This window comes from Streptomyces sp. NPDC053367 (assembly GCF_044545925.1).
Taxonomy (GTDB): domain Bacteria; phylum Actinomycetota; class Actinomycetes; order Streptomycetales; family Streptomycetaceae; genus Streptomyces.
Window position 1 is genome coordinate 1 of the sequence record NZ_JBITYN010000007.1, and the last position, 227,719, is coordinate 227,719.

Genomic DNA, 227,719 nt, shown 5'->3' on the forward strand with positions numbered 1-227,719 from the left:
CTTTGTACTCACCCTCTCGGGCTTTCCTCCGGGCGCTTCCCTTCGGTCTTGCGTTTCCGACTCTATCAGATCTTTTCTCGATCCGATTTCCTCGGCGCTTTCCAGGTTCCCGCTTCCGCGTTTCCCTTCCCGGCGGTTCCGACTTTATCAGAAGTTTCGAGCCGGTTTGACCGGCCGTCGTTTTCCGATTTCATCGGGGGCGGCTTCATTGATATCGATGCGATCGATGTTTCAAGAAGCTCGTAGATTCTAACCCGCCGCCGACCGGTTCAGGACCAGTCCAGGCAACTGTTCGAATCTACCTCCCCGCCTGCTCCGTGTCAACGGCTCCTGCGGGGCGAAGAGGAGACTAGCAGCTCAGCGGAGCGATCCGCACATCAGGCGGCCGTCGGCACCCTGGCGCTGCGCTCGGCGGCCGTGACGTCGCCTGTGGCGCCCTCGCGGGCTGCCCGGCCGCCGAGGACGTAGACGTACAGCAGGAAGGCCACCTCGGCGGTGATGCCGATGGCGATGCGGGCCCAGGTGGGCAGGCCGGAGGGGGTGACGAAACCTTCGATGGCGCCGGAGATGAACAGGACCAGGGCCAGGCCTATCGCCATGCCCACGGCCGCCCGGCCCTCTTCGGCCAGGGCCGTACGGCGCGTGCGCGGACCGGGGTCGATGAGGGTCCAGCCGAGGCGCAGGCCTGTGCCGGCGGCGACGAAGACGGCGGTCAGTTCGAGGAGGCCGTGCGGGAGGACCAGGCCGAGGAAGGTGTCCAGGCGTCCTGCGGAGGACATCAGGCCGATACCCACCCCCAGGTTGAGCATGTTGAGGAAGAGGATCCAGATGACGGGGAGGCCCAGGAAGATGCCCAGGACGAGGCACATCGCGGCGGCCTGGGCGTTGTTCGTCCACACCTGGGCGGCGAAGGACGTCGCCGGATGGCTGGAGTAGTAGGTCTCGTACTGGCCGCCGGGGCGTGTCATCTCGCGCAGCTCGGTCGGGGCCCCGATGGATGCCTGCACTTCGGGGTGGGTGCCGATCCACCAGCCCAGCAGGGCGGCGACGAGGGTGGAGATGAGGGCGGTGGGAACCCACCAGTGGCGCGCGCGGTAGACCGCGGCGGGGAAGCCGTACAGCAGGAAGGCCGTGACGTCGCGCCATGAGGCGCGGCGGGTGCCCGTGACGGCGCTGCGCGCGCGTGCCACCAGTTGGCTGAGCCGGCCCGTGAGCTGTGGGTCGGGGGCGCTGGACTGGATCTGGGAGAGATGAGTGGCGGTGCGCTGGTAGAGCGCGACGAGTTCGTCGACCTCGTCGCCGGTGAGGCGGCGCCGGCGCCCGAGGAGGGCGTCGAGGCGGTCCCACTCCGCGCGGTGGGCGGAGACGAAGACGTCGAGGTCCATCGGTGTGCCTGCTCCTCGGCTTGTCGTCGCGGTCGTCGCGGATGTCAGCTTGTCGTACTGGGGCGCGATGCGCCCTCAGCTTGGCAGACTGACGGTTCTCCGGGCAGGTCAGGGAAGGACGGCGGGCGTGAGTGAGCTGGTGACGGGCGAGGCGGTGGCGTTGGAGCTGCGCCCGGCGAAGCTGCCGAGCAGGGCGCTTGCCGTGTTGCTCGACCTGGTGGTGGTCGGCGTCGCCTATACGGCGGTGACGATCGTGCTGGCGATAGCCACGGCGTCGCTGGACGAGGCCGCGCAGATGGCCGTGTCGATCGCGTCGTTCATCCTCGTCCTGGTGGGCGTGCCCATCGCGGTGGAGACGCTCAGTCACGGGCGTTCGCTCGGGAAGATGGCGTGCGGTCTGCGGGTGGTGCGGGACGACGGCGGGCCGATCCGCTTCCGGCACGCGCTGGTACGGGGTGCCGTGGGCGTGGTCGAGATCCTGATGACGTTCGGGGTCGTCGCCTGTATCGCCTCGCTCGTGTCGGCGCGAGGTCGTCGGCTCGGGGACGTCTTCGCGGGGACGCTCGTGGTGCGGGAGCGTGTGCCTGCGGCGCGCAGCGGGTTCGTGCCGCCGCCTCCGCCCTGGATGTCGGGTCGTTTCTCCGGCGTCGACCTGTCCGCGGTGCCCGATGGGCTGTGGCTGGCCGTGCGTCAGTACCTGACGCGGATGCAGCAGCTTGATCCGCAGGTCGGCGCGGCGATGGCGGGTCGGCTCGCCGCGGATGTCACGGCGCGTACGGGGGCGCCCGTCCCGCAGGGCGTTCCGCCGGCCGCGTATCTGGCCGCGGTGCTGCAGGAGCGGCAGGCTCGGGAGGCTCAGCGGGCCTTCGGGCAGGGCGCTGCCGTCGGCGGCGCGGTGCCGGGCGGTCCGGGAGCGGCCGTCGAGTCGTCGTACGGACCTGCGTCTGCGCCGGCAGCGGGTACGGGGGCTTCCGTGGGGGCGGCGGGTGGCGCCGGGACGTACGCCTCTCCGGCCGGGACGTACACCCCTCCGGCCGCGCCCTGCTCCCCCCCGGTTGTCCCCTACTCCCCTCCGGCCGTGGCGTCCGAGCCGGCGGTTCCGGGTGCTGGGCCCGGAGCCGGCGTCCGGGACGAGTCGTCGGCGGACAGGCCGGGCGGGGGGTTCGCGCCTCCGGCGTGAGGCCGCCGGTGGGCTGGACGCCGTCCAGAGCCGGGTCCGGTGGGCTCGCCTGGGACGGCTGCCCCGCCTGCCTGCGGGCGCGGCCGACTTTTCCTGCCACCGGCCCGCCATCGTGACCGCGTGGCCGTCGTGGCCATCGTGACCGCGTGGCCGTCGTGACCATCGTGACCGCGTGGCCGTCGTGACCATCGTGACCGCGTGACCGTCGTGACCGTCGTGGCCATCGTGGCATCGTGGCCGTCGTGACCGTCGTGGCCCCTGTGACCGCGTGGCCGTCGAAGCCGTCGAGGCCGCCGCGGCCGGCGACCAGGCCGGCCCCTCCGCCCGTAGCCCCTCAGTCGAACCGGGACGGTGGCGTTTCGAGGTCCTCCAGCTCGATGCCGGGGGCCGCCAGGACCACGTCCCCGGCGATGTGAACCGAGTGCTGTTCACCCGTGTCCAGGGCTGTGACCTGGTATTCGTCCACGGTCAGGGGGGCGTTGTCAGTGGCGTGTGCTTCTCTGTTCACCAGGGCCCAGGACTGGTCCACGGTGCGGGGGGCGAGGACCGGGTCCGTGAAGGCGACCAGGCGTACGCGGGTCGCTTCGCCGGAGGGGGTGAGGCGCAGGAGACGAGCCGTGGCGACGAGGAACGCGGGGGACGTGCCGGTGAAGGCGTGGGCGCGCACATTGCCTTCCGTGGCATGGGTGCCGGTGGGGTCCGTGCGGACCCAGGTGACGCCGTCGAGGGCGGCGCCGCGCACCTGCCAGCTTCCCGCGTGGAGTTCCAGGCGGATGGGGCGGCCGAGCTCGTCGAGGGCGAGGTCGACGGAGCCGTGGTGGTCTCCCGACGGAGTGGTCAGCTGGGAGACGTAGCGCCAGCCCGAGGGGCCGGGTGCGCAGTGGAAGTGTTCGAGTGCGAGGAGGGTGTGATCGTGCGGATCGTGGAGCGAATAACGGCCGCGGGGCATGGGGGTCCTGGGTTCTGACGGGCTCGGGGTCGGCCGGCTCGCCGAGGCTGCCGGTCCGTGGAAAGGGGCAGGCCCCCGGCACGGGGGTGCGGGGGCCTGCCTCTGGGGTCGGACCTGGCGCTGCGGTGCGCGTCAGTGCACGGACGCGCACCCGGCGGGCCGGGCCGCCGGACTCTGCGGTTGCGAGTCCGGCGACGGCGACGGCACGCCTCAGTAGCGGTAGTGGTCCGGCTTGAACGGGCCGTCGACCTCGACGCCGATGTACGCGGCCTGCTCCGGGCGCAGCTTGGTGAGCTTGACGCCGAGCGCGTCCAGGTGGAGGCGGGCGACCTTCTCGTCGAGGTGCTTGGGCAGGGTGTAGACGCCGATCGGGTACTCGGCCTGCTTGGTGAACAGCTCGATCTGGGCCAGGGTCTGGTCCGCGAAGGAGTTGGACATCACGAAGGACGGGTGGCCGGTGGCGTTGCCCAGGTTGAGCAGGCGGCCCTCGGACAGGACGATGATCTTCTTGCCGTCCGGGAAGGTCCAGGTGTGGACCTGCGGCTTGACCTCGTCCTTGACGATGCCGGGGACCTTGGCGAGGCCGGCCATGTCGATCTCGTTGTCGAAGTGGCCGATGTTGCCGACGATGGCCTGGTGCTTCATCTTGGCCATGTCCGAGGCCAGGATGATGTCCTTGTTGCCGGTCGTGGTGATGAAGATGTCGGCGGTCTCGACGACGTCGTCCAGGGTGGTGACCTGGTAACCGTCCATCGCCGCCTGCAGGGCGCAGATCGGGTCGATCTCGGTGATGATCACGCGGGCGCCCTGGCCGCGCAGGGACTCGGCGCAGCCCTTGCCGACGTCGCCGTAGCCGCAGACGACGGCGGTCTTGCCGCCGATCAGGGTGTCGGTGGCGCGGTTGATGCCGTCGATCAGGGAGTGGCGGCAGCCGTACTTGTTGTCGAACTTCGACTTCGTGACGGCGTCGTTGACGTTGATCGCCGGGAACAGGAGGGTGCCCTCGCGCTGCATCTCGTACAGGCGGTGGACGCCGGTCGTGGTCTCCTCGGTGACGCCGCGGATCTCGGACGCCAGCTGGGTCCACTTCTGCGGGGTCTCGGCCACGGTCCGGGTGAGGAGCTCGAGGATGACGCGGTGCTCATCGGACTCGGCGGTGTCGGGCGAGGGGACCTTGCCGTCCTTCTCGTACTCGACGCCCTTGTGAACCAGGAGGGTGGCGTCGCCGCCGTCGTCCAGGATCATGTTGGGGCCGCCGGTGGGGGTGTTCGGCCAGGTCAGGGCCTGCTCCGTGCACCACCAGTACTCCTCCAGGGTCTCGCCCTTCCAGGCGAAGACCGGGATGCCCTGGGGGTTGTCCGGGGTGCCGTTCGGGCCGACGGCGATGGCGGCGGCCGCGTGGTCCTGGGTGGAGAAGATGTTGCAGGAGGCCCAGCGGACCTGCGCGCCCAGGGCGGCCAGGGTCTCGATCAGGACGGCGGTCTGCACGGTCATGTGCAGGGAACCGGTGATGCGGGCGCCCTTGAGGGGCTGCGCCTGGGCGTACTCCTTGCGGATCGCCATCAGGCCGGGCATCTCGTGCTCGGCGAGGGTGATCTCCTTGCGGCCGAACTCGGCCAGGGAGAGGTCGGCGACCTTGAAGTCCTGTCGGTTGTCGACAGTCGTCATTACGGGCTGCTCCTCGGGATCGGGTCGAGGTCTGGGTACGGCTGTTCTGCGCGGCGGCGGACACAGGGGTGCCCGAAAGAGGACACAGGCATGCCCGCGTGCGCGCAGCGCAGTCCGTCGGAGGCCCTCTCTCCCTCGGTCGGTCCGCCATGGGACCGCCCGACCGCCATCAGCAGCGACGTCTGGCTCCACTCCAAGCTACACCGCTGGGCCCGGCCGTCCCCAGTCCGCCTGTGAACTCATCCGGCCGATCATGCTCGTTGTGGTGGGCGTTACTGTCGGCGGCCGTACGGAGATTCGGAGGGGCGGGTCCATGGGGTTGGTGCGTCGGCTGTCGGTGGCCGGGTGGGTGTCGGTGGGTGTGGGTCTGCTGGTGGTGGTCGGCTGCCTCGGGTGGTGGTGGGCCGGTCATGACGGGGTCCGGGTGGGCGGCGACTCGATGAGGCCGACGTACGCGGCCGGGGAGCGGTTGGTCGTGGACACGGCTGTCGGCGGCGCCGAGGTCGAGCGGGGCGATGTCGTGGTCTTCTCGGCGCCCGAGGTCCAGGGCTTCGAGGACTCGGTGGTCAAGCGGGTCGTGGGGGTGGGCGGCGATCGCGTCGAGTGCTGCGCCGGGGCCGGTGCGGGGCAGCGGCTGCTGGTGAACGGCCGGCCGCTGGACGAGCCGTATGTGGCGGACGGAATCGTGGACGGGCGGGTTCCGGGCGGGGCGAACGAGGAGTACGTCGTCGAGGTGCCCGAGGGGCGGTTGTTCGTGCTCGGCGACTACCGGAGCGTCTCCAACGACTCGCGGACCTACGGGGGCGGCCTGGGCGGGACGGTTCCCGTGGAGGCGGTGCAGGGGCGGGTGGTGGACGGGGGGAGTGCTGCGCTCCCGCTGGTCGTGGTCGCGCTGGGCGGGCTGGTCGTCGCCCTGGCGGGCCTGATCCTCGTCCTGGGCGGGCGGCACGTGCGCCGACGGGGCGGCCTGGCGGATCCGCCCTGGCCGGTGGGGCCGCTCGGGGTGTGAGGCCTTCCCCCGGGGTGGGGCCGCTCGGGGTGTGAGGCCTTCCCCCCGGGGTGGGGCCGGACACGCGTCGGGCCCGCCGAAGGTTCGGCGGGCCCGGGCGTACGAGCGGGGGAAGCCGGGGTCAGTGCCCCGTGGTGGGCACCGGCCCGCCGGGGGTCGCCTCCGGGTCCGGGCCCTTGGCGGCCTCGGCCTCGTTGTAGATGTCGGGCTCGAGGTAGATGACGCGGGCGATGGGGACGGCGGTGCGGATGCGGGACTCGGCGGCGTCGATGGCGGTGGCGATCTCGCCGGCCGTGCCGTCGTGGCGGACGGCGATCTTCGCGGCGACCAGGAGTTCCTCGGGGCCGAGGTGCAGGGTGCGCATGTGGATGACGCCGGTGACGGTGTCGCCGTCGACGACGGCGGCCTCGATCTTCTTGACCTCCTCGACGCCTGCGGCCTCGCCGAGCAGCAGCGACTTGGTCTCGGCGGCGAGGACGAGGGCGATGAGGATCAGCAGGACGCCGATGCACAGGGTGCCGATGCCGTCCCAGACGCCGTCGCCGGTGGCGAGGGCGAGGCCGACGCCGCCGAGCGCGAGGACCAGGCCGACGAGCGCGCCGAAGTCCTCCAGCAGGACGACCGGCAGCTCGGGCGCCTTGGCGCGGCGGACGAACTCCTTCCAGGACTGCGTGCCGCGGAGCTCGTTGGACTCCTTGATGGCGGTGCGGAAGGAGAAGGCCTCGGCGATGATCGCGAAGGCGAGGACGCCGACGGGCCAGTACCAGTGCTCGATCTCGTGCGGGTGCTTGATCTTCTCGTAGCCCTCGTAGAGGGCGAACATGCCGCCGACCGAGAACAGCACGATGGAGACGAGGAAGGCGTAGATGTAGCGCTCGCGCCCGTAGCCGAAGGGATGCTGCGGGGTCGCCTCGCGCTGGGCCTTCTTGCCGCCGACCAGGAGCAGCGCCTGGTTGCCGGAGTCGGCGAGCGAGTGGACGCCCTCGGCGAGCATGGAGGACGAGCCACTGAAGGCGAACGCCACGAACTTCGATGCCGCGATCGCGAGGTTGGCGGCGAGTGCCGCCACGATCGCCTTGGTACCGCCTGACGCGCTCATGAGTTCGCGTATTCCCTTCATGCCCAGTCGTACGCGGTCGTACGAGGTCGTACGCCGCCCGGGCCTCGCCCACGGCTTTGCCCGTCCTTTGCCGGTGGGTCATTGTTGCAGCCCGCTCGGGGACGGGCGCGTCCCCCCGGTCATGACGCCCGATCAGGCGATGACGGTGGCCCGGAAGAGCGTGCCCGTACCGGACACTTCGGCTGTTTCGCCGGCGGGCACGAAGACGGAGGCGCCGGAGGTGAGCCGGTGCTCGCCGGCGTGGATCGTGCCGGCGGTGCAGAGCAGGATCTGCGGGGTGGCGCGAGTGAGGTCGTGCGAGGCGCCGCCGGGCGGCAGGACGTAGCGGGAGAGCCGGAACTCGTCGATGGGGGCCTCGTAGACCTCCTCGCCGTCCGGGGACGCCTCCGGGCGCAGCACGCCCGGGTCGGCGGCCTCGAAGCGGACCACGCGCAGGAGTTCGGGGACGTCGACGTGCTTGGGGGTCAGGCCGCAGCGCAGGACGTTGTCCGAGTTGGCCATGATCTCGACGCCGAGGCCGCCGAGGTAGGCGTGCGGAATGCCGGCGCCGAGGTAGAGGGCCTCGCCGGGCTGCAGCCGGACGTGGTTGAGCAGCATCGCGGCGATGACGCCCGCGTCGCCCGGGAAGTGGTGGGCGAGTTCGGCGTAGGGCGCGTAGGGGCCGCCGAGGCGGACGCAGGCGGCGGTGGCCTCGGCGACGGTGTGGGCCATGTCCTCGGGGTCGGCGCTCAGCACGGCCGTGAGCATCTCGCGCAGGGCGGCGTCCTCGGGGTGGGCGTGCAGCAGGTCGGCGTACGGCTTGAGGGAGTCGACGCCGAGGCCGTCGAGGAGTTCGGCGGAGCGCAGCGGGTCGCGGAAGCCGCACAGGCCGTCGAACTCGGTGAGGGCGCAGATCAGTTCGGGCTTGTGGTTGGGGTCCTTGTAGTTGCGGTGCGGGGCGTCGATGGGGACGCCGCGGCGCTCCTCGTCGGCGTAGCCCTGCCGGGCCTGCTCCAGATCGGGGTGGACCTGGAGGGAGAGCGGGGCGCCGGCGGCGAGGACCTTGAACAGGAAAGGCAGCCGCGGCCCGAACCTGGCGACCGTCGCCTCGCCCAGCTCGCGCACCGGGTCCGCGTCGATGACCTCGACGAGCGTGCCGCGCCCGGTGCGCGAGGGCGCGCCGGGGTGGGCGCCCATCCACAGTTCCGCCTGCGGCTCACCGGTCGGCTCGACGCCGAGGAGCCGGGGAATCGCGGTGGTGGAGCCCCAGGCGTAGGGGCGGACGGTGTTGTCGAGGCGGTCCATGCGCGTGTCTGTCTGCTCTCTCTTCTCGCGACGCGTGCGAAGCGTAGGACGGCGGGGCGTCTTCGCGTACGACGGTCAGGGTGTCCTGGGCTACATCAGGCTCCCGAGGCGAGCGCCAGGTAAACGGCGGCGAAATCCGTGATGGCGATCAGTTCCGCGAGGGTGACGAGCTCGTCGCCGGGCTCCGGTTCGAGTTCGCTGATCGGCGTGTCGTGGCTGAGGGCCACCTCGCGGGCGGCGGGCGCGGCGGTGAGGCCGCCGATGGGGCGGTCGCGCAGCAGCACCACACGCGCGCGCAGGGCGGGGGGTTCCTCGACGCGGTCGCGGAAGAAGTCGTCGGGGTCGGCGCTGGCGGCGAGCGGGCCGGCCAGCAGGGCGCTGTGCGAGGAGAGGGCCTCGGGCAGTTCGGCGACCAGCGCGGCGCGGCCGGAGAGCTCGGCGAGCGCGGCGGCGAAGCGGCGGCCGGCCGGCCCCGCGGAGGTGCCCTCGGTCCAGATCACCGGTAGCGCTTCGGCGAGTTCGGCGGCGAGGGTCTTGGCCGGGTTGCTGTACGTCGCGATGGCGGGGCCGCAGCGTTCGGCGACCTGGTCGAGCCGGTCGGCGACCTTCTCCAGCGCGTCGGCGGGCGCGGAGACCAGGCCGATGCGGTCCAGCAGCGCGAGCAGCGGGGTGAGCAGGGCCCACAGGACTCCGGGTGCGGAGGCGGTGGGGGTCTGCTCCAGTTCGTACGGGGCGGTCGCCATCGGCACGAACAGGCCGTGGCTCTGCGCGACGGCCTCGCCGAGCGGCGTACCGGCGGGAGCGACGGCGGCGACCGTGCAGCCGCGGCGGTAGGCCTGCTCGGCGAGCAGGGACAGACCGGGTTCGGTGCCGTCGGGGGTGGTGATCAGCAGCAGGTCGACGGAGCCGGTCCAGCCGGGCAGCTCCCAGCGCAGGGCGCCGGCCGCGGGGGCGACGCCGGTGGGGGCCAGCCGGATGACGGGGCTGCCGGGGCCCGCGAGGGTGCCGAGCAGGTCGGCGACGCAGATCGCGGCCGCTCCGGGGCCGGCGATGAGGACCGCGCGCGGGCGGCCGTCGGGCTTGAGGTCGCCGACGCCGGACTCGGCAGCGGCCCGGGTGGCGGTGCGGACGCGGGCGCCGGCCTCGGCGGCACCGCGCAGCAGGGCGCGCTGGTCGGCCTCCGCGAGGGCGTCCGGGGTGTCGAGCAGCGATTCGTCGAGCATGGGCGGAAGCCTCCGGTCGCCGGGTTCGGTGCGTGAGCGCTGCGCTGGCCTGTGCGGGGGGCTGGGGTGCGGTGCCGTTACGCCGGGCGGCGGGCCTCGTCCACCAGGAGCACGGGGATGCCGTCGCGGACCGGGTACGCCAGGCCGCAGTCCTGACCCGTGCAGAGCAGCTCGGTGTCCTGGTCCTTGAGGGCCGAGTGGCAGGCCGGGCAGGCGAGGATCTCCAGAAGGCCGGCTTCGAGCGGCATGGGGGCGTCCCTTCGGGGCGGGGCTGGGTATGCGTATGTGCCTGGTCAGCGTACCGCCGCAGTGGGTGGTCTGTGGCGGTACGGGGGTATCGGCGGGAAGCCGGCACGTGCGGGCGGGGCCGGTGCCGCTCGCCCGCACCGGCGGCACCCAGGCTGCCGGCGCCGGCCACTACGCGCCCCCGAGGGGCGCGGGGAACCGCGCGACCGGCCACCCACGGCCCGCACCCGCAGCCCGAGCCGCACACGCACATGCACACGCACCCGCACCCGCACCCGCACCCGCGGAGGCGACCCCCGTAGGTGGATCCAGCCTCAGCCCCTGATGATCGCCAGCGCCTCGTCCCGGATCTTGGCCATCGTCGCCTCGTCCCGCGCCTCCGCGTTCAGGCGGAGCAGCGGCTCGGTGTTGGAGGGGCGGACGTTGAACCACCAGTCGGTGGAGGTGACGGTGAGCCCGTCGAGGTCGTCGAGGACGATGTCCTCGCGGCCCTCGTACGCGGAGCGGATCGCGGCGAGGCGGCCGGCCTGGTCGTCGACCGTGGAGTTGATCTCGCCGGAGCCGGCGTAGCGGTCGTAGGACGCGGTGAGGGCGGACAGGGGGCCCTCCTGGCCGCCGAGGGCGGCGAGGACGTGGAGGGCGGCCAGCATGCCCGTGTCGGCGTTCCAGAAGTCGCGGAAGTAGTAGTGCGCGGAGTGCTCGCCGCCGAAGATCGCGCCGGTGCGCGCCATCTCGGCCTTGATGAAGGAGTGGCCGACGCGGGTGCGGACGGGCGTGCCGCCGTTCTCCTCGACGACCTCGGGGACGGACCAGGAGGTGATGAGGTTGTGGATGACCGTGCCCGAGCCGCCGTGGCGCGCGAGTTCGCGGGAGGCGACCAGGGCGGTGACGGCGGACGGGGAGACCGGGTCGCCGTGCTCGTCCACGACGAAGCAGCGGTCGGCGTCGCCGTCGAAGGCGATGCCGAGGTCGGCGCGCTCCTCGCGCACACGCGCCTGGAGGTCGACGAGGTTGGCGGGGTCCAGCGGGTTGGCCTCGTGGTTGGGGAAGGTGCCGTCCAGCTCGAAGTACATCGGCACCAGCTCAAGGGGCAGGCCCTCGAAGACGGTGGGTACGGTGTGGCCGCCCATGCCGTTGCCCGCGTCGACGACGACCTTCAGGGGGCGGATGGAGGTCAGGTCGACGAGGGAGCGGAGGTGGGCCGCGTAGTCCTTCAACGTCTCGCGCCGGGTGACGGTTCCCGGCGCCTCGGCCGCGGCCGGGGCGCCCGACTCGCGCCACTTCGCGACGAGTTCGCGGATCTCGTCGAGGCCGGTGTCCTGGCCGATCGGGGCGGCGCCGGCCCGGCACATCTTGATGCCGTTGTACTGCGCCGGGTTGTGCGAGGCGGTGAACATCGCGCCGGGCAGCCCCAGGGCGCCCGAGGCGTAGTACAGCTGGTCCGTGGAGCACAGTCCGATCTCGGTGACGTCGACGCCCAGCGCGGCGGCGCCCCGGGCGAACGCGCCCGCGAGGCCCGGCGACGAGGGCCGCATGTCGTATCCGATGACGATCGCGTCGGCGCCGGTCACCTGGGCGAAGGCGGCACCGAACAGCTCCGCGAGCGACTCGTCCCACTGGTCGGGGACGACTCCGCGAACGTCGTACGCCTTCACGATCTGTGACAGATCAGCAACCACGGCCAACCCTCCTGAATGTCCTGTCGGTCGCCTCAAACTACCCGTACGGCCTGCGGACACGGTGAGCGCACCATCTGGTGGTCTTCGCGACGTGGACCTCAGGACCGGGTGGATTCGGGCCGGACCGGCCGGAAAGGTGCCCGACCGGGCGCCGGGACAGGTCAGTTGTCCGGGGAGCGCAGCACCCTCAGGTGGCCACGGCGGGCCACCTCCATCGGGTCGGCCGTGCGGGCGCCGCCGGCCTGGGCGGCGCGTTCCTGCGGACGGGCCGCCTCGCGCACGGCGTTGGCGAGCGCCTCGAGGTCGTCGCCACTGGGGCGGGCCGGGGCCGAGCCGTCGAGGAGCCGGACGACCTCCCAGCCGCGCGGCGCGGTGAGGCGCTCGGAGTGCTCGGCGCACAGGTCGTAGCAGTGGGGCTCGGCGTAGGTGGCGAGCGGGCCGAGGACCGCGGTCGAGTCGGCGTAGACGTACGTCAGCGTCGCGACGGCGGGTCGGCCGCAGGCGGTGCGCGAACAGCGACGTACAGGGCTCACGACGTTGGACGGTACCGCACTCTTGAGCGGGCCGCGACGACTCTCCACCAGGTCACCCCACCGTGTCGTGTAGCGAAACGTCCCACAAACCCCTTCTGTCATACCCCGCTGACCTGCACAGACATGCATTTTCGGCGGATCCCACAGCACCGGGCACGGTCACCACTCGGCACAAACCGCAGCATTCGGCCCGTCTTCAACAGTCTCGGAGAGATACGGAATCGAGCCCAACCTTGGCTGGAATGGTCATCCTCCGACACACTCCGAGGTGTGGCCGGATGCCGTCCGGTGCGCCGCGTGGGCACCGGGCGGCCCGTGCGGACAAGAACTAGGCTTCACCAGTGATGGACACCCCCGTACCGCCCCCTGCCACCGGCCCCGGGCCCCGCCGCCGCGACCGCCACGGCCGGGGCATGCGCGGCCCGATCGCGCCGCCGCAGGTGCCGCTCGCCGCGAGCCGCGCCGAGCTGTTCGCCGACCTGGTGCAGGACTCGGTGGAGCGTCTGGAGCGGCGCTGGCCGCAGCTCGCCGACATCGACTTCATGGTCCTGGAGGTGCCGCGGCCGGCCTCGGCGGGAGAGGCATGGCACGACGAGCCGGTCCCGCTGGGCGGCACGGTTCCCGCGCACGAGGGACACCGCGCGCGGGTGGTGGTCTACCGCAGGCCGGTGGAGATCCGCACCAAGGGACGCGACGAGCGCGCCGCCCTGGTGCACGAGGTCGTCGTCGAGCAGGTCGCCGAACTGCTGGGGCTCACCCCCGAGACGGTCGACCCGCGCTACGGCGAGGACTGACCGCCCGGGCTACTGCAGCACCGACAGATCCTGCTCCGCGCGCGGCACGGCGACCATGCCGCGGTCGTCGGACAGGGTCTGCACCGTGAACGCCGGTACGCCGTCCTTCGTCGCCCGAAGGGTCCGGGAGGCGTAGAGCGGCCCGCCGGAGACGGTCTCCACGGTGAGCGCGTAGGTGCCCTTCAGGCCGTTGAGCTCCGGGAGTTCCACGTCCTGGGTGGTGCCGGACCTGACCGTGTACGTCTCGGTCACGGCCGTGCCGCCCTCGGTGCCGGCGGAGGCGGTCACCTCGACCTTGGCGTCGCCGCTGGGCGCGGTGAGCGACAGGGTGGTGCCCTTGGCGGTGTTGCCGAGGGCGTTCGCGCGCGGGCCGACCGGGCGGGCGGCCGGGATGAAGGCCGTCTCCTGCTTGTCGCCCTTGCCCCGTACGACCCGTACGCCGGCGACGACCGGCACCGAGCGGTCGGTCGGGGTCAGCACCAGCGAACCGGCCTCGCCGCGCGTGACGTCGCCGAGGTCGACGGCGGTGGTCATGCCCGACTTCACGTGCAGGGTCTCCTGTCCGGCGGGGGTGATCAGGCCGGACGGGGCGGCGAGGCGCACCTTGAGGTCGGCGTCGGAGTCGCCCGGGGTGAAGGCGATCAGGCGCACGGACGTGGCGTCCTCGGGGATGCCGGGCACGACGAGGGTGCCGGCGGGGTCGGCGGCCGGGGCCAGCCAGTCGCCGCCGAGCTTGTCGTCCAGGGCCAGCAGGGCGGCCCCGACGCGGCCGCTGCGCACGTTGACGCGCACGGTGAGGTCGCTCTGCGGGCCGTCGGTGAGGGTGGACAGCAGGATCGGCTCGGTGGCGCCGGGCTTGACGGTGATGCCCTCGGCGACCGTGGACTCCAGGGCGCCGTCCTTGCCGTACAGCTCGAGGTCGACGACGGCCGCCGAGTCGTCGGGGTTGGTCAGATGGACGTAGTCGGTGCGGTCGGCGTCGGTCGAGGCGCCCACGAACCAGAACTCGGTGTCGGGGGCGGTGCAGTCGACGCCCGCCAGGCCCCGCCCCGTGCCCGCGGCGACCTCGGTGGTCTGCAGGACGCTCCAGCCGGGGGCGGCCTTGCCCTCGGCGGTGCCGATCAGGGCGGGCGCCTGGCCGCCGGAGATGTCCCCGCTGACGGGCGTGCCCGGGGCGCCGGGCTTCAGGACGGGCCTGGGTGCCTTCTTGACCGGTTTCCCGGAGCCGGGCCCGGCCGCGGTGGCGGGCAGCAGGGCGGCCCTGCCGTCCTCCCCGGTGCCCTTCGTGACGGGGGTGAACGACGTGTACGTGGTGTCGGCGAGGTCGGAGGTGCTGGGCGCCGGGCACACGAGTGTGCTGCGCTCCACGGGCAGGTACGCGGCAGCCTGTGCGGTGTCCGTGCCGGAGGCGCCGGGCGCGGTGAGCGCGCCGAGGCCGGTGACGGCGGCGAGCGCGGCGGTGGCGGCGATCAGGGACAGGGTCGTGCGGTTCACTGCTGGCTCCCGTCGGGGCGCTCGCTGCCGGTGGCGTGCGGGTGGGCCGAGGGGTCCGGGTTCGCCGGGTCGTACCCGGGGTCGTACCCCTGGCCGTACGACGGGTCGTAGCCCTGGCCGTAGCCCTGGTCGTAGCCCTGGTCGTAGTGGGTGTCGTACGACGTCGTCCGGGCGGTCCCGCCGTAGGCGTACGGGTCGTACTGGCCCGACTGGTACGGGTCGGGCTGGTGGCCGCCGCCGTAGGTGCCCGCCGGGTACTGCTCGGCGTGGCCGGGATAGGGGTCGGCGGTGGTGTCCCAGGTGTCGTACGACTGCTGCTGCGGGACGGCGACCGGGGTCTGCTCGGGCATCGGCGGGAACTCGTCGGCGTGGACGTCCTCTGCGGGCGCCGGCTCGGTCCCGGCCTCGGCCTGGGCGCGCAGGCGGCGGGCGCGGCGGCCCTCGCCTGCGGTGGCCTGGGCGGGGACCGGGGTCTCCTCGGGCAGGTCGTCGTCGATGTCGCGGCGGCGGCCGGGCAGGGCGAGGACGACGAGGACGAGGGCGAGGAAGCCCTGCGTCCACAGCCGGGCGGTGTGGCCGATCGGGTCGTCGTGGGTGAGGTCCAGGCGGCCGCCCGCGGCGGGCAGTTCGAAGCCCTGGGCCCAGCCGTCGAGGGTCTTGCGGGTGAGCGGGGTGCCGTCGAGGGTGGCGGTCCAGCCCTCGGAGGCGGTGTCGGCGAGGCGCAGGACGCGGCCCTCGGGGCCGGCCGGGACGGTGGTGTGGATCTCGACCGGGCCGGCGGCGACGGGCTGCGGTTCGGCGGCGCCGTCGCTGACGATCGTCGCGCGCGCGACCTGCCGGTCGACCTGCCACAGGGCGCTGCCGTCCTTCTGGCTGAGCCGGGACAGGCCGGGGGTGGCGTCCAGGATGCGGCTGACCTCGCGCGGGGCGCCCTTGTGGACGAGGACGTAGCGGACCGCGAAGTCGCCGAGCTGGGTGGCCTGGTCGGCGCCGGAGCCCGCGACGAGGTTGGCGACGACCTTGTCCAGGCGGGCGTTGTCCCCGTCGGCCGCGGCCAGTTCGGCGTCACCGAGGCGGGCGCCTGAGCCGCGGACCAGGGTGTAGCCGACGTGGGCGGTGGAGTCGCTGTCGAGGACGAGCGTGCGCGCCTGGTCGGGGTTGTTGCCCTCCTCGGCGACGAACGCGGGCACCTGCACCGGGTCGCGGCGCTCCAGGGGGCCGTCGGCGCCGCCGATCATCCAGCCGACGGCGACGAGCAGCGGGCCCGCGGCGGAGGCGAACGCGATCAGCGCGGCGACCGGCTGGCGCCAGCCGAAGCTCTGCTCGGCCACGCGTGCGCGTGCCCCGTCGGCGCCGAGGACGGCGGCCGCGAGCAGGGCGAGGCCGTAGACCAGGGTGGCCGGTCCGGCCCAGGCGGAGCGGTTGGACAGCACCGCGAGGGCGAGGCCGACCAGGGCGACGGCCCAGGCCGTCACGATGGCGGGGCGGCGCTCGGCGCGCAGCAGGGCGGCCAGCGCGGCGAGGACGATGCCGACGAGCATCAGCCCGTCCACGGTGCCGGGCCCGCCCGGGCTCGCGCCGAGCAGGTCGAGCGCCGTGGCGGTCGACGGGCCGTACTCCAGGCCGGCCTCGGTGAAGAAGCCGGCCGGCAGCAGTGTCAGCGACCAGGGCGCGAGCAGCAGCAGGGGCGTGCCGAGCTGGGCCAGGAAGCGCAGGCCGTAGGCGGTGATGTCGCCGCGGCGTACGACGAGCAGGCCGACGCCGAGGACCAGGGCGGCGGGCCACACGATGGGGGTGAAGGCGGTGGCGATCGTCAGCAGCAGTGCGTACGCCCAGGTGGCGCGCCAGCTGCCGCGGGCGCCGGAGGAGTGGGTCAGGCCGCTCGCCGCGACGCCCGCGCGGGCGATGAGCGGCAGCAGCACGGCGAGGACGGCGGTGCCGAGGCGGCCGCCGGCGAGTGCGCCGGTGACGGCGGGCAGGAAGGCGTAGGCGACGGCGGCCCAGGCGCGCAGCAGCCTCGACGTCACCAGCGGCCGCGAGGCGAAGTAGGCGCTGAGGCCGGCCAGCGGTACGGAGGCGACCAGCAGGGTGGTGAGGGCGAGCCCGGTGGAACCCAGCAGCAGCGAGGCCAGCAGGGCGACGACGGCGAGGTACGGCGGGGCGGTGGGGGTGCCTCCGGCGCCGACGGGGTGCCAGGAGTCCAGGTAGCGCGACCACAGTTCGCCCGCGCCCGCGGGGGCGGGCAGCAGCGCGCCGCCGGCGAGGGCGCCGCCGCCGAACAGGGCGCGGCAGGCGGCCAGTGAGACGAGCAGCAGGACCAGGAACAGCACCGGGGCCGGTTTGCGGGCGACGCGCTTGAGGCGGGCGAACTGCTCGATCTCCAGGAAGTCGGCGTCGTCGCCGCCGGGTCCGGACTCGACGGCGCCGCCGTGCCGTCCGGCGCCGGAGGCGGACTCGGCGTCGGAGCCGCCGAAGAGGTCGCCCGCGACCTGTTCGACGGTGGCGCGGACGGTCGCGCCCGGCGGCGGGAAGAGCTGTCGCAGTTCGCCCTTGTCGATCTGGGGGCGGCCGCGGGTGCGCCGGCCGGCGATGATCCGCTCGGGCCGCAGCAGCACGCCGAGGAGGCCGCGGATCTCGTCGACGGCCTGTCCGGGGACCTTGCCGACGAGGTAGGCGAGGGTGCGCAGCACGGTGCCGAGGACGAGCCGCAGCAGCACCCAGGGCAGCAGGGCGGTGCGGGTGTTGACCAGCAGGGTGTAGACGGCGCCGGCCTTGTCGACCTTGTGCGGGGAGGCGGTGGTGCGGCCCGCGCAGTCGACGGTGCGGCGCTCGCGGGAGGCGGCCTCGGCGTGCCGGACGACGGCGTCGGGGGCGATCAGGACGCGGTGGCCCGCCGCGTGGGCGCGCCAGCACAGGTCGACGTCGTCGCGCATCAGGGGCAGGCGCCGGTCGAAGCCGCCGAGCCGCTCGAAGACGTCGCGGCGGATCAGCATGCCCGCGGTGGACACCGACAGCACGGAGCGGACGTGGTCGTGCTGCCCCTGGTCCTGTTCGCGGCGGTCCAGGCCGGTCCAGCGGCGGCCGGAGTGGGCGATGGAGACGCCGACCTCGAGGAGCTGGCGCTTGTCGTACCAGCCGCGGAGTTTGGGGCCGACCACGGCCACGTCGTCGCGGCCGAGCTCGAGTTCGTTGTCGACGACGCGCAGCAGTTGGGCGAGGGCGTCGGGTTCGGGGGCGCAGTCGTCGTGCAGCAGCCACAGCCACTGGACCGGCTCGCCGTAGGGAAGTTCGGGCAGGTCGTAGGTGTCGTCGCGCCACTGGCGGGTGACGGGGTCCCAGCCGCTGGGCCGCTTCAGGTACGGCAGGTCCTCGGGGGTGAGGTGGGGGGCGGTGCGGTGGGCCTCCTCGACGGCCTGGCCGAAGCCGGTGCGGCGGGCGAGGTGGAGCACGCGGTCGGGGCCGAGGGCGTCGGTGACCAGCGCGGCGGAGTCGTCGGCGCTGCCGGTGTCGGCGGCGACGGCGTACTGGACGGGGCGCTCCTGGCCGAGCAGCCCGGCGAGTGCGTCGGGCAGCCAGCGGGCACCGTCGTGGGAGACGACGACCGCGGTCACGACATGGCGCGGGAACTCTGGTGTGGCGGCGCCGTTCTGCGCCGCCGTGTGGCTGTGCACGGACATCGAGGTACGGGCCCCGGTTCGCTGGACTGCGGTGGACGCCCGTGTCCCGTGGGGATGACGAGGCGTCTCGGACGAGCGACCACACTATCGGCTGGCCACCACAGCGGCCCGCCGCCTGTGGATAACCCACCGGCGACGGGCCGTTCGGTCGTGCGGTCGGGGCCGTGCGTCAGACGGCGGCCTTCTTCAGTCGGCGGCGTTCCCGCTCGGACAGGCCGCCCCAGATGCCGAAGCGTTCGTCGTTGGCGAGGGCGTACTCGAGGCACTCGGAGCGGACCTCACAGGCGAGGCAGACCTTCTTGGCCTCGCGGGTGGAGCCGCCCTTCTCGGGGAAGAAGGACTCGGGGTCGGTCTGGGCGCACAGCGCGCGCTCCTGCCAGCCGAGTTCCTCGTCCGCGTCGTCGACCAGCAGTTGCTGCACCAGCTCGGTCATGTGCGCCCCTCGTCTGTCTTTCGCGTCCCCGTGATGTAGCCGTTACCGATTCCGGCTGAACGACACGAGTGAAATTACAAGTGTGCTGCTCCGGGCGAGTCAAGCCGAGATCTGCTATTGGGCCCCTTATTCACTCTGCGGAACCAAGGCCATGCGGAAAGTGTTCAAATCGCCATAAACCTCGACAGGCAGAGAGAGCCCCGGGGGCCTCCGGCCCCGCACGGACCTGTACGGAGAAGGACGCCCGGACGTTCGATCTCGTTCCGACACGCGCGCCGAAGCGAACCGGATCACAACGGGATCACGGGTTCGCAACGGGGCTTGTGCGCCCGGTTGTGCGCCATGTGTCCGGGCGGACGGCTGAACAAACCTTTCGCCTCGCAGATGAACCGAATGAGGTGAACCGTGTCCCACATACCGGGCGTGAAGTTGACAGTGAAGGTGTGAACCGCTGTCCTTGTGGGCATGCTCGCGAACTTGGCGCTCACCTCGACCCGCACCGCCGGGTCCCTCGGTGCTGCCACCGTTCGTCGTGGCTGTTGCTGTTGTCCCAGCTGTTGAGCCCCACGCGCGCTCCGGCTGCCTCCTGAGTCCACCGCGACTCGGCTGCTTGTTCCCGTCGCCCGTACCCGGGCACCCCTGTCCCCCGTGATCCGGGCGGACGGACCGCGACACCCAGCCGCCCCCCACACCCCGCCGAGGAACCCCCGCATCCATGAACAGCGACAGCGACCTCCAGATCGCCGGCGACATCCTCGAGGTCCCGCACCTGCTCCAGGCCCCGCGCGAGCACCCGGCCACCGTCGCCGAGTTCGCCGGCCTGGCCCGCACGATCGCCGCCGACCGCTCCCAGTGGGAGCACCTCGTCCGGTACGACGCCACCACGCGCTGGTACCACCGGCTGCGCACCGGGCCCGGCTACGAGGTGTGGCTGCTGTCCTGGGTGCCCGGACAGGGCAGCGGACCGCACGACCACGGTCGCTCCTCCGGGGTGCTGACCGTGCTGGACGGCACCCTCACCGAGCGCACCGGGCGCGGCACGCGCGCGCTGGGCGCCGGGGCCCAGCGGGTGTTCGCGCCGGGCTACGTCCACGAGGTCGTCAACGACGCCCTGGAACCGGCGGTCAGCCTGCACGTGTACTTCCCGGGCCTGACCGAGATGCCCATGCACACCGCGGCGTTCTGCGCGGCGCGTTCCGTGACCGCCTGACGGATTGTCGGACCCGCCTGCCAGACTTGACCCATGCGCATTGTGGTTCTGGCAGGCGGCATCGGTGGTGCCCGGTTCCTGCGCGGTCTGAAGAAGGCCGCGCCGGACGCGGACATCACGGTCATCGGCAACACCGGGGACGACATCCACCTCTTCGGGCTGAAGGTCTGCCCGGACCTCGACACGGTGATGTACACGCTCGGCGGCGGCATCAACGAGGAGCAGGGCTGGGGCAGGGCGGACGAGACCTTCCATCTGAAGGAGGAACTCGCGGCGTACGGCGTCGGGCCGGAGTGGTTCGGGCTCGGCGACCGCGACTTCGCCACGCACATCGTGCGGACGCAGATGATGAGCGCCGGCTATCCGCTGAGCGCGGTCACCGAGGCGCTGTGCGACCGCTGGCAGCCGGGCGTGCGGCTGATCCCGATGACCGACGACCGCGTGGAGACGCATGTCGCCGTCGAGCTGGAGGGCGAGCGCAAGGCGGTGCACTTCCAGGAGTACTGGGTAAGGCTGCGCGCGTCCGTGCCGGCCGAGGCGGTCGTGCCGGTGGGCGCCGAGCAGGCCAAGCCCGCGCCCGGCGTGCTGGAGGCCATCGCCGAGGCGGACGTGGTGCTCTTCCCGCCGTCGAACCCCGTCGTGTCCGTCGGCACCATCCTCGCCGTGCCCGGCGTCCGCGAGGCGATCGCCGACGCGGACGTGCCGGTGGTGGGCCTGTCCCCCATCGTCGGGGACGCGCCCGTGCGCGGGATGGCCGACAAGGTGCTCGCGGCGGTGGGCGTGGAGTCCACGGCGGCGGCGGTCGCCGAGCACTACGGCTCCGGACTGCTGGACGGCTGGCTGGTGGACACCGTCGACGCGGGCGCGGTGGAGCGCGTGGAGGCGGCCGGCATCCGCTGCCGGGCCGTGCCGCTGATGATGACCGACCTCGACGCGGCCGCGCAGATGGCCCGCGAGGCGCTGGCCCTGGCCGAGGAGGTACGAGCCCGGTGAGCGAGGCAGCCGCGCCGGAGTACCGGGTCTGGGCGGTGCCCGGGCTTCCCGAGGTCGCGCCGGGTGACGACCTCGCCAAGCTGATCGCCACCGCCGAGCCGGGGCTCGCCGACGGGGACGTCGTCCTCGTCACCTCCAAGATCGTCTCCAAGGCGGAGGGCCGGATCGTCGAGGCCGCCGACCGGGAGGCCGCCATCGACGCCGAGACCGTGCGGGTGGTGGCCCGGCGCGGGGCGCTGCGGATCGTGGAGAACCGGCAGGGCCTGGTCATGGCCGCCGCCGGGGTCGACGCCTCCAACACCCCCACCGGGACGGTGCTGTTGCTGCCCGAGGACCCGGACGCCTCCGCGCGGGCGATCCGCGCGGGGCTGCGGGAGATCCTCGGCGTCGACGTCGGGGTCGTCGTCACCGACACGTTCGGTCGACCGTGGCGCGCGGGGCTCACGGACGTCGCGATCGGCGCCGCCGGCGTGCGCGTGCTGGACGATCTGCGCGGGGGCACCGACGCCCACGGCAATCCGCTCAGCGCCACGGTCGTGGCCACGGCCGACGAGCTGGCCGCCGCCGGCGATCTGGTCAAGGGCAAGGCCGCCGGGCTGCCCGTCGCCGTCGTACGCGGGCTGCCGCAGGTGACCGCCGAGGGCGACGGGGACGGTGCGCGGGCGCTGGTGCGGGCCGGGCAGGACGACATGTTCCGGCTCGGCACCTCCGAGGCGGTCCGGCTCGCGGTCACCCAGCGCCGTACCGTCCGCGCCTTCACCGACGCCCCCGTCGATCCCGGTGCCGTGCGCCGCGCGGTCGCCGCGGCCGTCACCGCGCCCGCACCGCACCACACCACCCCGTGGCGGTTCGTGCTGCTGGAGTCGCGGGAGTCGCGCACCCGGCTGCTGGACGCGATGCGGGAGGCGTGGATCGCGGACCTGCGCCGGGACGGCAAGTCCGAGGAGTCCGTCGCCAAGCGCGTGCGCCGCGGCGACGTGCTGCGCCACGCGCCCTGCCTGGTGGTGCCCTGCCTGGTCATGGACGGCTCGCACAGCTACGGCGACGCCCGCCGCGACGGGGCCGAGCGGGAGATGTTCGTCGTCGCCGCGGGCGCCGGCGTGCAGAACTTCCTGGTCGCCCTGGCCGGTGAGCGGCTGGGCTCGGCGTGGGTGTCCTCGACGATGTTCTGCCGGGACGTGGTGCGCGAGGTGCTCGGGCTGCCCGAGGACTGGGACCCGATGGGCGCGGTCGCCGTCGGTCATCCGGCCGAGGAGCCCCGCCCCCGGCCCGAGCGGGACGCGGGGGCGTTCATCGAGGTGCGCTGAGGGTGTGGCGTACGTCTATGCGCGAGAGGGGCGTGGCGGGGCGCCGGGGCTCGTAGGCTCGTAGGACCCGACCGGCTTCCCAGGGATCTCACTCGTGGCAGGACGTTTCCCGCAGCGCCCCCAGCCGCCCACGCGTACGACCGTGCGCGGCGGCCATGTCGCCGTGCCCGGCGGTGTGCCGCGGCCGGCTCCGGCGCCCGCGCGGGTGCGGACGTACGCGCCGCAGGGGCCGCTCGATCTGGGGCTGGTGCTGGGTCCGCTGCGGCGCGGGCCCGCCGATCCCACCTTCCGCGCGCTGTCCGACGGGTCGGTGTGGCGGGCCAGCCGCACACCCGCCGGGCCGGGCACCCTGCGGGTGTCCGCGTACGGCGGTGAGGTGCGCGGCGAGGCGTGGGGGCCGGGGGCCGAGTGGCTGCTGGAGCGGCTGCCGGACCTGCTCGGCGCCTCGGACGACCCGGACGCGTTCGTCCCGCGGCACCGGCTGGTGGCGATGACGCGGCATCGGCGGCCGGGGCTGCGGCTGACGCGGACCGGGCTGGTGATGGAGTCGCTGATCCCGTCGATCCTGGAGCAGAAGGTCACGACGGACGAGGCGTACCGGGCGTGGCGGCTGCTGGTGCGCAAGTTCGGGGAGCCGGCGCCGGGGCCCGCGGCGGGCGGGCGGCTGTTCGTGATGCCCGAGCCCCGGACCTGGGCGCTGATCCCGTCGTGGGAGTGGCACCGGGCCGGGGTCGACGACAAGCGGGCCTCGACGGTCCTGCGTGCCGTGCGGGTGGCCGCGCGGCTGGAGCAGACCGTGGGGATGGCTCCCGAGGCCGCCCGGGCCCGGCTGGAGGTCGTGCCGGGGATCGGGCCGTGGACGTCGGCGGAGACCGTGCAGCGCAGTCATGGGGCGCCGGACGCCGTGACCGTCGGGGATGTGCATCTGCCCGGGATCGTGGGGTGGGCCCTGGCCGGTGACCGGGACGCCGACGACTCCGTGATGCTGTCGCTGCTGGAGCCGTATGCCGGGCAGCGGCATCGGGCTGCCCGGCTCATTCTGCTGAGCGGGAAGGTGCCGGCGCGGCGGGTGCCCAAGATGCCCAGGGTCGATATCGGCCGACTCTGACCAGGGGGCTTCGCCCCCCGGCACCCCGGTCTGCGTCTACTGGTCCGAGGAGAAGCGCACCGATCCCGCCGGGATGCGGGCGTCGCACCACACTCTCGCCCCGTCCGTCAGCTCGTTGTCCGCGCCGATCACCGCCCCGTCCCCGATCACCGTCCCCGTGAGGATCGAGCGCGTGCCGACGCGGGCCCGGGTGCCGATGAGGGAGTCGGTGATGACCGCGCCGGGTTCGATGACGGCGCCGGGGAGGATGGTGGAGCCGAAGACGCGGGCGCCCTCGGCGACGAAGGCGCCCTCGCCGACGACCGTGCCGCCGGCGAGCTTGGCGTCGGGGGCGACGGTGGCCGTGGGCAGGACGAGGCGGTCGCCGCAGCGGCCGGGGAGGGCCGGGGACGGGGCGCGGCCGAGCACCAGGTCGGCCGAGCCGCGGACGAAGGCCGCCGGGGTGCCGAGGTCCAGCCAGTAGGTGGAGTCGACCATGCCCTGCAGGTGCGCTCCCGCCGACAGCAGTTCGGGGAAGGTCTCCCGCTCCACCGACACCGGCCGCCCCGCGGGGATCGCGTCGATGACCGAGCGGCGGAAGACGTAGGCGCCCGCGTTGATCTGGTCGGTGACGATCTCCTCGGGCGTCTGGGGCTTCTCCAGGAAGGCCAGCACACGGCCGGTGCCGTCCGTGGGGACCAGGCCGTAGGCGCGCGGGTCGGTCACCTGGGTGAGGTGCAGGGAGACGTCCGCGCCCGTGCGCTCGTGGGTGTCGACCAGGGCCTGGATGTCCAGGCCGGTCAGGATGTCCCCGTTGAAGATCAGCACCGGGTCGTCGGGGCCCGAGTGCAGGCGCGAGGCGACGTTGCGGATCGCGCCGCCCGTGCCGAGGGGCTCCTCCTCGGTGACGTACTCGATGTGCAGGCCGAGGGACGAGCCGTCGCCGAAGTACGGTTCGAAGACCTCCGCCAGGTAGGAGGTCGCGAGCACGATGTGCTCCACCCCTGCCGCCCGCGCCCGCGCCAGCTGGTGCGTGAGGAACGGCACCCCCGCCGCCCTGACCATCGGCTTGGGCGTGTGCACCGTGAGCGGGCGCAGCCGGGTGCCCTTGCCGCCGACCAGGAGGATCGCTTCTGTCACCTGTCGTCTCTGCTTCCTGCCGGGACCGGCCGAACTGTCTTTCGGCCGGCCAGTGTATGCAGACGCCCCGCACGCGCGCCCGGGGCACGTGCGCGGCTCGCGGCCCGTGTCAGCGGCCCTGGTACTCGGCGGCCTGGGTGCGGGCGGTGCCGAGCCTGCTGTACAGAAGACCGCCCGGGCACTGGGTGGCGAAGCCGTCCCGGTGACCGGAGATCACGTTCAGTCGCACATTCTTGCCCTTTTGGTAGAGATTTCCACCACCGGACGTGAGGTACGTCTTGCCGAGCGGATTGACTCCGTAGAGGCCGAGCTTCCACGCCGTCAGCTGGGCGACGGCCCGCACCGAGGAGTCGGACGGCCGGGTGGTGTCGTAGGTGCCGATGACCGCGATCCCCATGCTGCTGGTGTTGAAGCCGAGGGTGTGGGCGCCCTTGACCGGCTTGGCCACCCCGCCGGCGCGGCCCTCGTAGATGTTTCCGCACCTGTCGACGAGGAAGTTGTAGCCGATGTCCCGCCAGCCCATGCTCTTGACGTGGTAGCGGTAGATACCGCGGATGACGGACGGGGCCTGCGAGCAGGTGTACTTGTTGCCGGACGCGGTGTGGTGCACGAAGGCGGCCTTGACCTTGTCGGTGTAGATGAAGGTCTTCTCGCGCAGGCTCTCGTCCGCGCCCCAGCCGCCCCGGGTGACGATCCGCGGGCGCGGCCCGATCTTGGGCTCGGCGCCCGCCTGCGCGCCCTGCAGGGAGGCCAGTTCGCGTTCCGTCTCGGCGCGGGTGAGGGCGGGGATCTCCAGGGCGCCGACGCGCGGGCTGTCCGCCGGTGAGCCCTTCGGGGTGTCCTTGGCCCGGCCGGGGTCGATGAGTTCGAGACGCAGGCCCGAGGGCAGCGGCGCCTCGCTGGTGGCCGTGCGGTCGCCGCGTGCGGTCTCCTCGACGCGGCTCTGGGTGGTGGCCCGCACCCGGACCTCGACGCCGTTCGACTCCCCCACCCACAGGGGGGCGGTGGCGCCGCGGACCCGGCGGGCGGTGCGCTCGGCGGTGTCGGGGTCGGCGGCGTGCTCGGCGTTGTGCGTCTCGACGTCCTGCCAGCCCGACCACTGTCCGCTCGTGGCCTCGCGGGTGCGGACCTGGACGCGGCCGTGCAGTTCGGTGTCCGGGTTGTCCCATACGACACCGAGCAGCGAGAAGCGCCGTACGTCCTGACGGGACAGCCCCTGTACGGCGGTGGCGCCGAGGGTGCGCGAGACGGTGAGCGGGACGAGGGGCAGGGACTGGGTGGAGCCGGGCAGGTCCGGGGAGTTGGGGGGGTGTTTGGCAGGGGCCTGCTCCACGAGCGGCGTCGGGAGGGCCGTCGCCGTGGCCGCCGGCAGGGCCAGCGGGAGGGTGAGGGCGGCCGCACAGGTGACCCCGAGGGAAGAGGCAAGGTATCCACTGAATCCACGCATGCCCCTGATCCTGGACATAGGCATACAAACCTGTCCATCGGGGAGTTGACGGACCTTCGGCTGCCGTTGCTCCGAACCGGTGGCGGGCGCTGGGCCGAACCGGTGGCGGCGCCACCCGGCGGGCATGGGCGGGCCCGCGTACGCTTGCGCGGGTGACTGTGACCGATCGCACCCCTGCCGACCTGCTGCGTTCCGCGCTCGCCGCCGACCCGGCGCGACCGCTGGTGACCTTCTACGACGACGCGACCGGCGAACGCGTCGAACTGTCCGTGGCCACGTTCGCCAATTGGGTGGCCAAGACCGCGAATCTGCTCCAGGACGGGTTGTCCGCCGAGCCGGGTGACCGGGTGGCGCTGCTGCTGCCCGCGCACTGGCAGACGGCCGTGTGGCTGCTGGCCTGTTCCTCGGTGGGCGTGGTCGCGGACGTCGGGGGCGACGCGGGGCGCGCCGACTTCGTGGTGGCCGGGCCCGGGCGGTTCGAGGAGGGGCTGGCGTGCCGGGGCGAGCGGTACGCGCTGTCGCTGGCGCCGCTGGGCCGCAGGTTCGTGCCCGGGCCTCCGGACGGGTACGCCGACTACGCGGTGGACGTGCCGAGCTTCGGGGACCGCTTCGCGGCGTACGCGCCCGTCGATCCCGAGGAGCCCGCGCTGGTGGTCGCCGGGGCGGAGCTGACCGGTGCCGAGGTCGTGGAGCGCGCTGTCGGGGACGCCCGCGCGCTGGGGCTGACCGGGCCCGGGTCCCGGCTGCTGTCCGGGCTGCCGTACGACACGTGGGAGGGGCTGAGCGCGGGGCTGTACGCGCCGCTCGCCTCGGGCGGGTCGGTGGTGCTGTGCCGGCATCTGGAGCAGGCGTCGGAGGAGACCGTGGCCAAGCGCGTCGAGAGCGAACGGGTGACCGCCACGGCTCGCTGAGGTGTCAGCCGGCGCCGAGTGCGGCGGGGCGGGGGCGGGGGCGGGGCGTTTCCGCTCACCGCGCCGGCGTCTGCTGCTGGGGCGGCGGGGGTGGGCGCGGCGGGAACGGCTTCCGGCGCACGCCCCCACCGGCTCCGGCGCACGCCCCCAGCGGCGCGGGGAACCACGCAGCCGGCCAGCACCGGCGCACGCCCCCACCGGCGCGGGGAACTGCACGGCCGGCCAGCACCGGCGCACGCCCCCACCGGCGCAGGGACCCGCGCGGCCGGCCGGCCCCCGGTCCGCGCCCGGAACGCGGCAAGCAATCCCGCGGCGCGGCCGCCGCACCCGCACGGCACCCGCCCCCGCCACGTCACCCGTTCGGCTCAGCCCACCCCGCGGCCGCCCTCGATCCCCGGCATCGTCGTAGGGACGCAGGACGACACGCCCGTACGCCGTGAGAGGTGGACTCAGACGTGAGCGACACCGCAGGGACGCCTTCCGTGTGGCCGGGTGCGACCGGTGCGGGGGCGTCGGCGTCGGGGAGGGGGCTCATACGGCGGCGGCGCAGGCGGTGGGTGCGGGGCACCGCCTGCGCGGTGGGCGTCCTGGTCCTGGCCGCCGCAGGGGCGGGGTGGGCGGTGTATGCCAAGCTCGACGGGAACATCACGGCCGACGAGGCCGCGGCCGCGGAGCTCGCCCGGTACGAGAAGGAGCGGCCGACCTCGCTGGTGAAGGGCGCGCAGAACCTGCTGCTGATCGGGTCGGACTCGCGGGCCGGGGACGGCAACCGCGCCTACGGGCGCGACTCGGGCACCGAGCGGTCGGACACGACGATCCTGCTGCATCTGTCGGTGGGCCGGCACACCGCGACCGCGGTGTCCCTGCCGCGGGACCTGATGGTGGACGTGCCCGGCTGCCGGCGGCCGGACGGCACCCGCACCGAGCCGATGTTCGCGATGTTCAACTACGCGTTCGAGGCGGGCGGTTCGGCCTGCACGATCCGGACCGTGGAGAAGCTGACCGGGATTCGGATCGACCACCACATGGTGGTCGACTTCAGCGGCTTCAAGAAGATGGTCGACGCGGTCGACGGCGTCGAGATCTGCCTCACCGAGCCGATCCGCGACAAGGCCGCGAAACTGCGGCTGCCGGCGGGGCGGGTGAAACTGAACGGGGAACAGGCGCTCGGTTATGTGCGCGCCCGCAAGTCCCTCGGCAACGGCAGCGACACCGACCGCATGGACCGCCAGCAGCGTTTTCTCGGCGCGCTCGTCAACAAGGTGCGCGGCAATGACGTCCTGCTGAATCCGGTGAAGCTCTATCCGGTGCTGGACGCGGCCACGTCCTCGCTCACCACCGACCCCCCGCTGGCGAGTTTGCGCGGTTTGTACCAACTCGTACGGGGGCTGCGTGACCTCCCCACCGAACGGGTGCAGTTCCTCACGGTGCCGCGGGAGTCGTACGTCTACAACGCCAATCGCGACCAGCTCGTCGAACCGGCCGCGCAGAAGCTGTTCGCCCGGCTGCGTTCGGACAAGCCGATCGCCGTCACCAAGGCGGTTCCCCGGGATTCCGCCGTGAAGGGCGACACGGAATCGCAGTCGTCCGGTCACGCTGCGTACGACGATGCGAGTCCCTCCCCCGCGCCGACGTTCCGCGGAAACACCGCCGCCGAGCACGACTGCGGGTAAAGCCATCCCCAAGTCACCGGGTCCGGGCGAACGCGCGTTCAAAGAAATGGGCGGTATTGCCCGGTTGTAGGGACGTGGAATTTGTCACCGTCGTCGCCCCACGCTGAACTGGGCGGATAGTGTGAGCGCTTCCGGTGCCCCCGGCTCAGAGGTCCGACCGGTCCTCCGTCCGGGGTCGCGCACTGTGTACGAGACCCGAGCGCCTTTGAGGGGGAAGGCGCCGCGTGGCCCCGACGGAGGATTCGGACAACCGTGGACGCGCAAGGCCGTGGGCGGGCGGAGAACATCGACCCCGCAGACCAGTGGGTGCTCAATCCGAACACCGGCGAATACGAACTGCGACTGGGTGATTCCGCACCGCAACAGTCGGCCGTACCGGGCCCGCGCAGAGCCGCCCGCCGCGCCGAGGAGGCGGTCCGCTCCCGTACCGGCGCTCCGGGGCGCGGCGCGCCCGAGGCGCCCGGCCGTGATGTGCCGCCGCCGCGCAGGCGCCGCGCGGTCCCCGAGGAGCCGCTGCCGGGCAGGCGTGGGCGGCGGCCCGCGAAGAAGGCGGGCAAGGGCAAGAAGATCGCGATGTGGACCGGCGGCGGCATGGCGCTGGTCCTGGTCGCCGTCGCCGGAGCCGGCTATCTGTACGTCAAGCACCTCGAGGGCAACGTCGACACCACGGACGTGGGCACCGCGGGCGCGAGCAGCTTCCGCAAGGACGAGGCCTTCAACATCCTGCTGATCGGCACGGACAAGCGCACCGGCAAGGGCAACGAGTCCTACGGCGACAAGGAGAACACCTCCGGGCACGCCGACACCACGCTGTTGCTGCACGTCGCCAAGGACCGCACGAACGCGACGGTGCTGAGCATCCCGCGGGACATGATCGTGGACATCCCCGACTGCGACACCAAGCAGGAGGACGGCACCTTCAAGACGATCCCGGGCATCCACGACCGGTTCGGCTACAGCCTGGGCGTCGCCGGCCGGGACGCCGGCTGCACCATGCGCACCGTCCACGAGCTGACCGGCGTCAAGCCGGACCACTTCATGATGGCCGACTTCAACGCCATCAAGACCCTGACCACGGCCGTGGGCGGCGTCGACGTGTGCGTCGAGAAGGCGGTGGACGACGACAAGTCCGGTCTGAAGCTGCCCAAGGGCCCCTCCACGATCCAGGGCGAGCAGGCGCTGGCCTTCGTCCGCACCCGGCACGCCTGGGGCAACGAGGGCGACCTCGACCGCATCAAGGTGCAGCAGCAGTTCCTGGCCTCGCTGATGCGCCAGATGTCCTCCGGCGACACCCTCACCAGCCCGACCAAGCTGGTGAAGCTGGCGGAGGCGGCCACCAAGGCGCTGACCGTCGACAAGCCCATCGGCAATGTCGGCACGCTCAAGGACATCGCCCTGGAGCTGAAGAAGGTGCCGCCGAAGAACATCTCCTTCACCACGGTGCCGGTGCTGGACAACCCCGCCGAGGTGCGCAAGGTGACCGTCGTCGTCAACGAGGAGAAGGCGCCGCCGATCTTCGAGGCGATCAAGAACGACGTCTCCTTCACCGACGTCAAGCAGAAGCAGCAGAAGGAGAAGGCGGCCGTCGCGGCCCGGCTGAAGGGCCCCAAGGCCCCGGCCTCCGACGTGCGGGTGCAGGTGCTCAACGGCGGCGCCGCCGACGGCTCCGCGCAGCGGACCCTCAACTGGCTGCAGCTGGAGAAGGGCGTCACCAAGTCGGAGAACGGCGGCAACGCCCCGGCGGACCTGTCGAGGACCACGCTGGAGTACGCGCCCGAGCAGGCGGATCAGGCCCGCGCCCTCGCCGCGATCATGGGCCTGTCCGGCGCGGCGATGAAGCCGGGCGAGAGCGTGACCAACTCCCAGGGGCTGCCGACGATGACGCTGACCCTGGGCAAGGACTTCAAGGGGGCGGGGATCCCGCTGACGGGTCCCGCGAAGATCGACGTCAAGGACAAGACCACAGCAGACAAGGTGCAGTGCGCCAGCTGAGATTCGTAACGCCACCGAACGGGCCTGTCGTGCGTCTGACTTGACGAACGGCAGGCCCGTTCGACGGCGCAGGGTGGGGAGGACGTCAGACGTGACGCGGAACAGCGTGCGAGAAGAGGGTGCGGGAGCGGCCGCGGCGGTGCTGGACGCCGGTGAGGCGGAGGCGGAGGCCGAGGGGGGCCCGCCGACGGACGCCACGGCGCTGCGCCGGCAGGGCAGACGCCGGGCCCCGCGCAAGCACCGGGTGCTGAGGTGGTCCGCGACGACGCTCGCGGTGCTGATACTGGGCACGGCCGGGACCGGCTACCTGTACTACCGCCATCTGAACAGCAACATCCGGCACGGCCAGCGCGAGAGCGGCGATTCCAAGGCGACGAGGACCCCGCCGAACGCCGCCGGGCAGACGCCGCTGAACATCCTGCTCATCGGCTCCGACAGCCGCGCCTCCGACGAGAACGTGAGGCTGGGCGGCGGCCGGGACCACCGCGACAGTCCGCCGCTGGGCGACGTGCAGATGCTGATCCACCTGTCCGCGGACCGCAAGAGCGCCGCCGTGGTGAGCATCCCGCGCGACACCCGGGTCGACATCCCCAAGTGCACGGACCCGGAGTCCGGCGCGGAGTTCGCGGCGGACAACGACATCATCAACGAGTCGCTGGCGCACGGCGGGGCCGGCTGCACGCTGGCCACCTGGCAGAACCTCACCGGCGTCTACATCGACCACTGGATGACGATCGACTTCGCGGGCGTGGTGCGGATGGCCGACGCCATCGGCGGGGTCGAGGTCTGTGTGAACCAGAACGTCGACGACCGCCCGAAGCCCGGCAGGAAGGGCGGCTCGGGCCTGTTCCTGACGAAGGGCCCGCACAAGGTCGAGGGCAAGCAGGCCCTGCAGTGGCTGCGGACCCGGCACGCCTGGGGCAGCGACCTGCTGCGGGCCAGGGCCCAGCACATGTACATGAACTCGATGATGCGTGAGCTGCGCGACCAGAACGTCTTCACGGACACGGGCCGGCTCATGGATCTGGCCGAGGCCGCCACGTCGTCGCTGAAGGTCTCCGAGGAGATCGCCTCGGTCAAGAAGCTCTACGACCTGGGCATGCAGCTGAAGTCGGTGCCGACGAACCGCATCACGATGACGACGATGCCGAACGTGCCCGACCCGGAGGACCCCAACCACGTGGTCCCGGACGGCGACAACGCCGAGAAGATGTGGGCGATGCTCCGCGACGACGTGCCCTTCGACAAGAACGGCACGGGCAAGCCGGCCGGCGCCAAGCCCGTGGAGAGGGTGTCCGCGGACCCGGCCGCGCCCGTCGGCGAGATCGGGGTGCTGGTGCAGAACGCCACCCGGTCCGAGTCGCTCGGTGTGGTCAACGGCCGGGCGAACACCGTCACCCAGGCCCTCGTGCAGCAGGGCTTCGCCCGTGCGGCGGCCGACACCTCGGGCTCGTACGCCGAGGAGCGCAGCGTGGTGCGTTATCCCAGTGCCGAGCTGGAGGGCGACGCCCAGCGGGTCGCCAAGTCGCTCGGCATCCCGCTGAGTTCGGTCAAGAGGTCGGCCGATGTGTCCGGCGTGACCGTGGTGGTGGGCGGCGACTGGCGCGAGGGCACGACGTACCCGAAGCGGGAGAAGCCGAAGGCCGGCGATCTGCCGGAGAACTCCGACGCGCTCAACGGCGCCGAGGACAGCGACAAGTGCATGGACGTGTACGAGCCGTATCGCTGGTAGGGACGGCCCCGGGGTGGGCGGCGGCGCCGGACTCAGGGTCAACTACTGCCGGTCGCCGCGCTGTTGACGGTCAGTCAAGTGATCATTGTCACCGCTCCCGCACGAGTGGCCGAGTGTCATGTTTCTGACAGGATGCGATGATCATCATGATCATTTCCCCCCTGCAGGCCCTACAGACAGGAAAGCGAACGTGCTCGGCAAGTTCTCCCGTGTCCTGACCGTCTTCGGCATCGCCGCCGCGGCCACCGTCCTCGGCCCCGTCTCGAACGCGAGCGCCGGCGGCTACGGCTGCAACGGCGACCTGGTCTACTCGGCCGACGTCAAGGGTGTCGACTCCTACTCGGACACCGTCGTGGCGCACCTCTACGCGTACTGGGACGGCACCTACAACTGTGAGGTCGCCGTCAAGAAGGTCTTCGTGGGCACCAGCACCCGCATGGAGCTCACCCTGTGGTCCAACTACGGCTCGGACGTCGACAGCGGCTACTTCTCCCAGTACGCGGGCCCGGTGAAGGTCAAGGCCGCCGGCTCCTGCATCTGGGAGGAGCTCGACATGTGGAACACCTCGGGCCGCAACATCGCCCAGGCCTACAACTACGGCAAGCACAACTGCGGCTGATCCGCGGAACGGGGAACACGAGCATGCGCAAGCTCACCAAGGTCACCCAGTGGGCGGCCACGGCCGCCACGCTGGTCGGCGTCGCCGTCGTCGCGCCGGTCGTCACCGCCGCGCCCGCCTCGGCCGCCGGTTACGGCTGTGCCGGCAACCTGGTCTACACGAAGTCGGTGTACGCCAACCGCAACGGCTACACCAACAAGATCGGCACCGTGCAGTCGTACTACGACGGCACCTACAACTGCTCGGTGTTCGTGAAGTCCGCGTACGTGGGCACGCCCACGCAGATGAACTTCTCCATCTACAAGGAGGACGACGGCACGTTCGACGACGACACCGGCGCCTTCTCCCAGTACGCGGGCCCGGTGCGGATCAAGGCGCCCGGTTCGTGCGTGAGCGAGATGCTCATCATGGACAACCCCAGCGGCACCCAGATCTTCTTCGGCCAGGCCGCTCCGCCGCACAACTGCGGCTGACCCGCACCAGCACCGCACAAGGACCGCACAAGGGGGAACACCAGCATGCGCAAGCTCACCAAGGCCACCCGGTGGGTGGCCACCGCCGCGACACTGCTCGGCGTCGGCGTGGTCGCGCCGGTCGTCACCGCGGCGCCCGCCTCGGCCGCCGGTTACGGCTGTGCCGGCAACCTGTCGTACTCGAAGGCCGTGTACGGCAACCGGAACGGATACAGCAGCAAGCTCGGCACCGTCTACGACTACTTCGACGGGACGTACAACTGCTCCGTCTTCGTGAAGTCCGCCTGGGCGGGGACGCCCAGCTGGATCACGCTGGCGATCTACCGGGAGCCCAACGACGGCACGTACGACGAGGACTCGGGCAACTTCAGCAGCTACGCGGGCCCGGTGCGCATCAAGGCGCCCGGCACCTGCGTGGTGGAGATGCTCGACGTCTACACCCCGGGCGGCACCCAGGCGTTCGTCGGCCAGATCGGCCCGCACTCCTGCGGCTGACCCGGGACACCGGGACACCGGGACGCCGAGACGCCGAGACGCCGAGACGCCGAACGCCCGGCCGGGGAGGACCCGGCCGGGCGTTCTTCGTGTGGGTACCGCTCAGCGCCAGCGGAAGGACGCGTTGTTGTTGTACGTGTTGACGAGGTTGCCCTTGTCACGCGGCGGCGCCACGTCGTAGGCGCCCGCGTAGTTGGAGTTGAAGTAGGACAGGCCGGTCTTGCTGTCGTGGCTGTTGGCGTAGGACGCGGCGTTGTTCTTCACGACCTGGCCGACACCGGCCGTGCCCTGGCCGCCGTCGGTGAAGCGCCAGGGGTAGGTGCCGCCCCAGTTGGCGATGTTCTCGTAGGTGGCCGTCCAGCCGCCGAGCTGGTTGGAGTTGTACCAGAGGCAGTAGTCGACGTCGATGACGCCGCCGCACAGGCCGTCCGGAATCGTGTCGGCCTGGGCGGGAGCGGCGGTGGCCAGCATCCCGAGGGTGCCGGCGGCGGCCAGCGCGGCCGCGAGGGCCGAGGTGCGCATACGCATGGGAAGGTGTCCCTTCTTTCCTCTGTATGGGGGGTTGGGGCGGAAACTCGGGTGGCGCGCTCGCGCGTACGGGTCAGGAGGACTCGCCGAGCTCGGCGGCGGCCCGCTTGAGCTGGTCGGTCTTGTGCCGCTTGACCTCGGCGAGGTCCTCGGCGTCCTGCTCGATGCGCTCCTGCTGCCACCCGGACTCGACGTCGAACCAGGTCCGCACGAGTCCGGTCTTCTTCTTGCACTCGACGTCCGCTCGGGCCGTCGAGATCTCTTGGCCGCTCGCCTGCTCGGTGGCGAACGCGGGGTCGTCGATGGCGTCCATCGGCGAGGCGTAGCGATAGCCGCGCCCGGCCATGCACGCCGACCAGTCACGGAAGACGGCCAGCACGCGCGGGTCCTTCTGGCTGCGCGCGTAGCTCTCCATGTTCAGCTGCCGGGCCTTGTCGTCCGGCCCGAACTCGGCCTCCCGGCCCGCCAGCCGCCGCTTGGCCTCGCCGACGCAGCCGCCGTCCGGGTCGAGGGTGCCGTCGGCCGCGGGCCTGCCCACCAGCGCCACCCGCCCGGCCGCGCTGAGCGACTTCGCCGCGCTCTCCCGCTGCGCCTCGGGGACCGGGAAGTGGTAGCCGTAGACCTGCGCGGTGTAGGAGTTGGCGACGCCGTAGCGGCGGTCCATCACCCCGATGTCGGGCGCCCCGGTGTCCGCTTGCGGGCGGTAGTCGAAGCCCGCGCGTTCCATGCAGCGCTGGGTGAGCGTGCTCATCGCGCGGGTCAGCTGGGCCATCTCGGCCTCGGAGAACATATAGCCCTCCACCGGCAGGGCCAGCCCGGCGGTGAGGCTGGACGACTCGGGTGCGACGGAGTTGTCCGGCCGCGGGGGCGCGGCGCCGCCGTCCCCGTCGCCGTCCGAGGAGCAGCCCGCGAGGAGCAGGGTGCCGGCGAGCATCACCGCCGCTGTCGTCTTTCGCACGTCTCTCCTTGCCGGACGAGGCCGAGAACCGAAGGGATGGGGGGAAGGGCCGGGGGTCAGCGCCGCAGCGCTTCCGCGGGCTGGATCCGGCTGGCGCGCCAGGCCGGGTACAGGCCGGCGACCAGCCCGGTGGCCAGGCCGACCGCCGGGGCGGTGACGACGGTCGCCGGGTGGATCACCGGCGTCCAGTCGCGTACGACCGCCAGCGCGACCACGGTGACGGCGCCGAGGCTGGTGCCGACCAGCCCGCCGAGCGCGCCCAGCGCACCGGACTCGGCGAGGAACTGCGCGGTGATGTGCCGGCCGCGCGCGCCGAGCGCCCGGCGCAGTCCGATCTCCCCGGTGCGCTCCAGGACGGCCACCAGCGTGGTGTTGGCGATCCCGACCGCGCCGATCACCAGGCAGATCCCGGCCAGCAGCATGAACAGCTCGTCGAGGTCGGAGGTGACGGTGGAGCGCAGGCTCCTGGGATCCGGCGGCGGCACGGCCCGGAAGTGCTCGGGGTGGGCGGGGTCCAGGGCGAGGGCCGCCTCGGAGGCGATCTGCCGGGCGGCGCCCAGGTCGGTGGAGATGAGCATCCGGGCCCGCTCGCCGCCCTGCGGGCCGCCCCAGATCCGCTCGGCGGCGGTGCGCGGCACCACCACCGACAGCAGCAGATCGGCCTTGCGCCGGACGTCCTCGACGATGCCGATGACGGTGAAGGCGTGGTCGCCGACGAACACCGCGGGCGCGGTCTCCAGGGTGGTGATGCCGAGCCGGTCGGCCAGACCCGAGCCGATCACGGCCACGTTCTCGCCGCGCCGGTCGTGGTACGCGTCGAAGGTGCGGCCCTGTTCCAGGCGCGGTCCCGCCGCGGCGAGGACGCCGGGGGACGCCGCGACCACCTGGGTGCGTTCGCCGGGCGCCCCGGCACCGGGCGGCGCCGCGGACACCAGGTCCTCGGGGTTCAGCCGCACCGGCCAGTACACGCCCGCGTCGCGTACGCCGTTCAGCGCGCCGATCCGCGCGTCGGCGTCCGCCGGGAAGGCGTTGGCCAGCAGGTCGGGGCGGTCCCCGCCGGTGTCCTCGACGGTCACCTCGGTGGCCGTCAGCGCGTTGAACCGGGAGTCGATCTGCGAGGACGTGGTGGCGGTCAGCCCGAGGACGGCGACGAAGGTGCCGACGCCGAGGACGGTGCCGAGCGCGGTGAGCGCCGAGCGCGCGGGGCGCTGCAGGATGCCGGCGGCCGACTCCGAGACCAGGTCGCGGGCCCCGAGCCGGGAGCGGTCGGCCGGCGACGCCGTACGACCGCCACGGCGGGAGCCGCCCGGTAGGGCGGGTATCGCGGGTATGCGGACCTTCACGCGGCCGTCACCGCCTGCTCGGTGAGGACGCCGTCGCGGATGGCGACGGTCCGCCGGCCGCGCGCGGCGACGCCCGGGTCGTGGGTGATGACGACGAGGGTCATGCCGTCGGAGTGGAGTTCGTCCAGCAGGGCCAGGATCGACTCGGCGGTGGCCGTGTCGAGGTTGCCGGTCGGCTCGTCGCACAGCAGCAGGGAGGGGCGGGCGACCAGGGCGCGGGCGATGGCGACGCGCTGGCGTTCGCCGCCCGAGAGCCGGGTGGGCAGCGCCTCGGTGCGGTGGGCGAGACCGACCCGGCGCAGCGCCTCACGGGCCCGCTCGGCACGGTCCTTGCGGCTGCCCGGGTCGTAGAGCATGGCGAGGGTGACGTTCTCCAGGGCCGAGCGGTGCGGCAGCAGGTGGAAGCTCTGGAAGACGAACCCGATCCGCCTGCCCCGCATACCGGTGCGGTCGGCGTCGCCGAGCCGCCCGGTGTCGACGCCGTCCAGGAGGTAGCTGCCCTCGGTGGGCGCGTCGAGCAGGCCGGCGATGTTCAGGAAGGTGGACTTGCCGGAGCCGGAGGGGCCCACCACGGTGACGTAGTCGCCGCGTTCGATGGTCAGGTCGCACGGCTTGAGCGCCTCGACCGGCGGCGGCCCGGGATAGGTGAGGGCGACCCGGCGGAACTCCACGACGGGCGGCACGGCGGACCCGTCGGGGGCGGGCGCCGCGAGGTGTGCCGACCGGGTCCGGCGGATCCGCGCCAGGACGGATCGGCTCACCGGGCGATCCCGACGACGACCTTGTCGCCGGCGCCGAGCCGGGCGCCGCGCAGCGGGGTGACCTCGGTGTAGCCGTCGCCGGAGGTGCCGGCGCGGACCTCGACGCGGCGGCGTTCGCCGGACCGCTCCAGGACGGTGACCGTGGTGCGGGAGTCGGCGCCGGCGGAGAGCGCGGACACGGGGACGACGAGCACCTTCCGCCCGGTGGTGGCGGCCTCGATGGTCAGGCGCACGTCCTGCCCGGCGAGGCGGGCGGCGAGCGCGGAGGCGGGCCGGACGACGACGGTGTACCCCTGGCCCAGGGAGGCGGCGGCCGCGTCGGCCTCCTCGCCCTCGGGGGCGGCGGGGGTGTCGGAGACCGAGGCGACCGTGCCGGTGACCTGGTCGCCGTAGACCTCGGAGAGCACCTCGACCTTCTGGCCGGGACGCACCAGGTCCTTCTCGTGGGCGCCGAGCGTGCCCCTGACGACCAGCCGGCCCGCGGAGAGGGTGGCGAGCTTCTCGCCGGCCTCGCTGCCGACCCTGGCGTTCATGGTGTCGACGCGGGCCGGGAAGCCGCTGAGGAAGACGACCTCGGAGGCGGGGACCATCGCGCCGGAGACGGCTTCGGCCTGCGCCAGGTCGTCCTCGGCCTCGGCGAGGTCCTCCCTGGCGTACCGGACGTCGTCGGCGCGGGCGGTGGTGTCACCGGCCTTGCCGTCGGCCGGCTTGCCGTCGCCCGAGGGCTTCGCGTCGTCGCCGGATGTGCCGTCGCCGCCTTGCCCGAGCAGTCCGTCGAGCCGGCGCTGGGCCTCCTTGACCTGGTCGCGGGCCGCCTCGACGGGGTCCTCGCCGCCCTCGCCGCCCGCGACGAGGGGTTCGTAGCCGAGGGCCGCGTACAGCGCGGCGACCGCCTGCTTGGTGCCGGGGCCGTAGGTGCCGGCCGGGTCGGAGCCGGGGTCGTGGCCCAGTGTGCGCAGGGCGTCCTGCAGCTGTCGTACGTCGTCGCCCTGGGTGCCCGGCCTGAGGTCCCGGTAGACGGGGAGGGTGCCGGGCAGCGCGAAGACGGGCCGCCCGGAGATCTCGGCGAGCACACGGCCGGCCTCGAAGGTCTGCCCGGAGCGCACCATCACCCTGGTGACGACGGGCGCGGCGGAACCGCCGGCCGCGCCGGCGGACGGTGCCAGGTCGACGGTCTGCGAGGCGGCGACGATCCCGCGGGTGACCACGGTGTCGGCGAGGACGCGCCGTTCGACGGGCGCGGTGAGCACGTCCGGGGCGGGCGGGCCCGCGTCGGCGGCGGCCTGGGCCGGGGACTTCACGAGCGTGGACGTCCACAAGGCGGCACCGGCGAGCACCACGGCGCCCGTCGCCAGGGCCGCCACGGCACGCTTGCGCCGCGACAGCCCGGAGCCGGTCCCCGGCTGGGACATGGTTCCCCCAAAGTCTGTTTCCGGCCGCGGAGTTGGTCGTCGGGTTGGTCAGTCCCGGGCATCCGCAACCGTGTTCGACCACAGACGATCACTCGCAGGAGAAGCCTGTCAAGTCACTTCCGACGCTCCGTCAAGTACTGGTTTAGGCCTGTGGTTTACTGACGGTCAACTTCGAGCCGACAAGATCACTTCCGGCCGTCCGGGCCGAAATCCACTTGCGGCACGGACAGCGGCCCGTGTCAGGATCCTCGACGGCTCGCAAGCCTGACATGACCACAAAACAGGGGGAAACACCCATGCGCATCGGCGCCAAGCTCGCCGGGCTCGTGCTCGCCGCGGGCGCCGTGGCGGCGACGACCACGCCCGCCACCGCCTACTCGTTCGACAACTACCGGGACGGGAGGTGTGTGGCGGAGGAGCTGTGCATGTACTACCACTCCGCCGGCTACTCCTCGTCTTCCTTCATGGACTACTACGACGAGGAGCCCACGCACCACGACGACCGCTTCCTGGCCTCCGGACCGGGCCAGGGCCAGGTCGTGGGCAACAACGCCTCGTCCGCGAAGTGCTGGGGCACCCGGTACAACTACGCGATCTTCTTCAACTCCAACTTCACGGGCCAGCGGCACAACCACACCTGCGACGGTGTGCGCCGTGACACCCCGGGCTGGCTGCAGAACAACAACGCCTCCAGCTACGAGCCCTACTAGACCGCGGGGCCGTACACGTGCGTAACCCCAGGCTCGGCCTGGCGCTGGGCTGCGCCGCTCTGCTGCTGAGCGGCTGCTCCTCCTCGGACCCGGGAACCGACGCCCGGTCCCGGTCCGGGGACGCCCCGCCGGTCGACTTCGCCACGCCCCCGCCGGTCACGGCCACGCCCACCCTGCGCGCCTCCACCGCCCTGGAGCTGCCGCTGGAGGCGTACGCCTGGACCGACGCCGAGGAGCGCACCCGCCGCCAGGGCGAGGACCTGCTGGCCGCGCAGTGCATGCGCCGCTACGGCTTCGACCTGGCGCCCCGTCCCGCCTACCGGGGCGACAAGGCACTGCGGGACGCCCGCCGCTACGGCATCAGCGACCCCGACACCGCCTCGCGCTTCGGCTACCGCATCGACCCGGCGGCCCGCGGCCCCAAGCCGCCCGAGGAGAACTACTCCACCGCCGAGTCCCTCGTGCTGTTCGGCCCGCAGGACGGACAGGGCACGGGCCGGACCGCCGACGGCAAGTCGGTGCCCGAGGGCGGCTGCTGGGGCCAGGCCCTGCGCGACCTGGCCGCCGACGGGCCCGAAGTGCGCCCGGAGGACGAGGAGTTCGCCGACCAGCTGGCCACCTTCACCTACCAGGCGTCGCAGCAGGACCCGCGGGTGAAGAAGGCGTTCGCCGCCTGGTCCGGCTGTATGAAGGACAAGGGCTACGCCTACAAGGGTCCGATGGACGCCGTGGAGGACCCCGCCTTCAAGACGGCCAGGGCCTCCCGGCGGGAGATCCAGGTCGCCGAGGCCGACGTCGCCTGCAAGCAGCGGCACAACGTCATCGGCGTCTGGTACGCGGTCGAGGTCGCCTACCAGGAGCGTGCCGTCGAGCAGAACCAGCAGCAGCTGGACACGCTCGGACAGCGCAAGGAGGCCATCCTCCGGGCGGCCGCCCGCGCCGGTGCCACCCCATGAGGCGCGGCCCGCTGGGGCGCGGCCCCGTGCGGCGCGCGGCGCCCGCCGTGCTGCTCGCCGCGCTGCTGACGGCCTGCTCGTCCGGCACCGGCGCCACCGACCGCGCCGGCGGCGCCGACCGCACGGCCACGCCCCGGACCCCGGCCGCCACGGCACCCGCGCCGCGCATCACCCTGCCGCTCGACCCGTACCAGGTGTCCGACGAGGACTTCTCCACCGTCTCGCGCGCGCTGGCGGAGCTGACCGACCGCTGCATGCGCGAGCAGGGCTTGCGCTACGACGAGCAGGCGCCCGAGGGCGTCGCCACCTCGGCCACCGGGCACGAGCGGCGCTACGGCATCACCGTGCCGCAGACCGCGCGGAGGTACGGCTACCACCTGGGCGGCGCGCCCGTCCGGGAGGTGGCACCGGCACCGCGCTCCCAGCGCTACCAGCGCGCCCTGATGGGCACCGGCCGGCCCACCGGCGTCGAGGGGAAGTTCGACGACGGCTGCGCCGGCCGCGCCCACGAGGAGCTGGAGCGGGGCATCGACATGGACGCCGTGGACCTCCCGCAGTGGTTCAAGCGGGACTCCTTCCAGCGGTCCCTGCGCGAGCCGCGGGTGACCCGGGCGTTCGCGGACTGGTCCCGCTGCATGGCCGGGTCCGGCCACCGCTTCCGCACCCCGCTGGACCCGCTGTCCGACCGCAGGGTCCTCGGCGAGAAGGTGACGCCGTACGAGCGCGCGGTGGCCATGGCCGACATCGCCTGCAAGCAGCGGACCGGTCTGGTCGCCGCCTGGCGGAACACCGAGGCCGCGCTCCAGCGCACCCTCATCGAGTCCGAGGGCGCGCGGCTGGCGAAGGCCCGCAGGGAAACGGCCCGGCTCATCGCCCGGGCCGGCCGAATCGTCGGTGCCGACCAGAACTGACCACGGCACCGAGCCACGGACCGGCCGTGCACCACGGCCGGCCGACCACAGAAAATCGAGGGGAACCCACATGAACCGCTGGGCCACGCTGGCCACGGCCGGTGCCGCGGCACTGACCTCCGTGCTCGCCTACTCGAGCACCGCGCAGGCCGCCGACGGCGTCTGCGAAGTGCAGGACGCCTGCTACTACTTCAACTCCAACACCTCGGGGTCGATGATCGACTACGAGGGCGACCAGTGGACCCACCACGACGACTACTTCATCTCGGCCGGCAACGGCCAGAACCAGGTCGTCGGCAACAACGCGGCCTCGCTGTTCTGCAACATGGGCCCGCTGTTCACCTGTGAGACGTTCTACAACTCCGGCTACGGCGGCGACTCGTTCAAGACGCTGGGCACCAAGCGCGTCAACCTGCCGACCTGGCTGAAGAACAACAACGCCTCCAGCAAGAAGTACTACTCGGGCGGCTGCAGCGGCCCCGGCTGCTGAACCGTCGGTCAGTGTGAGCCGGCCTCCGCCCGCACGGCCGGGCGCCGGCTCGCGATCACCTTCCTGGCCAGCGACTTCGGGCTGGTCAGGAAGCCCCACCCCCAGGACATGTGCATGGTGGCGAGGGCCACCGGGATCTGCAGCCGGGCCTTGGCCGGCAGCCCTCTGCCCGCGGGGACCGAGCCCGCGACGATCGCCGCGAGATAGCCGCCGGGGACGACCAGGCCCCACGGCGTGACCAGGGCGCCCACCACGATCCCGGCCGCGATCGCGCACACCGCCACCGGCGGGGCGAGATAGCGCAGGTTGATCGACCCGGAGTGGTAGCGGGCCACCACATGCCGCCAGCGCCCGTAGTCCTTGTACTGCTTGGCCAGCGCCTTCACGCTGGGCCGCGGCCGGTACGACACCCTCAGCTCGGGCGAGAACCAGATCAGCCCGCCCGCCTCACGGATGCGGAAGTTCAGCTCCCAGTCCTGGGCGCGGATGAACTCCTCGTTGTAGCCGCCCTGCTGCTCCAGCGCCTCGCGCCGGAAGACCCCGAGGTAGACGGTCTCGGCCGGGCCGGCCTGTCCCCCGGTGTGGAAGGCGGCGTTGCCGACGCCGATCTTCGAGGTCATCGCGGCCGCGACCGCGTCCTCCCAGGCGTTCTCGCCCTCGGCGTGCATGATCCCGCCGACGTTCTGCGCGCCGGTCTCCTCAAGGAGCCGTACGGCGGTCGCGATGTAGTCCGGCGAGAGCATGCCGTGGCCGTCGACGCGGACCACGACCGGGTGCCGGGAGGCCTTGATCGCGGCGTTCAGGGCGGCGGGCGTACGGCCGGTGGGATTGGGCACGGTGTGCACCCGGGGGTCCTCGGCCACCAGCTCCGCGGCGATCTCGTCCGTGCGGTCCGTGGACGGACCGAGGGCGATCACGACCTCCATCTCACCGGCGTACTCCTGGGCGAGGATCGCCTGGACGGCGTGACGCAGATGCCGCTCCTCGTCGAGGACGGGCATGATCACAGAAACGGCGGGGAGCCGCACGTCGGACTTCGCGTTCATAGGGGCCTCACGTTACCGCGAACGGGGGACACGGGTGCGCCCCGGCCGTGGCGCCGCCCCGGGCCACAGATCGTATGGGCCTACGGTGCTCACGGTTCCCGCGTACGGCCTCGCCCGGAGGTGTCCCTTGCCCACGCCGCCCAGGTCCCCCGGCCGGCCGCAGCCCCAACCGCGGCCGGCCCGCCGCCCGCCCCGGCCCGCCCCCCGGCGCAAGCGGCCGCGCTGGGCCATGCGGGCGGCCACCGCCCTGTCGGTCGTCGTGCTGGCCGCCGCGGGCATCGGGCACGCCGTCGTCACCAGCCTCGACGCGGACATCGCGCGCGTCGACCCGTTCAAGGACATGAAGAACCGGCCGCGCGCCGGGCACGGCATGAACGTCCTGCTCGTCGGCACCGACGGCCGCGACCGGATCAGCGAGGCCGAGCGGCAGAAGTACCGGCTCGGCGGCGCGCCCTGCCACTGCACCGACACGATCATGATCGTGCACATCTCGGAGGACCGGGAGCGGGCCAGCGTCGTCAGCCTCCCCCGCGACTCCTACGCCGAGCTGCCCGCGCACACCGACGAGACCACGGGCGAGCACCACAAGGCCCACCCGATCAAACTGAACGCCGCCTACGCCGAGGGCGGGCCGCAGCTGACCGTGCGCACGGTCGAGAAGATGACCCGGGTGAAGATCGACCACTACCTGGAGGTCGACTTCACCAGCTTCATGAGGACCGTGGACGTGCTGGGCGGGGTGCGGATCTGCACCACCGAGCGCCTCAAGGACTCCTACACCGGCCTGGACCTCGCCCCCGGCCCGCACGACCTGGGCGGCGGCGAGGCCCTGCAGTACGTGCGCTCCCGCCATGTCGACGGCGCCTCCGACCTGGGCCGGATGCAGCGCCAGCAGCGCTTCCTGGCCGCGCTGGTGCAGCGGGCGACCTCCTCCGGGGTGCTGCTGAACCCGCTGAAGTTCCGGGACGTCACCCGGGCCGTACTGGGCTCGGTCCGCGCCGACGAGGGCTTCGGGACCGGCGAACTCCTCGACCTGGGGCGGGCGATGCGCACCTTCTCGCCGTCGTCCTCGGAGTTCGTCACCGTCCCCATCGGGCAGATGGGCTACGCCGTGAAGGGCATCGGCTCGACGCTGAAATGGGACCCGGTGAAGTCGGCCCGCCTGTTCAGGTCCCTGCGCGACGACAAGCCGCTGGCCGCGTACCGCCCGCACAGCAGGGCCGTACGGGTGCCCGTCGCCCCGCAGCAGATCAGCGTCCAGGTCGAGAACGGCACCACCACCGCGGGCCTCGGCCGCCGCGTCGACTCCGCGCTCGCCGCGACCGGCTTCCGCACCACGGGCCAGCCGGCGAACGCCGCCCCCGTCCGGCGCACGGTCGTCGCCTACGACCCCCGCTGGGACCGCTCCGCCAGATCGCTCGCCGCCGCCCTGCCGGGCAGCGAGCTGCGGCCGGTCAAGGGCCAGGGCTCCACCCTGAAGGTGGTCGTCGGCCCGGACTTCCGGAAGGTGCGCAAGGTGCGTGCCGAGGACGCCCGGCAGGGCGAGTTCGGCGTGGTCAGGGGCGACGAGGTGAGCTGCTCCTGAGCGACGGCGCGACCCGGTGCGTCAGGCGTGGCCGGTGTCACCCGGAGCCGGTGCGAGCGGCTCGCCGGTGACCCGGGTCGCACACCGGCCGGGCGGTCGGGCGGTCGGCCCGTCGCCGCGTCCGGCGGTCAGTCCTCGTAGCCCTCGGCCGCCCGCTTCTCGCGCAGCTCCATGATCGCGCGGCGGCGGGCGAGGCGGTGGGTGCGGCGGATCTGGGCCTCCTGGTAGCGGCGGCGGTCGCGGTCGGTCTCCGGCAGGACCGGCGGGACGCGGCGGGGCTTGCCGTCGGCGTCGACGGCGGCGAAGACCAGATAGGCCGAGCCGACCTGGGTGGCGGGGGCCGACTCGTTCCAGCGCTCGGCCAGGACCCGGACGCCGACCTCCATCGAGGTACGGCCGGTCCAGTTGACCTGGGCCTTCACATGGACGAGGTCGCCCACCCGGACCGGCTCCAGGAAGGCCATCTCGTCCATGGAGGCGGTGACGGCGGGCCCGCCGCTGTGCCGGCCGGCCACGGCTCCGGCCGCGTCGTCGACCAGCTTCATGATCACGCCGCCGTGGACCGTGCCCAGCAGATTGGTGTCGCTGTGGGTCATGATGTGGCTGAGCGTGGTCCGGGACGCCGAGGTCGGCTTGCCCGGGATGTCGTCGTTGTCCATGTCGGCGGCACTGGGCTGGTCTGTCATGGCCTCCACCTTATGCCGAACCGGCAGGTGGGAGATTTGTGTCAGCTTGGCAACAGCACTGCCCCGGTTCCAACCGCTCTCTTGTGAAGCACACCGCCGCGACCGGCACACTGTTCGGCATGAATGATTGGCCCGACGGATGGTCCGACCAGAACCGCGGCAGCCGCGGCCCCCGCTACGGCGGCGGCAGCGAGGGCGCCCAGCCCGAGGGCGCGCGCGTGATGCGCCAGGTCAGGCGCGGCCCGTCCGCGGGCGGCCGGCAGGCGCCGCCGCAGCACGGCGGAGTCCCGCAGCAGGCGTCGTACGTGAACGGCGGCGGTGACGACTTCGGCGGCTACGACAGCGGCTACAACACCGGCCAGGTCTACGGCGGCCCCGGCGGCGGCGGACCGCGTGATTCCGGTCACCCCGGCGCGGGCCGGCCCCGGCCGGACTGGCGGCGCCGGATCAAGTGGACCGCGATCACCGTCACGACCGTGCTGGTCGTCACGGCGGTCGGCACCTACTTCTGGGCCGACTCCAAGCTCAACCGCGAGGTCGACCTGTCCAAGGTCATCGAGCGGCCCGAGGCGGGCGAGGGCACGAACTACCTCATCGTCGGCTCCGACAGCCGCGCCGGCATGACCGCCGAGCAGAAGAAGAAGCTGCACACCGGGTCCGCCGAGGGCAAGCGCACGGACTCGATGATGATCCTGCACACCGGCGACGGCGCCCCGACGCTGATCTCCCTGCCGCGTGACTCGGACGTGGAGATCCCCAGCTTCAAGGGCTCCGAGTCCGGCAAGACGTACCCGGCCACCGGCCGCCATGTGAAGCTGAACGCGGCGTACGCCGAGGACGGCCCGGAACTGCTGGTGCGCACCGTCGAGTTCAACACCGGGCTGCACATCGACCACTACGTCGAGATCGGCTTCGCCGGCTTCGCCAACATCGTGGACGCGGTCGGCGGCGTCGAGATCGACATCCCGAAGGCCTTCAAGGACAAGAACTCCGGCGCGGACTTCGAGGCGGGCAAGCAGACCCTGAACGGCCAGGAGGCCCTCGCCTTCGTCCGCACCCGCTACGCGTTCGCCCGCTCCGACCTCGACCGCACCAAGAACCAGCAGAAGTTCCTCTCGGCGCTGGCCGGCCAGGTCGCGACCCCGAGCACCGTCCTCAACCCGTTCAAGCTCTACCCGACCATGGGCGCGGGCCTGGACTCCCTGATCGTCGACAAGGACATGGGCCTGTTCGACCTGGCCGACATGTTCTGGGGCATGAAGGGCGTCAGCGGCGGCGACGGCAAGTCCATGAACATGCCGCTGGCGGGCTCCACCGGCGGCGGCAACCTGCTGTGGGACAAGGACAAGGTCAAGACGCTGGTGAACCAGCTGAACAGCGACGAGACGGTCACCGTCTCCGGCGACTGACCGTATTACGCCTCCCCGTGCGCGAGCAGCGCACCGTGCTCCAGCGCCAGCTCGCCGCCGTCGGTGTACTCCGCGGCGGCGAGTTCGTCGTAGGCGCCGCGGATGCGTACGACCGTCCCGGCGTCCTGCGCCGCGACGATCAGGCCGATCATCGCGAGGCCCGAGGCGGCGGCGCTCCACCACTCCTCGACGTTGGGGCGGTGGGTGAAGCGGGTCTCCGCGCAGCCGGCGCCGGTGAAGCCGGCCTCGGCGAGCAGGTCCTGCACGCCCTCCGGGGTGCGGGTGAAGTCCTCGGCGGGGTCGAGCCGGGGCAGGTCCCGCGGTGGTACGACGCCTGCGGCCTGAAGGGCGCGGCCGAACAGCTCCATGCCCGCCTGGCGGCCGGGGCTCCACAGGGTGAGCGCGAGCCGCCCGCCGGGCCTCAGCACCCGGCGCAGTTCGGCGAGGGCGGTGCGCGGGCGGCCGACGTGGTTGAGCACGAAGTTGCCGACGACCGCGTCGAACTCGTCGTCCGGGAAGGGCAGTTCGGGGAGAGCCCCCTCCTGGGCGTCGACACCCCGGGCGCGCGCCAGACGGGCCATGCCGCCGTCGGCGTCGACCGCGCGCACCTTCGCGCCCCGGGCCTGGGCGGCGAGGGCCGCCGTGCCGGTGCCGGTGCCGACGTCGAGGACGTACGTGCCCGGGCCGACGGCCGCCGCGTCCAGCAGGGCGGGGACGGGGTGCGCGCAGAGCCGGGCGAAGGTGGAGTCGTAGGCGTCGGCGCGTCCGGCCCACATCCGCCGCTCGGCGGAGTCGAACGGGGTCGGGGCAGAGGCCGTGCTCACGCCTTGCGCCCCACGCCCGCGAAGTGGGTGACGTCGACGGGCTCGCCCGGCCCCTCGGGGCGCCAGCGGGAGCAGGTGACGATGCCGGGCTCCAGCAGTTCCACGCGGTCGAAGAAGCGGGCGAGGTCGGCGCGGGTGCGCAGGGTCATGGGGGCCGAGCCCTGGCTGTTCCAGTACTCGACGGCCTGGGTCATCGCCTCGCCGTCGACCTCGGTGGTGGGGTGCGAGAGGACGAGGTAGCTGCCGGAGGGCAGGGCGTCGAGGAGCCGGTGGACGATGGAGACGGCCTCGTCGGTGTCCATGACGAAGTTGAGGATGCCCAGCATGGTGACGGCCACCGGACGGTCGAAGTCCAGCGTCTCGGCCGCCCCGCGCAGGATCGCCTCGGGGTTGTGGACGTCCGCCTCGATGTAGTCGGTCGCGCCCTCGGGGGTGCTGGTGAGCAGCGCGTGGGCGTGCGTGAGGACGAGCGGGTCGTTGTCGACGTACACGATCCGGCAGGACGGGTCGACCCGCTGGGCCACCTCGTGCGTGTTCTCGGCGGTCGGCAGCCCGGTCCCGATGTCCAGGAACTGCCGCACCCCCGCCTCCCCTGCGAGGTGCCGCACGGCCCGCGCCAGGAACGCCCGGTCCGCCACCGCCGACCGCGGCAGCGCCGGCACGAACCCGAGGATCTGGTCCCCGACCTCCTGGTCCACCGCGTAGTTGTCCTTGCCGCCCAGCCAGTAGTTCCAGATGCGCGCCGAGTGCGACACATCGGTCCGCAGCCGGTTCACCCGGGCGACACCTTCGTCGTGCGGCAGGACGGGGTCGGACATGGGGGCGGTCTCCTTCGCGCGCGGACGGTCTTCTCGCGACCTCGGTCTGCTCACGGCCTCGGTCTTCTCGCGACCTCGGTCTTCTTGTGACCTTGGTCTTCTTGCGTCCTCAACCTAGACACAATCGACCACGCTTGTCGGCCACTTGACCGATTCGGGCCCCATGCCGGAGGCCGTGGGACGCCGACAGCCCCCGGCCGGGTGCCCGGCGGGGGCTGTCGCTGTGCGGTGGCAGGGGCCTTACGGCAGGTTCCTGGCCATGACGATCCGCTGGACCTGGTTCGTGCCTTCATAAATCTGCGTGATCTTCGCGTCGCGCATCATGCGCTCGACCGGGTAGTCGCGGGTGTAGCCGTAGCCGCCGAGGAGCTGGACGGCGTCGGTGGTGACCTCCATGGCGACGTCCGAGGCGAAGCACTTGGCCGCGGCGCCCAGGTAGGTCAGGTCCGCGTCGCCGCGCTCGGAGGCGGCCGCGGCCTGGTAGGTGAGGGCGCGGGCCGCCGAGATCTTCATGGACATGTCTGCGAGCATGAACTGGATGCCCTGGAAGTCGGCGATGGGCTTGCCGAACTGCTTGCGCTCCTGGACGTAGCCCTTGGCGTAGTCGAGGGCACCCTGGGCGATGCCGAGGGCCTGGGCGGCGATGGTGATGCGGGTGTGGTCGAGGGTCTTCATGGCCGTCATGAAGCCGGTGCCCTCCTCGCCGATCATGCGGTCGGCGGGGATGCGGACGTTGTCGAAGTAGACCTCGCGGGTCGGGGAGCCCTTGATGCCGAGCTTCTTCTCGGGGGCGCCGAAGGAGACGCCCTCGTCGCCCTTCTCGACCACGAAGGCCGAGATGCCCTTCGAGCGCTTGCTGGGGTCGGTGACCGCCATCACCGTGTAGTACTCGGAGACGCCCGCGTTGGTGATCCAGCGCTTGACGCCGTTGAGGACGTAGTGGTCGCCGTCGCGGACCGCCTTCGTCTTCATGCCGGCCGCGTCGGAACCGGCGTCCGGCTCGGAGAGGCAGTAGGAGAACATGCCGTCGCCCTTGGCGAGCGGGGTCATGTACCTCTTCTTCAGGTCCTCGGAGCCGGAGAGGATCACCGGCAGGGAGCCCAGCTTGTTCACCGCCGGGATCAGCGAGGACGAGGCGCAGACCCGCGCCACCTCCTCGATCACGATCACCGTGGCGAGCGCGTCCGCGCCCGCGCCGCCGTAGGACTCGGGTACGTGGACCGCGTGCAGGTCGTTGGCGACCAGCGCGTCGTGCGCCTCCTGCGGGAAGCGCGCCTCCTCGTCCACCGCGGCGGCGTAGGGCGAGATCTTCGCCTCGGCCAGGGAGCGGACGGCGTCGCGGAGCATGTCGTGCTCCTCGGACGGGCGGTACAGGTCGAAGTCAGCCGATCCGGCCAAGGTCTCTCACGCTCCAAAGACGCTGCGATGCTGGCGCTAATTACCGTTAAGTAACCCAAATTTTAGTGCCACCGCTCACTTCAGTGATACGTGAGGTAGGCGACAGAGGGAAGGAGCCCGCCGCAGGTCCGCCGCGGTGGGCCCGCATGGGCTCGACCTGCCCCCGGCTATGCTCGGCACCGGTTCCGTCCGTATACCCCCTATCGGTCTCCCTGGAGCGTCCATGGCCCTGAAGATCACCGTGATCGGTACCGGTTATCTCGGTGCCACCCACGCCGCCGCGATGGCGGAGCTGGGGTTCGAGGTGCTCGGGCTCGACGTCGTCGAGGAGAAGGTCGACCTGCTGCGGCGGGGCGAGGTGCCGATGTACGAGCCGGGTCTGGAGGACCTGCTGCGCCGGCACGTGGCGGGGATCGAGGGGTCCAGCGGGCGGCTGCGGTTCACCACCGACTACGCCGAGGCGGCCGCCTTCGGTGACGTCCACTTCGTCTGTGTGAACACCCCGCAGCGGCACGGCGACTACGCCTGCGACATGTCGTACGTCGACGCCGCCTTCGCCTCCCTCGCCCCGCATCTGACCGGCCCCGCGCTGATCGTCGGCAAGTCGACCGTCCCGGTCGGCTCCGCCGAGCGGCTGGCCGCCTATGTCGCCGAGCACGCGCCCGCGGGCGCGGACGCGGAGGTGGCGTGGAACCCGGAGTTCCTGCGGGAGGGCTTCGCCGTGCAGGACACGCTGCGCCCGGACCGGATCGTGGTCGGGGTGCGCAGCGAGCGCGCGGAGAAGCTGCTGCGCGAGGTGTACGCGACGCCGGTCTCCGAGGGCACGCCGTTCGTGGTCACCGACTTCCCGACCGCCGAGCTGGTGAAGACCGCCGCGAACTCCTTCCTGGCCACCAAGATCTCCTTCATCAACGCGATGGCCGAGGTCTGCGAGGCCGCGGGCGGCGACGTCGCCAAGCTGGCGGAGGCGATCGGCTACGACGACCGGATCGGGGCGAAGTTCCTGCGGGCCGGCATCGGCTTCGGCGGGGGCTGCCTGCCCAAGGACATCCGGGCGTTCATGGCGCGCGCCGGCGAGCTGGGCGCGGACCAGGCGCTGACGTTCCTGCGCGAGATCGACTCGATCAACATGCGGCGGCGCGGCCAGATGGTGGAGATGGCCCGGGAGGCGCTCGGCGGCGGGTCGTTCCTGGGCCGCCGGGTCGCGGTGCTGGGCGCGAGCTTCAAGCCGGACTCCGACGACGTACGCGACTCGCCCGCGCTGAACGTCGCCGGGCAGATCCACCTCCAGGGCGGGCAGGTCACGGTGTACGACCCGAAGGGCATGGCCAACGCCCGCCGGCTGTTCCCGACGCTGGGGTACGCCGACTCCGCGCTGGAGGCGGTGCGGGGCGCGGACGTCGTCCTGCATCTGACCGAGTGGCGCGAGTTCCGCGAGCTGGATCCGGAGGCGCTCGGTGAGGCCGTCAAGGCCCGGGTGCTGCTGGACGGGCGCAACGCCCTGGACCCGGAGGTGTGGCGGCGGGCCGGGTGGACGTACCGGGCGATGGGGCGTCCCGCGGCCTGATCGCCGTACACCACCCCCGCAGCGAGACGGCGACGCCGTTTCGGCCGAGGCTCAGTCGGCCGAAACGGCGTCTTCTGGCATTCTGCCGCAACCGCGGCGTCCTGCAGGGCGGGCTCGCTACTTCGCGCGGTAGCGGCGCATCTTCGCGCGGGCCCCGCACACCTGCATCGAGCACCAGCGGCCGCGGCCCGCGGGGCTGCGGTCGTAGTACGCCCAGTGGCAGGTGGTGGCCTCGCACGCCTTGAGGCGGGTCCAGGTGCCGGCCACGAGCGCCTCGGCGACGGCGGCGGCGACCCGGGACAGCAGCGGGCCCTCGGCGGCGGGGGCGAGCCGGGCGGAGCCGTCCCGGTCGTCGACGGCGACCAGCAGCGGGGCGGCGGCGAGCAGGGTGCCGAGCGGGGTCACCTCGCGGTGCGGCGGGTGGCCGGCGTGGGCGAGGAGGGCGACGCGCAGGGACTCGCGCAGCTCGCGCGCGTCCGGCAGGTCCCGTTCGGTGAGTCCGAGGCGCGCCCGGCCGTCCTCCGTGTCGAGCGCGTCGGCGCCCGACTCGATGTCCAGCGTGTTGACCAGGGACTCGATCAGGGCGAGGCCTCCGGGCGCGGGTGATCTCTCGCTCATGGCTGCACGCTACCCTCCGCCGTTTCCCTTGCGACGTTACCGCCAATGCGGGAGCATGGGGTAACGGTTACCGGTTACCAACGTCTAGCGGTAACCCCGTGTTCCCGAGGAGGAAGTCATGGCTGTCGCCAAGCTGGGTGTCGTCGTCCTGGACTGCCCCGACCCCGCCGCGCTCGCCGGGTTCTACGCCGGTGTCCTGGGCGGCAGCGTCGAGGGCGAGGGCGAGTGGGTGGACCTGAAGGTGCCGGGCGGGCAGGCGCTCGCCTTCCAGCAGGCGCCGGGATACGTCGCGCCCGAGTGGCCCGCCGCCGACCACTCGCAGCAGTTCCACCTCGACCTGACCGTCGAGGACCTGGACACGGCCGAGAAGGAGGTCCTCGCCCTGGGGGCCCGCCCGCTGGACACCGAGGACCGCTCGCGGACCTGGCGGGTGTACGCCGACCCGGCGGGCCACCCGTTCTGTCTGTGTGCCTGCTGACTACGCCCCGCGGGCGTAGCGGCCGGGGGTCGTGCCCGTGAGGCGCTTGAAGTGCCGGGTGAGGTGCGGCTGGTCGTAGAAGCCGGCCGCGGGGGCCACCTCGGCGGCCGGCAGCCCGGAGAGCAGCAGCCGCCGGGCGTGGTCGACCCGGCGCCCCATCACGTACTGGTGCGGGGCGATGCCGAAGGCCGCCGTGAAGGCTCGCACCAGGTGGGCGGGGTGGGCGTGCAGCAGCCGTGCCGCCTCCTGGAGGGTCACCCCGTCGGGCAGCCGGGCGTCCAGCAGGTCGCGCAGACGGTGGGCCACGCCCCGGTCCGCCGCGGGCCGGGGCGGTTCGGGCCGGTGGCGCAGATGGCGGCGCAGCCGTTCGCCGATCAGGGCGAGTCGGCTCTCCGCCTCCAGCGCGTCACCCCGGTCGGCGAGGGCGGTGTGCAGCCGGCCCACGCGCCGCCGCAGCAGCGGGTCGACCAGGTCGGGGCCGTCGACCGCCGGGCCGATCAGGGTCTCGTCGAGGCGGGTCAGGTCGAGGTAGAGGACGCGCTTGCGGAAGCCGCCGGCCGTCGCGGGCGAGCCGTTGTGCGGGACCTGCGGCGGCAGCAGTGTCACCGTGTCCCGGGCGGTGCCGTGCTCGCGGCGGCCGAGGTCGTAGCGGACCGCGCCCTCGTCGACGATCAGCAGCGTCCACACGTCGTGGACGTGCATCGGGTAGGCGTGCTCGGTGAAGTGGGCGTGGAAGACCTCGACGACACCGGGGACGCGCGGGCGCCACGCGGAGACCTCGTTCCGGGCTGCCACCATGCAAAGAACGTACAAGAACGCGGACGGCGGCGGTCGGCAGTCTCACGGTATGACGTCCCCAGGCATGACCACCGGCATGACCACCGACACCTCGCCCGTCCGCTTCGACACCAAGATCGCCGTCCTGCTGCGCGAGGACCTGGCGCTCTGGCAGCGGCTGAACGTGACCGCGTTCCTGGTCAGCGGGCTGGGCACACGGCTTCCCGAGGTGATCGGCGAGCCGTACGCCGACGCCGACGGCACCCCGTATCTGCCGATGTTCCGCCAGCCGGTGCTGGTGTTCGAGGGCACCGGGGAGGCCCTGACCGCGGCGCACGGGCGCGCCCTGGCGCGGGAGCTGCCCCGGGCGGTGTTCACCTCGGATCTGTTCGCCACCGGCAACGACCGCGACAACCGCGCGGCGGTGCGCGCCGTGCCGGCGGACCGGCTGGACCTGGTCGGGCTGGCGGTGTACGGGCCGCGCAACGCCGTCGACAAGGTGCTCAAGGGGGCGCGCATGCACCGGTGAACCGCGGCGGGACGGCCCGCTATCCGTCGAGATCGGCGATCCGGGCCGTGGAGGGCTCCCGGCGCTGCTGGGCGGCCCGCGCGGTGAAGTCGGCCGTGCGCAGCACGCGTTGGACGTTGCCCCAGGTCAGCAGGGCGAGGTCGGTCTCGGTCCAGCCGCGGCGCAGCAGCTCGGCGATCAGGCGCGGGTAGCCGGAGGCGTCGGGCAGGTCCTGCGGGTGGGCGGCGCCGGAGTCGTAGGTGCCGGACAGGCCGACGCACTCGGGGCCGGCGATGGCGCGGACGTGGTCGAGATGGTCGGCCACGTCCCGTACGGTCGGCCCGGTCTGCTCGGCGGTCAGCGGCACCATGCACAGGCCCCCGGCCGCGCCCAGCGCGGCGAGCAGGTCGTCGGGCAGGTTGGCCGGGTGGGGGCGCAGCGCGCGGGCGGCCGAGCGGGTGCACAGCACCGGCGTGCGGGACAGGGCGAGGGTGCGGGCGGCGGTGGCCTCGGAGGCGCCGGAGAGGTCGGCGAGCACGCCGAGCCGGTTCATCTCGCGCACGGCCTCCTCACCGAACCGGGTCAGTCCGGCCTCGCTGGCCCAGGAGGTGCCGGTGAGGGTGAGGACCCGCAGGCCCAGGGAGTGCAGGACGCGCAGGATGGCCAGGGAGTCGTCCAGGGCGGAGGCCGCGGCCGGGCCGACCAGGACGGCCACGCGGCCGCAGTTGCGGGCGTCGATGACCTGCCCGGCCGTGTAGGCGAGGCGCAGCCCCTCGGGGTGCGCGTCGATCACCGCACGCACCAGCTCCAGCTGCTCCAGCGTGGCGCCCACGGCCCGGTCCGCCGCCAGACCGTCGGGCAGGTGCAGCGCCCAGAACAGCGCCCCGACATGGCCCTGGCGCAGTCGTGGCACGTCCGTGTCGACCGCGCTCTCGCCGAGCTGGAGGTCGTACCAGGGCAGGTGCCGCAGTGCCCAGGGCAGCCCGCTGTAGCCGTCGGCGACGGGGTGGGCGGCGAGCAGGGTGTGGGCCTCGTCCAGGGGGCCGACCGCGTCCGGCGCGGGCGGGGGCAGCGACTCGGGCAGCGGGAGCTCGCCGATTGCCGTGCTGGGGTGGAGTTCGTCCTGGAGGTCGGCCATGGCAGGCTCCGTACATCGTGATCGTCGGCGTGAGCGGCAGTACAGTCACCGTCGCACGCAGGGGCGGGGGCTTCCTGGTGGGCGGGGCGTTCGGGGGTACGGCCCCGGTCCGAGCCGCCGGCCGGGCTTGAATCTGACACTGGTGTCAGGTTCTACCGTGCCGTCATGACGCAGACAACGGACTTCCTGGCCCCGGCCCGGCTCGGCCGGCTGGCGCTCCCCCACCACCTCGTGATGGCCCCGCTGACCCGCAACCGGGCGGCCGCCGACGGCACTCCGACCGATCTGATGGTCACGCACTACGCCCAGCGCGCCTCGGCCGGACTGATCATCGCCGAGGGGTCGACGCCGAACCCGGTCGGGCAGACGTACCCGAACATCACGGCCGTCCACACCGACCGGCACGTGGCCGGCTGGCGGCGGGTCACCGACGCGGTCCGGGCGGCCGGCGGGCACATGTTCCTCCAGCTCCAGCACGGCGGCCGGGTCAGCCACCCGGCGACGACCGGGCTGACCCCGGTGTCGGCGTCCGCGATCGCGCTGCCGGAGACCATCTTCACGCCGGGCGGGCACCGGCCCGCCGCCGTCCCGCGCGAGATGACCGCGGCCGACATCCGCGCCACGGTCGCCGACTTCGCCGCCGCGGCCCGCCGGGCCGTCGACGCGGGCTTCGAGGGCGTGGAGGTGCACTCCGCCAACGGCATGCTGCTGCACCAGTTCCTCGCCGCCAACACCAACCGCCGCACCGACGCGTACGGCGGTTCCGTCGAGCGGCGGGTGCGGTTCGCGGTGGAGGTGACCGAGGCGGTGGCCGACGCGATCGGGGCCGACCGGGTGGGCGTCCGGGTCTCCCCCGGCACCACCGTCAACGGCATCCGGGAGGAGGCGGCCGAGACCGGCGAGCTGTACCCGGAGCTCGTGGCCCGGCTGCGCGGGATCGCCTATCTGCACCTGGTGCACGCGGACCCGGACAGCGCGCTGTTCCGGCGGCTGCGGCGCCAGTGGCCGGGCACGCTGATCGGCAACCCCGTCCTGACGGACCTCACCACGGACGCCGTACGCGACGGCTCGGCGCGGATGCTGGCCGGCGGGGCCGATCTGGTGGCGCTGGGGCGGCCGTTCCTCGCCAACCCCGACCTGGTCGAGCGGCTGCGCCGGGGCGCGCCGCTCAACCCGGTGCGGGAGCGGTACTTCATGTACACGGGCGGGGCGGCCGGTTACAACGACTACCCCGCCCTGGACGCGGCCCCTCAGCCGTCGAGCGACTCGATCGTCGCGTTCGACGGCGCCCGGGTCGCCTGAAGCCCCCGGGCCACGTCCTCCGCCGCGCCCAGCACCCGTACGGCGTTCTGCCAGGTCAGCTTGGCGAGGTCGGCCCTCGACCAGCCGCGGTCCAGCAGTTCGGCGATCAGGTTCGGGTAGCCGGAGACGTCACCGAGGCCCTCGGGGGTGAACGCGGTGCCGTCGTAGTCGCCGCCGATGCCGAGGTGGTCGATGCCGGCGACCTCGCGCATGTGGTCCAGGTGGTCGGCGACCGTCGCGACCGTGGCGACCGGGCGCGGGTGGGCCTCCTCGAAGGCGCGGTGCACCTTCATCGCCTCGGGGGTGGTGTCGAGGTGGTGGAAGCCGTGGGCGCGCATGTTGTCGTCGGCGGCGGCCGTCCAGTCGACCGCCGCCTGGAGCACGAACTTCGGCACGAACGTCACCATCGCCACACCGCCGTTGGCGGGCAGCCGCTCCAGGACGTCGTCGGGGATGTTGCGCGGGTGGTCGCACACCGCCCGGGAGGAGGAGTGCGAGAAGATCACCGGCGCGCTGGAGGCGTCCAGCGCGTCCCGCATGGTCGTCGCCGCCACATGGGAGAGGTCGACGAGCATGCCGAGCCGGTTCATCTCCCGCACGACCTCGCGGCCGAACTCCGTGAGCCCGCCGGCCCTCGGCTCGTCCGTCGCGGAGTCCGCCCAGTCGACGTTGTCGTTGTGGGTGAGGGTCAGGTACCGCACGCCCAGCGCGTACAGCCCGCGCAGAGTGCCGAGGGAGTTGGCGATGGAGTGCCCGCCCTCGGCGCCCATGAGGGAGGCGATACGGCCCTCCGCGCGGGCCGCCTCCAGGTCCGCCGCCGTGAACGCGGCCCGCAGCTCGCGCGGATGACGCTCGATCAGCTGCCGTACGCAGTCGATCTGCTCCAGCGTGGCCTCGACCGGGCCGGGCAGGTCCGCGCGGACGTAGACCGACCAGTACTGCGCGCCGACCCCGCCCTCGCGCAGCCGCGGCAGATCGGTGTGCAGGTGCGTGTCCTGCCGTACGGCGATGTCGCGGGCGGCGAGGTCGTAGCGGACCTGTTCGCGCAGCGCCCAGGGCAGGTCGTTGTGGCCGTCGGCGACCGGGAACTCGGCGAGGAGTTCCCGGGCGGCCTCCAGGGAGGAGGACATCGGCGTCACTTCCCGAAGCCGAAGCCGTTCGCGGCGCCGTCGACCTTGGCGCGCAGGCGCTTGCCCTTCTCGGTGGCCTGGTCGTTCAGGTCCTGCTGGAAGTCGCGCATCCGGCCGAGCAGTTCCTCGTCGTGCGCGGCGAGGATGCGGGCGGCCATCAGGCCGGCGTTGCGGGCACCGCCCACGGCCATGGTGGCCACCGGCACACCGGCCGGCATCTGCGCGATCGACAGCAGGGAGTCCATGCCGTCGAGGTACTTCAGCGGGACGGGGACACCGACGACGGGCAGCGGGGTGACCGAGGCGAGCATGCCCGGCAGATGGGCGGCGCCGCCCGCACCGGCGATGATCACCTTGAGCCCGCGGTCGGCGGCCTGCTCACCGTAGGCGATCATCTCGCGCGGCATGCGGTGCGCGGACACGACGTCGACCTCGTAGGCGATCTCGAACTCCTCGAGCGCCTTCGCCGCGGCCTCCATGACCGGCCAGTCGGAGTCCGAACCCATGACGATGCCAACAAGGGGGCTCATTCGGTGATCGTGCCTCTCAGGTAGTCGGCCGCGTGGCGGGCGCGCTCCAGCACGTCGGCCAGGTCGTCGCCGTAGGTGTTGACGTGTCCGACCTTACGGCCCGGCTTCACGTCCTTGCCGTACATGTGGATCTTGAGCTGCGGGTCGCGGGCCATGCAGTGCAGGTACGCGTAGTACATGTCGGGGTAGTCGCCGCCGAGGACGTTCGCCATGACCGTCCACTTCGCGCGCGGGCGCGGGTCGCCGAGCGGCAGGTCGAGCACGGCGCGGACGTGGTTGGCGAACTGGCTGGTGATCGCGCCGTCCATGGTCCAGTGACCGGAGTTGTGCGGGCGCATCGCGAGCTCGTTGACGAGGATGCGGCCGTCGCGGGTCTGGAACAGCTCGACCGCGAGGTGCCCGACGACACCCAGCTCCTTGGCGATCCTGAGGGCCATCTCCTCGGCCTGCAGCGCGAGGGACTCCTCCAGGTCGGGTGCGGGGGCGATGACCGTGTCGCACACGCCGTTCACCTGGCGGGACTCCACCACCGGGTAGGCGACCGCCTGGCCGTGCGGGGAGCGGACGACGTTCGCGGCGAGCTCGCGCACGAAGTCGACCTTCTCCTCGGCGAGCACGGGCACGCCGGCGCGGAACGGGTCCGCCGCCTCCTCGACGGAGTCGACCACCCACACGCCCTTGCCGTCGTAGCCGCCGCGGACGGTCTTGAGGACGACCGGGAAGCCGTCCCCCTCGGCCGCGAAGGCGGCCACGTCCTGCGGATCGCTCACGATCCGGTGCCGTGGGCACGGCACACCGATCGCGTCGAGCCTGGCGCGCATCACCCCCTTGTCCTGGGCGTGCACCAGCGCGTCCGGGCCGGGGCGCACGGGGATGCCGTCCGCCTCCAGGGCCCGCAGATGCTCGGTGGGAACGTGTTCGTGATCGAAGGTGATCACATCGCACCCGCGCGCGAACTCGCGCAGCGTGTCCAGATCGCGATAGTCGCCGATGACGACATCGCTCACGACCTGCGCCGCGGAATCCTGAGGGGTGTCACTGAGAAGCTTGAACCTGATGCCGAGCGGGATGCCTGCCTCGTGTGTCATACGAGCGAGCTGGCCCCCGCCGACCATGCCGACTACCGGGAACGTCACGCCCCCAGGGTATCGGCCACACGGACATGGCCGGATTCCGCTCCTCCCGTACGGGGTCGGAGGGCGTCCTCCTCCATGCTTCCCGGCGATCTGTGACCGAGCTGTGCAGCCATCTGCAAGCGATCACGAAAGGGGGGTGGTTAGCATGACGGAGTTGACGATTTCCGACGGACGGGGCCTTCATCGCCATGGAACACGGTTCCTCGGGGCTGCATGCGGCGCCCCCCGGTGCGATGCGGCAGCGCGTCGACCGCCTCGTCAGGGAGGCCGCCAAGTTCGGGGCGGTGGGCGGGGCCGGCCTTCTGGTCAACCTCGGCGTGTTCAACCTGGTGCGCAGCGTCACCGACCTGCAGGTGGTCCGCGCGAGTGTGATCGCCACCGTCGCCGCGATCGTCTTCAACTACATCGGGTTCCGGTACTTCACCTACCGCGACCGCGACAAGAGCGGCCGCACCCGTGAGCTGACCCTGTTCGTCGTGTTCAGCGCGATCGGTCTGGTCATCGAGAACGGGGTGCTGTACGCCGCGACGTACGGGTTCGGCTGGGACAGCCCGCTGCAGAGCAACATCTTCAAGTTCCTCGGCATCGGCATCGCCACCCTGTTCCGCTTCTGGTCCTACCGCAGCTGGGTCTTCAAGGCCCTGCCGCCGGAGACACCGGCGGAGCCGGCCGCGCCGCCGAGGCCGGTGGGCGGACCCCGGCCGCACGCGGGGCACGCGCACGGCAGGACGTCCCGGCAGCGCGTCAAGCAGCGGGTCTGACCCTCAGCGGACCGTCGGCGGGGTCTCCTCCGGCTTGGCCGGGGTCGTACGGGACAGGAAGAGCCCGAAGACGGGCGGCTGCGCCTGGAGCATCTCCAGCCGGCCGCCGTCCGCCTCCGCGAGGTCGCGGGCCACGGCCAGGCCGATGCCGGTGGAGTTGCGGCCGCTGATCGCGCGCTCGAAGATCCTCGCGCCCAGGTCTGCGGGGACGCCGGGGCCCTCGTCGGTGACCTCGATCACGGCCTGGTTGCCGGTGACCCGGGTGCGCAGCGCGACCGTGCCGCCACCGTGCATGAGGGAGTTCTCGATCAGCGCCGCCAGCACCTGCGCGACCGCGCCCGGGGTGCCGACGGCCTCCAGGTGCCGTTTGCCGGAGCTGACGATGGCCCGGCCCGCGCTGCGGTAGGCGGGGCGCCACTCGGCGAGCTGCTGCTGGATGACCTCGTCGAGGTCGAAGGTGACCGCGGAGCCGGTGCGCGGGTCGCGCGCGTTGGTCAGCAGCCGTTCGACGACGTCCGTGAGACGCTCCACCTGCGTCAGCGCGATGGTCGCCTCCTCCTTCACCGTGTCCGGGTCGTCGGTGAGGGTGATCTCCTCCAGGCGCATCGACAGCGCGGTCAGCGGGGTGCGCAGCTGGTGGGAGGCGTCGGCGGCCAGCCGCCGCTCGGCCGTCAGCATCCGCGCGATGCGCTCGGCGGAGGCGTCCAGCACATCGGCGACCCGGTCAAGCTCGGGGACGCCGTAGCGCTTGTGGCGCGGGCGCGGGTCGCCGGAGCCGAGGCGCTCCGCGGTCTCGGCCAGGTCGGTCAGCGGGGAGGCCAGCCGGTTCGCCTGCCGCAGCGCGAGCGCCACCGCCGCGATCACCGCGAGCAACGCCACCGCCCCGATGATCAGCAGCGTCCGGCCCACCTCGCGGGTGATCGCCGAGCGCGGCTCCTGCACGGTGACCGTCTCGCGCTCCTCGCCGAGCGCGGTGTGCTCGATGACGTCGCCGCCGGGCTTGTCGCCGATCTCGATGGGCGGCCGGCCGGGGATCCGCACGACCGCGTACCGCTCGTCGCCGACCTGGTCGCGCAGTATCTCCGCGGTGATCTCCTCACGGCCCAGGATGCGGCCGTCGACGATTCCCGCCAGCCGGCCGGCCTCGGAGTTCACCCGCTCCTGCGCGCTCGCCGTGATCGTCCTCGTCTCGACGATCACCAGCGACAGCCCGAACACGGCGATGACGACGAGCACCACGGCGAGCGTGGACTGGATGAGACGGCGACGCACGGAGCCCTCCGGGGCAATGACTTACGACGACCAGTGTGGCAGCGCCCCCAGGGGCGCGGGGCCGTGTCGCTGTGCGGCTCCGCCGCGCGGGCGCGATCGACCACAACGGCGCCGCACCCGCGACCTGACGGCAAGCCCCTACGGCGATGGTGCGCCAGGCCGGCCGGGCCCAGCGGCGGGGCTCAACTCTTCTCGAAGCGGAAGCCCACGCCCCGCACGGTCGCGATGTAACGCGGGTTCGCCGCGTCGTCGCCCAGCTTCTTGCGCAGCCAGGAGATGTGCATGTCGAGGGTCTTGGTGGACGACCACCAGGTGGTGTCCCAGACCTCGCGCATGAGCTGGTCGCGGGTGACGACCCGGCCCGCGTCGCGCACCAGCACCCGCAGCAGGTCGAACTCCTTCGCGGTGAGCTGGAGCTCCTCGTCACCCATCCAGGCCCGGTGGGACTCGACGTCGATGCGCACGCCGTGCGTGGCCGGCGGCTGCTGGGGCTCGGCCGAGCCGCGCCGCAGCAGGGCCCGCACCCGCGCGAGCAGCTCGGCGAGCCGGAACGGCTTGGTGACGTAGTCGTCGGCGCCCGCGTCCAGGCCCACGACCGTGTCCACCTCGTCGGCGCGCGCGGTCAGGATCAGGATCGGCACGGTGTGACCCTCGGCACGCAGCCGGCGGGCGACCTCCAGGCCGTCCATGCCGGGCAGGCCCAGGTCCAGGACGACCAGGTCGACGCCGCCCTGGATACCGGCGTCGAGCGCGGTCGGGCCGTCCTCACGGACCTCGACCTCGTACCCCTCCCGGCGCAGGGCGCGGGCCAGGGGCTCGGAGATGGACGCGTCGTCCTCGGCGAGCAGTACACGGGTCATGAGCTGATGGTAGTCCGCCCGCCACCGCGCCCGAGGTGAGATCGACAGCCCCGATTCTTACCCGCCGACTTGTCGGGCATACCGGACAGCCGGTCGGGGTGGCTCCAGGAGCGAACCTAGGATTGCGGGGGCCATCCCTGTGATCACATTCGAATCGGGCCCTGCGGTTCCGATGTCACCTGTGATCCATGTCTCAAGTCCTTCCATATCCGGCACTGCACTGCCGTATGGTGCTTTCAACGCCTGTAGCACCACGGGGACCTTCGGCGGCCATTTGACGCTGAGGGTCTCTTTTGTGTGCGGGCCGGTCCACGCCGGCCTCGAAAGGAATGACCTGTGGCCGGGCCTCACGCGCGACGAAGCGCACCGAGGCGTGGATCCCGGTGGTCGCCGTCCACCGCTCCGTGATCCGGAGCGGACTCCCCCTGGGCGTGGGGGCGGGCGGTCCGATCCCGCCGGTGCCGGCCGCCCCACCGGGCGCGCACGCTCCTCCGCGCGTCCCGACCAGCAAGGAACGACCCATGGCGTCCAGCCTGACGAAGGACTCGGTCCGTCCGGGCACCCCCGGTTCCGAGAAGACCTTCTTCGGCCACCCCCGCGGCCTGGCCACCCTCTTCATGACCGAGATGTGGGAGCGTTTCTCCTACTACGGCATGAGGGCACTGCTTCCCCTCTACCTGGTCGCCCCCGCCGGGCTCGGCCTGGACGCCGGCACGGCGATCGCGATCTACTCCGTCTACGTCTCGACGGTGTATCTGCTCGCCATGCCCGGCGGCTGGTTCGGCGACCGCGTCTGGGGCCCCCGCAAGACCGTCACGGTCGCGGGCTCGGTCATCATGGCCGGCCACCTGGTCCTGGCGCTGCCCACCGCGGGCACCTTCTACTTCGGCCTGCTGCTGGTCGCCATCGGCTCCGGCCTGCTGAAGTCCAACATCTCGACCATGGTGGGCCACCTCTACGACGGCCCGAACGACCCGCGCCGCGACGGTGGCTTCACGGTCTTCTACATGGGCATCAACCTCGGCGCGTTCGCCGCGCCGCTGGTCATCGGCACCGTCGGCCAGAACGTCAACTGGCACCTCGGCTTCGCGCTGGCCGCCCTCGGCATGGCGCTCGGCCTGGTCCAGTTCCTGATCGGCAGCCGTCACCTGTCGGACCGCTCCAGCGTCGTCCCGAAGCCGCTGAGCACCGACGAGCGCAACTCCACGCTGCGCAAGGCCATGATCTGGATGCTGATCGCGGCCGTCTTCTACACGATCGTCGTCGCCACCGGCCACTACACCCTGAACTGGGTCATGGTCCCGCTGATGGTCATCGGCCTGGTCGTCCCGGTCACCGTCCTGGCGCGCATCAAGCGCGACAAGGAGCTGTCCGACGCCGAGCAGTCCCGCGTCTCCGGCTACATCTGGTTCTTCGTCGCCGCGGCCGTCTTCTGGATGATCTACGACCAGGGCGGCTCGACCCTGTCGATCTTCGCGGACGAGCACGTCGACAACCACGTCTTCGGCTGGGAGTTCCCGGTCTCCTGGTTCCAGTCGGTCAACCCCGTCCTGGTGATGGCGCTGGCCCCGGTGTTCGCCGCGATCTGGGTGTCCCTCGCCCGCAGCGGCAAGGAGCCCAGCACGATCGTCAAGTTCGGCGGCGGTCTGGCCCTGGTCGGCATCTCCTTCTTCGTCTTCCTGCTGCCGCTGGTGGCCGCGGACGGCGGCAAGGTCTCCCCGTGGTGGATCGTGCTGATCTACTTCTGCCAGACGACCGGTGAGCTGATGCTGTCCCCGGTGGGTCTGTCCGTCACCACGAAGATGGCGCCGGCCAAGTACGCCTCCCAGATGATGGGCGTCTGGTTCCTCGCGGTCACCGCGGGCGACGCGATCACGGGCCTGCTGTCCACCTACGGCGTCGACCTGAACAAGACCGGCGTCGTGGCGGCCGAGGCCGCGCTTGCGGTGCTCGCCGGTGTCGCGGTCCACATGTACCGCAAGCGGGTCAAGGAGCTCATGGGGTCCGTGCGCTAGCACGGGGCTGAGCCGGGTTCCGTAGAGGGCCGCTGTATCCGAGGGGGATGCAGCGGCCCTCTCGCCGTCGTCCTGGCACGGTCCGGCGCTGGAGAGCGTCGAGGGCACGCGGCGCGGGGAGGTACGCCGATTCCCCTGAACGGCCTGCTCTTGGTGAAGCGTCAGATCGGCCGTCGAGGTGCGCCCGCACGCAAGAAGAGGGAAGCGCGCAGGAAGAGGGAAGCGCGTAGGAAGAGGGAGGAGCGGCGCGGCGAACCGCGCGAGGGGACCGCAGCGGGCAGGCGGCCCGGAGCGCGCAGACGGCCCCGCGGTCTAGGCCGGAGCCCCCAGCTCGGCCCACACGGTCTTTCCGGCGGCCCCGGGCGTCCGGACGACGCCCCAGTCCAGGCACAGCCGCTGCACGATGAACATGCCGTGCCCGCCGGGCCGCGCGGCGCGGTGCGGCGTACGCGGCGCCGGCTGTCCCGAGCCCCGGTCGGAGACCTCGACCCGGATCACCTTGTTGTCGCAGGCGATCTCCATCTCCGAGGGCCCCTCGGCATGGAGGCACGCGTTGGTGACCAGCTCGGAGACGACGAGCAGCACGTCCTCCGCCGCGGCCCGCCGGTCCGCGGTCTCGGCCGGCAGCCAGCCCCACGCGTACAGCGCCTGACGGGCGAAGTCGCGGGCCAGCGGCACGACGCCGGCCTGTCCCGCGAAGTCCAGCCGGCGGACCTGCCGGCCTCCCTCACAGGCCCCGGGCGCCCCTGGCCCCCCGGAAGCGCCGCTGGGCTCGTCGGAGCCCGGCGAGTAGGGCCGGGTGGTGCTCATCAGCGCTTCACCTCACCGATTCACCAGATCACGATTCAAGAGTCACTTCAGTAGGACGACCGCACCCGCGGTGGTCCCTGCCGACATGCTCAGGAGGTCTCCTGCCCATGCGGCCCGGCGGAACACCCGCTCTTTTCCGGATCAGCCGGATTCGTCGGCCAAGGCCGCCTCAAGCGTGTCATGGACAGTGAAGACGGCGTCCGCGCCGGTGATCTCGAACACCCGCGACACCACGGGCAGCATCCCGGCGAGGTGCACCCCGCCACCGGCGGCCTCCGCCTTCAGGCGGGCGCCGAGCAGGACGTTCAGCCCGGTGGAGTCACAGAACTCCAGCCGGGAGCAGTCGACGACCAGGCGGCTGTACCCCTTCTCGAGGCAGTCCTCCAGTGGTTCGCGCAACAGGGCGGCGGTGTGGTGATCGAGCTCACCCGCCGGTGTCACGACGGCGCTGGAGCCCTCCTGCCGCACTTCCACCAGAAGCCGGCCAGACTGCGCACTGCCGACCGTCCCGTGGTCCATGCCGTCTCTCTCCCGAGGTCGTGGCTACTGACTGACGTCCTCGAACCCTACGCCTTCATCACACACTCCGACACCCGAACAAGTACCAGGAAACGGGCATACCGCCATGTAACGCACTTGCGGCGGCTGTTGAAAAGCGGGTAGGGCTAGTAAGGACACGTAACCGACACGGCCGGCTTTGGAGGCGCCGCACACCGCAGTGCACGTACTGGCCCCGGCAGCCATATGCCGAGAACGATGGAGGACATCATGTCACCCCGGCTCGACGCATCGCGTACCCCCACAGCGACGTCGGCAATCGCTCCGGAACATCTGGATCCCATCGACCCGACGACCGACGCGGGCGACGCGCTCGCCGGTCTTCCGGAGATCCCCCCATACGAAGAAGTGGGGCCGGTGGATGCACGGGCCCTGTCCAAGACCCTCTTCGAGCGGCTGGAGTCCCTCGAGGAAGGCACGCACGACCACGCGTACGTCCGTAACACCCTGGTCGAACTCAACCTCGCGCTCGTCAAGTTCGCCGCCTCCCGGTTCCGCTCGCGCAGTGAGCCGATGGAGGACATCGTGCAGGTCGGCACCATCGGCCTGATCAAGGCGATCGACCGCTTCGAACTCGCCCGCGGCGTCGAGTTCCCCACTTTCGCGATGCCGACCATCATCGGCGAGATCAAGCGTTTCTTCCGCGACACCTCGTGGTCCGTGCGCGTGCCGCGCAGGCTGCAGGAACTGCGGCTGGACCTGGCCAAGGCCGGGGACGAGCTGGCGCAGCGGCTGGACCGCGCCCCGACGGTGCCGGAGCTCGCCGAGCATCTGGGGCTCAGCCAGGACGAGGTCGTCGAGGGCATGGCCGCCTCCAACGCCTACACCGCCAGCTCGCTGGACGCCCAGCCCGAGGAGGACGACTCCGAGGGCGCCCTCGCGGACCGCATCGGCTACGAGGACCACGGGCTCGAAGGCATCGAGTACGTCGAGTCGTTGAAGCCGCTGATCGCCGAACTCGCCCCGCGCGACCGGAAGATCCTGTCCCTGCGCTTCGTCGCGGGCATGACCCAGTCGGAGATCGGCGAGGAGCTGGGCATCTCCCAGATGCACGTCTCCCGGCTGCTGTCCCGCACGCTGGGGCGCCTGCGCAAGGGGCTGACCGTCGAGGAGTGACGGCCCGCCGCACTCTCCTCGTACGTCGCGTACTCCCCCTGCTCCCCTTGTTCCTGTACGACTTCCCGGGGGCGGTTCGACCAGTCGGACCGCCCCGGCGGTCGTTACCGGACCGCGCCCTTCTGTCTCTCTGTTACCGCAGGAAACGTCTTTCCCCGTCGACGCGCGTCCACCACTATGGCCCCCCAAACCGACTGGTACGTCAGTGACTTGGCGAGGCCGACAGGGACGCGAGGAGGCGGACGAATGGCGCGGGCCGAGGGAACCGACAACGATGCCGGGGCCGTGAACAGCGCGTACGCGAACGCGCCGGACACCCGGCTGACGGAGCTGCTGCGCACCCGCAGCGTCACCGCCTACCCCGCCCTGCAGGAGCTGCGCGCCCGGCACCGCGCGTCCGTCCTCACCTACGCCCGCCTGTGCACCGCCGGCGACACCGCGGCCCGCCAGCTGGCCGCCCACGCATTCAACGCCGCGGCCCGCGAGGCCGCCCGCGGCACCGACCCGGGCACACCCGTACGCCACCGGCTGCTGCTCCTGGTGGGCGAGGTCGCAGCCCAGTGGGCCTCCGACGAACGCGCCGCCGGCCTCGACGCGGCCCTGCTGCCCGCCCTGACGGCCGGGGCCCCCGTGCCGCCCCTGCTCCGGGCGTTCCGCGCACTGCCGCCGCGCACCCAGGGCCTGATCTGGTACGGCCTGATCGACCAGGAACTTGAGGAGCGGACCGCGCTCCTGCTCGGCATCGGCCCCGCCGACGTCACCTACGACACGCCCGCCGCCCTCCAGGCCCTGGCCAAGTCCGCCCTGCACACCCGCCTCGCCGACTCCGACGACCCCGACTGCCAGGACTTCCGCCGCCTGATCGAGGAGTCCGTACGCCCCGGCTCCCCCCGCCACAGCCCCGACCTCACCACCCATATGGCCCACTGCCCGCACTGCACCACGGCCTACGAGGAGCAGTGCGCGCTGCGCGACTCCCCGCGCCTGGCCGCGGCGGAGGGGCTGCTCGGGTGGGGCGGGGCTGCCTATGCGCGGGAGGTGGCCGCCGGCGCGTCGGCGCCGGGCGGGCCCGGGCTGACGGCCGGTGACGACACCGGCCCGGGCGGCGGCCGACACGGCGGCGGTGACGTCACCTGGTCCGGCCGGGGCGGCCGCTCGCGGGGCCGCGGACGGGCGGCTGGTGCCGCCGAGGGCGCTACGGCGACCGGCGTCGGAGTCGGCGTCGGCGTCGGCGTCGGGCACGGAGCGCAGGGCCCCGCGGCCGGTGCCGACGGCGGTGACTGGGCGGCGTGGGGGCGGGCTTCCGCCGCTGCGGGACGGGGGCTGAGGGGCGGGGCGGGGGCCGCGGGGCAGGTGTGGCCGCCGGCTCGGCGGCTCGCACTGGCCTCGGCCGCGCTCGGGGTGGCCCTGGTGCCCCTGCTGGTCTTCCTGCTCTCCCCGGGTGAGCCGCCCACGGAGAACGCCGCGTCCCAGACGATGCGCACCCCGCCGGCGCCGCCGCCGGTGACGGTGACCGCGACGGTTTCGGTGACCCCGTCGCCCTCCCCGTCGCCGTCGAGGACCCGCACGTCACCGCCGCCGTCGCCGTCACCGTCGCCCACACCGACCCCGACGCCCTCGCGCACCTCCGCACGCCCGACACCCTCGGCCACGCCGAAACCGCCGCCACCCCCGGCGCATCCGCCGAACGGCAGCTTCGCGCCGGTGGTCAACACCGCCACCGGACGGTGCCTGGACGTCCGCGACGACTGGTTCGACAACGGCATGGACGTGATCACCGCCGTCTGCTCCGGCTCCCCGGCCCAGCAGTGGCGCTACGACGCCGAGCGCCGGGTCCTGCAGTCGTACGCCGACCAGGAATTCTGCCTGGACAGCCGCGGCTCGGCCGACCGGGGCGTCGGCATCTGGAACTGCGACTCGGTCTGGGGCCGCAACGGCGTCAACCTGATGTTCTCCGTCGACGGCGACGGCCGGATCCGCCCCTTCGTCGCCCCGGACACCGCGCTGACCGCCACCGGCGGCGACGGCGTGTGGCTGGGCTGGATCGACGGGGACGCGCGGCAGCGCTGGCGGGCCGGCCGGGCCGCGTGACCGTGGCCGGCCGCGGCGAACGGGCCGGCCGTTCGGGGCGTCGCACCGCCGCGGTCACACCACCTGTAGGCCCTTCCGCCACACCGCGCTGACCAGCGGGACCCCCGGCCGGTAGGCGAGGTGGACGTGGCTGGGCGCGTCCAGGAGGGCCAGGTCGGCGCGGGCGCCGGGGGCGAGACGGCCGATGTCGTCGCGGCGCAGGGCGGCGGCGCCGCCCGCGGTGGCCGACCAGACGGCCTCGTCGGGGGTCATGCGCATGTCCCGCACCGCGAGCGCGACGCAGAACGGCACGGACGAGGTGAAGGACGACCCGGGGTTGCAGTCCGTGGACAGCGCGACGGTGACCCCGGCGTCGATGAGACGCCGCGCGTCCGGCCATGCGGCGCGGGTGGAGAACTCCGCGCCGGGCAGCAGCGTGGCGACCGTACGGCTGTTGGCCAGCGCGTCCACGTCGGCGTCCGTCAGGTGGGTGCAGTGGTCGGCGCTGGCCGCGTCGAGCTCGACGGCGAGCTGCACGCCGGGGCCGTAGGAGAGCTGGTTGGCGTGGACGCGCGGGTGCAGGCCCCTCGCCTTGCCGGCGGTGAGGATCGCGCGGGCCTGGTCGCCGTCGAAGGCGCCCTTCTCGCAGAAGACGTCGATCCAGCGGGCATGCGGGGCGCACGCGTCGAGCATCTCGCCGGTGACGAGGGCGACGTAGCCGGCGGGGTCGTCGGCGTAGTCCGGAGAGACGATGTGGGCGCCGAGGTAGGTGACCTCGTCGGTGTGCCGGGCGGCGATACGCAGGGCGCGGGCCTCGTCCTCGACGGTGAGGCCGTAGCCGGACTTGGTCTCGAACGTGGTCGTGCCCTGGCGCAGGGCCTCGGCGAGGTGGCGGGTGAGGTTGGCCTCCAGGTCCGCGTCCGTGGCGGCACGGGTCGCCGCGACCGTCGTGCGGATGCCGCCCGCGCTGTAGGGGCGCCCGGACATACGGGCGTTGAACTCCGCGGTGCGGTCGCCGGCGAAGACGAGGTGCGAGTGGGAGTCGACGAAGCCGGGGATCACGGCCCGGCCGCCGGCGTCGACCCGGTTGTCGGTGGCGGGTGCTTTGCTTGACTCACCGGCCCACGCGACCCGGTCGCCGTCGATGACGAGGGCCGCGTCGCGGACGAGTCCGAGCGGGGAGCCGTCACCGAGGGAGGGGTCGTTGGTGACCAGCGTGGCGATGTTGGTGATGACGGTGCTCATCGTCGTGTCCTCAGGGGCGGGGGCGTGGGCTTGGGATGCGCGGGTCAGTCGTGCAGCGCCGCGAGGGCGGCGGCCAGCGCCTGCGGCACATCGGGTACGAGCGTGTGCGCCCCGTCCCGTACGACGTGCCGCCCGGCGACGACCGTGTGCCGTACGTCCGCTGCCGTCGCCGCGAATACGGCCGTCTCGGCGCCGAGCCGGGGCGGCGGTCCCGCCGTCCTGACGGAGTCGAGGGCGATGGTCGTGAAGTCGGCCCGCGCCCCGGCCTCCAACGCGCCCGCGTCGTCCCAGCCCAGGGCCGCGTGGCCGTCCGCCGAGGCCGCGCGCAGCAGTTGGGCCGCCGTCCAGTGGCCCCGGGTGCGGGTGCGCAGCCGCTCGTCCAGCTCCATCGCGCGTGCCTCTTCGAGCAGGTCGACGACGGCATGGCTGTCGGAGCCGAGGGACAGCGGGGAGCCCGCCCGCTGAAGGGCCGCGGCGGGGCCGATGCCGTCGGCGAGGTCGCGCTCGGTGGTCGGGCACATGCAGGTGCCGGTGGAGCTGCCGCCGAGAAGGGCGATGTCCTCGTCGGTGAGGTGGGTGTTGTGCACGCCGGTGGTGCGCGGCCCCAGCACGCCGTGCTCGGCCAGGAGCTGTGTCGGGGTGCAGCCGTGGGCGGCGAGGCAGGCCTCGTTCTCGGCGGTCTGCTCGGACAGGTGCACATGCAGCGGGGCATGGCGTGCCCCGGCCCATTCGGCGACCGTGGCGAGCTGCCCGGCGGGGACCGCCCGCACCGAGTGGATCGCCGCCCCGATCCGCGCGTGATCCCGTTCCTTGAGAACTGAACAGCGTTCGGCCCAGTTCTGCGCGCTGCCGTCGGAGAAGCGCAGCTGGTGCCGGTCCGGGGCCGCGCCGAAGCCGGAGGAGAGGTAGCAGGTTTCGAGGAGGGTGATCCGGATCCCGGCCTCGGCGGCGGCCTCGATCAGCGCCTCGCCCATGGCGTTGGGGTCGGCGTAGGGGGTGCCGCCGGGGGCGTGGTGGAGGTAGTGGAACTCGCCCACGGAGGTGATGCCGGCCAGCGCCATCTCGGCGTACACCGCGCGGGCGAGGGCGTGGTAGCTGTCCGGGGTGAGCCGGTCGGCGACCGCGTACATGACCTCGCGCCAGGTCCAGAACGTGCCGGAGCCGACCTGGACGGTGCCGCGCAGCGCGCGGTGGAAGGCGTGGCTGTGGGCATTGGCCAGGCCCGGCAGGGTCAGCCCGCGCAGCACCTCCGCGCCCGCGGGCGGTGCTGTGGCATCGGTGCGCACGGCGGTGATCCGGCCGTCCGCCACGTCCAGGGCGACGCCCGGCTCGACCCGGTCGCCGAGCCAGGCGTGCTCCAACCAGTAGGTCCCCTTGGTCACCTGCAGGCCAGTCCTTCCAGTACGTCGGCGAGGGCGGTCACCCCGGCCAGGCAGTCGTCCTCGGCGGCGTGTTCGGCCGGCGAGTGCGAGACGCCCGTGGGGTTGCGTACGAACAGCATGGCGGTCGGGATGCGCCCGGACAGGATCCCGGCGTCGTGTCCGGCGCCCGTGCCCAGGACGGGGACGGTCAGGCCGGTGTCCTTGCCGAGGATGCGGCCCAGCTCGTCACGCAGGGCGTGGTCGAACTCCACGACCGGGGTGAAGGACTCCCGGACGACGTCGAGGTCGACGCCGTGCCGCTCGGCGTACTCCCGCGCGGCCTTCTCGATCCCGTCGACGACTGTGTCGAGGGTGTCCTGGTCCGGGGCACGGCTGTCCAGCCACCCGCGCACGAGCGAGGGGATGGCGTTGACACCGTTGGGCTCGACGGCGATCTTGCCGAAGGTGGCGACTGCTCCGGCGAGTTCGGCCTCGCGGCGGGCGGCGAGGACCGTGTCGGCGTAGGACAGCATGGGGTCGCGCCGGTCGACGAGCCGGGTGGTTCCCGCGTGGTTGGCCTCCCCGCGGAAGTCGAACCGCCAGCGGCCGTGCGGCCAGATCGCGCTGGCGACGCCGACGGCGTCCCCGGTGAGGTCGAGGGCGCGGCCCTGCTCGACGTGGAGCTCGACGAACGCGCCGATGCGGCCGAGGCGTTCGGGGTCGGGTCCGATGGCGTCGGGGTCGTACCCGGCGGCCTCCATGGCCCGCGGCAGCGTGATCCCGTCGGCGTCGGTGAGCCGGTGCGCCTGCTCGACGGTCAGCGCCCCCGAGGTCAGCCGCGACCCGACACAGGCGAGCCCGAACCGGGCGCCCTCCTCGTCGCCGAAGTTGACGAGGGCGAGCGGCCTGGTGAACGCGACGCCCCTGGCGCGCAGTTCGTCGAGCGCTGCGAAGGAGGACACCACCCCGAGGGGCCCGTCGAAGGCCCCTCCGTCGGGCACGGAGTCCAGGTGGGACCCGGTGACGACGGCGTCCCCCGCGGCGGGGTCGCCGAGCCAGGCCCACTGGTTGCCGTTGCGGTCGACCTCGTAGGCCAGGCCCCGGGCGCGGGCCTGGTCCTCGAACCAGGCCCGGCAGTCGGCGTCGGCGCCGGTCCAGGCGAAGCGTCGGTAACCGTGGGAGTCGGGGTGGCGGCCGATGGGGAGCAGGTCCTTCCACATGCTGTGGAAGGAGCCGCCGCCGGTGGCGGGCCGCACCTCGGCCCCCGCCGAGGGGATGCCGTCCTGGGTCACGCCGAGTCACCCTCGCGCATGGGCACCCGGACGCCCTTGGCGTCTGCGACGGACTCCGCGATGTCGTAGCCCGCGTCGACGTGCCGGATGACGCCCATGCCGGGGTCGTTGGTGAGGACGCGGCGGATCTTCTCGCCGCCGAGCTCGGTGCCGTCGGCGACCGTCACCTGCCCGGCGTGGATGGAGCGGCCCATGCCCACGCCGCCGCCGTGGTGGATGGACACCCAGGACGCGCCGGAGGCCACGTTGACCATGGCGTTGAGCAGCGGCCAGTCGGCGATGGCGTCGGAGCCGTCGAGCATGGCCTCGGTCTCGCGGTAGGGGGAGGCGACGGAGCCGCAGTCGAGGTGGTCGCGGCCGATGGCGAGGGGCGCGGCCAGCTCACCGGAGGCGACCATGTCGTTGAAGCGCTCGCCGGCCTTGTCGCGCTCGCCGTAGCCGAGCCAGCAGATACGGGCGGGCAGGCCCTGGAAGTGGACGCGCTCGCCGGCCATCTTGATCCAGCGGGCCAGGGACTCGTTCTCCGGGAAGAGGTCCAGGATCGCCTTGTCGGTCTTGGCGATGTCGGCGGGGTCGCCGGACAGCGCGGCCCAGCGGAAGGGGCCCTTGCCCTCGCAGAAGAGGGGGCGGATGTAGGCGGGGACGAAGCCGGGGAAGGCGAAGGCGCGGTCGTAGCCGGCGAGCTGGGCCTCGCCGCGGATGGAGTTGCCGTAGTCGAAGACCTCGGCGCCGGCGTCCATGAAGCCGACCATGGCCTCGACGTGCCGGGCCATGGCCTCGCGGGCGCGCTGGGTGAACCCGGCGGGGTCCTTGGCGGCGGCGTCGGCCATGTCCTCGAAGGCCACGCCGAGCGGCAGGTAGGCCAGCGGGTCGTGGGCGGAGGTCTGGTCGGTGACGATGTCGATGGGCGCGCCCATGGCGAGCAGCTGCGGCACCAGCTCGGCGGCGTTGCCGAGGACGCCGATGGACAGCGGCCTGCGCTGGTCGCGGGCCTCGGTGGCGAGCTGGAGGGCGTGGTCGAGGCTGTCCGCCTTCACATCCAGGTAGCGGTGCTCGATGCGGCGCTCGATGGCGCGCGGGTCGCAGTCGATGCAGATCGCGACGCCGTCGTTCATGGTGACGGCGAGGGGCTGGGCGCCGCCCATGCCGCCGAGGCCGGCGGTGAGGGTGATGGTCCCGGCGAGGGTGCCGCCGAACTTCTTGGCGGCGACGGCGGCGAAGGTCTCGTAGGTGCCCTGGAGGATGCCCTGGGTGCCGATGTAGATCCAGGAGCCGGCGGTCATCTGGCCGTACATGGTCAGGCCGAGCTGCTCCAGGCGGCGGAACTCCTCCCAGTTGGCCCAGTCGCCGACCAGGTTGGAGTTGGCGATGAGGACACGCGGGGCCCACTCGTGGGTCTGCATGACGCCGACCGGGCGGCCGGACTGGACGAGCAGGGTCTCGTCCTGCTTGAGGGTGCGCAGGGTGCGGACCATGGCGTCGAAGGAGCGCCAGTCGCGGGCGGCCTTGCCGGTGCCGCCGTAGACGACGAGCTTGTCGGGGTGCTCGGCGACCTCGGGGTCCAGGTTGTTCTGGAGCATCCGCAGGGCGGCCTCCTGCTGCCATCCCAGGGCGCTCAGTTCCGTACCGCGCGGCGCTCGGACGGGGCGGGGTCCTGACATGGTCTGCCTCCTAGTGGCTGGGCTCCCTGCGAATGTTGCTCTTGTTATTCACATCCTTACCTTCTGAATAGAGCTAGTCAATACGTCGGTCCCCCGGCGTGGCCGCGCGCGAGATGTTTGGCTGGATGCAGAAACCCCCGGCATCGACGGCGCGCGGGATGCCGGGAACATCTGCGACCACACGGGGGCGATGCGGGATGGACGGTCAAGACGACGAGACGTCCGGGACGCCGGGCACCTACGCGGGCCGGGCGGCCCGCCGGGACGAGGTGCCGGGCAGCGGCGGTCGGGGGGCGGCCCGCCGGGACGAGGTGCCGGGCAGCGGCGGTCGGGGGGCGGTGCGGCCGGACGAGGTGCCGGGTGGCGGCGGTCGGGGGGCGGTGCGGCCGGACGAGGTGCCGGGTGGCGGCGGTCGGGGGGCGGTGCGGCCGGACGAGGTGCCGGGTGGCGGCGGTGCAGGGACGGCCGCTCGGGAGGGTATGACGGACCTCGACCGTGAGCGGGTGGTACGGCGGGACGACGCGGTGCGGGCGGCGGTGGAGCAGGGGCTGCTCGGGCCGGAGGAGCCGGTCGTGGGGCTGCTGGACGTCGCCGGCATCAGGGACGCGGCGGCCGAGCTGCGGGCGGCGTTCGACGCGGTCGTCGCGCCGGGCACGCCCGTGCTGCACGCCTTCGCGGTGAAGGCGTCCCCACTGGTGCCGGTGCTGCGGCTGCTGCACGCCGAGGGCATCGGCGCGGAGGTGGCCAGCCCGGGCGAACTGGCCCTGGCCCGGGCGGCCGGGGTGCCGCCGAGGGACACCGTGCTGGACTCCCCCGCCAAGACCCCGGCCGAGCTGCGCGAGGCGCTCGCGCTGGGGATCGCCGTCAACGCCGACAACCCGCAGGAGCTGGACCGTATCGACGCCATGATGCGGTCCGCCCCGAGCCGCTCCCCCCTCGGCATCCGGGTCAACCCGCAGGTCGGCGGGGGTGCGATCGAGGCGCTGTCGACCGCCACGCCGACCTCGAAGTTCGGCGTGGCGCTACGGGACGAGGGGGCGCGCGAATGGGTCGTGCAGGCCTACCGCGCCCGGCCCTGGCTGACCCGGCTGCACACGCACACCGGCTCGCAGGGCATCCCTCTGTCCCTGATGGCGAAGGGCGTGGCGGAGGCGTACGCGCTCGCGGAGGAGATCAACCGGCGCATCGGCCGGCCGCAGATCGACACGATCGACATCGGCGGCGGCCTGCCGGTGAACTTCGCCTCGGACGCGACGACCCCGACCTACGCCCAGTACGCCCGGCTGCTGCGCGAGGTGGTCCCGGGCCTGTTCGACGGACGCTACGGCCTCGTCACCGAGTTCGGCCGCTCCCTGCTCGCGAAGCACGGCACGATCGTGGCCCGCGTGGAGTACGCCAAGTCCGCGGGCGGCCGCCCGGTCGCCGTGACCCACGCCGGGGTCCAGGTCGCCACCCGCACCGTCTACGCCCCCGCCTCCTGGCCCCTGCGCATCACCGCCTACGACCCCAAGGGCCGCCCCAAGGAAGGCCCGCCGGTCGTCCAGGACGTGGCCGGCCCCGCCTGCTTCGCGGGCGACCTCCTCGCCACGGCCTGTCCCCTGCCCCGACTGGACCAGGGCGACTACGCGGCCGCCCTGGACACCGGCGCCTACTACTTCGTCCACCACTACGCGTACAACTCCCTGCCGCGTACCGGGATCTACGGTTTCGTGAGGGACGGACGCGGGGGTGTGGAGTTCGCGACGGTACGGGCACCGCAGACGTCGGCGGAGATCGTGGCCGAGTCCGGCGGCGCGTACGCCAACGCGCTGACCTCCTGGTCCTCCCGCAAGGGCGGTTGACGCGCGCCGGCGCCCAGCACTGATCAACGGCGCTGCGACAGGCCTCAGTTGACCCACCCTAGTCGCCGGACGCATGTTCCACCGGAAAATGCCAGAAGCTCCACCCGTCGCACACACGGTGCGTAGCGTCTCCCTCACGCAGCCGAACCGCGGGTGGGAGGAGATCCGGCGTGCCCGGAATCGACGAGTGTCTGCTGGAGGCCATGCGGCTGCCCGGAGCCAGGGGGGCCGCGCTGGTCGACTGGACGAGCGGGCTCGCCCTGGGCTCGGTCGGGGAGTTCCCCGGCGGTGACCTGGAGGCGGCCGCCGCCGAGGCCGCCGAGCTGGCCCGACTGGCCGCCGAACAAAGGGCGTTCGCGCCCGCGGACGGCGAGGCGGCCGACCCGCCGGTCGAGGACCTCATCATCACCAACCGCGACAGCTTCCACCTGCTGCGGTTCGTGGGGACGTCGTTCGACAGCAGCGTGTTCCTGCACGTGTGGCTCGGCCGCGCCGACGGCAACCTCGCCCTCGCCCGCATCCGGCTCGACGAGATGGCCGGACGGCTGGTGCTGGGATGACCGTGGTGGACACGACACCGCCCAGGCTGCCGCTGCGCGAGACGGCGGCCCGGCGGACGGGCGGCCTGTCGCCGATGCTGAGCCGCCTCGCCGCCGAGCGGGCCACCGGGGCGCTGGAGCGTGAGCACGGCGTCCTGTACCTGGCAGAAGGGCAGGTGGTGCACGCCGAGAGCCCGCCGGCCCCCGGCCTGGACGTCCTGCTCTCGGCGCACGGCACCCTGTCCGCCGAGACCTGGCCAGAGGTGCTCGCCCGGGCCGACGACCGGTGCGGCGCCGCCCGTCTGCTGCTCGACGCCGGCCGGATCGGCCGGGGCCCGCTGGAGCTGTGCCACACCGGTGTGCTGTACGACGCCGGGTACTTCGCACTCGCCCCGAGCCGTACACCGGGCCGCTTCCGCTACGGCGACCGGCACCCGCTCGGGACGCTGCGGCCGGTGAGCGTGGCGGCGCTGGAGCGCGAGACCCTGCGCCGCCGCGCCCTGCTGCACCGGCTGTGGCCCGAGGGCCGCCTCGACAGCGCCCCGCTGCTGCGTACCGTCGCGGGCACCGGCGTCGTGCCGCCCGCCCGGCGGTGGGCGGTGCTGGAGCTGGTGGACGGAGTGCGCACCGCGCCCGAGATCGCCCGTGCGCTGGGGCGGCACACCTTCCACACCCTGGTCGACGTACGCCGGCTGGCGGCGGCCGGGCTGGTCGCGGCGGGCGCCCCGCCCCCGGAGGCCGGCCCCCCGGCGGACCCGTCCCCGCCGCCCGCGACCGACCCCGACATCACCCTGCTGAAGAGGCTCAGGGATGCGCTGGAGGCCCTTTGAACGGCAACGACCGCGCGCCGAGAGGAGCGACCTGATGGCGGCCCAGGCCGGCATACTCGACGAACTGCTGCGGCTGCGGGCCCGGTTGCCCCAGCTGACCGGCGCTCTCGCGGCGAGCGTGGACGGCCTCGTCCTCGCCCACGACACGCCCGGTGTGGAGCCGGAGGGCCTGGCCGCGCTGACCGCCGCCGCGCTGGGCGTCGCCCTGCGCACCAGCGACGCGACCGGCCGGGGTGAGCTGCGCGAGCTGCTGCTGCGCGGCCGCAACGGCTACGTCGCCACCTACGCGGCCGGCCCCTCCGCCGTACTGACGCTGCTCGCCGAGGACCGGATCAACGTCGGCCGGCTGCATCTGGAGGGCCGCCGGTCCGGCGCGCACATCGCGGGCCTCGTGGCCGCCGCCGGGCCCGCCGCCGTCCCGCCCGTCCCGCAGAGCGCGCCGAGGACGCCCGCGCCAACCCCGGTGAAGGGCACCGCGCGGCTTCCGACCCGGCCGACCGCCGCAGGCACCGCGGCCCCCACCGGCACGCCCTCTGCCGGCACGCCCTCTGCCGGCACACCCACTGCCACATCGCCCACCGAACCGACCCGTATGACGGAAATCTGAAAGGAACCCAGCCATGGCCAACACCGAGACCGCGCTGAAGGAAGCCCTCACCTCCATCGAGGGCGCCACCGGAGCCGCACTCGTCGACTACACCACCGGGATGGCGCTCGGCACGATCGGCGGCAGCAAGAGCTTCGACCTGAACGTCGCCGCCGCGGGCAACACCGACGTGATCCGCGCCAAGATGCGCACGATGGAGCACCTGGGGCTCAAGGGCGAGATCGAGGACATCCTGATCACCCTGTCCGACCAGTACCACCTGATCCGGCTGCTCAGCGGCCGCAGCGGCAACGGCCTCTTCCTCTACCTGGTGCTGGACGCCAAGCGGGCCAACCTGGCGATGGCCCGCCACCAGCTGCGGAAGATCGAGGAGACGCTGGAGATCTGAGCGGGGCTCAGACGGCCGCGACGGCACGGCGGCGAGCCGCGCCCGGGGCCGCGACGGCACGGCGGCGGGCCCCGCCAGGGGCCGCGTCGCCGGCCGCGACACCGGTGCCGCGGTAGGCCTTGACCGCCTTGCCGGCGGGGCAGCCGCCGCGCCGGTCCAGCCAGTCGACGCGCACCCACAGCAGCGTCTCCAGCTGCCGCTCACGGCGCCCGAGCCAGGCGGCCTTCAGCCACAGCCCGGCGCCGCACCCGGCGAGCAGCATGCCGCCGGCCGCGGGCAGCGCGACGGAGGAGCCGAGGGCCGCGAGAAAGGCCAGCAGCAGCCACCAGCGGTGCCCGCGGCGCCAGGTGCGCACGCTGACCGCCCGGTCCTGCAGCACATCGTGCCGCGCCGCCCGCACGGCGCCCTTCGCCAGTGCCGTGTAACGGCGCCTGCGGGCACAGGCGGCCACGGCCGTCGCCACGAGGAACAGCGCGGCCCCGGCCAGGACCCCGATCCGCCGCCCGGTCAGCCCCGGCACCAGCAGGCCGGTGCCCGCCGCGCCCACCCCGAGCCACCACAGGGGCGCCGCCCCCGCCCGTACCACCACGGCCACCCGAGCCAGACCCTGAGCTCTGCGATCTGCGTGCGCCACGTTCCGCCTCCTTGTCGCCTCGGCGCAGTTGTGTCGGGCCGGGAGGTTAGCGGAGGAACCTGAGACCAGTCTGAGAACGACGCGGCGGGACCGTGCGGGGGTCAGTCGACGAACAGCCCCCGGGCCGCGGCCTTGGCGTCGAACTCCTCCAGCCGGGCTTGGGCGTCGGGCAGTTCGTCGGCCATGGCCTCCAGCAGCACCCGCCCCAGCAGCATCGGCGCGCAGGCCGTGTCGAAGGCGAGCCCGGTACCGACGGCGGCCGGCAGCAGCAGGTCGGAGACCTTGGCGACGGGCGCGAACGCGGAGTCGGCGACGGTGACGACGGTGAGCCCGGCCTCGCGGGCGTAGGCGAGGGTGTCGACGACCTCGCGGGGGTGGCGCGGCAGCGCGAAGCACAGCAGGGCGGTGGCGCCGGCGTGCACGGCGGCGTCGATGCGGTCGTGGATCATCGTGCCGCCCTCGTCGAGGAGCCGTACGTCGGGGTGGACCTTGGCGGCGAAGTAGGCGAACCCGTACGCCTGGGCGGCGGCGGCGCGCAGACCGAGGACGGGCAGCGGACGGGAGGCGGCGAGCACCCGGCCGGCCCGGGCGACGGGCGCGGGGTCGGCGAGGGCGTCGGCGAGGTGACGGAGGTTCTCGATCTCGGCCTCGACGGCCTGCTGGTACTCGTTGGCGACGGCCGCGTCCGCGGACGGCTCGGCGGGGGCCACCTCCCGCAGATGGCGGCGCAGCGCGGGATACCCGTCGAAGCCGAGGGCGACGGCGAACCGGGTGACGGAGGGCTGGCTGACACCGGCCAGCTCGGCGAGCTCGACACTGGACAGAAACGGCACATCGGCCGCGCGCCGCACCATGCTGTGCGCGATACGCCGCTGCGTGGGCGTGAGCCGATGCCCCTCGAAGAGCGCCTGCAGCCGTGCTGCGGGGCTGTCGGTCACGCTCATGGGATGCTCCCCCTCCGGAGATCCGGGCCGCTATTCATCTGGCAAGAACTCTGCATGCTCTTATGCAGCCGGGCAAGTGGCGTCTCACGGCCGACACCACCGTTCAAGCAGAGGCGGCTCTCCCCCGGCTCTCCCGAGCAAGGAACCGGGGGTTAGCCCCAATGCGCCGCCGGCGTCCGGTTCCTACCGTGGAGGGCATGACCGGAATGGACGGGCGGGACACCGACCTGAAGAAGGAACTCGACGCCACGCTGCACGCTCGCAGGGAGCTGGGTGAGGAGTACGAGTCGGCGCTGGTGGAGTCGTTCCTGGAGAAGGTCGACCAGCGGATCGACGGCGCGGTGGAGCGCCGGGTGCGACGGCAGCTGGCGGAGCAGCAGATGGCGGCGGCCCGGGACACACGGGCGCCGGGCGGCACGGACTCCTGGGGCGAGCGCTACGGCTTCGGCATCGTCTCGCTGGTGCTGGCGATCCCGCTGTCCGGCATCGGCGGCGGTGTCGCCAACCTGCCGGGCCTGCTGATCGCCTGGGCGGGCATCGTCGGCGTGAACGTCGTACAGGCGGTCCGGGTGAACCCGGGCCTGTTCCGGCGGCGCGGGCGGGACGGGCAGGACACCTGGGAGGGCTGACCGCGCCGGGAGAGGGAGGTTGCGCGGGGACCGCCGCACCCCCGTTGCCGGGGGGCGGGACGACGGCGGTCCCCGCGAGGGACGCGGGCCGCAGGAGGCCTTCGCGTCCGTGGCGTCCATGGAGGTCCGGGAGCCGCTCCGGAGGTCCTTGACGCCGTTCGGGTGCCGGCCCGGGAAGGAAGCCTCCCCCAGTGCTCGACGCCTGGGTGGTGGCCTCGTCTCCCTGCCGACACCCACTACTGTGCCGGACCCGTGTTAAGCGGGTGCTGCGCGGACGTGACGCGCTCGTACCACTTGCGCGAAGTCCGTCACCCCGCCGGATGACCGGCAAGAGGCGCCGGTCGACCGGCAGTTCACCGGGTGTTCGCCGCTACTTGCCCGACTTCGCCAGGAAGGCCAGCAGGTCCTGGCGGCTGATCACACCGGTCGGCTTGCCCTCGACGAGGACGATCGCCGCGTCGGCCCGGCCGAGGACGTTCATCAGGTCGCCGACGGGCTCGCCGGAGCCGACCTGCGGCAGCGGGGCCGACATGTGCTTCTCCAGCGGGTCGTCCAGCGAGGCGCGCTTGCTGAACAGGGCGTCCAGCAGCTCGCGTTCGACGACGGAGCCGACGACCTCGGCGGCCATCACGTCGGGGTGGCCGGCGCCCGGCTTGACGACGGGCATCTGCGAGACGCCGTACTCGCGCAGCACCTCGATGGCCTGGCCGACCGTCTCCTCGGGGTGCATGTGGACGAGGGACGGCATGGCGCCGTGCTCCTTGTCGCTGAGGACGTCGCCGACACGGGCGCTGGAGCCGGCGTCCTCCAGGAAGCCGTAGTCGGCCATCCACTCGTCGTTGAAGATCTTGCTGAGGTAGCCGCGGCCGCTGTCCGGGAGGAGTACGACGACCACGTCGTCCTCGGTGAGGCGCTCGGCGACCTCCAGCGCGGCCACGACCGCCATGCCGCAGGAGCCGCCCACCAGCAGGCCCTCCTCCTTGGCGAGGCGGCGGGTCATCTGGAAGGAGTCCTTGTCGGACACGGCGACGATCTCGTCCGCGACGTCACGGTCGTAGGCGGTCGGCCAGAAGTCCTCGCCGACGCCCTCGACGAGGTAGGGGCGGCCGGAGCCGCCGGAGTACACCGAGCCCTCCGGGTCGGCGCCGATGACCTTGACCTTGCCGCCGGACGCCTCCTTCAGATAGCGGCCGGTGCCGGAGATGGTGCCGCCGGTGCCGACGCCCGCCACGAAGTGCGTGATCCGCCCCTCGGTCTGCTCCCACAGCTCCGGGCCGGTGGAGTGGTAGTGGGACAGCGGGTTGTTGGGGTTGGAGTACTGGTCCGGCTTCCACGCGCCCGGCGTCTCGCGCACCAGGCGGTCGGAGACGTTGTAGTAGGAGTCGGGGTGCTCGGGGGCGACGGCGGTCGGGCAGACGACCACCTCGGCGCCGTAGGCACGCAGGACGTTGATCTTGTCCGTCGACACCTTGTCCGGGCACACGAAGATGCACTTGTAGCCCTTCTGCTGGGCCACGATGGCGAGGCCGACACCGGTGTTGCCACTGGTGGGCTCGACGATCGTGCCGCCGGGCTTGAGCGCACCGCTCTCCTCCGCGGCCTCGATCATCCGCAGGGCGATACGGTCCTTCACCGAGCCGCCGGGATTGAAGTACTCCACCTTGGCCAGGACGGTCGCCCTGATGCCCTTGGTCACGCTGTTGAGCTTCACCAGCGGGGTGTTGCCGACGAGGCTGATCATCGAGTCGTGGAATTGCACCGTTGTCTCCGGATGCCGCAAAAAGGATGGTCGTGATGTGCCGCCAGCCTACGGCCCCCGAGGGTCGTTCACTCCCCGTTGCGATTGGCCGACGGCCCGTACGGGGCAAGGAGTGGGTGTACGGGTACGAGGAGGTGGCGGCGACGCATGACGAGCATGTCGAGGGCGAGGGTGGCCCGGCGCATCGCGGCCGGCGCGGCGTACGGGGGCGGCGGTGTCGGTCTGGCCGGCGTGGCCGTCGTCGGGCTGCTGCTGGCCGAGGTCCGGATGGCCAGGCGGCACGTGGGCAACGGCGCGACGCCGCATGTACCGAGGGCACAGGGGTTGTACGGCGTCGGGTACACGGTGCCGGGGCAGCCGCCGCTCAGGCTGACGCTGCTGGGTGACTCCACGGCCGCCGGCCAGGGCGTCCACCGATCCGGCCAGACCCCGGGCGCGCTGCTGGCCTCGGGCCTGGCGGCGGTCGCCGAGCGGCCGGTGGACCTGCGCAACGTGGCGCTGCCGGGCGCCCGCTCCGACGACCTGGACCGGCAGGTCTCGCTCGCCCTGTCCGACCCCGGCCGGATCCCCGACATCTGCGTGATCATGATCGGCGCGAACGACGTCACCAACCGCATGCCCCCGACCCGCTCGGTGCGCTGCCTGGCCACGGCCGTACGACGGCTGCGCACGGCCGGCGCCGAGGTCGTGGTCGGCACCTGCCCCGACCTGGGCACGATCGAGCCGGTGCAGCAGCCCCTGCGCTGGCTGGCCCGCCGGGCCTCCCGGCAGCTCGCCGCCGCGCAGACGATCGGCGTGGTCGAACAGGGCGGCCGTACCGTCTCCCTGGGCGACCTGCTGGGCCCGGAGTTCGCCGCCAACCCGCGCGAACTGTTCGGCCCCGACAACTACCACCCCTCCGCCGAGGGCTACGCCACCGCCGCCATGGCCGTCCTGCCGACGGTGTGCGCGGCCCTGGGCCTGTGGCCGGCCGACGAGGACCGGCCCGACCTCAGCCGCCGCGAGGGCTTCCTGCCGGTCGCCAAGGCGGCGGCGGAGGCCGCGTCCGAGGCGGGCACCGAGGTGGCGGCCGTCCCGGCGGGGCCCAGGGGCCCGTGGGCCCTGCTTAAGCGCCGCAGGAGGAGGCGGCTGCAGGAGCCGGAGCAGGCTCCCACCGTGGCCACCTGACCGTACGGCTGCGCCGCGAGCACGAGCACCCCGCCGATGCCGCCTAAGCAAGCGCTTGGAAAAGAGGCCCTCATCACACAGCGTTCCCGATGACCACGCCCCCTACGTACCGGTAATTTCGCCGGAGTACCCCCATCCGACGTCGTCTGGAGCCGTGATGCCCGAAGCCGTGATCGTCTCAGCCGCCCGCTCCCCCATCGGCCGCGCCTTCAAGGGCTCCCTCAAGGACCTGCGCCCCGACGACCTGACCGCCACGATCATCCAGGCCGCCCTCGCCAAGGTCCCCGAGCTTGACCCGAGGGACATCGACGACCTGATGCTCGGCTGCGGTCTGCCCGGCGGCGAGCAGGGCAACAACCTGGGCCGGATCGTCGCCGTGCAGATGGGCATGGACCACCTGCCGGGCTGCACCGTCACCCGCTACTGCTCCTCGTCGCTGCAGACCAGCCGGATGGCCCTGCACGCCATCAAGGCCGGCGAGGGCGACGTGTTCATCTCGGCCGGCGTCGAGACGGTCTCCCGGTTCGTGAAGGGCAACTCCGACAGCCTGCCCGACACGCACAACCCGTTCTTCGCCGAGGCCGAGGCCCGCACCGCCGAGGTCGCCCAGCAGGAGGGCACCACCTGGCACGACCCGCGCGAGGACGGCCTCGTGCCGGACGCCTACATCGCGATGGGCCAGACCGCGGAGAACCTCGCCCGTGTCAAGGGCGTCACCCGCCAGGACATGGACGAGTTCGGCGTCCGCTCGCAGAACCTCGCCGAGCAGGCCATCAAGAACGGCTTCTGGGAGCGCGAGATCACCCCGGTGACGCTCCCGGACGGCACGGTCGTCTCCCAGGACGACGGTCCGCGCGCCGGCGTCACCCTGGAGGGCGTCTCGGGCCTCAAGCCCGTCTTCCGCCCCGACGGCCTGGTCACCGCCGCCAACTGCTGCCCGCTGAACGACGGCGCCGCCGCCCTGGTGATCATGTCCGACACCAAGGCCCGCGAGCTGGGCCTGACCCCGCTCGCCCGCATCGTGTCGACCGGCGTGTCCGGCCTGTCGCCGGAGATCATGGGCCTCGGCCCGGTGGAGGCCTCGAAGCAGGCCCTCGCCCGCGCCGGCCTGACCATCGACGACATCGACCTGGTGGAGATCAACGAGGCGTTCGCCGCCCAGGTGATCCCGTCGTACCGCGACCTGGGCATCGACATCGACAAGCTGAACGTCAACGGCGGTGCCATCGCCGTCGGCCACCCCTTCGGCATGACCGGCGCCCGCATCACCGGCACGCTGATCAACTCCCTGCAGTTCCACGACAAGCAGTTCGGTCTGGAGACCATGTGCGTCGGCGGCGGCCAGGGCATGGCGATGGTCATCGAGCGCCTCAGCTGACCGACTCGGCGCCCAGCCGAGAGACTTGGGGTGACCGCTGAGGCACCCACCGTCACGATCAGGCCCGGAGTCCGAGAACCACTCGGACACCGGGCCGATTTGTGATCCAATCTCCCTCAGGATGTGACCTACCTCCCATCCCCGAGGGAACTCGCAGCTCAGTGGCGTTCCGAAGGTCCCAGCAGGAACCAAAGTCCTGCCCGTTTCGTGACGTTACGCACTGACAGCTGGATAGTCCGCCCTTCAAGCTGATGTAGGAAGTCGGGGGTCGACTTTGAACCGGGAGTACGTCAGTGAGCGCCATGCCGATCGCCTTGCTGGTCACCACGGCCGCCACCGGCGCCGTGGGCGTCGCCGTCCTGCGCACCCTCATCGGGCTGCGCCGTCAGGTCGCCGCCCTGCGCACCGAGCTCGCTGAGGGCCGCGCCTCCGTGCGCGCCCTCGTGCCCGCCGCCCGTTCCACGGCCGACGCCGAGGAGATACGCGCCGCCGTCGCCGAGGCCCTCGCCGAGGAGCGCGAGCGCGAGCTGGCCGAGGCCCGCGCCTTCTGGGCCGCCCAGGAGGCCCGTGACGCCTCCGACGCGCCGTCGCTGCTGGGGCTGACCGAGAACGACCTGTTCCTGCCCCGCCAGGCCGATTTCGTGGGCCTGGAGCCGGTGACCGAGCCGGGCGACGAGTTCGCCGGCGAGTCCCCGGAGCTGGCCGCGGCCCGCCGCCGCCACCCCTCGCACCCGGACTTCGTCCCGGTCGCCTCGCCCATGGTCAACGACCACGAGCGCACGATCACCACTCTGGAGGACCTCGCCGCCTCCCGGACGGAGCTCACGGACGTCCGCCCGGGCCCGCTCGGCACGCTCGACGTCTACGTCTTCGCCGACGGCACCACCCTCTGTATGACCCCGGGCCACAAGGAGACCGCCGAACGCCTGGCCAAGGCCCTGGCCGCGGGCGAGAAGCCCCACCTGCTGGGCGGCTCGGGCATCTCCGGCGCGTACACCCTGACGTTCCAGTGCGGGCAGGAGAACGTCTACGTCCTGGCGGACAGGGTCATAGCGAGCATCTGAGGCGCCGAGAAGTGGACCTCCCCAGGGGCACGGGGAGCCGCGCGAGCGGCCCACCACGGCACAGGGCCGCCGACGAACCTCAGATCCCCGCCCGCTTCTGGGCTTCCTCGACGAGCCGCACGGCCGCGGCGACATCGGCGTCACTCGTCAGCACCACGGCCAGATCCCGCCCCGCCACGGTCACTTGGTCCGCCGCGGCGAACATCCCCGCGTCCGGCATCTCCCGAGGCCGCGCGCCCGGCGCCTCGACCTCCTGCGCCCACCGGGCCAGCGCGCGGGCCAGCTGCAACGCCTCAGCGGCCGCACCCCGCTGGAGGCGGGACTGCGGCGCCGCCCGCAACCGGTCGGCGAAGTGATCCACAGCCCGGACGAGTTCCGTCGTATCAACCACCCCGCGAGACTACGCGCCGCGCAGGCACTGTTGCCAACGCGCGAACACTCAGGCACGGTGACCTGAAGGACCGGCTTACACCCCATGCATCCGGAGGCGCCGATGTCCCACGTCCTCTCCGAGGAGACCCACCGCAACATGCTCGCCCGCATCCCCCACTGCACCGGTCGTGAAGTCTCCGACTGGCTGCGCACCGTCGAGGAAGGCCCCTCCCTCTTCCGCTTCGAGGAGAAGGTCAGCTGGCTGCGCCACGAGTACGACCTCGCTTACGGCCACGCCAAGGCGATCGTCCACGAGTACGACCTGAGGAGGGCCGCGCGCAAGCTGCGGTGAGCGCGCCCACACACGCCGAAGGGCCCCGGGGAGACCCGGGGCCCTTCTCATGCGTGCGTCAGGGGCGTCGGTCAGTCGTCGCCGCTGAAGATGGCGACCAGGCGCAGCATCTCGACGTAGATCCACACCAGGGTCATGGTCAGGCCGAACGCGGCCAGCCAGGACTCCTCGCGCGGCGCGCCGTAGGCGATGCCGTCCTCGATCTGCTTGAAGTCGAGCGTCAGGAAGAACGCGCCGAGCACGATGGCGATGATGCCGACGATCGCGCCGAGCGGCCCGAAGCTGCGCAGTCCGCCGTCCTCGGCGACGCCGAAGGCGACCAGCAGCAGGTTGACCGCCATGACCAGGATGAAGGCCAGGGCGATGGCCATGCCGATGCGGGCGTAGCGCGCGGTGACGCGGACCCAGCCGGCCTTGTACACGACCAGTGTGGCGGCCGAGACGGCCATGGTGCCGAGCACCGCCTGGAAGGGCGCGCCGGACCACTGGCTGTTGTACATCTCGCTGATCACGCCGAGGAAGACGCCCTCGAAGGCGGCGTACGACAGGATCAGCGCGGGCGAGGCCGTGCGCTTGAACGACTGCACCATCGCCAGGACGAAGGCGACGAGCGCGGCGCCGATGGCGAGGCCGTAGCTGGTGGACGACACCGGCAGCAGGGCCCACGCGAGCACGGCGCCGAGGGCGACGGTGCCGAGCGTGATGGCCGTGCGGGTGACGACGTCGTCCATCGTCATCCGGCCGGTGGTGACCGGGGCCTGCGGCGGCGTGCCGTACTGCAGGTCCTGCTGGGCGTACGGGTTCTGCGCGTACGGGTTGGTGCCCGTCGGCTGGGCGTACGGGTTGCCCTGCGTACCGACGGCCCCGGCCTGCGGCGCGGTGTTGAAGCCCGCGTAGCCGTTGTCGCGGCTGAACCCCCGTCGCGAGAAGACCGGGTTGCTGCTCCTCATTTCACTCCTCCATGGCCACACTGCGCAGCCTTGGCTCAAGAGTAATGGAAAGGCAAAAGAATGACCCTAGTGCCTGGGGAGGATCTTTCCCCCGCCATGTGCTGCGCAACACGCTACGCGGCCTGGTGATTCCCTGAGCTGCTGAGACGTACTCATGACACAGCCGGTACCCAGCCGGTACGCATCCGGAACCAGCCGGAGACCGCCGCCCGGCCCCGGGGGGCGGAGAAGATAGGCGAACGAAGATTCGTTCGCCAGGGCGGAGCGACGTCGGAGGTGCCCGGAACCGGACTCGAACCGGTACGCCCGCGAGGGGCAGCGAGGTTTAAGCTCGCCGTGTCTGCATTCCACCATCCGGGCAGGCCATGGGCTCCGCTTCGCGGTTCGAGCCTATCGGGAGACACCACCCGAACAGCCGAGTCACAGAGGCCATGTTGTCTTATTTTATTGGCGTCTGAGGGAGCATCAGACACCGGTGCAGGCCATCCGCACTTGCCAATAGCGTTGCGTGCCGTAGCGCGCGGTGTATGCGGAATGACGGAATTTCACCGTCCCTGCCCGCATACCTCAAGACGTCTGGACAGGCCCTCCACCAGGCCTCGAGTCAGGGTCGAGCGTCATCCCCAGGTATGACGGCGCGGTCACCGGTCCGACCGCAGGCTGCCCCCGGAACCGGAACAGCGGCTGACTACACGGCGCCGGGCCGCCGGGACGATGGGTTCATCCTTCGAAATCCCGTCCCGACAGGAGCGCCTCCCCGTGACCACGACTCCCCTCGCCGGCCGCGCCACAGCGGTGGCCGCACGCGCCACGGAGCTGTCGAAGATCTACGGACAGGGCGAGACCCGGGTGGTCGCCCTCGACCGGGTCTCCGTCGAGTTCCACCAGGCAGAGTTCACCGCGATCATGGGCCCGTCGGGATCCGGCAAGTCCACGCTGATGCACTGCGTGGCCGGGCTGGACACCTTCTCCTCCGGCTCGGTGCGCATCGGCGACACCGAGCTGGGCTCCCTGAAGGACAAGCAGCTCACGAAGTTGCGCCGGGACAAGATCGGGTTCATCTTCCAGGCGTTCAACCTGCTGCCCACGCTGACCGCGCTGGAGAACATCACCCTGCCGATGGACATCGCGGGCCGCCGCCCGGACAAGCAGTGGCTGGACACCGTCATCGCCATGGTCGGCCTGTCCGGGCGCCTGGGGCACCGGCCCTCGCAGCTGTCCGGCGGCCAGCAGCAGCGCGTCGCGGTGGCCCGCGCGCTGGCCTCCCGGCCCGACATCGTCTTCGGCGACGAGCCCACCGGAAACCTCGACTCCCGCTCCGGCGCCGAGGTCCTGGGCTTCCTGCGCAACTCGGTGCGCGAGCTGGGGCAGACCGTCGTGATGGTCACCCACGACCCGGTCGCCGCCGCCTACGCGGACCGGGTCGTCTTCCTCGCCGACGGCCGGATCGTCGACGAGATGTACGAGCCGAGCGCCGACGGCGTCCTCGACCGTATGAAGCGGTTCGACGCGAAGGGCCGGACTTCCTGATGTTCCGCACCGCCCTGCGCACCGTACTCGCGCACAAGGCCCGGCTGTTGATGACCGTGCTCGCCGTGATGCTCGGCGTGGCGTTCGTCTCCGGCACGCTGGTGTTCACCAGCACCCTCTCCGACGCGTACCAGACGAGCTTCGCCAAGGGCTTCGACGGGGTCGACGTCGCCGTCGAGCCCGAGCACCGGGAGGCCGCCGGCGACCGGGTCGGGGAGACGCCCGAGCTGACCCGGTCGCTGCTCGACCGGAGCGCGAAGGTCCCCGGCGCCGCCTCCGCGGTCGGCGTCGTGACCGGCTACACCGCCCTCGCCGACAAGGACGGCAAGCTGATCGGCGACGGCTTCCAGTCCCAGGGCGGCAACTACTGGGGCACGAAGGACCCGCGCTACCCCCTCACCGAGGGCCGGGCCCCGCACGGCACGGGCGAGGTGCTGCTCGACGCGAGGACGGCCGAGCGCGCCGGTTACCGGGTCGGCGACACCGTACGGCTCTCCGTCGACGGGCCCGTGCTGACGCCGAAGGTCACCGGCGTGTTCACCACCGACGACGGCAACGTCGCGGCCGGCGGCAGCCTCGCCCTGTTCGACACGGCGACCGCGCAGAAGCTGTTCGGCAAGCCCGGCACCTTCGACCAGATCGACGTCGAGGCCGCCCCGGGCACCTCGCAGGAGCAGCTGAAGGCCGCCCTGGACAAGGCGCTGCCGAAGGACCTCGTGGAGACCACGACGGGGCAGCAGCTCGCGGACGAGCAGGCCGAGATGATCTCCTCGCAGATGAGCGGCCTGAAGCAGGGCCTGCTGGTGTTCGCCGGGATCGCCCTGTTCGTCGGCACGTTCATCATCGCCAACACCTTCACCATGCTGGTCGCGCAGCGCACCAAGGAGCTGGCGCTGCTGCGCGCGGTCGGCGCCTCGCGCCGGCAGGTGACGCGGTCGGTGCTGATCGAGGCGTTCGTGGTCGGCACGGTCGCCGGTGTCACCGGCCTGCTCGCCGGGGTGGGCGTCGGGGCGGGGCTCAGGGGCCTGATGGGCACGCTCGGCGCGACCGTCCCGGACGGCCCGCTGGTGATCGCGCCCGGCACGGTGGCCACCGCGCTCGTGGTGGGCGTCGTGGTGACCATGCTGGCCGCGTGGCTGCCCGGCCGCCGGGCCGCGAAGATCCCGCCGGTGGCGGCGATGAGCAGCGTCCACGCCAAGGCCACCGCCAAGTCGCTGATGCTGCGCAACACGATCGGCGCGCTGTTCTCCGCGGCCGGTGTGGCGGTCGTCCTCGCGGCGACCACGATGAGCGGCTCCGACGGCCAGGCCCCGATGGGCCTCGGCGCGGTCCTGCTGATCATCGGCGTGTTCGTGCTGACCCCGCTGCTGTCGCGCCCGCTGATCGCGGCCGCCGCCCCGGTGCTTCGCGTGTTCGGCGTCTCCGGCAAGCTGGCCCGGCAGAACGCGGTGCGCAATCCGCGCCGTACGGCCGCCACGGCGTCGGCGCTGATGATCGGCCTGACGCTGATCACCGGCATGACGGTGATGGCGGGAAGCCTGCAGAAGTCCATCGACAAGATGGCCTCGGCCTCGCTGAAGGCGGACTACGTCGTCTCGATGTCCAACGGCAACACCCTGTCGCCCGACGTCGAGCGGAAGGTGAAGCGGGTCGAGGGCGTCACCGCCACCAGCCCGATGCGCAACGCGCCCTCCCGCATCGACGGCGAGACCGAGTACCTCACCGGCGTCGACGGCCCGGCCATCGGCCGGCTCACCGATCTCCCCCTCGACGAGGGCGCCTTCACGGTGTCCGGCTCCAAGGCCGTCGTCGACGACGCGACGGCCAAGGCGCACGGCTGGAAGGCCGGTTCCGCCTTCACCGTGTCCTACGAGGACGGCGCCAGGCAGCGGATGACCGTCGCGGGCGTCTACCAGGGCAACGACATGCTCAACGGCATCCTGATCGACAACACCGCGCTCGCCCCGCACCAGGACGAGCCGGGTGACATGAACGTCCTGGTCAAGACGGACGGCGGCGCCTCGGCCGCGGTCAAGGACCGGCTGGAGAAGGCCCTCGGCGACAACCCGGCGATCAGCGTCCAGGACAAGAAGGACATCTCCAACGAGATCGCGCAGATGTTCACGCTGATGCTGAACATGCTCTACGGCCTGCTCGCCATGGCCGTGATCGTGGCCGTCCTCGGCGTCATCAACACCCTGGCCATGTCGGTGTTCGAGCGCTCCCAGGAGATCGGCATGCTCCGCGCGATCGGCCTCGACCGCCGCGACGTCAAGCGCATGGTCCGCCTGGAGTCCCTGGTGATCTCCCTGTTCGGCGGTGTCCTCGGGGTCGGGCTCGGCGTGTTCTTCGGCTGGGCCGCCGGTGAACTGCTGGGCACGCGCATGGCGACGTACGAACTGGTCCTGCCCTGGGGCCGGATGGGCGTGTTCCTGCTGCTGGCCGCCGGGGTCGGCATGCTGGCCGCGCTGTGGCCGGCCCGGCGCGCGGCCCGGCTCAACATGCTCACGGCGATCAAGTCGGAGTAGCCGCACGCGAGACGGGGCCCCGCTCTCCGGGCAGGAGAGCGGGGCCCTTCGTGTGCTCAGTTCCAGGTGCGCGCCCTCAGCGGCATCCCGGAGCCGCCCGAGGCGGGGGTGCGTACGGCGAGCACCTGGTTGACGCCGATGCGGTTGTGCTCGAAGGCGAGCGCGGAGGCGGCCATGTACAGCCGCCAGACGCGGGCCCGCCCGGCCCCGGCGAGCCGGACGGCCCGCTCCCAGTCGGCCTCCAGGTTGGCGACCCAGCGGCGCAGGGTGAGGGCGTAGTGCTCGCGGATCGCCTCCACGTCCCGGACCTCGAAGCCGGCCCGCTCCAGCTGGGCGACGGTCGTGCCGACGGGCTGCAGCTCGCCGTCGGGGAAGACGTAGGCGTCGATGAACGCGTCGACGCTGTAGGAGTCCTCGTCGCTCTGCGGGCGGCGGGCGATCTGGTGGTTCAGCAGCCGCCCGCCGGGCTTCAGCAGCGCGTACAGGGTCCGGGTGTACTCCAGGTACCGCTCGGCGCCGACGTGCTCGGCCATGCCGACGGAGGCGACCGCGTCGAAGGGGCCGTCGGTGACGTCCCGGTAGTCCTGCACCCGGATCTCGGCCTTGTCGGTGAGGCCCTCCTCCGCGACGCGCTTGCGGGCGTAGGCGGCCTGCTCCTGGGACAGGGTGACGCCGACGACGCTCACCCCGTGCTCACGGGCCGCGTGGACGGCCATCGAGCCCCAGCCGCAGCCGACGTCCAGCAGGCGCTGACCGGGCCGCAGGGCGAGCTTGCGGCAGATGAGTTCGAGCTTGTCGCGCTGGGCGTCCTCCAGGCTTCCGCCGTCCTCCCAGTAGGCGCAGGAGTACACCATGGACGGGCCGAGGACGAGTTCGTAGAAGTCGTTTCCGACGTCGTAGTGGTGGCTGACGGCGCGCCGGTCGGTGCGGCGGGTGTGCAGATGGCCGGGGCGGCGCACCTCCTCGGGCGGCGGCGCGGGCGGCAGCGGCGGCCCGGCGAGTCTCAGCAGGCCCGCCGCGGCGGCGCGTACGCCGGGCTCGCGCAGCGCCTGCCGCAGGGTCCGCGCGTCCTCGCCGCGCTCCCACACCAGGCCGGACACCAGATCGAGGGCGGCGTAGAAGTCTCCCTCGACGTCGAGGTCGCCGGCCACCCAGGCGCGGGCCAGGCCCAGTTCGCCGGGCTTGAACAGCAGCCGCCGCAGCGCCCTGCGGTTGCGCACGACCAGCACCGGCGCGTCCGGAGGGCCGGCCTGCGATCCGTCCCAGACCCGGATGCGGACCGGGAGCGGAACTCCCAGCACCTGTTCGAGAAGGCTTTTCAGCCGCGGCGCGACCTCGGCCATGACACACACCTCCGTGAGATGCGATCCCGGATGTCTGACACCACGTAAACACCTGTGCGCCCGGAGGGCAGTCCCCCACGCGCGTCACGTCCGGGCAAATCCTTCGCCGGGTCACGGCAAGCGCCCGGGAACGCCGAAGGACCTCCCGCACCACGGATGGCGGGAGGTCCTTCGGGCGTGCTACGACCGTGAGGTCAGGGCCTTGAGGTCAGGGCCCTGGGGTCAGGGCCCTGGGGTCAGCGGCCCCGGGCTCAGGAGGCCTTGGCCTTCTCCTCGGTCTTCTTGGCGGCGGCAGCGGCCGGAGCCGGGGCCGGCTTGGCGGCCTCGTAGAACTCCTCGCGCGGCGTCTCCAGGGCGCCCAGGGCGACGACCTCGCGCTTGAGGAACATGCCGAGCGTCCAGTCCGCGAAGACGCGGATCTTGCGGTTCCAGGTCGGCATGGCCAGACCGTGGTAGCCGCGGTGCATGTACCAGGCGAGCCGGCCCTTGAGCTTGATCTTGAACTTGCCCAGGACGATCATCGCGACGCCCTTGTGCAGGCCGAGACCGGCGACCGCGCCCTTGTTGGCGTGGCTGTACTCCTTCTGCGGGAAGCCCCGCATTCCGGAGATCACGTTGTCGCCGAGGACCTTGGCCTGGCGCAGCGCGTGCTGGGCGTTCGGCGGGCACCAGGCGTTCTCGTTGCCCGCCTTGCGGCCGATCACGTCCGGGACCTGGGCGTTGTCGCCGGCGGTCCAGATGTAGTCGGTGCCCTTGACCTGGAGGGTCGGCTCGGCGTCCACGTGACCGCGCGGGCCGAGCGGCAGGCCGAAGCGGGCGAGCGCCGGGTTCGGCTTGACGCCGGCGGTCCACACGATCGTGTTGGAGTCGACCTCGAGGCCGTTCTTCAGCACCACGTGGCCGTCGACGCAGGAGTCCATCGAGGTGGAGAGGTAGATCTCCACGCCGCGGCTCTCCAGGTGCTCCTTGCCGTACTGGCCGAGCTTGGGGCCGACCTCGGGCAGGATCTTGTCGGCGGCGTCGACGAGGATGAAGCGCATGTCCTCGCGGGACACGTTCTTGTAGTACTTGGCCGCGTCGCGGGCCATGTCCTCGACCTCACCGATGGTCTCCGCACCGGCGAAGCCGCCGCCGATGAAGACGAAGGTGAGCGCCTTGCGGCGGATCTCCTCGTCGGTGGTGGAGTCGGCCTTGTCGAGCTGCTCGAGGACGTGGTTGCGCAGGCCGATGGCCTCCTCGATGCCCTTCATGCCGATGCCCTGCTCGGCGAGGCCGGGGATCGGGAAGGTGCGGGAGACCGCGCCGAGGGCGATCACCAGGTAGTCGAAGGGCAGCTCGTACGCCTCGCCGACCAGCGGGGCGATCGTGGCGACCTTGCGGTCCTGGTCGATGGTGGTGACCCGGCCGGTGAGCACCTCCGCCTTGGGCAGCACGCGTCGCAGCGGGACGACGACGTGGCGCGGGGAGATGCTGCCGGCGGCGGTTTCGGGGAGGAAGGGCTGGTAGGTCATGTACGACCGGGGGTCGACGACCGTGACGGTCGCCTCGCCGTAGCGCATCTTCTTGAGAATGCGCCGAGCTGCGTACAGGCCTACGTACCCACCGCCTACTACGAGGATCCTGGGACGCTCCGTGGTGCTCATGCCATCGAGTATCCACCCGCCCCAGGGGGGTTGCTCGTGCGCCCCTTCACAAGCTTCTCCGAGGGTCGTGTTACACTCCGCGGCTCGCGTGATCTTGGACACGCTGCGGATCGGGAACCGGGCGGTGGCCTGGAACGTTGTCCATACCGCGTGAGCTGCCTCTCCGGGCCTCGGAAACCGTCGTGAGGCCCCCGTCGGCCCCGTGGGCACCCCTCTCGGGTAAGACGGCCCGTCTCGCATTCGAAGGCCCCGAGGGTGCCCTGAACGGCCTATCGGAGGCCCTCCAGCCCCCTTCGGGACCGAATTCCTTGTGAAGAACTTCACGAACTTTTCCGACGCGGCGTCATCGGACAGGCCCCGGAGGGGCCCGAAGCGGCCTCCGAGGCGCTCATACGACGCCCTGACCTGCTCAACAGAGGTACCGGGCGGCAAAAGGCGGGCCCGGTGGAGCGCCGCCGGAGGCACCGGCGGCGCTCAGGGTTTCGGTTCCGGGTTCGGTCCGAGTTCCGGCCGACTACCGGCTTGCTTCCGGCCGGCTTCCGGCCGCGGTCGGCCGCGGGGCGCCGAGCGCTACCTGCCGGGGCCCGGCCTGTCGGTGCCGTAGCCCTCCTCGGTGTCGCCGTCGGTCATGCCCGTGTCGTTCTCGATGCGCTCCTTGCGCACCTGCCCGCGCACGGTCTCCTCCTCGGTGTGCTCGTCCGTGGTCAGGCGGACGCGCTCCTTCGGCACGACCTCGGTCTCGACGACCGGCCGCTCCTCGTGCAGGACGACCTCGTGTTCGGCCTCGGTGATCTCCGGGCCGGACAGGGCGGCGTCACGGTTGGCGTCGGTGATGGGCTCCCGCTCGACGCGGACCTCCTCGTGCCGCAGCGGGACGGTGTACTGCTCCTCCTCGGTCACGACGTACTTGCGCAGCCGGGCACGGCCCGTCTCGCGCCGCTCGACGCCGACGTGCATCTCTTCCTCGGACCGCGTCATGGCGTCGTCCTGGTGGCCGGCGCTCTCGCGCCCCGCACGCGCGCCGGCCGCCGCACCGGCTCCCGCACCCATGGCCGTTCCGCCGGCGCCCATGCCGGTGGTGTCCCCGCCGGTACCCATACCGGTGCCGGTGCCCATGCCGGTGGCGTCCCCGCCGGTACCCATACCGGTGCCGGTGCCCATGCCGGTGGCGTCCCCGCCGGTACCCATACCGGTGCCGGTGCCCGTGGCCGCCGCCGTGCCCGCCGCGCCTCCGGTGCCCCCGTGCGCCCAGCCGCTCTCGCCGGGTTCGTTGGCGCGGGCCCAGGACTCGTCCCAGCTCATGCCGTAGTACTCGTAGAGCCGGTGCTCCTCGGTCGCGGACAGATGGCCGCCGGCGTCGACGTCCACGTGAGGGGCGTCCTTGACCTTGCTCTTGGAGTACGGGACCTCGATGTGGTCGTCCACCAGCGAGGCGTCGCGGATGGGCACGAAGGACTCGCTGGTGCCGAACATGCCGGTCTTCACCGACGCCCACTCGGGGCGCCCGGTGGCGTCGTCGAGGAAGACGTGCTTGGCCTCACCGATCTTCCTGCCGTCCTCGTCGTGGACCGCGTGGTCCAGGACTGCGGGAATCTGCTCTTTGGTGATCATGCTCGTTTCACCCTTCTCCGGGAGCGGTTCCCTTGGCGGGTTGACACCACAAAAGGGGCGAAACTACACACGAGCCACAAAGGGCACATTCTTTCCGTAAGTGCTGCCGCTGCACTTCAGAGGAGTACTGTCACGCGACCGACCAGGCGATGCCGTCCAGGATGTCGTGCTCGCTGACCACGACCTCCTCCGCGCCGGTCCGCTCCATGATCGACAGCAGCACCAGCGCGCCCGCGGCGATCACGTCGACCCGGCCCGGATGCATGGCCCCGATCGCCGCCCGCTCGGCGTGCGTGGAGCGCAGCAGCCACTCGGTGATCTCGCGGACCCGGTCCCGGGAGATCCGCGAGTGGTGGATGGCCGCCGAGTCGTACTCGGGCAGTTCCTGCGCGATCGCCGACACGGTCGTCACCGACCCGGCCAGGCCCACCAGCGTGCGCGCCTCGCGCAGCGGCACGGTCTGCTCGGCGAGGTCGAGCGCGGCCTCGATGTCGGCGCGCATGGCCGCGACCTGCGCCCCGGTGGGCGGGTCGGTCACCTCGCCGTCGTGCACCAGGTGCCGCTCGGTCATCCGCACACAGCCGACGTCCACGGAACGGGCGGCCCGGACGTGCTCGTCACCGACGACGAACTCGGTGGAGCCGCCCCCGATGTCCACGACGAGGTAGGGCCGGGGCAGGTGGTCGTGCTCGGCCAGCTCCCTGGTCGCCCCGGTGAAGGAGAACTCGGCCTCCTGCTCGCCGGTGATGACCTCGGGCTCGACGCCCAGGATGTCCATGACCCCGCGCACGAACTCGTCGCGGTTCTCGGCGTCCCGGGAGGCGGAGGTGGCCACGAACCGCAGCCGCTCGACGCCGTGTTCCTTGATGACGGCCGCGTACTCGCGGCAGGCGGCGAAGGTCCGCTCCAGTGCCTCGGGCGCCAGCCGTCCGGTGCGGTCGACGCCCTGTCCGAGCCGCACGATCGTCATACGGCGGTCCAGCTCTACGAGTTCGGCGGTGGCACCCGCGCCGTCGGCGCCGTCGGACACGGTGCAGTCGGCGACCAGCAGGCGGATGGAGTTCGTACCGCAGTCGATGGCGGCGACCCGGGTCACTGCTCCCCCTCCTCGGTCTTCTCGGGCAGGGTCACGCAGGCGCCCTTGCTCCACCACTGGGGCAGCATGGCGAGGGCCTCGTCGCCGAGCGGGTTCACGCCGGGGCCCGCGGCCAGCGAGTGGGCGACCAGGACGTGCAGGCACTTGACCCGGTCCGGCATGCCGCCGGCGCTCGGGAAGTTCTTCAGCTCCTCGATCTCGTCGCGGCGCCGGATGTAGTCCTCGTGCGCGGCACGGTAGGCCGCGGCGAGCTCCGGGTCGGACTGGAGGCGCTCGGTCATCTCCTTCATGACGCCGTTGGCCTCCAGCGTGCCGATGGCCGAGTTGGCCTTCGGGCACGTCAGGTAGTACAGCGTCGGGAAGGGGGTGCCGTCGGGCAGCCGGGGGGCCGTCTCGACGACGTCGGGCTGGCCGCACGGGCACCGGTGCGCGATGGCGCGCAGCCCGCGCGGCGACCGCCCGAGCTGCTGCTTGAAGGCCTCGACGTCCGCGTCGGTGGGCTCGGTACGCGGAGTGGTCGGCGGGGGCGTTTCCATGCCTGTCTTTCTCTGGTGTCTTTCGCTGGAGGTCGTGCGCAGGCGGTCTCTCACCGGCCGGAGGCGTCGGCCTTGTCGACGCCGTCCCAGACGTTGGAGTACCAGGGGCGGTCGGCCGCCCCGTGGTCGGCGCGGGACTGCTCGGCCGCGTCCGGGTCGACGACGATGTAGCCGGTCTCCCCGGGCATCACATAGTGCAGCCGTTCGCGGATCCGCTGCTCGGCGTACGCGTCGTCCTGCCACCGCGCCTTGAGGTCACGCAGTTCCTCGACGCGTTCCCGGGCCTGCCGCTGCTGCCGCTCCATGTCGGCGATCTCGGCGCGCTGGGCGACGTACTGCCGCATCGGATAGGCGAGGGCGACGATCAGGGAGCAGACCACCAGGGCGAGCAGCGCGGCCCGGCCGGTGAGCCGGGAGCGGCGCGCCTGGCGCCGGGTCTGGGAGCGGTAGACGCGGGCCGCGGTCTGCTCGCCGAGCAGCCGCAGTCTGGTCGCGGTGGAGAACCGGTCCCGGTCCTTCACGGCCATGTTGCCCGCCTCCCGTTCACGCGCGTACGTCCCCGCACACGGTACGGGACCGAGTACGGGGACGTACGTACGACGCTGCCTGTCAGGCCGCCTTCAGGGCGCGGTCGGCCCTGCCGGCCGCCGGTCGGGCCGCCGGTCGGGCTGTGGTCAGCCCTTGAAGCGCGGGAAGGCGCTGCGGCCGGCGTACACCGCGGCGTCGTCGAGGATCTCCTCGATGCGCAGCAGCTGGTTGTACTTGGCGACGCGCTCGGAGCGGGCCGGGGCGCCGGTCTTGATCTGGCCGCAGTTGGTGGCGACGGCCAGGTCGGCGATGGTGACGTCCTCGGTCTCGCCGGAGCGGTGGGACATCATGCACTTGAAGCCGTTGCGCTGGGCCAGCTCGACGGCGTCCAGGGTCTCGGTGAGCGAGCCGATCTGGTTCACCTTCACCAGCAGGGCGTTGGCGGCGCCCTCCTCGATGCCGCGGGCCAGGCGCTCGGGGTTGGTGACGAACAGGTCGTCGCCGACGAGCTGGACCTTGTCACCGAGCTTGTCGGTGATGGTCTTCCAGCCGTCCCAGTCGTCCTCGAACAGCGGGTCCTCGATGGAGACCAGCGGGTAGGCGTCGACCAGCTCGGCGTAGTACTCCGTCATCTCGGCGGCGGAGCGGTTCTTGCCCTCGAAGACGTACGAGCCGTCCTTGTAGAACTCGGACGCGGCCACGTCCAGGGCGAGCGCGATCTGCTCGCCGGGGGTGTAGCCGGCCTCCTTGATGGCCTCGAGGATGAGGTCGAGGGCCTCGCGGTTGGAGCCGAGGTTCGGGGCGAAGCCGCCCTCGTCGCCGAGACCGGTGGCCAGGCCCTTGCTCTTCAGGACCTTCTTGAGGGTGTGGTAGACCTCGGCACCCCAGCGCAGGGCCTCGGAGAAGGACTCCGCGCCGATCGGGGCGATCATGAACTCCTGGATGTCCACGTTGGAGTCGGCGTGCGAGCCGCCGTTCAGGATGTTCATCATCGGCACCGGCAGCAGGTGCGCGTTGGGGCCGCCCAGGTAGCGGAACAGCGGCAGGTCGCTGGCCTCGGAGGCGGCGTGGGCCACGGCGAGCGAGACACCGAGGATGGCGTTGGCGCCGAGCGAGCCCTTGTTGTCGGTGGCGTCCAGGTCGAACATGGCCTGGTCGATCAGGCGCTGCTCGGTGGCGTCGTAGCCGACGAGCTCCGGGCCGATCTGCTCGATGACCGCGAGGACGGCCTTCTCGACACCCTTGCCGAGGTAGCGGTTCGAGTCGCCGTCGCGGAGCTCGATGGCCTCGAAGGCGCCCGTGGAGGCGCCGGACGGGACGGCGGCACGACCCGTGCTGCCGTCGTCGAGGCCGACCTCGACCTCGACCGTGGGGTTGCCTCGGGAGTCCAGGATTTCCCGGGCTACGACGACGTCGATGGACGGCACGAGCATCTCCTTCGTGGATGTGACGCTTTTGAGCAGAACCGCGGGTGGCTCTGCGAGACGAGCCTAACCGGCTCCGGGGGATCGGCCAGCCGATCGCCCACCCCGTGGACGGAAACCGAGCGTAAATTGTTTCCGAACGGAACAAACGGGCGGAGGTGAGCTCGTCCGTGCACCGTCGCGCCCCCTCACCGCCGGGCGCGGCCCACCCCGGCGATGACCCCGGCGATGATCCCGGCGACGGCCCCCGGGCATGGCCCCGCCCCGGTGCGTACGGGGGAACACGCACCGGGGCGGGGAGCCAGGGGGGGAGAGCGCCGACTACTTGAGGTGCAGCTGCTGACCCGGGTAGATGAAGTCGGCGTCGTCGATGATGTCCTTGTTCAGCTCGAACAGCTTCTGCCAGCCACCCTTGACGTGGTGCTTCTCGGCGATCGAGCTGAGGGTGTCGCCCTTGACGACCTTGTACTCGCCGTCGCCCTTCTCGACCTTCTTGCCGGTCGGCGTGGTGACGGTCTTCTTCGCGGCCGGGCGCTCCTGCGAGCGGGAGGCGCTCTGCTGCTCGGTCTCGCGGGTGGGGGCCGGGGCGGGGGTGCTCTCCTGCGTGGCGGTGCTGCCGGAGTCCGCGGAGCCGCCGTTGTACGGAGTGCTGGACAGGCCCACGCCGCAGACCGGCCAGGCGCCCTTGCCCTGGCCCGCGAGGACCTTCTCGGCGATCTCGATCTGCTGGGACTTGCTGGCCTGGTCGGCCGTGGCGGCGTACTGCGTGCCGCCGTACGCGGCCCAGGTGGAGGCGGAGAACTGCAGACCGCCGTAGTAGCCGTTGCCGGTGTTGATGGACCAGTTGCCGCCGGACTCGCACTGGGCGACGGCGTCCCACTCGGAAGCGGTGGCGGCGGAGGCGTTGCCGGCCGCCATGAGCGGGGCGGCGACGGCGGCGCCGGTCACACCGGCGATGGCGATGGCGCGAGTGGCCTTGTTCGGACGACGGTGCTTGCCCTTGCCGGAAAACAGCATGGAAGATCCCCTCACCGACGCCTGCGAGGTGAGCTGTCGGGTTCGGGCCGGTTGAGTTGCCCGGCCGCGGCTCTCACGAGCTGCGGCTTCACCCCAAGCCGGTTCCGGTGTCGAGTTTCCTCAACCCCCGGACCCGGCGCTTACCTTGGGTCCCCCGCTCCTGCCTACGGCGCTTGACGCGACGACTGTTCCCGGGCGGCCACTGGCAGGATTCGGCGTGTGTGGCTGCCGGGGCTCGTGTTGGCGAGCGGTCACGACCGTAGACAGGCGATCGGCGGATTTTCAAAGACGATCAGGGCTTCTGAGACTCATCCCACAGTTTCGCCAAACCGGACATATGGCGGCGAACCATGCGTGAACTCCCGCTACTTTTCGCCCGGTTCGACCCCTACAGCAAGCGTCTGACCGGGCAGGATGAGGTTCGGATCGGTACCGACCGTCTGCTGGTTCTCGGCATACAGCTCCGACCATCCGCCCTGGAGTCCAAGGGAGTCGGCGATGCCCCACAGGCTGTCGCCGGCCCGCACGGTGTACTCGCCGTCGGCCGCATCCCGTACGACCGCGCCGCCGCGCGAGGCGTGACGCGCCGTGGAATCGCCCGTACGGCCGTCCGCCACGTCCTCCCCGACACCCTCGTCGGCGCTGTCGCCGCGGTGCCGGCCGGTGCCCGTGTCGGCGTCAGCGTCGGCCGAAGAGGTACCACTCTGGCCGGACTTGTCCGAGTCGTCCTGGAGGTTGCCTGTGGCGGAGCTGTCGGACTCCGGCGAAGCGGCACCCGCGTCCCGGCTCGAGCCGGAGTCCGCATCAGGCGAAGGGTCCGCTTTGGTCGTATTTCTCTGATTGCCCTGCTCGTCCTGACCGTCGCTCCCTGTCGAGCCGTTAGACGACGAGGGCGACGAGGAAGACGACGGGGAGGGGAGCAGAGGGGAGGAGTCGGAGGAACCGGAGGAACCGGACGACTCGGACGATCCGGGGGTGTCGATCAGGCCGCCCAGACCCGAGGAGGCGTCCTCGGAGACTCCGGTGTCGACGTCGGCCGGCGCCGAGTCCTCGCCGAGGCCCGAGAGCGGGCCGCAGGTGGGCCACGCCGTGACGCCCTGGTCCGCGAGGACGCGCTCGGCGACGGCTATCTGCTGCTGACGGCTGGCCTGCTCGGGGCTCGGGGCGTAGTCCAGGCCGCCGTAGGTCTCCCAGTCCGTCTGGGTCAGCCGCAGGCCGCCGAAGTGGCCGTAGCCGTCGTACGCGCTCCAGGCACCGCCCGTCTCGCACTCCGCGACCCGGTCCCAGGTCGTACCGTCCGCCGCGTTCGCGCCCGAGGCGCCGAGCAGCGGGATCGCGATGGCGGAGCCGGTCACTCCGGCTGCGACGAGGAGAGCCGGAGCCTGGCGGGGGCGACGGTGACGACCGTTCCCGGAGAGCATGCGGAAGCCTTTCGTGCGACAGCAGGGACCACGCGGCGTGTGAAGCGGGGCGCCGCGCTGATGGGTGAACGTATCGGCAGACGATCACTTGTCACAAGTTAATGCCGCACAGATCACGTGAAGATCACAGACTTGAGGGTGTGTCACGTTCGCCGTCGTCAACGGCCTGTGCTGTACGCCGCCTTGGTGCGACGGGTGCTCACCGGGTCGGTGTGAAGGCGACCGGCAGGGTGCGCAGGCCGCGCATGATGAGGCCGCCGCGCCAGCGCAACTCGGCCGGATCCACGGCCAGTCGCAGGTCCGGCAGCCGGGTGAGCAGGGTGGCCAGCGCCGTCTGCCCCTCCAGCCGGGCCAGCGGGGCGCCCAGGCAGTAGTGGATGCCGTGCCCGTAGCCCAGATGCTGGTTGTCACGGCGGGCGAGGTCGAGGGTGTCAGGGTCCTGGAACCGGGCCGGGTCCCGGTCCGCCGCGGCCAGCACCACCAGCACGGGGTCGCCGGCCGCGATGTCCTGTCCGCCGATGGTCAGCGGCCTGGTGGCGAACCGCCAGGTCGCCAGCTCCACCGGCCCGTCGAACCGCAGCAGTTCCTCCACCCCCGTCGCGAGGAGGCCGGTCTCCCCCGCGGCGAGCGAGCGCTGGAGGCGCTCACGCTGCTCAGGGTGGTTGAGCAGGGCGAACGTGCCGTTGCCGATGAGGTTGACGGTCGTCTCGAATCCGGCGAACAGCAGGATGAACGCCATCGCCGCCGCCTCGTTCTCGGTGAGGTGCTCACCGTGATCCGAGGCGCGGATGAGGCCCGAGATCAGGTCCTCGCCCGGCGCGGGCTCCGCGGGCAGCGCCTCCCGCTTGCGGTGGATGAGCTCGGCGAGATAGCCGCGCATCTTCTTCACCGACCGCGCGACCCCGCCCCGCGGGCCGCCGCCGTGCCGGATCATCATGCCCGCCCAGTCCCGGAAGTCGTCCTGGTCCTCCCGCGGGACGCCCAGCATGTCGCAGATGGCGTAGATGGGCAGCGGGAAGGCGAACTCATGGATGAGGTCCGCCGACCCCTTCGCCGCGAACTGGTCGATGAGGTGGTCGGTCAGCTCCTGCACCCGCGGCGCGAACTCGGCCACCCTTCGCGGTGTGAACGCCTTGCTCACCAGCCGCCGCAGCCTGGTGTGGTCCGGCGGGTCGATGTTCAGCAGATGCGTCATCAGCTCCGCCTTGCGCTCACCGGGGATGCCGGTCTTCCCCTTCGCGTGCGCGGGCTCGTCGTGATGCTCCGGGTTCTTCGACAACCGCGCGTCCGCCAGCGCCTGTTTGGCGTCGGCGTATCGCGTGACCAACCACGCCTCCACCCCGCTCGGCAGACGCGTCCTGTGCACCGGCGCGTGCTCCCGCAGCCAGGCGTAGGCGGGGTACGGGTCGGTGGCGAACTCCCAGGTGAAGAGTTCTGGTGGCGCTGGGTGGGGCGCCGACGCGGGGTCGGGCGCGGGGTGGGGGTCGGGGCTGGGCGCGGGGCTGGGCGCGGGGCTGGGCTTCGGGTCGTGGCCGGGCTTGGGGTCGGGGCTGGGGTGGGGGTGGTTGGTCACCGGTTGACGGTAGCTGGCCGGGCGCGGTTGCGCGGGACTCGGCCTCGGCGGGGCCGCTCGGGTCAGTGTTGGACGCCGCCCGTGTTCCCCATGCCGTCCGTGCCGTCCGTGCCGTCCGTGTCGTCCTTGTCGTCCTTGTCGTCCTTGTCGTCCGTGACTCGCCGGTGTCCCGTCTTCGCCGCGGCCGTCTCCGTCTCGCGTATCGCGTCCCGGTAGGCGCGGGCCGCCGCTCTGAGGGCCGCTTCCGGGTCCACGCCCTCGGACTCGGCGCGGACGGCCAGGGCGAGGAGTTCGTAGCCGATGGCGTCGGTGTGGGGCAGGGAGACGTCGAGGCCTGCCGTGCGGGCGCGGGAGGCGAGCTTGGCGGCGAGGGCGAGGCCCGGCTGGTGCAGGGGGATGCCCTCGGTCACGGAGGAGCGGCGTTTCTCCTCCGCCTTGGTGCGCAGCCAGTGCTCCTTGACCTCTTCGGGAGTGGTGGCGGTCGCGTCCCCGAAGACATGCGGGTGGCGGTGGATGAGCTTGGCGACGATGCCGCCGGCGACGTCGTCGATCGAGAACGGGGCGTCGGGGTGCTCCTCGGCGATCCGCGCGTGGAAGACCACTTGGAGCAGGACGTCACCCAGTTCCTCGCGCAGTTCGTCGCGGTCGCCCTCCTCGATGGCCTCGACGAGTTCGTACGCCTCCTCGATGCCGTACTTCGCCAGCCCCTCATGGGTCTGCCGCGACGACCACGGGCACTCGGCGCGGATGCGGTCCATGACCTGTACGAGGTCGAGGAGCCGGGCGCCCGGCAGGTCGTAGGAGGCGGGGAGCAGCTCCAGCTCCGGCATGCGCACCCGGCCGGAGCCGGCGAGGCGGGCCAGGCCGTCCGTCAGGGCCGGCTCGCCCTCGCCCGTCGCGACGACGACCACCGTGTGTCCGCGCGCGCAGGCGTCCACCAGCTCCTCGGCGGTCGGGGCCGCCTCGGCCACGGTTATCCCCGCCTCCCGCAGATACGGCAGCTGCGGGTGGGCGCCGTCCGCGCACAGGACACGGTCGGCGGTGCGCAGCGCCTGCCAGGCGGGCCAGGACAGCAGGCCGGGGGCGACCCGGTGGCTGGTGGTGAGCAGGACGATACGGCCGGGGGCGTCGTGGGGCTCCGGGTGTGCCTGGGGATCCGGGGCGGCGGGTTCGAAGCTGGTTGCGTTCACGATCCGAACGTAACGCAAGCCGCGGACGGACCGACGAGCGTCGTCCACAGGCTGGAGCGGATCATCTGATGATCCGACCGGACGTGACTCCGGACTCCGGCCCGGCCGGCCCCAGGCAGGTGATCACCGCCGTACCCTCACGCCCGGCGCACCGCAGGCCCGCCGGACCTCGGGCCCGCCCGCCGCACGCTTCTTCGTTCCGCGGGGCGCGCTTCCTGTCCACCGGGCTGCTCCCCTGTCCACCGGGCTGCTCCCCTGTCCACCGGCCAGGTCTCCCCTACGCCGGCCGCTCCTCGGCCGCCGTCGTGACGTCCCGCACCCACGGTGCCTTGGCGTCCACCCGGCCGACCTTCTCCGCGTCCCAGGTGCCGTAGCGCGGGTTGAGGTCGACGTCGAGCTCCTTGGACGCCTCGGACAGGGCCTTCCAGAAGGCGGGCTGGCTGGTGTCGGTGCCCAGTGCCTCGGCGAGCTTCTGGGCCTCCAGCTGGAGCCGCAGGTTCTCGTCGAGGCGCTCCGGTGCGACGGAGTACTGCTGCAGCCAGGCCGTCTGGAGCGCCTTGGCGCCGCCCGCCTGCTGTTCGAGACCGGCGCGCATCTTCTGGACCTCGCGGCGGCTGACGGTGACGCCCGCGTCCTCGGCGGCACGGTGCAGGACCCGGTCGAGGACCATGCCGTGCAGGGTGTCGCGGGTGAGGGTGCCGGTCTTGGCGATGACCTGGCTGTACTGGGCCTCGTCCGCCACCGCCGCGCGCTGGGCGTCGCGGACCTCCTCGACGCGGTTCTCCAGTTGGGAGACGGTGATCCGCTGGCCGCCGACGACGGCCGCAGCACCGGGGTGCGCATCGTTTCCGCAGGCGGTGAGCAAGGGGGCCGCGGCGGCGATCGCGGCGGTGAGGACGAGCGCGGTGCGACGGCGGCGGTGCAAGGAAGCCTCCCGAGGAGATTGTGCGACGGTGCACAAAGTCTTGCGGTGATCGATGTTAGGCAGCGGCGCAGCTCTGGCCAACCCATTCGACCAACGATTCACCGGGACTTCGGGCACCGGCACGCGGTCCGCCCGCTCCTGGCCCGGGCCGGGCCGCGCCTGCCCGGGCCGCACCGGGCCGGGGCCTCAGCCCTGGAGGCCGTCCCTCGGCCCCGGCGGGAACTCGTCGCCGTTCTCGTAGGAGACCGTGGCGAAGAACGAGGTGGCCCACACCGTCAGAACAGCCCGGCTCGTGCAGCGTCTCGAACGGGTGGTCGTTCCAGTCGCCGTACGAGGTGACGTGCACGGCCTCATCGGGCGCCGGCCGGCAGTCCTGGCCGAAGGGCTCCAGCCAGAGCCGCAGCGGCTCGGTGCCGTCGTTGCGCACCAGCATCGGCACCGGGTCGCCGAGCCGCTGGATCGACTCGGAGCTGAAGTCCCCGGCCGGGACATGTTGGCCTTCAGCGGGGCCATGAGCCGTTCGACGGCCCTGCGCAAGGGCGACTCCCGGTCAGCCACGCACCTGCCCCAGCCACTGCAGGGTCCGCCGGATGTCCGCCGACAGCGGGTGGGCCGGCCCCTGCAGGCGTTCCACGTCGTGGAGCAGGCGTATCAGGGTGTCGTGGGCGGCCGCCCGGTCGCCCAGGGCGAGCAGCAGGTGTCCGATGCGGCGGCGCACGTCGTGGGCGAGCTCGGGGTCGCCGGAGACGTACTGGTTCTCGTAGTACGGCAGCAGCTCCCGGTACGCGGCGAGCGCGGCCGCCGGTTCGCCGAGCTGCTCCAGGCACTGGGCGGCGTCGTAGCGGTAGCGCAGCGACTGCGGGTCGGCCTGGCCGGCCTCGGCGGCGCGCTCGTCGGCGAGGCGGCGCAGTTCGGGCAGCGCGCGCCGGTACTGGCCGTCGTCCATGAGCGTGGCCGCGTACTGCTTGCGCAGCGTGCGTACGACCGGAGAGTGCTCGCCGTGCTGCTGCGCGGCGGCGGGCAGGATCGCGCCGAGGATGTCGACGGCCTGGGTGATGCGGCCCTCGCCGAGCAGCCGCTTGACCTCGTCGACGGCGCCGGCCACATCCGGCTTGTCCACCGTCTCGGCCGGGGCGACCGGGGCGGGCTGGTGCGCGGGCGTACGCGCGCGGTCGGGCCAAGGGGCGTGCGGGCGAAGAAAGGGCCGTGTGGGGTCCAGGGGCGCCCCGGTGGGCGTCCCGCGCGCGGGCAGCAGCAGCGCCAGCTCCTCGTACACCTCCTGCGCGGAGCCGGGCCGGTGCTGCGGGTCCTTGGCGAGCAGCCGCAGCACGAGGTCCTCCAGCGCCTGGGGCACCTCCGGGCGCAGCCGGCGTACCGGCAGTGGGGGCTCGTAAAGGTGCCGGTGCAGCACACCGAGCGCGGTGGAACCCGCGAACGGCACGTTCCCGCTCAGCAGTTCGTGCAGGAGCACACCGAGCGCGTAGAGGTCCGTGTACGGGCCGACCGCGCCGCCCATGGCCTGCTCCGGCGCCATGTACGCGGGTGAGCCGATGGGCGAGCCGGTGTGGGTCAGCCGCGTGGTGTCGGTGTCCATGACGGACGCGACACCGAGGTCGAGGACGGTGACCGTGCCGTCCTGCTTCACCATCACGTTGCGCGGCTTGAGGTCCCGGTGCACGATCGGCACGGCGTGCACGGCGCTCAGCACCGCGCAGAGCTGCGCCGCGACCGCCACCGCCCACTGCCACGGGTACGGATCGTGCTCCGCGAGGTGGTCGGAGAGGTCGGCCCCGTCGACGTACTGCATCACGAGGAACAGTTCCTCGCCCTCGCTGCCCGCGTCGTGCACGGTGACCAGCCCCGGATGGTCGACCTGTGCGGTCACCCGGCACTCGCGCACGAAACGGCGGCGCAGTTCGTCGGCCTCCTGTCCGGCCACCTTGTCGGGGCGCAGCAGCTTCACCGCCACCCGCCGGTCGAGCCTCTGGTCGTACGCCGTCCAGACCTGGCCCATGCCGCCCTGGCCGATGAGCGTGGCCAGTTGGTAGCGGCCGGCGACCACACGGCCTGCCGTCACGGTCATCGTCCGCCCTCGGACCGGCCGTCGTGACCGTCCTGGTTGCGCAGGTAGTTGCTCAGTTCGTCGAGTTCCGCGCGGACCTGGTCGATACGGGCCGGCTCGGGGCGCTGCGGCGCCGAGGCGGGGCCCTGCGCGGGGGCCTGGGGTATCCGGTCGGGCTGCGGCTGGGGGACCGGCGTGGGGGCGCCGGGCCCGAACACCGGGGCGCCCTGGCTGCCGAACGTGCTCGTGTACGGCGACGCCGGCGGGGTGGGGTGCGGGTAGCCGTAGGGCGCCTGGAAGGCGGGCGCCACCGGCGGCGGGACCGGACCGGCGAACGGGCGCCGCCGGCCGCCGAGGGTGATGTCCACGGTCAGGAAGTAGGCGGCACTCGCCGCGCCCAGGAGCATGACCCCGGCCATGGCCACATCGCCACGCGCGTCCGACTCCGGCACCGAACCCACCACCGCGAGCGCGGTGATGGACAGCGGCAGGCTCACCCAGGCCGCCGTCCAGTCGTACCACCGGCCACGCAGGTACGCGACGCGGAAGAGCGGCACACAGGCGAGCAGTCCGCACGAGAGCAGACCGGCGACGGCGAACAGCACGCGCAGGGTGATGACCGTGGCCGAACCTCGGGAGGGCGGCACCGCGCCGTGGCCGTACATGACTGCTCCTGGACCGGGATGGACTGACTTCGACGTAGAGGTCGAGCGTATAGGCCGACACCGACAACCGGTCCGGAGTTGTACCGAACCGTTGTCGTCCTGATCAGGTCGGCACCGCCTCGTCATCCCGTCATACGGTCCCGAGGGGCGGCCGGCCCCGGCCGGCGCGGCTCAGTCCGGTGTCACCGTGCCGTCCGTCAGCCCGTCGTACATCCCGCGCACCAGCTGCTCCCCGAGCCGGCTCGCGCGCCTGAGCGCCCGCTCGAACTCGTCGAGTGCACGGAACCGCGCGCCGTAGCGCCGCTGTTCGTCGAGGGCGAGCCGGGGCAGTTGCAGGCGCCGTACGTCGAGCCGGGTGGCGGTGGAGGCATAGCTGCTGGCCTGGCGGTTGTTGGCGGTGCCGCGCAGGAAGCCGGCCAGGAACCACGGGTCGAGCGCCGTGGGGTCGGGCCGCAGCAGGACGAGGTTGCGCCCCAGGGCGGCGCCCCCGGTCGCCTCGTCGATGACACGCGCCACCGCGCCGCCGCCGAGCACCGGCACGACGACGTCCCCGGGCCGCGTCAGCACGGCTTCCTCGTCGCTCTCGGGCAGCGAGCCGGAAGGCGTGGTTCCGGCCAGCACGTCGTGGTCGGTGAGCACCGGCACACGCGCGTGGCCGCCGTTTCCGCCGGTGCGCATCACCAGGGCACCCCCGCGCGCGAGTTCGCCGACGGTGGTCAGCGGCCAGCGCGTCTGCTGGGCGGCACCGGCCGGTGCGGGCGCGAGGTCGGCCGTCAGCCGCAGGGTCTCGCCGAGGCGGTCGCGTACGGCGGTGAGCTGCTCGGCGCCGTCGGCCGCGGCCGGAGGCGGCAGGTGACGGGCGGGGGCGAGGTCGACGTCGTCGTCGAGGAGTTCGATGACGGGCACCGCGCGGGCCACGCCCGGCTGCTCCTCGACCGTGCCCGCGCGGTCGAAGGCGCGCCAGGCGTCGAGCACCGACTCCTGCACCGCGCGCCAGTCGGGCCCGCCGCGCCCCTCCCCCGCGAACTGCCCGGCGTCCGCGAGCAGCACCTCGGCGGCGACAGGCTGCGCGGACGTCTGCGCGGGCCGGCGCAGCACCCACAGGTGCAGCGGGATGTTGTACGGCGGCGCGGCGCCGACGGGCAGCGCGACGACCGCGCGCAGCGCGCCCCGGCGGAGCAGATCGGCCCTGATACGGCGGCCGGAACGACGGGACGCCGCGGCGGGCGGCATCAGCAGCACGGCCGTGCCGCCGTCCCGCAGCCGGGCGAGCGCGTGCTGCACCCAGGCCAGCTCCGACTCGTTGCGGGCGGGGAAGCCGTACTCCCAGCGCGGGTCGTAGGCGAGTTCGTCGTGGCCCCAGTTGCGCTCGTTGAACGGCGGGTGGCACAGGACGGCGTCGGCGCGCAGCCCGGGGTGGCCGTCGGCGCGCAGCGCGTCACCGGCCGCTCCGTGCACGACGGCCCTCGTGTGCAGGGCGAGCCGGAGCGTGGTGAGCGCGGCCAGGTCGGGGGCGCTGTCCTGGGCGTACAGCTCCTGCTCGGGGCGGGCCTCGACGGCACGCAGCAGGGCGCCGGTGCCGCAGGCCGGGTCCAGGACGGTGCGGGAGGGTCCGGCGAGGTCGGCCATGAGCCGGGCGAGTTCGGCGGGCGTGAGGGTGTACTGGCGCGGGTTGGCGTCCAGGTGCCGGCCGAGCAGGAACTCGAAGGTCTGCCGCGCGCCGAGCTCCGCCGCCAGCTCGGCCGCGCCGCGCAGGAGGGGGACGGAGGGGAGGATCTCCGGGCCGGTGGGGATGTGGACGGCGCCGACGGTGTTGGCGTGGCGACGGGTGTTCTGGTTCACAGGGCTCTGCGTCGGTGCGGGGTTCACAGCAGCGTGCCCTGCGGGGTTCACAGCAGCGTGCCCTGCGGGGTTCACAGCAGCGTGCCCCGGTGCGGGGTTCACAGCGGGCTCCGCCGAGCCGGAGTTCACAGCGGACCCAGCCGAGCCGGAGTTCACAGCTCCCTGCGCCGATGCGGGGTTCACAGCGTCGGCCCCCGAGTCGGCGTTCACAGCAGCCCCGGCCGAGCCGGAGTTCACGCCGCCCCGCCCCGGTCCCGAGTTCACAGCCCCCTGCCCTGTCTGCCCGCTCACAGTCGCCTGCGCGGAAAGACCGTTCACAGAGTCCCGCCCGGACGGCGCGTTCACAGAGTCCCGCCCAGACGGTGCGTTCACAGGCCCCCGCCCGGAGGCCGAGTTCACAGCACCCGCTCCCGAGGCACCGCCCGCTCCGGAGTCACTACCGCCGCCGAAGCGCGTCACGATCACCTGCCGCAGCGCCTCCGGCAGCATCGCGGCGAGCCGTTCGTCGGAGCCGGCGCTCACTTCGAGCCACACCGTCGGCCGGTCATGGATGAGCAGCAAGACGCACCCGGCGTGGGCGAGTGCCGCTACCGGTCCCTCGGGGTGCCCGGCGAGCTGCTGCCAGACCCGTTCCCGCAGGGGTACTTCGGCGAGTTTGCCCTGGCGGCGCAGCCATGCCTCGACCTCGGCGAGTGCGAAGGAGGGGCTGGTCTCGGTGCCTCCGACGGGCTTGGGGAAGTCGGCGTGCCGGCGGCGCCAGTTGCTCACGGCGGCTCGGCCGACACCGGCGAGCCGTGCGATTCCGGCGGCCGTCACCTCTGTCGCGTTGTCCTGCACTGGCAGCCGCTCCCCTCGTCCCGAATCCCCGTGACCCCTGTGTGGCGTCGAGCATACCGACGTACGCAAGAGCTACCGATTCACGGACCGTACGCAAGATTCGGGAGTTCACGGTCGTGTACCACTCCGACTCTGTGAACCGTGTTGACTCGGTTCACAGCGCATGCTCTTATTGACCCAGCGAACGAGCGGCTGCCGGTCGGAGGCAGTCGTCGCTTAGGGGAGGGAACAGCCATGGGTATGAAGGGCAAGGTCGCGCTGGGTGCCGTCGTGGGGGTCGTCGTCATCGCCGCCGTGTCGGCGAACGCGGGGGACAACGGCGACGGCGGCACCTCCGGAAGCGGCAAGGGCTCTTCCGCGGCCGCCGACCGCAAGCCGGGGGGCGCCGCCGAGGACACCGGCGACACCGCCGAGCGCACGGACAAGGCCGCCGCCATCGACGGCGACGGCGACTACCAGGTCGGCGGCGACATCAAGCCCGGCACCTACCGCAGCACCGGCAACAGCGACGGCATGTGTTACTGGGAGCGCGCCAAGGACGCCTCCGGCGAGCTGGACTCCCTGCTGGCGAACGACAACGTCACCGGTACGAGCTACGTCACCGTCAAGGCCACGGACAAGCTGTTCACGTCCAGCGACTGTGCCGACTGGGAGGCCGTCGACCCGAAGGCCAAGAGAAGCTCCCCGAAGGCCGCGATGGCCGGCGACGGCGGCATGTTCAAGGTCGGGGTCGACATCGCCCCGGGTACGTACAAGTCGACCGGCAACACCGACGACATGTGCTACTGGGAGCGCACCAAGGACGCCGAGCACTCCATCGACTCGATCATCGCGAACAACAACGTCTCCGGCACCGCGGTCGTGACCATCGACGCCTCGGACGCCTACTTCAAGACGTCGGGCTGCCAGGACTGGAAGAAGGCCTGAGCGAGCCCCTCGTGCGGGGCGTGGCGCGAACGCGCGACGCCCCGCCGGCCCCCGCACCCCCACCCGCATCACCGCACCGCACCGCACCCCCCACCCGCATCAACAACCGCATCACCACTCCGAGGAACTGCCATGCGCATCAACACCGTTGTCGCCCTCTGCATCGCCGCCACGACGGCCGTGGTCTTCACCGGCTGCGCCGACAGCAACGACGCCAAGAGCACCGGCGGCGCGACCCCGACCCCGTCCAAGGCCGCGGAGCCGTTCCCGGGCATGAGCGGCGGCGAGATCGCCGACAAGGCCTTCAGGACGACCATGGACGCCCGGTCGGTGCGGGTGAAGGGCGACATCCAGGACGAGGCGAGCGGCGGCCCGCTGCGGATCGACATCGCGCTCGACAGCGAGGGCGACTGTGTCGGCACGCTGAGCGCCGACGGCGGCAGGACCGATGTGATCAGGGTCGGCGACGCCGTGTACACGCGCTTCGACGAGGCCTTCCTGCGCGCCCAGATGAAGGGCGAGCCCAAGGAGGACACCGACGCGGCCGTGGACATGCTCGCCGGGAAGTGGACCACCTCGGGCAAGGACGCCGAGGCCGCCGAGATCGCCGACCTGTGCGACCTCGAGACGCTGCTCGGCGACGAGACCCAGGGCGCCTCCGACGCCACCCGCGGCAGGACCACCACCGTCGGGGGCACCCCCGCGCTGGCCCTCGAGGAGAAGGACGGCAAGGACACCTACACGGCGTACGTCGCCACCACGGGCAAGCCCTACGTCCTGCGCCTGGACAGCGACGCCGCCGACGACACCGGCAGCCTCGTCTTCAGCGACTACGACAAGCCCGTCGCGGCGAAGAAGCCGGCCGGCGAGATCCTCGACCTCGACGACCTCGGCTGAGGCGAAGGCGCCCGGACACAAGGAACCGGGCCCCGGGCCCCGGGCCCCGAGCACAAGGCCCACGGCCCACGGCCCAACCCGCGAGGCCCGACGCGCAAAGGCCCAATGCGCAAGGCCCGACGCGCAAGGCCCGACGCGCAAAGGCCCGACGCGCAAGGCCCGACGCGCAAAGGCCCGACGCGCAAAGGCCCGGCGCGCAAGGCACGCCGGTCCAAGGCGCCTCAGAACACCCGCCGCATCCACACGTTCGGCTCGACGTACACCGCGTACCCGTGCGCCGCCGACACCCGTACCGGAACCAGCGCGCCGGGCACCTCCACCTCGCCGTCGGTGTCGAACGGCAGACCGGTCCAGCGGCGCCACTCCTCCAGCGACGCCGCCACGGTCATCGACGCGGGCGCCACCGACTCCACGGCGGCGCCCGCGCGGGCATGCTGCCGCAGCCACGGGTCGTGCGGCAGTCCGTCGGGGCGCACTCGGTGGGCGTACTCCCGCATGGGTGTACGGGGTTCGAGGTGCTTGGCGTTGGGGCGTACCGGGGCGACGACCTGGCGGTGGCCCAGTGCACGCGCGTTGTCGTGCATCGCGGTGAGCATACGGCCGGACAGTCCGGTCCCCTGGGCGTGCGGCGCGACGACGACGGAGACAGCGCTGACGGTGTCGGGGGCGACTCCGCGGCGCAGGTCGGAGAAGGCCCAGATCAACACTTGGTCCCAGCCGCGCGCGGGCAGTTCGCCACGGCCCTCGGCGGCCAGGGCGAACGGCACGCTGAAGGCGTGCGCGACCACCTCGCCCCGCTCGTCCTCGGCGGCCAGGGCGTACTGCGGGAACTCCGTGGCGATACGGCCGTAATGGGCGTTGCCCACCAGGTCCTGCGTCACGAACTCCGGCCAGGTGTCCGCCATGGCGAAGACGGGCTCCACCAGGTCGGGGCGGTCGGCGAGAGTCGACACCTTCACGTCCATGCGCTCACGGTAGGCACAGGGGCGAGCGGCCGAAAACCGGTTTTCCCGCGCCCGACGCCCTCAACGCGTCCCGCTCACCCCCCGCCCCTCAACGCGTCCCGCTCACCCCCGCCCGTCAACGCGTCCCGCTCACCCCCGCCCCTCAGCGCGCGACCCTCGTCCCCCGCCCCTCGACGCGTGACGCTCAGTCGGCGTGGAACCTCGCCGGTGCGTCCGTCGGGTTCCCTCCGGCCGGCAGCCGCTGTCCGGGGCAGTGCGACAGCACCCGCTTCATGGCCTCCTTCTCGGCGGCCGTCACCCACACCCCGTACTTGCGCTTCACGGCCACCTGGTTGGCGACGTACGCGCACCGGTACTCCTTGTTGGGCGGCAGCCAGGTCGCCGCGTCGCCGTCGCCCTTGGCGCGGTTGGTGCCAGCGTCGACGGCGCGCAGGTTGAGCGGGTCGTTGGCGAAGGCTATGCGCTTGCCGGGGTCCCACTTCTGGGCACCCTTCTGCCAGGCGTCGGACAGCGCGACGACATGGTCGATGTCGACCTGGCTGCGCCCGCGTACGTAGGCGATGTCCTGGCCGGTGTAGGGGTCGGGGTCGAGGGTGCCGGAGGTGACCTTGCAGTGGCCGTCGCCGAACTCGACGTCCTCCAGATCGCGTCGGAGTATGTCGTCGCGGGTGCCGCAGCCGTTGGAGTCGGTGTCCGCCCAGGGGGTGCCGAAGCGGTCCCGGTCGTAACCGCTCCTGGGCGCACGGCCCTTGACGGTCAGCGAGTCGACGGCGGTGAGTGCGGCACCCCCGCCCGCTCCGGCTCCGTTCTCACCTGAGGCGCCCGTGCCCCCCGTCTCCTCCGTGCACCCGGAGACGGCGAACAGCACCGCCACCGCGGTCACGGCCCAGCCCCTGCGACGCGCCACCGAGAGCCCCTCCCCTTGTCTGTGCCTGCCTCCACGGTAGCGGCGGAGAGGTCCAGACCAGAACCGTCCCAACTTGCACATGCCTCGCAACTCGGGCGTATCGTCGATTCTGAGTCACCTCGGAAGGAGCTCTGGATGGGCATCTTCGACAGGTTCAAGAGCCATGCGTCGCGCGACAAGGCCAAGGGCATGTCCGACGCCGCCGAGAAGCAGGTCAACGAGAGGACGGGCAACAAGTACGAGAGCCAGGTCGACGCCGCGCAGCGGCAGGCCGAGCGCCGGCTCGGCATGGACCGGGACGAGTCGCCGCCCGACCGGCCGTAGAACCGGCGCACCCGCCGGACACGGAGACGTAGCGGAAGGGTGCGCGGGCCGCCGGAGTGCCGGCGTGGCCCGCTTCGGCCTTCGGCCTCCGCGACCATCCGGAAAAGGAAGCCGTCCGCCGTTCCCCACCGACCGCGGACGGCTTCTCGGTGCGCCCGGCCCCGCTCGGCGGCCCTCACACCTTCCCGATCCCCAGGGTCGTCTCCGACGGCAGCAGCCCCGAGGACAGCACCGCCACCCAGAAGTCGCCCAGGAGCTCGACGAGCCGGTCGGCGCGCTGGGCGCCGAGCGCCTGCCAGGGCCCGGCGGCCAGCCGGTCGGTGTCCGCCTCGACCGAGCGGCGCAGCTCCCGGCCCGCCTCGGTCGCCGTGCCGTCCTCCTCGACCAGACCGCGCGCGACAAGACGACGACGGGCGGCGGCCCACTCCTGGTCGCTCCAGCCGCGGCTGGCGAAGCGCTCCTCGGAGGCGGCGCCGATCGCGGCGAAGGAGACCAGGGACTCGGCCGGGTCGAGGCCGGCTATGAGCAGGGCGGCCACATGGCCGTCGCCGCGGTGCTCGCGCAGGACGGTCGCCGCGTGCCAGAGCTGCAGATGCGGGGCCTCGGGCCACTCCAGCGCGGCGTTGGCCGCGGCCAGCGGGCGTCCGGCGGTCACGGCCGCCTCCGCGGCCAGCCGGGCGAGCGCGGCCGCCTCGGCGAGCTCCGGGCCGTCGACGCGGTCCGCGCCGAACAGCGCGCGGTAGGCCCGGTCCATGCCCCGCGACCGCGCGCGCAGCACGTCCTCGGGGCTCGCCGTCGCCCAGGCCCGGTCGATGTGCTCGGCGACCATGCCGGGGGCGAAGCTGTAGAACGCCGAGGTGACCGAGCGGCTGCCCACCGCGCCCAGCGGGGCGGCGCGGAAGGGGAAGTAGCTCGGCCAGCGCTCCTCGGTGCCGTACCCGAGCGCGGCGGCCTCCTCGAAGACCTCCGGCGCGTAGTAGAGCACCGCGTGCAGCGGCTCCAGCAGATGCCACAACTGCCGCACCCGCGCGGGCTCCACACCCATGGCGCCGTCCGCGTCCCGCACCTCGACCTGCTCGCCCATGGCGTACCCCCGTCCGTCCGTTCTCCGACCGACCCCAGTGCACCACATGTCACCGACAGCGGTGCGGCCCTGTGGACAACCGGAGAACGGGACGGGACCCGGGGCGGGGGCGGGGGCTACGACCCCAGCACCGACGCCAGGAACTCCCCGACCCAGCCCAGCAGTTCCCGGCCGACCAGCGGCTTCCCGCCGACCTTCGCGGTCTTCGGGCGCGGCACCAGCACCTGGTGCACGGCCGGCTTGATGACGGATCCCGGGTACAGCCGCTTCAGCCGCAGCTCCTGCGACTCGCGCAGCTCCACCGGCGCGAAGCGGATGTTGTTGCCCTGCAGCACGACCTCGCCGACCCCGCAGGCTCGCGCCAGCATCCGCAGCCCGGCCACCAGCAGCAGGTTCTCCACCGGCTCGGGCAACTTGCCGTAGCGGTCGAGGAGTTCCTCGCGGACGGCCTTGATGTCCTCCTCGGAGTTGGCGGAGGCGATGGCCCGGTAGGCCTGCAGGCGCAGCCGCTCGCCGGGCGCGTACTCGTGCGGGACGTGTGCGTCGACCGGCAGTTCGATCTTGACCTCGAGCGGCGGCTCCTCCTCGATCTCGCCCGACTCCAGCTGCCGCCGGTAGTCGGCGACCGCCTCGCCGACCATGCGGACGTACAGGTCGAAGCCGACGCCGGCGATGTGGCCGGACTGCTCGCCGCCGAGCAGGTTGCCCGCGCCGCGGATCTCCAGGTCCTTCATCGCCACGTACATGCCCGCACCCATCTCGGTGTGCTGGGCGATCGTCGCCAGCCGTTCGTGCGCGGTCTCGGTCAGCGGCTTCTCCGGCGGGTACAGGAAGTAGGCGTACCCGCGCTCACGGCCGCGACCGACACGGCCGCGCAGCTGGTGCAGCTGGGACAGGCCGAAGGTGTCGCCGCGTTCCACGATCAGGGTGTTGGCGTTGGAGATGTCGATGCCGGACTCGACGATCGTCGTCGAGACGAGCACGTCGAACTTCTTCTCCCAGAAGTCGACGACGACCTGCTCCAGCGCGGCCTCCGACATCTGGCCGTGCGCGGTGGCGATGCGCGCCTCGGGGACGATGTCCCGCAGCCGCGCGGCCGCGCGGTCGATGGACTCGACACGGTTGTGGATGTAGAAGACCTGGCCCTCGCGCAGCAGCTCGCGGCGGATCGCGGCGCCGATCTGCTTCTCCTCGTACGGCCCGACGAAGGTCAGCACCGGGTGCCGTTCCTCGGGCGGGGTGGTGATCGTCGACATCTCGCGGATGCCGGTGACGGCCATCTCCAGGGTGCGCGGGATCGGCGTGGCCGACATGGTCAGCACGTCCACGTTGGCGCGCAGCTTCTTCAGCTGCTCCTTGTGCTCGACGCCGAAGCGCTGCTCCTCGTCGACGATGACCAGGCCGAGGTCCTTGAACTTGGTCTCCGAGGAGAACAGCCGGTGCGTGCCGATGACGACGTCCACCGAGCCCTCGCGCAGGCCCTCCAGGACGGCCTTGGCCTCGGTGTCGGTCTGGAACCGGGACAGCGCCTTCACGGTCACCGGGAACTGCGCGTATCGCTCGCTGAAGGTGCCGAAGTGCTGCTGCACCAGCAGGGTGGTCGGCACCAGCACGGCGACCTGCTTGCCGTCCTGGACGGCCTTGAAGGCGGCCCGTACCGCGATCTCGGTCTTGCCGTAGCCGACGTCGCCGCAGATCAGGCGGTCCATCGGGACCGTCTTCTCCATGTCCTCCTTGACCTCGGCGATCGTGGTGAGCTGGTCGGGCGTCTCGGCGTAGGGGAAGGCGTCCTCCAGCTCGCGCTGCCAGGGCGTGTCGGGCCCGAAGGGGTGGCCGGGGGCGGCCATGCGGGCGCTGTACAGCTTGATCAGGTCGGCGGCGATCTCCTTGACGGCCTTCTTGGCGCGCGCCTTGGTCTTGGTCCAGTCGGCGCCGCCCAGGCGGTGCAGGGTGGGCGCCTCGCCGCCGACGTACTTGGTGATCTGCTCCAGCTGGTCGGTGGGGATGTACAGCCGGTCGCCGGGCTGGCCGCGCTTGGCGGGCGCGTACTCGACGACCAGGTACTCGCGGGTGGCGCCCTGGACGGTGCGCTGGACCATCTCGATGTAGCGGCCGACGCCGTGCTGCTCGTGGACGATGTAGTCGCCCGCCTCCAGGGTGAGCGGGTCGATGGTCTTGCGGCGGCGGGCGGGCATCCGGGTGCCGTCGCGGCCGGCGGCCCGCTGTCCGGACAGGTCGGTCTCGGTGAGGACGGCGATCTTCAGCGCCGGGTGGACGAAGCCGTGCTCGATCGACCCGCACGCCACGTGCACGACCGACGGCTCGATGTCGCCGAGGACGGTCTCCAGGCGGGCGGCGACGCCCTCGCCGCCGAGGACCTCGACGGTGCGGGCGGCCGGGCCGTGGCCCTCGGTGACGAAGACGGTGCGCCAGCCGTCGGCGAGCCAGCCCTTGGTGTCGGCGAGCGCCTTGGCGGTGTCGCCGCGGTAGGCCTCGGGGGCGTGCAGGCCGACCTTCAGGGTGTCCGCGTCGAGCTCCTCGTCGGCGGCGAACGGCGACACCGACCACCACATCATGTCCAGCTCGCGCGCGCGGTCGCGCACGTCGGCGATGGACCACAGGGAGGCCGCGCCGACGTCGATCGGCGCCTCGCCGCCGCCCGCGGTGGCGGCCCAGGACGCCTGCAGGAACTCCTGGGAGGTCGCCACGAGATCGGCGGCACGCGTGCGTACCCGCTCCGGGTCGCAGACGACGGCCATGGCGCCCTTGGGCAGGACGTCCAGCAGCAGTTCCATGTCGTCGACGAGGACCGGCGCGAGGGACTCCATGCCCTCCACGGCGATGCCCTCGGCGATCTTGCCGAGCAGCTCGCCCAGCTCGGGGTGCTGTTCGGCGAGGGCACGCGCACGCGTGCGGACGTCCTCCGTCAGCAGGAGTTCACGGCAGGGCGGCGCCCACAGGCCGTGTTCGGCGACCTCCAGGGAGCGCTGGTCGGCGACCTTGAAGTAGCGGATCTCCTCGACGTCGTCGCCCCAGAACTCGATGCGCAGGGGGTGTTCCTCGGTGGGCGGGAACACATCGAGGATGCCGCCGCGGACGGCGAACTCGCCGCGCTTCTCGACGAGCTCCACGCGCGCGTACGCGGCCGCGGCGAGGGCCTCGACGATCTCGTTCAGGTCGGCGCTCTGCCCGGTCCGCAAGGAGACCGGCTCCAGGTCGCCGAGGCCCTTGACCTGCGGTTGCAGCACGGACCGTACGGGCGCGACGACGACGGAGACCGGGCCGGTCTCGGGGTCGTCGGGGCGTGGGTGGGCGAGGCGGCGCAGAACGGCGAGGCGGCGGCCGACGGTGTCGCTGCGGGGGCTGAGCCGCTCGTGCGGCAGCGTCTCCCAGGAGGGGTACTCCACGACGGTGTCCGGCGGCAGCAGGGAGCGCAGGGCGGCCGCGAGGTCCTCGGCCTCCCTGCCGGTGGCGGTGACGGCGAGGACCGTGCGTCCGGCCTCGCGGGCGAGGGCCGCGACCGCGAAGGGACGGGTCGCGGGCGGGCCGACGAGGTCGACGTGCATGCGGTTGCCGTCCGCGGCCGCCGTGATCGCTTCCGCGAGGGCGGTGTCCTTGACGACGGCGTCGAGCAGACCGTGCAGACTCATGGAGGGGGCTTTCCGTCCAGGTGGGCAACGCGAAGGGCCCGACACGCGGGGCGGGCCGGGGCTTCCCAGAGTACGTCCACCCGGGGACGGTCACCCGGCGGAATCGAACGGCCGGCCGGTGGAGCGCGTACGGGTCCGGCGCCGGAAGTCGCTGTGACTTCCGGCGCCGGACCCTTTCCCCCGCAACCCCCGTGTGCGGTGGACGTACCCGCCCTAGTCGGTGCCGATCGCGTTCAGGACGTTCATCCGTCCCGCCCGGAACGCCGGGATCAGTGCCGCGAGCAGGCCCACGAACGCCGAGCCGATGAACACGCCGGTGATCGTCGGCCAGGGGATCTCCAGGACCTTCAGGCCCTCGAGTTCGAGCAGCTGCTGCGCGGTCGCGCCCCAGCCCATGCCGAGGCCCAGGCCGAGCAGGGCGCCGAAGAGGGCGATGACGACCGACTCCAGGCGGATCATGCGGCGCAGCTGGCGGCGCGAGAGGCCGATGGCGCGCATCAGGCCGATCTCCCTGGTCCGCTCGACGACCGACAGGGCGAGAGTGTTCACCACACCGAGGATCGCCACGATGATCGCCAGGGCGAGCAGCCCGTAGATCATGTTCAGCAGCTGGCCGATCTGGTCCTTCAGCGCTTCCTTGTAGTCGGTCTGGTCGCGGACCTGGTACTGCGGGTAGTCGTCCATCGACGCCTTCAGCGCCTTGTACGCGGCCGCCTCCTGGCCGTCCTTCGCCGAGGCGAAGACCATCATGTCCAGCGGCATGTCCTTGGCCGGCACATGGCGGGCCAGCGTGCTGATGGAGGTGTACATGGCGCCCTGGTCGAGGACGGCCTCGCTGCTGGTGATCGCGCGGACCGTCAGCTTCGCGCTGGCACCACCGGGCAGGGAGACGTCGATCGTGGAGCCGAGGCGGATGCCGTGCTCCTCGGCGAACTCCTCGTGGACGGACATCGCGTCGGGCCGGTAGGCGTCGGCGAGGTCACCCTGGACGGTCTCCACGCGCAGGTCCTGGGCGTACGTCGGGTCGGCGGCCGTGAGCGCGGTGTCCTCGACGGTCTTGCCGTCGGGGGTGCGGAAGTCGGCCTCCAGGTGCTTGTACTCGGTGACCCGCTCCAGCCCCGGTGAGTTCTTGATCGCCTGGACGGCCTGGGCGGTGATCAGCTGGTCGCCGTTGTCGTCCATGACGATGAAGTCCGTGCCGACGCTCTTGTCGAGCTCGTCCGTCGCGGAGGCCACCATCGAGGAGCCGACCACCGACAGACACGCCACCAGCGCGAGCCCGATCATCAGCGCGGCGCCCGTGGCGCCGGTGCGGCGCGGGTTGCGCAGCGCGTTGCGCTCGGCCATGCGACCGACGGGCCCGAACATCCGCAGCAGGACGGCGCTGAGGACCCGGACGACACCGCCCGCGAGAACCGGACCGATCACGACGAAGCCGATGAGGCTGAGGACGATGCCGAGGCCGAGGAACTGCGCGCCCTCGCTCGCCTTGTCCACGGTCGTGGTGACGTACAGCGCGAATCCGCCGGCGCCGGTGAGGACGAGACCGATCAGCGCGCGCACCAGACCGGCCCTGCCGTCGGCGGGGGTGCCGGCGTCGCGCAGGGCGGCCATCGGCGAGATCTTGCCCGCGCGGCGGGCGGGGAGGTAGGCGGCCAGGACGGTGACGACGACGCCGAGGAGCAGGCCGAGCGCCGGGGTCGTCCAGGCGACCGTCAGGTCGCTGGTGGACAGGTTCATGCCCATCAGGCCCATGAGCTTCATCAGCCCGATCGCGAGGCCGACGCCCGCGCCGGCGCCCAGTACCGAGCCGACGACACCGAGCAGCAGCGCCTCGACCAGCACGGACCGGTTGACCTGCTTGCGGCTGGAGCCGATGGCGCGCATCAGGCCGATCTCCCGGGTGCGCTGGGCGACCAGCATGGAGAACGTGTTGATGATCAGGAACACGCCGACCAGGAACGCGATCCCGGCGAAGCCGAGCATGGCGTACTTGATGACGTTCATGAACTCGCCGACGTCCTTGGCGTTCTCGTCGGCGATCTCCTTGGCGGTCTGCACCTGGTAGCCGCCGCCGAGGGCCCGGGCGACGTTCCGCTTCACCTGCGCGTCGGTCATGCCGGCCGCCGCGGTGACGTTGACGTCGGTGTACACGCCGCTCTCGCCGACCAGCGCCCGCTGCGCGGTCTTCGTGTCCAGGTAGAACAGCGCGGCACCGGGGTTGGTGACCTTGAACTCGACGACGCCGGAGACCTTCGCCCGGTGCGTGCCGACGGCCGTGATGACGCCGAGCTCGTCGCCGAGCTTCAGGTGGTGCTTGTCGGCGGTGTCGGCGTCGACCATCACCTGGTCCGGTCCCTCGGGCGCCGAACCGGAGGCGATCTTCATGGTGCGCGCCTCGTTGGCGTTCCAGTTGCCGACGATCGTCGGGGCGCCGCTGGAGGGCGAGAGGCTGTCCTTGTCGGCGTCGACGACGGTCACCGACGTCGAGAAGACGGCGCCCTCCGCGGACTGCACGCCGTCGATCCGGCGCACCTTCTCCAGCACGGACGCCGGCATGGCGGGCGGACGGCCGTTGTCGGAGGTGGTCTCACCGGTGCCGGAGGCCTCCTTCGGGCTGACGGTGACATCGGAGGCGGTGGCCTGGAACAGCTTGTCGAACGTCGTGGTCATGGTGTCGGTGAACACCAGCGTGCCGCACACGAACGCCACCGACAGCAGCACCGCCACCGCCGACAGCGCCATACGGCCCTTGTGCGCGAAGAAGTTGCGCATCGAGGTCTTCAGCACGGTCATGACGTACGCCCCCGGGCGTCGAAGTCCTTCATGCGGTCCAGCACCTGGTCGGCGGTCGGCTGGTGCATCTCGTCGACGATCCGGCCGTCGGCGAGGTAGAGCACCCGGTCGGCGTAGGACGCGGCGACGGGGTCGTGAGTGACCATGACGATCGTCTGGCCCAGCTCGTCCACCGAGCGGCGCAGGAAGCCGAGGACCTCGGCGCCCGCGCGCGAGTCGAGGTTTCCGGTCGGCTCGTCACCGAAGATGATCTCCGGCCGGGCGGCGAGCGCACGCGCCACGGCCACCCGCTGCTGCTGGCCGCCCGACAGCTGCGTCGGCCGGTGCTTGAGCCGCCCGGCGAGCCCGACGGTCTCCACGACCCGGTCCAGCCACGCCCGGTCCGGCCTGCGGCCCGCGATGTCCATGGGCAGGGTGATGTTCTCCAGCGCGTTCAGCGTGGGCAGCAGGTTGAACGCCTGGAAGATGAAGCCGATCCGGTCCCGGCGCAGCTGCGTGAGCTTCTTGTCCTTCAGCCCGGTGATCTCGGTGTCGTCCAGGTAGATCTGACCGCTCGTCACGGTGTCGAGGCCGGCCAGGCAGTGCATCAGCGTGGACTTGCCGGACCCCGACGGTCCCATGATCGCGGTGAACTGCCCGCGGGCGATGTCGACGTCCACATGGTCCAGGGCGACGACACGGGTCTCCCCGGACCCGTACGCCTTGACGACCTGTCGCGCCCGCGCGGCGACGGCCGTACGCCCTCCAGTGCTCTTGTGCCCGGGAATGGTCACAGCCGAAGTCACGGTATGTCTCCTCAGTCGGTCGTCGAGCGGTACGGGTGAAGCGGTACGTCCATGAGTCTGCTGGCCGGGGCGGGTCCGGCGCGCTGGTGCCCGGCCCCCTCTTGTGCGGGGGAAAACCCCACCCCCGTCGTTCGGGTACGCCGCCCCCAGCGGCGTACTGCCAGATTAGGAACGGCCCGCCGCCGTCTCGTCCTCCGGCGGGACGAACGCTCCCCGAGCCGAAGTACGGAGGTACCCCTAGGGGAGTCCACCCGCGGTCGGACGTCCTCTCGGGGATCCGTAGACCCTCGGACCCACCCAGGCTCCACCCTCCCGCCGCGTCAGGCTCAAGTGGGAAGCTGTCCCGCAGCAGATGAGTGCAAGGGACAACGACCCGTGCGGCGACGACCGACGGCGAACCGGGAGGACGCACACGTGGGCACCACCAGACCCGCGGCCACGGACGGCGCGCGCCAGGACACGGCACCACGGCGGCGCGGGGCCGTGGTCGCCGCGCTGATGCTGTCGATGGCGCTGGCCGCCCTCGACTCCACGATCGTCTCCACCGCCGTCCCGCAGATCGTCGGCGACCTCGGCGGCTTCTCCGTCTTCTCCTGGCTCTTCTCCGGCTATCTGCTCGCCGTGACCGTCACCCTGCCCGTCTACGGCAAGCTGTCCGACACCTTCGGCCGCAAACCCGTCCTCGTCGCCGGGGCCTGCCTCTTCCTGCTGGGCTCCCTGCTGTGCGCGCTCGCCTGGAACATGGCCGCGCTCATCGCCTTCCGTGTCGTGCAGGGCCTGGGCGGCGGGGCACTGCAGGGGACCGTGCAGACGCTGGCCGCCGACCTCTACCCGCTGAAGGAACGCCCCAAGATCCAGGCCAAGCTGTCCACCGTGTGGGCCCTGGCCGCCGTCGCCGGGCCGGCCGTCGGCGGCGTCCTCGCCGGCTACGCCGACTGGCGCTGGATCTTCCTGGTCAACCTGCCCATCGGCGCGCTCGCGCTGTGGCTGATCGTCCGTCATCTGCACGAGCCCGAGCGGAAGAACGCGGCACGCGCGCGTGTGGACTGGGCGGGCGCCCTGGCCGTCTTCGCCTGCGGCGGCGTCCTGCTGACCGCGCTGGTGCAGGGCGGGGTGGCCTGGCCGTGGCTGTCGGCCCCGTCGCTGGGCCTGTTCGCGGCCGGCCTGGTGCTGGCCGGTGTGGTCGTGGCCGTCGAACGCCGGGCCGCCGAGCCGATCATCCCCGGCTGGGTGTGGCGGCGGCGCACCATAGCCGCCGTCAACCTCGCCCTCGGCGCCCTGGGCCTGCTGATGGTGGCGCCGACCGTGTTCCTGCCGACGTACGCCCAGTCGGTGCTCGGTCTGGGTCCCGTCGCGGCCGGCTTCGTGCTGTGCGTGTGGACGCTGAGCTGGCCCATCGCCGCCGCCCACAGCCAGCACCTCTACCGGCGCATCGGCTTCCGCGACACCGCCCTGCTGGGCATCGGCACCGCCGCGCTGATCCTGTCCGCCTTCCCCTTCCTGCCCTACCCCGGCGAGGCATGGCAGCCCGCGCTGCTGATGCTGCTGCTCGGCGCCGCCCTCGGCTTCTTCCAACTGCCGCTCATCGTCGGGGTGCAGTCCACGGTCGGCTGGTCCGAGCGCGGCACCACCACCGCCTCCGTGCTGTTCTGCCGCCAGACCGGGCAGACCGTCGGCGCCGCCGTCTTCGGCGCCGTCGCCAACGGCGTCCTCGCCGCCCGTCTCGGCGGCGCCGGTGACCTCGACTCCCTCACCGCAGCGCTGGACACCGGCCCGGCCCCGGAGTCCGTCCGGCACGCCATCGCCGACGCCGTCCACGCCGTCTACCTCGGTGCGGCGAGCGCGGCGGCCCTGGCGTTCCTGGTCCTGCTGTGCGTGGCGCCCCGGCGGTTTCCGGTGCTGCCCGCTGACTAGCGGCTTGTGAAAAGTCCGAGTTAACGGCGGTAACACCGCAGGTCATCGAGGTAAACGGTTACCGACCCGTCAGTTTGTCGAAAACCGTGCCGATCATGTTCCCGGCGAGTAACGTGCGTGCCCCGCACCCCCCACTCCCTGCGGTCCGCCGCCCGGACCCCAGCCGCGCAAGGAGCCCCGGGATGTCCCACGACCCGTCCCCGTCGTACCCGCACACACCCCCACCGCACCCCTCAGCGCCGTACCCCTCACCGCCGTACGCGGCACAGCCGTACGCACCACAGCCGTATACATCGCAGCCGTATACATCGCAGCCGTACGCGTCCCCCTCGTACGCCGCCTACCCCTGGCAGCCCGCACCCGACGGCGCACAGCACCCCACTGCGCCCGCCCCCGCGCACGCCCCGCTCGGGCACCACAGCGACCTGCGCGTCCTGCGCAGCGCCTACCGCTGGCAGCGCCGCACCGCCACACTCACCGCGCTCGGCTACTTCGTGCTGTTCCTGGTGATGTCGGCACTCGCCCCCGGCTTCATGACGGACACCGCGGCGAACGGCCTGCCCGTCGGCCTGCTCCTCGCACTGGTGCAACTCCCCGTCACCTGGCTCGCGATCGCCCTCTACGAGTACACGGCCCGCCGCTACGTCGACCCGATCGCCGACCGCATCCGCGAACACGCCCGGCTGAACGCCAAGCGGGAGGCCGGCCGATGAACGGCTTCAGCGACGACTCCCAGACCCTGTCCCTGCTGGCGTTCACCGCCGTCGCCACCGTCACGCTGCTGCTGTGCGTGATGACCGGCCCCGACCGCGACGACCTCGACGAGTTCTACACCGGCTACAACTCCCTGTCCCCGCTGCGCAACGGCATGGCCATCGCCGGCGACTACATCTCCGCCGCGACCGTCCTCGGCACCGGCGGCGTCATCGCCATCTACGGCTACGACGGCATCGTCCTCGCCCTGAGCACCACCCTGTCGCTGATGCTGCTGATGTTCCTGCTGGCCGAACCCCTGCGCAACGCGGGCCGGTTCACCATGGGCGACGCCTTCGCCCGCCGCATGCCCGGCCGCTCCGTACGCATCACCTCATGCCTCGTCACACTCGCCGCGCTGGTGCCGATGATGCTCGTCCAGCTCGCCGGCGCCGGACAACTGCTCTCCTTCATCCTCGGCTTCTCCGGCGCCTCCGTGCGCACCGGCTGCATCATCGGCCTCGGCGCCCTGATGATCAGCTACGCCGCGATCGGCGGCATGAAGGGCACCGCCCTCATCCAGATGCTGAAGATGGTCATGCTGCTCGGCTCCGGCGCCGTCGTCGCCGCGCTGCTGCTGAACCGCTTCGACTGGAACCCCGGAGCACTGTTCGGCGCGGCCGCCCGGCAGAGCGGGGTGGGCGACGAGTTCCTTCGCTCCGGCCTGTGGTTCGCGGGCAGCCCCGTCCCCGAACTGGACATGATCAGCACCCAGTTGGCGGTCGTCCTCGGCGGCGCCTGCCTCCCCCACGTCACCATGCGCATGTACACCGCCTCCAGCGCCCGCCAGGTACGACGCTCGATGTCCTGGGCCGTGTCGACCGTGGCCCTGTTCGTGCTGGTCGTCACCGTCGTCGGCGTCGGCGCGACGGCCCTGGTCGGCCGGGCCGCGGTCGTCCGGGCCGACCCGCAGGGCAACTCCGCCTATCTCCTCGGCTCACGCGCCGCGTTCGGCACCGGGCTGTCCACGGCGGAGGCCTTCCTCTTCACCGCCGTCACCACCGCCGTCTTCCTCACCCTGCTCGCCTCCGTCGCCGGGATGATCCTGGCCTGCGCCAACTCCCTCGCCCACGACGTCTTCGCCACCCGCGTGCGCGAGATGTCCGGCCGCCACGAGATGGCACTCGCCCGGATCTCCGCCCTCGCCGTCGGCGTCCCCGCCATCCTTCTCGCCACCCTGGCCCAGCACCGCAGCCTGCAGCCCCTGGTGACGTTCTCCTTCTGCGTCGGTGCCTCCGCCCTCGCCCCCGCGCTCGTCTACAGCCTCTTCTGGCGCCGCTACACCCGCACCGGCCTGCTCAGCACCCTCATCGGAGGCACGCTGTCCGTCCTGGTGCTGATGCCCGGCACCAACCTCGTCTCCGGCTCCGCCCACTCCGCCTTCCCCGAAGCCGACTTCAACTTCTACCCCTTCACCACCACCGGCCTCGTCACCATCCCGCTCGGCTTCGCGCTGGGCTGGCTCGGCACGGTGGCCTCCGGCGGCCGGGCGGCGGGGGAGCACCGGCGTCGGTACGAGGCGGTCGAGGCGTGGATTCTGGCGGGGGCCGTTCGGAAGGGGTGAGTGTCGCCGCCGACCGTGGGGGCGCGCGATGCCGTCGCCGCCGACCGCGGGGGGCGCGTGATGCCGTCGCCGCCGACCGTGGGGACGCGTGATGTCGTCGTCGGGCCGCGGGTGGCCGGGGGTTGCTCGCGCAGTTCCCCGCGCCCCTCAACGGCATCGCCCGAAGGCGTGACGCCGTCACCGGGCTGCCGGTCGTCGGGGCTTGCTCGCGCAGTTCCCCGCGCCCCTGGGGCGATGTCCTCCAGGCCCGTTTCCGAGGTGCTACTCCGTCGGCAGGCGGCCCGCTGTCAACGTGGTGAGGCTGCTGCGTACGTGGTCCATCTGGGCGCGTACGTCGTCCCAGCGCTCCCCGTGCTCCCGCAGGACGCGCTCGGTCTCGAGGGCTACGCGGTCCTCGTGCAGACGGGCCTCCGCGAGGAGTTCGGCAGCACGCGCGCAGGCCTCCTCCTGGTGGCGGCGGGCGGACGCCTCGGCCTCGGCGAAGGCCTGTCCGGCGTCCGACAGGGCGGCCTCGGCGCGGGCGGCGAGCTGGGCGTGGCGGGCGTCGAGGGCGGCCGCGCGGGCCTCGGTCTCGCGCTCGACGGCAGCCCACCGCTCGGCGTACTCCTTGTGCTGGTCGGCGAGCACACCGGAGGTACGCCGGCGCACCTCCCGCAGGGCGGCGAGCGCCTCGGCACGCAGCTCCTTCACCTCGCGCCGGGTGGTGACACGGATGCCGTCCGCCTCGGCGCGCGCCGCGAGCACCCTCACCCGGGCGCGTTCCTCGGCGTCCGCGCGCAACGCGTCGGCCTCCTCCTGCGCCTCCCGGCGCACGCGCACGGCGTGCTCCTCGGCCCGGGCGACCTGCTCGTGCGCTTCGCGCTCCGCCTGCTCACGCACGGCCGACGCCTCCTCCAGACCGAGCTGGAAAATACGCCGCGCACGCTCCCCCAGAGAGTCGTACGTCTGCGGCGCGAGCCCCGCCACCGTCTCGCGCAACCGCCCGAGCTCGGCCTCCATCTCCTTGGCGAGCACGGTGAGCCGGGCGGCCCGCTCCCAGGCCGCGTCCCGGTCCCGGCACAGCTCGGCCGTAAACCTCTCCACCTGCTCGGGGCGGTAGCCGCGCCCGCGGGCGGCGACAAAGCCATGCGGCGACACCGGTGCGCTGCTCATCGTGGAACCCCTCTCCGCCGACCCGCACGAAACGACGTACGACCGATTCGCTCGACCGCTGTCGCTTTTCGATTTCGCGCACATCTTGATGGATCAGACGGAAGTGTTCATAACGCGACACTCCGCACACAGGTTACGGAAGCAGGCAGAAGGGGCCGGTCCCGGTCGTCCAGCGACCAGGCCCGGCCCCTCCACGGGCGGCCCGCCTCCTCAGCGGCGAGACATCACAGCAAGCCGTCCCACATCTGCTCCAGCAGCACCGACCACCAGCTCTCCGGCGACCCCAGCGCCGCCGGGTCCAGCGCGGCGAGCTGCGCCTGGAAGTCGACCGTCCAGCGGCCCGCCTGCTCCTGGTTCAGCCCGAACCGCAGCCGCCACATCCGGCCCAGCAGCGCCAGGCACCGTACGAACTCCGGCAGCCCGGTGTTCACGAACTGCGGCGGCACCGGCGCCCCGCCCGGCCCGGCCTCCACCGGCACCGCGACGATGTTCGCCGTGCCGTACTGCACACACAGGGCCTTGCCGAAGTCGGTGCCCATCACGAGGTACGACCCCGCGTCCGCGGCCGGCTGCACACCCCGCTCCGCCGCCAGCTCCGCCAGCGTCGGCACAGGCCGCCCCGGCTGGGCCTGCGCCCAGAAGAACGGCCCCATGTCCACCGGCAGACCCGCCACCACCAGCGTGTGCGCCACCACCGGCGGCACACCCTGCCGCGACACCGCCGCCTGCTCGAACCGGAACACCCCCGGCCCGAACGCGGCGGCCAGCTCCTGGCCCACCGCCTCCGGCGGAACCGGCGGAACCGGCTGCACCGGCGGCAACGGCGCCCGCACCGGTGCCGGCCGCGCGGGCCCGTCCGCCACCTGGTGCAGCTCACCCTGGTGCGCCAGCAACTGCTGCATGCCCTGCTGCCGGCTCGCGTGATCCGTGCCGTACGGCGCGATGCTCGTGATCCGCGCCTGCGGCCACTGCTCCCGGATCATCCGCGCGCAGTACGCGCCCGGCAGCTCGCACGACTCCAGCTCGGTGTGCAGCTCCAGCACCTGGTCCGGCGGCACGTTCATCGCCCGCAGCTCATGGAAGATCTGCCACTCCGGGTGCGGCGTACCCGGCGCCGAACGCCGGATCAGCTGCTGCTCCGAACCGTCCTGCGCGCGATAGCGCAGCACCGCCTGGTAGCCCGGGCCGACCGTCGGCAGACCGGTGGGCGGCTGCTGCGGATAGCCGTACGCGGGCGGAGGCGTACCCGGCACCCCGGGCCCGCCCGCAACCCCTGGCACACCGGGTCCGCCAGGAACCCCAGGCGCGCCCGGCCCACCCGGAGCACCGGGGGCCGGCGGAGGCGGAGGCGGCATCCCCGGCCCACCGGGTCCGCCGGGGCCGCCGGGGCCACCAGGACCGCCAGGACCGCCGGGGCCGGTCACCGGCGGCCCGGCCAGCATGGTCTCCGCGTGGTGCACCGCACCCCGCGCACCCCCCATGGAACCCGGGGCACCCGGAGGCTGCGGCGCACCAGGCACACCCGGAGCGCCCGGAACCCCAGGGGCACCCGGAACCCCAGGGACGCCCTGCGGCACGCCCGGCGTACCCGGCACGCCCGGGGCGCGCGGAGGCTGCGGAGCGCCCACACCCGCACCGCCCAGGCTCGGGTCGGCCAGCATCGTCGCCGCGTGATGCACCCCGCCCGGGGGCGTACCACCCGGCGCGTTCGGCGGCTGAGGCGCACCCGGAGCACCGGGGGCACCCGGCGCACCCGGCGGCTGCGGCCCGTCAGGACCCAGCGCCGACACCAGCTGCGTCGGCACATACCCACTCGCACCCGGCCCCGGCGGAGGCGTACTGCCCTGCGGCGCACCCGGAACACCAGGCGCGCCCGGCGCGGGCGGCGGCGTGCTCCCCGGACGCGCACCCGGCGCACCGGGGACACCCGGCACACCCGGCGGCGGAGGCGGCGTCGCACCACCACGCGCCCGGCGCGGAGGCGGCGCGGCCTTGCTGGTCGCGGCGTCGGCGATGTCGCCGGCGTTCGGCGCGAGCGGCCTCGACGGAGCACCGGCCGCGTCACCCGCGGCCCCGGCACCCACCCCGCCGGGAGGCGTACCCGGAGCAGCAGGGGCCCCCGGCACAGGCGGCGGCGTACTCCCCTGCGGCGCACCCGGACCGCCGAGCGCAGGCGAGATCGCCGTCGGCGGAAGCTGGCTGCCGCCCGACATCAGCGCCGTCTTGGCCTCCGGCGCCACCGGCGGCGGCGTGTCGTCGTCGACACCGCTCAGCGGCGGCGCGAAGACGGTCTCCGGCAACGGAACAGAACGATCCTCACCGGCGTCGGCGGCGTTGGTGTCCGTGCCCGCCCAAGGAGTCGCCCCCGGCGGAGGCCCGCCCAGCGAACCCCCCGGCACGGACGGGCCGGAGGAGCCGGAGAAACCGGACGAGCCGGCAGGCCCGGAGGAACCGGCAGGCCCGGACGAGCCGGCGGGACCCGAGGAACCACCCACCGGCACCCCCGCCTGAGTCCGCGCAAGCGGAACCCCCGCCTGGGTCTCCGGCAGCGAGGCCCGCTCACCACCGGCCGGCGAACCCGGACCAGGAACGGAAGGGGCAGAAGGCGCGGAAGGCACGGCAGACGCGGCAGCGGGCGCGGCCGAACCCGCCGACGGCGCCGAAGCGGAGGAAACCCCCGCCTCGCCCCGCCGGTCCGGAACCCCCATCCGGTCCGCCGCCTCCTGCAACCACTCCGGCGGAGTCAGCAGGAACGACGTCTGGTTGAGGTCCACCCGCGCCGCGGCAGGCGCCGGCGCATCCACGGGAGCGTCCGCGCTCGAGCCGTACTCCTCCTCGTACCGGCGGATCACCTCACCCACCGGCAGCGAAGGCCACAACGAGGCCTCACCGCTGTCCCGGGCGATCACCAGCCGCTGCGCGCCACCGTCCGAACGCGGCCCGTCCGGGCGGTCCTCCGCCCACACCACGAACCCGAGACCGAACTCCCGCACCCGCACCTCACGATGCTGGTACGACGGCACATCACCGTTGATCCACTCCTCGCCGCGCTCCTGCGCCTGCGCAAAGGTCACCATCGCGAACTCACTCCCCCACCGCGACGGCCCGTGCGAACCCGCCGTCCACCATCAGATTCGCCACCGTCTCCAACTCCGGCGGCGAACCCGCCAGTCGGGACAGGAACACATCGAAGTCCTCACCGCACGGCAGCAACAACCGCTCCACCCGCTCGGCCGGCGACCACGAAGGATCGACGTCCCGCGCGTCGTCGTACGCGCAGAACCACACCGAACCGATCCGCTCGCCCTTCACCTTCACCGCCAGCAGACCGCCCTGCACGAACGAGACGCCCAGATAGTCCTTGGTCAGATGGTCACGCAGACACTTGTTCACGTACACCAGGTCGTTGACCGCCGCCTCGTCCCGCACCGTGAAGAACGGCTGGTCCAGCAACAGCCCCAACTCCGCGTCCAGCGCCGTCCCGACAGGCGCACAACCACCCGCCGCCTTGAGGAACGACCGGTACGCACCCGGCAGCCGGTACCCCAGGTCCTCCTCGACCTGCTGCACCTGCTGCTCCGTCACCGCCACCCCCGACTTCGGCAGCCCGAAATGCGCCGGACGCGTCTCCTGCAACGGCCGCGTCCCCCGCTTCGACTGGTCCACCGCCGCCGTCGCCACACCACCGTGATGCCGCAGCAACGCCTTCACCTCGACCGGCACCAGCTCGAGACGCCGCGTCCCCGCCACGTGATGCCACGTCCAGCCGTGCGGCGTCGCCACCGCCGGAACCGTGTCCCACAACGCATGCCCCGAAGCGGACAAAGCGGCATTCGCCGACACATAGTCCGTCAACCGCAGCTCGTCGACACCGAAACCCTCCGGCGGATCAGCGATCTCCACCGCCGCACGCGCATAAGGAGAGAAGTCGGGGTAGCCGCGCTCATCCACCCGCACCCCGGCCGGATGACGAGACGCCCGGACCGGATCCGGGAAATGCACGACCTGCCCGGCGTACGCCGCGTTCGGCGGCGCGGCTTGCTGCCCGAGCCGACCTGTCGTCATGGCGATTGCCCCCTGCGGCACTCTGTACGGCCCGTAGCCGCCGGCCCACCGCCGACTCTGCCCACCACGGCCCGTATCCGACTGTCTCCAACGCGCTGACCGCTTCACCAACGCATCGACCGCGCCTCCCGCGGTGCCGACAGCCTATGCGGTACGCCCCCACCGGTCACCGGCGCTCCACTTCCGTGACCAGCCGTCACCCCGCCGTGACAGCCCGCCCAAACCCGGGCGTGTCGCACCGCCCCAGCTTCCGCACCAGCCACGCCATTTGGCAGTCTGGACCCTTCGGGGGGATGCTCGGGAGGGGATGACGATCATGAACGCGACGCAGACGGGACCACACACCGCCACCGCGGGCGACCCCCGCATCGGGTGGAGCAGCACCGACACACCCCCCGCCCCCACCCTGCGCCACCGCCGCGACGGCATACTCCCCACCGTCGCCGCCGCCCTCTCCGTACGCGGCGCCACCCTCACCGGCACCGCCGCCCGCGGCGACACCCCACCCCCACTGCACCCACTCGTCCAGGACTTCCTCGACACCCTCACCAGCGACCACCGCGACCGCTTCACCGGCCGCTGCGCCGAGACCATCCTCATCTCCCGGCACCTCACCACCGCCGACGCCGCCCGCAGCAAACGCGCCGCCCGCAAACCCATGACCAACGGCGAAGCCCGCAAAGCACTCAGACAAGCCAAACTCACCGCCCGCCGCATCCGCGAGGACGGCGACCCCCTCCACGGCACCTTCGCCACCCCCTGCCGCGCCTGCACCGCCCTCAGCGCCCACTTCGGCGTACGCATCGTCGACCCGGCCGTCACAGCCGACTGACACCACGACTCAGAGACACCGCACACCGGACAAAGGGCAGATGCACCCCGACCGCACCTCCACCACCCGCTTCCCCGTCCCCGTCGACGCCGCCCTGCGCACCGCCGGCTGGCAACCCGGACGCTGGGACATCAAACAGGCCGAAACCTGGGCCGACACCCTGCGCGGACACACCTCACCCGCCGGCCACCGCCACGCCGTCTTCCCCGCCGCCGTCGAAGCCTGGGCAGAATTCGGCAGCCTCCACATCACCCCCAGCGGCCCCGGACGCCAGCTCGCCCCCGCCGCCCTCCACCTCGACCCCCTCCACGGACTCCACCTCGCCCGCACCCTCGGCGACCTCGGCCGCGCCCTCGACACCGAAGTCAGCCCCCTCGGCGCCGAGACCGACACCCAAGCCCTTCTCGCCATCGACGCCGAAGGCCGCGTCTACGCCCTCGACCACACCGGCGACTGGTACCTCGGCCCCGACATCGACCACGCGCTGACCACCCTCGTCACCGGGATACAGCCCGTACGCCTCACAGCAGGCTGAGCCCGAGGAATCAGGACGCCGGAATCACCGCCGACACCCGGAAACCCCCCGCCTCCGTCGGCCCCGACACGAACACCCCGCCCAACGCCAGGACCCGCTCCCTCATCCCCACCAGCCCGTTCCCCCCGGACGGCAGACCCGGCGACGACACCTCGGGCGGCGGCTCGTTCTCCACCTGCATCGCGATCTCCGACACCCGGTGCGCCACCCGCACATACGTCTTCGCACCCGCCGCATGCTTGTGCGCGTTCGTCAACGCCTCCTGCACCACCCGATACGCCGTCTGCTCGATCTCCCTCGCATACGTGCACTCGCGCCCCTCCACCGACAGCGCCACCACCATCCCCGCGGCAGCCGACTGCCCGATCAACTCCTCCAAGTCCTCAAGACAAGGCCCCTCGGCCACCTGCTGCTCCTCCACCTCGGCAGCCGCCACCACCGGCGCAGGACGCACCCGCGCAGCACCATCCCCGCTGCGCAGCACCCCGAGCATCTCCCGCAACTCCGTCAGCGCCTGCCGCCCCATGTCCCCCACCAGCGCGGCATTCTTCACGGCCTTCTCCGGATCCTTACGAGCAACGGCCTGCAACGCGGCAGCATGCACCACCATCAAGCTCACCCGATGCGCGACGACGTCATGCATCTCCCGCGCGATCCGCGTCCGCTCCTCGTTACGCGCCCACTCGGCCCGCTCCTCCGCCCGCTCCGCGAGCAACTGCAACTCCCGCTCCAGGCTGTCCGCCCGCTCCCGCAAGCTCTCCATCAGCCTGCGCCGCGCACCGACGTACATCCCCAGCAGCAACGGCGGCGCGGTCATCCCCACCGACATGGTCACCGCGACGAACGGCGCGAACCACTCCCCCGCGTCCACATCCGCGTCCGACATCTCCCGCGCCTGCACGAACGTCACCACCAGCATCCCCAGCAGCGACATCCCCGCCAGCGACGCGATGATCCTGCGCGGCAACTCCGACGCGGCGAGCGTGTACAGACCCACGACGCCCATCAGATAGCCCATCTGCGCGGGCGCGACCGCGATGGACACCAGCACGACGGCGATGGGCCAGCGCCGCCTCACCAGCAGCACGGAGCCGGCGAGGACCCCGAACACCACCCCCGCCGCCTCGGGCACCCCGGCGTCCCGCGCGAACGGAATCCCGCGCGCCCCGCACTCCACCGCGGAGGCCAGCGCGAGGCCCCCGTCCAAGAGCGCGCTACGCCATCTGACCCACCACCACGGCCCCTTCCGGACCGTGGCGTGCTCTTCCCCCGTCGTGGTCATGGCTCCAGCCTACGGGCGCCCACCCCGGCTTTTCCGGCGAGTTTCCACGACTGGCCTACACCACACTCCGTAATCGAATAACTGCGAAACCGACAGGTATCCCTCGAACTGGTGAATCACCTCTGTTCGAGGCCGGAAGCTCCCATTCCGGCCGGACGGTATGCGTATGACACATTCCACTGGCAAGTACGCGGACTTCGAGGGGTTGCGCGAGAAGGCGATCGCCTTACGGCGGGCGGGGCTCAGCCTCCGGCAGATCCGCGAGGAGCTTCAGGTCCACAACAAGGAGACGCTGCAGCGACTCGTGGAGGGCGAGCCCCCTCCGGACTGGACGAAACGGCCGAACGCGAAGGACCACCTCCGCGAGAGGGCGCGGGAGCTGCGGCAGCAGGGCTGGACGTACAACCAGATCCAGGCCGAACTGGGCTGCTCGAAGAGTTCGGTGTCGCTGTGGGTACGGGACCTGCCCCACCCCGAGCCCAAATGCACACCCGAAGAGCGGCAGGCGCGAATGAACGCGGGCCTCGCGCGACTACGCGCGTCACAGGATCGTGAGCGCGCGGAGACCAAGAGGGTGGCGGCTGCAGCCATCGGCGAGCTGAGCGACCGCGAGCTGTTCCTGGTCGGCGTCGCCCTGTACTGGGCCGAGGGCCAGAAGAGCAAGCCCTACCAGCGCCGTGAAGCGGTCATCTTCGTCAACAGTGATCCAGACGTGATCCAGGTCTTTCTGGCATGGCTCGACCTGCTCGGCGTGGAGAGAGAGCGACTGGCCTTCCGCGTCATGATCCATGAGACGGCTGATGTGGCCGCCGCCGAGCACTACTGGGCCAACCTTGTCGGCGTGGACAGGACGAGTCTGGGCAAGACGACGCTGAAAAAGCACAACCCCAAGACGGTTCGGAAGAACATCGGCGAGTCCTACACCGGCTGCCTCGTCGTCCGCGTGCTGCAGGGAGCGGAGTTGTACCGTCGCATCGAAGGCTGGTGGTGCGGCATAGTAGGTGCCGCGACCTCATCGGACTAGCAAGATGTCCGTTTCGGGTGGCTTTACACTCCCCTGTGGTGTAATTGGCAACACGGGTCACTTTGGATGATTTGTTCCAGGTTCGAGTCCTGGCAGGGGAGCTCACAGCACACAAGACCCAAGTTCGGGCCCTGACCCCCAAGTCAGGGCCCGCACTCATTACCCCCCACCCCCACCCCGGTATCCTGCGGATGTCCACCCCTCCCCCAAACAGCCGAAGGGCATCCCGTGAGCGCCATTCGCCCGGCAGCCGTCGTCGTTCTCGCAGCGGGTGAGGGCACCCGTATGAAGTCGGCCACACCGAAGGTCCTGCATGAGATCTGCGGCCGCAGCCTCGTGGGCCATGTGCTGGCCGCAGCCGGTGAGCTGGAGCCGCAGAACCTCGTCGTGGTCGTGGGGCACGCCCGGAAGCAGGTCACCGAGCATCTGAGCAGCGTGGCCCCGCATGTCCGCACCGCCGTGCAGGCCGAGCAGAACGGCACGGGGCACGCGGTACGGATGGGGCTCGAAGAGCTGGGCGGTGTCGTCGACGGGACGGTCATCGTCGTCTGCGGTGACACCCCGCTGCTGACCGGCGCGACCCTGAAGGCCCTCTCCGAGACGCATTCCGCCGACGGCAACGCCGTCACCGTGCTGACCGCCGAGATGCCGGACGCGACCGGCTACGGCCGGATCGTGCGGGACGAGAGCGGTGCCGTGACGGCGATCGTCGAGCACAAGGACGCCGACGACGCTATCCGTGCGATCCGGGAGATCAACTCCGGGGTGTTCGCGTTCGACGGCCGGCTGCTGGCGGAAGCCCTCAAGCAGGTGCGTACGGACAACAGCCAGGGTGAGGAGTACCTCACCGACGTCCTCGGCATCCTGCGTGAGGCGGGGCACCGCGTGGGTGCCTCGGTGGCCGCCGATCACCGTGAGATCGCCGGTATCAACAACCGTGTGCAGCTGGCCGAGGCCCGCCGGATCCTGAACGACCGGCTGCTGACCGAGGCCATGCTCGCGGGTGTGACGGTCGTCGATCCGGCGACCACGTGGGTCGATGTGACGGTCACCTTCGAGCAGGACGCGGTCGTGCACCCGGGGACGCAGCTCCAGGGCGCCACGCACATCGCCGAGGGTGCCGAGGTCGGCCCCAACAGCCGGCTGAACGACACCCAGGTGGGTCCGGGGGCGCGGGTGGACAACACCGTGTCCAACGGGGCTCGGATCGGTGCGCAGGCGTCCGTCGGTCCGTACGCCTATCTGCGTCCGGGTACGCGGCTCGCGGCGAAGGGCAAGATCGGTACGTACGTCGAGACGAAGAACGCGTCGATCGGTGAGGGGACGAAGATCCCGCATCTCTCCTATGTCGGTGACGCGACGATCGGCGAGTACACGAACATCGGTGCGGCGAGCGTGTTCGTGAACTACGACGGGCAGGAGAAGCACCACACCACCGTCGGGTCGCATTGCCGGACCGGTTCGGACAACATGTTTGTGGCGCCTGTCACGGTCGGGGACGGTGCCTATACGGCTGCCGGGTCGGTGATCACGAAGGATGTGCCGCCCGGTTCGCTGGCCGTGGCCCGCGGTCAGCAGCGGAATATCGAGGGTTGGGTGGCCCGTAAGCGTCCGGGCAGTGCGGCCGCGAAGGCGGCCGAGGCGGCCTCTCGTGAGGAGAGCGGCGAGGGCTGACCGGAAACAGGTCCGTCAAACACGGCGTACCGTGATAAGTGCACACCCGCACCCCACCAGCTGAGACGGCCCGCCGCGCCCCAGCGGCGAGGTCTCTCGACACCCAGCTGCGACACCTCTGAGGAGACAGTGCTGTGACCGGGATCAAGACGACCGGCGAGAAGAAGATGATGTTCTTCTCCGGCCGCGCCCACCCCGAGCTTGCCGAGGAGGTCGCCCAACAGCTGGGTGTCGGGGTCGTCCCGACGAAGGCCTTCGACTTCGCGAACGGCGAGATCTATGTGCGGTATCAGGAGTCGGCGCGTGGTGCGGACTGTTTCCTGATCCAGAGCCACACGGCTCCGATCAACAAGTGGATCATGGAGCAGTTGATCATGATCGACGCGTTGAAGCGTGCGTCGGCTCGTTCGATCACGGTGATCGTGCCGTTCTACGGTTATGCGCGGCAGGACAAGAAGCACCGTGGTCGTGAGCCGATCTCGGCGCGTCTGATCGCGGACATGATGAAGACGGCGGGTGCGGACCGGCTCCTCACCGTCGATCTGCACACGGATCAGATCCAGGGCTTCTTCGACGGTCCGGTGGACCATCTGTTCGCGCTGCCGCTGCTGGCGGACTACGTGGGTGCGAAGGTGGACCGGGAGAAGCTGACGGTCGTGTCGCCGGACGCGGGCCGGGTGCGGGTCGCGGACCGTTGGTGTGACCGGCTGGGTGCGCCGCTGGCGATCGTGCACAAGCGGCGTGACAAGGATGTGGCGAACCAGGTGACCGTCCACGAGGTCGTGGGTGAGGTCAAGGGCCGTGTCTGTGTGCTGGTCGACGACATGATCGACACGGGTGGCACGATCTGTGCGGCCGCGGACGCGCTGTTCGCGCATGGTGCCGAGGATGTCATCGTCACCGCGACGCACGGTGTGCTGTCGGGTCCGGCGGCGGACCGGCTGAAGAATTCTCGGGTGAGTGAGTTCGTGTTCACGAACACGCTGCCGACGCCGGGTGAGCTGTCGCGTGACCTGGACAAGCTGACGGTGCTGTCGATCGCTCCGACGATCGCGAGTGCGGTGCGTGAGGTGTTCGAGGACGGTTCGGTGACGAGCCTGTTCGACGAGCAGTAAGGGTTCTGCACAGCCCCTGCTGTGATCGTTTTGGGTGCGGCCTCCCTCTCCGAGTAGACTGCTGAAGTTGCTCGGCGAGGGAGGCCGTACTCGTGTGTACGGCGGTCCGTTATCGACGCGCTCTTCGTAGCAGGCCGTTCGTGGCCGGGTGACCACGTCCGTTTCCTAGCTAACGAGGAGTGAACATGTCCGAGGTGAAGATCGCCGCCGAGACGCGCAGCGAGTTCGGCAAGGGTGCCGCGCGACGTATCCGTCGTGAGAACAAGGTTCCCGGTGTTCTGTACGGTCACGGTTCCGACCCGCTGCACCTGACGCTGCCGGGTCACGACCTGCTGCTGGCGCTGCGTACGCCGAACGTCCTGATCGCGCTGGACATCGACGGCAAGACCCAGGAGCTGGCGATCCCGAAGGCCGTGCAGCGTGACCCGCTGAAGGGCTTCCTGGAGCACGTCGACCTTCAGCTGGTCCAGCGTGGCGAGCAGGTCACGGTCGAGATCCCGGTCGTCGCCGAGGGCGAGCTGGCCGCCGGTGGCAACCTGCTGGAGCACGTGCTGAACGCGCTGCCGGTCGAGGCCGAGGCCACGCACATCCCGGAGCAGGTGACGGTGTCCGTCGAGGGTCTGTCCGCCGGTGACTCGATCCTCGCCAAGGACATCACCCTGCCGAAGGGTGTCTCGCTGAACGTCGAGGGCGACACGGTCGTTCTGCAGGTGCTGGCCGCGCAGGCCGAGGAGGCCCCGGCGGGCGAGGGCGCCGAGGGTGAAGAGGCCGCGGAGGCCTGAGCCTGAGCTCTGCCGTTGTGTCGTCAGCCGCCGCTTCCCGCGGGGAGCGGCGGCTGCGGCGTATTCGAGCTGTGGCGGACCTGAGCTGCGGCACCCCCGAACTGTGGCGTATCCAAGGAGACGGACGTGACGACCGACCCGAGTGCCCCCTGGCTGATCGCCGGGCTCGGCAATCCCGGACCGGAGTACGCGATGAACCGGCACAACGTCGGGTTCATGGTGGTGGATCTGCTGGCCGAGCGGTTGGGGGGGAAGTTCAAGCGGGCCGGCAAGGCGCAGGCGCAGGTGGTGGAGGGGCGGATCGGTCCGCCGGGGCCGTCGAACCGGCGGGTGATCCTGGCGAAGCCGATGTCGTACATGAACCTCTCGGGCGGGCCGGTGAACGCGCTGCGGGATTTCTACAAGGTGCCGGTGGGTCATGTGGTGGCGGTGCATGACGAGCTGGACATCGACTACGGGACGCTGCGGCTGAAGCTGGGTGGCGGGGACAACGGGCACAACGGGTTGAAGTCGATGACGAAGGCGTTCGGTTCGGACTATCACCGGGTGCGGTTCGGGATCGGGCGGCCTCCGGGGCGGATGCCGGTGGCGGATTTCGTGTTGAAGGACTTCTCGTCTGCGGAGCGCAAGGAGCTGGACTACTTCGTGGACCGGGCGGCGGACGCGGTGGAGTGTCTGGTGATCGAGGGGCTGGAGCGTGCTCAGGGGACGTACAACTCCTGACATTGGCGTCGGAAGGCCCCGGCGCGGTTGACTGGCCGTGCAGGCATGGCCAAGGATCGCGGCCATGTTTTCTGCGGTTGCCCGGGTCGCTGCCATGGGTGTCGTCACGGTGCTGATCCTGATCGCGGGTGTGTGGGCATCGTGGGGCACGGCTCAGTACGTGATGCTGACCAAGGGCCGTGAGGTCGGCACGGTCGAGGTGACGGACTGCGGTGAGCGGTCCTGTTCGGGTCCGTTCACGCCGTTGTCGCCGGGGTCCCTGGCCCGGGGCAGTGTGCGGGTGGAGGACACCGTGGCGGTGGAGCGGGGCCGCACGTACACGGTCGTGGTGAAGCCGGGTGAGGACAGTGCGGTGCGGTCGGGGCCGGCCGGGGTGCTGTACGCGTGGGTTCCGCTGGGGGGTGCGCTGCTGCTGGCGTCGGTGGTGGTCGCGGGCGGGCTGCGGCGGACGCGGGCGGCGTGGGTGATGGCGGGGGCGGGGCTGACGCTGCTGACGGCGGCGTTCGTGACCGTCTGAGGGTTTTCGCCGTTCTCCATGTCTGTGGAGACCTCAAGCGTTGCCTCTTTGTGATTGACCTGGTCAGGCGTTCGGCTGGAGGCTGAGCCGCCCCCTCCACATCTTCCCGTTCCCTTCTCGAAGATGGACCCCCCCATGCGTACCTTCCCTCGTGTCGGCGCCGTGTGCGCTGTCGCCGTGGCCGCCCTGTTCGCGAGTCCTTCCGCTCATGCCACTCCGTCCGGTGACAACGGGACGGTGAAGATCCATGACGCCTCGACCGGTGAGGAGCTGAAGAGGAACGAGCCGCATGTGTGTTCGTTCTATCTGGACGCCTTCGGGTTCGACGGTGTCCAGCAGGTGGACTGGCACATCGACGCGATCCCGCCGAGCACCAACAAGGGCGAGACGGTCGAGTCCGGCTCGCTGGCCCTGGACGGCGAGGGTCACGGCCGTACGGACGACATGACCCTGCCGGACGGCCACTACAAGCTGTTCTGGAACTTCGAGGGTGAGAACGGCTCCGCCAAGCACAAGGTCTTCTGGGCCGACTGCGAGGACGAGGAGGGCGGTCCGGGCGGTTCGTCGCCGTCGGCCGAGCCGTCGCAGTCGGCGGGCTCGTCCGAGTCCCCGGCCCCGTCCCCGTCCTCGTCGGCGTCGGCGAGCCCGTCGCCGGGGTCGTCGGAGGCGGTTCCCGGGGCGTCGGGGTCCCCGCAGGGCGGCACGTCCGGCGAGGGCGACCTGGCCGAGACGGGCAACGGTGCGCCGGTGGGGCTGCTGTCGGGTGTCGCGGCGGCGCTGGTGGCCGTCGGCGGCGGTCTGCTGTTCCTGCGCCGTCGCAGGGCCGGCCGGAGCTGACGTAGGGACATGACGAAGGGCGGCACCCTCGTGGGGTGCCGCCCTTCGTGCTGGGCGGGATCAGCCGGTGTTGCGCAGGCCGGCCGCCACGCCGTTGACGGTCAGCAGCAGAGCGCGGGAGAGCAGCGGGTCGGGCTGCTCGCCGGCCGCGGCGGCGTCGCGCTGGCGCTTGAGGAGGGCGACCTGGAGGTAGGAGATGGGGTCGAGGTAGGCGTCGCGGATGGCGAAGGTCTGCTTCAGGACGGGCTGGGCGTCGAGCAGTTCGTCCTCGCCGGTGACCTTGAGGACCTCGTTGACGGTGAGCTCGTGTTCGGCGCGGATGGTGTCGAAGACGTGCTTGAGCTCATCGGGGACGAGGGTGTCGACGTAGTGTCCGGCGATGCGCAGGTCGGTCTTGGCGAGGGTCATCTCGACGTTGGAGATGAAGTTGCGGAAGAAGTGCCACTGCTCGTACATCTCCTCCAGCACGGTGTCGAGGCCGGCCTCGCGCAGGGCCTTGAGGCCGGAGCCGACGCCGAACCAGCCGGGGACGATCTGCCGGGACTGGGTCCAGCCGAACACCCAGGGGATGGCGCGCAGTCCGTCGAGCGAGACGCCGGAGCCGGGGCGGCGGGAGGGCCGCGAGCCCAGGTGCAGGTCGGCGAGCTGGTCGACGGGTGTCGACGCGAGGAAGTACGTCGGCAGGTCGGGGTCCTCGACGAGGCGGCGGTAGGCGGCGTGGGCGGCGTCGGAGGCGACGTCCATGGCGGCGTCCCAGCGGGCGAGGGCCTCGTCGGACTGGCGGGGGGCGGTGTGCAGGGCGGACGCCTGGAGGGTGGCGGCGACCGTGAGTTCCAGGTTCTCCCTGGCGAGGGAGGGGATGAGGTACTTGTCGGAGATGACCTCGCCCTGTTCGGTGACCTTGATCTCGCCTTCGAGGGTGCCCCAGGGCTGGGCGAGGATGGCGTCGTGGGAGGGGCCGCCGCCGCGGCCGACGGTGCCGCCGCGGCCGTGGAAGAGGCGCAGGCGTACGCCGTAGCGGTGGGCGACGTCGCGCAGGCGGCGCTGGGCGCGGTGGATCTCCCACTGGCTGGTGGTGATGCCGCCGAACTTGGAGGAGTCGGAGTAGCCGAGCATGACCTCCTGGACGTCGCCGCGCAGGGCGACGAGCCTGCGGTACGACGGGTCGGAGAGCATCTCCTCCAGGATGGTGTCGGCGGCCTTGAGCTCGTCGGTGGTCTCCAGGAGCGGGACGATGCCGATCTTGGCCCAGCCGGCGTGGAGGTCGAGGAGGCCGGCCTCGCGGGCGAGGACGGTGGCGGCGAAGACGTCGTCGGCGCCCTGGCACATGGAGATGATGTACGACTCGATGACCTCGGGTCCGAAGACCTCCAGGGCCCGCTTGATGGTCTGGAAGACGCCGAGGGTCTTCTCTCCGGCGGCGTCGACGGGGGCGGGGGTGGGCGCGAGGGGCCTTCTGGACCGCAGTTCCTTGGCGAGGAGCTTGGTGCGGTAGTCGCGGGGCATGTCGGCGTAGCGCCAGGATTCCTCGCCGAGGCGGTCGAAGAGCTGGCCGAGGGCGTGGTGGTGGGCGTCGGCGTGTTCGCGGACGTCCATGGTGGCGAGCTGGAGGCCGAAGGCGGCGAGGGTGCGGATGGTGCGGTTCATCCGGCCGTCGGCGAACAGGGCGCCGCGGTGGGCGCGCAGCGAGGTCTGGATGAGGGTGAGGTCCTTCAGCAGTTCGCTGGTGCCGAGGTAGTCGCGGCCCGGTTCGTGCGGGGTGCCCTTGGCGAGGCGCTGCTTGGTGTTCTCCAGCTTCTGCCGGATGCAGGTGGCCTTGAGGCGGTAGGGCTCTTCGGCGTTGAGGCGCTTGTAGCGGGGGCTGATCTCGGGGAGGAGGTCGAGGTCGGCCTGGAGGGATTCGCGGAGTTCGTCGGTGGCGCCGGTGTAGCGGATGGAGTTCGACAGGAAGCCGCGCAGTTCGTCGATCGTCTCCAGGGCGTCGTTGATGCCGTGTTCGTGCTGGAGGATGAGGATGTCCCAGGTGACCTGGGGGGTGACGTTGGGGTTGCCGTCGCGGTCGCCGCCGATCCAGGTGCCGAAGGTGACGGGGCGGGTGTCGTCGGGGAGGGTGACGCCGACGCGTTCGAGTTCGGCGGTGAGGTCCTCGAGGACGTCGCCGACGGCGCCGGCGTGGAGTTCGTCGAGGTAGTAGATGGCGTTGCGGGCCTCGTCGGCGGGTTCGGGGCGGACGACGCGCAGTTCGTCGGTCTGCCAGACGAGGTCGATGTTCTCGGCGAGGCGGGTGTCGTGGCGGCGCCGGTCGGAGTCGATGACCGGGGTCTCCAGGAGCGCGGCGATGCGCCGGAGCTTGTTGAGGACCGAGCGGCGTGCGGCTTCGGTGGGGTGGGCGGTGAAGACCGGGCGGACGTTGAGGTGGCGGACGGTCTCGCGCAGGTGTTCGGGATCGGCGTCCTTGAGCCGGTCGGCGGTGCGGGAGAGCAGTCCGCCCTCGGCGGCGCGCTTGGCGCGCAGTTCGCGGCCTCGGTGGACCTGTTCGGTGACGTTGGCCAGGTGGAAGTAGGTGGAGAAGGCGCGTACGAGCTTGGCGGCGGTCTCCAGTTCCGTGCCGCGCAGCAGCTCGGCGGCGGCGTCGCCGTCCTCTCGGGTGAGGCGGCGTACCTTCTCGACCAGTTCGAGGAGCTCGGGGCCTTCCTGGCGGACGAGTGTCTCACCGAGGAGGTCGCCCAGTCGGCGGATGTCGGCGCGCAGCTCGCTGCTGGTCGTGGTCTGGTCGTCGGCACTGCTCACAGGTGCGGCTCCTTGCAGTGTTGAAGCTCGTCTGGGAGGGGAACCCGGACGGGCGTCGCCGCGGTGGCACCGCTTGCGGGCCGGACGTCCGGGAAAAAACTACAGAGCGGACCGCGCTGTCCGACCGCCTCCAGGATAGGTGGCGTCGGAACGCGCAGGCCCACGGGCTCTTGCCGCAAGGCGGCACGCTGCCATACTTACGATGCCGTAGGTTACGGAACCGTAGGAAAGAGTGCGGGTTCCCGCAGCTCGGCATCGCCCAGAACCTCGACCCCCTAGGGGACGCGTATGACCACTAGTTCCGATGTGATCGCTGACGCTGAGAAGGCGCCCGACGACACTGTCGCTTCCTCCGCCACTCTCGGCGGGGAGCAGAAGCGTTCGATCGAGCAGATCACGCTGCTGCTGTTCATCGTTGTGCCGTTCCTGGCGCTGGTGGCGGCGGTGCCGCTGGCCTGGGGATGGGGCGTGAGCTGGCTGGATCTCGGCCTGCTGGTGTTCTTCTACTACCTGGGCTGCCATGGGATCACGATCGGTTTCCACCGTCACTTCACGCACGGGTCGTTCAAGGCCAAGCGCCCGCTGAAGATCGCGCTGGCGATCGCGGGGTCGATGGCCGTGGAGGGTCCGCTGGTGCGCTGGGTGGCGGACCATCGCCGGCACCACAGGTTCTCCGACGCGGAGGGTGACCCGCATTCGCCGTGGCGTTACGGCGAGACGGTGCCCGCGCTGATGAAGGGCCTGTGGTGGGCGCACATCGGCTGGATGTTCGACGAGGAGCAGACTCCGCAGGAGAAGTACGCCCCGGATCTGATCAAGGACCCGGCGCTGCGGGCGGTCTCCCGGACGTTCGTGCTGTGGACGGTGGTGTCGCTGGCGCTGCCGCCGCTGATCGGCGGGCTGGTGACGATGTCGTGGTGGGGCGCGTTCACGGCGTTCTTCTGGGGCTCGCTGGTGCGGGTGGCGTTGCTGCATCACGTGACGTGGTCGATCAACTCGATCTGTCACGCGGTGGGCAAGCGGCCGTTCAAGTCGCGGGACCGTTCGGGCAACGTGTGGTGGCTGGCGGTGCTGTCGTGCGGTGAGTCGTGGCACAACCTGCATCACGCGGACCCGACGGCGGCGCGGCACGGTGTGATGCGGGGCCAGCTGGACTCCTCGGCCCGGATCATCCGCTGGTTCGAGCAGCTGGGCTGGGCGTACGACGTGCGCTGGCCGTCACGCTCGCGTATCGATTCGCGTCGTAACGGCGGTGAGGACGGCTCCCGGCGGCGGAAGGTGACGGCCGGGGCGGCATGATTGACGCCGTGGCGACCGACTCCAGCACCTCCAGCAATGACAAGCCGCGGCGGACGCGCCGTACCCGGATGACCGGTGCGGAGCGCCGCCAGCAGCTGCTGGAGATCGGGCGCACCCTGTTCGCGGCGAAGGGCTTCGAGGGCACGTCGGTGGAGGAGATCGCGGCGAGGGCCGGGGTGTCCAAGCCGGTGGTGTACGAGCACTTCGGCGGCAAGGAGGGGCTGTACGCGGTGGTGGTGGACCGCGAGATGCGGCGCCTGCTGGACGGGGTGACGGGCTCGCTGACGGCCGGCCATCCCCGGGAGCTGCTGGAACAGGCGGCCTTCGCCCTCCTGGACTACATCGAGGAGTACACGGACGGCTTCCGCATCCTGGTGCGTGATTCGCCGATCCCCCAGTCGACGGGTTCCTTCGCCTCGCTGATCTCCGACATCGCCACCCAGGTGGAGGACATCCTCGGCAAGGAGTTCAAGTCCCGCGGTTTCGATCCGAAGCTGGCCCCGCTGTACGCCCAGGCGCTGGTGGGCATGGTCGCCCTGACGGGCCAGTGGTGGCTGGAGGTCCGCCGCCCGAAGAAGGCCGAGGTGGCGGCGCACCTGGTGAACCTGGCGTGGCACGGCCTGGACGGGCTGGAGCCGAAGCCGCGGTTGATCGGGCACCGCAAGAGCTGACCTCCGGCCGGTGGTGGCCCGTGCGGCACCGTGGTGGCTGGTCGCGCAGTTCCCCGCGCCCCTTTCGGCGCGTTGCCGGCTGCTCGGCCGGCACGCGAGGTGTCTCACGTTCCCGTCGGCTCCAGAAACTCGGTCAGCATCAGCCTCCCTCCTTCCGCGCCACCACGAACACGCGGCGGAACGGGAACGGGGTGCCGTGGGGTGTCGCCGGGTACGCCTCGCGCAGGGCCTGGCGGTAGTCGTTCAGGAAGGCGTCGCGGGTCTCGGGGTCGTCGGCGAGCGCTGTCAGGATCGGGCGCAGGCCCGTGCCCTTGACCCAGTCCAGGACCGGGTCCTGCCCCTGGAGGACGTGGAGGTACGTCGTCTCCCAGGCGTCCACCGCGCAGCCCAGGTCGGCCAGGCGGGACAGATAGGCGGCCGGGGTGAGCACCGCGTCCTGGTGGCGGAGGGTGCCGGCGAGGCCGTGGCGGTCGGCCAGGTCGCGCATCAGGCGGTGGCTGGGGGCGTCGAAGTTGCCGGGGACCTGGAAGGCGAGGGTGCCGCCGTCGCGCAGGCCCGCGATCCAGTCCGGGAACCTGTCCGCGTGGCCCGGCACCCACTGGAGGGTGGCGTTGCTGATGATCAGGTCGTGCGGCTCGGCGGGCAGCCAGGTGCGGACGTCCGCGTGCGCGAAGTCGAGGTTTTCGCCCGCGTGCTCGACGTGCGCGCGGTCGAGCATCTCGGTGGAGTTGTCGTAGCCGGTGATGCGGGCGGTGGGCCAGCGGCCGGCGAGGAGGGCGGTGACGTTGCCGGGGCCGCAGCCGAGGTCGGCGATGCGGGGGCGGGCCGAGGGGAGGTCCGGGACGCGGGCGAGCAGGTCGGCGAAGGGGCGGGCCCGGTGGCCGGCGTGGCGCAGGTACTGCGCGGGGTCCCAGGTCGGTGGCGTCGGTGTCGTCATGGTCTCCACCTTCCCGCCCCGACTCTCTCGACGTCAAGAGACTTCACATCAAGAGACTTCACATCGACACAACCACTACACTGATCGTCATGGAGGACGAGGTCGATCGGCTGGTCGCAGCGTGGCGCCGGGAGCGCCCGGACCTCGACGTGGAACCGCTCGAGGTGCTCAGCCGGGTGAGCAGACTGGCCCGGCATCTGGACCGGGCGCGCCGGCTGGCCTTCTCGGAGCACAGCCTGGAGCCCTGGGAGTTCGACGTGCTGACCGCGCTCCGGCGCGCCGGGACGCCGTACCAGCTCTCACCGGGGCAGTTGCTGACCCAGACGCTGGTCACCTCCGGCACGATGACGAACCGCATCGACAGGCTCGCCAAGAAGGGCCTGGTCGAGCGGCTGCCCGACCCCAGCGACCGGCGCGGTGTGCTGGTGCGCCTCACCGAGGAGGGCCGCGACCGCGCCGACCAGGCGCTGGCCGGACTGCTGGACCAGGAGCGGGCGATCCTCGCCGAGCTGTCCCGGGCCCAGCGCGGTGAACTGGCCGCCCTGCTACGCCAGCTGACCGCCCCGTTCGACAACATCCCCGGTTAGGTCCACGGGTCCCACCCCGGCCCGCCGCGCCAGCGCGACCGCCGCCAGTGTCGAGTGCACGCCCAGCTTGCCGAGGACGTTCTGCATATGGGTGCGGACGGTGTGCGGGGAGAGGAACAGGCGCTCGGCGACGGCCTTCCTGCCCAGCCCGGCGACCATGCAGCGCAGCACCTCGCGCTCGCGCGGGGTGAGGGACTCCACCAGGCGTTCGCTCTCGGTGCGGTGCTTGCGCGCGGCCGTCAGCTCGCGCATCACCCCCGTCAGCAGGGCCGGCGGCAGATGCGTCTCGTCGCGCAGCACGCCCCGGATGACGGTCAGCAGCCGGGACAGCGAACAGTCCTTGGCGACCCAGCCCGACGCCCCCGACTGCAGGGCGAGCGCGGCCCGCCGCGGGTCGTCGCGCTCGGCGAGGACGACGGTCCGCACGCCGGGGTGGGCGGTGCGCACCCCGGCGACCAGCGAGATCCCGTCGCCCGTGCCGTCCTCGCCGCTCTCGCGGAGCGACGCCACGGGCTGCACCGGCGCCCCCGCCCTGACCCCCGGCGTGCCGCCCAGGTCGGCGTCGACGAGCAGCACGTCGTAGCGGCGCCCCTCGCCGGCCGCGCGCTCCAGGCAGCGCAGCGCGGCCGGGCCGCTGCCGGCGGCGGAGACGTCGACGTCCGGCTCGGCCGCGAGCGCGGCGGCGAGCGACTCGGCGAAGATGCGGTGGTCGTCGACGACCAGGACTCGGATGCGTACCACGAAACCCCCTTCCCCGCGCTCCCTCGTCGGGAGCAGGGGATACCCCAAGGCCGGGAGAACTACGACAGGCACGGGTGCGGCGCCCGAAGCGTGAACCGCCGCGCGACCGACGCCGTGCGGAACTGCTACCCCCACTTCGGGCGTCGTACCCGGTTTTCCCTCGCCCCCTGAACGGCACCGGCCCCCACCGGTGCTTGTTTCAACAGGGTACGGACGGCGGCGGGGAGCGGAAGGCTATTTGCAGAACTGGCCGTCGGACGCGTTTATGGTGAGCCGCATGTTTCGTATCGAGGCGGAAGTCGACAAGGCCCGGCGTGATCTGCTCGGTTCACGGCTGCGGGACACCAACACCGCGGCCTCGCCGGTCCTGCGGGCGCTGCGCGGCACCCCGCAGGAGCGCGAGGAGCCGCTGCACCTGTGGGCGACGGACGCGGCGGACGAACTGGCCGGCGGGCTCGTCGGGCACACCTGGACGAGCTGGCTGCATGTGGCGCTGCTGTGGGTGGACGAACGCCACCGTGGTACGGGCCTGGGGGCCCGGCTGCTGGCGGAGGCCGAGCGGATCGCGCGCGAGGAGCGCGGCTGCCGGGCGGCCCGGCTGGAGACCTGGGACTTCCAGGCGCCGGAGTTCTACAAGAAGCAGGGCTACGAGGTGGTGTGCGTGATCCCCGACTATCCGCCGGGGATCACCGAGTACACCCTGACCAAGCGGCTCAGCTGATCCGCCGGGCCCCCGGCGACGGCACCGCCTCGAACACCCGCGGCGCGGTGAACCCGGCCGCGGCGAAGGCCTCTTCGACGGCCTTGGTGAGGGTGTCGACGTCCGGGGCCCCGGCCAGCACGATCGCCGAGCCGCCGAAGCCGCCGCCGGTCATCCGGGCGCCGAGCGCGCCGGCGGCCAGCGCCGTGTCGACGACCAGGTCCAGCTCAGGGCAGGAGACGCGGAAGTCGTCGCGCAGCGAGACGTGGCTCGCGGTGAGCAGCGGCCCGATGGCGCGGGTGTCGCCGGACTCCAGCAGGGCGACCACGCGTTCGACGCGCTGGTCCTCGGTGACGACGTGGCGCACCAGGCGGCGCACCTCCTCCTCGTCCCCGAGCCGCGCGAGGGCCGCGTCCAGGTCGTCGTAGGCGATGTCGCGCAGGGCGTCCACGCCGAGCAGGGCGGCGCCCTTCTCGCAGCCGGCGCGGCGCTTGCCGTACTCGCCCTCGTTGTGGGCGTGCTTGACGCGCGTGTCGACGACCAGCAGGCGCATGCCTTCGGCGGCCAGGTCGAAGGGGATCTGCCGCTGCGCCAGGTCGCGGGTGTCGAGGAACAGGGCGTGGCCGTCCTCGCAGCAGGCGGAGGCGGTCTGGTCCATGATGCCGGTGGGCGCGCCGACGTAGACGTTCTCGGCGCGCTGGCACAGCCGGGCCAGCCGCCAGGGCGGCAGGCCCAGTTCGTACAGGTCGTTCAGGGCGAGCGCCACGACGACCTCCAGGGCGGCCGACGAGGACAGGCCCGCGCCCGCCGGGACGGCGGAGGCGAGGTGGATGTCGGCGCCGGTGACCGGGTGCCCGGCCTCCCGCAGCGCCCACACCACGCCCGCCGGGTACGCGGTCCACTCCTTGTCGGACTGCGGCCGCAGCGCGTCCAGGCGCAGTTCGACGACGCCCGCGTCGATGTCGGCCGAGTGCAGCCGGAGGATGCCGTCCGTGCGGCGGGAGACCGCGGCGACGGCGGTGTGCGGCAGCGCGAAGGGCATCACGAAGCCGTCGTTGTAGTCGGTGTGCTCGCCGATCAGGTTGACCCGGCCGGGCGCCGACCAGACCCCTTCGGGCTCGGCCCCGTACAGTGCGGTGAAGCCGTCCCGGACCTCAACTGCCCCCACTTAGGACTCCCTTGCGATGTGCTGTGCGAACTGCCAGGCGTCGGCGACGATACCGGCGAGATCCGGGCGGGACGGGGTCCAGCCGAGGCGCTCGCGGGCGGTCTCGGCGGACGCCACCAGCACGGCCGGGTCGCCGGCCCTGCGGGGGGCCACGACCTCGGGGATCGGGTGGCCCGTCACCTTGCGGACGGTGTCGACGACCTCGCGCACGGAGAAGCCGTTGCCGTTGCCGAGGTTGCAGATCAGGTGCTCGCCCGGGGTGGCCGCCCCGAGCGCCAGCAGGTGGGCCTCGGCGAGGTCGGCGACATGGATGTAGTCGCGGACGCAGGTGCCGTCCGGGGTCGGGTAGTCGTCGCCGTAGACGGAGACGGCCTCGCGGCGGCCCTGGGCGACCTGGAGGACCAGCGGGATCAGGTGCGACTCGGGGTCGTGGCGCTCTCCGCGGTCGCCGTAGGCGCCGGCGACGTTGAAGTAGCGCAGGGAGACCGCGCCCAGGCCGTGGGCGGCGGCCTCACCGCTGATCATGTGGTCGACGGCGAGCTTGGAGGCGCCGTAGGGGTTGGTCGGCCTCGTCGGCGCGGTCTCGGTGATCGGGACCTGCTCGGGCTCGCCGTAGGTGGCCGCGGTGGAGGAGAACACGAGCTTGCGCACGCCCGCCTCGCGCATCGCGCCGAGCAGCGCCATGGTGCCGGCGACGTTGTTGTCCCAGTACTTCTCGGGCTTCGCCACCGACTCGCCGACCTGGGAGAACGCGGCGAAGTGCAGCACCGCGTCGAAGGAGGGGTCGAGCCACTTGGCGGCGTCGCGGATGTCGCCCTCGACGAAGGCGGCACCCGCGGGGACCCCTTCGCGCGAGCCGGTGGAGAGGTTGTCGAGGACGGTGACCTCGTGGCCCGCCTCCAGCAGGTGCTGGGCGACCACACTGCCGACGTATCCCGCCCCGCCTGTCACCAGGTACTTCATGAACTCGCTACCTCTCGCAGTCGCTCGGCCGCGGCCTCCGGCCGGATGTCGTTGATGAACACGTTCATGCCGGACTCCGAACCCGCGAGGAACTTCAGCTTTCCGGAAGTCCTGCGGATGGTGAAAAGCTCCAGGTGGAGTGCGAAGTCGTCGCGCTGGACGCCGTCGAACTCCTCCAGGGCGCCGAACGGCGCCTGGTGCCAGGCGGCGATGTACGGCGTCGGAGGCTCGTCGGGGCCGAAGATCCGGTCGAAGCGCCTCAACAGTTCCAGATAGACCTTGGGGAAGTCTGTGCGCGCGGCCTCGTCCAGCGCGAGCAGGTCCGGTACCCGGCGCTTGGGGTACAGGTGGACCTCGTACGGCCAGTGCGCGGCGTACGGCACGAACGCGACCCAGTGCTCGCCCTCCAGGACGACCCGCTCACCGGCGAGTTCCTGCTCCAGGACGGTGTCGAAGAGGTTCTCGCCGCCGGTGGCGTCCTTGTGCGCGGCGACCTGGCGCAGCATCAGCGCGGTGCGGGGCGTGGTGAAGGGGTAGGCGTAGATCTGCCCGTGGGGATGCTGCAGCGTCACGCCGATCTCGGCGCCACGGTTCTCGAAGCAGAAGACCTGCTCGACGGAGGGCAGATGGGACAGCTCCGACGTGCGGTCGGTCCACGCGTCCAGGACCAGCCGCGCCTGCTCCTCGCTCAAGGAGGCGAAGGACGCGGTGTGCTCGGAGGTGAAGCAGACGACCTCGCAGCGGCCGGAGTCGCCGGCGAGGGAGGGGAAGCGGTTCTCGAAGACGACGACGTCGTACGACGAGTCGGGGATCTCGCTGAGCCGGTCGCCCTCGGTCGGGCAGAGCGGGCACTCGTCGGCGGGCGGGTGGTAGGTGCGTCCCTGCCGGTGGGAGGCGATCGCGACGGCATCGCCGAGCAGCGGGTCGCGGCGTACCTCCGAAGTGGTGACCGTCGGCTCCAGCGGGCGGCGGTCCACCGCGTCGCGCACCGAGTCGTCCCGCAGGTCGTAGTAGATGAGCTCACGACCGTCGGCCAAGCGGGTCGAGGTCTTCTTCACCGCGACTCTCCATCCGTACGCGCACCATGTGTCCACAGGGCAAGGCTTCAAACAGAACCGAACACATCCAAGCACAAATCCCCACGCCGGTCACCATCACAACCGAACAAAGAACACCAAGCAAGGTGAGGTCCGGATGCAGATCCCCCCACAGCACGCCTCTGACCAGCCACTCCCGCTCGCGGCCGAGCTACGGCTCCCCACCAACTGGCTCGACTACACGATCCTGGCGATCTACTTCGTCGTCGTCCTCGGCATCGGCTTCGCCGCCCGCCGCTCGGTGAGGACCAGCCTCGACTTCTTCCTCTCCGGGCGCTCGCTGCCCGCGTGGGTGACCGGGCTCGCGTTCATCGCCGCCAACCTGGGCGCCACCGAGATCCTCGGCATGGCCGCCAACAGCGCCCAATACGGCGTCTACACCACGCACTGGTACTGGGTCGGCGCCATCCCGGCCATGGTGTTCCTGGGCCTGGTGATGATGCCGTTCTACTACGGCTCCAAGGTCCGCTCGGTCCCCGAGTTCCTGCTGCTGCGCTTCGACAAAGGGGCACACCTGCTCAGCTCGATCCTGTTCGCCTGCGCCGCGATCCTGATCGCCGGGGTGAACCTCTACGCCCTCGCGATCGTGGTCGAGGCCCTGCTGGGCTGGCCGCAGTGGGTGGCGATCGTCGTCGCCGGGTTCTTCGTCCTCGCCTACATCACCCTCGGCGGCCTGTCCTCCGCCATCTACAACGAGGTACTGCAGTTCTTCGTCATCCTCGCCGCGCTCATCCCGATCACCGTCCTCGGGCTGAAGTCGGTCGGCGGCTGGGACGGGCTGTCCGACAAGCTCACCGCCCGCCACGGCGACGACTTCATGACCGCCTGGGGCGGCACCGGCATCGGCCACGACAACCCGCTCGGCGCCAACTGGCTGACCATCGTCCTCGGCCTCGGCTTCGTACTGTCCTTCGGCTACTGGACGACGAACTTCGCCGAGGTGCAGCGCGCCCTGTCCGCGAAGAACCTCTCCGCCGCCCAGCGCACGCCCCTGATCGCGGCCTATCCGAAGATCTTCATCGTCTTCCTGGTGATGATCCCCGGCCTGGTCGCGGCCGCGCTCGTGCCGAGGATCGGCACCTCCGGCTCCGACCTGCAGTACAACGACGCCATCCCCTACCTGATGGAGTCACTGCTGCCCAACGGCGTCCTCGGCATCGCGGTGACCGGCCTGCTGGCGGCGTTCATGGCGGGCATGGCGGCCAACGTGTCGTCCTTCAACACCGTCTTCACCACCGACATCTGGGCCAAGTACGTGGTGCAGGGCCGCGAGGACGGCTACTACGTGCGCTTCGGCCGGCTCATCACCGCGATCGGCGTCCTCGCCTCCATCGGCACGGCGTTCCTCGCGTCCTCCTTCTCCAACATCATGAGCTACCTCCAGACGCTGTTCTCCTTCTTCAACGTGCCGATGTTCGTCGTCTTCATCATCGGCATGTTCTGGCGGCGCGCGTCGATGAAGTCCGGCTTCTGGGGGCTGCTCGCGGGCACCACCGCCGCGATGGTCAACTACTTCTGGTTCTACAAGCAGGGCGTCATCGACATCCCCTCCGACCAGGGCGCCAACTTCGTCTCCGCGATCGCCGGGTTCGTGGCCGGCGCGGTCGTCATGGTCGCCGTGTCCCTGTTCACGAAGCCCAAGCCCGCCGACGAACTCCAGGGCCTCGTCTACGGCACCCGCTCCCCCGGCATGTCCGAGCCGCCCGCGCCCGGCGACGAGGCCTGGTACCGCAGGCCCGCGCTGCTCGGCTGGGGCGCGGTGATCCTGGCGGCCGCCTGCTACATCCCGTTCTCGTTCTGATCCCAGGGAGGGTCCCACACCTATGTCCGAGCACCACGGATTCAGCGAACGGGACGTCCAGCGCGAGGTCTCCGAACTGCAGGGCAGGTCGGCCACCGCCGCCCGCCTGTTCGACATCCGCCGCATCATCGGCGGCCTGTTCGTCCTCTACGGCGTCATCGTCACCGTCACCGGCCTCACCGACGACGACGCCGCCATCGACAAGGCCCAGGGCGTCAACATCAACCTCTGGACCGGCCTGGGCATGCTGCTGCTCGGCCTGTTCTTCCTGATCTGGCTGAAGCTGCGCCCGACGGCCCCGCCGCCGCCGGACGAACTGCCGCAGGAGAAGGGGCCGCTGGACGGGGGACCGCTGGAGTAGGGCGCGCCCGCGGGCGCGGACCGACCGGCGTGGGCCTCACGGCTGGTGGTGCTGGTCCCGGGGTCTTCCCGGGACCGGGCCCGCCCGGTCCAGCAGGCCCGTGCGCGCGGCGAGGGCCGCCGCCTCCAGACGGGAGCCGACGCCCAGCTTCATCAGCACACGCTGGACGTGGGTGCGGGCGGTGGAGGGCGCGATACCCATCCCCGCGGCGATCAGCCGGGTGTCCTCGCCGTCCGCGACCCGCACCAGGACCTCCACCTCACGCGGCGTCAGCATCTCCAGCAACCGCCGGCCCTCGTCGTCCGGCTGGGCCGCCGGATTGAGCAGCTCGCCGAACGCCCCCTGCAACAGCTGCGGCGCCACCGCCGCCTCCCCCTGGCGGGCCTTCATCATCGCCCGCTCCACGCCCTCGATCCGCTCGTCGTGGCGTACGTACCCCGAGGCACCCGCGGCGAAGGCCGCCGCGATCCCGCGCGGGCTGGGCACCGGGCCCAGCACCAGCACCGCCACCTGCGGACGCTCCCGCTTGATCCGCACCACCGGGTCGAACGCCCCCGGCTCCGCCGGTGTCGCCGTGCCCAGCAGGCACACCTCCGGCGCCCGCGCGATCACCAGCTCCGCCGCGCCCGCCGCGGGCGCCGCCGCGGCGAGCACCCGGTGCCCACGCAGCTTCAGCGCCGAGGCCAGCGCCTCGGCCAGCAGACGGTGGTCGTCGACCACCATGAGCCGCATTCCCATCGAGACCCCCCAGTCCCCCCAGTGGATGTCCCGGAAGCTACAGGCTCGCTCGGCATCGCGCTGCCCCTCCCGGCGAGAAGTGCCTCCCGATCGGGGAAAAACCGGGGAAATGCCAGGCCCGCACGGACGAGACCCCGTCCCGGGACGGGGGACGGGGTCTCGTGCGGCCTCGCGGGGGTCTCGCCGGGGGCCTCAGCTCGCGCCGAAGGCGATGAACAGGTAGTCGGTCTCGCCGCCGATCGAGCCCAGCGTGCTGGCGTACACGTCCGCCATGAACAGCCGCCCCTGCGCGTAACGGATCTCGGCGTGGTTGGGCAGGAAGCTCGCCTCCACGTCACGGATCTGCTCGGCGTCCGGGTTCTGCAGCAGCTTCGTCTCCTTGAAGGAGCCGCCGTCGAGGCTGACGATCTGGCCGCCCCTGTCGTAGGGCGGGGTCTTGTACGCGATCAGGTTCGGGCCGTCCATCCGCAGCGGCCACAGCTCGTACTCCTCGCCGGCGTCCGCACGCTGGCCGGTCTCCTTGCCCGTCGCCAGGTCGAAGGAGACGATCGCGTTGGTGGAGTCGCGCTCCACGGTCGGCAGGTACAGCCGGTCGTTGCCGACGACGACGCCCGCGCAGTCCTCGACCCGGGAGATCGTCTCGCACTCGCCGTCGTAGTCCTCGTCGGAGGCGGAGATACGGGTGCGCAGCTTGCCGGTCTTGTTGTCGATGGAGAAGAAGTCCAGGATCTGCGGACCGTCACCGGCCATGTCACCGACCTCGGCGGCCACCACCAGCGGATCGGTGGAGACGATGCCGGCGTACTCGATGCCGCTGTCCATCTTGTACTCGGAGATCACCTTCCCGGACTTCGGGTCGATGGTCTGCACATGCAGCGTGCGGTTGCCGTACTGGCCGCACTTGCGCAGCGCGACCAGCTTCGGGCCGCCGCCGTAACCGGCGTCGTAGCAGGTGTCGGTGGCCTTGGGGGCCCACAGCTGCTTGCCGGTGGCGATGTCGAAGGCGCCGCCGCCGCTGGTGCCGCCGACGGCGACGGTGGACCCGCTGACGGTGACGTTGTCGAGGAAGATGTCCTCGTCACCGAGCTTGACGCTCTTCTGCCACAGCTTGGTGCCGGCCTCCAGGTCGATCGCGGCGACCTGGCTGCAGCCCTCGGAGGAGCTCACGGCGGGCATCTTCGGCTGGAAGACGACGGCGGCCTTGTTGTCGTCGCTGGTGAACCGGCTGGCGTGGCACACCGGTCCGGGCAGCTCGACCGTCCACTTCTCGGTGCCCTTGTCGAGGTCGTAGCCGACGATCTCGGCGACCCCGCTCTTGGCGTACACGCTGTCGGTGAGCCAGGAGCCCTCGACGGCGACCGTCTCGTCCTTGCGGACCTTCGGCATCGGCACCTGGTAGAGCACCTTCGCCTTGGGGTCCGCTGGCACCTTCTCGGTGGCCTTGGCGGAGCCGCCGCCCTCCCCCCCGCCGGAGCCGCCCTTCTCGTCGCCGCCACCGCCGCCGGTGCCTCCGCCGGAACCCGCCGAGTCCTTCTTGCCGCCGTCGTCGGAGGAGTTGGCGTACCAGACACCGCCGCCGATGATCAGCGCGATCGCCACCACCGCGGAGACGATGATCGCCAGCTGGGCGTTGATCCTCCGCCCGCCGCCCTGTCCCGCGGCCGCGGGGGCCATGGGCACCGTCGCCTGCGGGAAGCCGTAGCCGGGCTGCTGGCCGTACGCGCCCGGCTGGGGCTGGCCGTACGGGTTCGGCCGGCCCGGGTAGCCGTAGCCGGGCGCGGGCGTCTGCGGCGGCTGCGGGACCGCGTGCGGATAGCCGTAGCCGGGCGGCTGCGGCTGCGGCTGCGGCTGCGGCTGCGGGGTGCCGTAACCCGGCTGCGGGGCCGGGGTCTGGGCGCCGAAGCCCGGCTGCTGCGCAGGCGGCGGCGGGGTCTGCGGCGGGGTCTGCGGCGGCTGGGGCGCGCCGAAGCCGGGCTGCTGCGGCGGCTGGTCCTGCGGGGCTCCCCCCTGCGGGGGCTGGCCGGGCGGCGGGGGCGGCGTCGTCATGGTGTGAGTACCTCGGTGGGACGGAACGGGTGCGCGGGCGGACGAGGTGTGATCGCTCGGGTGCCGGGCGCCGGACGGGCGGGCCGGATCACTTGCCGAAGACGATCATCAGCTTCTCCTTGTCCTCGTCGTTGCCGGTGAGCCGGGTCGTGGCCAGGTACAGCCGCCCGCCGGTCCAGTTCAGTTCACGCGAGAAGAAGCTGTTCTCGATGCCGGAGACGCCCTCGGGGTTCTGCAGCACCTTCACCGGCGTGTGCGTCGTGCCGGCGGTCGCGACCGACACGACCTGGCCGCCGGCGTCGTACGACGGCTCGACGTAGGCGACCAGCTTGCCGCCCTCCAGCCGCAGCGGCAGGATCGTCTGGTCCGTCGGGGACTTCACCCGCCACTTCTCCCTGCCGGTGGCCAGGCTGATGGCGAGGATCTCGTTCGCCCCGCTGGTCGCCTCGGTCGGCAGGTAGAGCATGTCGCCGCCGACGGCGACGCCCTGACAGCCGGTCAGATCACGCTGCAGGATCGCCCAGCCGCACTCGGGCGCGATGGACTCCTTGGTGGAGACCTGGGAGCGGATCCTGCCCTGCGGGGTGAAGGCGGCGATGTTCCAGGTGTCCTTGTCCTCGTTCTCGCTGTAGACCACCAGCGGGTCCACCGACAGGGTCCGGTTGATGCGGTAGCCCTTGTCGTACTTGAACGTCCACTTGACCTTGCCGGTCCTCGGGTCGAGCTCCTGCAGCTCCTCGTGCTCGCCGGCACCGCCGAGGTCGCAGGAGGCGACGGAGATCAGCCGGGTGCCGCCCGCGAACGCGCTCGGGTAGCAGGAGTCGCCGTACTTCTTCTTCTCGTACAGCTTCTTGCCGCTGTGCACGTCGTAGGCCACACCCGACTGGGAGCGGCCCACCATCAGGGTGTTGCCCGCCAGCGACAGCTCGACCGTGATCGCACTGTCGAACAGCGCGCCGTCGGCGACCTCCGCCTTCCAGCCCTGCCTGCCGGTGTTGAGGTCGACCTGCTGGAGCTGGTTGCACTTGGCGCGGTCGCTGGCACCGCTCATGTACGCCACGACGATCTTGTCGTCGGCCGACTTCTGCCGGGTCGTGGCACAGATCTTCTGCGGGAAGGTGATCGGTTCCCAGGTCGGCTTGCCGTCGGCGACGTCGTAGGCGAAGAGCTGCTTGTACGCCGCCTTCACCGCGGTCTTGTCGTTGATCCACATGCCGTTGGCGTCGGCGCCCGAACCGGGGGCGTCGGGCGCCTCCTTGTACCAGAGCACCTTCGCCTCGCCGGGCTTGCGGCCCTCGTTGAGGTCGGTGGTCTCCTCGCCGCCGTCGCCCGAGCCGTCACCGGGGTTGACCGGCGCGTCGGTGGCGGTCGGCTTGGCGTCGTCGCTCTTCTGGGCGACCGGCTTCTTCTTGCCGCCCTTGTCGTCGTCGCCGCTCGTCACCGCGAACACCGTGCCGCCGACGACGAGGAGCGCCGCCACCGCCGCGCCGATGATCATCGCGGGCTTGCCCTTGAACGGGTTGCGCGAGCCACCGCCGGAGGGCACCGGGGCACCCGGGTACTGGGGCTGCTGCGGGTAGCCGTAGCCCGGCTGCTGGCCGTACGGGCCCGGCTGGGGCTGGCCGTAGGGGGCAGGCTGCTGCGGCTGGCCGTAGGGACCCGGCTGCTGCGGCTGGCCGTAGGGGCCCGGCTGGGCGTACGGGCCCGGCTGCTGCGGCTGGCCGTAGGGACCCGGCTGCGCGTAGGGGCCGGGCTGCTGCGGGTAGCCGTAGCCGGGCTGCGGGGCCGGCGGGGTGGGCGGGGTCTGAGGCGGCTGCGGCGCGCCGTAGCCGGGCTGCTGCGGCGGCTGGTCCTGCGGTGCTCCGAAACCGCCGGGCTGCGGCGGCTGGTCGGGCGGCTGAGTCATCAGCGTCTTCCCCCTCGTTCACTGATTTTTAGCCACGCCCTGAGGTACGTGATGGACCCAGAGCCGTTCGGTCTCAGACGGTTCTCAGACGGCTCTTTCTATCACTGACCCCTGACAGTCAAGGGGCCCGGCTCCACCCCTGTTCCCAAGGGAGGACCGGGCCGTGATGCTGCCGTTACGCGCCTTCACGCCCCCTTCACGCGCGGCGCGCGCCGGGTGCGGCTACGCGTCCTCGGCCAGTTCCAGCCAGCGCAGCTCCAGTTCCTCGCGCTCGCCGGCCAAGGCCCGCAGGTCGGCGTCGAGTTCGGCGACCTTCGCGAAGTCGGTGGCGTTCTCGGCGATCTGCGCGTGCAGCTTGCTCTCCTTCTCGGAGATCTTGTCGAGCTGCCGCTCGATCTTCTGGAGCTCCTTCTTGGCGGCGCGCTGGTCGGCGGCGCTCTTCTCGGTGGTGGCCGGCTTCGGCGCCGCCGCCGGGGCGTTGGCGGCCGCCGCCTCCTCCATGCGCTTGCGGCGCTCCAGGTACTCGTCGATGCCGCGCGGCAGCATCCGCAGCGTGGAGTCGCCGAGGAGGGCGTACACCTTGTCGGTGGTGCGCTCGACGAAGAACCGGTCGTGGGAGATGACGATCATCGAGCCGGGCCAGCCGTCGAGGACGTCCTCCAGCTGGGTGAGGGTCTCGATGTCGAGGTCGTTGGTGGGCTCGTCGAGGAAGAGGACGTTGGGCTCGTCCATGAGCAGGCGCAGCAGTTGCAGCCGGCGCCGCTCACCGCCGGAGAGGTCGCCTACGGGCGTCCACTGCTTCTCCTTGTTGAAGCCGAACGTCTCGCACAGCTGACCGGCCGTCATCTCGCGGCCCTTGCCCAGGTCGACGCGCTCGCGCACCTGCTGCACGGCCTCCAGGACCCGGGTGGCGGGGTCCAGTTCGGCGACCTCCTGGGAGAGGTAGGCCAGCTTCACCGTCCTGCCGACGTTGACGCGGCCGCCCGCGGGCTGCGCCTCGCCGTCGGTGCGCGCCGCGTCGGCCATCGCCCGCAGCAGGGACGTCTTGCCCGCGCCGTTGACTCCGACGAGGCCGATGCGGTCGCCGGGGCCGAGCTGCCAGGTGACGTGCTTCAGCAGCACCTTGGGGCCGGCCTGGACGGTGACGTCCTCCAGGTCGAACACGGTCTTGCCGAGCCGCGAGGACGCGAACTTCATCAGCTCGCTGGTGTCCCGGGGCGGCGGCACGTCCTTGATCAGCTCGTTGGCGGCCTCGACCCGGAAGCGCGGCTTGGAGGTTCGGGCCGGGGCGCCGCGGCGCAGCCACGCCAGCTCCTTGCGGACCAGGTTCTGCCGCTTGGTCTCCTCCGTCGCCGCGATCCGCTCGCGTTCGGCGCGCGCGAAGACGTAGTCGGAGTAGCCGCCCTCGTACTCGTAGACGGCGCCGCGCTGCACGTCCCACATGCGGGTGCAGACCTGGTCCAGGAACCAGCGGTCGTGGGTGACGCACACCAGCGCCGAGCGGCGCTCGCGCAGGTGCTGGGCGAGCCAGGCGATGCCCTCGACGTCGAGGTGGTTGGTGGGCTCGTCGAGCACGATCAGGTCGTGGTCCTCGATGAGCAGCTTGGCCAGCGCGATACGGCGCCGCTCACCACCGGACAGCGGCCCGATGACGGTGTCCAGGCCCTTGGGGAAGCCGGGCAGGTCCAGCCCGCCGAACAGTCCGGTGAGGACGTCGCGGACCTTGGAGTTGCCCGCCCACTCGTGGTCCGCCATGTCCCGGATGACCTCGTGCCGGACGGTCGCCTCCGGGTCGAGGGAGTCGTGCTGGGTGAGCACGCCGAGGCGCAGTCCGCCCGAGTGCGTGACCCGTCCGGAGTCGGCGTCCTCGAGCCGGGCGAGCATCCGGATCAGCGTCGTCTTGCCGTCGCCGTTGCGGCCGACCACCCCGATACGGTCGCCCTCGGAGACGCCCAGGGAGATCCCGTCCAGCAGGGCACGGGTGCCGTACACCTTGCTGACGTTCTCGACATTGACCAGGTTGACGGCCATTTCACTCCTGCCCGGGGGATGGATCGCCCGTCCAGAGTAGTCGGAGGTCAGCCCCCGCCTCGCTGCTCCTCGCGGCGCCGCCGGTAGTGCCAGACCGCCTGCAGCGGCAGGTGCTCGTCGGCGAGGCCCTCCTCCAGCGGCCCGATGCGGGCCTCGGCCTCGACGCAGCGCGGGTCGTCACGGTTGGCGAGACCGGCGACGGCGTGGATCCGGATGCGCTGCCGCTCGTCCCGCGAGAGGTCCCACAGCATGTCCCCGATCCCGGGGACCGCGCTCTCGCCGCTGCCCTGATGGCAGAGCCAGTGGCACACGCTCGCGCGTACCCCGGCGTCCGGGTCACGGGCGAGGACGCGCACGGCGGCGAGGCCGCCCGCGCCGAGAGCCTCCCCCGCGGACAGCAGGTTCGGCACCCAGGCCCGTATCCGGGGGTCCGGGTGCGCGCGGCAGGCCAGGCCGACAGCCTGGATCTCCGGGCCGTCGGCCCAGGTCAGCGCGTTGAGCAGGACGTCCAGGACGGCCGGGTCCGGCTCCCGCAGCGCCCAGGGGGCGAGCTGCCCCGCCCGCCCGGCGTACGAGTCGCGCCCGCGGCCCACGTCCCCGATGACCAGGGACAGCAGGACGTCGGCGGCGAAGAGCCGGAGCAGCGGGTCGGGGCTCTCGCTCAGCCGGGTCGCCGCCGCCCAGGTCCGCTCGTTCGGCCTCCGGCCGAGTTGGTGCATCACCTGGGACCAGACCAGGTGGCCGCGGTCCGGGTACGCCAGGGCGCGGGCCATCAGCTCGTCGAAGGGGACGCGCAGGCCGAAGCGCGTCTCCAGGACGGTGAGGGTCGCCAGGTGGCCGTCGTGCAGGGCGAGCCCGCCCAGTTCGAGGCGCTCGTACCAGCAGCCGGTCGTGTCGTGCAGCCTGGTCCGTACGGCCGGTTCGGTCAGGCCGGTCCGTCGCCTCAGCTCGGCCTCGGCGCCGGTACGGGCCCAGTGGCGGGCGCGCTCCAGCAGTTGCTCGCGCAGGGGGCCGGGGTAGGCGGCCCGGTCGGGCAGCACGGCGAGCGTCAGCCACGGCGAGCCCGAGTCCAGGGCGCGCAGCAGGGGGGTGCTGCCGTCGGGCAGCGGGCGCAGGGCGTCGGCCCCGGCGGCCCTCAGGGCCTCGGCGACGGGTTCTTCGTACGCCGCGACGGCCGTGCACAGCAGGGGCAGTCCGCTCTCGGGGTCGGGGGTGTCCGGGTCGGCGCCGTCGTCCAGCAGGGTGCGCACCTGTTCGGCGTCGCCGCGGCGCACGGCGGCCGCAAGAGCGTGGTCCATCCGGCCGCCTCCGTGGGGTCGGGCTCAGCTGATCGTGGCGCCTTCCGCCGGCCCCTGGGCCATGCGGACCGTGCGGCAGGTGCCCGAGGCGCGCAGGGCGCCGGCGACCCGCTGGGCCGCGTCGGGGTCGCGGGTGAGGAACGCGGTCGTCGGGCCGGAGCCGGAGACCAGGGCGGCCAGGGCTCCCGCGGCGCGCCCGGCGGCCAGGGTGTCGGCCAGCTCGGGGAAGAGGGAGAGCGCGGCGGGCTGCAGGTCGTTGGTGACGGTGGCGGCCAGCGCCTCGGGGTCGCCCTTGGCCAGGGCCGCGAGCAGCTCCGGCGAGGCGGCCGGCTCGGGGATGTCGCGGCCCTCGGCGAGCCGGTCGAACTCGCGGAACACGGCCGGGGTGGACAGGCCACGCTCGGCGACCGCGAACACCCAGTGGAAGACGCCGCCGACCTCCAGCGGGGTCAGCAGCTCGCCCCGCCCGACGCCGAGCGCCGCCCCGCCGACGAAGCTGAACGGCACGTCGCTGCCCAGCTCGGCGCACATCTCCAGCAGTTCCTCGCGGGTGGCGCCCGTCCCCCACAGGGCGTCGCAGCCGAGCAGGGCGCCCGCGCCGTCGGCGCTGCCGCCCGCCATGCCGCCGGCGACGGGGATGTCCTTGGCGATGTGGATGTGCACGTCGGGCGTGCGGTCGTAGCGCCGGGCCAGCTCGATCGCCGCGCGCGCGGCGAGGTTCGAGGTGTCCAGGGGGACCTGGGCGGCGTCCGGGCCCTCACAGGTCACCCGCAGGCCCTGCGGCGACGGGGTCACGGTGATGTCGTCGTACAGGCCGACCGCGAGGAAGACGTTGGCCAGGTCGTGGAAGCCGTCCGCGCGGGCGGCGCCCACGGAGAGCTGGACGTTGACCTTGGCCGGGACACGTACGGTCACACTCACCGGTCGGTCTCCCCCTGCTCGTGCCTGTGCTCGGCGATGCGCGCGAACTCCTCCACCGTGAGCGACTCCCCGCGCGCCTGCGGCGAGATTCCCGCGGCGACCAGGGCGGCCTCGGCCGCGACCGCGGAACCGGCCCAGCCGGCGAGTGCCGCGCGCAGCGTCTTGCGCCGCTGGGCGAAGGCCGCGTCGACGACGGCGAAGACCTCACGCTTGGAGGCGGTGGTCTTCAGCGGCTCGGTGCGGCGGGTGAGGGCGACCAGTCCGCTGTCCACGTTCGGTGCGGGCCAGAAGACGTTCCGGCCGATGGCTCCGGCGCGCTTGACCTCGGCGTACCAGTTCGCCTTCACGGACGGCACGCCGTACACCTTGGAGCCGGGCGCCGCGGCGAGCCGGTCGGCGACCTCCGCCTGCACCATCACCAGGGTGCGCTCGATGCTCGGGAAGGTGTCGAGCATGTGCAGCAGCACCGGCACGGCCACGTTGTACGGCAGGTTCGCCACGAGTGCCGTCGGCGGCGGTCCGGGCAGCTCGGTGACGTGCATCGCGTCGGAGTGCACCAGCGCGAACCGGTCCGCCCTTCCCGGCATACGCGCCTCGATGGTGGCGGGCAGCGCGGCCGCGAGGACGTCGTCGATCTCCACCGCCGTGACCCGGTCGGCCACCTCCAGCAGCGCCAGGGTGAGGGACCCGAGCCCCGGGCCGACCTCGACGACCACGTCGTCGGGCCGGACCTCGGCGGTCCGCACGATACGGCGGACCGTGTTGGCGTCGATCACGAAGTTCTGGCCGCGCTGCTTGGTCGGGCGCACACCGAGCGCGTTCGCGAGTTCGCGGACGTCGGCGGGCCCGAGGAGGGCGTCGGGGGTGGGGCTGCTCACGGCACAAGAGTACGGGGAGGCACCGACAGCCCTTCACGGCTCACCGGGCCCGGCCCCCGCCCTGCCGGGCCATGGGCGGCTCAGCCGTGCAGCCCTGCCGGGTCGTGGGCGGCTCAGCCGTGCAGCCCCGCCGGGTCGTGGGCGGCTCAGCCCTGCAGCCGTGCGCCGCAGTGCGGCCAGGGGCCGGCGCCGCGCCGCGTGTACAGCTTCTTCGCGCGGAAGGTCTGCTCCGCCGCGGGCGCGTCCTGCGGGCGGCCGCTGCCGCCGAGGCTCTGCCAGGTGCGGGTGTCGAACTGGTACAGCCCGCCATACGTGCCGGACGGGTCGACCGCGTCCGGCCGTCCGCCCGACTCGCAGGCGGCGAGGCCCTGCCAGTCGAGGTGGTCGGCGCCCTGCACGGAGGCCGGCATCGGCCTGGTGCCCACCTTCACGATCCGGCTGACCGGCTCGCGCACCAGCTCGGTCCCGACCAGGCGCGGCTTCTGCCGCACGCCGTTGACCGTGCGCACGTGGAAGGTGACCCGGCGCAGGCCGGGCTGCCCGGCCCGCTCGATCACCTCCATCCCCTTGAACAGGGCCGGGTCCTCGGTCCGCTCCACCTCGAAGGGGATCAGCTCCTCGCGCACCTCCCTCGTCCTGGTGATCCGCAGCACCGTCACGGTCTGCCCGTCCCTCGGGAAGCTGCCCTGGGGCACGGAGGTGGTGTCCTCACCGCGCAAGGTGATCCCGGCCTGCTCGACGGCCTCGCGCACGGTGGCGGCGTTGGTGCGGATGGTGCGGGCGCGGCCGTCCGCCATGATCGTCACGGAGCGCTCGGTGCGCACGTCGAGGGCGAGTCCCTCCCGCCCGATCCGTCTGGAGCGCGCGGCGGACAGGTACGCGCCCTCCACGCGGACCCCCAGCTGTCCGAGCGCCTCCTCCACGGTGCCCGCCGTCGTCCACACCTCGTGGCGGTGTCCGTCGAGCGTGAGCCGGAGCGGGCGGCCGTACCGCACCACCACCTCGTCGCCGCTGTCCAGCTCCGTGCCGGGAGCGGGCGCCACCACGTCGTGCGGTCCGACCTCGACGCCCTGCTGCTCCAGCAGCTCGGTCACGTCGTCGGCGTAGGTGTGCAGGGTGCGGGACCGGCCGTCGACGCTCAGTTCGACGGCCTTGTCCTCGGCGACGAACGCGGTGGTGCCGCCCGCCAGGAAGGCGACGACCAGTGCCTGCGGCAGCAGCCGGCGCACCGATCCGTCCGCGCGGACCGTGCCGACCGCGCGCGCGAAGCCCTCCGCGCGTCCCGCGCCGCGCGCCCTGCGCCGGTGCCCGGGCCGCCGTCCCGCCTCGGGGGGCACTCGGTACGCGCGCGTGGCGGGGTCGTCGTCGTACGCGCGCGTGACGGCGTGCTCGTCGTAGGGGGCCGTGCTCTCGTAGGCGGGGGCGTACGTGTCGGCGTAGTGCGGCTGCGGCTGGGGGCCGAAGGAGCGCGCCGGCCGGGGCGGCTGGTACGAGGCGGGCGCGGTGTACGCGGTGTACGCGGCCGGGTACGGCTCGCCGTAGCCCAGGGTCTCGGCGGTGTGAGGGTCGAACGGCTCGTACGCCTCGTGCGGGTCGTACGCCTCGTGCGGGTCGTAGGACTCGGTCGGGTCGTAGGACTCGGTCGGGTCGTAGGACTCGGTCGGCTCGTACTCGGGGATGCGCGCGTACCGCTCGTCGCGCACGTACTGCGAATCGCTCACGCCGACACGCTCCAGGGGTCCGCGGGGGCCGGATCGGGCCCCCAGAACCTAGCGGAGCGATCGTCACTCTCCAAAGCGACGCGACTACGCCGTGTGGTCAGTAGCCGAAGGCGCGGGCCGTGTTCGCCGCGAGGGCCGTCGCCAGCGCGTCCTCGTCGATGCCGCGCACGGCGGCCATCGCTCGCACCGTGACCGGAATGAGATACGGGGCATTGGGCCGTCCGCGGTACGGCGCGGGCGTGAGGAAGGGCGCGTCGGTCTCCACCAGCAGCAGCTCCAGGGGCGCCACCGCGACGGCGTCGCGCAGGTTCTGGGCGTTCTTGAAGGTGACGTTGCCGGCGAAGGACATGAAGTAGCCCTCGCGGGCGCAGATCTCCGCCATGTCGGCGTCGCCGGAGTAGCAGTGGAACACGGTCCGCTCGGGGGCGCCCTCCTCCTTCAGGACGCGCAGGACGTCCGCGTGGGCGTCACGGTCGTGGATGACCAGGGCCTTGCCGTGCCGCTTGGCGATCTCGATGTGGGCGCGGAAGGAGCGCTCCTGTGCGGCCTTGCCCTCCTCGCCGGTGCGGAAGTAGTCGAGGCCGGTCTCGCCGACGCCCTTGACGTGCGACAGCGCGGCCAGCCGGTCGATCTCGGCGAGGGCCTCGTCGAGCGCGGCGTCGCCGCCGGGTGCGCGGGCGCCCTGCCGGGACCAGCCGTCGGGGTCGCCGTGGACGATCCGGGGCGCCTCGTTGGGGTGCAGGGCGACGGCCGCGTGGACGGCGTCGTGGGCCGCCGCGGTCTCGGCGGCCCAGCGCGATCCGGCCACGTCGCAGCCCACCTGCACGACGGTCGTCACCCCGACCGACGCCGCCTTCGCCAGGGCCTCCTCGACCGTGCCGGACTGCATGTCGAGGTGGGTGTGGGAGTCGGCCACCGGCACCGCCAGGGGCACGGGCAGGGGCGGCGCGGCGTTCTTGTCGGCGGCGTTCGAAGGCATGCCCCGATCCTACGGAAGGGGCGTGCCGGGCCGGCCGACGAGCCTCAGCCCGCCCTGCGGTGGAAGGCGGCGTGCAGCAGATCCGACAGATGGCGGCGCTGCCTCGGCACGGCCGCCCGGGCGGGCCGCGGACGGTCGGCGTTCAGCGCCAGGGCGACCTGGCCGGCGCGCATGATGCGCAGCACCCGGCTGTCGCAGTTCAGGCACTGGGGGCGGCTCAGCGGCGAGGGCACCCGCCGGCCGTCGGTGAGGTAGGTGACGAACTCATGTCCCTGGGCGTCGAGATGGTGCTCTATGACATAGGACTGCTCCCAGCCGTGTCCGCAGTGCATACAGGCGAAGGAGTAGGACTCATGGACGGCGGGAACGGCGCGTGCGATCTCGGTCATGCAGGCTCCTGAGGTCCGCAGGCGGGCGGGGACCGGTACGTCCCCGACCACCCCACGACCAGTGGACTCTTCCGCGCATCCGTGCGGAACGGGCCTGCCGAGTATTGGAGCCGTCTTGGCCGTTCCTTGCCGCAACGCCCCGGCGCAGAGGTCCGCGCTTTGCCTGGCGCGCTCCGCCCTTTGCCCAGAATTCAGCCACGCGCGCGCATACCCGATCAGGTTCCCGCGTTCTTCGCCGCCACGACCGCGTCGAACACCTCCCGCTTGGGCAGGCCCGCCTCGGCCGCGACCGCCGCGATGGCCTCCTTGCGCCGTTCGCCGGCCTCCTCGCGCACCCGGACCCGGCGTACCAGCTCGGCCGCGTCGAGCGTCTCGGGGGCGCGCTCGGGCGCTCCCTCGACGACGACGGTGATCTCCCCGCGCACGCCCTCGGCCGCCCAGGCGGCGAGCTCGGCCAGCGGGCCGCGCTTGATCTCCTCGTAGGTCTTGGTCAGTTCACGGCACACGGCGGCGCGCCGCTCGGCGCCGAACACCTCGGCCATCGCGGCGAGGGTGTCGTCGAGCCGGTGCGGTGCCTCGAAGTAGACCAGGGTGCGCCGCTCCCCGGCGACCTCCCGCAGCCGGGACAGCCGCTCCCCGGCCTTGCGGGGCAGGAACCCCTCGAAGCAGAAGCGGTCCACGGGCAGCCCGGACAGCGCGAGCGCGGTGAGCACGGCGGACGGGCCGGGCACGGCGGTGACGCGGATGTCCTGCTCGACGGCGGCGGCGACCAGCCGGTAGCCGGGGTCGGACACGGACGGCATGCCGGCGTCGGTCACCAGCAGCACGCGCGCGCCGCCGAGGAGTTCCTCGACCAGTTCGGGCGTACGGGCGGACTCGTTGCCCTCGAAGTACGACACCACGCGGCCCTTGGGGGTGACCCCCAGCGCCTGCGTCAGCCGGCGCAGCCGCCGGGTGTCCTCGGCCGCGACGACGTCGGCGCCGGCCAGCTCCTCGGCCAGCCGCGGCGGCGCGTCCGCGATGTCGCCGATGGGGGTGCCCGCCAAAACAAGGGTTCCAGTCACATCCCCCATCCTCCCAAAGGGAAGGCCCTCACCCGCCCGGAGGGAAGGCGCCGGTCCTCCCGGAGCCGTCACGGGGCCGACGCAAGCTCCGCATGCGCGGGACTCACACAGAACGTTTCCCTACGATGGCGCGGTGACCAGTACCGCGTCCTCCGCGTCCTCGACGGACCTCCGCCAAGAGCGGGCCCCGCACGACCAGGAGCCGTCGTGGCAGCAGCGGCTGCGCCGGTTCGGCTACGCGGCGCGGCCCGAGAGCGACGTCCGGGACCGGCTGGTGCCGCCGTACGCGGAGCCCTCGCCGCGGATCTGGTCGGTGCTCGGTGTGCCGCCCACCCTGGCCCGGCGCGTCGGGCGTCTGTCCGGCTGGGGCGGTCCGCTGCTGGTGACGCTGCTGGCGGGCGTGCTGCGGTTCTGGAACCTGGGCAGCCCCAAGGCGGTGATATTCGACGAGACGTACTACGCCAAGGACGCCTGGGCGCTCGTCCACCGAGGCTTCGAGGTCAACTGGGACAAGAACGCCAACGATCTGGTGCTGTCCTCGGGCGGGCACGTGCCGATCCCGACGGACGCGGCGTACGTGGTGCACCCCCCGGTCGGCAAGTACGTCATCGGGCTCGGGGAGCTGCTCTTCGGGTTCGACCCGTTCGGCTGGCGGTTCATGACGGCGCTGCTCGGCACGCTGTCGGTGCTGATGGTGTGCCGGATCGGGCGGCGGCTGTTCCGCTCGACGTTCCTCGGCTGCCTCGCGGGCGGGCTGCTGGCGGTCGACGGCCTGCACTTCGTGATGAGCCGCACCTCGCTGCTCGACGGGGTGCTGATGTTCTTCGTGCTGGCCGCGTTCTGCTGTCTGGTCGTCGACCGCGACAAGGCCCGGGAGCGGCTCGCGGCGGCGCTGCCCGCCGACGCCGAGGGGCGGGTACGGCCGAACGCCGAGGTCGCCGACACCGTGTGGCTGGGGCTGCGGCCCTGGCGGTGGGCGGCGGGCGTGATGCTGGGCCTGGCCGTGGGCACCAAGTGGAACGGCCTTTACTTCCTGGCCGCGTTCGGGATCATGACCGTGCTGTGGGACATCGGCTCCCGCAAGGTCGCGGGCGCCCGGCACCCGTATCTGGCGGTGCTCAAGTACGACCTGGGCTTCGCGTTCCTCGCGACCGTGCCGGTGGCCGTGGCCACGTACGTGCTGTCCTGGACGGGCTGGATCCTGTCCCCGTCCGACGGCAGCGGCGGCTACTACCGCGACTGGGCCGTCAAGGACGGCAGGGACAGCGACTGGGCGTGGCTGTTCCCGGACTGGGTGCGCAGCCTGTGGCACTACGAGAACCAGGTGTACGACTTCCACGTCGGCCTGTCCTCGCCGCACACGTACGAGTCCAACCCGTGGAGCTGGATCGTCCTCGGCCGTCCGGTGTCGTACTTCTACGAGTCCCCGGCGCCCGGCGCGGACGGCTGCCCGGCCGACGCGGGCGACAAGTGCGCGCGCGAGGTCCTGGCGCTGGGCACGCCGGTGCTGTGGTGGGTGGGCTGCTTCGCGCTGCTGTACGTGCTGTGGCGCTGGTTCTTCCGCCGTGACTGGCGCGCGGGCGCCATCGCCTGCGCGATCGTGGCCGGTTATCTGCCCTGGTTCTTCTTCCAGGAACGCACCATCTTCTACTTCTACGCCGTCGTCTTCGTGCCGTTCCTGTGCCTGGCGGTGGCGATGCTGGTCGGCGCGCTGGTCGGCCCGCCCGGCTCGACCGACACCCGCCGGGTCGCCGGGGCGACGGGCGCGGGCGTGGTGGTGCTGCTGATCGCCTGGAACTTCATCTACTTCTGGCCGATCTACACCGGTACCGCCATCCCGATCGACGACTGGCGGTCGCGGATGTGGCTCGACACCTGGGTCTAGCCGGCCCCCTGCCGCCGGTCTCCGTTCAGCCAACAAAGCAGGGCTCCGGTCCGCGTTGTCGGTGCCGCCCCTTACAGTGCACGGGAAGGTGAAACGGGGGCACGGGAGGGACCGGGCGATGCGCAAGGGGGTCAAGGGGGCCGTCATCGGCACGGTGTTCGCCGTGATGCTGGGCGGCGCCGGGTACGGCGCCTACAACTTGGTGTCCGCTCTGGACGGCGACGGCGGCGCGGGTGGGAACGGCACGGCGTCCGACAGGAGCGGGCCGCCGAGCGAGGACGAGGTCGCCGAGACCACGAAGGCGTTCTTCGCGGCCTGGGAGCAGGGCCGGGGCGCGAAGGCCGCGTCGTACACGAACAACGCCGCGGCGGCCGAGCCCGTACTGACGTCCTTCGGCGGCAGCGGGCACCTCACCGACGTGCAGATCACCCCGGGCGCGGTGCGGGGCACCACCGTGCCGTTCTCGGTCGAGGCGACCGTGTCGTACAAGGGGCGGAGCAAGCCGCTGTCGTACGACAGCAGGCTGACCGTGGTGCGCGGGATCACCACCGGGCGCGCGCTGGTCGACTGGCGGCCGACGGTGGTGCATCCCGAGCTCGGCGAGGGCGACACCCTGGTCACCGAGGAATCGGCCAGCCCGCCGATCGAGGCGGTCGGCCGGGACGGCAGCGTGCTGACGAAGGAGAAGTACCCCTCCCTCGGCCCGGTCCTGGACGACCTGCGCAAGCGGTACGGCAGGCAGGCGGGCGGCACGCGCGGGGTCGAGCTGTCGATCCGGCACACCGCGAGCGGCGCCGCCGACACCTCGCTGCTGACCCTCACCGAGGGCAGGGCGGGCCGGCTGCCCACGACCATCAGCCCGCGCGCGCAGGCGGCCGCCGAGAAGGCGGTCACCGCGTACAAGGAGTCGTCGGTGGTGGCGGTCAAGCCGAGCACCGGTGAGATCCTCGCGGTCGCCAACAACCGCGCGGACGGCTGGAACGCCGCCTTCCTGGGCGAGCTGGCACCCGGCTCCACGATGAAGATCGTCAGCGCGGCCCTGCTCATCGACCAGGGCCTGACCACGGCGGACGGCCCGGCGCCCTGTCCCCCGCAGGCGGTCTCCGACAGCGCGACCTTCCACAACCTGCCGGGTCTCGCGCCCAACGAGAGCGCGACGCTCGCCGACAGCTTCGCCCGGTCCTGCAACACCGCGTTCGTGAAGTTCGCCGACGAGATCCAGGACGACTCCCTCACCAAGGAGGCGCAGGACAAGTTCGGGCTCGGCCGTGACGACTGGAAGGCGGGCATCACCACCTTCGACGGCAGCGTCCCCGTCTCCGAGGGCCCCGACACCGCCGCCGCGCTGCTCGGTCAGGGCAAGGTGCAGATGAGCCCGCTGAACATGGCGTCGGTGACGGCGACCGCGGTCACCGGCACGTTCCGGCAGCCGGTGATCGTGCCGCAGAGCCTGGACGGCCGCGAGCTGGCCCGGGCCGAGGGCCTTGAGCCGGGCACCGTGGCGCAGCTGCGCGCCATGATGAACCGCACCGCGACCAGCGGTACCGCCGCGAACGCGATGCGAGGGCTGCCCGGCAGCATCGGCGCGAAGACCGGCTCGGCCGAGGTCGACCACCAGGCCACGTCCAACAGCTGGTTCACCGGCTTCCGCGACGACATGGCGGCCGCCGCGATGGCCCAGCAGGGCGGCCACGGCAGCGACGCTGCCGGACCGATCGTGGCGCGCGTCCTGGGCGCCGGCGGCTGAGCGAGGGGGAACCGGCCCACGGGTGGCGGACGTCACCCGCACAGGTCGGGACCGGAGAACGGCACCGTCGTCGGGACGGTGAGGCACGACCACAAGGGACACGAGGGCGTCGGGGACCCCGGGGATTTCGCGGAGGAACGGAAAAGCAGTGGGCAAGAGAAGGCGCGTCGCCCAGCGACGGAGCATCCGACCGGCCGTCATCGGCTCGGTGATCGCCGCGGTCGTCCTGGGCGGCGGGGTCGGCGCCTACGCGCTGTACGGCGGCGGCGCCGTGGCCGGCCAGGCCTCGGCCGGCGCCGAGGGGCGGGAGAAGGCGGTGAAGACCGGCCCGCTGTCGGAGGCGGAGGTCACCGGGGCCGCGCGGCGCTTCCTCACGGCCTGGCAGCGGGGCCGCCCGGCCGAGGCCGCGGCCGCCACCACCGACGCCGCGGCCGCCCGCACCCTGCTCGCCGGCTACGCCAAGGACGCCCACCTGGAGCACGTCACCCTCACCCCCGGCGTCCGCCAGGGCGACAAGGTGCCGTTCACCGTGCGGGCCACGGTCCACCACGGCACCGTACGCAAGCCGCTGACGTACGGCAGTGCCCTGACCGTCGTACGCGGCGAGGGCGACGGCGAGCCGCTGGTGCGGTGGGCCTCCGCGGTCGTCCACCCCGATCTGAAGGACGGCGACCGGCTGGTCACCGGCGAGGCCGGCACCCCGCCGGTGAAGGCGCTGGACCGCGAGGGCGGGGAGCTGACGACGAAGAAGTACCCGTCGCTGGCGCCGGTCCTGGACGGGCTGCGCGAGAAGTACGGCGAGACGGCGGGCGGCACGGCGGGCGTCGAGCTCCGGGTCGTCCGCGGTGCGGCCTCCCAGAAGGCCGAGCTGTCCGACAAGACGCTGCTGGAGCTGAGCGAGGGAACCCCCGGCACGGTGCGGACGACCCTCAGCCCGGCACTGCAGGCCGAGGCGGAGCGGCAGGTCGCCGCGCGCAAGCGGGCCTCGGTGGTGCTGCTGCGCCCGTCGACGGGCGAGATCCTCGCCGTCGCGAACTCCTCGCCCGGCTTCAACACCGCCTTCCAGGGCTCCCTCGCGCCCGGCTCCACGATGAAGGTCATCACCTCCTCGATGCTGTTCGAGAAGAAGCTGGCGGCGGCGGACAAGGCGCACCCCTGCCCGAAGTTCTTCACGTACGGCGGCTGGAAGTTCCAGAACGACGACAAGTTCGAGATCAAGGGCGGCACCTTCAAGGCGTCCTTCGCCCGCTCCTGCAACACCGCCTTCATCAGCCAGGCGCCGAAGCTGAAGGACGCCGACCTGACGCAGCAGGCGCAGGAGGTGTTCGGGCTCGGCATGGACAACTGGGCGGTCGGGGTGCCCACCTTCGACGGCTCGGTGCCGGTGCAGTCGCAGGCGCAGATGGCGGCCTCGCTGATCGGGCAGGGCGGGGTGCGGATGAACCCGCTGAACATGGCGTCCGTGTCGGCGACCATCCAGTCGGGGACCTTCCGCCAGCCCTATCTGGTCTCGCCCGAGGTCGACGGCCGCACCCTGGCCACCGCCTCGCGCACCCTGTCCGCGGGCACGCTGGCGCAGGTGCGGGAGGTGATGGCGTACACGGCGGCATACGGCACGGCGGCCGAGGCGATGGCCGGGGTCACCGGGAACGTCGGCGCGAAGACCGGCTCGGCGGAGGTCGACGGGCAGAAGAAGCCGAACGGCTGGTTCACGGCCTACCGCGGCGATCTCGCGGCGGCGGGCGTCGTGCAGGCGGGCGGCCACGGCGGCAGCACGGCGGGCCCGATCGTGGCGGCCCTGCTGAAGGCGGCGGGCTGACGGCCCTGCCGAGGGCGGCTGGGCTGACGCGCGGGGGCTCCTCGGGCCCCGCGCGTCAGTGGGCCACGGGCTGCTTGGTCGCCGTGTAGGTGCGGCGCAGGAACCGCATCAGCGTCTTCGACTCGAACTGCACGACCGAGACGCCCTGCGCGGAGTGGAACTCGACGACGGCCTGCACGCGTCCGCAGGGCCACACCCGGACCGCCCCGCTGCCGGCGGGGGCGCGCAGCCCCTGTTCGAGGAGGGAGCGGGCGAAGGTCCACTCGCGGGTGCCGGGAAGCCGGACCCGCACGGCGCGGGGGTCGGTGTCCGGGTCGTACCGCAGGATGACGGGAACCGCGCCGGTGTCCTGTGTCGTGACGTCGGTGTCCGTGACGATGTGGGCTCGTGCGTACTGCTCGATCACAGACATCGGCAGTCCCCTTACGCTCGGTGACCAAGACGAAAGCCCAGCTTCCGCTTCTTCTCCAATGTCCCACATTTCCCGGATCATGCCCCCCGGTGGCGCATCTCATATACGCGATCGGCACCCAGTGCGCTCTTGCAACCTATTCGCATTAAGCCACTATCATCGAACGGTGCATGTGCCTGACGGATTCATCAACGCCCCCACCTCGGTCGCCACCGGAGTCGTCGCCGCCGGCGCCGTCGCCGTGAGCCTGCGCGGCGCGCGCCGTGAACTCGACGAGCGGACCGCGCCGCTGGCCGGGCTCGTGGCGGCGTTCATCTTCGCCGTGCAGATGCTCAACTTCCCGGTCGCCGCCGGAACCAGCGGGCACCTCCTCGGCGGGGCGCTGGCCGCGATCCTCGTCGGCCCCTGCACGGGTGTGCTGTGCGTGTCGGTGGTGCTGCTGATGCAGGGCATCCTCTTCGCCGACGGCGGCCTGACCGCGCTCGGCGTGAACATCACCGACATGGCGATCGTGACGACCGTCGTCGCCTACGCCGTCTTCCGCGCCCTGGTGAAGGTCCTGCCGCGCACCCGCCGTTCGGTGACCGGCGCGGCCTTCGTCGCCGCGCTGCTGTCCGTGCCGGTCTCGGCGCTCGCCTTCACCGCGCTGTACGCCGTCGGCGGCACCACCGACGTCTCGATCGGCAAGGTCGCCACCGCCATGGTCGGCGTCCATGTCCTCATCGGCATCGGCGAGGCCGTGATCACCTCGCTCACCGTCGGCGCGGTCCTCGCCGTACGCCCGGACCTCGTCCACGGCGCCCGTGACCTGCACCGTCCGCTGAAGCTCCGGGTCAACGGCGAGCTGGTGGACGCCCCGGGCACCGTCCCGGTCCCGGTCGCCGCCCGCTCCACCCGCAAGGTGTGGGCGACCGGCCTGGCCGCCTCGCTGCTGCTCGCCGGGTTCGTCAGCTTCTACGCCTCCGCCAGCCCCGACGGCCTGGAGAAGGTCGCCGCCGACCACGGCATCGACGACAAGGCCGAGGAGCACGCGGCCGCCGGCTCGCCGCTCGCCGACTACGGCGTCAAGGACGTCGACGACTCCCGGCTGTCCGGGGGCCTCGCCGGTGTCATCGGCGTCGGCGTCACCGTCGTGGCGGGAAGCGGCGTGTTCTGGGCGGTGCGCAGGCGGCGCTCCGGCTCCGTCCCGGCCTCCCCCGCGGATGTGAGCGTCTGACATGGGCGCGGGCCACGCGCACCGGCTCTACCGGCACGGGCACTCGCCCGTGCACGGGCTGCCGCCGCACACCAAGCTCGTCGCCGCGTTCGCCTTCGTGGTGGTCGTGGTGTCGACGCCGCGCGAGGCGGTGTGGGCCTTCGGGCTGTACGCCGTGCTGCTGGCGTGCGTCGCGGCGTACGCGCGTGTGCCCGCGGGCTTCCTGCTCAAGCGGCTGCTGATCGAGGTGCCGTTCGTGGCGTTCGCGGTGCTGATGCCGTTCGTTGCGGAGGGCGAGCGCACCGAGGTGCTCGGCGTGTCGCTGAGCGTCAGCGGACTGTGGGGCGCCTGGAACGTCCTCGCCAAGGGCACCCTCGGCGTCGCCGCGTCGGTGCTGCTGGCCTCCACCACCGAGCTGCGCGAGCTGCTGCTCGGCCTGCAACGCCTGAAGCTGCCGCCCCTGCTGGTGCAGATCGCGTCCTTCATGATCCGCTACGGCGACGTCATCGCGGACGAGATGCGCCGGATGCGGATCGCCCGCGAGTCGCGCGGCTTCGAGGCGCGCGGCGTGAAGCACTGGGGCGTGCTCGCCAAGTCGGCGGGCGCGCTGTTCATCCGCTCCTACGAACGCGGCGAGCGCGTCCACCTGGCCATGGTCAGCCGTGGCTACGCCGGTTCCATGCCGGTCATCGACGAGGTGACCGCCTCCCGCGCGCAGTGGACGCACGCCCTGACCCTGCCCTTCGCCGCCCTCGTCGTATGTCTGCTGGGATGGACCCTGTGACTGCTCACCCGGAGCCCGTGACCGCCTCGCTGGAGGTCTCCGGCCTCGCCTTCGCCTACCCCGACGGGCATCAGGCCCTGTTCGGGGTGGACTTCGCCATCGGCCGCGGCGAGCGGGTCGCGCTGCTCGGCCCGAACGGCGCCGGCAAGACCACGCTGGTCCTGCATCTCAACGGCATCCTCACCGGCGGGGCGGGCACCGTCACCGTCGCCGGACTGCCGGTCGGCAAGCGGCACATGGCGGAGATCCGGCGCAAGGTCGGCATCGTCTTCCAGGACCCCGACGACCAGCTGTTCATGCCGACGGTCCGCGAGGACGTGGCCTTCGGGCCCGCGGCGGCCGGACTGAAGGGCGCCGAGCTGGAGGCGCGCGTGGACCGGGCGCTGGAGCAGGTCGGCATGGCCGCGTTCAAGGACCGCCCGCCGCACCACCTGTCCTTCGGCCAGCGCCGCCGGGTCGCCGTCGCCACGGTGCTCGCGATGGAGCCGGAGATCCTCGTCCTGGACGAGCCGTCCTCCAACCTCGACCCCGCCTCGCGCCGTGAGCTCGCCGACATCCTGCGCTCCCTCGACGTCACCGTCCTGATGGTCACGCACGACCTGCCGTACGCCCTGGAGCTGTGCCCGCGCTCGCTGATCCTCTCCGAGGGCGTGATCGCCGCCGACGGCCCGACCGGTGCGCTGCTGTCCGACGAGGACCTGATGCGCGCCCACCGGCTGGAGCTGCCCTTCGGGTTCGACCCGCGGTCCGTGACAATGGGCGCGTGAAGCGTCAGGACGAGAAGCACCCCGAGGCCCCCGCCGGGTCGCTGCTGCTGGACGAGCAGCTGTGTTTCGCGCTGTACGCCGCCCAGCGCGCGGTGACGGCCGCGTACCGGCCGCTCCTGGACGAGCTCGGCCTCACCTACCCGCAGTACCTCGTCCTGCTGGTCCTCTGGGAGCGCGGCGAGACGGCCGTGAAGGACCTCGCGGCGGCCCTGCGCCTCGACTACGGCACGATGTCGCCGCTGCTCAAGCGCCTGGAGAGCGCCGGGCTCGTGCGCCGGGAGCGCGCGGCGCACGACGAACGCTCGGTGTACGTGACCTGCACCGGGCGCGCGGAGGAACTCCGGGAGCGGGCGGCGCGCGTACCGGGCGCCCTGCTCGCGGCCACCGGGCTCGACGGTCCCGAGGTCGCGCGGCTGCGCGAGGAGCTGCGCGGGCTCGCGCGGCGGGCGGAGGAGGCGGCGTCCCGCGCCCGCTGAGCCCCACCCCGGTTTCCCACCCTCCTTCACGGGCCCTCCCTACCGGTCGGTACCTTGTGCACGATGTAGTTGCACACCACTGTGTTCACCGCACACCCAGGGGAAGGTCCGAGCCGTGAGCGAAGCCGCCGTCGATTCCGCCGTCGACACCCGTCCGAAGAAGATCATGTACGTCGCGGAGGCGACCGCGCACGGCGGCCGGGACGGGTATGTCACGAGCCAGGACGGCCGGCTCGGCCTGAAGGTCGCGATGCCGCCGGAGCTGGGCGGCAGCGGCGACGGCACCAACCCGGAGCAGTTGTTCGCGGCCGGCTACAGCTCCTGCTTCCACAACGCCCTGGTGCTGGTCGGCCGACGCGCGGGCCTCGACCTGACCGGCTCCACGGTCGCCGCGAAGGTCGGCATCGGCCCCAACGCCCAGCACGGCTACGGCCTCGCGGTCGCGCTCAGCGTCTCGCTGCCGGTCCTCGACCAGCAGGTCGCGGCCTCCCTGGTGGACGCGGCGCACCAGGTCTGCCCGTACTCGAACGCGACCCGCGGCAACATCGACGTCAGCATCGTCCTCGGCTGACGGGGCTGCGCCGAGGAATCCCAGGCCGCCGCCTACTGTTGCACCCACTGTCGTAGGCAAAGGGCGGCAGGCGAGACAGCGGGCAAGAGACAGCGGGCAAGCGGAAGGGGCGTACGACGTGGACGTGCACGGCACAGTGGCCGAGGGCTTCGAGCCGGTCAGGGAGGCGTTCGTACGCAACTTCGAGGTGCTCGGCGACCGCGGCGCGGCCGTCTCCGTCTACCGGGACGGCCACCGGGTGGTCGACCTGTGGGGCGGCACCCGGGACATCGACGGCACGGCCCCCTGGGAGCGCGGCACCGCCCAGATCGTGCGCTCGGCGACCAAGGGCGTCGCCGCCGCGGCGCTGCTGCTGCTGCACCAGCGCGGTGAGCTGGACCTGGACGCGCCGGTCGGCGAGTGGTGGCCGGAGTTCAAGGCGGCGGGCAAGGAGCGCACCCTGGTGCGCCATCTGCTCGCGCACCGCGCGGGCGTGCCCGTCCTGGACCGGCCGCTCACCCCCGCCGAGGCCGCCGACCCCGAGCTCGGCGCGCAGGCCGTCGCCGCGCAGGCACCCGCCTGGGAGCCGGGCACCGACCACGGCTACCACGCGCAGACCTACAGCTGGCTGACCGGCGAGCTGCTGCGCCGTGTGACGGGCCGGCCGATCGGCGAGTGGATCGCCGAGGAGATCGCCGGGCCCGTCGGCGCGGACTTCTGGCTGGGCCTGCCGGCCGCCGGGGCCGCCCGCGCGGGCCGGGTCGGCCCGGCCGAGATACCCGAGGCGGCGGGCGCCCTGAAGACCCGCCCCAAGCGCGCGGTCGCCGACGCCTACGCCGACCCCGGCTCCCTCACCCGCCGCGCCTTCGCCGCGATCACCCCGCTCCCCGACGAGAACGACCCCGCCTACCGCGCCGCCGCACTGCCCGCCTCCAACGGCATCGCCACCGCCGACGGCCTGGCGCGGATCTACGCCTCCCTCATCGGCGAGGTCGACGGCGGACGCCGCCTGTTCGCGCCCGGGACGGCCGCGCTGGCCCGGGCCGAGCAGTCCGCGGGCACCGACCGGGTGCTGGTGGTCGGCACCCGCTTCGGCCTCGGCCACATGCTGCACGGCGCCGCGTCCCCGCTGCTGTCCCCCGCCTCCTTCGGCCACCCGGGCCGCGGCGGGGCCCTCGGGTTCGCCGACCCCGACTCGGGCATCGCCTTCGGCTATGTCACCAACGGCTTCCGCCAGAGCGTGACGGCGGACCCGAGGGCCCAGGCCCTGGTGCGGGCGGTCCGCACGGCTCTCGCGGGGGACGCGAACCGCTAGGCCGAAGGACGCCAAGCCCGGGGCAGGCCGGGTGGGGCATCAGATGTGGATGGGGTGGGACGTCCGCCCGGACGCCTGGTCGATCTCGCCGTGCGCCTTCGTCAGGAGCTGCATCGCCAGCTCGTTGAGCGCCCGCGCCCCGGCGATCTCCTCCCCGACCCGCGGCTGATTCGAGTCGGTGTGGTGCCGGCTGGCGTGCCCGTGGGCGCGCACCTCGCTCCCGTCGGGCAGGCGCACCAGCGCGGCCGCCTTGGTGTGCTGGTCGTCCTCCATGAACTCCAGCTCGACATGCCATCCCACTGTGGTGTGCATCATGACGATCACCTCCGGAAGACCTCCTTCCAGAGTGCCCCCGGCGCCGCGCACCCGCACCACACCCGGACCGGGCCGTCAGAGCCCCCGTTCGACCATGTCGATGACCTGCTCCCCGGCCTCCTCCGCCTGCTCCGGCAGGAGTCCCCGCAGCGGCCCGTCGATCATCAGCACCGCGATGCCGTGCACCGCGGACCAGGCGAGGAACTCGGCCCCCGGCCGCCGCTCCTCGGGCAGCAGCCCCTGCTCGACCAGCCCGTCGAGCGCCTCGCCGAGCAGCTCGAAGGGCGTACGGCCACTGACGCCGGCCGCGCTGTCGTCGGCCGCGTGGGCCATGTCGCCCGGCACATGGAACGCCGTACGGAACAGGCCCGGCTCCTCGCGGGCGAAGCGCAGATAACCGGTGCCGACGGCACGGAAGCGGGCCCGTGCCGCGGCGGCCGGGTCGGGATGGTCCGGCAGGGCGGCCTGCTCGGCCTCCATCGTGCGGGCGACCCGGGCCATCGCCGCCTGGGACACCGCGTGCAGCAGGGCGGCGCGGTCGGCGAAGTGGCGGTAGGCGGCGTTCGGCACCACACCCGCCTGCCGGGTCGCGGCCCGCAGCACGACGGCCTCGGGGCCTCCCTCGCGGGCGAGTTCGAGTCCGGCCTCGACCAGGGCGTTGCGCAGGTCGCCGTGCCGGTAGGTGTCACGCTTGGAAGACATGTGGACAGCATCCACTTTCATGGCCTAGGCTTCTGCAAGATCGTTCGGGGGGCGCGGATCACCACACCCTCCGAATGTGGACATCGTACACAACGGCTTCCGGGGGGTATCCGCCATGCATCACGTCACGAGCAGCGCCAAGGGCCGGATCACGCACTTCGTCCACCAGTCGCTGGACGGCTTCATCGAGGGCCCGAACGGCGAGTTCGACTGGCCCCACATGGCCGGCGAGACCTCGGCCTACGCGCAGGCCCTGACCGCCGAGGCCGACGTCTTCCTCTACGGACGCAAGGTCTGGGACCTGATGTCCGGCTACTGGCCGCGCGCCGAGGAGTTCACCACCGACGAGCACGACCTGGCCTTCGCCCCGCTCTGGCGCGAGAAGCCGAAGGCGGTCGTCTCCTCCACCCTGGACCAGGCCGACTGGAACACCCGCGTCATCGGCGAGAACGTGGTGGAGGAACTGACCGCGCTGAAGGAGAGCGGCACGAACCTGGTGCTGTTCGGCGGCTCGGAGCTGGCGTCCTTCCTCACCGAGCACCGCCTGATCGACGAGTACCAGATCTTCGTCCACCCGGTCGTCCTCGGCGGCGGCAGGCCCGTGCTGCGCACCCCGCTGCCGCGTCTCGCCCTCGACCTGGTCGAGGCGCGGACCTTCGACGACAAGGTGGTCCTGCTGCGCCACCGGCTCGCCGAGGCCGACGAGAAGGGCACGAACTGACATGAGCACTCCTGCGAAGGGCCCGGCGAGCTACTTCCCGGCCATCGAGAAGAAGTACGGCCGTCCGGTCGCCGACTGGATCGAGCTGATCCGCTCCTCCCCGCTGACCAGGCACATGGAGCTGGTCGCCTGGCTCAAGACGGAGCACGGCCTGGGCCACGGGCACGCGAACGCCCTCGTCGCCCACGCGCTCCGAGCCCGATGAGAGAGGCCGACATGGGAACGTACGTACAGCTCGGCGACGTGAGGACCTGGTACGACGAGCACGGCACGGGCGAGCCGCTGGTGCTGCTGCACGGCGGACTGGTCGACGCCCGCTTCTTCGAGCCGAACCTCGGCGCCCTCGCCGAGCACTTCCACGTCTACACGCCCGAACGCCGCGGCCACGGCCACACCCCGGACGTGCCCGGGCCGATCACCTACCAGCTGATGGCCGACGACACGGTCGCCTTCCTGGAGGAGGCCGTCCGCGAGCCCGCCGACCTCGTCGGGCACAGCGACGGGGCGTTCGTGGCGATGCTGGTCGCCATGCGGCGGCCCGACCTGGTCAAACGGCTGGTGATGATCAGCGGCGGCTTCAGCAAGGCGGGCGAAGCCGCGCCGGACATGGAGTGGGACGTCGACGCGATCACCCGCTTCCTCGGCCCGTCCTACGCCGAGGTCTCCCCCGACGGCGCCGACCACTTCCGGGTCGTCGCCACGAAGATCGGCGAGATGGCCGCCAAGGAGCCGAACCTCCGGGCAGCGGACCTGGCCGCGGTGACCGCGCGCTCGCTGGTGATGTCCGCCGACGACGACCTGATGACCATGAGCCATGTCGTGGAGATGTACGACGCCCTGCCGAACGCCGAGCTCGCCGTCGTCCCCGGCACCTCCCACTTCCTCACCCAGGAGAAGCCCCACCTGGTCAACGCGCTGCTGCTGGACTTCCTCACCCGGGAGCCGGTGCCGACGGTGGCGGCGATCAGGCGCGCCGGGGGCTGAGGCTCACCCGGAGTGCAGCATCAGCCCGATCCCGGCGACCAGCAGGCCCGCCGCCCAGATCCGGGCCGCGCCGAACCGTTCCTTGAAGACGACGGCACCGATCGCCGCGCCGACCAGGATCGAGGACTCCCTGAGCGCCGCCACGGGCGCCAGCTCCGCCCGCGTCTGCGCCCACAGCACCAGCCCGTACGCCGCCACGGACAGGGCCGCACCGAGCAACCCGACCCCGGCGAAGGGCCGCAGCGTGGCAAGGGTGTCCCGCCGCCACCGGTAGAGGGCGTACGCGGGCAGCGCGAGCCCTTCGGCGATCATCAGCCAGGCGACGTACCCGAGGGCCGACCCGGAGGCCCGCACGCCGAGTCCGTCCACCACGGTGTACGCCGCTATGGACACCCCCGTCGCCAGCGCCGCCCCGACCGCCGGCCAGTCGGGGCGCCTCCCGCGCAGTCCCCACAGGGCGACGCCGGCCAGTCCGGCGCAGGACAGCGCGATGCCGGCCGCCGCCCAGCCGTCGGGCACCTCGTCGGCGAACAGGGCGGCCAGTACGGTCACCACCAGTGGGGCGCTGCCGCGCGCGATGGGGTAGGCCTGGCCGAAGTCGCCGAGCCGGAAGGAGCGCATGAGCAGCGCGTAGTACGCGATGTGCAGGAGCGCCGAGGCGACGAGGTAGGGCCAGGCGCCGGCGGCGGGGAAGGCCGCGAACGGTGCGAGACCGCACCCGATGAGCGCCCCGCCGCCCGATATCAGGGTGAACCCGACGAGCTTGTCCGTGATCCGGTGCGCGATCGCGTTCCAGCCGGCGTGCGTGACGGCGGCGAGCAGCACCGCCGCGGTGACCAGAGGCGTCACGCCGTACGCTCGCGCACGTCCACCAGCGTCGCCCCGGCGTGCTCGACGAGCGCGTCGGGGGCGATGGGGAACACGGCGTGCGGGTCGCCGGCGGCGGCCCACACCTCGCGGTGCTCCAGCAGCGCCCGGTCGGCGAGGACGGTCGTCCGCGTCCGGTGCCCGAAGGGCGGCACCCCGCCGATGGCGTACCCGGTGGTCTCCCGCACGACCCCGGCGTCGGCCCGTGTCACCTTCCGCGCCCCGAGCGCCTCGCGCACCCGCTCCACGTCCACCCGCGAGGCACCGTCCATCAGCACCAGCACCGGCACGCCGTCGGCCGCGAAGATCAGCGACTTGCAGATCTGGTCCAGCTCGCATCCGATGGCCGCAGCGGCTTCGGCGGCGGTCCGCGTGGCGTCCGGGAACCGGCGGACCCGCTTCAGGAGGTCCTCCAGGCCCTCCTGCGAGAGGGCTTCGGCGAAGCGGGGGTGGGCTCCGGAGCCCTCGGCGTCAGGGGCGGCTGTGGTCGTCATGCAGGGCACGGTAGCGGTGCGTGTATGAGACGCGCGAGTGGGTTACGGCCGGGCCGGCGGGAGGCCGGTGGGGGCCCCGGGCGTCCCGGGGCCCCCGCCGGCCGCTCACCCGCGTGTCAGGCGCGCACCAGCTCCTTCTCCTCGTCGGGGTCGACGTCCCCGCGGTCGCCCCGCGACCGCAGGCCCTCGCCCTCGACGTCCACGTCGGGCAGGATCCGGTCGAGCCACTTCGGCAGCCACCAGGCGCGCTTGCCGAGCAGGGCGAGCACCGCCGGGACGATGGCCATGCGGACGATGAAGGCGTCGAAGAAGACGGCGATCGCCAGCCCGAAGCCGATCATCTTGATCATGGACTCGGCGGAGCCGATGAAGCCGGCGAAGACGGCCATCATGATGACGGCGGCGGCGGTGACGACCCGCGCCCCGTGCTTGAAGCCGGTCACCACGGCCTGGCTCGGCTTCTCCCCGTGCACGTACGCCTCGCGCATGCGGGTCACGAGGAAGACCTCGTAGTCCATCGCGAGACCGAAGACCACGCCGACCATGAAGATCGGCATCATCGACATGACGGGACCGGTCTCCTCCACGCCCATGAGGCCGGACAGCCAGCCCCACTGGAAGACGGCGACCACCGCGCCCAGGGCCGCCATCACGCTCAGCAGGAAGCCGAGGGCCGCCTTCAGCGGGACCAGGATCGAGCGGAAGACCACGATCAGCAGCAGGAACGCCAGGCCCACCACCAGGATCAGATACGGGACCAGGGCGTCGTTCAGCTTCTGGGAGACGTCGATGTTCATCGCCGTCGCACCCGTGACCAGGACCTCCGAGCCGGTGTCCGACGCGATGCCCGCACCCGCCTCGCGGATCGAGTGCACCAGGTCCTCGGTGGTCACCGACGACGGCTTGGCGTCCGGGATCACCGTGATCGTCGCCGTGTCGCCCGCCTTGTTGGGCGCGGCCGGGGTGACCGTCACGACGTTGTCCAGGGCCTTGATGCGGTCGCCGGTCTCGGTGAACGCGGCCTGCGCGTCGGCGCTGTCCTTCGCGTCGACGACCACCATCAGCGGGCCGTTGAAGCCGGGCCCGAAGCCCTCGGAGAGCAGGTCGTAGGCGCGGCGCTGGGTGGTGGAGGTGGGCTGGGAGCCGTCGTCGGGCAGGCCCAGTTCCAGGGAGGTGGCGGGGACGGCCGCCGCGCCGAGGCCCACGACACCGAGCAGCAGCACGGCCAGCGGGCGGCGGACCACGAAGCTCGCCCAGCGCGTGCCCATGTTCGGGCGGCCGGCGTTCCTGGCGGCGCGGCCGCCGCCGAGGAGCTTGGACTTCTGGCCGGCCGGGCGCACCTTGCGGCCGGCGTAGCCGAGGAGGGCCGGGATCAGGGTCAGGGCGATGAGCACCGCGATGGCGACGGTGCCGGCCGCGGCCACGCCCATCTTCGTCAGCATCGGGATGTTGACGACGGCCAGGCCGACCAGGGCGATGACGACGGTCAGGCCGGCGAAGACCACGGCCGAGCCGGCCGTGCCGACCGCGCGTCCCGCGGCCTCTTCCCGGTCGCGGCCCTCGGCGAGCTCCGCGCGGTAGCGGGAGACGATGAACAGCGCGTAGTCGATACCGACGGCCAGGCCGATCATCGTGGCCAGCGTGGAGGTCGTGGAGCCCAGGTCCAGCGTGCTGGCGAGGGCCGCGATCGACGAGACGCCGATGCCGACGCCGATGATCGCGGTGAGCAGCGGCAGACCGGCGGCGAGCAGCGAGCCGAAGGTGATGACGAGGACGACCGCGGCGACGGCGATGCCGATGATCTCGGTGGAGCCGGTCTCCGGGGTGGCCTGGAGGGCGTCACCGCCGATCTCGACGGTCAGCCCCGCGTCCCGGGCGTGCTCGGCGGCGTCCTGCAGGGCCTCGCGGCTGGAGTCCTCCAGTTCCATGCCGGAGACGTCGTACCTGACCTGCGCGTAGGCGATGGCGCCGGACTTGCTGACGGCGCCCGCCTGGTACGGGTCGGTGACGGAGGTGACCTCGGAGCCGGTCGACAGCTCCTTGACGGTCTTGGCGACGGTCGCCTTGTTCCCGGCGTCCGTCATCTTCTCGCCGGCGGGCGCCTTGAAGACGACGCGGGCGGTGGCCCCGTCGGCGCTCATTCCGGGGAAGCGCTCCTCCAGCAGGTCGAACGCCTTCTGGGCCTCGGTGCCGGGGATGGAGAACGAGGTGGTGCCCGGGGCGGGCGCGCTGGCCGCGCCGACTCCGGCGAGGGTCAGCAGCGCCACCCATATGAGGGCGACGAGGTGCCGTCGCCGGAAGGCGAGGCGGCCCAGTTTGTACAGGAACGTGGCCACGGGGCGTACTCCCGGTCAGGTCGTGGGTTCATTCAGGGCAGGGGTGACCGGCCCGCGGGGAGGCAGGGTCGGCCGGCCCGACGACGTGAGCGGTGACGTCAGGTGCTTACGGAAAGGGGATCAGGATGCTCGGACGCCGAGGGCGGGGAGGACCACGGCGTCCACGTACGAGATCAGGAAGGCCTGGGTCGGCGGCCGGTCGTCCAGCAGGGCGCGGGTGACGAACCCGCCGACCATCATGTGGAGCATGAAGTCCAGCGCCGGGCAGTCGGGGCGGACCTCGCCCCGGTCGACGGCGCGTTGCAGCACCCGCTGGAACTCGGCCATCTCCGGTTCGATGAGCTGCTCCTGGAACGCCTGGCGCAGGTCCGCGTTCTGGTGGATGGCCATGGCGATGCCCCGCATCAGCGCGGAGTTCTGCTCCATGGTGCAGTCGTCGTCCATGGTGACCAGCGCGTGCAGGTCGCCGCGGAGGGAGCCGGTGTCGATCTCGCCGACGTTGCCGGGCTTGCTGTGCCGCAGGGCCTTGACGACCAGTTCGGCCTTGCCGCCCCACTGGCGGTAGAGCGTGGCCTTGCTGGACCGGGTGCGGGCGGCGACGGCGTCCATGGTGAGGGCGTCGTAGCCGACTTCGCGGAGCAGGTCGAGCACGGCCTCGTACAGCTCGGCCGCGCGCTCGGGCGTGATCCGGCTGCGACGCGGTGTCGCGACCTCAGCCATCTGCGGCCCCCTTCTGCTCCGTGTCCGTGGAACTCGTACACCGACGAATGTAGCGCAGAAGCCTTGCGAAACGAAACGGTTTCGTACGTGGTCTGGCTCACGTCGGCCGGGTACCCGCGAACCCACAAGTTGCTCCGCCCCGCCCCGGGGAAAAGCATGGGGATGTGAGCTATCTGCGCCTGCCCCACATCAGCGGTGACCTGCTCTGCTTCGTGGCCGAGGACGACCTCTGGCTCGCCCCGCTGGACGAACCCGGCCGGGCCTGGCGGCTCACGGTCGACCGGACCAAGCTGGGCCACCCCCGCTTCTCGCCCGACGGCCGCCACATCGCTTACACCAGCTGGCGCAGCCTCGTCCCCGAGCTGCACCTCGCGCCGGTGGACGGCGGGACCGGCCGGCAGCTGACCTACTGGGGCAGCTCGGACACCCGGGTGTGCGGCTGGACCCCGGACGGCACGATCCTCGCGGTCGCCTCGCACGGCGAGCCGTTCTCCTACTTCACCTGGGCCTACAAGGTCTCCCCCGACGGCGACCCCGGACGCAAGCTCCCCTGGGGCCCGGTCACCGACATCCAGGTCGCGGACCTGCCCGACGGGCACAAGTCCCTTCTGCTCACCGGCACCCCGCCGCACGAGCCCGCCGCCTGGAAGCGCTACCGGGGCGGCGCCACGGGCCGGCTGTGGCTGCACGGCGAGCGGCTGCTCGCCGATCTGGAGGGGCATCTGGCCTGCCCGATGTTCGTGGACGGCAGGATCGCGTTCCTCTCCGACCACGAGGGCGTCGGCAACCTCTACTCCTGTGCGCACGACGGCTCCGACCTGCGCCGGCACACCGATCACGACGCCTTCTACGCCCGCGCCGCCTCCACCGACGGCACCCGGGTGGTCTATCAGTGCGCGGGCGAGCTGTGGATGGTGGACTCGCTCGCGCCCGACTCGGTGCCGCGCCGGCTCGACGTCCGGCTGAGCGGGCCGCGGGCGGGGCGCCGCCCCTACCAGGTGCCGGCCGCGCAGCACATCGACGGCATCTCGGTCGACGAGACCGGCCGGGCGAGCGCGGTCGTGGTCCGCGGCAGCCTGTACTGGCTGACCCATCGCGACGGCCCGGCCCGCACGATCACCGACACCCCCGGCGTACGGGTGCGGCTGCCGGAGATGCTGGGCTCCGGCGGGCAGGTGGCGTACGTGACGGACGCCGAGGGCGAGGACGCCGTCGAGATCGCCTGTCTGCCGCGGGCCACCGGCGACCGCGAGCCGCGCCGGCTCGCCCCGGGCGGGCTCGGCCGGGTGCTGGAGCTGGTGTCGGACCCGGACGGCGAGCGCCTCGCCGTCGCCTCGCACGACGGGCGGCTGCTGCTGATCGATGCGACGGAGGACTCGGCCGGCGAGGTCACCGAGCTGATCCGGTCGGTCAACGGGCCGGTCCGCGACCTCGCGTTCTCCCCGGACGGGGCGTGGCTGACCTGGTCGCACCCGGGGATCGGACGGACGCTCAGGCAGATCAAGATGGCCCGCATCAAGGACCGGCTGGTCGTCGACGTCACCAACGGCCGCTTCGAGGACGAGAACCCGGTCTTCACCCGCGACGGCCGCTATCTGGCCTTCCTGTCCTGGCGCGGCTTCGACCCGGTCTACGACGTGCACACCGGCGACCTGTCCTTCCCGCTGGGCTGCCGCCCGTATCTGGTGCCGCTGTCCTCGGCGACCCCCTCCCCCTTCGCCCTGACCCCCGAGGGCCGGCCGGCGGCGGGCGGCCTCGACCCGCTGGAGGACGAGGGCAACGGCGGCGACGGCACGGTCACCGTCGAGGTCGAGGGCCTCGCCAGCCGGGTCACACCCTTCCCGGTCACCGCGTCCAAGTATTCGGCCCTGTTCCCGGTCGCGGGCGGCGGGCTCGTGTGGCTGCGCTGGCCGATCTCGGGCGCGCTGGGCGAGACGTTCGCCAACCCGGACGACACCAGCGGCCGGCCGACGCTGGAGCACTTCAGCATCACCAAGGCCAAGCGCACCGAACTGGTCGGCGACCTCGACTGGTTCGCGGTCAGCGGCGACGGCAGCCGGCTGGTCGTCGTCGACGAGGGCGATCTTCGGGCGGTGCCCGCCGCCGAGTCCGGGGACAGCGACTCCACCGTCTGGATCGACCTGCGCCGCATCCTGCACACCGTCGACCCGGGCGCCGAGTGGCGGCAGGCCTACGCGGAGGCGGGGCGGCTGATCCGCGCCTACTTCTGGGACCCGGGCATGTGCGGCATCGACTGGGACGCCGTCCTCGGCCAGTACCGGCCGCTCGTCGAACGGGTCGCCTCCCCCGACGAGTTCGCTGACCTGCTGCGCGAGGTGCTCGGCGAACTCGGCACCTCCCACGCCTACGTCAGCGCCGCCCGGCGCAACGAGGGTCCGCCGCACTACCGCCGGCTGCAGGGTCTGCTCGGCGCCAACCTGGTGTGCCGGGAAGGCCGTTGGACGGTCAAGCGGATCCTGCCCGGCGACTCCTCCGACTCCAAGGCCCGCTCCCCGCTGGCCGGCACCGGCATCCGCGAGGGCGCCGTCCTCACGCACGTCGACGGCCGCCCGGTCGACCCGGCCGAAGGGCCGTATCCGCTGCTGGCGGGCGCGGGCGGTACGACGGTGGAGCTGACCTTCACCCCCGCCGACGGCGAGGCCGGCCGGCCGCGCCGCGTCGCCGTCGTCCCGCTCACCGACGAACGGCCTCTGCGCTACCAGGACTGGGTCACCAAACGCCGTGCCGTCGTGCGGGAGTTGAGCGGCGGCAGGTGCGGCTATCTGCACATCCCCGACATGGGCGGCTCCGGCTGGGCGCAGTTCAACCGCGACCTGCGCATGGAGGTCTCCCGGCCCGCGCTCATCGTCGACGTACGCGGCAACGCCGGCGGCCACATCAGCGAACTCGTCGTGGAGAAGCTGACCCGGACCATCCTCGGCTGGGACCTCACCCGCGACGCCCAGCCGGTGTCGTACGCCTCGAACGCGCCGCGCGGCCCGGTCGTGGCCCTCGCCGACGAGGCGACCTCCTCCGACGGTGACATGATCACCGCCGCGTTCAAGCTGCTGAAGCTGGGCCCGGTGGTGGGGCAGCGCACCTGGGGCGGGGTCGTCGGCATGACCGGCCGGCATCAGCTCGGCGACGGCACCGTCATCACCGTGCCGATGAACGCCGCCTGGTTCGACGCCTACGGCTGGAGCGTGGAGAACCGCGGCGTCAGCCCCGACCTGGAGATCCTGCGCACCCCCCTCGACTGGGCCGAGGGCCGCCACGCCCAGCTCGACGACGCCGTACGACTGGCCCTGGAACTGCTGGAGACCCATCCCCCGGCGGCCCCGCCGGACTACCGCGACGTCCCCGACAGGTCCCGGCCGAAGCTGCCGCCGCGCTCGCGGGGAACCGTCTGACCGTTCGACGGACTTCATGAGGAAGGGCGCCCCCGGGAAAGGGGGCGCCCTCGTCGCTCAAGGAGTACGCGTCAGACCTGGTAGTCCTGGTCGTAGTCCGGCTCGTCCTGCGGGCGCGTGCGCTCCGGCTCCTCGTCGCGACGCTGGCCACGCTGCTGGCCGCGCTCCTTGGCCTGCTCCTCGGCCTGGCCCATCTTGCCCTTGGCCTTCTGCTGCCACTGCTCGGCCTGGTCCTGGAACTTGTCCTTCATACCCATGTGGGTTCACTCCTGTGTGGGTGAGGGAATCGGGGCCCGGAGCACCGGGCCCCGACCAGATTCACACGCACCGTGACCCTGCGCATGTCGATCAGTGACCGCTCGTAGTCACGCCTGGCGGGAGGCCCTCTCGGACTCGTCCGCCGCCCCGCCGGCGCCCACCAGACCGATGCGCATGCCGTCCAGCCGGTCCGCGAACCGTGCCATCTCCCGCTGCCCGACCGCGCCGATGACCCCCGGCAGGTAACCCCGCACGCCCTGCATGCCGCGCAGCCACCACTGCCCGTAGACATGGGCGGAGCGCCGCTCGATGCCCGCGACGATCCGGTCCACGGCAGGCCCCAGCGGATACGTCTTGTTCGACGGCCACGGCAGCCGCTGCCGCAGCTCGCGCATGACGTCGTCCTGGTCGGCGCCGCGCACCATGTCGGTGTCGGTCCACGACAGGTAACCGACGCCCACCTTCACGCCCTTGTGGCCGACCTCGGCGCGCAGGCTGTGCGCGTACGCCTCCACGCCCGACTTGGACGCGCAGTACGCCGTCATCATCGGCGCCGGGGTGATGGCCGCGAGGGACGCGATCTGCAGCAGGTAGCCCCGGCTCTCCGTCAGCACCGGCAGGAAGGCGCGGGCCGTGACCGCCGAGCCGATGAGGTTGACCTCGATCACCCGCCGCCACGCGTCGGGGTCGGAGTCGACGAACGGACCGCCGCTCGCCACACCGGCGTTGGCGACGACGATGTCGACCTTCCCGAACCGCTCCTTCACCTCGCGCGCCACCCGGGCCATCGCCTCGTGGTCGGTGACGTCGGCGTACCAGTGGCCGCTCTCGCCGTGCAGCCGCGAGGAGACGTCCTTGAGGGCGTCCGGCTCCAGTCCGACGAGCGCCACCTTCGCGCCGCGCGCGGACAGCTTGCGGGCGAGCAGCTCGCCGACACCGCGCGCCGCTCCCGTGACGACCGCGACCTGCCCCTGCAGACTCACCCTGCTCATGCGCCCTCCTTGACCTGCGTGTACGTGGTGACGAGTGCCCTGATCCGGCCGGTGACGGCCTCCGGCGCCTCGACCGGTGTCATGTGCCCGAGCCCGGGCAGTTCGACGACGCCGACACAGTTCGGCAGCGCGGCGGCCAGGGCGCGGGCGTGCACCGGTGGGGTGAGCCGGTCGGCGGTGCCGACGAGCACCTCGGCCGGCACCCGCAACTCCCGTACGCCGTGGTCGAGATCCAGCAGGGCCAGCACTCCGCCCCAGGCGTGACGGACCCTGCGCGGGCAGGAGTGCACGATCCGCGCGCACGCCTCGACCATGTGCGGGGCCGAACCGGCGCCCATGGTGGCGTACTTGAGGATGCGCCGGGCGAGCGGGGTGACCGGACCGAGCGGGGCGCTGGAGCCGAGGACGCGCCTGGTGAGGAAGCTTCTGAGGCGTCCGGGCCGCAGGGGCAGGACCGTCGACTCGGCGATCAGCCGTGAACTGCCCGTGCTGCACAGCAGCACCGCCGCCGCGTGCGCCCGGAACGCGGGCCGGGCCGCCGCCGCCATGACGGTCATGCCGCCCATCGAGTGCCCGGCGACCACCGCCCGTTCGCCGGGCGCGAGCGTGGCGAGGAGCACGGCCTCCAGGTCGTCGGCGAGCGCCTCGGGACTGCAGGCGGGGCTCGCGGGGCTGCGGCCGTGGCCGCGCTGGTCGTAGACGATCACCCGGTGGTCGGCGGCCAGGTCGCGGATCTGCGCGGCCCAGAAGGCGGTCGAGCAGGTCCAGCCGTGCGCGAGCACCACGGCCGGCGCGCCCTCGGCGCCGTGCACCTCGACATGGAGGCGGGCGCCGTCCGCGGAGACGGCCGTCAGCACACGGGCCGGGACGGGCGGGGCGTAGGGGCCGGAGGAGACGTGCGTCAGACGGCTCATGCGGTCACGTCCTCGGCGGCCGACCGCTCGGCCGGCCGTCCGTCGGGATGCTCCTGTACGACGGTCAGGGCCGGCTTCCCGGCGGCGGCCGGCCGCAGCACCGCGTACTCGGCGAGGTCGACCCGGCGCGTGGCGCGGCGGAACTCGGTCGTCGTACCCGGCCAGATGGTGGTGTTGCGGCCGCTCTCGTCGAGGTACCAGCTGGTGCAGCCGCCGGTGTTCCACACGGTGCGCTTCATCCGCTCCTGCACCCGGCGGTTCCAGGCGTGCACCGCGCTGGGGCGGGCGTCGAGGGCGGCGCGGCCGCCGAGGACGTCCAGCTGGCGCAGGTAGTCGGCCATGTAGTTCAGCTGGGACTCGATCATGAGGATCATGGAGGAGTTCCCGAGGCCGGTGTTGGGGCCGATGATGGTCATCCAGTTCGGGAAGCCCGCGGCGGACGCCCCGCGCAGGGCCTCCATGCCGCCCTTCCAGGTCTCGGCGAGGGTCCTGCCCTCGGCGCCGACGACCCGTTCGGCGATGGGCATGTCCGTGACGTGGAAGCCGGTGCCGAAGATGATCGCGTCGACCTCGGCCTCGTTGCCGTCGGCGGCGACGACCGTGGAGCCGCGGATCTCGCCGAGGCCGCTGGCGACGACGTCCACATTGGGCTGGGCGAGCGCCGGGTAGTACTCGCTGGACAGCAGGATCCGCTTGCAGCCGATGCGGTAGTCGGGGGTGAGCTTGGCGCGCAGGGCCGGGTCCTTGATGGCCCGGGCCATGTTCTGCCTGGCGAGCTTCTCCACCAGGCCGAGCTGGTTCGGGTGCTTGGTGAAGGCCTGCACCTGCAGTTCGCGGATGCCCCACAGCAGTCCGCGGCGCAGCTGGGTGGTGAAGGGCAGCGCTCGGTGCAGGGAGTGCTCGGCGCCGCTGATCGCCCGGTCCATGCGGGGCATGACCCACGGCGGGGTGCGCTGGAAGAGGGTGAGGTTCGCGACCTTCTTCTGGATGGCCGGGACGATCTGGATGGCGCTGGCGCCGGTGCCCACCATGGCGACGCGCTTGCCGGTGAGGTCGTAGTCGTGGTCCCAGCGGGCGGAGTGGAACACCTTGCCGGGGAAGGTGTCCAGGCCCGGGATGTCGGGGACCTTCGGGTCGGACAGCGGGCCGGTGGCGGAGACCACGACGTCGGCGGTGAGGGTGCCGCGGCTGGTCTCGATGCGCCACAGCAGCTTCTCGGTGTCCCAGGTCATCACCTTGACCTCGGAGTCGAAGCGGATGTGCGGGCGCAGTCCGAAGGTGTCGGCGACGCGCTCCAGGTAGGCGCGGATGTGCTGCTGCCCGGAGAAGGTGCGCGGCCAGTCGGGATTGGGCGCGAAGGAGAAGGAGTACAGGTGGGAGGGGACGTCGCAGGCGCAGCCGGGGTAGCTGTTGTCGCGCCAGGTGCCGCCGACGCTGCTCGCCCGTTCCAGGACGACGAAGTCGGTGATCCCCTCGCGTCGCAGCCGTACGGCGGCTCCGAGCCCGCCGAATCCGGTTCCGACGACCGCCACCCGGACATGCTCGCGTGCCTGTTCGTGTTCGTGGGCCATCCCGAAGCCTCCGCGCATCGCCTATGAACTCTGCCAGTGAACACTGGCGCAATGGGGAGCGTAGAGGAGGTTCGTACTCATGGGTAGGGGTCGGGGCGAGGAAAGTTACCCTCGGTACGACATAGGCTTCCGGTGTGGCAGAGAAGCGTGAATACCGCATGGAGGAGCTGGCCGAGCTGGCCGGCATCACGGTGCGCACCCTGCGCTTCTACCGCGAGCGCAAGCTGATCCCGCCGCCCCGCCGCGAGGGCCGTATCGCCTGGTACGACGACCATCACCTGGCCCGTCTGCGCACCATCGCCGCGCTGCTGGAGCGCGGCCACACCCTCAGCGGCATCGCCGAGCTGGCCGAGGCCTTCGACCACGGCCGCGACGTCGGCGACCTCCTCGGCCTCGGCACGCCCACCGAGGAGGAGCCGGTCCGCCTCACCCCCGAGGAACTCGCCGACCACTTCGCGGGCGAGGTCACACCGGAGAACTTCGCCGCCGCGATGGAGCTGGGTTACCTCGGCACCGACGGCGAGGACATCGTCCACATCAGCCGCCGCCTCCTGGAGGTCTCCGCCGAGCTGGTCCGCGAGGGCATCCCGCTCGCCGAGGTCCTCTCCGCCGCCTCCCGGGTCCGCGAGCACGCCGACGCCCTCGCCGAACTGTTCGCCGACCTCGTCCTGCGCCACGCCCCCGAGGAGGACCTGCAGCGCATGCGGCCGCTGGCGCGCAGCGTGGTGGAGGCGGAACTGTCGCTGGCACTGGACCGCAGGCTGAGCAAGAGGGACTAGGTCTGTCTTCCGCGGCACCGGCGCGGCTAGCGCGGCTTCTTCAGCGTGACCTTCCCGGCCTTCTTGGTGAACAGCGCACCGCCCGTGCTCATCGACACGAGCAGGTTGTACTTCCCCGCCGGAAGGCCGGAGACGTCGATTCCCGCGGGGCCCGAGGTGAAGTACCCGAAGTCGTAGGTGCCGAGGTCGCCCTTGTGCTTGTGCGGCCGGACGGACCGCGGGTTCTTCTGCGGGCTCAGGGCGTAGGAGTGGACCGCGGACTTTCCTTCCAGCACGAGGTAGTACGAGGCGTGCGTCTCACGGTCGGCGTTCCGGCCGGGCAGGTAGAGGACACCCTCGGTGTGGATCCTCCGCCCGCTCTCCTCCGCCTTCTCGACGGAGAAGACGACACCCGCGGAATCCACGCCGACGATGCCGCGCTTCACCAGCTTCACGCCGCCCTTGCCGCCCCGGAAGAGGACCTCGGAGTCACCGCACGCCTGGCGCCGGTCCACCGCGGCCGCGGAGACCAGCCGGGTGCGGCGGGAGATGCCCTCGGACTCGCTGGTGACGGACACGGAGACGTCGTAGGTGCCCTGCGGGAGTTCGGCGAAGGTCAGCTCGCCCTGGGTGGCGAACCCGCCCCGGGCGTACTCGCAGAAGTACTCGTCGAAGTAGTCGCGGTAGAGCCGTGGCTCGCCGGTCGTCCGCAGCGGGTACGCCCAGGTCCGCCCGTCCTTCTCCAGGACCAGCCGCTTGCTCTCCTCGGCCGGCCCCCCGGCCGCCTGGCCCGGCAGGAAGGCGCGCCCCTTCAGATCCAGGCCGCCGTCCACGAACACGGCCCGGGTGAGCACGGCCAGGGCGGTGTCCTGCTCGCGCAGCTCGGCGAGGTACTCGGCCGCCGCCTCCGGATCCTCCGGCTCGGAGCCGACCGTCACCTCTCCCCAGCGGGGCGCCACGCCCTCGGTCACCGCGTACACGATGCTCAGGATCGACGGCAGCGCCTGCCGTACGACCTCCTCGTGCCGCCGTACCGTCGGGGACTCCACGGAGAGGAAGTTGAAGTTCTCGTAGGCCCGCAGCGCGGGGAGGTAGTGCACGACCTCCTGCTCGTACTGGTAGTCGCCGGGAGAGGACACCAGATATACGTTCCGCTTGAGGTCGGTGTCCGCGGCCAGGACGTCCTTCATCACCTCGTCCATGACCGCCACGTTCTCGTCGGGCTGCCCCGCACCGAGAACGGCGTCGCCGAGCTGGCCGTGGCCCTTGGAGTAACTGCCGAGGAAATACTGCGGGGTCGACGCGACGATGTTCTTGTAGTCGTACTTCAGGCCGTAGTAGAGCGCCGCGCTCCCGCCCTTCGAGGCGCCGAGCAGGGTCACCTCGTCCCGGGTCACCCGCAGCCGGCGCATGAAGTCCTGGATGAGCGCGTGGACGGAGTCCGAGACGCTGAAGTCCATGTTCCGGGCGACGTAATAGGACGCCGCACCGTCGAAGTGGTCACGGATGCGCAGGACATTGCATTTGACGGTGTCCAGCGCGCCGCCGAATCCGTACTTGCTGCCCACCGACGAGAACACCACCAGCAGATGCCGGTGATCCCCCTGCGCCGCCCGGAACTCGAACTCCACCGGCCACTTCCCGTGCACCTCCACGCTCTCCTTGTAGGAGCGGGCCATGTGCGTCGCGTAGTTGGGCGAGAGAGGAGGCACGGGACTGTTCATGGTGACGTCGGACACTCTCTGACCGGGGATGCGGACGGGCGTGCTCCGCCGGAGTATACGGAGTGGCCATCGGGGGTTCAGCCCGATGTGGATTCCCGCTCACACGGCCGGGGCCGCCCTCGTGAGGCGCTCTCGGGCGGCCCTCAGCGGTCGTACACCGCCGTCACGGGCGCGTGGTCGCTCCACCGCTCGGCATGGCTCGCGGCCCGCTCGACGTACGCCTTGACGCAGCGCTCCGCCAGCCCCGGCGTCGCGACCTGGAGGTCGATCCGCCAGCCGCTGTCGTTGTCGAAGGCCCGCCCGCGGTACGACCACCAGGTGTACGGCCCCGCCACCTCCGGGTGCAGCGCCCGTACGACGTCGACGTAGCCGCCGTCCTGCGCGTCGAGGACGCGGCCGAGCCAGTCGCGCTCCTCGGGCAGGAAGCCGGAGTTCTTGGTGTTGCCGCGCCAGTTCTTCAGGTCGGCCGGCTGGTGGGCGATGTTCCAGTCGCCGCAGACCAGCACCTCGCGCCCCTGCGCAGCGGCCCGCTCGCGCAGCTCCTTGAGGTGGGCGAGGAACTCACCCATGAACCGCACCTTCTCGTCCTGCCGCTCGGTGCCGACCTCGCCGGAGGGCAGGTACAGGGAGGCGACCGTCACACCCGGCAGGTCCGCCTCGACGTAGCGGCCGCTGCCGTCGAACTCGGCCGACCCGAAGCCGACGCGCACCGCGTCCGGCTCACGGCGGGTGTAGAGGGAGACCCCGGCGCGCCCCTTGGCGGCGGCGGGCGCGTGCACCACGTGCCAGCCCTCGGGCGCGCGCACGTGCTCGGGCAGCTGCTGCGGCTCGGCCCGTACCTCCTGGAGGCACAGCACATCGGCTTGCGTCCCGGCGAGCCACTCCACGAAGCCCTTCTTCGCGGCGGCACGCAGCCCGTTCACATTCACAGAGGTCACAGTGAGCACCCGGGCACGATACCGGCACACTGGACCCGGTCCAGAATTCGATCGAGGAGAGACCGGTCATACGTACGATGACCAGCATGCAGATCCGTCCCGTCCCCTTCGACCACCCCGACGCCGTCAAGCTCAACGACGAGGTGCAGGCCGAGTACCACGAGCGCTACGGCGACGGCGGCGACGCCACCTTCCTCGCCCCCGAGGACTTCGAGCCGCCGCGCGGGATCTACCTCATCGCCTACGACGAGTCCGACCGCCCCGTCGCCACCGGCGGCTGGCGCAGCCAGGACAGGAACGACGAGGGCAACGAGGACGGCGACGCCGAGCTCAAGCGCATGTACGTGGTCCCCGACATGCGCGGCCGCGGCCTCGCCCGGCGGATCCTGACCGCGCTGGAGGAGGACGCCCGCGCCGCCGGCCGCGTCCGCATGGTCCTGGAGACGGGCACCAAGCAGCCGGAGGCCATCGCCCTGTACACGGCCACCGGCTACGAGCCGTGCGCCAAGTTCGGCTACTACCGCTTCTACGAGGAGAGCCGCTGCTTCGCGAAGACGCTGTGAGCCGCGCCACCTGAGGGGCCGTCACGGCCTCTCGGGTCCGCTCGCCGCGGGCCCGGAAAACGATAGAGCCCCGTCGGTTTCCCGACGGGGCTCTATGCTGCGTGGACCTGAGGGGATTTGAACCCCTGGCCCCCTCGATGCGAACGAGGTGCGCTACCGGACTGCGCCACAGGCCCTTGCAACGAGTGAAACTTTAGCACCCCGATCGCCGTGCTTGAAAATCCGTTGCCGGGACGGGGCAGGCCGGGCCGTCACTCGTTGGCCGCGCGCGGCCGTCCGCCGTCCTCGTACTGGTCGAACAGCGGCGTCCGCCCCCGCTCCCGCGACCGCCGCGCCGACGCCGCCCGGCGCGCGTCGGTGCGCCCGTCGCCCTCGGCCCCGGCCGGCTCCTGCGCCCCCTGGGGCTCCTCGGCGGCGGGCTCCTGCTCGCGCGGCGCGGCGCTCGACCGTGCCGAGCTCCAGGCGTCCGGCGCTCCGAGATCCACATCGGCCGTGGCCCTCGGGGCGACCGGCGCGGTCACATACGTCGGCAGCGGCACCGGCACCGGCTCCCAGCTCTCGCCCCGGCCCGGCCCGCGCTGCCGCTCCCGCTGCTGGTCGACCCACTCCGCGTGATCGGTCTGCTCCACCAGCGCCCGCCGGTCGGCCGCCAGTGCCGACAGCCCGGGGTCCAGCTCGGGCTCGCCCGCCCCTTCGGGCTCCTCGGCGTCCTCGGCGGCCGGTTCCGGGGCGGCCGGGCGCCGCTGCGCGCGCGCCCGCTCGTGCAGGCGCTGCGCCGCGGCCTCGGCCCGCCGGCGGTCCATCTGGTAGGCGAACCTGCGCCGCTCCTGGGAGCGCAGATAGGCGATGTACCCGCTGAGCAGCACCGCGGGCACGCCCGGCGCCCACAGGAACGCCAGCCCGCCCACAGCGGCGACGATCGCGCCGGCGGTGAACGCCAGGAAGAGCATCACGGTCGTACGCCTGCGGCGCGCCAGCACCTTCGAGCGCTGGGCGCGCGCCGCGGCGGCACCGGGCTCGGCCGTACGCCGGGCGGCCGGCACCGGCTTGCGCGCCGGAGCGCCACCGGTGGCGCGGGCGGGGTCGGGAGTGCGCGCGGGCGCGGGATCAGGGGTCCGGGCGGGCGCCGGGTCGGGGCCGCGCTCCGGTGCCTGGACCGCCGCCTGGGTCTGCGGGCGGGTCGGGGGCATGGCGAAGGCCCGGACGTCCACCGTGTCGGTGACCGCGTCCGGGTCCTTCGGACCGGGCTCCCCCGCATCGGTGGAGCGCGTCTGGAGGTCCTTGGCGTACCGGCGCTCCATGGCCGCCCGTCCGGACAGCAGCCGGATGGCGGTGCTGAAGCGTTCCGTCGGACGGGCCTCGTTCAGCTCGTCCTGCCTACGGAGCCACATCGGCACCAAGTAGGCGGCCCAGGCCCCGACGATGACTGCGTAGATGAGGCCGCTGCTGCTCACGTCTCACACCGTAGAGGGGTTTGCGGGAGGCCATCCGCCAATTGGGCCGGTGTGTCGCACGATCTGGCTGATATTTCGAACTTTTTTTGTGACCGATGCGATCAGCAGGCCGCCGAAGACACGAATTGATCGCCCCGAACCGCTCGTCGGCCGATCAAATTCGAACAGATATTCAATTTTGTGGACTGCGCGGGATTCCCCTAGAGCGTGCCCGCCGCCAGCGGTTCATCAACCCGTCCGGGACTTCCTCCGCCGTCAGCGCGAAGACGAGGTGGTCGCGCCAGGCGCCGTCGATGTGGAGATAACGGGGCCGCAGCCCCTCCTCGCGGAATCCGAGTTTCTCCACCACCCGGCGGCTGGGTGTGTTCTCGGGGCGAATGCAGACCTCGATGCGGTGCAGGCCGACCGTGCCGAAACAGTGGTCCACGACGAGCGCGACCGCCGTCGGCATCACCCCGCGCCCGGCCACCGCCTCGTCCACCCAGTAGCCGATGTGCCCCGAGCACATCGAGCCCCAGGTGATCCCGGCGACCGTCAGCTGCCCGACCAGCCGCCCCTGGTACTCGATCACGAACGGCAGCATCCGGCCGGAGTTCGCCTCCGACCGCAGATGGCGGACCATCTGGCGGTAGGTGGGCCGGTGCGTGACCGGCCCGCTGGGTGTGGGCGGCGGGATGGTCGCCTCCCAGGGGCGCAGCCAGTCGCGGTTGCGCCGGTTCACGTCGCGCCAGGCCCGCTGGTCGCGCAGCTTTATCGGCCGGAGGACGATGTCGCCGTCCACCAGCTCGACCGGCCAGGATGCGCTGCTCAGCTGGCACCCCCTGGGTCGGCGCCGGGTCTCGGGTGGTCCCCGCCGCGGATCTGGTCGACGGCGTGCACGAGCAGCGGCTCCAGGACGGCCAGGCCGTCCTTCACGCCGCCCGTGGAGCCCGGCAGGTTCACGATCAGCGTGCCCTTGGCGATCCCGGCCAGGCCGCGGGAGAGCGCCGACGTCGGCACCTTCTCCCTGCCGTACGCGCGGATGGCCTCGGCGATGCCCGGCACCTCACGGTCGATGACCGCGCGGGTCGCCTCGGGCGTGCGGTCGGTGGGCGAGATGCCGGTGCCGCCGGTGGTGACGATCACGTCGTACCCGGCGTCGGCCCCGGCCCGCAGCGCCGCCTCCACGGGCTCCCCGTCCGGCACGACCTGGGGGCCGTCCACCGCGAACCCGAAGCGCTCCAGGCCGTCCTTGACCAGCGGGCCGCCCTTGTCCTCGTAGACCCCGGCCGCGGCCCGGTTGGAGGCGGTGACCACCAGCGCGGCGTACGGCGCGACCAGCGCGCCACCGGTCTCGGCCCCGGCGCTCACGCCCGGCTCCAGTCGCCCGACTTGCCGCCCGTCTTCTCATCGACCCGTACGTCCGTGATGACCGCTCCCTTGTCGACCGCCTTGACCATGTCGATGACGGTGAGCGCGGCGACGGAGACCGCGGTGAGTGCCTCCATCTCCACGCCCGTGCGGTCGGTGGTCTTCACCGTGGCGGTGATCTCCACGGCGTCGTCCGCGACCGACAGGTCCAGTTTCACACCGGACACCGACAACGGGTGGCACAGCGGGATGAGGTCCGGGGTCCGCTTGGCGCCCATGATCCCCGCGATCCGCGCGGTGGCCAGGGCGTCGCCCTTCGGAACCCCCTCGCCACGCAGCAGTTCCACCACCTTCGGCGAGACGAGGACACGGCCGCTGGCACGCGCGGTCCGCGCGGTGACGTCCTTGCCGGACACGTCGACCATACGGGCGGCGCCCGCCTCGTCGATGTGCGTCAGTCGGTGCTGCTCATGGGGTCCGGGGGTCTTCCCCCGGGAAGGGACAGTCATGCTGTACGGCGCTCCCGGTCCGGGCCCGTCGCGGTGCGGCGCACGGGCCTGCTGTGCGCGACACGGTACCTCCAACCGCGGGCGCTCAGCCGAGCAGGACGACCTCGACCTCGCCGCCGGGCTCGACCGACTCGACGTCCTCGGGGACGACGATCAGCGCGTCGGCGTGCGCGAGGGCGGCGACGAGGTGGGAGCCGGCCCCGCCGACCGGGGTGACGCGGCCGTCGGCGTACGCCCCGCGCAGGAACTGTCTGCGCCCCTTGGGCGAGCTCAGCGTCCTGTCCCCGGCGAGGGTGGCCCGGGTGCGCGGGCGGTGCACGTCGGGAAGGCCCATGAGGGTGCGGATCGCCGGGCGGACGAACAGCTCGAAGGAGACGTACGACGACACCGGGTTGCCGGGCAGGGCCAGCAGCGGGGTGTGGTCGGGGCCGATGGAGCCGAAGCCCTGGGGCTTGCCTGGCTGCATGGCGAGCTTGCGGAACTCGATGCCGCTGCCGGCCTCGTCCTCGTCGCCGACGTGCGACAGGGCCTCCTTGACGACGTCGTACGCGCCGACGCTCACGCCGCCCGTGGTGACCATCAGGTCGGCGCGGACCAGCTGGTCCTCGACGGTCGTCCGGAGGGTCTCGGCGTCGTCGGCGACGGCGCCCACCCGGTAGGCGATGGCTCCGGCGTCGCGGGCGGCGGCGGTGAGGGCGAAGCTGTTGGAGTCGTGGATCTGGCCGCTGCCCAGCTCCTCGCCGGGCTGGACGAGTTCGCTGCCGGTGGACATGACGACCACGCGCGGGCGCGGGCGGACGCGTACCGTGCCGCGTCCGATCGCGGCGAGCAGCGCGATCTGCGGCGGGCCGAGGACGGTGCCGGCCTCCAGGGCGCAATCCCCGGCCTTCACGTCGCTGCCCTCGGCGCGCACATGCGCGCGTGCCTCCGCCGGCCGGTACACCTGGATCCGGCCGCCGGCGCCCTCGGGGGCGAGGCTGCGGGCGCGCATTCCGGTCACCGGGCCCTCGCCGAGACCGCCGTCGGTCCACTCGACGGGCACGACCGTCTCGGCGCCGGGCGGCAGCGGGGCGCCGGTCATGACGCGGGCGGCCTGGCCGGGGCCGACGTGCAGCAGCTCGGCCTGGCCCGCCGCGACGTCCCCGACGACCTCCAGGACGGCCGGGAACTCCTCGCTCGCGCCCGCGACATCGGCGACCCGCACCGCGTACCCGTCCATCGAGCTGTTGTCGAACGGCGGCAGGGACACCGGGACCGTCACGTCCTCGACCAGGACGCAGCCCTGGGCGTCCAGCAGCTGCAGCTCGATGGGCTCCAGGGGGCGGACGGTCGTGAGGATGTCCTCCAGGTGCTCGTCGACCGACCACAGGTGGTCCTGGCCGGCGGGACGGGGCGCGGCGGTGCTCAAGGTGCTACATCTCCTCGGTGACGTAACTGCGAAGCCAGGAACGGAAGTCCGGGCCCAGATCTTCACGTTCGCACGCGAGTCTGACAATGGCACGCAGATAGTCGCCCCGGTCGCCGGTGTCATAGCGGCGGCCCTGGAAGACGACGCCGTGCACCGGGCCGCCGGCGCTCCCCGCGGCGGTATCCGCTGACGAATGCGTCTCGGCGAGCTTCTGCAGGGCGTCGGTGAGCTGGATCTCGCCGCCGCGGCCGGGCTCGGTCTTGCGCAGTATCTCGAAGACGGCCGGGTCCAGGACGTAGCGGCCGATGATCGCGTAGTTGGAGGGGGCGTCCGCCGGGTCGGGCTTCTCGACCAGCCCGGTGACCTTGACGACGTCGTCCTCGGCGGTCGCCTCCACGGCCGCGCAGCCGTAGAGGTGGATCTGCTCGGGTGCCACCTCCATGAGCGCGACGACGCTGCCGCCGTACAGCGCCTGGATGTCGATCATGCGCTGCAGCAGCGGGTCGCGCGGGTCGATCAGGTCGTCGCCGAGCAGCACCGCGAACGGCTCGTCGCCGACGTGCGGGGCGGCGCACAGTACGGCGTGACCCAGTCCCCTGGGGTCGCCCTGGCGGACGTAGTGCATGGTCGCCAGGTCGCTCGACTCCTGCACCTTGGCCAGGCGCTCGGCGTCGCCCTTCTTCTCCAGAGCCGACTCGAGCTCGTAGTTGCGGTCGAAGTGGTCCTCCAGGGGGCGCTTGTTGCGCCCTGTGACCATGAGGACGTCGTCGAGGCCGGCGGACACGGCCTCCTCGACCACGTACTGGATCGCGGGCTTGTCCACGACCGGCAGCATCTCCTTGGGAGTGGCTTTGGTGGCCGGCAGGAACCGGGTGCCGAGGCCTGCTGCGGGGATGACAGCCTTGCTGATCCTGGGGTGCGACTGAGTCATGGCCGTCACCCTATCCGGTGCCTTTGAGAGGAATCTGTGGCTCCGGTTAATTGGCTCACATATGAGCGCATTGGAACCGTAACGGGAGCAATCAGTGGGGCACTTCGGACATCCCGACGAGACTGACAAACGCGTGTTGCGGCGAGAGTTCCTCGCGGTGAGGAACAGATTGACAGCAGATGACGTGCGGACCGCCGCCGGGGCCCTCGCCGAGCGCGCCCTCGACCTGCCCGAGCTGGCGCGGGCGGGCACGGTCGCGGCGTACGTCTCCGTGGGCGCCGAACCCGGCACCCTCGCGCTGCTGGACGCGCTGCGCGCGCGGGGCGTGCGCGTCCTGCTGCCCGCCCTGCTGCCCGACAACGACCTGGACTGGGGCGCGTACGACGGCGAGGGCTCCCTCGCGCGCGTGCGGCACGGCGGAAGGATGGCGCTGTGGGAGCCGGCCGGCGAGCGCCTCGGGCCCGACGCGGTCGTCTCCGCGGATGTCGTCCTGCTGCCCGGACTCGCGGTCGACGCGCGCGGGATGCGGCTGGGCCGCGGCGGCGGCTCGTACGACCGTGTGCTGGCCCGGCTGGAACGCGCGGGCGCCCACCCGGCACTGGTGGTGCTGCTCTACGACAGCGAGGTCGTCGACCGCGTCCCGCAGGAGGAGCACGACCGGCCGGTCCACGCGGTGGTGACCCCGACGGGCGTACGCCGCTTCCACCGCCCTCGCTAGCTCCCCCGGCCTCGTCGGCCCCTTACCGCCGACGGCCCGCCACACGCGTGTGGCGGGCCGTCGGCCGGTAGTCGGCTACCAGGCCGTCAGGGCTTGAGGACGAGTGTGTCGCTCGTGCGCTTGTCGACCGCCTTGTCGGTGAAGGCCCAGGTCAGCAGCTCACCCTTGGCCCACTTGTCGGTCTGGTCGGTGTAGTGGGCGTTGTAGGCGTGGCCGGAGGCGCCGGTGAGGTTGATCCACCGCGACTTGTCGAGGTCGCCGAGGTTGACCACCATCCGCATCGACGGTACCCAGACGACGCCGTAGCCGCCGGCGGCGTTCCAGCCGGTGGCGTTGACCGTGGCCTCGCCGCCGCCGAGCTTCCAGGGGCCGCGGTTGAGCATGTACTGCAGCACGCCGGGGCCCTCGGTGCCCATGGTCTGGTTCTTCAGGAACAGGCGGTGCAGCCGGCCCCAGCTCCAGGTGTCGATGTCCTTGCCGAGCTTGGCGGTCAGTTCCCAGCGGGCGTCGACCAGGGCGCGCGCGAACAGCTCGTCACGGGTGGCGGCGCCGTCGCGGGTGCCGACCTCGGGCGTGCTCCACCAGTCGCTGTCCTCGTCCTTGACGAGGTTGCGCACCACCTCGAACCAGCGGTCCCCGCCGTCGGGCTGGGCCTGGTCGGCGTCGCGCTGGCCGCACTCGCGGACCTTGCGGTTCTCGTCGGCGGGGCCGGTGGTGTCGGTCGGCTCGACCCACAGGCACTGGCCCTTGACGCGCAGCTCCTTGGGCAGCTTGTTGCCGAAGGCGAGCTTCAGGAGGTTGCGCCAGGTCGAGTTGAAGTAGGCGGCGGCCGCGGAGTCGGCGTCCTGGGTGTAGTCCCAGCCCTCCAGGAGCTTCTGCGCCTCACGGACGTCCGGGTCGTCGATGTCGACCTTCAGCAGCATCGGCACGAGCAGCTTGGCGATCTCGCTGCTGTTGTCGAGCTGCATCTGCCGCATGTCGTCGGTGGAGATCTTGCCGCCGCCCTTGATCTTCGACTCGATGAGGTCGTTGATGCGCTGGCTGCGGGTGCCGTAGCCCCAGTCGGCGGTGAGGGTGTACGGGTAGTCGTCCTCGTTCACCACGGCCTGGTTGGCGGTGACGATGTAGCCGCGCGCGGGGTCGTACTCGTAGGGCAGCTCGTCCTGGTCGATGAAGCCCTTCCAGCGGTACTTCGAGTTCCAGCCGGGCGCGGGGATCGAGCCGTCGTGGCCCTCCGCGCGGGTGGGGATCTTCCCGGGCAGCGTGTAGCCGATGTGGTTGTCGGTGTCCGCGTACACCAGGTTCTGCGAGGGGACGTCGAACAGCGCGGCCGCGGCGCGGAAGTCCTCCCAGTCGGCCGCGCGGTCCATCGCGAAGACGGCGTCCATGGAGGTGCCCGCGTCCAGGGCGGTCCAGCGCAGGGCGATGCCGTAGCCGTCGCCGCGGTCGGGGGCGGCGGTGTCGACGGTGGCCTTGCGGCCCACCTTGACGAGGTCGTCGTCGCGGTCGGACAGCAGGGGGCCGTTGTCGGTCTCGCGCACGACGATCGTCTTGGCCGAGCCGCCGGCGACCTCGATGGTCTCCTCGCGCGTCCGGAACGGCTTGACCTTGCCGTCGAGCAGGTAACCGTCGCCGGTGAGCTTCTCCAGGTAGAGGTCGGTGACGTCCACGCCGGAGTTGGTCATGCCCCAGGCGATGTCCTTGTTGTGGCCGATGATCACGCCGGGCAGGCCCGCGAAGGTGTAGCCGCTGACGTCGTACTGGCACTTCTCCGACACCGCGCGGCAGTGCAGGCCCATCTGGTACCAGACGGACGGCAGGGACGCCGACAGGTGCGGGTCGTTGGCGAGCAGCGGCTTGCCGGTGATGGTGTGGCTGCCGGCGACGACCCAGGAGTTGGAGCCGATGCCGTTGCCGTTCACGCCGACGGCCTCGGGGACGTCCTCGAGGACGCGGTAGAGGCCCGCGAGCTGGGTCTGGAGCGCCGCGTCGTCCGCGGTGCCCGTGGAGGCGCCCACCGCGTCCGTGGAGCCGTCCGGGGAGCCCTCGCCGCCCGTGCCGGGGTCGGTGCCCGTGCCGCCGTCGCCGTCGCCCTCCTCGCCGTCCTCGCCGCCTGCGCCGAAGGCACCGGTAAGCTCGTCGTACCGGCCCTCCTGGACGATCGCCTTGTTGCGGGCGTACGGGTACGACGGGTACAGGTCGGCGATCTGCTTGGGGCCGAGGCGGCTGGTCATCAGGGCGCGGTCGATCTCGTCCTGCATGTTGCCGCGCAGGTCCCAGGCCATCGCCTTCAACCAGGCGACCGAGTCGACCGGCGTCCACTTCGCGGGCCGGTAGTCGTTGGAGAAGCCCAGAGCGGCGTACTCCAGGGAGATGTCCTCGCCGTTCTTGCCGTCGAGGTAGGCGTTGACCCCCTTGGCGTACGCCTGGAGGTACTTCTTCGTGGAGTCCGACAGCTTGGTGTCGTACTCCTTCTGCGCCACCCGGTCCCAGCCCAGCGTGCGCAGGAACTCGTCGTTCTCGACCTGGCTCTTGCCGAACATCTCGGACAGGCGGCCGGAGGTGAGGTGCCGGCGCACGTCCATCTCGTAGAACCGGTCCTGGGCCTGGACGAAGCCCTGCGCCATGAACAGGTCCTCGTCGGAGGACGCGTAGATCTGCGGGATGCCGTTGCCGTCCCGCTTGACGTCGACGGGCCCGGACAGGCCGTCCAGGGTGATGGATCCCTTGGTCTGCGGGAAGGAGGCGCGCACGGTGCTGATGGACCAGTACGCCCCGAATCCGACGCCGCCGACGACGGCCAGAACCAGCAGGAGCACGATCAGTCGGGCTTTGCGCCCCTTTTTCCTGCCGGACTTGCCGGGCTTCTGACCCGAAGAGGCGGTGGTGTTGGGGGGCATCGCTGTCCTTGCTGTCCTAACGCGAGCGGCAGGTCGGGCTGTGACTATGAAAGAGCGCTGGAGCAACCATAGGCGCAGGGCCCGACGCCCCTTGACGCGGAGTCGGGAACCAGCGCGGACGGATGTTCGATCTTGCCTGGTCGAGCGTCAAGAAAACGTCAAGACTTAGGTAAGGTAACGAAGTAGTTGGGTCCAGGGAAGATCCAGGGAAGGGAACGGCCACTGACAGTCCACGACCTCAACCAGCTCCTCCTCGCCTGCTCGCTCGTCCTGCTCGTCGCGGTCGCCGCGGTCCGGATCTCCTCGCGCAGCGGGCTCCCCAGCCTGCTCGTGTACCTCGGCATCGGCATGGTCATGGGCCAGGACGGCATCGGCGGCATCCACTTCGACAACGCGGAGCTCACCCAGGTCATCGGCTACGCCGCCCTGGTCGTGATCCTGGCCGAGGGCGGTCTCGGCACGAAGTGGAAGGAGATCAGACCGGCCCTGCCGGCCGCCTCCGCGCTGGCGCTGGGCGGGGTCGCGGTGAGCGTCGGCGTGACAGCCGCCGCCGCTCACTATCTGGTCGGTCTGGAATGGCGTCAGGCCCTGATCATCGGCGCGGTCGTCTCCTCCACCGACGCCGCGGCCGTCTTCTCGGTGCTGCGCAGGATCCCGCTCCCCGCGCGCGTGACGGGCACCCTGGAAGCGGAGTCCGGCTTCAACGACGCCCCCGTGGTCATCCTGGTCGTCGCCTTCTCCACCGCCGGACCCGTCGAGCACTGGTACGTCCTGCTCGGCGAGATAGCCCTGGAGCTGGCCATCGGAGCGGCCGTGGGCCTCGCGGTGGGCTGGCTGGGCGCCTGGGGGCTGCGCCATGTGGCGCTGCCCGCCTCCGGCCTCTATCCGATCGCCGCCGTCGCCATCGCGGTGACCGCGTACGCCGCGGGCGCCCTGGCGCACGGCAGCGGCTTCCTCGCGGTCTACCTCGCCGCCATGGTCATGGGCAACGCGCGTCTGCCCCACTGGCCCGCCACACGCGGTTTCGCCGAGGGCCTCGGCTGGATCGCCCAGATCGGCATGTTCGTGCTGCTCGGCCTGCTCGTCACCCCGCACGAGCTGGGCGACGATGTCCTGCCCGCCCTCGTCATCGGGCTCGGCCTGACCATGGTCGCGCGCCCGCTCAGCATCGTGCTCTGCCTGGTGCCGTTCCGGGTGCCCTGGACGGAGCAGGCGCTGATGTCCTGGGCCGGGCTGCGCGGGGCCGTGCCCATCATCCTGGCGACCATCCCGATGGTGAACGGCGTCGACGGCAGCCGCCGTATCTTCAACATCGTCTTCGTCCTGGTCGTCGCCTACACCCTGGTCCAGGGCCCGACGCTGCCCTGGCTGGCCCGCACCCTGCGCCTCGGCGACGGCTCGGAGGCCTCCGACCTGGGCATCGAGTCCGCGCCCCTGGAGCGGCTGCGCGGGCACCTGCTGTCGGTGGCGATCCCCGAGGGCTCCAAGATGCACGGCGTCGAGGTCAGCGAGCTGCGGCTGCCCGCCGGGGCGGCCGTCACGCTCGTCGTACGGGACGAGGAATCGTTCGTGCCGCTGCCCTCGACGGTGCTGCGCCGCGGGGACGAGCTGCTCGTCGTGGCCACCGATCCGGTGCGGGACGCCGCCGAGCGGCGCCTGCGCGCCGTGGGGCAGGGCGGAAAGCTCGCCGGGTGGCTGGGCACCGGGGGCGCGGACTCGTCCCGTTAAGCGCGTGTTTCGCGCTGTTCACCCTTTCCGCAATCCCAGGCCGGCACGTCAATGGTGCTCGCTTTCACAGACGCAACGCGCGTAGATCCTTGTACAATCAAGGCAGACCTTGATCGAACCAACTCTGCCTGACGCAGAGCTGGCGCGACCGTATGGCGGCCGTCGCGCCCCCCAGTGGGTGCCGGTATCTACCGCAGTTCCGCGCAAGAGGACAGCTCTCGGCGCCGCCCCCCACCCGAAGGGGCCGCGCTACCAGGCGGCAGAAAGGCACGGGCCGTGGCGTCCACGGTCACCACCGAGCCGTCGAAGACCTCGCCGGCACCCTCCCGCCCGGGATACGGGCAACTGCTGCGCACCCGCGGCGCCTGGACGTTCCTGCTCCCCGGTTTCGCGGCGCGCCAGCCGTTCGCGATGCTGACCATCTCGATCGTGCTGCTGGTGCAGCACACGACGGGCTCGTACGGTGCGGCGGGCGCCGCCGCCGCTGTCACCGGTGTCTCCATGGCGCTGTTCGCGCCGTACAGCGGGCGGCTCGCCGACCGCGTCGGGCAGCGCGCCGTGCTGGTTCCGGGCGTGCTGGTGCACACGCTCGCCGGTCTCACCTTCACGGTGCTCGCACTGTCCCACGCTCCTCTGTGGGCCCTGTTCGCCGCCGCCGTGCCCACCGGCGCCTCGGTGCCCCAGGTCGGACCGATGGTGCGCGCCCGCTGGGGCGTGAAACTGCAGGGTTCGCCCCTGATGACCACCGCCGCGGCTTTCGAGTCGGTCACCGACGAGTTCACCTTCGTCGTCGGGCCGCTGCTGGCGACGGCGCTGTGCACCGCGGTGGACCCCGCCGCGGGCCTGGTCACCGAGGCGGCGCTGACCCTGGTGGGCGGTCTGCTGTTCGCCGCCCAGAAGGGCACGCAGCCGCGGGTCGCTCCCGCCGGGCACACGCGTGTGCGGCACGCCTCCGCGCTGGGCGTGCCCGGCGTGCGCGTCCTGATCGTCGCCTTCCTCGGCATCGGCTCGGTCTTCGGCGGCATGCAGGTGGCGCTGGCGGCGTTCACCGAGTCCATCGGCGAGCCCGGCCTGAACGGCGTGCTCTACGGCACCTTCGCGGCGGGCAACATGCTGTCCGGCATCGCCTGCGGCGCCATCGCCTGGAAGATCGCCCCGCACCGGCGCCTGCTCCTCGGCTACGCGGCGCTCGCCATGGTCGCGTCCGGCCTGTGGGCGGCACACTCGGTGCTGCTGCTCGCGGGGCTCGGCCTGCTGGTCGGCATGTGCATCGCGCCCTCCCTGATCACCGGCTACACCCTGGTGGAGAGCCTGGTGCCGGCCGGGGCGCGCACCGAGGCGTTCACCTGGCTCACGGGCGCGGTCGCGCTCGGACAGGCCGCCGCCGTCACGGTCGCAGGTCAGCTGGAGGACCGGCTCTGGGGCGGTGCCGGTTTCCTCGTGCCGATGGGCGGCACCCTGCTCGCCCTCGCGACCCTGGTCGCCCTGCGCTCGCGCCTCGTGGCGCGGCCCGCCGGCCGCACGGTCGCGCGTGGCGTCGGTCACCGCGTGCCGGTGACGGTGGACTGATCCCTCGGAATACGTCACTATGGATCGTCGTTAGCACTCATTGAGTGAGAGTGCCAGGAGGAAGACAGTGCCGACCTACCAGTACCAGTGCACCGAGTGCGGCGAGGGCCTCGAGGCGGTGCAGAAGTTCACCGACGACGCCCTGACCGAGTGCCCCAACTGCGGTGGCCGCCTCAAGAAGGTGTTCTCCGCCGTCGGCATCGTCTTCAAGGGCTCCGGCTTCTACCGCAACGACAGCCGCGGCTCCTCGTCGAGCAGCTCGCCGGCGTCGTCGAAGCCGTCGTCCTCGACGTCCTCGTCCTCTTCCACCTCGTCGTCCTCGGACTCCAAGTCCTCGGGCTCGGCGAGCTCGGCCGGCAGCTCCGCCGCCTGACACACCTGCTCGCGGGACCCTGTCGTCGCACGACGACAGGGTCTTCGGCGTTCGCGGCACCGGTGGCCCGCGCCCTGCGCGCGCGAGCTACCGTGCTCGTCATGGCGAACGCAGACATCGGTGTAATCGGCGGCTCCGGCTTCTACTCCTTCCTGGACGACGTGACCGAGATCCAGGTGGAGACGCCGTACGGGCCACCCAGCGACTCCCTCTTCCTCGGCGAGATCGCGGGCCGCCGGGTCGCGTTCCTGCCCCGGCACGGCCGCGGCCACCATCTCCCGCCGCACCGGATCAACTACCGGGCCAATCTGTGGGCGCTGCGCTCCGTCGGCGTGCGCCAGGTCCTCGCCCCGTGCGCGGTGGGCGGCCTGCGGCCCGAGTTCGGGCCGGGCACGCTGCTCGTACCGGATCAGCTGGTGGACCGTACGAAGTCCCGGGCGGGCACGTACTTCGACGGGCTGCCGCTGCCGGACGGCACCGTGCCGAACGTGGTGCACGTGTCCCTGGCCGACCCCTACTGCCCCACCGGGCGGGCCGCCGCGCTGAAGGCGGCGCGCGGCCGGGACTGGGAGGCGGTGGACGGCGGCACGCTGGTCGTCGTCGAGGGGCCGCGGTTCTCCACCCGCGCCGAATCGTTGTGGCACCAGGCGCAGGGCTGGTCGGTGGTCGGCATGACCGGCCACCCGGAGGCCGCCCTCGCCCGGGAGCTGGAGCTCTGCTACACCTCGCTCACCCTGGTCACCGACCTTGACGCGGGCGCGGAGACCGGCGAGGGGGTCTCGCACGACGAGGTGCTGCGGGTGTTCGCGGCGAACGTCGACCGGCTGCGGGGCGTGCTCTTCGACGCGGTCGCCGCGCTGCCCGCGACCGCGGAGCGGGACTGCCTCTGCACGGGTGCGCTGGGCGGTATGGATCCGGGGTTCGCGCTGCCGTAGGTCCTCTTTTCGCGGCTCACGTGGGGGTGAGCGGGTTCGCAGCCCGCGTTTCGGGGGAGCGGGGCCGCAGCCCACGTTTCGGGTGAGCGGGGTCGCAGCCCACGTTTCGGGTGAGCGGGGTCGCAGCCCACGTTTCGGGTAGCGGGGCCGCAGCCCACGTTTCGGGGGAGCGGGGCCGCAGCCCGCGTTTCGGATGAGCGGGGCCGCAGCCCATGCTCGGTGAGCGGGTCCGCAGCTCACGTTCGGGTGACCGGCTTTTCCACAACCGGCCGGTAGTGCACCGGCCTCGGCGGGTGCAGGCGAGCGGCCTCATCGTGAGGCCTGCAAACCGGTTCCCGTCGCAGGTGGTGGTTCTCGTGTTCCCGTCCGATCGGCCCGTCCCGCCCGTCCCGCCCGTCCCGCCCGTGCCCCCCGTCGCTCCAGGGGTCTCGCCCGTCCCTCCGGGGGTCTCGCCCGCCCGTACGGAGGTCTCGCCCGTCCGTCCGGCGGTTTCGGCGGCCCCTCCCGTCTCCTCTTACTCCTCCGCACATCCGCCGGGCAGCGACACGCCGGCCACCTGCGAGGTGCCGCACTTCGCCCCCGTAGAGGTGCGTGGCGGGCCGTATCAGCTGGCCCGGCTCCTACGGCACCGCAGGCGGGCCCTGGCGGCGGGGCTCGCGGTGACGGCAGCCGCGCTCGTGGCGGCCGGACCCCGGACGGGGGCCGGCGCCCACATCGCCGAGGAGACCGGCGGCCGTCCGGTGGCGGAGCGGGAGCGGGAGCCGGAGCAGCGGGCGGTGCGGACGGTGACCGCGCCGGTGCGTATCGCCGACGGCGCGACGGTACGGCTGCTGCGCCCCGGCGACCGCGTCGACGTCATCGCCGCGCAGGAGACCGCCACGGGCGGTGAGGCCCGGGTGGTGGCGCACGGGGCACTGGTCACGAAGGTGCCCGAACCGCTCACGGACGCCGCCGAAGCGGGGGCGCTGGTCGTGCTCTCGGTGCCGAGCGACACCGCGGTCCGGCTGGCCGGGGCGAGCGCCACGGCGCGGTTGGCGGTGACGGTGTGCTGAGGCGTGCCCTGCTCCGGCTCGGCGACACCCTGTCAAGTCGCTCGATCGAACTACGGAATTGGACAGGATGGCCTCGCCCTGACGTAGGTTGCGGAGCTGTTTGTTCCACAACATGTGTGTGCGAGGAGAGGCTCCGAGGTGAGCGAGAAGAAGGGTCCGAGCGTCTGGGCGGGCTTCAAGGCCTTCCTGATGCGCGGGAATGTCATCGATCTGGCAGTGGCGGTGGTCATCGGCGCGGCCTTCACCAACATCGTCAACTCGGTGGTGAAGGGCGTCATCAATCCGCTGGTCGGAGCGATCGGCACCAAGAACCTCGACAGCTACAGCTCGTGCCTCAAGGGGCCCTGCGAGGTGGCCGCCGACGGGACGGTCACGGAGGGCGTCATGATCCTCTGGGGCTCGGTCCTCGGAGCGACGCTCAGCTTCGTGATCACGGCCGCGGTGGTCTACTTCCTGATGGTGCTGCCGATGTCGAAGTACCTGGCACGGGTGGAGGCCCAGAGGAAGGCCCGGGAGGGCACCGTCGAGGTCATCGAGGTGACCGAGCTGGAGGTGCTCAAGGAGATCCGCGACGCGCTGGTCGCGCAGCGCGGCGCGGGCCACAGCGAGCGCTAGGCAGGACAGCCGGGGCGGCTCTGCGGGCCTGGGCCCGTGGGGTCGCCCGCCGTGCTCAGAGGTGGTGGGGCGGCTTCTCGTCGAGGAAACGCTTGAGGTCGTCGCCGCTGCCGCCGGCCGGCCGCTCGCCCCACCCGCTGTCCGTGTCGTCCGAGGACTGCTGCGACAGCGGGTCGTCGAAGATCAGCGCGGCCTTCGGCTCGCGCGGCTCGGGGGCGGATGCGGTAGTCATGCCTTCCAGCGTACGGCCCCGCCGGCGACACCCTCCGGGACGGTGACGGCCCCCCTTCGCCCGCGCAGGATTTTCCGGCCGGTATCTGTTGTGCTGGGAGGCATGACACCCAGCACGACCCCCTCCCCGGCCTCCTCACCGGTGCCTTCCCCGTCCGGCCAGTCCGCCGGCGGGCGGCCGCTGCGCAAGCTCACCGCCCGCGGCCGCGACGAGGTGCACCGAGTCGCCTCACCGCTCGAGCTCTTCTTCGACCTGTGCTTCGTCGTGGCCATCGCCCAGGCGGGAGTCCAGCTGGTGCACGCGCTCGCCGAGAGCCATGTCGGCGAGGGGATCATGAACTACGCGATGGTCTTCTTCGCCATCTGGTGGGCGTGAACCAACGCAACAACACCTTAGCGCAGGGGCGTTGACCAGGGCAGATGAACGCGGGAAGCCCCGCCCGTGCGCTACGGCGGATGAGCACACGAACGGGGCCGGATCACAGGCTCCCACGGACCGGCACCGGGTTGTCCGGCGAGTCCAGCCACACACGCTCGCCGTCGCTGTCCACGGTGAGCCCGAACCGCTCGAATCCGGGGCGGCCCTGTTTCTCCCACCAGAGGTAGGCCGTTTCCACCTCGTTCCACAGCTTGCGCGGGCCGGACTGAAAGACCTCGAACTCTTCGCGGTCCGGCTCGTAATCCGCCGTTGCCCACGACGTGACGGCCGTATCCCGCAGCCACAGCGTGTACGAGCCGTCGTCGTAGTTCTCGGCCCAGGGGAATGCGCCGGGCACCTGAACGCCGATTGCGAACATCACCGGCCAGTCCCCCACGGCATCCGGCGAAACCGGCGTGACGCTGCGTACGCCGTCGGCAGGCCACTTCTTCCCACCGAGGTATTCACGGACGTGCGTGCGCTTCACTCGCTGATCGCGTAGCCGCATGAACGCGGACGACCCGATGAACGAGCCGTACGCCGAACCGTCCTCGGAAACGGTCAGCCGAACGACACCTTCCCCACCGTAGGTCGGCCCCCACGGCGCGACGATGATCCCGCCCGGTCGCGTCTGCCTGATCCATTGCCGGGGCACTCGGCCGATTGAGGCCGTGGCGATCACCCGGTCATACGGGGCCCCGTCGGCGTAACCCTCGGCCCCGTCCCCGATGATCGAGACAGGATCGAATCCGGCGCTATTCAGACGCTTACGTGCATCCCTCGCGCTGGCCCCGTCCACCTCCACCGTGAACACATTCTCGGAACCGACCCGGTGAGACAGCAGCGCGGCATTCCATCCGGTGCCCGTGCCGATCTCCAACACCCTCTGTCCGGCCTCGACGCTCAGCGCGTCCAGCATCGAGAAAACCATGGTCGGCATGGAGTTGGAGCTTGACGGGATCTTGCCTTTACCGGGCCCGGTGTACGCGCCGTCATCCCATTGCGTTGTGATCGGCGCATCCCGGTAGACAGCCGACCACCAGACCTCGGGTTCCTCGCTGCGGATCACCCGGTCATCCTGCCGGTTCATACCAGCACGACCGGGCCAAATCACATCCGGGATGAACAGGTGACGGGGCACCGCGTTGAACGCGGGCAACCAATCGCTTTTCAGCGCGCCACTTTCCATGAGAGCGGAGGCGAGCCCCTTGAGACCCGCCTCCTTTTCGCTGTCGGTGCTCATCGACTCACTTGCCGTCCGCCGGGCCCTGGCCGTCGTTCGTGTTCCCGCCCTCGTCCGACCCGCCGCCACCGTGCTTGTTTCCGCTGTTGCTGTCGTCCTGCGGGTTGCCGTCGGCCATGGTCAGCCACCAAGCGCGCATCGTGATTACCTCCAGAGATCCACTTCCCATCCCGCTTTTGCGGAACGAGTCTCGCAGCACCCGCCGAATGTCGAGCGGGAGACCGGCACACCGAATCAGCGGGCCGGAGTCTTGTTCCGAGGGTCGTCCGGGTGGCCGTAGTGCATGTGCTCGTACATCCCGAGAACGACGGCCCGCGCCACTTTCCGATTACCTCCGGTGATCGCTTCCTTTAGGTCGGACCGCAGCGCGTAGCACACCCGGCACGTTTCCGGGTCAGCGCGCCCGGTCTGAGGTATCCGCAGATCAAGGAGCAGCATTCCGGCCGCCCTTCCTTGTCGGGGTGCTCATGCCGGGCACTCGGCGTGGCGGTATCGGACAGCGGGACCGGCCGACACACGCTCATTTACGATCCGACGACACGGAGCAAGAGGCGTGATCGGTTTCGTGCACCTGGGGCACGTCTCGCCCTTTGGCGCGTAAGTCGTGTACTCGCGCTGTCGTGCGTCCGTGTCCGGCTCGGTCTGGCTCGCCATGGTCACCTCCCCTCGTCTCGGTCGGGAAGATCGTCACTCCGGAACAACGTCCGCACTAGCGGCCACGTGTAGGCCAACTGTCGGCCAGACTGAGTCCATGGGTAGCAGCGTTGGGGCCAACATCAAGCGAGAGCGTGAACGCCTCGGGTGGAGTCAGGCACGCCTAGCGCGGGAGGTCTGCCGGGCCGCTGGCGTCCAGGGCGAGCCGGTCGGCCGCCAAGAGGTGAGCCGATGGGAGATAGGGAAGCGCACACCGCGCGAATGGCTGCCGTTCCTCGCTGGCGCACTCGGCGTTCCCGTGGATGCCCTCAAAGCCCCTCAGTCGCCCCCTGAACCGCCTTTGCCGACCCTGGCCGACTTCCTGCCCGAGGAAGACCCGCTAGAGCCTCTGAGCACCCGTACAGGGGGCAGAGTCGGGATGCGTCAGGTGGACGAGTTGCAACAGCGGGTGCACGGTCTACGGCTGGCCGATGACGTGCTAGCCGGTGGGGATCTGATGCGGCCCGCGCTGCGTGAACTCCGCAGAGCCGTCCGCCTGTACCGCGAGCACAGCTACGCCGACATGACGGGACGTCAGATGTTGCGTCAGATTGGTGAGCTAGCCCAAATCGCCGGATGGATCGCCAGCGACGCAGGACAGTTGGAGGAAGCCGAACGGATTTACCGTCTCGGCCTCAGCGCAGCCACGCAAGCCGAGGACCGAACGCTAGCCGGAAACCTCGCTGGATCGCTCGCCTACCAATTCGCCAATACAGGCAGGGAAGTTGAGGGGCTAGACCTTTCACGCGCCGCATTGGACGGGGCCGGGCCGGACGCCCCACCGAAAGCTCGCGCGCTATATCTCGACCGTGTCGCTTGGGCCCACACGAAAGCGGGCGGTACCGAGAATGCGCAACAGGCAATGCGCGCCCTCGGGGAGGCGAGTCAAGCACTCAGCGAGGACAGCGAGGGAATCGAATCTCCCGCCTGGCTTTACTGGGTGGACGCTGGAGAACTCCAAGTCATGGAAGCGCGCGTAATGACTGAACTTCGCCGACCGCTCCGCGCTGTCCCCTTGTTGCGTGATGTGCTCGGCCGATACGACGCCACACACACCCGCGAATTGGCACTCTACAGTTCGTGGTTGGCCGTGGCGCTGGCCGATGGTGGCGAACCCGAGGAATCAGCGGCCGTTGCCGAACGGGTCATCTCGCTATCAGCGGACGTCGCCAGCGAGCGCACTGCGGAACGGGCGCGCGTTGTCCTCGCCCGACTCGCTGAATACGCCGACGTCCCCGAGGTTCGGGCCATCCTCGACGCTGCGGCCTAGAGACGCGCGAAAACCCTTGGAATCTAATGCCGCGAGACTCCTTCGGATCACTGGCCACGGCACCTGCACCGACAGCCGGCCGTTTCACCCCGCCTTTCTATCGAAAGCACCCCAGAAACGCAGAACGCCCCGCACCAGCCACCAATGAGGCAGCAGGTACGGGGTCGACGATGCATTATTTCTTTGCGAGGTTGAAGCATGGGCATCTCAGAGAAGACCCGAAAGATTCTGTGGGTTCAGGCGGGCGGCCTCTGCGCCATCTGCAAAGAGCAAGTGGTCACCCCTGGGACCGCAACAGACGACCCCTCTGTATTTGGCGAGGAAGCGCATATCGTCGCACGTTCAGAAGGCGGTCCACGCGCGGGAGGGCTCGCAGAGGACCTGATTAACCATCACACGAACCTCATTCTATTGTGCAGCAAGGATCACAAACGGGTGGATGATCAGCCCGAACACTTCACTGTGGAACGGCTGCGGCTAATCAAATCGGAACATGAAAAGTGGGTACGTTCCGTGCTGGATGCCGACGAAACACGCTTGAGGCTAGTGCCCGATCCATTGTTCCCTCAGCCTAAAGTGCTAAAGCTGATCACGCGCGGAAACCCGCTCTGGAACATGCTCAAAGAGAGCGTCACCTTCGAATACGCCTTGCCGGACCATCTGAATGACGACGATGAAGACTTGATCATCGAGTTCATGGATCTGTTGCGCGATTACCTCGACATAGCCGGGGAGCTTGTAAGCGCCCGAGAAAATCGGGACGCAGAGAAGGCGATACAGCAGTACATCAGCCGCCTCGCTGAGCGCGAATTCTTGGTGGGTGCCTATGTCCGCCACATGCTTTTGAAGGGTGGGAGCGCTGAGGCTCCAACCCCATGGCCCATGCTCAGAGTCGAGGTGCAGCCCGCAACGTTGGCAGAGGTCACAGACAAGAATGGCACCCCTTATCCCCGTAAGACCGGGACTTAAGCCCAGGGATTCGCCCACCAAAACGCTCTGATTAGCCATCGTGGATTTTTCCCTCCCTGCCGCGCCGAAAAAGGGCGGGAGGGGAGGCACCCCCCACCCCCATAGTCAGAACGGCGGCACATCATCGAACCGAACACCCTGCACGCGCTGTTCCGCCTCGCGCTGGCTTCGCCTCTCAGCGAGGAATCCGCCCGGCTCGCGCTTAGGACGTTCCTTGGCATCGCACGCCCTGCACAGTGGCCGAAGGTGCGTCACGGCATCAGGGTTCGGCTCGCCCCTTGCTATGAGGTCGCGCCGCGAGACTGGCCAATGGTCCGCGACTTGCGCGCGCTGGCCGCAGAGAACACACCAAGGGTTCCGGTAGATAAACCTCGGCTGCACACGCTCACGCCACCCACGGCCGTATGAACTACCGCCCCGATTCTCACGCTGACTCGCGCGCTGCTTGGTGTGTTCAGCGCACGTGCCATCTTTCCCTCGCACCAATTCGGGGCACCCCGGTTGCGCACATGGGCGGGGTGGCTTACTCGGCATGAGGGCCGTCCTCGTCGGGAATGAGGGTTATCTCGTAAGCGTGCGGGTGTTCCTCGTAGCCGTTCACGTTCTCGACTTCCACCCACACGGACCGGCATCCGTCAAAGGGAACGTGCAGCATGACCTGAGACCCGGTGAGGCATGCACGCGCCAGCATTTCCCCGCTATCGCCATACGCGGCCACATCGAAGCCGTGCTCACAGCGAATGGTCGGTTGCACCATCAGAATTCCGGCGTGGATATCGCCGACCGGTACGGCCTCAGTGCTGTAGGTGGCACCGGTCGATATGGCTGCAACGTCGTTCAGCATGAGATTCCTTCCCGCCAGCGAACACGCCAGCGAGGTTGCGTGGGGAGGTTTCCGCAGCTCACGGTGGGGGCCAGAAAACGCCGGCTTTCACCCCCAGGTAGCGGCAGCAACGGGTCACAGCGCTACGCGGGCGGGGATGACCGGCGGGTTGATCGGGTTACCGGCAGCGTCCCGAGGGGTCACGTCGAATCCAATTCGCCGCCCGTCCGGCAATTTCACGTATTCGACGCCCCGCCGCATGACGGTTCCTCGATAACCAGGGGGCACAGAATCGGCCCACGCTGGTGAGCCATCGGGCAACCGGGGAAAGTGCGGGTATTCGAAATCGGGACCGGGGTCAAGAGCATCCAGCGGCATTACTCGACCTCACTCACAAGCCACTTAGCATCAAGTTCGTCTGCTAGGTCGGCAGCGTGAAGAGTGGCAGCGCGGGAAATTGCGTCATCCAACTGAGCGGCAATCATCACGTCGCGGTGAGTCAGATGAGCCGCGAAATTGTCGGCCGGGTGCTCGCCATGCAGACGGAAATACGCGTCCCGCGCGTGCTGCCGAACCGCATTCCGCTTTGCGCGCGCCACCCAGAAGACAGCCACGGCGGCGACCGGATCTACCCCCTCGTAAACAGCGTCACCAGCAGACTTGGAACCGGCCTCCATCAGTTCGGCGTCGAGCTTTTCCCACTGTGCCAGGAACTCAGTGTCTAGCTCGCGCTGCTTAGCTGCACGCTCAGCGGCGATCTGCTCGGCCTTTGCGAGTTCGGCGGCCTCAGCGGCCTCTAGGTCCTGCTGAGCCTTGAGGGCGGCAGCGCGTGCCTTATCGATTCGTGCGTTAGACATTGGTGAGCCTTTCAGGAAGCGTCGGACAGCGAGCGATACGCGGCGGCAATCCGATCCTCACCGGTCGAATTCGCCGGGCCTGTAACGTCTCGACCGGAAGCGGCAGCAGCCTTACGCCCTTCGGTATAGAAGCCCAGGGCGAGCCGGGTCTCAGGGCTCAGATGCCCACCATTGGCCGCGAGCTTGGCGGCGTTCTCCATTTCGGCGCTGTAGTTCCAAGACTCTGCGCGGGAGCGCAGGACACTCGCAATGGTCTCGTCGGACATGCCGGAGTCAATGTGATCACGAATAGTCATGAATCCTCCTTGAGGGTAAGGCCCGCGATATAGCCTCGCCGGGCCGTCTGGAAGTGGGGATAGCCCGCGCTGTCAACGAGTCGCAAGAGCGATTGCATGGGCACCGGGCCTAGGCCATTTCTGCCTGCCCAGCGGTTAACCGCAGCGCTTAGCGCGTATTGGTCGACATAGCGGCCGTCCGTGGTGGTTGCGCGCAACGCCCCGAATACAACAGTGCGGAACGCGGCATCGTTGTGCACTGCGGAACCTCCAGCAGATATACAAAAGGGCCCCCTTACTCGGCCTCTGCACAGGCTAAGTAAGGGGGCCCATCAGCGAGGTACGCCGTCCATGCGCGCGTAATCCAACTCGCCGAAGAATGAGGGGATGCGGGTGCAGCCGCGACGACAGCGCCACCTAGGAACATTCCCAGGTGTTCAGCGATGGGCCGGGCAATAGTTCACCCGGCCCACCTCGTTCGCTGACGAGAGGAGATGTTGATCTCCACACGCTCCAGAGAGTGAGTTGGCTAAGTGCGGACGCCGGATTTCCGAAGAAAGCCCACCAGGAGCGTCGCATTGATATCGAAACGTGACCAGCCGGCTTCCGGCCCTAACGCGTCCCTAGGGGCCTCCGCCGAATGCTTGGGCAGGGAAGTCCGGCGAGCCGCTAAACGGCACTCAGACGGCCACTCAGGGACTTACAGCGAGGCCGCCCGCTTGCCTTGCCGCCATGCTTCCTTCCGGTGTGCGGCCGAACAGTATTTCCGTGCCCGGCCGGTACCGGACCAACCCGCGTTATTCCCGCACCCGTCGAGCTGGCACACAGCGTCCTCACGCGACTCGTAACCGGCCTCTCGTGCCTGCGCCGCACACCCCGCCGAGCAATACCGCTGACGGCCGTTCCTGGGGTCGAATACGTCCCCGCAGCGCTCACAGTCCTTCCCCATGCGCTTTGCCCGCTCCTCAGCAGCCGTGAGGCCCCTAGCGCGCCTGTGCGCTTGTCGGCACCGGTCGGCGCAGTACCGCTTTTGGCGGCCGGTCAGAGGGGTGTCGCAAACGTCGCAGGTTGGATCACCAAAATCCACAGTCTTTTACTCCTCCTGGGGGTGTGACGTTCCTCGTTGTAGATGACCGCGTTCGTCGTTTGCTAGTAAGACTCCTATAGGTATATCTAGAATGTAGTTCACTTCTACACTTATACATTTCTAGAGTTTCTTTACTAGCTTGCCGCCCCTCGCTGTGCCTTGAGTTTCTTGTTTTGATAGGCCGCGCGGTCCCGGCAACGCTTCCCGCAGTAGAGGGCGGTACGGCCCGGCTGTCCCGGCTCCCTGTAAGGAATCGGGTTCTTACACGTGGGAAGTGCGCATTCCTGGCCGGTCAAGACGGACTCAACGATGCCTAGGGCCGCCTCAAGGTGCTCATAGGTGTAAGCAAGGGAGCTGAAAGGGGTGCGCGTAGTCTGACCGCTGAGCCCGTCTCCTGCCTCCCGGTGCGCTGCCCGTAGCACTGTAAGCAATTCGGTGTAGTTAGGAATTTCCATGCTTTCGGTCTCCGTTCATTCGGCGGAATCAATGTTCGGGTGTCCGCGCTTTCGGCTTAACCAGAGACAACCCTCAGCGCTTTCGGCGTAATCAGCGCAAAGGAAAACCCCGCCATCTCTGACGGGGTCTCTTTCATGCAGCCTCAGCGATCAGCAGCGCCAGCCGGGCGGCCTGTAGGTCCGGGGAGTTGCCAAGGTTCTTTCGGAAGGCCCGAACGAGTCGGCCGCGCTTTGTGTCCCTCTCGCTGGCCCACGAGTCCATTCGGGCACTGAGCGTTTCAAGGTCAAGGGTGTTCGTGATGGGCACCGCGCAACCTCCCTGCTGTCTCTCCTGTGCGGTTTCGCGGTCCAGAGAGGGTGTGAGTTAAGCGCTGTGCGCTCGCCAGACGGCCTCACGGTGGTGCGGCGGAGGAACGCGCCAGCGAGGCAGCAACGACGGCCTACAGGGGCGCCGGTTGGCCTCTATCGGGGTCGCTGTCGGCGGGCGCGGACAGACCCACGGCACGAGCAAGCCCTAGGAGCCTCTGGGCGGCCGTCTGCGGCATGCAAAAAGGGCTCGACGGGAAGTCCATCCCGCCGAGCCCCTCCGAGTGCCTTACAGGGCTTACAACCCCTCGGCCTTACGGCGCTGGCGCGTTTGTTCAACCAACCCCATGGCGCTGTCCATTGCTGCCAGCGCTGACGGGTCCTTCTCGTCCCGCCACTCGACAACGAGCCGATCAAGGATCGGCGTCCGGTCGCCCTTGTACTTGGCCGGGGTGATCGTCACAGACTTGACGGCCGCTTTCAGGAGTGCTCGCCGCCCCTCGATTCCCTCGCTGTCCCAAATGGCCATTAGTGCTTCCGGGTCCATCAGCGGAGAAAGGTCGGCCTCTTGCGAGAGGTCAGCCAACTCCTTTTTGAGTTCCGTGATTTGGGCCGAGACTTGTTCGCGGAGCCGGTCGAACTTCTCTTCATCCATGCGGCCGAGGACAAAGAACTCTTTCTCCAGCTTCATTTCTCGACCCACAGCACCTTCCAGCGCTGCCGACACCTTGCGCTTGTGTGCATCCTTGGCCGGGTCCTGATAGCTGAGCCAGCGGCGCGCGATGTTCTGAATGGTTTCCGACTCCGGGGCCAGGCTAGAAATATGACTGATCCAGAGTTGCGTCATGGCGTCCTCTACTCGATCCCGCTGTGTGGCGGCGCCCTTGCACACGGACGGCCCCTGCATGGCGCGTGTCCGGCAGTTGTAGTTCCGCCCGCCGTTTCCCATGATCCCCCCGCAGTGCGGGCACTTGAAGAGATCAGTAAGGATCGTGACCGGCTGGCGGATTCCTCGGCGCTTGTCACCGATGGCAGAACCACTACCCGCGCGGGACCGGCCGGTGATCAGCGCACGAATCCTCAAGAGTTCGTCGTAAGTGACGACGTACTCGCCGCAGGAGACAGGGTTTCCCTTGGCGTCCAACAGCGGGTCGGAGCAGCGCCGGTATTTGCCGGTGAAGTTCCCGTGTTCGTCAAGGGCTCTTTCCCGCTGCGGCACCAGACCCGCCCATGCAACAGACATGGTCATGTGAATGATGGTTTGCGCACGCCACTTCTTCCCGTGTCGGGTAGTAATTCCCTCTCTGTTCAGCTCCTCGGCAATGCTGGCCGGTGTGCGCGTCTTCAGCAGGAGATCAGCGATGCGGCGAGAGATTGGGTATTCCTTGTTTCGCCGCAGCTTTCCGGACCCCTTGGGCGACTCCAGACCGAACGGCGTGACTCCGCCCGGCCACCGTCCCTCAGCCTTGTTGGAGTCGATGCCGATTTTCGTGAACTCGGCAATGTCCTTCGCCTGGTCGCGCGCTTGCTCCGAGAGAATCGCCAGGACCGTACGGGCGTACCGAGAATCAAGGTGCTCGGCGCACACGTAGATACGTGCCTGTCGCTCCTCGAAAGTGTCCATCAACAAGCCGACTTGCCCCATGCCTCGGCGGGAAAGGCGAGAGGTCTTGAGTACATACAGCGTCTTGGACAGACCGGCCACGACTGCCGCTGTGGCACTTTCAAATTCCTCGCGCCGGACGTATGACTTGCTCGCGCTTTTCTGCTCGAACCAAACGCGCCGGATCTGAGTGTTATCCCGTCGTGCCTGATCGCACATGATGCGCACGTGTGCCCGCAGCGAGGAAAGGGTGTCCTTTTTCTTGGAGCGTCGAACGTACATCTCTGCCAGCGCGGCTGGTTCGCCGGTAGCCGGTTCCCACAGCCCAAGTTCCTTGAGTTCGTCGTCCTCGAAACCGAGGGCGCGCAGCGCGGGGAGGTCTTCCCGTTCCATCTGTCATCCGTTCGCCGAAGTCGTACCGCCCTCGGCTTGCGGTGCCGTCGCTCCCACCGGGGACCCTTTGGGGTACTCCCAGTGAGTGAGCTAAGAACCGCAGGTCAGAGCGGTGTTGCTCCGTTGGCTCACGGGTGGGCCTGGATGAACTTCACATGGTTCGCCTCGGCGTACGACAACGACGACGTGCTGTACCGGGTGGTCACCCTGGTGCAGATCGCGGGCGTGCTGGTGCTCGCCGCCGGTGTCTCCCGGGCCTTCGAGGAGCACGACTTCCTCGTCGTCTGGCTGGGTTACGCCATCATGCGGCTGGCCATGGTCGCGCAGTGGCTGCGGGCCGCGCGGTCGGCCCGGGGCGCCGAGAGAACCGTCGCGCTGCGCTACGCGGGCGGCGTGCTGCTCTGCCAGGTCGGCTGGCTGGGGCTGCTGTTCCTGCCGGAAGGCGGCAGGCCCTGGGCGTTCCTGGTGATGGCGCTGGCCGAACTGTGCGTGCCCGTCTACGCCGAGCGGCACTCTCAGACGTCCTGGCATCCGCACCACATCGCCGAGCGGTACGGACTGTTCACCATCATCGTGCTGGGCGAGACGATCGCCGCTGCGACGGTCGCGGTGAAGACGGGCGTGGACGAGCACGACGCGCTCGCCGACCTGCTGCCGATCGCCACGGGTGGGCTGCTGATCGTCTTCTCCGCCTGGTGGATCTACTTCGTGGTGCCCATCCACGGCCATCTGCGCTCCAGCCGGCAGGCGTTCCTGTGGGGCTACGGCCACTACCTGATCTTCTCCTCCGCGGCGGCGATCGGCGCGGGTCTGGAGGTGGCCGTCGAGCAGGCGGTCGGCAAGGCGCACATCTCCACGCTGGCCGCCTCGGCCGCCGTCACCCTGCCCACCGCCCTGTACCTGATCACCCTCTGGCTGCTGCACTCCCGCCACTTCAAGGTGGGCATGGTCCAGCAGGCCGTGCTGCCCGTGACGGCGCTGGCCGTCATCTGCTGCACGTTCCTGGGCGAGTGGGCGGTGCTCGCCGCGGGTCTGGTGTCGGCGCTCGCGGTGGTGACCGGTACGACGCTGACGGCGCGCATGGTGGCGAGGGAGCGCACGGCGAAGGCGGCCGCGCCGGTGTCCTGACACCACGCCGGGAACGGGCGGGGCCCTGCGCGGCCCCGGAGCGGGCAAGACTGGTCCCCATGACAGTCGACGCTCTGACGGACGTCGCCGGCCTGCGCGTGGGTCATGCCACCCGCACCGGCGACGGATGGCTCACCGGCACCACGGTCGTCCTTGCTCCCGAGGGCGGCGCGATCGCCGCCGTGGACGTGCGGGGCGGCGGCCCCGGCACCAAGGAGACCGACGCCCTCGATCCGCGCAACGTGGTCCAGAGGATCGACGCGATCGTGCTGACCGGGGGCAGCGCGTACGGGCTCGACGCGGCCTCCGGCGTGATGGCCTGGCTGGAGGAGCGGGGTCGCGGGGTGCCCGTCGGGCCGGACCCCACGCATGTCGTGCCGGTCGTTCCGGCCGCGTGCGTCTTCGACCTGGGCCGCGGCGGGGACTTCCGGGCCCGGCCGGACGCCGCCACCGGGCGGGCCGCCGTCGAGGCGGCCGCGGCGAGCGGGACGGGCGCCCCGGTGCCCGAAGGGTGCGTGGGTGCGGGCACGGGCGCGGCGGTCGGGCCGCTGAAGGGCGGGGTCGGCACGGCGAGCGTCGTGCTCGCCTCCGGCATCACCGTCGCCGCGCTGGTGGTGGCCAACGCGGCGGGCTCGGCGATGGACCCGGAGACGGGCGCGCTGTACGGGGAATGGTTCGAGGGGCGCCTGGAGCGGCCCGGGGCGCGGGTGCACGCCGCCGCGTGCCGGCGCCTCGCCGAGACCGCGGCGAGAAGCGCGCCGCCCCCGTTGAACACCACCCTCGCCGTGGTCGCCACCGACGCGGATCTGTCGCGGGCGCAGGCGCAGAAGCTGGCGGGCACGGCGCACGACGGGATCGCGCGTGCCGTGCGGCCGGTGCATCTGCTCAACGACGGTGACACGGTGTTCGCGCTGGCGACGGGCGCGCTGCCGTTGGACGCCGGGCGTCCGCTCGCCCTGAACGAGATCCTCGCCGCGGGCGCGGACGCGGTGACCCGCGCCGTCGTCAGCGCGGTGCGCGCCGCGCGGTCCGTGGACGGGCCGGGCGGGACGTGGCCGTCCTATGAGGAGCTGTACGGGCCTCGGTGAGCGCGTTAGGCCCCCAACACCGTTGCTGTTGCGGGTGATTGTCCCGGTTCTGTCACCGATGGCGCCACAAGCGCCGGCCTGGGAACCCATTCGCCGCCGTCCGCCTCTTTTCCCACGCAGTGCAGCGGACCACGCACATCGGACGAACTGGGAGCAGCCCGTGACAACGCCGGACATAGCCTCGCGGCGCAAGGTGGTGGCCTGTGCCGCCCTGATGGTCGGCGCCCTCACCCTGACCGCGTGCGGCGGCAGCGCCAGCGCCGACAACGGAAAGAACGGCGACGGCGACGCCGAGAAGTCGGCGCCGCGGATCGTCATCTCGGCGAAGGACGGCTCGACGACGGCGTCGATCAACACGACCGGTGTGCAGGTCACCGACGGCAGGCTGACCGCTGTGAGGATGACCGAGGCCGAGACGGGCGAGGCGGTGCCGGGGGCGCTGTCGGCGAACGGCACGAGCTGGAAGCCGAAGGAGCAGCTGGAGCGCGGGACGGCGTACCGGATCGCGGCGACCGCGAAGGACGGCGAGGGCCGGACGATCTCGGCGGACTCGCGGTTCACGACCGTGTCGGAGGAGAACAGCTTCATCGGCACGTACGTGCCGGACGGCGGGGCGACGGTCGGCGTGGGGATGCCGGTGTCGTTCACCTTCGACAAGGAGATCAGCGACAAGAAGGCCGTGCAGTCGCACATCACGGTCACGTCCGACAGCGGGCAGAAGGTGGTCGGGCACTGGTTCGGCGCCCAGCGGCTCGACTTCCGGCCGCAGGAGTACTGGAAGGCCGGCTCCAAGGTCACGATGAAGATCGACCTGGACGGCGTACAGGGCGCGAACGGCCTCTACGGCGTGCAGAAGAAGACCGTCACCTTCACCGTCGGCCGCTCGCAGGTCTCCACGGTGGACGCCGCCACG

At 71.8% G+C, this 227,719-nt stretch carries 201 protein-coding genes, 3 tRNA genes, 2 pseudogenes and 1 riboswitch (1 of these 207 cut by a window edge); of the genes and pseudogenes, 92 read left to right on the forward strand and 114 right to left on the reverse strand.

All coding sequences use genetic code 11. From position 1 onward, the window contains the following. Positions 1-246 (forward strand): hypothetical protein (locus ACIGXJ_RS20035; protein WP_399647000.1); only part of this gene is annotated, 246 nt, incomplete at its 5' end. Positions 247-377: 131 nt separating this feature from the next. Here the strand turns inward: ACIGXJ_RS20035 and ACIGXJ_RS20040 are convergent. Then, positions 378-1,385: a stage II sporulation protein M gene (locus ACIGXJ_RS20040; RefSeq protein WP_399647003.1), complete on the reverse strand. Its 1,008-nt coding sequence runs from the start codon at positions 1,383-1,385 to the stop codon at positions 378-380. A 127-nt stretch (positions 1,386-1,512) separates the two neighbouring features. Between ACIGXJ_RS20040 and ACIGXJ_RS20045 the strand changes: the two genes are divergently transcribed. Continuing rightward, a complete protein-coding gene (locus ACIGXJ_RS20045) occupies positions 1,513-2,565 on the forward strand; it encodes an RDD family protein (RefSeq protein ID WP_399647005.1) in 1,053 nt (350 codons plus the stop codon). A 334-nt stretch (positions 2,566-2,899) separates the two neighbouring features. On the opposite strand, the gene ACIGXJ_RS20050 is transcribed toward ACIGXJ_RS20045, so the two are convergent. Both ACIGXJ_RS20050 and ahcY read right to left on the reverse strand, forming a co-directional pair. Then, entirely contained in the window at positions 2,900-3,514 is a 615-nt protein-coding gene (locus tag ACIGXJ_RS20050) for a hypothetical protein (RefSeq protein WP_399647008.1), read from the reverse strand. Between the two features lie 210 nt (positions 3,515-3,724). Next, positions 3,725-5,182 carry an adenosylhomocysteinase gene (ahcY, locus tag ACIGXJ_RS20055; RefSeq protein WP_399647010.1) on the reverse strand — a complete coding sequence of 486 codons (1,458 nt, stop codon included), beginning with the start codon at positions 5,180-5,182 and terminating at the stop codon, positions 3,725-3,727. A gap of 313 nt (positions 5,183-5,495) precedes the next feature. On the opposite strand from ahcY, the gene lepB reads away from it, so the two are divergent. Further along, positions 5,496-6,191: a signal peptidase I gene (lepB, locus tag ACIGXJ_RS20060; protein WP_399647012.1), complete on the forward strand. Its 696-nt coding sequence runs from the start codon at positions 5,496-5,498 to the stop codon at positions 6,189-6,191. Between the two features lie 121 nt (positions 6,192-6,312). On the opposite strand, the gene ACIGXJ_RS20065 is transcribed toward lepB, so the two are convergent. The 6 genes from ACIGXJ_RS20065 to ACIGXJ_RS20090 form a co-directional block, all read right to left on the reverse strand. After that, a complete protein-coding gene (locus ACIGXJ_RS20065; protein WP_399647015.1) occupies positions 6,313-7,290 on the reverse strand; it encodes a cation diffusion facilitator family transporter in 978 nt (325 codons plus the stop codon). 153 nt (positions 7,291-7,443) lie between these two features. Beyond that, positions 7,444-8,595 carry a mannose-6-phosphate isomerase, class I gene (gene manA / locus ACIGXJ_RS20070; protein WP_399647017.1) on the reverse strand — a complete coding sequence of 384 codons (1,152 nt, stop codon included), beginning with the start codon at positions 8,593-8,595 and terminating at the stop codon, positions 7,444-7,446. Positions 8,596-8,690: 95 nt separating this feature from the next. Next, complete coding sequence (locus ACIGXJ_RS20075; protein ID WP_399647020.1) at positions 8,691-9,818, reverse strand: SIS domain-containing protein; 1,128 nt, start codon at positions 9,816-9,818, stop codon at positions 8,691-8,693. Positions 9,819-9,895: 77 nt separating this feature from the next. Next, on the reverse strand, positions 9,896-10,066 hold the full coding sequence (locus tag ACIGXJ_RS20080) for a Trm112 family protein (protein ID WP_399647023.1): 171 nt from the start codon (positions 10,064-10,066) through the stop codon (positions 9,896-9,898). Between the two features lie 312 nt (positions 10,067-10,378). After that, positions 10,379-11,743 (reverse strand): phosphomannomutase/phosphoglucomutase, encoded by a 1,365-nt coding sequence (locus ACIGXJ_RS20085; RefSeq protein WP_399647025.1) that lies wholly within the window; start codon positions 11,741-11,743, stop codon positions 10,379-10,381. A gap of 161 nt (positions 11,744-11,904) precedes the next feature. After that, complete coding sequence (locus ACIGXJ_RS20090) at positions 11,905-12,324, reverse strand: DUF3499 domain-containing protein (protein WP_399647028.1); 420 nt, start codon at positions 12,322-12,324, stop codon at positions 11,905-11,907. Positions 12,325-12,620: 296 nt separating this feature from the next. On the opposite strand from ACIGXJ_RS20090, the gene ACIGXJ_RS20095 reads away from it, so the two are divergent. After that, positions 12,621-13,070 (forward strand): metallopeptidase family protein, encoded by a 450-nt coding sequence (locus ACIGXJ_RS20095; protein WP_399648080.1) that lies wholly within the window; start codon positions 12,621-12,623, stop codon positions 13,068-13,070. 9 nt (positions 13,071-13,079) lie between these two features. Here the strand turns inward: ACIGXJ_RS20095 and ACIGXJ_RS20100 are convergent, their stop codons facing one another. From ACIGXJ_RS20100 to ACIGXJ_RS20110, 3 genes are all read right to left on the reverse strand, one after another. Further along, positions 13,080-14,564 carry a DUF5719 family protein gene (locus ACIGXJ_RS20100; protein WP_399647031.1) on the reverse strand — a complete coding sequence of 495 codons (1,485 nt, stop codon included), beginning with the start codon at positions 14,562-14,564 and terminating at the stop codon, positions 13,080-13,082. Beyond that, a complete protein-coding gene (locus ACIGXJ_RS20105; protein WP_399647033.1) occupies positions 14,561-18,241 on the reverse strand; it encodes a glycosyltransferase family 2 protein in 3,681 nt (1,226 codons plus the stop codon). The genes ACIGXJ_RS20100 and ACIGXJ_RS20105 overlap by 4 nt, the downstream gene beginning before the upstream one ends. 169 nt (positions 18,242-18,410) lie before the next feature. Beyond that, the gene (locus ACIGXJ_RS20110; RefSeq protein WP_003975777.1) at positions 18,411-18,674 is read right to left on the reverse strand and encodes a WhiB family transcriptional regulator; all 264 of its coding nucleotides are present in this window, start codon (positions 18,672-18,674) and stop codon (positions 18,411-18,413) included. Between the two features lie 715 nt (positions 18,675-19,389). On the opposite strand from ACIGXJ_RS20110, the gene ACIGXJ_RS20115 reads away from it, so the two are divergent. From ACIGXJ_RS20115 to ACIGXJ_RS20130, 4 genes are all read left to right on the forward strand, one after another. Continuing rightward, complete coding sequence (locus ACIGXJ_RS20115) at positions 19,390-19,884, forward strand: cysteine dioxygenase (RefSeq protein ID WP_399647035.1); 495 nt, start codon at positions 19,390-19,392, stop codon at positions 19,882-19,884. A 33-nt stretch (positions 19,885-19,917) separates the two neighbouring features. Next, the gene (gene cofD, locus ACIGXJ_RS20120) at positions 19,918-20,877 is read left to right on the forward strand and encodes a 2-phospho-L-lactate transferase (RefSeq protein WP_399647037.1); all 960 of its coding nucleotides are present in this window, start codon (positions 19,918-19,920) and stop codon (positions 20,875-20,877) included. After that, on the forward strand, positions 20,874-22,184 hold the full coding sequence (locus ACIGXJ_RS20125; protein WP_399647039.1) for a coenzyme F420-0:L-glutamate ligase: 1,311 nt from the start codon (positions 20,874-20,876) through the stop codon (positions 22,182-22,184). Before cofD ends, ACIGXJ_RS20125 begins: the two co-directional genes overlap by 4 nt. A 94-nt stretch (positions 22,185-22,278) precedes the next feature. Then, positions 22,279-23,292, forward strand: a complete 1,014-nt coding sequence (locus tag ACIGXJ_RS20130) for a DNA-3-methyladenine glycosylase family protein (RefSeq protein ID WP_399647041.1) — start codon at positions 22,279-22,281, stop codon at positions 23,290-23,292. A gap of 36 nt (positions 23,293-23,328) precedes the next feature. Here the strand turns inward: ACIGXJ_RS20130 and ACIGXJ_RS20135 are convergent, their stop codons facing one another. Further along, complete coding sequence (locus tag ACIGXJ_RS20135; protein ID WP_399647043.1) at positions 23,329-24,411, reverse strand: sugar phosphate nucleotidyltransferase; 1,083 nt, start codon at positions 24,409-24,411, stop codon at positions 23,329-23,331. Positions 24,412-24,520: 109 nt separating this feature from the next. Further along, positions 24,521-25,876, reverse strand: a complete 1,356-nt coding sequence (locus ACIGXJ_RS20140) for a peptidoglycan recognition protein (protein WP_399647045.1) — start codon at positions 25,874-25,876, stop codon at positions 24,521-24,523. A gap of 134 nt (positions 25,877-26,010) precedes the next feature. Here ACIGXJ_RS20140 and ACIGXJ_RS20145 point away from each other — a divergent pair, with 134 nt between their 5' ends. The 7 genes from ACIGXJ_RS20145 (at position 26,011) to ACIGXJ_RS20175 (ending at position 33,753) form a co-directional block, all read left to right on the forward strand. After that, positions 26,011-26,769, forward strand: a complete 759-nt coding sequence (locus ACIGXJ_RS20145; protein WP_399647048.1) for a TIGR03089 family protein — start codon at positions 26,011-26,013, stop codon at positions 26,767-26,769. Positions 26,770-27,224: 455 nt separating this feature from the next. Beyond that, on the forward strand, positions 27,225-28,442 hold the full coding sequence (locus ACIGXJ_RS20150; protein WP_399647051.1) for an LCP family protein: 1,218 nt from the start codon (positions 27,225-27,227) through the stop codon (positions 28,440-28,442). Positions 28,443-28,694: 252 nt separating this feature from the next. Beyond that, positions 28,695-30,434, forward strand: coding sequence for an LCP family protein (locus ACIGXJ_RS20155; protein ID WP_399647053.1), 1,740 nt, complete (start codon positions 28,695-28,697; stop codon positions 30,432-30,434). Positions 30,435-30,525: 91 nt separating this feature from the next. Then, positions 30,526-32,166, forward strand: coding sequence for an LCP family protein (locus tag ACIGXJ_RS20160; protein WP_399647056.1), 1,641 nt, complete (start codon positions 30,526-30,528; stop codon positions 32,164-32,166). Between the two features lie 190 nt (positions 32,167-32,356). After that, positions 32,357-32,785, forward strand: a complete 429-nt coding sequence (locus tag ACIGXJ_RS20165) for a hypothetical protein (protein ID WP_399647058.1) — start codon at positions 32,357-32,359, stop codon at positions 32,783-32,785. Between the two features lie 23 nt (positions 32,786-32,808). After that, positions 32,809-33,258: a hypothetical protein gene (locus ACIGXJ_RS20170; protein WP_399647060.1), complete on the forward strand. Its 450-nt coding sequence runs from the start codon at positions 32,809-32,811 to the stop codon at positions 33,256-33,258. A 45-nt stretch (positions 33,259-33,303) separates the two neighbouring features. Next, positions 33,304-33,753, forward strand: a complete 450-nt coding sequence (locus ACIGXJ_RS20175; protein ID WP_399647062.1) for a hypothetical protein — start codon at positions 33,304-33,306, stop codon at positions 33,751-33,753. Between the two features lie 102 nt (positions 33,754-33,855). On the opposite strand, the gene ACIGXJ_RS20180 is transcribed toward ACIGXJ_RS20175, so the two are convergent. The 5 genes from ACIGXJ_RS20180 to ACIGXJ_RS20200 form a co-directional block, all read right to left on the reverse strand. Next, on the reverse strand, positions 33,856-34,281 hold the full coding sequence (locus ACIGXJ_RS20180) for a peptidase M23 (protein WP_399647064.1): 426 nt from the start codon (positions 34,279-34,281) through the stop codon (positions 33,856-33,858). 73 nt (positions 34,282-34,354) lie between these two features. Next, positions 34,355-35,239, reverse strand: coding sequence for a hypothetical protein (locus tag ACIGXJ_RS20185; RefSeq protein ID WP_399647066.1), 885 nt, complete (start codon positions 35,237-35,239; stop codon positions 34,355-34,357). 56 nt (positions 35,240-35,295) lie between these two features. After that, the gene (locus tag ACIGXJ_RS20190) at positions 35,296-36,582 is read right to left on the reverse strand and encodes an ABC transporter permease (protein ID WP_399647068.1); all 1,287 of its coding nucleotides are present in this window, start codon (positions 36,580-36,582) and stop codon (positions 35,296-35,298) included. After that, complete coding sequence (locus tag ACIGXJ_RS20195) at positions 36,579-37,343, reverse strand: ABC transporter ATP-binding protein (protein WP_399647070.1); 765 nt, start codon at positions 37,341-37,343, stop codon at positions 36,579-36,581. The genes ACIGXJ_RS20190 and ACIGXJ_RS20195 overlap by 4 nt, the downstream gene beginning before the upstream one ends. Beyond that, positions 37,340-38,755 (reverse strand): peptidoglycan-binding protein, encoded by a 1,416-nt coding sequence (locus ACIGXJ_RS20200; RefSeq protein WP_399647072.1) that lies wholly within the window; start codon positions 38,753-38,755, stop codon positions 37,340-37,342. Before ACIGXJ_RS20200 ends, ACIGXJ_RS20195 begins: the two co-directional genes overlap by 4 nt. Positions 38,756-39,051: 296 nt before the next feature. Between ACIGXJ_RS20200 and ACIGXJ_RS20205 the strand changes: the two genes are divergently transcribed. The 4 genes from ACIGXJ_RS20205 to ACIGXJ_RS20220 all read left to right on the forward strand — a co-directional run bounded on the left by ACIGXJ_RS20205 (position 39,052) and on the right by ACIGXJ_RS20220 (position 41,822). Continuing rightward, complete coding sequence (locus tag ACIGXJ_RS20205) at positions 39,052-39,465, forward strand: hypothetical protein (RefSeq protein WP_399647076.1); 414 nt, start codon at positions 39,052-39,054, stop codon at positions 39,463-39,465. A gap of 17 nt (positions 39,466-39,482) precedes the next feature. Next, positions 39,483-40,421, forward strand: a complete 939-nt coding sequence (locus ACIGXJ_RS20210) for a hypothetical protein (RefSeq protein ID WP_399647079.1) — start codon at positions 39,483-39,485, stop codon at positions 40,419-40,421. Further along, the gene (locus ACIGXJ_RS20215) at positions 40,418-41,332 is read left to right on the forward strand and encodes a hypothetical protein (protein WP_399647082.1); all 915 of its coding nucleotides are present in this window, start codon (positions 40,418-40,420) and stop codon (positions 41,330-41,332) included. The genes ACIGXJ_RS20210 and ACIGXJ_RS20215 overlap by 4 nt, the downstream gene beginning before the upstream one ends. A gap of 70 nt (positions 41,333-41,402) precedes the next feature. After that, the gene (locus tag ACIGXJ_RS20220) at positions 41,403-41,822 is read left to right on the forward strand and encodes a hypothetical protein (protein WP_399647085.1); all 420 of its coding nucleotides are present in this window, start codon (positions 41,403-41,405) and stop codon (positions 41,820-41,822) included. A gap of 8 nt (positions 41,823-41,830) precedes the next feature. Here the strand turns inward: ACIGXJ_RS20220 and ACIGXJ_RS20225 are convergent, their stop codons facing one another. After that, the gene (locus ACIGXJ_RS20225; RefSeq protein WP_399647088.1) at positions 41,831-42,868 is read right to left on the reverse strand and encodes a glycosyltransferase family 2 protein; all 1,038 of its coding nucleotides are present in this window, start codon (positions 42,866-42,868) and stop codon (positions 41,831-41,833) included. 229 nt (positions 42,869-43,097) lie between these two features. On the opposite strand from ACIGXJ_RS20225, the gene ACIGXJ_RS20230 reads away from it, so the two are divergent. Beyond that, positions 43,098-44,453: an LCP family protein gene (locus ACIGXJ_RS20230; RefSeq protein ID WP_399647091.1), complete on the forward strand. Its 1,356-nt coding sequence runs from the start codon at positions 43,098-43,100 to the stop codon at positions 44,451-44,453. Between the two features lie 128 nt (positions 44,454-44,581). Here ACIGXJ_RS20230 and ACIGXJ_RS20235 read toward each other — a convergent pair whose 3' ends face one another. Next, positions 44,582-45,139, reverse strand: coding sequence for an acyl-CoA thioesterase (locus ACIGXJ_RS20235; RefSeq protein WP_399647095.1), 558 nt, complete (start codon positions 45,137-45,139; stop codon positions 44,582-44,584). A 119-nt stretch (positions 45,140-45,258) separates the two neighbouring features. Here ACIGXJ_RS20235 and ACIGXJ_RS20240 point away from each other — a divergent pair, with 119 nt between their 5' ends. After that, the gene (locus ACIGXJ_RS20240) at positions 45,259-46,548 is read left to right on the forward strand and encodes an LCP family protein (RefSeq protein WP_399647098.1); all 1,290 of its coding nucleotides are present in this window, start codon (positions 45,259-45,261) and stop codon (positions 46,546-46,548) included. Between the two features lie 5 nt (positions 46,549-46,553). Here ACIGXJ_RS20240 and ACIGXJ_RS20245 read toward each other — a convergent pair whose 3' ends face one another. The 3 genes from ACIGXJ_RS20245 to ACIGXJ_RS20255 all read right to left on the reverse strand — a co-directional run bounded on the left by ACIGXJ_RS20245 (position 46,554) and on the right by ACIGXJ_RS20255 (position 49,588). Beyond that, positions 46,554-47,324 carry a class I SAM-dependent methyltransferase gene (locus ACIGXJ_RS20245; RefSeq protein ID WP_399648083.1) on the reverse strand — a complete coding sequence of 257 codons (771 nt, stop codon included), beginning with the start codon at positions 47,322-47,324 and terminating at the stop codon, positions 46,554-46,556. A gap of 44 nt (positions 47,325-47,368) precedes the next feature. Continuing rightward, positions 47,369-48,190 carry an SAM-dependent methyltransferase gene (locus ACIGXJ_RS20250; protein WP_399647101.1) on the reverse strand — a complete coding sequence of 274 codons (822 nt, stop codon included), beginning with the start codon at positions 48,188-48,190 and terminating at the stop codon, positions 47,369-47,371. Positions 48,191-48,430: 240 nt separating this feature from the next. Next, on the reverse strand, positions 48,431-49,588 hold the full coding sequence (locus ACIGXJ_RS20255) for an acyl-CoA dehydrogenase (RefSeq protein ID WP_399647104.1): 1,158 nt from the start codon (positions 49,586-49,588) through the stop codon (positions 48,431-48,433). A gap of 223 nt (positions 49,589-49,811) precedes the next feature. Between ACIGXJ_RS20255 and ACIGXJ_RS20260 the strand changes: the two genes are divergently transcribed. Continuing rightward, positions 49,812-51,155: a UDP-glucose dehydrogenase family protein gene (locus ACIGXJ_RS20260; RefSeq protein WP_399647107.1), complete on the forward strand. Its 1,344-nt coding sequence runs from the start codon at positions 49,812-49,814 to the stop codon at positions 51,153-51,155. Positions 51,156-51,272: 117 nt separating this feature from the next. On the opposite strand, the gene ACIGXJ_RS20265 is transcribed toward ACIGXJ_RS20260, so the two are convergent. After that, positions 51,273-51,773 (reverse strand): CGNR zinc finger domain-containing protein, encoded by a 501-nt coding sequence (locus tag ACIGXJ_RS20265; RefSeq protein WP_399647110.1) that lies wholly within the window; start codon positions 51,771-51,773, stop codon positions 51,273-51,275. A 118-nt stretch (positions 51,774-51,891) separates the two neighbouring features. Here ACIGXJ_RS20265 and ACIGXJ_RS20270 point away from each other — a divergent pair, with 118 nt between their 5' ends. After that, positions 51,892-52,251, forward strand: a complete 360-nt coding sequence (locus ACIGXJ_RS20270; protein WP_399647112.1) for a VOC family protein — start codon at positions 51,892-51,894, stop codon at positions 52,249-52,251. Here ACIGXJ_RS20270 and ACIGXJ_RS20275 read toward each other — a convergent pair whose 3' ends face one another. Continuing rightward, entirely contained in the window at positions 52,252-53,049 is a 798-nt protein-coding gene (locus tag ACIGXJ_RS20275) for an AraC family transcriptional regulator (protein ID WP_399647115.1), read from the reverse strand. A 49-nt stretch (positions 53,050-53,098) separates the two neighbouring features. On the opposite strand from ACIGXJ_RS20275, the gene ACIGXJ_RS20280 reads away from it, so the two are divergent. Beyond that, positions 53,099-53,557 carry a DUF2000 family protein gene (locus tag ACIGXJ_RS20280; protein WP_399647118.1) on the forward strand — a complete coding sequence of 153 codons (459 nt, stop codon included), beginning with the start codon at positions 53,099-53,101 and terminating at the stop codon, positions 53,555-53,557. A 19-nt stretch (positions 53,558-53,576) separates the two neighbouring features. Here ACIGXJ_RS20280 and ACIGXJ_RS20285 read toward each other — a convergent pair whose 3' ends face one another. Beyond that, entirely contained in the window at positions 53,577-54,674 is a 1,098-nt protein-coding gene (locus ACIGXJ_RS20285; protein WP_399647121.1) for a dipeptidase, read from the reverse strand. Positions 54,675-54,839: 165 nt separating this feature from the next. Here ACIGXJ_RS20285 and ACIGXJ_RS20290 point away from each other — a divergent pair, with 165 nt between their 5' ends. Further along, positions 54,840-55,976, forward strand: a complete 1,137-nt coding sequence (locus tag ACIGXJ_RS20290) for an alkene reductase (RefSeq protein WP_399647124.1) — start codon at positions 54,840-54,842, stop codon at positions 55,974-55,976. Here ACIGXJ_RS20290 and ACIGXJ_RS20295 read toward each other — a convergent pair. From ACIGXJ_RS20295 to ACIGXJ_RS20305, 3 genes are read right to left on the reverse strand one after another with little or no spacing between them, the layout of a single operon-like run. After that, on the reverse strand, positions 55,925-57,106 hold the full coding sequence (locus ACIGXJ_RS20295; RefSeq protein WP_399647127.1) for a dipeptidase: 1,182 nt from the start codon (positions 57,104-57,106) through the stop codon (positions 55,925-55,927). The two genes, ACIGXJ_RS20290 and ACIGXJ_RS20295, sit on opposite strands and share 52 nt — an antisense overlap. Positions 57,107-57,111: 5 nt before the next feature. Further along, complete coding sequence (gene purE / locus ACIGXJ_RS20300) at positions 57,112-57,636, reverse strand: 5-(carboxyamino)imidazole ribonucleotide mutase (protein ID WP_399647130.1); 525 nt, start codon at positions 57,634-57,636, stop codon at positions 57,112-57,114. Next, a complete protein-coding gene (locus ACIGXJ_RS20305) occupies positions 57,633-58,772 on the reverse strand; it encodes a 5-(carboxyamino)imidazole ribonucleotide synthase (RefSeq protein WP_399647134.1) in 1,140 nt (379 codons plus the stop codon). The genes purE and ACIGXJ_RS20305 overlap by 4 nt, the downstream gene beginning before the upstream one ends. A 188-nt stretch (positions 58,773-58,960) precedes the next feature. Between ACIGXJ_RS20305 and ACIGXJ_RS20310 the strand changes: the two genes are divergently transcribed. Beyond that, the gene (locus ACIGXJ_RS20310) at positions 58,961-59,533 is read left to right on the forward strand and encodes a GtrA family protein (RefSeq protein WP_399647137.1); all 573 of its coding nucleotides are present in this window, start codon (positions 58,961-58,963) and stop codon (positions 59,531-59,533) included. Between the two features lie 3 nt (positions 59,534-59,536). On the opposite strand, the gene ACIGXJ_RS20315 is transcribed toward ACIGXJ_RS20310, so the two are convergent. Continuing rightward, complete coding sequence (locus tag ACIGXJ_RS20315; protein WP_399647139.1) at positions 59,537-60,805, reverse strand: ATP-binding protein; 1,269 nt, start codon at positions 60,803-60,805, stop codon at positions 59,537-59,539. 182 nt (positions 60,806-60,987) lie between these two features. After that, positions 60,988-61,665: a response regulator transcription factor gene (locus tag ACIGXJ_RS20320; RefSeq protein WP_043501447.1), complete on the reverse strand. Its 678-nt coding sequence runs from the start codon at positions 61,663-61,665 to the stop codon at positions 60,988-60,990. Between the two features lie 521 nt (positions 61,666-62,186). Between ACIGXJ_RS20320 and ACIGXJ_RS20325 the strand changes: the two genes are divergently transcribed. Further along, positions 62,187-63,680, forward strand: coding sequence for a peptide MFS transporter (locus ACIGXJ_RS20325; RefSeq protein WP_399647141.1), 1,494 nt, complete (start codon positions 62,187-62,189; stop codon positions 63,678-63,680). Positions 63,681-63,992: 312 nt separating this feature from the next. Here the strand turns inward: ACIGXJ_RS20325 and ACIGXJ_RS20330 are convergent, their stop codons facing one another. Both ACIGXJ_RS20330 and ACIGXJ_RS20335 read right to left on the reverse strand, forming a co-directional pair. Next, positions 63,993-64,490 carry an ATP-binding protein gene (locus ACIGXJ_RS20330; RefSeq protein WP_399647143.1) on the reverse strand — a complete coding sequence of 166 codons (498 nt, stop codon included), beginning with the start codon at positions 64,488-64,490 and terminating at the stop codon, positions 63,993-63,995. A gap of 141 nt (positions 64,491-64,631) precedes the next feature. After that, the gene (locus tag ACIGXJ_RS20335) at positions 64,632-65,009 is read right to left on the reverse strand and encodes an STAS domain-containing protein (protein WP_399647145.1); all 378 of its coding nucleotides are present in this window, start codon (positions 65,007-65,009) and stop codon (positions 64,632-64,634) included. 249 nt (positions 65,010-65,258) lie between these two features. Here ACIGXJ_RS20335 and ACIGXJ_RS20340 point away from each other — a divergent pair, with 249 nt between their 5' ends. Together ACIGXJ_RS20340 and ACIGXJ_RS20345 are read left to right on the forward strand one after the other, a co-directional pair. Next, the gene (locus ACIGXJ_RS20340) at positions 65,259-66,164 is read left to right on the forward strand and encodes an RNA polymerase sigma factor SigF (protein ID WP_399647148.1); all 906 of its coding nucleotides are present in this window, start codon (positions 65,259-65,261) and stop codon (positions 66,162-66,164) included. 246 nt (positions 66,165-66,410) lie between these two features. After that, on the forward strand, positions 66,411-68,255 hold the full coding sequence (locus tag ACIGXJ_RS20345; RefSeq protein WP_399647150.1) for a ricin-type beta-trefoil lectin domain protein: 1,845 nt from the start codon (positions 66,411-66,413) through the stop codon (positions 68,253-68,255). A 54-nt stretch (positions 68,256-68,309) separates the two neighbouring features. Here the strand turns inward: ACIGXJ_RS20345 and hutI are convergent, their stop codons facing one another. The 4 genes from hutI to hutU form a co-directional block, all read right to left on the reverse strand. Then, entirely contained in the window at positions 68,310-69,479 is a 1,170-nt protein-coding gene (gene hutI / locus ACIGXJ_RS20350) for an imidazolonepropionase (protein WP_399647153.1), read from the reverse strand. A gap of 44 nt (positions 69,480-69,523) precedes the next feature. Next, positions 69,524-70,861 (reverse strand): formimidoylglutamate deiminase, encoded by a 1,338-nt coding sequence (locus ACIGXJ_RS20355; RefSeq protein WP_399647154.1) that lies wholly within the window; start codon positions 70,859-70,861, stop codon positions 69,524-69,526. Beyond that, a complete protein-coding gene (locus tag ACIGXJ_RS20360) occupies positions 70,858-72,060 on the reverse strand; it encodes an allantoate amidohydrolase (RefSeq protein WP_399648086.1) in 1,203 nt (400 codons plus the stop codon). Before ACIGXJ_RS20360 ends, ACIGXJ_RS20355 begins: the two co-directional genes overlap by 4 nt. 68 nt (positions 72,061-72,128) lie before the next feature. After that, positions 72,129-73,793: a urocanate hydratase gene (gene hutU, locus ACIGXJ_RS20365; protein ID WP_399647156.1), complete on the reverse strand. Its 1,665-nt coding sequence runs from the start codon at positions 73,791-73,793 to the stop codon at positions 72,129-72,131. A gap of 479 nt (positions 73,794-74,272) precedes the next feature. Here hutU and ACIGXJ_RS20370 point away from each other — a divergent pair, with 479 nt between their 5' ends. From ACIGXJ_RS20370 to ACIGXJ_RS20390, 5 genes are all read left to right on the forward strand, one after another. Then, the gene (locus ACIGXJ_RS20370) at positions 74,273-75,634 is read left to right on the forward strand and encodes a diaminopimelate decarboxylase (protein ID WP_399647159.1); all 1,362 of its coding nucleotides are present in this window, start codon (positions 74,273-74,275) and stop codon (positions 75,632-75,634) included. 170 nt (positions 75,635-75,804) lie between these two features. Continuing rightward, complete coding sequence (locus tag ACIGXJ_RS20375) at positions 75,805-76,194, forward strand: hypothetical protein (RefSeq protein ID WP_399647161.1); 390 nt, start codon at positions 75,805-75,807, stop codon at positions 76,192-76,194. Beyond that, on the forward strand, positions 76,191-77,003 hold the full coding sequence (locus ACIGXJ_RS20380; protein WP_399647164.1) for a transcriptional regulator: 813 nt from the start codon (positions 76,191-76,193) through the stop codon (positions 77,001-77,003). The genes ACIGXJ_RS20375 and ACIGXJ_RS20380 overlap by 4 nt, the downstream gene beginning before the upstream one ends. 34 nt (positions 77,004-77,037) lie before the next feature. After that, positions 77,038-77,610 (forward strand): roadblock/LC7 domain-containing protein, encoded by a 573-nt coding sequence (locus tag ACIGXJ_RS20385; protein ID WP_399647166.1) that lies wholly within the window; start codon positions 77,038-77,040, stop codon positions 77,608-77,610. A gap of 13 nt (positions 77,611-77,623) precedes the next feature. After that, positions 77,624-77,998: a hypothetical protein gene (locus ACIGXJ_RS20390; protein WP_399647168.1), complete on the forward strand. Its 375-nt coding sequence runs from the start codon at positions 77,624-77,626 to the stop codon at positions 77,996-77,998. A gap of 7 nt (positions 77,999-78,005) precedes the next feature. On the opposite strand, the gene ACIGXJ_RS20395 is transcribed toward ACIGXJ_RS20390, so the two are convergent. Continuing rightward, positions 78,006-78,632 (reverse strand): hypothetical protein, encoded by a 627-nt coding sequence (locus ACIGXJ_RS20395; RefSeq protein WP_399647170.1) that lies wholly within the window; start codon positions 78,630-78,632, stop codon positions 78,006-78,008. Between the two features lie 101 nt (positions 78,633-78,733). Beyond that, positions 78,734-79,576: a MurR/RpiR family transcriptional regulator gene (locus tag ACIGXJ_RS20400; protein ID WP_399647172.1), complete on the reverse strand. Its 843-nt coding sequence runs from the start codon at positions 79,574-79,576 to the stop codon at positions 78,734-78,736. 197 nt (positions 79,577-79,773) lie between these two features. On the opposite strand from ACIGXJ_RS20400, the gene ACIGXJ_RS20405 reads away from it, so the two are divergent. Next, entirely contained in the window at positions 79,774-80,205 is a 432-nt protein-coding gene (locus ACIGXJ_RS20405) for a hypothetical protein (RefSeq protein ID WP_399647175.1), read from the forward strand. Between the two features lie 370 nt (positions 80,206-80,575). On the opposite strand, the gene ACIGXJ_RS20410 is transcribed toward ACIGXJ_RS20405, so the two are convergent. Then, the gene (locus ACIGXJ_RS20410; RefSeq protein WP_399647177.1) at positions 80,576-81,964 is read right to left on the reverse strand and encodes a cystathionine beta-synthase; all 1,389 of its coding nucleotides are present in this window, start codon (positions 81,962-81,964) and stop codon (positions 80,576-80,578) included. 147 nt (positions 81,965-82,111) lie between these two features. Between ACIGXJ_RS20410 and ACIGXJ_RS20415 the strand changes: the two genes are divergently transcribed. The 3 genes from ACIGXJ_RS20415 to ACIGXJ_RS20425 all read left to right on the forward strand — a co-directional run bounded on the left by ACIGXJ_RS20415 (position 82,112) and on the right by ACIGXJ_RS20425 (position 85,573). Then, entirely contained in the window at positions 82,112-83,131 is a 1,020-nt protein-coding gene (locus ACIGXJ_RS20415; RefSeq protein WP_399647180.1) for an SGNH/GDSL hydrolase family protein, read from the forward strand. A gap of 157 nt (positions 83,132-83,288) precedes the next feature. Continuing rightward, on the forward strand, positions 83,289-84,509 hold the full coding sequence (locus ACIGXJ_RS20420; RefSeq protein WP_399647182.1) for an acetyl-CoA C-acetyltransferase: 1,221 nt from the start codon (positions 83,289-83,291) through the stop codon (positions 84,507-84,509). Between the two features lie 302 nt (positions 84,510-84,811). Continuing rightward, positions 84,812-85,573, forward strand: a complete 762-nt coding sequence (locus ACIGXJ_RS20425) for a hypothetical protein (RefSeq protein ID WP_399648088.1) — start codon at positions 84,812-84,814, stop codon at positions 85,571-85,573. 79 nt (positions 85,574-85,652) lie between these two features. On the opposite strand, the gene ACIGXJ_RS20430 is transcribed toward ACIGXJ_RS20425, so the two are convergent. Continuing rightward, a complete protein-coding gene (locus tag ACIGXJ_RS20430) occupies positions 85,653-85,964 on the reverse strand; it encodes a hypothetical protein (RefSeq protein WP_399647184.1) in 312 nt (103 codons plus the stop codon). 102 nt (positions 85,965-86,066) lie between these two features. Here ACIGXJ_RS20430 and ACIGXJ_RS20435 point away from each other — a divergent pair, with 102 nt between their 5' ends. Next, complete coding sequence (locus ACIGXJ_RS20435) at positions 86,067-86,297, forward strand: DUF4287 domain-containing protein (RefSeq protein ID WP_399647187.1); 231 nt, start codon at positions 86,067-86,069, stop codon at positions 86,295-86,297. Between the two features lie 71 nt (positions 86,298-86,368). Here the strand turns inward: ACIGXJ_RS20435 and ACIGXJ_RS20440 are convergent, their stop codons facing one another. Together ACIGXJ_RS20440 and ACIGXJ_RS20445 are read right to left on the reverse strand one after the other, a co-directional pair. Continuing rightward, complete coding sequence (locus ACIGXJ_RS20440) at positions 86,369-87,247, reverse strand: Bax inhibitor-1/YccA family protein (protein WP_399647189.1); 879 nt, start codon at positions 87,245-87,247, stop codon at positions 86,369-86,371. Between the two features lie 277 nt (positions 87,248-87,524). Next, positions 87,525-87,607, reverse strand: a tRNA-Leu gene (locus tag ACIGXJ_RS20445). 399 nt (positions 87,608-88,006) lie between these two features. Here ACIGXJ_RS20445 and ACIGXJ_RS20450 point away from each other — a divergent pair. After that, positions 88,007-88,777: an ABC transporter ATP-binding protein gene (locus tag ACIGXJ_RS20450; protein ID WP_399647191.1), complete on the forward strand. Its 771-nt coding sequence runs from the start codon at positions 88,007-88,009 to the stop codon at positions 88,775-88,777. After that, positions 88,777-91,305, forward strand: a complete 2,529-nt coding sequence (locus tag ACIGXJ_RS20455) for an ABC transporter permease (RefSeq protein WP_399647194.1) — start codon at positions 88,777-88,779, stop codon at positions 91,303-91,305. Before ACIGXJ_RS20450 ends, ACIGXJ_RS20455 begins: the two co-directional genes overlap by 1 nt. A gap of 56 nt (positions 91,306-91,361) precedes the next feature. Here the strand turns inward: ACIGXJ_RS20455 and ACIGXJ_RS20460 are convergent, their stop codons facing one another. The 15 genes from ACIGXJ_RS20460 to ACIGXJ_RS20530 form a co-directional block, all read right to left on the reverse strand. Then, a complete protein-coding gene (locus tag ACIGXJ_RS20460) occupies positions 91,362-92,648 on the reverse strand; it encodes a class I SAM-dependent methyltransferase (protein WP_399647196.1) in 1,287 nt (428 codons plus the stop codon). 251 nt (positions 92,649-92,899) lie between these two features. Continuing rightward, positions 92,900-94,291, reverse strand: a complete 1,392-nt coding sequence (locus ACIGXJ_RS20465; RefSeq protein ID WP_399647198.1) for an NAD(P)/FAD-dependent oxidoreductase — start codon at positions 94,289-94,291, stop codon at positions 92,900-92,902. A gap of 570 nt (positions 94,292-94,861) precedes the next feature. Then, positions 94,862-95,902 (reverse strand): PRC and DUF2382 domain-containing protein, encoded by a 1,041-nt coding sequence (locus ACIGXJ_RS20470; protein ID WP_399647200.1) that lies wholly within the window; start codon positions 95,900-95,902, stop codon positions 94,862-94,864. A gap of 130 nt (positions 95,903-96,032) precedes the next feature. Further along, on the reverse strand, positions 96,033-96,998 hold the full coding sequence (locus ACIGXJ_RS20475) for an exopolyphosphatase (protein ID WP_399647202.1): 966 nt from the start codon (positions 96,996-96,998) through the stop codon (positions 96,033-96,035). Further along, positions 96,995-97,534 (reverse strand): DUF501 domain-containing protein, encoded by a 540-nt coding sequence (locus ACIGXJ_RS20480; protein WP_399647205.1) that lies wholly within the window; start codon positions 97,532-97,534, stop codon positions 96,995-96,997. The genes ACIGXJ_RS20475 and ACIGXJ_RS20480 overlap by 4 nt, the downstream gene beginning before the upstream one ends. Positions 97,535-97,584: 50 nt before the next feature. Continuing rightward, complete coding sequence (locus tag ACIGXJ_RS20485; RefSeq protein ID WP_399647207.1) at positions 97,585-98,061, reverse strand: septum formation initiator family protein; 477 nt, start codon at positions 98,059-98,061, stop codon at positions 97,585-97,587. A 147-nt stretch (positions 98,062-98,208) separates the two neighbouring features. Further along, positions 98,209-99,489 (reverse strand): phosphopyruvate hydratase, encoded by a 1,281-nt coding sequence (eno, locus tag ACIGXJ_RS20490; RefSeq protein ID WP_399647209.1) that lies wholly within the window; start codon positions 99,487-99,489, stop codon positions 98,209-98,211. A gap of 318 nt (positions 99,490-99,807) precedes the next feature. Next, entirely contained in the window at positions 99,808-100,503 is a 696-nt protein-coding gene (locus ACIGXJ_RS20495) for a transglycosylase family protein (protein WP_399647212.1), read from the reverse strand. A 3-nt stretch (positions 100,504-100,506) separates the two neighbouring features. After that, a riboswitch (cyclic di-AMP (ydaO/yuaA leader) is annotated at positions 100,507-100,685 on the reverse strand. A gap of 183 nt (positions 100,686-100,868) precedes the next feature. Continuing rightward, positions 100,869-101,858: a transglycosylase family protein gene (locus ACIGXJ_RS20500; RefSeq protein WP_399647215.1), complete on the reverse strand. Its 990-nt coding sequence runs from the start codon at positions 101,856-101,858 to the stop codon at positions 100,869-100,871. A 265-nt stretch (positions 101,859-102,123) separates the two neighbouring features. After that, complete coding sequence (locus tag ACIGXJ_RS20505; protein ID WP_399647218.1) at positions 102,124-103,497, reverse strand: cytochrome P450; 1,374 nt, start codon at positions 103,495-103,497, stop codon at positions 102,124-102,126. 62 nt (positions 103,498-103,559) lie between these two features. Beyond that, positions 103,560-104,687: a nucleoside triphosphate pyrophosphohydrolase gene (locus ACIGXJ_RS20510; protein WP_399647220.1), complete on the reverse strand. Its 1,128-nt coding sequence runs from the start codon at positions 104,685-104,687 to the stop codon at positions 103,560-103,562. 277 nt (positions 104,688-104,964) lie between these two features. Further along, positions 104,965-105,612 (reverse strand): SurA N-terminal domain-containing protein, encoded by a 648-nt coding sequence (locus tag ACIGXJ_RS20515; RefSeq protein ID WP_399647222.1) that lies wholly within the window; start codon positions 105,610-105,612, stop codon positions 104,965-104,967. A 550-nt stretch (positions 105,613-106,162) separates the two neighbouring features. Further along, on the reverse strand, positions 106,163-107,695 hold the full coding sequence (locus tag ACIGXJ_RS20520) for a protein kinase (RefSeq protein WP_399647225.1): 1,533 nt from the start codon (positions 107,693-107,695) through the stop codon (positions 106,163-106,165). Next, positions 107,692-108,339 (reverse strand): hypothetical protein, encoded by a 648-nt coding sequence (locus tag ACIGXJ_RS20525; protein ID WP_399647227.1) that lies wholly within the window; start codon positions 108,337-108,339, stop codon positions 107,692-107,694. The genes ACIGXJ_RS20520 and ACIGXJ_RS20525 overlap by 4 nt, the downstream gene beginning before the upstream one ends. Before the next feature lie 171 nt (positions 108,340-108,510). Next, positions 108,511-111,018 carry an N-6 DNA methylase gene (locus ACIGXJ_RS20530; protein ID WP_399647229.1) on the reverse strand — a complete coding sequence of 836 codons (2,508 nt, stop codon included), beginning with the start codon at positions 111,016-111,018 and terminating at the stop codon, positions 108,511-108,513. A 234-nt stretch (positions 111,019-111,252) separates the two neighbouring features. Between ACIGXJ_RS20530 and ACIGXJ_RS20535 the strand changes: the two genes are divergently transcribed. Continuing rightward, complete coding sequence (locus ACIGXJ_RS20535) at positions 111,253-111,945, forward strand: hypothetical protein (protein WP_399647232.1); 693 nt, start codon at positions 111,253-111,255, stop codon at positions 111,943-111,945. 132 nt (positions 111,946-112,077) lie between these two features. Continuing rightward, positions 112,078-112,842 carry a hypothetical protein gene (locus ACIGXJ_RS20540; protein WP_399647235.1) on the forward strand — a complete coding sequence of 255 codons (765 nt, stop codon included), beginning with the start codon at positions 112,078-112,080 and terminating at the stop codon, positions 112,840-112,842. 221 nt (positions 112,843-113,063) lie between these two features. On the opposite strand, the gene ACIGXJ_RS20545 is transcribed toward ACIGXJ_RS20540, so the two are convergent. Continuing rightward, positions 113,064-113,807 carry an N-acetyltransferase gene (locus ACIGXJ_RS20545; RefSeq protein WP_399647238.1) on the reverse strand — a complete coding sequence of 248 codons (744 nt, stop codon included), beginning with the start codon at positions 113,805-113,807 and terminating at the stop codon, positions 113,064-113,066. A 184-nt stretch (positions 113,808-113,991) separates the two neighbouring features. Next, entirely contained in the window at positions 113,992-114,714 is a 723-nt protein-coding gene (locus ACIGXJ_RS20550) for an HNH endonuclease family protein (protein WP_399647240.1), read from the reverse strand. 135 nt (positions 114,715-114,849) lie between these two features. On the opposite strand from ACIGXJ_RS20550, the gene ACIGXJ_RS20555 reads away from it, so the two are divergent. Beyond that, the gene (locus ACIGXJ_RS20555; protein ID WP_399647243.1) at positions 114,850-115,038 is read left to right on the forward strand and encodes an antitoxin; all 189 of its coding nucleotides are present in this window, start codon (positions 114,850-114,852) and stop codon (positions 115,036-115,038) included. A 175-nt stretch (positions 115,039-115,213) separates the two neighbouring features. Here the strand turns inward: ACIGXJ_RS20555 and ACIGXJ_RS20560 are convergent, their stop codons facing one another. The 4 genes from ACIGXJ_RS20560 to ACIGXJ_RS20575 all read right to left on the reverse strand — a co-directional run bounded on the left by ACIGXJ_RS20560 (position 115,214) and on the right by ACIGXJ_RS20575 (position 123,353). Further along, positions 115,214-116,122 carry a hypothetical protein gene (locus tag ACIGXJ_RS20560; RefSeq protein WP_399647245.1) on the reverse strand — a complete coding sequence of 303 codons (909 nt, stop codon included), beginning with the start codon at positions 116,120-116,122 and terminating at the stop codon, positions 115,214-115,216. A gap of 116 nt (positions 116,123-116,238) precedes the next feature. Continuing rightward, positions 116,239-119,772, reverse strand: a complete 3,534-nt coding sequence (gene mfd, locus ACIGXJ_RS20565; protein ID WP_399647248.1) for a transcription-repair coupling factor — start codon at positions 119,770-119,772, stop codon at positions 116,239-116,241. A 213-nt stretch (positions 119,773-119,985) separates the two neighbouring features. Continuing rightward, positions 119,986-122,568, reverse strand: coding sequence for an ABC transporter permease (locus ACIGXJ_RS20570; RefSeq protein ID WP_399647250.1), 2,583 nt, complete (start codon positions 122,566-122,568; stop codon positions 119,986-119,988). Continuing rightward, complete coding sequence (locus tag ACIGXJ_RS20575; RefSeq protein ID WP_399647252.1) at positions 122,565-123,353, reverse strand: ABC transporter ATP-binding protein; 789 nt, start codon at positions 123,351-123,353, stop codon at positions 122,565-122,567. Before ACIGXJ_RS20575 ends, ACIGXJ_RS20570 begins: the two co-directional genes overlap by 4 nt. A gap of 414 nt (positions 123,354-123,767) precedes the next feature. Between ACIGXJ_RS20575 and ACIGXJ_RS20580 the strand changes: the two genes are divergently transcribed. The 3 genes from ACIGXJ_RS20580 to ACIGXJ_RS20590 all read left to right on the forward strand — a co-directional run bounded on the left by ACIGXJ_RS20580 (position 123,768) and on the right by ACIGXJ_RS20590 (position 127,584). Next, positions 123,768-125,267, forward strand: coding sequence for an MFS transporter (locus tag ACIGXJ_RS20580; RefSeq protein ID WP_399647255.1), 1,500 nt, complete (start codon positions 123,768-123,770; stop codon positions 125,265-125,267). A 182-nt stretch (positions 125,268-125,449) separates the two neighbouring features. Next, positions 125,450-125,980, forward strand: coding sequence for a DUF485 domain-containing protein (locus ACIGXJ_RS20585; RefSeq protein ID WP_399647258.1), 531 nt, complete (start codon positions 125,450-125,452; stop codon positions 125,978-125,980). Further along, positions 125,977-127,584 carry a cation acetate symporter gene (locus ACIGXJ_RS20590; protein ID WP_399647260.1) on the forward strand — a complete coding sequence of 536 codons (1,608 nt, stop codon included), beginning with the start codon at positions 125,977-125,979 and terminating at the stop codon, positions 127,582-127,584. The genes ACIGXJ_RS20585 and ACIGXJ_RS20590 overlap by 4 nt, the downstream gene beginning before the upstream one ends. Before the next feature lie 261 nt (positions 127,585-127,845). On the opposite strand, the gene ACIGXJ_RS20595 is transcribed toward ACIGXJ_RS20590, so the two are convergent. From ACIGXJ_RS20595 to ACIGXJ_RS20605, 3 genes are all read right to left on the reverse strand, one after another. Next, positions 127,846-128,736, reverse strand: a complete 891-nt coding sequence (locus tag ACIGXJ_RS20595) for a cellulose-binding protein (RefSeq protein ID WP_399647263.1) — start codon at positions 128,734-128,736, stop codon at positions 127,846-127,848. Positions 128,737-128,960: 224 nt separating this feature from the next. After that, positions 128,961-131,813, reverse strand: coding sequence for an SUKH-4 family immunity protein (locus tag ACIGXJ_RS20600; RefSeq protein WP_399647265.1), 2,853 nt, complete (start codon positions 131,811-131,813; stop codon positions 128,961-128,963). Between the two features lie 7 nt (positions 131,814-131,820). Next, entirely contained in the window at positions 131,821-132,801 is a 981-nt protein-coding gene (locus ACIGXJ_RS20605; RefSeq protein WP_399647267.1) for an SMI1/KNR4 family protein, read from the reverse strand. A 307-nt stretch (positions 132,802-133,108) separates the two neighbouring features. On the opposite strand from ACIGXJ_RS20605, the gene ACIGXJ_RS20610 reads away from it, so the two are divergent. After that, positions 133,109-133,633, forward strand: a complete 525-nt coding sequence (locus tag ACIGXJ_RS20610) for a YwqJ-related putative deaminase (RefSeq protein ID WP_399647270.1) — start codon at positions 133,109-133,111, stop codon at positions 133,631-133,633. Positions 133,634-133,673: 40 nt separating this feature from the next. After that, positions 133,674-134,168, forward strand: a complete 495-nt coding sequence (locus ACIGXJ_RS20615; protein WP_399647273.1) for an SUKH-3 domain-containing protein — start codon at positions 133,674-133,676, stop codon at positions 134,166-134,168. 10 nt (positions 134,169-134,178) lie between these two features. Here the strand turns inward: ACIGXJ_RS20615 and ACIGXJ_RS20620 are convergent, their stop codons facing one another. Then, the gene (locus ACIGXJ_RS20620) at positions 134,179-135,450 is read right to left on the reverse strand and encodes a sensor histidine kinase (RefSeq protein WP_399647275.1); all 1,272 of its coding nucleotides are present in this window, start codon (positions 135,448-135,450) and stop codon (positions 134,179-134,181) included. Positions 135,451-135,616: 166 nt separating this feature from the next. On the opposite strand from ACIGXJ_RS20620, the gene ACIGXJ_RS20625 reads away from it, so the two are divergent. The 8 genes from ACIGXJ_RS20625 (at position 135,617) to ACIGXJ_RS20660 (ending at position 142,122) form a co-directional block, all read left to right on the forward strand. After that, positions 135,617-136,474: a hypothetical protein gene (locus ACIGXJ_RS20625; RefSeq protein WP_399647277.1), complete on the forward strand. Its 858-nt coding sequence runs from the start codon at positions 135,617-135,619 to the stop codon at positions 136,472-136,474. A 29-nt stretch (positions 136,475-136,503) separates the two neighbouring features. Next, positions 136,504-136,575, forward strand: a tRNA-Gln gene (locus ACIGXJ_RS20630). A gap of 127 nt (positions 136,576-136,702) precedes the next feature. Then, positions 136,703-138,148, forward strand: a complete 1,446-nt coding sequence (glmU, locus tag ACIGXJ_RS20635; protein WP_399647280.1) for a bifunctional UDP-N-acetylglucosamine diphosphorylase/glucosamine-1-phosphate N-acetyltransferase GlmU — start codon at positions 136,703-136,705, stop codon at positions 138,146-138,148. A gap of 134 nt (positions 138,149-138,282) precedes the next feature. Next, positions 138,283-139,263: a ribose-phosphate diphosphokinase gene (locus ACIGXJ_RS20640; RefSeq protein ID WP_399647282.1), complete on the forward strand. Its 981-nt coding sequence runs from the start codon at positions 138,283-138,285 to the stop codon at positions 139,261-139,263. Between the two features lie 185 nt (positions 139,264-139,448). Next, positions 139,449-140,045 (forward strand): 50S ribosomal protein L25/general stress protein Ctc, encoded by a 597-nt coding sequence (locus tag ACIGXJ_RS20645; RefSeq protein WP_399647285.1) that lies wholly within the window; start codon positions 139,449-139,451, stop codon positions 140,043-140,045. A 126-nt stretch (positions 140,046-140,171) separates the two neighbouring features. Further along, positions 140,172-140,768 (forward strand): aminoacyl-tRNA hydrolase, encoded by a 597-nt coding sequence (gene pth, locus ACIGXJ_RS20650; protein WP_399647288.1) that lies wholly within the window; start codon positions 140,172-140,174, stop codon positions 140,766-140,768. Positions 140,769-140,832: 64 nt separating this feature from the next. Continuing rightward, complete coding sequence (locus ACIGXJ_RS20655; RefSeq protein WP_399647290.1) at positions 140,833-141,285, forward strand: hypothetical protein; 453 nt, start codon at positions 140,833-140,835, stop codon at positions 141,283-141,285. A 135-nt stretch (positions 141,286-141,420) separates the two neighbouring features. After that, positions 141,421-142,122, forward strand: a complete 702-nt coding sequence (locus ACIGXJ_RS20660; protein ID WP_399647293.1) for an LPXTG cell wall anchor domain-containing protein — start codon at positions 141,421-141,423, stop codon at positions 142,120-142,122. Between the two features lie 60 nt (positions 142,123-142,182). On the opposite strand, the gene ppc is transcribed toward ACIGXJ_RS20660, so the two are convergent. Further along, the gene (ppc, locus tag ACIGXJ_RS20665; protein WP_399647295.1) at positions 142,183-144,912 is read right to left on the reverse strand and encodes a phosphoenolpyruvate carboxylase; all 2,730 of its coding nucleotides are present in this window, start codon (positions 144,910-144,912) and stop codon (positions 142,183-142,185) included. 288 nt (positions 144,913-145,200) lie between these two features. On the opposite strand from ppc, the gene ACIGXJ_RS20670 reads away from it, so the two are divergent. Together ACIGXJ_RS20670 and ACIGXJ_RS20675 are read left to right on the forward strand one after the other, a co-directional pair. Further along, the gene (locus ACIGXJ_RS20670) at positions 145,201-146,211 is read left to right on the forward strand and encodes an acyl-CoA desaturase (RefSeq protein ID WP_399647297.1); all 1,011 of its coding nucleotides are present in this window, start codon (positions 145,201-145,203) and stop codon (positions 146,209-146,211) included. Further along, positions 146,208-146,882, forward strand: a complete 675-nt coding sequence (locus ACIGXJ_RS20675; RefSeq protein ID WP_399647299.1) for a TetR/AcrR family transcriptional regulator — start codon at positions 146,208-146,210, stop codon at positions 146,880-146,882. The genes ACIGXJ_RS20670 and ACIGXJ_RS20675 overlap by 4 nt, the downstream gene beginning before the upstream one ends. Before the next feature lie 139 nt (positions 146,883-147,021). Here ACIGXJ_RS20675 and ACIGXJ_RS20680 read toward each other — a convergent pair whose 3' ends face one another. Further along, on the reverse strand, positions 147,022-147,819 hold the full coding sequence (locus ACIGXJ_RS20680) for a trans-aconitate 2-methyltransferase (protein WP_399647302.1): 798 nt from the start codon (positions 147,817-147,819) through the stop codon (positions 147,022-147,024). An 89-nt stretch (positions 147,820-147,908) separates the two neighbouring features. On the opposite strand from ACIGXJ_RS20680, the gene tamR reads away from it, so the two are divergent. Next, positions 147,909-148,406, forward strand: a complete 498-nt coding sequence (gene tamR / locus ACIGXJ_RS20685; RefSeq protein WP_399647305.1) for a MarR family transcriptional regulator TamR — start codon at positions 147,909-147,911, stop codon at positions 148,404-148,406. On the opposite strand, the gene ACIGXJ_RS20690 is transcribed toward tamR, so the two are convergent. Continuing rightward, positions 148,365-149,147: a LuxR C-terminal-related transcriptional regulator gene (locus ACIGXJ_RS20690; protein WP_399647307.1), complete on the reverse strand. Its 783-nt coding sequence runs from the start codon at positions 149,145-149,147 to the stop codon at positions 148,365-148,367. The genes tamR and ACIGXJ_RS20690 overlap by 42 nt on opposite strands. Before the next feature lie 265 nt (positions 149,148-149,412). Here ACIGXJ_RS20690 and ACIGXJ_RS20695 point away from each other — a divergent pair, with 265 nt between their 5' ends. After that, positions 149,413-149,868 carry a GNAT family N-acetyltransferase gene (locus ACIGXJ_RS20695; RefSeq protein WP_399647309.1) on the forward strand — a complete coding sequence of 152 codons (456 nt, stop codon included), beginning with the start codon at positions 149,413-149,415 and terminating at the stop codon, positions 149,866-149,868. Here the strand turns inward: ACIGXJ_RS20695 and galK are convergent. Genes galK through galT form a run of 3 tightly spaced genes read right to left on the reverse strand, consistent with a single transcriptional unit; the run spans position 149,861 to position 153,036 of the window. Next, positions 149,861-151,015 carry a galactokinase gene (gene galK, locus ACIGXJ_RS20700; RefSeq protein WP_399647312.1) on the reverse strand — a complete coding sequence of 385 codons (1,155 nt, stop codon included), beginning with the start codon at positions 151,013-151,015 and terminating at the stop codon, positions 149,861-149,863. The genes ACIGXJ_RS20695 and galK overlap by 8 nt on opposite strands. Continuing rightward, positions 151,016-151,978 (reverse strand): UDP-glucose 4-epimerase GalE, encoded by a 963-nt coding sequence (galE, locus tag ACIGXJ_RS20705; protein ID WP_399647315.1) that lies wholly within the window; start codon positions 151,976-151,978, stop codon positions 151,016-151,018. Continuing rightward, positions 151,975-153,036 carry a galactose-1-phosphate uridylyltransferase gene (gene galT / locus ACIGXJ_RS20710; RefSeq protein ID WP_399647318.1) on the reverse strand — a complete coding sequence of 354 codons (1,062 nt, stop codon included), beginning with the start codon at positions 153,034-153,036 and terminating at the stop codon, positions 151,975-151,977. The genes galE and galT overlap by 4 nt, the downstream gene beginning before the upstream one ends. 136 nt (positions 153,037-153,172) lie before the next feature. On the opposite strand from galT, the gene ACIGXJ_RS20715 reads away from it, so the two are divergent. Together ACIGXJ_RS20715 and ACIGXJ_RS20720 are read left to right on the forward strand one after the other, a co-directional pair. Further along, complete coding sequence (locus ACIGXJ_RS20715; protein ID WP_399647321.1) at positions 153,173-154,876, forward strand: sodium:solute symporter family protein; 1,704 nt, start codon at positions 153,173-153,175, stop codon at positions 154,874-154,876. Between the two features lie 22 nt (positions 154,877-154,898). Continuing rightward, entirely contained in the window at positions 154,899-155,237 is a 339-nt protein-coding gene (locus ACIGXJ_RS20720; protein WP_399647324.1) for a hypothetical protein, read from the forward strand. Positions 155,238-155,273: 36 nt separating this feature from the next. Here the strand turns inward: ACIGXJ_RS20720 and ACIGXJ_RS20725 are convergent, their stop codons facing one another. From ACIGXJ_RS20725 to rsmI, 11 genes are all read right to left on the reverse strand, one after another. Further along, the gene (locus tag ACIGXJ_RS20725) at positions 155,274-155,975 is read right to left on the reverse strand and encodes a LuxR C-terminal-related transcriptional regulator (RefSeq protein ID WP_399647326.1); all 702 of its coding nucleotides are present in this window, start codon (positions 155,973-155,975) and stop codon (positions 155,274-155,276) included. Positions 155,976-156,167: 192 nt separating this feature from the next. After that, complete coding sequence (locus tag ACIGXJ_RS20730) at positions 156,168-158,021, reverse strand: PQQ-binding-like beta-propeller repeat protein (RefSeq protein WP_399647329.1); 1,854 nt, start codon at positions 158,019-158,021, stop codon at positions 156,168-156,170. Positions 158,022-158,109: 88 nt separating this feature from the next. Further along, positions 158,110-159,927 carry a PQQ-binding-like beta-propeller repeat protein gene (locus tag ACIGXJ_RS20735; RefSeq protein WP_399647331.1) on the reverse strand — a complete coding sequence of 606 codons (1,818 nt, stop codon included), beginning with the start codon at positions 159,925-159,927 and terminating at the stop codon, positions 158,110-158,112. A 222-nt stretch (positions 159,928-160,149) separates the two neighbouring features. Beyond that, complete coding sequence (locus ACIGXJ_RS20740; RefSeq protein WP_399647334.1) at positions 160,150-161,958, reverse strand: ABC-F family ATP-binding cassette domain-containing protein; 1,809 nt, start codon at positions 161,956-161,958, stop codon at positions 160,150-160,152. A gap of 47 nt (positions 161,959-162,005) precedes the next feature. Further along, positions 162,006-163,256: a hypothetical protein gene (locus ACIGXJ_RS20745; protein WP_399647336.1), complete on the reverse strand. Its 1,251-nt coding sequence runs from the start codon at positions 163,254-163,256 to the stop codon at positions 162,006-162,008. A 24-nt stretch (positions 163,257-163,280) separates the two neighbouring features. Then, a complete protein-coding gene (locus ACIGXJ_RS20750) occupies positions 163,281-164,177 on the reverse strand; it encodes a 4-(cytidine 5'-diphospho)-2-C-methyl-D-erythritol kinase (protein WP_399647338.1) in 897 nt (298 codons plus the stop codon). Continuing rightward, positions 164,174-165,055 (reverse strand): 16S rRNA (adenine(1518)-N(6)/adenine(1519)-N(6))-dimethyltransferase RsmA, encoded by an 882-nt coding sequence (rsmA, locus tag ACIGXJ_RS20755; protein WP_399647340.1) that lies wholly within the window; start codon positions 165,053-165,055, stop codon positions 164,174-164,176. Before rsmA ends, ACIGXJ_RS20750 begins: the two co-directional genes overlap by 4 nt. Before the next feature lie 146 nt (positions 165,056-165,201). Then, positions 165,202-166,776 (reverse strand): ubiquitin-like domain-containing protein, encoded by a 1,575-nt coding sequence (locus tag ACIGXJ_RS20760; RefSeq protein WP_399647343.1) that lies wholly within the window; start codon positions 166,774-166,776, stop codon positions 165,202-165,204. A 97-nt stretch (positions 166,777-166,873) separates the two neighbouring features. Continuing rightward, positions 166,874-167,755 carry a TatD family hydrolase gene (locus tag ACIGXJ_RS20765; protein WP_399647345.1) on the reverse strand — a complete coding sequence of 294 codons (882 nt, stop codon included), beginning with the start codon at positions 167,753-167,755 and terminating at the stop codon, positions 166,874-166,876. Positions 167,756-167,799: 44 nt separating this feature from the next. Next, a complete protein-coding gene (locus ACIGXJ_RS20770; RefSeq protein WP_399647348.1) occupies positions 167,800-168,144 on the reverse strand; it encodes a hypothetical protein in 345 nt (114 codons plus the stop codon). A gap of 215 nt (positions 168,145-168,359) precedes the next feature. Next, the gene (gene rsmI, locus ACIGXJ_RS20775; protein ID WP_399647351.1) at positions 168,360-169,208 is read right to left on the reverse strand and encodes a 16S rRNA (cytidine(1402)-2'-O)-methyltransferase; all 849 of its coding nucleotides are present in this window, start codon (positions 169,206-169,208) and stop codon (positions 168,360-168,362) included. Positions 169,209-169,341: 133 nt separating this feature from the next. Between rsmI and ACIGXJ_RS20780 the strand changes: the two genes are divergently transcribed. The 3 genes from ACIGXJ_RS20780 to ACIGXJ_RS20790 all read left to right on the forward strand — a co-directional run bounded on the left by ACIGXJ_RS20780 (position 169,342) and on the right by ACIGXJ_RS20790 (position 174,659). Further along, positions 169,342-171,093, forward strand: a complete 1,752-nt coding sequence (locus ACIGXJ_RS20780) for a dolichyl-phosphate-mannose--protein mannosyltransferase (RefSeq protein ID WP_399647354.1) — start codon at positions 169,342-169,344, stop codon at positions 171,091-171,093. A 118-nt stretch (positions 171,094-171,211) separates the two neighbouring features. Then, on the forward strand, positions 171,212-172,840 hold the full coding sequence (locus ACIGXJ_RS20785) for a penicillin-binding transpeptidase domain-containing protein (RefSeq protein ID WP_399647356.1): 1,629 nt from the start codon (positions 171,212-171,214) through the stop codon (positions 172,838-172,840). A 148-nt stretch (positions 172,841-172,988) separates the two neighbouring features. Then, positions 172,989-174,659, forward strand: a complete 1,671-nt coding sequence (locus ACIGXJ_RS20790) for a penicillin-binding transpeptidase domain-containing protein (RefSeq protein ID WP_399647359.1) — start codon at positions 172,989-172,991, stop codon at positions 174,657-174,659. A 55-nt stretch (positions 174,660-174,714) separates the two neighbouring features. Here ACIGXJ_RS20790 and ACIGXJ_RS20795 read toward each other — a convergent pair whose 3' ends face one another. Continuing rightward, entirely contained in the window at positions 174,715-175,071 is a 357-nt protein-coding gene (locus ACIGXJ_RS20795; protein WP_399647362.1) for an SsgA family sporulation/cell division regulator, read from the reverse strand. Positions 175,072-175,237: 166 nt separating this feature from the next. On the opposite strand from ACIGXJ_RS20795, the gene ACIGXJ_RS20800 reads away from it, so the two are divergent. From ACIGXJ_RS20800 to ACIGXJ_RS20825, 6 genes are all read left to right on the forward strand, one after another. Continuing rightward, a complete protein-coding gene (locus ACIGXJ_RS20800) occupies positions 175,238-176,287 on the forward strand; it encodes an energy-coupling factor ABC transporter permease (RefSeq protein WP_399647364.1) in 1,050 nt (349 codons plus the stop codon). Position 176,288: 1 nt separating this feature from the next. Next, positions 176,289-177,050 (forward strand): cobalt ECF transporter T component CbiQ, encoded by a 762-nt coding sequence (gene cbiQ / locus ACIGXJ_RS20805; protein WP_399647367.1) that lies wholly within the window; start codon positions 176,289-176,291, stop codon positions 177,048-177,050. After that, positions 177,026-177,817, forward strand: coding sequence for an energy-coupling factor ABC transporter ATP-binding protein (locus ACIGXJ_RS20810; RefSeq protein ID WP_399647369.1), 792 nt, complete (start codon positions 177,026-177,028; stop codon positions 177,815-177,817). Before cbiQ ends, ACIGXJ_RS20810 begins: the two co-directional genes overlap by 25 nt. After that, positions 177,814-178,293 carry a MarR family winged helix-turn-helix transcriptional regulator gene (locus tag ACIGXJ_RS20815; RefSeq protein ID WP_399647372.1) on the forward strand — a complete coding sequence of 160 codons (480 nt, stop codon included), beginning with the start codon at positions 177,814-177,816 and terminating at the stop codon, positions 178,291-178,293. The genes ACIGXJ_RS20810 and ACIGXJ_RS20815 overlap by 4 nt, the downstream gene beginning before the upstream one ends. A gap of 166 nt (positions 178,294-178,459) precedes the next feature. Continuing rightward, positions 178,460-178,864 (forward strand): organic hydroperoxide resistance protein, encoded by a 405-nt coding sequence (locus tag ACIGXJ_RS20820; protein WP_399648090.1) that lies wholly within the window; start codon positions 178,460-178,462, stop codon positions 178,862-178,864. Between the two features lie 118 nt (positions 178,865-178,982). After that, a complete protein-coding gene (locus ACIGXJ_RS20825) occupies positions 178,983-180,158 on the forward strand; it encodes a serine hydrolase domain-containing protein (protein WP_399647374.1) in 1,176 nt (391 codons plus the stop codon). Positions 180,159-180,197: 39 nt separating this feature from the next. Here ACIGXJ_RS20825 and ACIGXJ_RS20830 read toward each other — a convergent pair whose 3' ends face one another. Both ACIGXJ_RS20830 and ACIGXJ_RS20835 read right to left on the reverse strand, forming a co-directional pair. Then, positions 180,198-180,473 (reverse strand): DUF1876 domain-containing protein, encoded by a 276-nt coding sequence (locus ACIGXJ_RS20830; protein WP_399647376.1) that lies wholly within the window; start codon positions 180,471-180,473, stop codon positions 180,198-180,200. 75 nt (positions 180,474-180,548) lie between these two features. After that, entirely contained in the window at positions 180,549-181,175 is a 627-nt protein-coding gene (locus ACIGXJ_RS20835) for a TetR/AcrR family transcriptional regulator (protein WP_399647378.1), read from the reverse strand. Positions 181,176-181,290: 115 nt separating this feature from the next. Here ACIGXJ_RS20835 and ACIGXJ_RS20840 point away from each other — a divergent pair, with 115 nt between their 5' ends. Genes ACIGXJ_RS20840 through ACIGXJ_RS20850 form a run of 3 tightly spaced genes read left to right on the forward strand, consistent with a single transcriptional unit; the run spans position 181,291 to position 182,880 of the window. Further along, positions 181,291-181,896 carry a dihydrofolate reductase family protein gene (locus ACIGXJ_RS20840; RefSeq protein WP_399647380.1) on the forward strand — a complete coding sequence of 202 codons (606 nt, stop codon included), beginning with the start codon at positions 181,291-181,293 and terminating at the stop codon, positions 181,894-181,896. A 1-nt stretch (position 181,897) separates the two neighbouring features. Next, complete coding sequence (locus tag ACIGXJ_RS20845; protein ID WP_399647383.1) at positions 181,898-182,101, forward strand: DUF4287 domain-containing protein; 204 nt, start codon at positions 181,898-181,900, stop codon at positions 182,099-182,101. 11 nt (positions 182,102-182,112) lie between these two features. Further along, positions 182,113-182,880: an alpha/beta fold hydrolase gene (locus ACIGXJ_RS20850; protein ID WP_399647386.1), complete on the forward strand. Its 768-nt coding sequence runs from the start codon at positions 182,113-182,115 to the stop codon at positions 182,878-182,880. A 3-nt stretch (positions 182,881-182,883) separates the two neighbouring features. Here ACIGXJ_RS20850 and ACIGXJ_RS20855 read toward each other — a convergent pair whose 3' ends face one another. The 4 genes from ACIGXJ_RS20855 to ACIGXJ_RS20870 form a co-directional block, all read right to left on the reverse strand. After that, a complete protein-coding gene (locus tag ACIGXJ_RS20855; RefSeq protein WP_399647388.1) occupies positions 182,884-183,729 on the reverse strand; it encodes an EamA family transporter in 846 nt (281 codons plus the stop codon). Continuing rightward, positions 183,726-184,241, reverse strand: coding sequence for a YbaK/EbsC family protein (locus ACIGXJ_RS20860; protein ID WP_399647390.1), 516 nt, complete (start codon positions 184,239-184,241; stop codon positions 183,726-183,728). Before ACIGXJ_RS20860 ends, ACIGXJ_RS20855 begins: the two co-directional genes overlap by 4 nt. Before the next feature lie 116 nt (positions 184,242-184,357). Next, positions 184,358-186,577, reverse strand: a complete 2,220-nt coding sequence (locus tag ACIGXJ_RS20865) for an MMPL family transporter (RefSeq protein WP_399647392.1) — start codon at positions 186,575-186,577, stop codon at positions 184,358-184,360. A 120-nt stretch (positions 186,578-186,697) separates the two neighbouring features. Next, entirely contained in the window at positions 186,698-187,297 is a 600-nt protein-coding gene (locus ACIGXJ_RS20870) for a TetR/AcrR family transcriptional regulator (RefSeq protein WP_399647394.1), read from the reverse strand. 164 nt (positions 187,298-187,461) lie between these two features. On the opposite strand from ACIGXJ_RS20870, the gene ACIGXJ_RS20875 reads away from it, so the two are divergent. Then, positions 187,462-190,707 (forward strand): S41 family peptidase, encoded by a 3,246-nt coding sequence (locus tag ACIGXJ_RS20875; RefSeq protein ID WP_399647396.1) that lies wholly within the window; start codon positions 187,462-187,464, stop codon positions 190,705-190,707. 71 nt (positions 190,708-190,778) lie between these two features. Here ACIGXJ_RS20875 and ACIGXJ_RS20880 read toward each other — a convergent pair whose 3' ends face one another. The 4 genes from ACIGXJ_RS20880 to ACIGXJ_RS20895 all read right to left on the reverse strand — a co-directional run bounded on the left by ACIGXJ_RS20880 (position 190,779) and on the right by ACIGXJ_RS20895 (position 194,442). Further along, positions 190,779-190,964, reverse strand: a complete 186-nt coding sequence (locus ACIGXJ_RS20880; protein WP_399647397.1) for a hypothetical protein — start codon at positions 190,962-190,964, stop codon at positions 190,779-190,781. A 108-nt stretch (positions 190,965-191,072) separates the two neighbouring features. Next, positions 191,073-191,957: an SDR family oxidoreductase gene (locus ACIGXJ_RS20885; protein WP_399647400.1), complete on the reverse strand. Its 885-nt coding sequence runs from the start codon at positions 191,955-191,957 to the stop codon at positions 191,073-191,075. After that, entirely contained in the window at positions 191,954-192,871 is a 918-nt protein-coding gene (locus ACIGXJ_RS20890) for an alpha/beta fold hydrolase (RefSeq protein WP_399647402.1), read from the reverse strand. Before ACIGXJ_RS20890 ends, ACIGXJ_RS20885 begins: the two co-directional genes overlap by 4 nt. After that, positions 192,868-194,442, reverse strand: a complete 1,575-nt coding sequence (locus tag ACIGXJ_RS20895; RefSeq protein ID WP_399647405.1) for a flavin-containing monooxygenase — start codon at positions 194,440-194,442, stop codon at positions 192,868-192,870. Before ACIGXJ_RS20895 ends, ACIGXJ_RS20890 begins: the two co-directional genes overlap by 4 nt. Positions 194,443-194,576: 134 nt before the next feature. On the opposite strand from ACIGXJ_RS20895, the gene ACIGXJ_RS20900 reads away from it, so the two are divergent. Beyond that, positions 194,577-195,221, forward strand: coding sequence for a MerR family transcriptional regulator (locus tag ACIGXJ_RS20900; protein ID WP_399647407.1), 645 nt, complete (start codon positions 194,577-194,579; stop codon positions 195,219-195,221). Positions 195,222-195,247: 26 nt separating this feature from the next. Here the strand turns inward: ACIGXJ_RS20900 and ACIGXJ_RS20905 are convergent, their stop codons facing one another. Further along, positions 195,248-196,912 (reverse strand): hypothetical protein, encoded by a 1,665-nt coding sequence (locus ACIGXJ_RS20905; protein WP_399647410.1) that lies wholly within the window; start codon positions 196,910-196,912, stop codon positions 195,248-195,250. 155 nt (positions 196,913-197,067) lie between these two features. After that, a complete protein-coding gene (locus ACIGXJ_RS20910) occupies positions 197,068-197,871 on the reverse strand; it encodes an exodeoxyribonuclease III (protein ID WP_399647413.1) in 804 nt (267 codons plus the stop codon). A gap of 77 nt (positions 197,872-197,948) precedes the next feature. Between ACIGXJ_RS20910 and ACIGXJ_RS20915 the strand changes: the two genes are divergently transcribed. Next, the gene (locus tag ACIGXJ_RS20915) at positions 197,949-198,425 is read left to right on the forward strand and encodes a GNAT family N-acetyltransferase (protein WP_399647416.1); all 477 of its coding nucleotides are present in this window, start codon (positions 197,949-197,951) and stop codon (positions 198,423-198,425) included. A gap of 102 nt (positions 198,426-198,527) precedes the next feature. Here the strand turns inward: ACIGXJ_RS20915 and ACIGXJ_RS20920 are convergent. The 7 genes from ACIGXJ_RS20920 to galU form a co-directional block, all read right to left on the reverse strand. Then, positions 198,528-198,601, reverse strand: a tRNA-Ala gene (locus ACIGXJ_RS20920). Between the two features lie 75 nt (positions 198,602-198,676). Then, positions 198,677-199,879, reverse strand: a complete 1,203-nt coding sequence (glpR, locus tag ACIGXJ_RS20925; protein WP_399647418.1) for a gephyrin-like molybdotransferase receptor GlpR — start codon at positions 199,877-199,879, stop codon at positions 198,677-198,679. Positions 199,880-200,051: 172 nt separating this feature from the next. Then, positions 200,052-200,660, reverse strand: coding sequence for a GNAT family N-acetyltransferase (locus tag ACIGXJ_RS20930; protein WP_399647420.1), 609 nt, complete (start codon positions 200,658-200,660; stop codon positions 200,052-200,054). Between the two features lie 26 nt (positions 200,661-200,686). Then, a complete protein-coding gene (locus ACIGXJ_RS20935) occupies positions 200,687-201,229 on the reverse strand; it encodes a molybdenum cofactor biosynthesis protein B (protein WP_399647423.1) in 543 nt (180 codons plus the stop codon). Next, on the reverse strand, positions 201,226-201,738 hold the full coding sequence (gene moaC, locus ACIGXJ_RS20940) for a cyclic pyranopterin monophosphate synthase MoaC (RefSeq protein ID WP_399647425.1): 513 nt from the start codon (positions 201,736-201,738) through the stop codon (positions 201,226-201,228). The genes ACIGXJ_RS20935 and moaC overlap by 4 nt, the downstream gene beginning before the upstream one ends. A gap of 85 nt (positions 201,739-201,823) precedes the next feature. Further along, positions 201,824-203,146, reverse strand: a complete 1,323-nt coding sequence (glp, locus tag ACIGXJ_RS20945) for a gephyrin-like molybdotransferase Glp (RefSeq protein ID WP_399647428.1) — start codon at positions 203,144-203,146, stop codon at positions 201,824-201,826. A 4-nt stretch (positions 203,147-203,150) separates the two neighbouring features. Further along, positions 203,151-204,077: a UTP--glucose-1-phosphate uridylyltransferase GalU gene (gene galU / locus ACIGXJ_RS20950; protein ID WP_399647431.1), complete on the reverse strand. Its 927-nt coding sequence runs from the start codon at positions 204,075-204,077 to the stop codon at positions 203,151-203,153. A gap of 94 nt (positions 204,078-204,171) precedes the next feature. Between galU and ACIGXJ_RS20955 the strand changes: the two genes are divergently transcribed. Continuing rightward, on the forward strand, positions 204,172-204,795 hold the full coding sequence (locus tag ACIGXJ_RS20955) for a 5-formyltetrahydrofolate cyclo-ligase (RefSeq protein WP_399647433.1): 624 nt from the start codon (positions 204,172-204,174) through the stop codon (positions 204,793-204,795). Between the two features lie 86 nt (positions 204,796-204,881). On the opposite strand, the gene ACIGXJ_RS20960 is transcribed toward ACIGXJ_RS20955, so the two are convergent. Then, entirely contained in the window at positions 204,882-207,695 is a 2,814-nt protein-coding gene (locus tag ACIGXJ_RS20960; protein ID WP_399647435.1) for a penicillin acylase family protein, read from the reverse strand. A 186-nt stretch (positions 207,696-207,881) separates the two neighbouring features. Here ACIGXJ_RS20960 and ACIGXJ_RS20965 point away from each other — a divergent pair, with 186 nt between their 5' ends. The 6 genes from ACIGXJ_RS20965 (at position 207,882) to mscL (ending at position 213,967) form a co-directional block, all read left to right on the forward strand. After that, entirely contained in the window at positions 207,882-209,423 is a 1,542-nt protein-coding gene (locus ACIGXJ_RS20965; RefSeq protein WP_399647438.1) for a potassium/proton antiporter, read from the forward strand. Positions 209,424-209,699: 276 nt separating this feature from the next. Continuing rightward, positions 209,700-210,992: an MFS transporter gene (locus ACIGXJ_RS20970; protein WP_399647440.1), complete on the forward strand. Its 1,293-nt coding sequence runs from the start codon at positions 209,700-209,702 to the stop codon at positions 210,990-210,992. Positions 210,993-211,059: 67 nt separating this feature from the next. After that, positions 211,060-211,365, forward strand: a complete 306-nt coding sequence (locus ACIGXJ_RS20975; RefSeq protein ID WP_399647442.1) for an FmdB family zinc ribbon protein — start codon at positions 211,060-211,062, stop codon at positions 211,363-211,365. 101 nt (positions 211,366-211,466) lie between these two features. Continuing rightward, entirely contained in the window at positions 211,467-212,300 is an 834-nt protein-coding gene (locus ACIGXJ_RS20980) for an S-methyl-5'-thioadenosine phosphorylase (RefSeq protein WP_399647444.1), read from the forward strand. Positions 212,301-212,863: 563 nt separating this feature from the next. Then, complete coding sequence (locus ACIGXJ_RS20985; RefSeq protein WP_399647447.1) at positions 212,864-213,352, forward strand: hypothetical protein; 489 nt, start codon at positions 212,864-212,866, stop codon at positions 213,350-213,352. A gap of 138 nt (positions 213,353-213,490) precedes the next feature. Continuing rightward, positions 213,491-213,967, forward strand: coding sequence for a large conductance mechanosensitive channel protein MscL (mscL, locus tag ACIGXJ_RS20990; RefSeq protein ID WP_399647449.1), 477 nt, complete (start codon positions 213,491-213,493; stop codon positions 213,965-213,967). A gap of 55 nt (positions 213,968-214,022) precedes the next feature. Here the strand turns inward: mscL and ACIGXJ_RS20995 are convergent, their stop codons facing one another. Further along, positions 214,023-214,199: a hypothetical protein gene (locus ACIGXJ_RS20995; RefSeq protein WP_399647451.1), complete on the reverse strand. Its 177-nt coding sequence runs from the start codon at positions 214,197-214,199 to the stop codon at positions 214,023-214,025. A 102-nt stretch (positions 214,200-214,301) separates the two neighbouring features. Between ACIGXJ_RS20995 and ACIGXJ_RS21000 the strand changes: the two are divergent. Beyond that, positions 214,302-214,571 (forward strand): annotated as a pseudogene (locus ACIGXJ_RS21000) (low temperature requirement protein A); the annotation flags it as partial. A gap of 106 nt (positions 214,572-214,677) precedes the next feature. Here the strand turns inward: ACIGXJ_RS21000 and ACIGXJ_RS21005 are convergent. Both ACIGXJ_RS21005 and ACIGXJ_RS21010 read right to left on the reverse strand, forming a co-directional pair. Beyond that, positions 214,678-215,859 carry a methyltransferase domain-containing protein gene (locus ACIGXJ_RS21005; RefSeq protein ID WP_399647453.1) on the reverse strand — a complete coding sequence of 394 codons (1,182 nt, stop codon included), beginning with the start codon at positions 215,857-215,859 and terminating at the stop codon, positions 214,678-214,680. Positions 215,860-215,863: 4 nt separating this feature from the next. Continuing rightward, a complete protein-coding gene (locus ACIGXJ_RS21010; RefSeq protein ID WP_399647455.1) occupies positions 215,864-215,998 on the reverse strand; it encodes a hypothetical protein in 135 nt (44 codons plus the stop codon). A 612-nt stretch (positions 215,999-216,610) separates the two neighbouring features. On the opposite strand from ACIGXJ_RS21010, the pseudogene ACIGXJ_RS21015 reads away from it, so the two are divergent. From ACIGXJ_RS21015 to ACIGXJ_RS21025, 3 genes and pseudogenes are all read left to right on the forward strand, one after another. Continuing rightward, positions 216,611-216,808, forward strand: a pseudogene (locus ACIGXJ_RS21015) (helix-turn-helix transcriptional regulator); the annotation flags it as partial. A 123-nt stretch (positions 216,809-216,931) separates the two neighbouring features. Continuing rightward, positions 216,932-217,822: a hypothetical protein gene (locus ACIGXJ_RS21020; protein ID WP_399648092.1), complete on the forward strand. Its 891-nt coding sequence runs from the start codon at positions 216,932-216,934 to the stop codon at positions 217,820-217,822. Between the two features lie 198 nt (positions 217,823-218,020). Further along, a complete protein-coding gene (locus ACIGXJ_RS21025; protein WP_399647457.1) occupies positions 218,021-218,791 on the forward strand; it encodes an HNH endonuclease in 771 nt (256 codons plus the stop codon). Between the two features lie 523 nt (positions 218,792-219,314). Here the strand turns inward: ACIGXJ_RS21025 and ACIGXJ_RS21030 are convergent. From ACIGXJ_RS21030 to ACIGXJ_RS21045, 4 genes are all read right to left on the reverse strand, one after another. Then, positions 219,315-219,635 carry a hypothetical protein gene (locus ACIGXJ_RS21030; RefSeq protein WP_399647459.1) on the reverse strand — a complete coding sequence of 107 codons (321 nt, stop codon included), beginning with the start codon at positions 219,633-219,635 and terminating at the stop codon, positions 219,315-219,317. A gap of 356 nt (positions 219,636-219,991) precedes the next feature. Further along, positions 219,992-220,471 (reverse strand): hypothetical protein, encoded by a 480-nt coding sequence (locus ACIGXJ_RS21035; RefSeq protein ID WP_399647462.1) that lies wholly within the window; start codon positions 220,469-220,471, stop codon positions 219,992-219,994. 11 nt (positions 220,472-220,482) lie between these two features. Next, on the reverse strand, positions 220,483-220,767 hold the full coding sequence (locus ACIGXJ_RS21040) for a hypothetical protein (RefSeq protein WP_399647464.1): 285 nt from the start codon (positions 220,765-220,767) through the stop codon (positions 220,483-220,485). Between the two features lie 2,125 nt (positions 220,768-222,892). Further along, a complete protein-coding gene (locus ACIGXJ_RS21045; protein ID WP_399647467.1) occupies positions 222,893-224,590 on the reverse strand; it encodes a recombinase family protein in 1,698 nt (565 codons plus the stop codon). Between the two features lie 81 nt (positions 224,591-224,671). On the opposite strand from ACIGXJ_RS21045, the gene ACIGXJ_RS21050 reads away from it, so the two are divergent. The 3 genes from ACIGXJ_RS21050 to ACIGXJ_RS21060 all read left to right on the forward strand — a co-directional run. Continuing rightward, on the forward strand, positions 224,672-225,718 hold the full coding sequence (locus ACIGXJ_RS21050; protein ID WP_399647470.1) for a low temperature requirement protein A: 1,047 nt from the start codon (positions 224,672-224,674) through the stop codon (positions 225,716-225,718). A 59-nt stretch (positions 225,719-225,777) separates the two neighbouring features. Next, on the forward strand, positions 225,778-226,806 hold the full coding sequence (locus ACIGXJ_RS21055; protein ID WP_399647473.1) for a P1 family peptidase: 1,029 nt from the start codon (positions 225,778-225,780) through the stop codon (positions 226,804-226,806). A gap of 160 nt (positions 226,807-226,966) precedes the next feature. Then, positions 226,967-227,719 carry the 5' portion of an Ig-like domain-containing protein gene (locus ACIGXJ_RS21060; protein WP_399647476.1) on the forward strand. Its footprint extends 462 nt past the window's final position, so only the first 753 of its 1,215 coding nucleotides appear in the window; it begins with the start codon at positions 226,967-226,969; its stop codon lies beyond the right edge, outside the window.

Coding starts and splice junctions, on each gene's coding strand:
- ACIGXJ_RS20040 (WP_399647003.1), bottom strand. CDS start 1,385: ATGGACCTCGACGTCTTCGTCTCCGCCCACCGCGCGGAGTGGGACCGC.
- ACIGXJ_RS20050 (WP_399647008.1), bottom strand. CDS start 3,514: ATGCCCCGCGGCCGTTATTCGCTCCACGATCCGCACGATCACACCCTC.
- ahcY (WP_399647010.1), bottom strand. CDS start 5,182: ATGACGACTGTCGACAACCGACAGGACTTCAAGGTCGCCGACCTCTCC.
- lepB (WP_399647012.1), top strand. CDS start 5,496: ATGGGGTTGGTGCGTCGGCTGTCGGTGGCCGGGTGGGTGTCGGTGGGT.
- ACIGXJ_RS20065 (WP_399647015.1), bottom strand. CDS start 7,290: ATGAGCGCGTCAGGCGGTACCAAGGCGATCGTGGCGGCACTCGCCGCC.
- manA (WP_399647017.1), bottom strand. CDS start 8,595: ATGGACCGCCTCGACAACACCGTCCGCCCCTACGCCTGGGGCTCCACC.
- ACIGXJ_RS20075 (WP_399647020.1), bottom strand. CDS start 9,818: ATGCTCGACGAATCGCTGCTCGACACCCCGGACGCCCTCGCGGAGGCC.
- ACIGXJ_RS20080 (WP_399647023.1), bottom strand. CDS start 10,066: ATGCCGCTCGAAGCCGGCCTTCTGGAGATCCTCGCCTGCCCGGCCTGC.
- ACIGXJ_RS20095 (WP_399648080.1), top strand. CDS start 12,621: ATGGACACCCCCGTACCGCCCCCTGCCACCGGCCCCGGGCCCCGCCGC.
- ACIGXJ_RS20105 (WP_399647033.1), bottom strand. CDS start 18,241: ATGTCCGTGCACAGCCACACGGCGGCGCAGAACGGCGCCGCCACACCA.
- ACIGXJ_RS20110 (WP_003975777.1), bottom strand. CDS start 18,674: ATGACCGAGCTGGTGCAGCAACTGCTGGTCGACGACGCGGACGAGGAA.
- ACIGXJ_RS20115 (WP_399647035.1), top strand. CDS start 19,390: ATGAACAGCGACAGCGACCTCCAGATCGCCGGCGACATCCTCGAGGTC.
- cofD (WP_399647037.1), top strand. CDS start 19,918: ATGCGCATTGTGGTTCTGGCAGGCGGCATCGGTGGTGCCCGGTTCCTG.
- ACIGXJ_RS20140 (WP_399647045.1), bottom strand. CDS start 25,876: ATGTCCAGGATCAGGGGCATGCGTGGATTCAGTGGATACCTTGCCTCT.
- ACIGXJ_RS20170 (WP_399647060.1), top strand. CDS start 32,809: ATGCGCAAGCTCACCAAGGTCACCCAGTGGGCGGCCACGGCCGCCACG.
- ACIGXJ_RS20175 (WP_399647062.1), top strand. CDS start 33,304: ATGCGCAAGCTCACCAAGGCCACCCGGTGGGTGGCCACCGCCGCGACA.
- ACIGXJ_RS20180 (WP_399647064.1), bottom strand. CDS start 34,281: ATGCGTATGCGCACCTCGGCCCTCGCGGCCGCGCTGGCCGCCGCCGGC.
- ACIGXJ_RS20200 (WP_399647072.1), bottom strand. CDS start 38,755: ATGTCCCAGCCGGGGACCGGCTCCGGGCTGTCGCGGCGCAAGCGTGCC.
- ACIGXJ_RS20205 (WP_399647076.1), top strand. CDS start 39,052: ATGCGCATCGGCGCCAAGCTCGCCGGGCTCGTGCTCGCCGCGGGCGCC.
- ACIGXJ_RS20215 (WP_399647082.1), top strand. CDS start 40,418: ATGAGGCGCGGCCCGCTGGGGCGCGGCCCCGTGCGGCGCGCGGCGCCC.
- ACIGXJ_RS20220 (WP_399647085.1), top strand. CDS start 41,403: ATGAACCGCTGGGCCACGCTGGCCACGGCCGGTGCCGCGGCACTGACC.
- ACIGXJ_RS20225 (WP_399647088.1), bottom strand. CDS start 42,868: ATGAACGCGAAGTCCGACGTGCGGCTCCCCGCCGTTTCTGTGATCATG.
- ACIGXJ_RS20230 (WP_399647091.1), top strand. CDS start 43,098: ATGCGGGCGGCCACCGCCCTGTCGGTCGTCGTGCTGGCCGCCGCGGGC.
- ACIGXJ_RS20235 (WP_399647095.1), bottom strand. CDS start 45,139: ATGACAGACCAGCCCAGTGCCGCCGACATGGACAACGACGACATCCCG.
- ACIGXJ_RS20240 (WP_399647098.1), top strand. CDS start 45,259: ATGAATGATTGGCCCGACGGATGGTCCGACCAGAACCGCGGCAGCCGC.
- ACIGXJ_RS20245 (WP_399648083.1), bottom strand. CDS start 47,324: ATGTGGGCCGGACGCGCCGACGCCTACGACTCCACCTTCGCCCGGCTC.
- ACIGXJ_RS20250 (WP_399647101.1), bottom strand. CDS start 48,190: ATGTCCGACCCCGTCCTGCCGCACGACGAAGGTGTCGCCCGGGTGAAC.
- ACIGXJ_RS20260 (WP_399647107.1), top strand. CDS start 49,812: ATGGCCCTGAAGATCACCGTGATCGGTACCGGTTATCTCGGTGCCACC.
- ACIGXJ_RS20265 (WP_399647110.1), bottom strand. CDS start 51,773: ATGAGCGAGAGATCACCCGCGCCCGGAGGCCTCGCCCTGATCGAGTCC.
- ACIGXJ_RS20270 (WP_399647112.1), top strand. CDS start 51,892: ATGGCTGTCGCCAAGCTGGGTGTCGTCGTCCTGGACTGCCCCGACCCC.
- ACIGXJ_RS20275 (WP_399647115.1), bottom strand. CDS start 53,049: ATGGTGGCAGCCCGGAACGAGGTCTCCGCGTGGCGCCCGCGCGTCCCC.
- ACIGXJ_RS20280 (WP_399647118.1), top strand. CDS start 53,099: ATGACGTCCCCAGGCATGACCACCGGCATGACCACCGACACCTCGCCC.
- ACIGXJ_RS20285 (WP_399647121.1), bottom strand. CDS start 54,674: ATGGCCGACCTCCAGGACGAACTCCACCCCAGCACGGCAATCGGCGAG.
- ACIGXJ_RS20290 (WP_399647124.1), top strand. CDS start 54,840: ATGACGCAGACAACGGACTTCCTGGCCCCGGCCCGGCTCGGCCGGCTG.
- ACIGXJ_RS20295 (WP_399647127.1), bottom strand. CDS start 57,106: ATGTCCTCCTCCCTGGAGGCCGCCCGGGAACTCCTCGCCGAGTTCCCG.
- purE (WP_399647130.1), bottom strand. CDS start 57,636: ATGAGCCCCCTTGTTGGCATCGTCATGGGTTCGGACTCCGACTGGCCG.
- ACIGXJ_RS20310 (WP_399647137.1), top strand. CDS start 58,961: ATGGAACACGGTTCCTCGGGGCTGCATGCGGCGCCCCCCGGTGCGATG.
- ACIGXJ_RS20320 (WP_043501447.1), bottom strand. CDS start 61,665: ATGACCCGTGTACTGCTCGCCGAGGACGACGCGTCCATCTCCGAGCCC.
- ACIGXJ_RS20325 (WP_399647141.1), top strand. CDS start 62,187: ATGGCGTCCAGCCTGACGAAGGACTCGGTCCGTCCGGGCACCCCCGGT.
- ACIGXJ_RS20330 (WP_399647143.1), bottom strand. CDS start 64,490: ATGAGCACCACCCGGCCCTACTCGCCGGGCTCCGACGAGCCCAGCGGC.
- ACIGXJ_RS20335 (WP_399647145.1), bottom strand. CDS start 65,009: ATGGACCACGGGACGGTCGGCAGTGCGCAGTCTGGCCGGCTTCTGGTG.
- ACIGXJ_RS20340 (WP_399647148.1), top strand. CDS start 65,259: ATGTCACCCCGGCTCGACGCATCGCGTACCCCCACAGCGACGTCGGCA.
- ACIGXJ_RS20345 (WP_399647150.1), top strand. CDS start 66,411: ATGGCGCGGGCCGAGGGAACCGACAACGATGCCGGGGCCGTGAACAGC.
- hutI (WP_399647153.1), bottom strand. CDS start 69,479: ATGAGCACCGTCATCACCAACATCGCCACGCTGGTCACCAACGACCCC.
- ACIGXJ_RS20360 (WP_399648086.1), bottom strand. CDS start 72,060: ATGTGGAAGGACCTGCTCCCCATCGGCCGCCACCCCGACTCCCACGGT.
- hutU (WP_399647156.1), bottom strand. CDS start 73,793: ATGTCAGGACCCCGCCCCGTCCGAGCGCCGCGCGGTACGGAACTGAGC.
- ACIGXJ_RS20370 (WP_399647159.1), top strand. CDS start 74,273: ATGACGGACCTCGACCGTGAGCGGGTGGTACGGCGGGACGACGCGGTG.
- ACIGXJ_RS20380 (WP_399647164.1), top strand. CDS start 76,191: ATGACCGTGGTGGACACGACACCGCCCAGGCTGCCGCTGCGCGAGACG.
- ACIGXJ_RS20385 (WP_399647166.1), top strand. CDS start 77,038: ATGGCGGCCCAGGCCGGCATACTCGACGAACTGCTGCGGCTGCGGGCC.
- ACIGXJ_RS20390 (WP_399647168.1), top strand. CDS start 77,624: ATGGCCAACACCGAGACCGCGCTGAAGGAAGCCCTCACCTCCATCGAG.
- ACIGXJ_RS20400 (WP_399647172.1), bottom strand. CDS start 79,576: ATGAGCGTGACCGACAGCCCCGCAGCACGGCTGCAGGCGCTCTTCGAG.
- ACIGXJ_RS20405 (WP_399647175.1), top strand. CDS start 79,774: ATGACCGGAATGGACGGGCGGGACACCGACCTGAAGAAGGAACTCGAC.
- ACIGXJ_RS20415 (WP_399647180.1), top strand. CDS start 82,112: ATGACGAGCATGTCGAGGGCGAGGGTGGCCCGGCGCATCGCGGCCGGC.
- ACIGXJ_RS20420 (WP_399647182.1), top strand. CDS start 83,289: ATGCCCGAAGCCGTGATCGTCTCAGCCGCCCGCTCCCCCATCGGCCGC.
- ACIGXJ_RS20425 (WP_399648088.1), top strand. CDS start 84,812: ATGCCGATCGCCTTGCTGGTCACCACGGCCGCCACCGGCGCCGTGGGC.
- ACIGXJ_RS20435 (WP_399647187.1), top strand. CDS start 86,067: ATGTCCCACGTCCTCTCCGAGGAGACCCACCGCAACATGCTCGCCCGC.
- ACIGXJ_RS20440 (WP_399647189.1), bottom strand. CDS start 87,247: ATGAGGAGCAGCAACCCGGTCTTCTCGCGACGGGGGTTCAGCCGCGAC.
- ACIGXJ_RS20455 (WP_399647194.1), top strand. CDS start 88,777: ATGTTCCGCACCGCCCTGCGCACCGTACTCGCGCACAAGGCCCGGCTG.
- ACIGXJ_RS20460 (WP_399647196.1), bottom strand. CDS start 92,648: ATGGCCGAGGTCGCGCCGCGGCTGAAAAGCCTTCTCGAACAGGTGCTG.
- ACIGXJ_RS20465 (WP_399647198.1), bottom strand. CDS start 94,291: ATGAGCACCACGGAGCGTCCCAGGATCCTCGTAGTAGGCGGTGGGTAC.
- ACIGXJ_RS20470 (WP_399647200.1), bottom strand. CDS start 95,902: ATGATCACCAAAGAGCAGATTCCCGCAGTCCTGGACCACGCGGTCCAC.
- ACIGXJ_RS20480 (WP_399647205.1), bottom strand. CDS start 97,534: ATGGAAACGCCCCCGCCGACCACTCCGCGTACCGAGCCCACCGACGCG.
- ACIGXJ_RS20485 (WP_399647207.1), bottom strand. CDS start 98,061: ATGGCCGTGAAGGACCGGGACCGGTTCTCCACCGCGACCAGACTGCGG.
- ACIGXJ_RS20495 (WP_399647212.1), bottom strand. CDS start 100,503: ATGCTGTTTTCCGGCAAGGGCAAGCACCGTCGTCCGAACAAGGCCACT.
- ACIGXJ_RS20520 (WP_399647225.1), bottom strand. CDS start 107,695: ATGACCGTGACGGCAGGCCGTGTGGTCGCCGGCCGCTACCAACTGGCC.
- ACIGXJ_RS20525 (WP_399647227.1), bottom strand. CDS start 108,339: ATGTACGGCCACGGCGCGGTGCCGCCCTCCCGAGGTTCGGCCACGGTC.
- ACIGXJ_RS20535 (WP_399647232.1), top strand. CDS start 111,253: ATGGGTATGAAGGGCAAGGTCGCGCTGGGTGCCGTCGTGGGGGTCGTC.
- ACIGXJ_RS20540 (WP_399647235.1), top strand. CDS start 112,078: ATGCGCATCAACACCGTTGTCGCCCTCTGCATCGCCGCCACGACGGCC.
- ACIGXJ_RS20545 (WP_399647238.1), bottom strand. CDS start 113,807: ATGGACGTGAAGGTGTCGACTCTCGCCGACCGCCCCGACCTGGTGGAG.
- ACIGXJ_RS20555 (WP_399647243.1), top strand. CDS start 114,850: ATGGGCATCTTCGACAGGTTCAAGAGCCATGCGTCGCGCGACAAGGCC.
- ACIGXJ_RS20560 (WP_399647245.1), bottom strand. CDS start 116,122: ATGGGCGAGCAGGTCGAGGTGCGGGACGCGGACGGCGCCATGGGTGTG.
- mfd (WP_399647248.1), bottom strand. CDS start 119,772: ATGAGTCTGCACGGTCTGCTCGACGCCGTCGTCAAGGACACCGCCCTC.
- ACIGXJ_RS20570 (WP_399647250.1), bottom strand. CDS start 122,568: ATGACCGTGCTGAAGACCTCGATGCGCAACTTCTTCGCGCACAAGGGC.
- ACIGXJ_RS20585 (WP_399647258.1), top strand. CDS start 125,450: ATGTCCCACGACCCGTCCCCGTCGTACCCGCACACACCCCCACCGCAC.
- ACIGXJ_RS20590 (WP_399647260.1), top strand. CDS start 125,977: ATGAACGGCTTCAGCGACGACTCCCAGACCCTGTCCCTGCTGGCGTTC.
- ACIGXJ_RS20595 (WP_399647263.1), bottom strand. CDS start 128,736: ATGAGCAGCGCACCGGTGTCGCCGCATGGCTTTGTCGCCGCCCGCGGG.
- ACIGXJ_RS20600 (WP_399647265.1), bottom strand. CDS start 131,813: ATGGTGACCTTTGCGCAGGCGCAGGAGCGCGGCGAGGAGTGGATCAAC.
- ACIGXJ_RS20605 (WP_399647267.1), bottom strand. CDS start 132,801: ATGACGACAGGTCGGCTCGGGCAGCAAGCCGCGCCGCCGAACGCGGCG.
- ACIGXJ_RS20610 (WP_399647270.1), top strand. CDS start 133,109: ATGACGATCATGAACGCGACGCAGACGGGACCACACACCGCCACCGCG.
- ACIGXJ_RS20615 (WP_399647273.1), top strand. CDS start 133,674: ATGCACCCCGACCGCACCTCCACCACCCGCTTCCCCGTCCCCGTCGAC.
- ACIGXJ_RS20620 (WP_399647275.1), bottom strand. CDS start 135,450: ATGACCACGACGGGGGAAGAGCACGCCACGGTCCGGAAGGGGCCGTGG.
- ACIGXJ_RS20625 (WP_399647277.1), top strand. CDS start 135,617: ATGACACATTCCACTGGCAAGTACGCGGACTTCGAGGGGTTGCGCGAG.
- ACIGXJ_RS20645 (WP_399647285.1), top strand. CDS start 139,449: ATGTCCGAGGTGAAGATCGCCGCCGAGACGCGCAGCGAGTTCGGCAAG.
- ACIGXJ_RS20655 (WP_399647290.1), top strand. CDS start 140,833: ATGTTTTCTGCGGTTGCCCGGGTCGCTGCCATGGGTGTCGTCACGGTG.
- ACIGXJ_RS20660 (WP_399647293.1), top strand. CDS start 141,421: ATGCGTACCTTCCCTCGTGTCGGCGCCGTGTGCGCTGTCGCCGTGGCC.
- ACIGXJ_RS20670 (WP_399647297.1), top strand. CDS start 145,201: ATGACCACTAGTTCCGATGTGATCGCTGACGCTGAGAAGGCGCCCGAC.
- ACIGXJ_RS20675 (WP_399647299.1), top strand. CDS start 146,208: ATGATTGACGCCGTGGCGACCGACTCCAGCACCTCCAGCAATGACAAG.
- ACIGXJ_RS20680 (WP_399647302.1), bottom strand. CDS start 147,819: ATGACGACACCGACGCCACCGACCTGGGACCCCGCGCAGTACCTGCGC.
- tamR (WP_399647305.1), top strand. CDS start 147,909: ATGGAGGACGAGGTCGATCGGCTGGTCGCAGCGTGGCGCCGGGAGCGC.
- ACIGXJ_RS20695 (WP_399647309.1), top strand. CDS start 149,413: ATGGTGAGCCGCATGTTTCGTATCGAGGCGGAAGTCGACAAGGCCCGG.
- galE (WP_399647315.1), bottom strand. CDS start 151,978: ATGAAGTACCTGGTGACAGGCGGGGCGGGATACGTCGGCAGTGTGGTC.
- ACIGXJ_RS20715 (WP_399647321.1), top strand. CDS start 153,173: ATGCAGATCCCCCCACAGCACGCCTCTGACCAGCCACTCCCGCTCGCG.
- ACIGXJ_RS20720 (WP_399647324.1), top strand. CDS start 154,899: ATGTCCGAGCACCACGGATTCAGCGAACGGGACGTCCAGCGCGAGGTC.
- ACIGXJ_RS20725 (WP_399647326.1), bottom strand. CDS start 155,975: ATGGGAATGCGGCTCATGGTGGTCGACGACCACCGTCTGCTGGCCGAG.
- ACIGXJ_RS20730 (WP_399647329.1), bottom strand. CDS start 158,021: ATGACGACGCCGCCCCCGCCGCCCGGCCAGCCCCCGCAGGGGGGAGCC.
- ACIGXJ_RS20735 (WP_399647331.1), bottom strand. CDS start 159,927: ATGACTCAGCCGCCCGACCAGCCGCCGCAGCCCGGCGGTTTCGGAGCA.
- ACIGXJ_RS20740 (WP_399647334.1), bottom strand. CDS start 161,958: ATGGCCGTCAACCTGGTCAATGTCGAGAACGTCAGCAAGGTGTACGGC.
- ACIGXJ_RS20745 (WP_399647336.1), bottom strand. CDS start 163,256: ATGGACCACGCTCTTGCGGCCGCCGTGCGCCGCGGCGACGCCGAACAG.
- ACIGXJ_RS20765 (WP_399647345.1), bottom strand. CDS start 167,755: ATGCCTTCGAACGCCGCCGACAAGAACGCCGCGCCGCCCCTGCCCGTG.
- ACIGXJ_RS20770 (WP_399647348.1), bottom strand. CDS start 168,144: ATGACCGAGATCGCACGCGCCGTTCCCGCCGTCCATGAGTCCTACTCC.
- ACIGXJ_RS20785 (WP_399647356.1), top strand. CDS start 171,212: ATGCGCAAGGGGGTCAAGGGGGCCGTCATCGGCACGGTGTTCGCCGTG.
- ACIGXJ_RS20795 (WP_399647362.1), bottom strand. CDS start 175,071: ATGTCTGTGATCGAGCAGTACGCACGAGCCCACATCGTCACGGACACC.
- cbiQ (WP_399647367.1), top strand. CDS start 176,289: ATGGGCGCGGGCCACGCGCACCGGCTCTACCGGCACGGGCACTCGCCC.
- ACIGXJ_RS20810 (WP_399647369.1), top strand. CDS start 177,026: ATGTCTGCTGGGATGGACCCTGTGACTGCTCACCCGGAGCCCGTGACC.
- ACIGXJ_RS20820 (WP_399648090.1), top strand. CDS start 178,460: ATGTACGTCGCGGAGGCGACCGCGCACGGCGGCCGGGACGGGTATGTC.
- ACIGXJ_RS20830 (WP_399647376.1), bottom strand. CDS start 180,473: ATGATGCACACCACAGTGGGATGGCATGTCGAGCTGGAGTTCATGGAG.
- ACIGXJ_RS20835 (WP_399647378.1), bottom strand. CDS start 181,175: ATGTCTTCCAAGCGTGACACCTACCGGCACGGCGACCTGCGCAACGCC.
- ACIGXJ_RS20840 (WP_399647380.1), top strand. CDS start 181,291: ATGCATCACGTCACGAGCAGCGCCAAGGGCCGGATCACGCACTTCGTC.
- ACIGXJ_RS20845 (WP_399647383.1), top strand. CDS start 181,898: ATGAGCACTCCTGCGAAGGGCCCGGCGAGCTACTTCCCGGCCATCGAG.
- ACIGXJ_RS20850 (WP_399647386.1), top strand. CDS start 182,113: ATGGGAACGTACGTACAGCTCGGCGACGTGAGGACCTGGTACGACGAG.
- ACIGXJ_RS20860 (WP_399647390.1), bottom strand. CDS start 184,241: ATGACGACCACAGCCGCCCCTGACGCCGAGGGCTCCGGAGCCCACCCC.
- ACIGXJ_RS20870 (WP_399647394.1), bottom strand. CDS start 187,297: ATGGCTGAGGTCGCGACACCGCGTCGCAGCCGGATCACGCCCGAGCGC.
- ACIGXJ_RS20880 (WP_399647397.1), bottom strand. CDS start 190,964: ATGGGTATGAAGGACAAGTTCCAGGACCAGGCCGAGCAGTGGCAGCAG.
- ACIGXJ_RS20885 (WP_399647400.1), bottom strand. CDS start 191,957: ATGAGCAGGGTGAGTCTGCAGGGGCAGGTCGCGGTCGTCACGGGAGCG.
- ACIGXJ_RS20890 (WP_399647402.1), bottom strand. CDS start 192,871: ATGAGCCGTCTGACGCACGTCTCCTCCGGCCCCTACGCCCCGCCCGTC.
- ACIGXJ_RS20895 (WP_399647405.1), bottom strand. CDS start 194,442: ATGGCCCACGAACACGAACAGGCACGCGAGCATGTCCGGGTGGCGGTC.
- ACIGXJ_RS20915 (WP_399647416.1), top strand. CDS start 197,949: ATGCAGATCCGTCCCGTCCCCTTCGACCACCCCGACGCCGTCAAGCTC.
- moaC (WP_399647425.1), bottom strand. CDS start 201,738: ATGACTGTCCCTTCCCGGGGGAAGACCCCCGGACCCCATGAGCAGCAC.
- galU (WP_399647431.1), bottom strand. CDS start 204,077: ATGACTCAGTCGCACCCCAGGATCAGCAAGGCTGTCATCCCCGCAGCA.
- ACIGXJ_RS20960 (WP_399647435.1), bottom strand. CDS start 207,695: ATGCCCCCCAACACCACCGCCTCTTCGGGTCAGAAGCCCGGCAAGTCC.
- ACIGXJ_RS20980 (WP_399647444.1), top strand. CDS start 211,467: ATGGCGAACGCAGACATCGGTGTAATCGGCGGCTCCGGCTTCTACTCC.
- ACIGXJ_RS20995 (WP_399647451.1), bottom strand. CDS start 214,199: ATGACTACCGCATCCGCCCCCGAGCCGCGCGAGCCGAAGGCCGCGCTG.
- ACIGXJ_RS21005 (WP_399647453.1), bottom strand. CDS start 215,859: ATGAGCACCGACAGCGAAAAGGAGGCGGGTCTCAAGGGGCTCGCCTCC.
- ACIGXJ_RS21010 (WP_399647455.1), bottom strand. CDS start 215,998: ATGCGCGCTTGGTGGCTGACCATGGCCGACGGCAACCCGCAGGACGAC.
- ACIGXJ_RS21020 (WP_399648092.1), top strand. CDS start 216,932: ATGCGTCAGGTGGACGAGTTGCAACAGCGGGTGCACGGTCTACGGCTG.
- ACIGXJ_RS21025 (WP_399647457.1), top strand. CDS start 218,021: ATGGGCATCTCAGAGAAGACCCGAAAGATTCTGTGGGTTCAGGCGGGC.
- ACIGXJ_RS21030 (WP_399647459.1), bottom strand. CDS start 219,635: ATGCTGAACGACGTTGCAGCCATATCGACCGGTGCCACCTACAGCACT.
- ACIGXJ_RS21035 (WP_399647462.1), bottom strand. CDS start 220,471: ATGTCTAACGCACGAATCGATAAGGCACGCGCTGCCGCCCTCAAGGCT.
- ACIGXJ_RS21040 (WP_399647464.1), bottom strand. CDS start 220,767: ATGACTATTCGTGATCACATTGACTCCGGCATGTCCGACGAGACCATT.
- ACIGXJ_RS21045 (WP_399647467.1), bottom strand. CDS start 224,590: ATGGAACGGGAAGACCTCCCCGCGCTGCGCGCCCTCGGTTTCGAGGAC.
- ACIGXJ_RS21055 (WP_399647473.1), top strand. CDS start 225,778: ATGACAGTCGACGCTCTGACGGACGTCGCCGGCCTGCGCGTGGGTCAT.